We start from the raw sequence: 230686 nt of genomic DNA on the forward strand, positions 1-230686 counted from the left end.
GACCTGGTAAGGTTCTTCGCGTTGCTTCGAATTAAACCACATGCTCCACCGCTTGTGCGGGCCCCCGTCAATTCCTTTGAGTTTCAACCTTGCGGTCGTACTCCCCAGGCGGAGTGCTTAATGCGTTTGCTGCAGCACTGAAGGGCGGAAACCCTCCAACACTTAGCACTCATCGTTTACGGCGTGGACTACCAGGGTATCTAATCCTGTTTGCTCCCCACGCTTTCGAGCCTCAGCGTCAGTTACAGACCAGAGAGCCGCCTTCGCCACTGGTGTTCCTCCATATATCTACGCATTTCACCGCTACACATGGAATTCCACTCTCCTCTTCTGCACTCAAGTCTCCCAGTTTCCAATGACCCTCCCCGGTTGAGCCGGGGGCTTTCACATCAGACTTAAGAAACCGCCTGCGCTCGCTTTACGCCCAATAAATCCGGACAACGCTTGCCACCTACGTATTACCGCGGCTGCTGGCACGTAGTTAGCCGTGGCTTTCTGGTTAGATACCGTCAGGGGACGTTCAGTTACTAACGTCCTTGTTCTTCTCTAACAACAGAGTTTTACGATCCGAAAACCTTCTTCACTCACGCGGCGTTGCTCGGTCAGACTTTCGTCCATTGCCGAAGATTCCCTACTGCTGCCTCCCGTAGGAGTCTGGGCCGTGTCTCAGTCCCAGTGTGGCCGATCACCCTCTCAGGTCGGCTATGCATCGTGGCCTTGGTGAGCCGTTACCTCACCAACTAGCTAATGCACCGCGGGTCCATCCATCAGCGACACCCGAAAGCGCCTTTCACTCTTATGCCATGCGGCATAAACTGTTATGCGGTATTAGCACCTGTTTCCAAGTGTTATCCCCCTCTGATGGGTAGGTTACCCACGTGTTACTCACCCGTCCGCCACTCCTCTTTCCAATTGAGTGCAAGCACTTGGGAGGAAAGAAGCGTTCGACTTGCATGTATTAGGCACGCCGCCAGCGTTCGTCCTGAGCCAGGATCAAACTCTCATAATAAAAGTTAGAACAATCTTGCGATTGTTAAGCTCAATTTGTTTGCTAGCATATTGCTTGCTTGTTAAAAATGTTTGTTGTCTTGAATTGAATCAAGACGCCCTACACATTTGGTTCGTCTATTCTTTGTTCAGTTTTCAAAGGTCTACGTTACCTCGCAGCAACTTTTATATCATAACAAACTTTCGTTTGAATGTCAAGAACTTTTTTAAAAAAGTTTTTTAAGTTGTTTTGCTCGGTTGTTGTCTGTTGTGACAACTTCTATATCTTATCATCTCGTTTGTTATTTGTCAACAACTTTTTCGTTGCTTTTTCAAACTTTTTTCGAGAGATTTGAAATCAAGAATTGTTATTTAATTATTGATTTCTGAATCGCTCAGCTGTGTGACTCGCCTTGCGACATGTAATAATATATCAAGATTTTGATGTTTGGTCAACACTTTTTTTCAAAAAAATTAAAAGAAGTTTTCAATCTGTTTTCATTCTTTTCAATTATTTCGTTTTTAAACTTTTTAAATCCTAATTGTCTATCAAAACAGTTTAATTCCTTGCTAAAAATCGAACAATTTGAATCATATATTTGAAATAGTTCGATTAACTTTTTTACGTACAACATAAAAAAAGAAAGAATCTGTTCGATTATCGACAGATTCTTTCTTTTTTGTTTAAAACATTGGGACACCTTCAATATGATATTTTGACCAAATCGTTTTTAATTCTGCAGGTGCTACCCATGTATAGTCTTTATCCATTTCATTTTTAAGTGCTTGTTCATCCATCTCGAAGACAAACAGCGGAACATTTTCTTTATTGATATGCGCGTTAGTTAATTCTACTAAGCTAATTGAAGTAACGTCCAATTGAACCTCTTCTTTGAACCATTGTAGCATACTAGCTAAACCCGTCATCTCATCAGAAACTTTTGCCATCGCAAACTCAATCGCTTCACCTATTGGATGCATCAAAAATTTTTTACTACCATCGTTTAAGTTCAGTATGATTGTTCCAGCGACTTTTTTGTTAGACACGACATCCACCTCAATTAATTTTTAGATTCACTAACAAAAGAAATTGTAACACACTTTCTGAAAAAATACAGAATTATTTTTCAAGCAATTTATCCATGGCTTCATCAATCCATTCTGGAAGTTCTTTGTCTAAGGTTGCAAAGCCAATTTTTTTATTCTTATCCGTAAAATATTTTTTGCGTCGATGGTTCACTGAATGAACTTTGTCTTCAAGGGTTCGTAAAGATAAGCTAATCTTTTGAGAATATTCATCAACATCAATAACTTGAACGGTTACTTTTTGTCCAACGGTTAAGAGTCCATGGATATTTTTGGTAAAACCAGCTTGTACTTCCGAAACATGAATCAGTCCTTGTGTTTCTTCGTCTAAAGAAACAAATGCGCCATATGGTTGAAGTCCGGTAATTGTGCCAGAAAGTACCATACCAATTTTGTACTTCATCAAATTTCCTCTTTTCATACGATAAATTTCTTTTTCCGTTTCTACTCATTTAAAATAATAGCATTTTTTCAACGTTTGTGCATTATTTCTTCCCTAGTTGTTAAAACTATTGTTTCATCTTTTAAGCAAAATCTACTATACTATAGGAAGTAAGACTTTATATAGAAGAAAAGGAGTTATCTTATGTTTAATTTTAATGAAACCATTGATCGTCGCCACACGAATTGTGTTAAATGGGACACCGTTGAAACGAGTTACCACGAAAAAGATTTACTACCTTTATGGGTTGCTGATATGGATTTCAAAGTGCATCAGCCTATTCTTGATGCCTTGTCACAAGTTATTGAACAGGGCATTCTAGGATATGCGGTTGCACCTAATGATCTGTATCAAGCAATTCAAGATTGGCAACGGCAACACCATCAATTGATTGTTGAAAAAGAAGAAATTTTGTTTAATAGTGGCGTGGTACCTAGCTTGGCCACAGCCGTTCAAGCGTATACAGCACCTGCGGATTCTGTCATGATTTGTGATCCAGTCTACCCCCCTTTTGCAGATGTGGTAAAACAAAATGAGCGTAGACTTGTGCGCCATTCTTTGCTAGAAGTTAACGGACATTATGAGGTTGATTTGGTTAAAATGGAACAACAGATAATCGAAGAAAAGGTGAAGCTGTTACTTTTTTGTAATCCCCATAATCCTGGTGGACGTGTTTGGACAAAAGAAGAATTGCTAGCAATTGGCCGTTTATGCCAAAAACACCAAGTAACTGTGGTTAGCGATGAAATTCATCAGGATTTGATTTTCAAACCGCATACCTTCACTTCCTTCACTGTCGCTGATGAAGCATTTAAGGAATTCACTGTTACCTTAACCGCGGCAACGAAAACCTTTAATTTAGCGGGGATTAAAAATTCAATGCTGTTCATTCCTAATGAAAAACTACGGCAATCTTTCGTATCTTTACAAGACAAAAATCATCAAGGCGGCATCAATACTTTTGGCTACGTTGGAACGGCAGCTGCCTATCAAACAGGGGAGGAATGGCTAACGGCATTACTTGATTATTTAAAAGAAAATATTGATTTTGCCCTTTCTTTTTTCCGTGAAGAGATGCCTAGCGTTCGTGTAATGGAGCCTGAAGGAACCTATCTTTTATGGTTAGACTTTAGTTCTTATTCGCTAACGGATCGGGAACTTCGCGATACCTTAATTCATAAGGGGAAAGTGGTTTTAAATCCAGGAATTAGTTTTGGTCCCCAAGGTTCTCAACACATGCGTTTAAACTTAGCTTGTTCAAAAGAAACTCTCGAAGAAGGCCTTTTACGTATCAAAAAAGCCTTTAATTAAAAACAGCTGTCCTAGTTTTTAGGACAGCTGTTTTTAATTCTTTCTTTTGCGTTTAGCTAAATAAACTCTGACGAACCAGATACCTGAAAATAGAAGTAAAATTTCTCCAATTATAATTGTATAAAATCCTGGTTCATGAACGATTCCTTGCTGATCTACATACGTAAAAAACGTTCCTACAAATGGGAGTATTACTGCAAACAAAGCCAAGGCCATTGGATATCTGTATTTTTCTAACAAATTCGCTTCCTCTCCTTCTATTCTTTAACTCAGTATCCTATAAAGACTTCATTAAAAGAAGCGATTTGGATGCTTTTAAAAAAAAGTTAGTCGTTTTAAGAAAAAAATAAAGAGTACCAACGAATTTGTCCCTCGTTGGTACTCTCTTTTTCAATTGGTTAAATTTATTCACCAATGATTTCAACTGTGTCCATCACGACGTCAAATGTTGGACGGTCTTGGGCATCCCGTTGGACTCCACCAATTTCATCTACTACATCCATACCATCCACAACATGACCAAAAACAGTATGACGGAAGTCTAACCAAGGTGTTCCGCCTTGTTTGTAAGCTTCAATAATTTCTTCTGGAAAACCAGCATCTTCTAACTGACTCATCATTTGAGCTGGAACATTTTGATTAGTAACAACAAAGAATTGGCTGCCATTTGTGTTAGGACCAGCATTTGCCATTGACAATGCGCCACGCAAATTGAAAACATCCCGAGAAAATTCATCCTCAAATGCTTCTCCATAAATACTTTCGCCGCCCATTCCTGTTCCGGTTGGGTCACCGCCTTGAATCATAAAATCAGGAATCACACGATGGAAAATAACGCCATCATAGTAGCCCTTTTTCGCTAATTCAACAAAATTTTTAACCGTTTTAGGCGCTTGTTCTGGGAATAATTGAACAGTGATGTCGCCTCGGTTTGTTTTAATGACCGCTTTTGGTCCTTTAGCATTTTCTAAATCTAATTGTGGAAATTGTGACATGAGAATGTCCTCCTAGATAATTATTTTATAGTTCCATCATATCGAAAAATGCTGAAAATTGCTATGATCTTTTTCCAATGATTAAAGAATGCTTTGATTCGTTAGCCAAACTTGCTTTTTTCGAAAAGCCGTGCTATTTTGTGAAGTGTTCGCAAAACGATCAATAGTTGTCTCAACCCTAAATGAATTAGGAGGAATTTTCAAATGTCTGATGAAAAAGATATTTATGATTTAACGATTATCGGCGGCGGTCCTGTTGGATTATTTGCCGCTTTTTATGCGGGAATTCGTAAAGCAAAAACGAAAATCATTGATAGCCTGCCGCAATTAGGTGGTCAGCTAACAATGCTGTATCCCGAAAAATATATTTATGATATTCCTGGATTCCCTGCTATTAAAGCCGGTGAGTTAATTGCCAATTTGGAAAAACAGATGCAGCCATTTCAGCACGATGTTTGTTTGGAAGAAGAGGTCACACACCTTGCACAGGAAGCAGATGGACTTCTGCGCTTAGACACAACTAAAGGCACACATTATTCTAAAACGGTTATCTTTGCGATTGGTAACGGCGCTTTCCAACCTCGACGTTTAGCTATCGAAAATGTTGAAGCCTTTGAAGGTGAGTCAATCCATTATTATGTGACTGACATGAAAAAATTCGCTGGCAAAAAAGTTGCGATTGCTGGTGGCGGCGATTCCGCAATTGATTGGGCTTTAATGCTAGAAAACGTTGCAGAAGAAGTATCTATTATCCATCGTCGCCCACAATTTCGCGGCCATGAACATAGCGTGGAACAACTGGAAAAATCTAGTGTTTCTATCAGAACTCCCTATATCATTAGTGATATTTTAAAGGAAAACGAAACGTTCACAGGCATCCAATTAACGGAGACAAAAGGTGACCAAACATTGGATCTCCCTCTGGATGATTTAATTATCAATTATGGCTTCACTTCTTCTTTAACACACCTCAAAAAATGGGGATTAGACGTTTCTAGAAATGCTATTAATGTTCATTCCGATATGTCAACTAACATTCCTGGTGTATACGCTGTAGGGGATATCTGTTCCTATGAGGGAAAAGTGAAATTAATCGCTACAGGCTTTGGTGAGGCACCTACTGCCGTAAATAATGCTTTACATTACTTACGGCCCGATGCTCGACGTCAACCAGTTCATAGTACAAGTTTATTTGAAAACGGCGTACCTAAATAAGGTTAGCACTGGACTTTAGCAGTTTTTAAGCCAAGGACAAAAATCTAAATCGGATTTTTGTCCTTGGCTTTCTGCTTTACTGAAAAGCCTTTCTTTTTCTCTTTTAAATTTATTTTTGATACAATAAAAAGTGCTAGGAGGAAGAAAGATGAACCAACCAATTATTTATTTAAATGAAGTATTCAACGAAGAACAACTGGAACAAGTGAAAGCTGTGGCACCCAATTATCTAGTTAAAACATCTACCGATTATTTATCCTCTGCTGAAGAAGAGGCCATCGAAATTATGTTAGGCTGGCATAAAGAAATTGGTCCGCGTTTATTAGCCTCTGATACTAGTCACCTAAAATGGATTCAGCTCATTTCTGCTGGTGCTGATTATATGGATTTTGATAAATTAAGAGAAAAAGGCATTCTGTTGTCTAATGGTAGCGGAATCCATAGTGTTTCTATCTCAGAACATGTTTTAGGCGTTTTATTAGCACATACCCGCGGACTGCAAGAAAGTATCCAACAACAAATGCAACACACATGGAATCAAACAGCCCCTTCCTATCAACAACTTTCTGGGCAAAAAATGTTAATCGTAGGCACTGGGCAAATCGGACAACAATTAGCTAAATTTGCTAAAGGTTTAAATCTTCAAGTTTATGGCGTGAATACCTCTGGACATGTGACGGAAGGCTTCATTGAATGCTATTCACAGAAGAATATGAGTAAAATTATCCATGAAATGTCCATTGTTGTGAACATTCTTCCTTTAACTGAAACAACAAAACATTTATACAATCAGGCACTTTTTGAAAAAATGGCTCCTGAAACAATTTTCGTAAACGTTGGTCGCGGCGCCTCAGTAGCAACGAACGATTTGATAACTGCCTTAAACAATAAAACCATTGCTTTTGCTGCCTTAGATGTCTTTGAAGAAGAACCTCTTCCCGAAGATAGCCCTTTATGGGAGATGCAGAATGTTTTATTAACACCTCATATTTCTGGCATGACACCGAAGTTCAAATCAAAATTACTGGCGATTTTTATTCCAAACTTAAATCAATTTGTGACGGATCAGACCCTCGTCAAAAACCAAGTTTCCTTAAAAAAAGGCTATTAACTCAAAAAAGGCCTTCAACCATCTTTCAAGTAATTGCATGGTTGAAGGCTTTTTTTGCTATTTTTTACCAGATAACCTTGAAGTTATCATTTGTCGACGCTTGAATGATTGGATGTTTTTTTAAATATTCTGCAATCAGTTCCGTCATATCAATTTGAATTTCTCGAATAATTTTTTCAGGTTGGAACATTTGATAGTTTCCGCCACCGACTGCTCGGTATTGATTTGTCACGATTTCCAAAACATCTTCTGCTTGCACTGCTTTGCCATGATAATTAAGTTTCGTCACTCTTTCACCAAACGGTTGTCTTAAATCAAGCGTATACTCAATGCCTTCATACATATCATAATTATAGTATTGTGGTTTTGGATCGACATATTTCGGGTTGAAAATTGGTTGGCCTTTTTCTAACACAAAATAAGTAGCGCTTTGTTCTAACGCTTCACGGAGGTCTTGTCCAGTGACACGCAATACAGCCAAGGTATTTGGATAAATATAGTTGGTAATGATATCGCGCATCGTAATTTGATTATTAAACCCTTTGCCTTCATTGTTAAAAAGTGCAGTCCCTGAAATATCCGTTCCGCTTGAAGCCATTTGGACGTTATTAATAAATTCTATATATGGATGTTCTTTGAGGCGTACGGCATTCGGATTTTGAATCGTCATATCCCCTTCCACATTTCCCACTGGTTGATCAAGCCACTCTTCTACCTCGTCATGTAACGCTGTTGTCAAAGCTAAAACTTCTGCATCTGGTTGTTCGTTTCCAACAGGATGAATAGCTGCGTCACTTTCAATAACGCGATAGCCTTTAGCCATAGGTTCAATTTCTAAAGTAATTTCTCCAACAAAAGCTCCTCGAAAACCTGGTTGAATCACAGGTATTCCATTCAGTTTTGTAGCAATTTCTCGATGTTGGTGACCCGTGACTAAGGCATCAATCCCAGGAACTTTTTCCAATAAATCGTAGCCTTCATTTTCTCCTGTTAGTAATTCCGTGGGTTCCCCTGTTTCTAAATCTTTTTCAAAACCGCCATGGTAAGCGACAACAACTAGGTCTGCTTCTTCCCGCAGTTTTGGCACGTATTCCGCCGCTGTTTCAACGACACTTTTAAACGTTAAATCTTTGACTGTTGCCGGCTGTTCCCAATGAGGAATATATTGGGTCGTCACGCCAAGAATGGCTACTTTAACCCCTTGTTTTTCTATGATGACATACGGCTGACCGAAATAAGGTTGTCCATCTTTACCAAGAATATTGGCAGCTAAAACTGGCTGTTGATAACTGGCAATTGTTTCCTTTAAATAATCTAATCCGTAATTAAATTCGTGGTTACCTAAAATGCTAACATCATAATTCATTTGATTAATGATTTTAGTGATGGCTTCCACTGAATGTGTTTCTGCTTTTCTTACGTAGTAACTAAGCGACGAACCTTGAATAAAATCCCCATTTTCAATTTGAAAAACTGGTCCTTCGGCAGACGCACGTAACTTTTTCAGCATGGTTGCTGCTTTTGCGGTTCCAAAAGGCAAATCCATCTTTTTTTCACTATAACTTGTCGGCATAATATACCCATGCATATCACTTGTTGCTAAAATTTTTATTTGCATTTTGTTTCTCTCCTTCTTCCGCCCAAAAGAACAGGAAGGTTAGAACACGAGCCATAACGACTCAGATCCCAACCTCCCACGTCTGTTTATTTATTGATTATTGGTTCCATGCTTGTTCAAATTGTGATGTTGCATCTTTCAATAATTTTTTCGTGTCTTTATTTGATGAAGCAAAAATACTTTCCATAATTGTCCGCATTTCATTATAGGCTGAATCAGCATTTTCTTCTACTGGGATAGCGAATAAATCTTTTACTGCGTTTTCAAGTTGTGCAGGTACTTTGGTTGTCTTAGAGTTTTTGTACTCATCACTGTGTAAAACAGATTCTAAAATTGGCATATAACCTGTTTGTTGTGCCCAGTACAATTGTGAATCAGGAGTAGCTAAGAATTTCATGAATTCAAATGCCGCTGTCCGTTGTTCTGGCGTAGCACTATCGAACATATAAATATCTGTTCCTTGTTGTAAGTTGATTTTTTCAGGACGTGGTGCAACACCGTATTCATAGCCACCAGCTTCAGCATCTTTTTGAACAAAACCAGCACCAGCAATACTACCGACAAACATTGCTACCTTTTTGTTTGCAAATGGGCCAGATAAATATTTATCTGAACCAGCTGTGCGGAAGTAACCTGCTTCGATACCATCACGGTAATAGTCCACGACTTCTTGTGAATCTTTGCTTGTTAAATCTAAATCTTTATTAAAATCAACGCCTTTGTTTTTCATTCCAATTGCGTAATAGTTATTTAACGAGTCAAAACCAGCACCAACGACTTCTTTGTTGGATTTTTCGTAAATTGTTTTAGAAGCTTCTTTTAATTCCTCTAATGTTTTCGGTACTTCAACACCATATTCTTTCAACAAATCAGCATTATAGAATAACATTTCTGTCGATTTATTAAATGGAATGCCGTATTGTTTGCCGTCGATTTTGGCGCCGTCTAACAATACTTCACGAATTGGTTCTGCATCTTTCCAGCCGATTGTGTCATCATCCATATATGGTTTTAAGTCCACTAACATTTCATCTTGTGCAGCATTCCATAACCAGCCTGGGTACGCTTGCGTAATTGTTGGTAAATCTTTTGGTGAAGTTAAAGTCGAATTGATTTTGGCTTGTAAATCAGGGTAAGCAGATTGATTTTGTAATTCCACTTTAATTTTTGGATTTTCTTTCATGAAGTCTTTCGTTAATTTTGTTAACGCTTCTTCTTGAACCCCATTCATTGCATGCCAGAAAGTGATTGTCGTATCTTCCTTCACTTCTTTCACAATATCGTTTGATTCTTTGGCCCCATTACCGTTACCACAAGCCCCCAATGCGAAAATAGCTGCGGTTGCTAACACTGTTGTTGCTAGAGTTTTGAACTTCATTTTTTTCTCTCCCTTAAAAAAATTTATAAAACAATTTGCTCGCCACGTTCTGGCAATATTCTTTCACCATACGGGTTTTCCAGTTTTTCTGGTTTTAACGTATGGATTGGAACCAATACTTGAGGTTCAATCAATGCAATAATTTTATCCAGATCTTCTGGAATTGCATGTCCTGAACAAGCTAAACGGACAAAAGTAATGTCTTTTTTAGCCAACAAATCTAAAAACACGCGATACTGTGGATCAAAGTCCCCTAACGGTTGCGCATCACTGTGAATGTATAAACTACCTTCTTGGAGGTTGTCAAACTGGTTCACAACTTGCCACAAATAGTCTGTTTTGTCCTTTAGTAACGTGTCATACGGGATTTCTAACGCTGGATTCAATTCTGGTATTTTACCAGATTCAGCATAATAATAACGAACTTCTATTCCAAATACTTCAAGTAACAACGCAGCCATATTTGCTTCTAAAACGACTGTACGTGGTGACTTTTCAATAATCTTAGCAAAACGTTCTACGTTTGCTGGATAACCATTAAAGGTAATTTGTCGATTCGGGTTTTCTAGTTCTAAACGAACCAAGTGCTGAACAAGATCTTCTTCACTGACAACCGCTATTTGGGCTGGATCTGGTTCACGTTCTGGGAAGCTAATGCTTACGCCTTCCATCATTAATAATTCAGTATGTTTGGCTTTTTCACAAAAAGCTAAAGTTTCTTCACGATTATGGCCATGTAAGCGCAAATCACCTGTGTATGTGATGAAATGGTCAGGCGTGCGAATCAGTAATGCCGAAGCACCGTACGCATCATGATCAACAGGCACGATTTCCACTGAAATTTCGCCAACTTTAATCACATCGTTTTTATTAAGACCAATCATTTCTCGGGTAAAATTCTTTTCTTCAAACGGTGATGGAATCAAAAAATCACCTTTGCGATTTAAACTATTTAGAATCATCTTCGTTTCTTTTAATGTGTACAACGGAACAGCTGGGTCTAAATAATTAATCATGCGCGAATGATCTAAATGGGCATGAGATAAGAAAACAGCGGTGTGTTGATACTCTTTGTCTTCTGCACCATGATATTCATAACCTAAACGTGGATCATATAAGTCTTTTAATTCTGGCACTAAACGATTATTAATTAAGGTTTCAATGTGATCATCGGGCAAATCTAATTCTGGTCGAAATTCTGTACCAAAATCAAAGAAGATGTGGGCATCTTTATACGCCACTTCAATCACGGTTCCTCCAATTGTTAAAATGCCACTGTGAAAAGTCACAGTTGTTTTAGCCTTTGATTCCATTTTTTGCAACTCCTCTGATAATTTCTTTTCTGAAAATCAAGTAAATAATTAAAATTGGAATAACGGTTAATGTTGCAGCAGCCATTTGCAAATGTACGTCACTACCGCTCTCTGTCGCAAAGGCCGATAGTCCATTATTCAATAGACGGTATTTTTTCTCGTTCGTCACCAACAATGGCCACAAGAAAGAATTCCAACTAGAAATGAATGTTAAAATCCCTACTGTTACCAACGCTGGTTTTGACATTGGTACTAAAATACGCCAAATATATTCTAAATCACTAGCGCCATCAATCTTGGCAGCCTTGTAAAAAGTATCAGGAATACCTTTTAAATAACCGTTTAAATAGTAAATATAAAAAATACTAGTTAAAAATGGAATAATTAAGGCGCTGTAAGTATTTAACAAACCTAATTGCGCAATCGTTTGATAATTGGTAAAGATAATAGATTCATATGGAACCATTAACAACGAAATCATCAAAGCAATGACCACATTTTTAAAACGGAACTTCAAACTCGTTAACGCGAATGAAGCTAAAACGGCGGTGACTACCGTAGCAATCGTTGTAACGCCTGAAACAAAGACTGTGTTCAAGAAATACCGAAGAAAGGGTGCTTTTTGAAAGACCTCTGTGTAGTTTTGCCATTGTGGTTGTTTTGGAAACATGGTTGGCGGCATGCTGGTCGCTTCAGAGTAACTCATTAAACCGGCTAAAATCATATAGACAAATGGAAATAACGTAATAACGGCTAAAATGCCTAAGAAAACAAATGCGATAATCGTTAAAACTTTTTTCATTGGCTTATTGCCCCACTTTCTTTAAGAGTTTATTTTGTAAGAAAGTGACCACTAAAATAATCACAAATAAAATCACTGTGGCGGCCATCGCAATTCCGGGACGTCCTGCAATGTGGAATTTGTCATAAATATAGTACACTGCGGTTGTGGCACTATTGGCAATCCCCGCACGACCACCGAATAAAGCATAAACTTGTGTATAAACTTTAAAGGCGCCAATTAAATTGACCGTTAATAAAAAGGCAATGGTCGGGACTAATTGCGGAAACGTAATACGTCGGAAAATTTCGCCGTCTGAGGCACCAAACATTTTCGCTATTTTAAAGTGTTCTTCATCAATATTTCTCAACCCAGCCAACAAAATAATAATATTAAATGCTAAACTCGTCCAAACCCCAAAAATAATCAATGTTGGCATACTCATTTGAACATTATCTAGCCAGTTGACAGAAGGAATGCCGAAAAAACCTAAGACGTAATTGACAATTCCATAATCGCCATTAAAGAAGTAACGGAAGACAATCCCAATGGCAATCGTACTCGTTACATAAGGCATAAAGAAAATCGTTTCAAAGAAACTCTTATGTTTAACTTTTTCAAAGATAATCCAAGCAATTGCTAGGGAAATTATCAAGGCAATCGGTACCACAGCAAATGCATAGAGCGCTGTATTTTTTAACGCTTTATAGAAGATTGGATCATTCAATACACGTTGATAATTTTCTAAACCAGCGTAGCGTTGGTTAATTAAGGAACCTTTTTGGAAACTCATCCACAAAGAACGAAACAGTGGATAAACGCTAAACAGTAAAATGATTCCTAATGATGGCAGAAGGAAGAGCCATGCTTTTGGTTGATTTTCTGGATTGTATTTTTTCATTAGTAAACCCGATCTCCCGCTTCGTTAAAGATAAATACTTTTTTATATGAAAAATCAAAAGATAAAGTGTCTCCTTCTTCAATCGCTTCTTCTACACTTACAATTGATTTCACTTGTTCGTTTCCTAATGTAAATCGTAAAATACGTTCTCGACCAATCAATTCCACTAAATCTGTCGTTGTGGTAAAGAGACCTGTTTCAGCTGGTACCACATCTTCTGGACGAGAAGCAAACGTATATTTCCCGTCAGTCATTGGCATTTTAAAGCGTGCTTGCTCAAAACGCTCAAGCGGAATTTCAAAACTTTCGTGGTACATTTTGCCGTCTTTCACTTCAACAGACAATAAATTAATAATTGGATTACCTATGAACTGAGCAACAAATAAGTTATTTGGTTCTAAGTAAAGGTTTTGAGGTTCATCATTTTGTTGAATAACCCCTTCGTTTAATAAAATAATTTTATCACTGATTGATAGCGCTTCCTCTTGGTCGTGCGTTACAAAGATTGTTGTAATGCCTACTTCTTTCACCAAGCGGCGGATTTCTTCACGAATTTTCAAACGCAAACGTGCATCCAAGTTACTTAAAGGCTCATCTAATAATAAAACATCTGGTTTTTGAACTAACGCCCGGGTAATCGCAACACGCTGTTGTTGACCACCAGAAAGTGTGCCTGGCTTTTTATGGCTTAACTCTTCAATATTCGTTAGTTTCATATATTCTTCGGCAATAGCTTGTGCCTCTGCCTTGGGAACTTTCTTACTTCCTACCGTCAAAGGAAACATTACGTTTTCTAGAACAGTCATATGTGGATATAAGGCATAGTTTTGAAAAACGAACCCGATGTTCCGATCTTTTGGTGCTGTTTTGACAACCGATTGCTGTCGAAACTGAATATCTCCATCACTTGGATGTAATAAACCTGCAATTAAGTTTAAAATTGTGGATTTCCCACACCCACTTGGTCCTAACAAACAAACCAAGTCCCCTTGCTCAATAGTAAAATTGACCGATTTTAACGCTTCAAACCCATTATCGAATACTTTTTTCAAGTCGATAACTTCTATCATGACCCAACCTCCAAAAAAACATTTAATAGCATACCTTTTGATTTTAACATTTATTTCTTGCAACCGCGAGGGGAGCGTCAATAATTTTGTGTAAATAAATTGTCCTCCTGCAAAATAATTAGTTACTCAGTAAACATTGAAACTAATGTATCGGTTACCTGTTGAAAACCTTTATGGCTTCTGTTTAGAAATTTTTGATTGTATGTATCAAAAATGCTGACTAGAAAGCGTTCTAGTGATTCTTCATTTTGAAACTGCTCTTTTCTACGGCTGTATCTTTTAATTTGCTTATTGAAAGACTCGATTAGATTGGTTGAGTAAATGGTTCTACGAATGCTAGGTGGAAAATCATAAAAAGTTAATAAGTCTTGGTTTTCTATGAGTGACTGCGTCACTTTAGGATAGTTTTTCTTCCATTTCTCAATCATGCCGGATAAGAAGGTATTCGCTTCTTCTTTTGAGTTAGCTTGATAAACAGCCTTAAAGTCATCACAGATTTCTTTTCGGTCTTTGACACGTACTTTATGAGCGATATTACGAGATACATGGATACAACAATGCTGATATTTTGCTTTAGGATAAATTTGATGGATAGTATCTTTCATGCCTTTTAAGCCGTCCGTAATAAAAAGCAAGACTTCTTGAACTCCTCTGGAGTTAATATCCTGTAGCAGCTCATTCCAAACGTATGTTGATTCAGTTGGAGCAATCGCATAACTCAGTACTTCTTTAGTGCCGTCTTCTCGTATACCAATGGCAATATAAATCGCTTCTTTGGATACGGTTTGACGTTTTAGTGGAATGTAAGTAGCGTCCATAAAAATAGCGACATACTTATCATTTAAGGCTCTGGATTTAAAGGCATTTACTTCTTCAGTCAGAACTTTAGTCATGTTGGACATGGTTTGTGGAGTATAGTGATGACCGTACATTTTTTCGATCAAATCAGCAATTTCAGACATCGTAACACCTTTTTCGAATAAATGGATAATAGTGGTTTCCAATGTATCGTTTGTTCTTTTGTAGGCTGGTAAAGTTTGTTGTTTAAACTCACCATTACGATCTCTAGGTATTTCCAATGTTAATTCACCATATTCGGTTTTGATTGATCGAAAGTAAGAACCGTTTCTCGAATTACCTGAATTAAAACCAGTGCGATCATATTTTTCGTAATCTAAAAAAGCCGTTAATTCAGTCCGTAGGAGTGTGTTTATCGCTTTTTCTAAGTGCGAACGGAATAATTCATTTAAATCGCCTTTAGTGACTAGAGTTTGCACAATTTCTGTAGTAAAATCATTCATAGGGAAGTCCTCTTTTCTGTGAATTGGTTGTCGTTAACTTTATTCTACAGAAGCGACTTCCTTTTTTGTATGGATTTTTTCATTTACACAAAATATTTTACACTCTCACCGCGAGAGCAAAGCTGTTTCATTAAGATAAAAATAGGTAAAGTTAATGTATTTTTTATGTAAAAAATGTTGTTTTTCTGAAAAGTCTATTCACACTTTTTTTAATGCACAACAAAAAAACAGAGAATTTTTCTCTGCTTTTTTGGTTATTTTTTAGAATCTTTTTCTGATTCCTTTACAATATAAATTGGTCGTTTTTTCGTTTCTAAGAAAATTTTGCCGATATATTTGCCAATAATTCCTAAACATAATAGTTGCAAACCACCTACAAAAAGTACAATACAAACCATTGAAGGCCAGCCGCTTGTTGGATCACCATTAACTAATGTTCGAAAGATAATCACTAACATTGCTAGTGCAGAACCAACACACGAAAAGGCGCCAACGTATGAAGCAATATTCAATGGTGTTTCTGAAAAATTGACAATCCCGTCAATTGAATAACTTAATAGACTCCAGAAAGACCAAGAGGTTTCTCCAGCAATTCGTTCTCGATTTTTAAATTCAATATATTCTGTTTTAAAGCCGACCCAACTAAAAATCCCTTTTGAAAAACGATTATACTCAGATAACTCTAAAATCGCATCGACCATTTGTCGGGTCATGACACGAAAGTCACGGGCACCATCCACCATTTCCGTCTCAGCAATTCGATTAATGAGTTTATAGAACATCCGTGCAAAAAAGCTACGAATGGGCGGTTCGCCGTCTCTTGTTATGCGTCGTGTGCCAACACAATCTAAATCTGTACTGGTTTCAATCATCTCAATCATTTGAGGTAATAACTCAGGCGGGTCTTGTAAATCAACGTCCATGACTGTCACTAAGTCACCTGTTGCTTCTTTTAAACCAGCGTATAAGCCCGCTTCTTTCCCAAAATTTCGTGAAAAAGAAAGATAACGGACCTTCTCTGGATGTTCGCGATAAAGCTGTCTTAAAACAGCTAACGTATTATCTTTTGAGCCATCATTCACAAATATATATTCTACTGAATGAGATAGTTGCTGGCTAATTTTTTCTACTTCTTCAAAAAACAGCGGAATCGCTGCTTCCTCATTATAACAAGGGACAACAATTGATAGCATTTTATTTCCTCCACACTTCAGTTAATTATCATTATACCATATGATAGCCTTATTAAATAACGATATCCAATTAAGAATAGCTTAATTAAATAGAAAGAACCTGAGAAAAAATCCAAAACGATTTTTTCTCAGGTTGACTAGCGGTTAAACGAAAGCAACAGAAATAGTCCTACGCACTACTTCAGCCTCTTTTGTTTAGCACTAAAATTATTTTGTTAAATCTTCTTGGTTTGCTTCAAATTGATAACGCGGTTCATCATTCTTTTCATCATAATCAACAAGCAAATCATACCCTTTAAAGAACCAATCATCTGTTTCTTCAATAAAATAGGTAATCCCATCTAGGTTCTCTTTAATCATTGGCTCATCTGGCGCTTCTACAGACATCGCAATGGAAAAACCATCATGAACAGGTGTTTTTCCATAAATTTTTCCGAAAAAACGAATGCCTGTCTCAGGCTGAACCCCGGTTTCTTCTTTAAACCATTGTTGGGCTTTCGGTGTCACTTCTAATTTCATTCTTTGTTCCTCCTTCACATCTCTGTCGCCATTTATTGTAGCACAGCGCAGTGCTTTTAGAGAATAAAGTGCTTAGCCATTCATTTTTTCATCTAATAAATCAACGTCTGCGGTATCACCGATAACTAATAAATTGTCGTTTTCTCGAACAATTTCAGAAGCATCTGGCGAAGCAATTACTTCTGTTTTCGAGCGGCGAATCGCTACCACAGTTAAACCAAATCGTTGACGGAAATTTAATTCTGCTAAGGTTTTATTGTAAAATTTAGGATTGGTGACCCGAACCTCAGCTAATGAAAATTCGCTAGATAATTCAATATAATCTAAAATATTGCGTGAAACAAGTTTGTGAGCAATTCGAATACCCATATCCCGCTCTGGGTGAACGACCATGTCTGCCCCAATTTTATCTAAGACACGGGCATGATATTCATTGACTGCTTTGGCTAAGACATTGGGAACCCCCATCTCTTTAACCATTAATGTTACTAAAATACTCGCTTGAATATCTTCACCAATTGCCACCACTACGTGATCAAAGTTCCGAATCCCTAAAGAACGCAACGTCATTTCATCTTGAGCGTTAGCCACCACTGCATGCGTTGCAATATTCATATATTCATTGACACGGTCTTCACTGCTGTCAATGGCCAAAACTTCTTGACCAGCTTCCACCAAAGTTTGGCATATGCTGCCGCCAAAACGTCCTAAACCAATAATTGCAAAATTTTGTTTCATTTCTTCTGACCGCTCCTGTCTGTTCGTTAAAATTAGTATAACAAATCCATAAATAAATTCCTAGAAGGATTTCCTAGAATTTATTTATGGATTTATCTGATATTTATTTGGCTAAACCATGTTGAAAAGCATAAATCGCCGCTTGGGTCCGATCATCCACATCTAGTTTTGCTAAAATGTTTGAAACATGTGTTTTAACTGTTTTCAAAGTGATAAAGAGTTCATCAGCTATTTCCTGATTACTTTTACCTTGTGCAATCAACATTAAAATTTCGTGTTCTCGATTTGTCAAATCTTCATGCAACACCGGCTCTTGTTTTTTTGTTAACCGTTCCATCATCTTATGCGTCACTTCAGGTTCCAACACACGCTCTCCGCGATAAGTCGCCCGAATTGCATCAGCAATCTCATGTGCTGTTGATGTTTTTAATAGGTAGCCCGCTGCACCAGCTTCAATCGCCGGATACACTTTTTCATCATCAATAAAACTCGTCACAATAATAATCTTGGCTTCTGGCCAATCTTTCAAGATCGCTTTTGTTGAATCAATGCCGTCCATTTCTTCCATTACCAAATCCATCAAAATAACATCTGGACGTAGTTCCAATGCTTTTTCATAGCCAATCTTACCATTTTCTGCTTCGCCTACGACTTCTATATCCTCTTGAATAGATAAATATGATGAAACGCCTAAACGGACCATTTCATGGTCATCCACTAACATTACTTTGATCACTTGCAGTTTCCTCCTTTATGACAGGAACTTTAATTTCAACGCTGGTTCCCTGCCCTTTAAAACTAATAATTTTAACTGTACCGCCCATGCCGACAACACGTTCTCGGATATTATTTAAGCCATAACTACCGGCTTTATTACTTTGTTCCTTCATATCAAAGCCGACACCGTCATCAACAATACGCAATAACACGTTTTTATCGACTTGGTGTAAGTATACCTCTAATTCCTTTGCTTTGGCATGTCTTAAGGTATTTGAAAGTAACTCCTGCACAATTCGGAAAAGATGATCCTCAATGCTGCTATTTAAATGAACATCTTCAACATCCCAAATCAATTCAATTTTAATTTTTGTTTGTAGTTCTTTCAGTAATTGTTCAATACCTTTACGCAAACTTTTTCCTTCTAGACTGATAGGACGCAAGTGCAATAGTAACGCGCGCATTTCCGATTGGGAGGCATTAATGATTTCTGCCACCATGGCTAGTTGTTTACGATATGGTTCCGGGGTTTCTGTTCGTTGTGCTTGTTCATTTAAGGCAGACAACATCATCATGGCTGCAAAAAGTTGTTGACTGACTGAATCATGCAACTCCCGCGCCAAACGATGCCGCTCGTTCTCTAAAATTTCTTCTTTTGTTTGCCCATCCATTAATTGCGGCCGACTGTTTAATAATTGCAATTCTTTAGACATCTCTAATAATTTATTTTTAATCGACCAAATATCTTGTTCGACTTCGGTTAGATAATGATCTTGATTTTCACTGGTCGTTGGTTTGTTTAAGACTGGACTTTCATAATTACCATTGGCCAATAACCGAAGTTTTTCTTCAATCCGTCCATATTGCCCTTTTTGAACCAATGAAATCAGTAAAAAGGTCAATAAGCCTATTAGTAAGGATATGAGAACAATGTGCACAATTAGTGGTAGATAAAAGACTTTTCTCTGAAGAAGCTCTAATAACCACCGGTTTTGTTTAATCGAATGAAAATATGAAAACAATGTAATTAAGATAACAATAAAGGTGCTAAGGGACGCATATAATGAAATCATGCGTCTTGAAATCCGATCGGTCATACACGGATCACCTCAACATCTCCTACTAAAGTGTTCGTCATAATTTTCAAACGACGAAGATTGGTATCGTAATCATTGCTGTAAATTTTTAATGATTCGTTTTTCAATTGATATTTTTCTTCTTCAAAACGTACCGTTCCGTAAAAAGTTGAATGTTCTAACAAAATAGCTACACCTAACGGCACTAGAATTCGCGTGCGGCCAAAACCTTTACGAATAATAATAATATTGTCTTCTTTCGGTAGTAGCGTATTACCTAAATCAATAATGGTGTCCCCAGAGATTAAATCAATATTGATATCGTCCCATTCATAGATATTGTTACCAATGCGTTCGTTGGCAAACCAGCGGCGTTTAAATCGTTTGCCATTTTTAGGTTCTTTTGCCGCCGTCTCCACCATAATCATTTGTTTTTTTCGCCAAGGTGCTCGCTCAGCTATATCCACGCCTGAAATCTCAAAGCCTTTTAAGCCGATAAAGAGTACACCAAAAATCAACATAAACCAAACAGCCGTGCTGTTCATTGCACCAATGACAATAAAAACAACGCCGAGGACGAATTGAAAGTTGTTAAAATGTGTTTTAGATGCTTTCCTGGAAACGTAGGCCACAAGTAAAACGCCAATTGTTAATAAAACAGCTAATCCAGGATTATGTACAATTTGCCATAACGCCAGAATAAAAAGTAATGCTTCTGCGACGATAAAAAAGCGCCAAGGGTTATTCATAGATTTGCCTCCTCCCTATGTCATTTATTTTACTCGTTTATTTTATTTAATCATAGTGGTTTGCGCCTCAGGTTACCATAGGACTTTAGCCCTAAATGTCTTAGATTGCGAAAGGACAGGCCTTGGAAGCTGCCTGCCCTACTCAATTATTTAGTTTGCTTCAACTTTTGTAATTTTAACTGTCATGTCGCCACCAGGTGTTGCAATAATCACTTGGTCGCCTAATTGTTTACCAATTAAGGCTTGTGCAATCGGTGAATCGTTAGAAATTTTACCAGAAAATGGATCGGCTTCGGCACTTCCTACGATTGTGTATTCCTCTTCTTCTCCATCAGGCAATTCTTGGAAAGTAACTGTTTTACCGATGGAAACTTCGTCTTGGTCCACGCCATCATTGTCGATGATTTCTGCAAAACGAATCATATTTTCTAACGTTGTAATACGTCCTTCAACGAAAGCTTGTTCATCTTTAGCTGATTCATACTCTGAGTTCTCTGAAAGATCCCCAAAGCTACGAGCGATTTTAATACGCTCTACGATTTCTTTACGTTTAATTGTTTTTAATTCTTCTAGCTCTTGTTCTAATTTTTCTTTTCCTTCAAGAGTCATTGGATATACTTTTTCTACCATGTTAATTCTCCTTTTTCGCTTAACGATACGTAGTTCTTGGTTGGTTATTGAAAAAAATTCCGCTTTCAATCCACAAAAGAGTACCACGCTTTTTCTAAATTGTAAATATAATTATTGAATTTTTGTGATTTTGCTAAATTTTATTTATATAAATTTCTAGTTGCTACTCTTTCCCTCTGTTAAACAGATTACTTTTTGAGTATCTAAAAGCTTGGTGAATCATACAAAATTGATTCACCAAGCTCTTTTATGTTTTCATTTTATTCACTACTTGAATTATTGACATACTGATCTACTAATACTTGATGTTCTTCATATGTTTTTGAGAAGTATACTTTTCCTGTAGAAACATCTGCTACAAAGTATAAATAGTCACTTGGTGTCGGATTCAAGACTGCTTTAATTGACTCCTCACTTGGGCTATCTAATGGTCCTGGTCCATAACCAGTATTTTTATACAAGTTATAAGACGAGTCCACTTCCAAGTCAGCATACGTTACAGTTTCTTTGTGTTCTCCTAGAGCATACAAAATAGAAATATCTGATTGGATCGGCATATCGGCAGCCAAGCGGTTAAAGAATACTTGCGCAATTTGTTTGCGGTCTGCTTCTTTGACTCCTTCTTTTTCAACCAATGAAGCTAACGTTAAGACTTGCTGATTGGTTAAATTCTTTGCATGAATTGTCGGCGTATATTGTTCCATTACTGTGTTCATTTTAGCAACCATCTGTTCGACAAATTCAGGAAGTGTTGCTTTTTTGTAGTAATCATAAGTCGCCGGGAATAAATAGCCTTCTAAGCGATAACGAACACCTTCTGCGGTTGCAGCACTTTCAAGTAAATCAGGATACTTAGCCTTCATTTGATTGAAGAAGTCTTCATTTTTCATTAATGCAATGAAATCTGCTTTCTTGAAATCCGTATTTTTTTCAATAGCTTCGCCAATTTTATCTATATCGTAGCCTTCAGGAATCGTTACTTTGCCATCTGCGATTTTAGTTGGTTCTGGCGTGCCCCCTTCTTTTAGCATTTCACCAATTTCATCGAGTGTCATGCTTGGAGACATTTGATAATAGCCCGCTTGAAAATCTGTTAAGTTTTTAAATTTTACGTAGTAGTTAAAAACCATTCCGCTTTTAATGACGTTGCTTTCTTCTAAAACCGCAGCAATTTGCTTATTAGAAGATCCTTCTGGGATATGCACTTGAACAAGCTTCTTATTGTTCTTGTCTAGTGGTTGTAGCCCAGCGTCTACATATTTATAAAAAGTAAACCCAAAGATTGCCATCATTAAAACCAATACAGAAACTACAATTAACACGATACGACCGACTAAACGATCTTCTTTTTTACGTGTTTGTTTTTTTGTATTTGTTGGCTTTTCGTCTGTTTCAATCGGGGTTGGCTCTTCGACTGTCTGTGTTGTCTTGTCTTTCCCACGTCTTCGAGCAGCTCTAGAACCTGCACGTGTTTGTGTTGTGCGGTTCGCTGTTTCTTGTGATTCATCAGATGAAGGTTGGGGAGACCTATCATTTTTTTCAGAGGAATCAGGTTGATCGCCATCATTTCTACCTTTTAAAGACCCAGTTACTTGATCTCTAAGCGAAGATTTGGGATCTTGGTTATTTTGGTTATCATTAGCCAAAACTAACCCTCCTTACTATTCTATCGTTTATGACTGAAACTATTATACATGAAACCTCTTTAAAATTAAATGTTTTTAATAAAAAGACCGTCATTCCCCGATAAAAAATTCATCATTGACAACGTTTAAAGCCTATGATGGCGCTTTTCTATTGAAACGATAATAAATCTTAAAATCCTCCTAAATTTATCGAAAATCCATTTTCTATTAAGAATTTTGTAGCAAAATAGCACCTAAGTCTTTAGGCGATTGTACTAGGAATGTTGCTCCCGCCTCTTGTAATTCTGTTTCTTCACCAAATCCATACAAGACACCTATACTATCTAAGCCATTTTGTTGGGCACCAAAAATGTCATGGTTGCGATCACCAACCATGATAATTGCTTCTTTGGTTGGGTCTAATTGAGCTTCCGTTAATGCATACTGAATCACATCTGCTTTTTTAGAACGATGACCGTCCATACTCGCTCCATAGATGCCTGTAAAATAACGATCTAAATCAAAATGAGTAATAATCTTTTTTGCAAATTCATCTGGCTTGGAAGTCGCAATGTATAACTTTGCTCCCGCTTCCTTTAACCTTGTTAGTACCTCTGGGATCCCTGGATACACATGATTTTCAAACATACCTTTTCTCTGATAATACGCTCGATAATGACTCACGGCTTGTTGCGCTGCTTCAGCTGAAGGCGCCATGTGCAAAAACGACTCATATAAAGGCGGCCCTATGAAAGAACGTAATGTCTCCTCGCTAGGAGCTGGCCAGCCTAATTGTTCTGTTGCGTACAAAATAGAACGCATAATGCCGCTACCAGAATCCGTAATTGTGCCATCTAAATCAAATAAAATCGTTTGATACATCTTCACTTCACTACTTTCTAGCATTTTTGTCTAATTGATTCTTCAAAATAAGATACGCAAAAGAAGCACCTTTTCAGCGCTTCTCTGCCTTTTTATTTATTTTGCTGTAAACGTATCTGGTTTTTTATCTGATTGCTGCATTTCATAGGCAATGGCTTCAACGATTCGACGGCTAGCTTGACCATCCCCATACGGATTTTGTGCATGCGCCATCGCGTGGTAAGCATCAGAATTAGTCAATAATGTTTTCGCCTCTTGATAGACTACTTGTTCGTCTGTACCAACCAATTTCAATGTTCCTGCCGCTACGCCTTCTGGACGTTCCGTTGTATCTCGTAAAACTAAAACTGGCACACCCAAGGAAGGAGCTTCTTCTTGCACACCGCCAGAATCAGTTAAAATTAAAGCACTTTTCGCTGCAAAATTTTGAAAATCTTTGACATCCAATGGTTCAATTAAATGCACACGAGCTAATTCACCTAAGTGTTCCGCTACTATTTCACGGACTTTGGGATTTTTGTGCATAGGGAAAATGACTTCAATTTCTGGATGTTCCATTACAAGTCGACGAACAGCTTTAAAAACATTTGCCATTGGCAGGCCTAAATTTTCACGACGATGCATTGTAATTAGCACGATGCGCTGGTCTGTAGGGATTTTTTCCAATAAATCATTTTGATAGTGGGCATCAACGGTGTACGCCATCGCGTCAATCGCTGTATTGCCAGTCACATAAATATGTTCTTCTGGATGATTTTCTTTGATTAAATTGTCCTTACTTTGAGTAGTTGGGGCAAAATAAATATCAGTTAACACGTCTACCAGTTGACGATTCATTTCTTCCGGAAACGGAGAATATTTTTGCCAGGTCCGTAATCCTGCTTCCACATGTCCCACCGGAATCTGTTGATAAAAAGCAGCCAATGCAGCCGCAAATGACGTGGTTGTATCGCCATGAACCAAGACAATATCCGGCTGTTCTGTCACAAGAACCTCAGTTAATAAATTCAAAACACGACTTGTAATATCTGTTAAGGTTTGCCCATCTTTCATGATATTTAAATCATGATTCGGTGTAATTTGAAAATCTTCTAACACTTGATCCAACATTTGGCGATGTTGCGCTGTTACGACTACTACAGAGTCAAATCCTTGACTTTGCTCTTCTAAAACTTTGATTAAGGGCGCCATTTTGATTGCTTCTGGCCGTGTTCCAAAAACCGTCATTACTTTAATTTTCTTCATCATTTTCCTCCTAATTCTATGTTAGTTTCGGGTATTTTTGTTGGCGAAATTCTTCTGCTCGTTGAATATAATGTAAGGCGTTCGTATGATTACTGGCTATTTCTGCTGCCGTTAACGGACGGATAACCTTCGCGGGTCGACCAAATGCTAAAACATTTGGCGGGATAATTTTGCCTTCTGTCACTAAAGAACCCGCACCAATCAGGCTGTTTTCTCCAATAATAGCATTATTTAGAATCGTTGAACCCATGCCAATCAAAGCACCATCACCGATTTTACAACCGTGTAACATGCATTGATGGCCCACCGTTACATACTTGCCTACAATTGTCGGGGCATCTTCATCAACATGAATAATCGTGCCATCTTGAATATTACTACCTTCACCAATGGTAATTGTGTTACTGTCACCTCTTAAGACCGACTGAAACCAAATATTACTATCCTTCGCTAGTTGTACGTTTCCATAGACATCTGCACTAGCAGCAATAAAATACTCTTTTTTCAAACTCTGTCACCTCTTTTCATTAAGTATAGACAAGAATCCCTCACTTTCATAGTAAAAAAGACAAGAAAAGAGCGTGGGACAAAAATCACTTTGGATTTTTGCTCCACGCTCAAAAACTGATAAACGGCGGGAACAAAAGCAACTCCTTCGGAAATAAGCCGGAATTCTCCAAAAATTACAGAACAATTTTCGGAGATTCCTTCTTATTTCTCGGAGTTAAACGCTTCTGTCCCGACCTCATTTTTATTCCTCTTAGTCGCCTTCTTCAGCAAATTGACTATTGTATAGTTTTTCATAGAAGCCACCTTGTTCCAGCAACTCATGATGCGTTCCTTTTTCAATGATTTCTCCTTGTTTCATAACAAGAATTAAATCAGCTTCACGAATAGTTGATAGGCGGTGGGCAATAACGAAACTCGTTCGTCCTTCCATAACACGATCCATTGCTTTTTGAATTAAGGCTTCCAAGCGTGTATCGACTGAACTAGTCGCCTCATCTAAAATCAAAATTTTTGGATCAGAAATTACCGCTCGGGCAATGGTCAACAATTGTTTTTGACCAAGGGAAACGTTATCTCCCTCAGAATTGATTTCCATTTCATACCCGTCTGGCATTGTCCGAATGAAGTGATCCACATTGGCCGTTTTCGCTGCATCCACAACTTCATAATCCGTGGCATCCAATTTCCCAAAACGAATGTTATCGGCAATGGTACCTTTATACAACCAAGCATCTTGCAATACCATTCCAAATACAGATCGGACATCACTACGGTTCATTTTTTTTGTGTCAATACCATCAATTTTAATGGCGCCTTCTGTTACATCATAAAAACGCATCAGTAAGTTGATTAAGGTTGTTTTCCCAGCGCCAGTTGGTCCCACAATCGCAACCATTTGGCCCGCATCAACTTTAAAGTTCAAATTACGAATTAACGGTTTTTCTGGGTCATAACTAAAGCTGACATTTTCAAATTCAACAGAGCCTAAAATAGGTTCTGGTAAAGGAACATCTTGTTCGTTAAGTTCTTCTTCTGGTTCATCTAGGATTTCAAAAATCCGCATGGTCGAAGCTGAAGCGCTTTGTAAAGCTGCAGACAACTGCGTAATATTCCCCATTGGTTGGCTAATTTGCCAAATATATTGAATAAACGCTTGTAACTGCCCCACTACGATCACACCAGCAACCACATAGTAACTACCAAGGACAGCTACCCCGATATAGGTCCCATAAGCGGTCATTTGAACCAATGGCAACATTAATCCTGAGATAAAGGATGCTTTGAAACCAAAACCATTTAAACGATGATTGACTTGTTTAAAGCCTTCAAGGGTTTCTTTTTCCCGACCATATAGTTTTAAAACACTGAACCCAGTCATATTTTCTTGGACATAACCATTTAAGTCTCCTAAAGAATTTTGCATTCCTTGGAAATATTTCTGGGAGATTTTAACAATTGTTCTGGAAATAATCAGAGACAACGGAATCATAATCACTGAAAAAATCGCCATCAGCGGATTGATTAAGAACATCATCACTACCGCCATCACAATCCCTAGGACTGCCGAAACAATATTAATAAAACTTTGTTGCATCGCATTGCTGACAGCATCCACATCGTTCGTCACCCGTGACAAAATATTTCCTTGTTGGTTCTTATCAAAATAAGAAACGGGCAAACGATTGATTTTTTCTTCAATATCGCGACGTAAATCGCGCATGGATTGTTGAACGACATTCGTCATTAAAAAACCTGACAAAAATTGTGCCACACAATAACCTGTTCCCACAACTAAAATCCAAATTAAACATTGGATTACATAATCAAAGTTAATGGATTCACCGGCCGCAATATTACGGCTAATTTCTGTCGTTGGTAATCCAGTCAAATAAGGCAGCGCTGCATTAAAGGCAACGGTTAATATGGTAAATAAAATAACTAAATAAAACGTCACTCGGTACGGTTTAATATAGCGACCGATTCGTTTCATAGAAGAAAAGGCGTGTTTCATGCTAATTCCTCCTCTGACAATTGAGAAGCCGCAATATCATAGTAAATTGGACAAGTCTCAAGTAATTCACGATGTGTGCCAATTCCGACCACGTCGCCTTCGTTTAAAACAACAATGCGGTCCGCATGCATAATTGTTCCAACACGTTGTGCCACAATTAAAACAGTGGATTCTGTTGTTTCTTTTTTCAGACGCGCTCGTAAATTTGCATCTGTTTGATAATCTAACGCAGAAAAACTATCATCAAATATATAAATTTCCGGATTGCGAATAATCGCCCGTGCGATAGCTAAACGTTGTTTTTGACCACCAGAAAAGTTCGTGCCACCTTCTGAAAGAGGTTCATCATAGCCTTGCGGTTTTTGTGAAACAAATTCTGTAGCTTGAGCAATGTCAATTGCTCGTTCCATTTCTTCTAACGTCGCATCTTCCTTACCGTAGCGAAGGTTATCAGCAATTGTACCAGTAAAAAGTAACGCTTTTTGTGGAATATAGCCAATCTTATTGCGTAATGCACTAAGTTTGTACTCTTTTACGTTCACTCCATCGATTAAAATTTCACCTTCTGATACATCATAAAACCGTGGAATCAATTGAATTAATGTTGATTTCCCACTACCTGTGCTCCCAATAAAGGCCACTGTTTCACCAGGTGACGCCTTAAAACTTACATTGCGGATGACTGGGCTTTCCGCATGTCCAGGATAGGCAAAGGTTACATTTTTAAACTCTAGATAGCCTTTAGTAGCTGTTTCTGTTACGCCTTCTTCTTCACGAATAGCTGGTTCCATGTCTAAGGCTTCTTGAATCCGTGAAGCCGAAACCGCAGCCCGAGGATACATCATAAAGACACTGGCAAATAACATAAACGAGAACAGCGCATGGAAAATATATTCAATAAAAGCAATTAAATTCCCAACTTCTAAATCCCCATTGCTGATTTGAACAGTCCCGCTCCAAATGATTAAGACCATCACAATATTAAATAAGAAAAAGAAGCCTGGTTGGGCTGCTGCCATTAAACGAAACAGACTTTTTGAACTTTTAGTGTAAGTTTCATTGACTTTATTAAAACGAGATTCTTCAAATTTTTCATTAACAAATGCGCGTATTACCCGCAATCCAGAAAGATTTTCTCTTAAAATCCCATTGATTCCATCTAAGTTCTTTTGTTGCTTTTTAGATAACGGTTCTGACAAACGAGCAATTCCGACAACTGCTAGCAGCAGAAAAGGCAAGGCACCTAAAACGTACATTCCTAACGACGGACTCGTTCGCATCACCATGTAAAGACTGGCAATAAACATCACTGGCGTCATAAAGCCAAGACGTAAAATATTTCCCATGAAGAGCATAATTTGGTATGCATCATTGGTAGTTCGCGTAATTAAGGAAGAAACCCCAATACTTTCATATTCACTGTGTGAGAAAGTTTGAATCTTTTCAAATAAATCATCACGAATATCACGAACAATGTTTGTTGTAATTCTGGCACCAAAGTACCCCAGCAAAATATTCATTGCGACACCAATAATCGTAATTACAACCATCCAAATCCCTTGCTGATAAATATAGTCCATATCTTTAGGAATAATTCCTTTGTCAATCATTCGTGCTAAAATGGTCGGCAAGCCTAATTCAATCAAAATAAAACCAAACACACAAATAAAATCAGCAAAAAGTAATTTCTTATAACGCATTGTGTAACGCCACATTAACTTCAATTAATCATCTCCTTCTTATCTTACTTTAAATTTTCTAGTACTCCCACTGTATCAAAAAGAAATCGGTAATACAAGCTGTCTGGCTAGAAAAAACAGCCTTTCTCTTTCTATCCTTTCTCTTTTAGATTTTCTAAAAAATAGATAATTTTAATGATTTACTTATACGATTAAAATTGCTACTTCCTTTTGATTGTGCCATAATTGGGAAAAACTGAAAGGACCCTTTGAATGAAAAAATTATTCTTCATTTTTCTCGGTTCCTGTACGTTTGCTTTAGGCACGTTAGGAATCTTTTTGCCGCTTTTACCCACCACTGGTTTTTATTTATTAACGGCCTTTTTTTGGATGCGTAGTTCAGATAAACTTTATAACAAATTTTTAGCTTCTTCTTATTATCAAAAATATATCCAAGAAGCCTTCTTTGAGAAAAAAATTACTCGTAAAGGCAAATGGAAACTATTTATTTCCATGTTTCTTTTATTTGCCATTCCGTGTTTAATTGTCCGAAATACGTTGATGACTACGACTTTAGCGATTGTTTATTTAGCTCACGTGATTGGCTTAAGTTGGTATTGGCGTCCTAAAAAAAAGGCACTCGAACTTGATCAAGAATAAGGCGAAACAAGAAGTTTGTTTTTTTTAAAAGTCCAGTGAGTGTTTCTATACTTCCTTATCATTCTATGATAAAATAAGCTTAATTGTTGTTATTCACAACACACGGGACGGTTGAAAAAGAACACATAAAATCAAATACCCAGAATGAAGCAAAGTCGAGGCTTCATTTCATCATTAACAGATGTTTTTGATGAGCATTCTTTTTTAGGTGATCAGCACCTCGTTTTGTTGTGTTTAATTTTCTGTCTTAAAATGAAAAAAACTATAAATTGCTACTATTAGTAGCTGAAGGAGAAATGAATCGATGATTTACAAAGTATACTATCAAGAAACAAAAATCAGAAACCCAAAAAGAGAAGACACAAAATCTCTTTACATGGAAGCCGATAGCGATGTAATCGTGCGTCAATTAGTTGAAGAAAATACCCCATACAATATTGAATACGTTCAATTATTAGACGAAAAACATCTTGCTTACGAGCAAGAACATGCGGACTTCACTCTAACGGAGTTTTAACATGAAAGTAAACATAAAAAATAACGAAACTGGCGTTTTTGCAATCGGTGGTTTAGGCGAAATTGGAAAAAACACATATGGGGTACAATTCCAAGATGAAATTATCATTATTGATGCTGGGATCAAATTCCCAGAAGATGATTTACTTGGGATTGACTACGTGATTCCAGATTATAGCTACATCGTTCAAAATTTGCATAAAGTCAAAGCACTCGTTATTACCCACGGTCATGAAGACCATATTGGTGGCGTTCCTTATCTTTTACGTCAAGCGAATATCCCAATCTATGCGGGACCACTAGCCTTGGCTTTAATTACCAACAAACTAGATGAACATGGTTTATTGCGAGAAGCGGAATTACACGAAATTAATGAAGATACGGTGATTCGTTTTAGAAAAACAGCGATTAGTTTTTTCCGGACGACTCACAGTATTCCTGATGCCTTGGGCGTTGTGGTTAAAACGCCTTCTGGTAACATTGTCGCAACAGGTGACTTTAAGTTTGACTTTACACCCGTTGGTGAGCCAGCCAACTTACACAGAATGGCGAAATTAGGTGAAGAAGGCGTCCTTTGTCTTCTTTCAGACAGTACCAATGCTGAAATACCCACCTTTACAAAATCCGAAAAAACAATTGGGACCTCTATTTTAAAAATCTTTGAAAAAATTGATGGTCGGATTATCTTTGCCAGTTTTGCTTCAAACATTTTCCGTTTACAACAAGCTGCTGATGCAGCCGTGAAAACCGGTCGCAAAATTGCTGTTTTTGGTCGTAGCATGGAAAATGCCATTGTCAATGGCGAACGCTTAGGCTACATCAAAGTGCCAAAAGGAACGTTTGTCGATGCGGCGGAACTGAATCAATTGCCAGCAAATGAAACAATGATTTTATGTACTGGCTCTCAAGGAGAACCTATGGCCGCGCTTAGTCGGATTGCTAACGGTACACACCGCCAAATTAGTATTCAACCAGGCGATACGGTTGTTTTCTCAAGTTCACCAATTCCTGGGAATACGACAAGCGTTAACCGTTTAATCAACTTATTATCTGAAGCCGGTGCAGAAGTTATCCACGGAAAAATCAATAATATCCATACTTCTGGTCACGGTGGACAAGAAGAGCAAAAATTAATGCTTCGCTTGATGAAGCCTAAATATTTCATGCCTGTTCATGGTGAATTTAGAATGTTAAAAATCCATGCTTCGCTCGCTCAAGATACAGGGGTTCCTGAAGAAAATTGCTTTATCATGGGCAACGGCGATGTCTTAGCTTTAACGGCTGATAGCGCACGTCCTGCTGGTCACTTCAACGCTAATGACGTGTACGTTGATGGAAATGGTGTCGGCGATATCGGGAATGTTGTTTTACGGGATCGTCGTATCTTATCTGAAGAAGGTTTAGTTTTAGCGGTAGCAACGGTTGATATTAAAAATAAAGAAATTATGGCTGGTCCAGACATTCTTTCCCGTGGTTTTGTCTACATGCGTGAGTCTGGTGATATGATTCATGAAGGCCAACGTCTTTTATTCAATGCTCTACGTGAAGCAATGAAAGATAAAAACTGTACCGAAGCAAAATTAGGCGAAGCCATGACGACCGCTTTACAGCCTTTCTTGTTTGAACAAACAGAACGTCATCCAATGATTCTGCCAATGATTATGACTGCCACGGTTAGTGATCAATAAAGCTCTCATTTAATAGAGAAGAAAAATGTTTGTCCATTTTTCTTCTCTATTTTTTCTAACAAAAAAACACCTAACATGCGTTAGGTGTTTTTGGATTATTTTTTATTAGTTTTTTTCTACGTTAACTGCTTGAGGGCCACGGTCTGAATCTTCAACATCAAAAGTCACTGCTTGACCTTCTTCTAAAGTTTTGAAACCATCACCTTGGATAGCTGAGAAGTGTACGAATACGTCGCTTCCGTCTTCGCGTGAGATAAACCCAAAACCTTTTTCTGCGTTAAACCATTTTACTGTTCCTTGTTCCATTCTTTTGTTCCTCCTCGTGCATTTGCACATAAATAGTCGTAACTTTGCTCGCTTCCAATAGAATATTTAAAAAAATTTAAAAAGTCTACATAATTCCAAACAAGATTACCCTTTCATTTTACACGTGATAAAATATTTTTGCAAGAATTGTCCTCATTCTGAAGCAAAAAAATTCTCTTCTCTCAAACTAATGTATCCGCTATCACCAACAATAATATGATCCAACAATTGAATCCCCATCATTTCGCCACATTCTTCCATTCGTTTGGTAAATTGAATATCTTGTGGAGACGGTGTCGGATTGCCAGATGGATGATTATGAGCTAATAGTATGCGAGCAGAAGAATATTTAACCGCTTCCCGAAAAATTTCGCGTGGATGAGCAATACTTTGATTCAGTGATCCTTTGAAAATCGTTTTCTGTTGAATAATGTCATTCTTAGTATTCAAGTAAATACAAATTAAATGTTCTTGTTGCAGCCCCTTCATCTCTTGGAGTAATCGTTGAGCGACTTGTTGACTGGACGTAACTTTGCCAAATTTGATTTGACTACTTTGATAAATTCGACACCCCAATTCAATGGCCGCACGTAATTCAATGGCTTTCACTTGGCCAATGCCTCTAATAGCCATTAACTCGTTCAATGTGGCTTGCTGCAAATAAGAAAGTTGCTTAAACTGTTTTAACAGCGTTGCGGCAACAGTCATCACGTCTGCTTCTTTTGAGCCAGTTCGTAACAGAATCGCCAACAACTCTTGATTTGATAATGCTTTTTCTCCTATCGCTAAGAGCCGTTCTCGTGGTAAACAATCACTCGGCATCTCGCGAATAAATAGATCCGATACTTGCATAAAAAAACCTCCTTTGCTAGTCATTAATAAACTACGCAAAGGAGTGTTGTTTTTATTATTTTAAATAATGTGGCGCTTGATGTAAACTCTCCAAGACATATAATGTTTTCTCTTGGATAACTTCAGTTGGTTGCAATAAATCAGGTACCATGATCACTGGAATGCCCGCACTATGAGCCGCACTTACCCCATGAAATGAGTCTTCGAAAATCAAGGTTTTCGGGGCTTCTGTTCCTAAAAGTTGACGAGCTTTTTGAAAAATTTCTGGGTCCGGTTTTGCTCGTTTAACATCCTCTGCTGAAACGATCCCTACAAAACGATCCTGAATCCCAGCATGGCTTAATAACATTTCAATTGCTGGACGGACGTTACTTGAGGCAACTAATCGAGGAATTTTTTGATCATCTAAAAAGTCGAGGAATTCCACCACCCCTGGTTTTAAAGGGACGTTACCAGATCGAAACTCTTGCAGGGTATCATCATAAGAACGGCGGATAAATTCTTCCACTGTGTCGTGACCATAGGATGCATAAATACGTCGGTAATTCTCTTGTACTTCTTCATCGGAAATCCCAACATAGTCTAAATAGACTTCTTTACTATAAGGTAACCCCATTGCATCTGCTACTTTTTGAGTAGATGTATAGTAAATCAACTCCGTATCAAAAAGCAACCCATCCATATCAAAAATTACGCCATCAAATTTCTTCATCATTTCCTCCTATAGTTAAAAGTAATTCTCTTACTTGAGAAACAAAATATAATGAACCTGTTACTAATAATAAATCATCTGTCGACATTTTTTCTAAAATTTCGCCTAAGCCAAATTGCCATAAAGACACAATTTCTGTTAAATCGTCTTCATATTTTTCCATTTCTGTAAGTGCAATAGCTTTAGGGTAATCAAAGCTAGTTAAGTAAAGATGCGCATTCGGTACTTGCTTTAAGTCCTGAATCATCTCATCCACATCTTTAGTTGCTAAAGCTGAAAATAAAATATGAATCGTGTGTTGTGGAAACTCTTTGCGCAAGTTTTCAACTAAGCGTTTTACTGCATGATCATTGTGGGCACCATCTAAAACAATCAACGGTTCATCACTAAGACGTTCCATTCGAGCTGGCCATTGCGCTTTAGCTAACCCTTGAGTAATGTCTCGTTCTTTAAACGGCAAATGTTGTAGTTGGCAATACTTGTCAAATAATTGAATAGCTACCGCCGCGTTTTCTACTTGGTGACGCCCCAACAAGGGAACTTTAATTTTTGTCAGTTTGCCCATTTCTCCATAGAAATTAAATATTTCCCCCCATTGTGCATCAGGATGTAGATATTCCACTTGATACTCTTTGCCAAAACGAAAAATTGGACTCTGTATTTCTTGTGCGACTTTTTCAATGACTGCTAGCGCATCAGCACAAATATTGCCTGTTACTACTGGGACTTTTTCTTTAATAATACCCGCTTTTTGATAGGCAATTTCAGCAATTGTTTCACCTAAAATTTCTGTGTGATCCTTCCCAATTGTCGTAATTCCCGTCAATAATGGCTTCACGACATTGGTGCTATCAAGTAATCCACCTAAGCCAACTTCAACAACGGCGATATCCACTTGTTCATTCACGAAATAGTCCAAGGCCATTCCTGTCAATGTTTCGAATTCTGTAATTCCAGCCACTTCAGTGATCTGGTCTAATTCTTTAATGATTGGTTGATACTTTTCCACATAGGTAATCAATTGTTCGTCTGAAATTGGTTGACCATTTATCGCAATTCTTTCATTAAATGATTCAATATAAGGAGAGGTAAAGGTTCCGACTTTCAAGCCCATTTCTTCTAATAGACAGCGTAAATATGTCACGGTTGAGCCTTTACCATTGGTTCCTGCGATATGAATCGTTGGCACTTTGTTTTCTGGATGATCAATTTTTTCTAATAACGCATTAATCCGATCCAAACCAGGTCTTGAACCAAAGGGTAACCGGCTATGAATCCATTCAATGGCTTCTTCTATTGTTAATTGCATCTTGTCCAACTCCTTGTCTTCTTCTACATTATAACTAAGTTAGGTGACTTTTTCACTAATAACCAATTGAAACTTTTTCTTGAAAACTTTTTGCATTTTTCATAATTTTGCGTTATTAGCGGATACATTAATGAACTTATGGTAAACTAACATTCTGGATGGTTCATTCCAGCCAGCCAATTAAAAACTATTTTTAGAGCGTTCAACACGCTTATTCATGATTTTTTTATAAAGGTGGACTTATTTTGATGAAAAACAAATCGAAGCTTTTATGGTTAGGAAGTTTTTTCTTGCCGTTTTTACTTCTGTTGCTTGTATGGATGACATTACAACTTGCGCCTTTTGGTGACAACAACTTATTAGTTAGTGATTTAGGCACACAATACATGCCTTTCTTGAGTTTTTTAAAACGCTCTTTTCACGAGGGAATAACTACATTCTACTCTTTTTCCAATGAGATTGGTGAGTCGATTGTTCCTTTGGCAGCCTATTACTTACTGAGCCCTTTTAATGTGTTGGCTTTCTTTTTTCCTTATGAACAATTACCTATAGCAATTTTATGGATTATTACCTTAAAACTTGCCTTGATGGGTACTACGATGTTTAGCTATTTAAAATACACCTATCAAAAAGTTGATGGCACCACGTTACTTTTTTCAACGTCCTATAGTTTCTGTGGCTTTGTCACCGTCTATAGCCAAAACTTTATGTGGTTGGATGCACTGATTCTATTCCCGCTTATCTTATTGGGACTCCAACGTTTATGGGATCAACGCAAATGGGGCTTATACAGTATCACCCTATTTTTAGCGATTGTGACGAATTACTACATGGGTTATATGATTTGTCTCTTTGCTGTTTTGTACAGTATCTATTGGTTCTTTAAAAAGAATACCCAAGCCCATGCTATTCGGCAATTTTTTAAACAAAGTCCGTTATTCTTCCTCGTTTCTTTTTTAACAGGAACTGCAACTAGCTTTTTATTATTACCTGCAGCAGAAGGGATGCTCTATACAAAAAAAGCAGATTTTGATGTCTCGACGTTCTTTTTAACGCCTAAGTTTAACACTTCGTTTTTCTCGCAATTAGGCTTAGGTTCTATTAATTATGAGTTGCGTTTAGACCATTTACCAACCGTTTTTGCTGGATTATTTGTGACACTCCTCTGTGTTGCCTATTTTCAAACGAAACAAATTGCGTTAAAAGAAAGAATAGCTTCAGCGATTCTTTTATTCATTCTCTTTTTAAGCTTTTGGTTAGAAGCCTTTAATACTGTCTGGCACATGTTTCAAAGCCCAGCTGGGTTCCCTTACCGAAATGTCTTTATCTTTAGCTTTTTATTGATTGTCTTTGCCTATGAAGCTTGGCTTACAAGAGTGACCATTCCTTGGTCCGCACCTATTATTTTTAGTCTGCTGTTAGTCATTGGCTACGGATCTTTGTATTATGGTCCACAAAAGAATCTCTTAATTTCGATCAATTATTTATGGCTAAGTTTACTTTTTATTTGGTTGATTTTCGTTTGCTTGCGTTTAGCACACAAAAAGGCCTTAAGAAACTATGTAGTCGTGGCTTTATTCTTACTGGTCAGCACAGAATTAACAACGAATTTCTGGATTTCTTTTAAACATATGCCCTTTGGTAGCCAAGCAACATTTGCCCAAGATTACCGAAAACACAGCCAATTAATCGATGAAAAAATGGCCTCAGCACCAGAACTTTATCGCATGAAACAAGTCATTCCTTCCAAAGAAACAGGGTTCCGTGAAATCAATAACGGCTACAATAATCCTTTACTTTATGGCTATGCTGGCGTTTCTAGCTATACTTCGACTTTAACTGCCACTACCCAAGACACATTAAGTGCGCTAGGTTTATATCGAAAAAATGATCGCCGGATTGCCTATGTGGATAATTCACAACTAACCAATTTACTTTTAAATGTGAAATATGACTTTTTACCAATTGAAAAACCTACGAGTGAAAAATTGCTAAAAACAGTTGGTTCCACGAAAATCATGGAAAATGATGAAGCGATCGGTATGGGCTTTTTGGCGCCAACCGCATTAACCAAGTTAAAATTAGCAAAAAATAATCCTTTAGATGCCCAAGAAGAACTCCTGCAAACGCTCGTGCCGACGGATAAACCTTACTTTAAAACAGCTTCGTTGATAAATGAACCTCATCATACCAACGAAACAATTGAAGCAACCTTTAAAGTGAATAGCACTGGTGACTTGCATCTTTATATTCCGAATTTAAAATGGAAAAAAGTTACACAATTGAAGGTAAACCAACAAGTTATCTCGACGCCGATTTATATTGCAACCAATCAACTGTTCAATTTAGGGCATTTTGAAAAAGGAACTACCGTGACCCTATCACTAACTGCTGAACAAGTGGTTGATTTAACCAATTGGCAACTTCAAACTTTAGACCAAACAGCCTTTAATCGTGCGGTTGACAAATTACGCCAACAAGCTCTTCACGTGAATGCAACTAAAAAAGGCCATTTAAATGGCGCACTGAATGTACCTGGAAATGATACTCAGTTACTGTATACGTCCATTCCTTATGACCAAGATTGGCAAGTCAAATCGTCGCTACAAAAAGAACCCTTAAAAACACAACGCATTCTAGGTGGCTTTTTAGCTGTTGAAGTCCCAGCTGGCAAACAGCAGTTAACCTTTGCCTATCATCCAAGAATGATTTATCTCGGCACTGCCGTCAGCGGAACGATTTTACTGGGAACGGCTGGTTATCTTGGCTTTAAAAAATACCGTCGAAAACGTCAGGAGGCCACTCATGACTAATCAGAAAAAATTTTTAAATGGACTCATTCGGTGGTTACCCCTAGTTGGACTGGTGCTTTTCTTTGGCTTAATTTTATGGGGATATTCCAGAGGAATTTTTCATTCTGTTGCTTCCTTGCAAGCTTTTATTAAACAGTTTGGTAACTATGCGGTTCTGTGTTTTATTCTTTTACAAATCGTCCAAGTGATTATTCCTATTCTACCTGGAGGAATCTCTTCTGTTGCAGGAATGTTGATGTTTGGCAATTTGCAAGGCCTTTTGTATAGCTATCTTGGATTGATTATTGGTGAGTTTATTGGCTTTTTACTGGTTCGTTACTATGGACGTAGCTTTGTAAAAATAATCCTTTCACCCAATAAATACAAAAAATTTGAAGAGATTTTAGACAAAAATGAACACAATGTCAAAAAGCTCTTAATCTTTACTATGTTAGTCCCCTTCGCTCCAGATGATATTGTTTGTTTAGTGGCGGGAATTACAGATATTTCTTTAAAAGAATTCATGAAAATTGTTCTTTTATTGAAATTCTGGTCTGTGGCTACTTACAGCTACTTAATGTTGTATTTGTTTCAATTATTTGGCAAATTATAACAAAAAGACAACAAAACCAACGTTTGGTTTTGTTGTCTTTTCTTTTTTAGATTGAACGTAATTGGGCAATCCGTTCTTTGACAGCCTCTTGTTTTTCAAGGTAGTCCTTTTCTTTTGCACGTTCTGCTTCCACGACCTCATCTGGTGCATTTGACACAAAACGTTCATTTGAAAGTTTGCCTTGCACACGTTTGACTTCTTTTGTCCATTTGTCTAATTCTTTTTCTAAGCGAGCAATTTCTTCCTCGATATTAATCAACCCAGCTAATGGTAGGAATAGTTCTGCGCCTGTTAATACAGCGGACATGGCTAATTCTGGCGCTTCTATTTCACGACTGATGACTAATTCCTCTGGGTTACAGAAGCGTTCTAAGTAGCTAGTATTAGCTGTTAAAAATTCTTCTACTTCTGTATCGTTTGTTTTAATTAACAAAGTAATTGGTTTAGAAAGTGGTGTATTCACTTCTGCTCGAATATTCCGAACCGAACGAATAACTTCTTTCAGAACTTCCATTCCTCGAGCTGCTGCTTCATCGTTAAATTCTTCATGAACAACTGGGTACTCCGCCACAACCAATGACTCACCTTGATGCGGAATTTTTTCCCAAATTTCTTCTGTTACAAACGGCATAATTGGATGCAATAAGCGTAAGATTTGATCCAATGTGTACACCAAGATGCTCCGTGTTGTTTGTTTAGCTGCTTCATTTTCTCCGTAAAGAATTTCTTTACTCATTTCAATATACCAATCACAGAAATCATCCCAGATGAAGTTGTATAATTGGCGACCTGCTTCACCGAATTCAAAGCGATCAAATAATTCTGTCACACGGGCGACTGTTTCGTTTAAGCGCGTTAAAATCCAACGATCAGCGACAGTCTTTTCACCACTAAAGTCAATATCTGCAGCAGTCATACCTTCTACATTCATAATAACGAAACGACTTGCATTCCAAATCTTATTGATAAAGTTCCAAGAAGCATCCATTTTTTCATAACTAAAACGAACATCTTGACCTGGAGCTGAACCATTTGATAAGAACCAACGTAACGCATCTGCGCCATATTTTTCGATGACATCCATTGGATCAATCCCATTCCCCAATGATTTACTCATTTTGCGTCCTTGCTCATCACGAATTAAGCCGTGAATTAAGACATTTTGGAAGGGACGTTCGCCTGTAAACTCTAAGCTTTGGAAAATCATACGACTTACCCAAAAGGCAATAATATCATAGCCAGTAACTAATGTGCTTGTTGGGAAGTAACGTTGATAATCTTCGCTTGCTTCATCTGGCCAACCCATCGTTGAAAATGGCCATAAAGCAGAACTAAACCATGTATCTAAGACGTCACTATCTTGAACCCAGTTTTCACTGTCGGCTGGCTCTTCCATCCCAACATACATCTCGCCCGTTTCTTTGTGATACCAAGCAGGAATTTGATGGCCCCACCATAATTGTCGCGAAATAACCCAATCATGTACATTTTCCATCCAACGTAAAAATGTTTGATTGAAGCGTGGTGGATAAAATTCAACAGCGTCTTCTGTTTCTTGATTTTTCATTGCTTTTTCAGCTAATGGGCCCATTTTTACAAACCATTGGGTCGATAAACGTGGTTCCACGACAACACCTGTTCGTTCTGAATGACCCACGCTGTGATTCATTGTTTCGATCTTAATTAAGCGACCTAGTTCTTTCAAGTCAGAGACAATCGCTTTACGTGCGGCAAAACGATCCATTCCTTCGTATTTTCCAGCCAGTTCATTCATCGTGCCGTCTTCGTTCATAACATTTACTCGAGGTAAGTCATGACGATTACCGACTTCAAAGTCATTTGGATCATGGGCAGGTGTGATTTTTACAACCCCTGTTCCAAATTCCATATCTACATAGTCATCTGCAATAATTGGAATTTCTTTATCGACTAATGGCAAGACAACTGTCTTACCAATAAGTTCCTGATACCGTTCATCTTCTGGATGGACCGCAATCGCCGTATCTCCCAACATTGTTTCAGGACGCGTTGTCGCAATTTCAACAACGCCAGAACCATCTGATAATGGGTAGCTCATATGGTAAAAAGCTCCTTCAATATCTTTATGGATTACTTCGATATCAGACAATGCTGTTTTCGCTTTCGGATCCCAGTTAATGATATATTCACCACGGTAAATCAAATCTTTCTCGTAAAGAGAGACAAACACTTTACGAACGGCCTCAGATAGCCCTTCATCTAAAGTAAAACGTTCACGGCTGTAATCTAAAGAAAGGCCCATTTTTGCCCACTGTTCACGAATGTGAGAAGCATATTCTTCTTTCCATTCCCACACTTGATCAACAAATTTTTCACGACCTAAGTCGTAACGTGAAATTCCTTGTTGTGCTAGTTTCTCTTCTACTTTTGCTTGCGTGGCAATTCCGGCATGGTCCATTCCTGGCAGCCATAACGTATCAAAGCCTTGCATTCTTTTTTGGCGGATAATCATATCTTGTAATGTTGTATCCCAAGCATGCCCTAAGTGTAGCTTCCCTGTTACATTAGGTGGTGGAATAACAATTGAATAGGGCTTCGCTTTTTTGTCGCCACTTGGTTTAAATAAATCTTGATCTAGCCATTTTTGATAACGGCCAGCTTCGATTTCTGTCGGTTGATATTTCGTTGGTAAGTTTTTTTCTTCTGACATTTTTTCCCCTTCTTTCTTAAAATACGCGATTTGGAGCGGTAATTATTTTACAAATGAGTTTTTTTTGGCTAAACACTAAAATACGCCCTAAAATACTTTCGTATTTTAGGGCGTAGATTCATCTTATTTACGCGGTACCACCTAAATTGCATTTGAATTGAATTCATTCAAATGCCACTCATTCGTGAGATAACGTTCACGAAACGAATCGTTCTACTAACGTACTGTGTTCAAACCATTGACTCACAAGCTACCTTCTCACTGGTTGTGTAAAAGTCTTGCACCTGAACGACTTTTTCTCTAAAACGACGCCAATGATACTCCTCTTGTTCGCTGTCTTTGCTTCATTCTACAATGAAGCGCAAGCAAAGTCAATTTGTAATCTAGAGGGATTACACTTTTTTTGCAGCTTCTAACGCTTGTTGATAATCGGGTTCCGACGAAACTTCTGAGACGATTTCTTCATAAACTAACGTTCCTTCTGGGTCAATCACAAAAATAGCACGTGCTAAACGGCCCATTTCTGGAATATACAAACCATAAGCTGCACCAAATGAGTCTTCAGTATCATGAAGCATTTCCATTTCGACACCCTCAGCGGCACACCAATTTGCTTGTTCTTCGACTGTATTATTAGAAATCGTGATAATCTGAACACCGTCTAATTTCGCCGCTTCTTGATTGAAACGTTTCGTTTGCAGTGAACAAACACGTGTGTCGATATCAGGAACCACACTAATTAAAACCGTTTTACCTTTATAATCTGCTAAGTTGATTTCTTGGTTGTTTAAATTTTTCAAAGAAAAGACGGGGGCTTTTGTGCCAACTTTAGGCTGCTCACCTGTCAATTCTAATACGTGCCCTTTTCTTGTAACATTCATTCTGAAATCCTCCTTTTCCACTTTCAATAATAAGTATAGTAGAGGATTTTTATGAAGACAATTTTATTGCTTTGGGCTATTTGCTAGTGAAAAAGTTTCATTAAAATAAATCAGTGTTTGCAGTTCCGTTGTTAAATCAATATACTGCACACTAACGTTGGCTGGCACACTGACACGGTCTGGCGCAAAATTTAAAATCGCAGTCACACCCGCTTGTACAATTTTGTCGATAGCTTTTTGGGCATGGTGACTTGGTACTGTAGAAATGGCTACCGTGACCCCTTCTTGTCGAACGAATGCTTCTAACTCAGACATATCATGAACTAATAATCCATTAATCGTGGTGCCAACTAAAGCTGAATCATTATCAAAAGCACAAACAATATTCAAATTCTCGTTGCGTCTAAAATTATTTTTTAATAATGCCTTGCCTAAATTGCCACAACCAATCAGAGCAATTCTTTTTTCTTCTTGCGTATTTAAAATATTACTAAATACCTCAATTAAATACGGCACATCGTAACCATAACCGCTTCGGCCCAGTTCACCAACGTGGGAAAAATCACGCCGAATCGTTGCAGAAGGAATCTGGATCATTTCACTAAATTCTCGTGATTTAATGCGTTTAACACCAGAATCCCCTAACATTTTTAAATAACGTAAATAAACCGGCAAACGTTTTGCCGTTGCTTTAGGCATTTTTTTCTCCATCCTCTGTCCTCCTTGTTACCTACTTCACATATTCAGTTTATCACGGTTCCCCTCTCCGAGCAACTTGTTTGTGAAATAAGTACAAAATAAATACAGTGACGTCTAAGCGACCGTCACTGTATTTATTTCTTATAGGAAATCTGCAAATTCGTCTTCTTGTTTATCTTTCGCTGTTTCTGCTGAAATCTCTGTAATTTTGAGTCCTTCTAAGGCCCGAGCCATTAAACCTTCCAAGTCTAAGCGCGCTTCATAATCTTGCGCTTTATCCAAGCGAGGTCGTGTTTTCGGTTGCGGTGGCGCAAAAATTGTACAACAATCTTCGAAGGGTTGGATGGCTAATTCAAACGTGTCAATTTTTTCGGCAATTTCGATAATTTCTGTCTTATCCATTGAAACAACAGGTCGAATTATCGGTGTTGAGGTAACCTCATTAATTGCTACCATACTTTGAAGTGTTTGCGAAGCCACTTGTCCTAACGATTCACCATTAATAATGACTAAACCTTTCCGCATTTCACGAATTGCATCTGTTAAGCGTAACATTAAACGTCGTGTAATGGTCATTAAGTAGCCTTGGGGAACAACTCGTTTTATTTCTTCTTGAATTTCTGTAAAGGGCACTTCAATAAATTGAATAGTTCCTACATAAGGGACTAATTTTTCAGCTAAATCTTTAGCCTTTTGTAACGCTTGTTCACTTGTATAAGGCGGACTAGCAAAATGGACAGCTTCCACTTCCACGCCACGTTTCATAGCTAAATAACCAGCAACTGGTGAATCAATGCCTCCTGACAACATCAACATACCACGACCACTGGTGCCCACTGGCAATCCACCCGCACCGCGAATCGTTTCATAAGATAAATACGCCGCGTCTTTACGAATTTCAATTCTTAAGTTAATATCAGGCTTTTTCATTTGTACTCGAATTTCCGGAATGGCTTCAATAACAGCCCCACCTAATTCTTGATTCAAGCCATTTGAATCAAGTTCAAATGAATGGTCCGAGCGTTTAGCAGTAATTTTGAACGTCTTACCTGGCGTATAAACTTCCCGAACAACCTCTTGAACCATTGCACGAATCGCTGGCATTTCTTTTTCAATACGAATACTTGGCGAAAAATTTTGAATCCCAAACACTTTACTTAGTTTCGGAATCACTTCTTCACTATCTTCCCCATTTAATAAAATATGCATTCTGTCTCGATCTGCATGGATTTTCAATGCTGGAAAATCAGCTAACGCACGTTTCACATTTTGTGCTAACTGCATGATAAACGTTTTACGATTTTTTCCTTTAGTTGATAATTCGCCATAGCGAACCATAATTTCTGTATACTTCACTCAATTAATTCCTCTCTGTTCCTGTATCTTCACAGGTCAATGTCTTTGCAAATTATACATCAAATAAGGGGCGTTTTTCTAGTGCTTAGTCGAAAAAAAATAGTTGATTCATAAGTTCATTGTCTTATGAATCAACTATTTGATAACTTTCTCTCTTGCTTATTGCGCATTCAGGATCCACATGAATCCGACAAAAACAAAGAACAAGCCATACATAATTGGCGAAACTTCTTTCCCGCGTTTTGCCGCAATCATTGTAATTGGATAGAAGATAAAGCCTAAGGCAATCCCATCTGAAATGCTGTATGTCAATGGCATTCCTAACAAGATTAAGAAGGAAGGAATCGCAATTTCCATCTCGTTCCATTTAATTTTGCTTAAGGATTGTGCCATCAAAACACCAACAATAATCAACGCTGGTGCTGTAACTTGCGAAGTGACAACTGCTAACAAAGGAGAAAATAGCAAGCTGAAAATAAATAAAATCCCGGTTGTAATAGCTGTGATTCCTGAACGACCACCCACAGCAATCCCCGCAGATGATTCAACATATGCACCAACTGGCGATGTCCCTAGTAGAGAACCAGCTAACATCGCTGTTGAATCAGCGGCTAAAGCTTTCCCCACACGCGGCATTTTATTGTCCTTCATAAAACCTGCTTGATTGGCTAAGCCCACCAACGTACCAGCGGTATCAAAGAATGTTACTAATAGGAACGTTAAAACCACGACCCACATTTGAATCGTATTGATATCTTTCACATGTCCTAACGCCACTAAAAATGTTGGTTCTAAACTTGGCGCGCTTGAAATAATCTTATCAGGCATTGGAATAACGCCTGTCGCTAAACCAACAATCGTTGAAATCGCCATTCCAATAAAAATACCACCTGGTACTCGACGAACTAACAAAATTGCAGTTACGACTAAGCCGACAATGGTGACCCACGTTGAACCAACATTCAAAGGTCCTAAGCCAACAAGTGTCGCATCATTAGCCACAATTAAGCCACCTTGGCTTAAACCAAGAAAAGCAATAAACAACCCGATTCCACCTGAAATAGCAAATTTCAAGTCTGCAGGAATTGCATCAATAATTAGCTCGCGTAATTTAAAAATTGTAATTAAAATAAATATCAATGAAGCCACAAAAACGCCTGCTAATGTCGTTTGCCAAGGAATCCCCATACCAACAGAGACTGAATAAGCAAAGAATGCATTAATTCCTAAAGCTGGTGCTGTCGCAATCGGATATTTCGCCAACACACCCATTAAAATACAACCTAAGGCACTCGCTAAAGCGGTGGCAGTAAAAACAGCGCCTTCGTCCATGCCAGAAGCACCAAGTACGGTTGGATTAACGAACAAAATATACGCCATTGAGATAAATGTGGTGAAACCAGCTAACATTTCTCGTTTCATATTCGTATTCAATTGTTCAAGTTCAAAATATGAACTTATTTTTTCTTTCATGTTCCGTCCTCCTAAAATCTAAACATTTTACAATGTTCGTAAAATATTCAATTTATTAATGAAACAACGTGTTTAATCATATAATAAACCAACAAATAAGTAAATATCAAATTCTAAATTCTGTAAAAAACGAACAATCACGATTAAAAAAAGTATTCCTTTCTAGGAATACTTTTTAAATTAAATCGTTTGTGTGGTCGGGCGAACAACCATTTCACTGATTGACATACGATCTGGCGTGTCTATGGCAAAGACCACTGCTTGCGCAATGTCTTCCGCCTTTAAGCCCCAACTTAACTGTTCTAGATGTAACGTTTCAGCTACTACTCGATTAGAAATTGTTTGATAAAGTTCTGTTTGTACAGCACCTGGTGAAATAATCGTTGATTTAATGTTATTCTCTCTTTGTTCTTGTCGCAATCCTTCCATAATTGCTCGAACAGCAAACTTTGTTCCACAGTAGACAGCCGAATCTGGATAAACGACATGTCCTGCCACAGAATCAGTAGTAATAATCTGCCCTGATTTTTGTTCAACCATAATTGGAAGAACTGCCGCAATGCCATTTAAAACACCCATAATATTAATATCTAGCATTTGACGCCATTCTCCTTTTGGTGCTTCAATAAGAGGCGCCGTTGGCATAACTCCTGCATTGTTAAAAAGAACATCAATTCGTCCATATTTTTCCATTGTAAGCTTGATTACACGCTGAACTTCCTCTTCTTTCGTTACATCTGCTTGTTGCACGAGAATCGTTGCTTCAGGAAGTTCTTTTTTTATAGCAATTAAACGTTCTTGTCGACGTGCTGCAATGACTAACTTCGCTCCTTTTCTGGCAAGTAAACGGGCTGTTGCCTCACCGATGCCACTGGAAGCGCCCATGATAACAATAACTTTTTCTGATAATGATTTCATTATATTTCCTCCTTATCTTCCTGAATCCAACGAATAATTTTAGCTGGTGTTCCTGCAACAATAGCGTTAGCTGGCACATCTTTAGTTACAGTCGCATTAGCTGCTACGATAGCATTTTCACCAATCGTAATACCTGGTAAAACAGTGACACCCGCACCTAACCACGCAAATTTTTTAATGGTAATTGGTGCTAGCAATACGCCTCGCCGTTTCATTGGCAGTTCCGGATGATTGACACTTAAGAGATTAACGCGCGGACCAATTAAAACATTGTCTTCAATTATAATGCCCCCTAAATCAACAAACATAGCTGCCCGATTAATAAAAATATTTTTACCAAAATGTATATTGCGTCCAAAATCTGTATAAAAAGGCAATAAAATCGTAACAGTTTCGTCAATTTTGTCTTGGATAATCGTGGCAAGAAGATTCCTTACTTCATTATGTGTATAGGCTTGTTGATTTAATTCTATTAAATAGCGACTATTTTCCTCTTGAATCTGATGAATAAGTTGAAATAGTGGTTCATCTTTATCAATGCTACCTGTTGCAATTAGTTCTTGGAGATTTTTTGTAAGCATTCCTAATCGCCTCCTTTTGCTAAATTTATCGTAATACGTGACAACTCCTCTGTCTAATACTTATAATAAATAGATAAGTATGCGTTTTAGTTATAGGAGGGAAAGTAATGGAATTACGAGTGATTCACTATTTCTTAGCAGTGGTCCAAGAAAAAACGATTAGTGGCGCAGCCAAACAATTGCATGTATCACAACCAACATTATCTAAGCAATTAAAAGAATTAGAGGAAGAATTAGGCGTGACATTATTTATACGAGGAAATCGACAAATACAATTAACACCTGAAGGAGAATATTTAGCTAAACAAGGGCAAGATATTTTAAGCTTAGCGAATAAAACAGTCACCAACTTGTCGCAAAATGAATTCATTAATGGCGAAATCACGATTGGTGGCGGCGAAACAAAAGCTATGTCTTTTTTAGCGAATGCACTACAACAAATAACAAGCCAGCACTCAGCTGATATTCACCTTCATTTATACAGTGGGAATGCAGATGATGTAATAGAACGGCTAGACAAAGGATTATTAGATTTTGGTTTAATTATTGAGCCTGCACCTAAACAAAAATATAGCTATTTAACATTACCAGTTGTAGATACATGGGGCTTAATTACTGTAAAGGACCATCCCTTAGCCACTAAAAATGTTATTACTGCAGCCGATTTAAAAGAAGAACCTTTATTTATTTCTCGACAAGCACAAGTTCCGAGCCAACTCTCTGATTGGCTCGAAGCAAGTCTAGATCAGTTCCGAATCGTTGGGACCTACAACTTACTTTACAACGCTTCACTGATGGTAGAAGCTGGGCTAGGTAGCGCCCTAAGCATTGATGGTATTCTAGAAACAAAGCAAACAAATTTACGTTTTATCCCGCTATATCCTGCTTTAACAGCCAAAATTAGTTTAATTTGGCGCAAAAATACGGTTCTTTCCACAGCTGCTGCATTATTTTTAGAACAAATAAAAAAAAGTATTCAACGCCCTGAATAATAGGTCGTTGAATACTTTTTTAAATCATCACTGTGATCGTAGCTGCTGCCAAAATCAAAACTAAGCCGATAATCGTTACGGTCATTTCCTTGGCTGTTTTCTTTTGACCTAAGAACCAAATACCTGTCAACGTTGCAAGCACAACTGATGTTTGGGATAGAATAAAGCCAGTTGCCAAGCCGTTCATATCTGGCTGCGCTGAAATTAAATAAGTTAACGCTGCAAAGGCGAAGAAAAAGCCTGAAAAAATTTGTTTGTAAGAAACAGTTTCTATAAATGGCGATGTTTCCCCACCCTTAATAGTGACAACTGCTGAATAAATAACTGCGACAATTACCATGCCTATTGCTTGTGGTAAAAAGGCATGCATGCCATCAATTGCCGTCGCTTGGGGTGCTGCAGAGTACGCCCAATAGCCGATTTCACCAACGGCTAATAGAAGAACTGCTTTTTTCATAATCCCAGCACTCTCAGCGGATTCCGTTTCCGACCAGACCGTCATTTTGGCACCAATCATGATTAACACTAAGGCAAATGCGCCTAACAATTTAGCTGTCGCACCTGGCCAGTTTCCTAAGAAAAAGACACCCCAGAGAGAAGCACCTAAAAGTTGGAACGCGGTCGTTACTGGCATAGCACGTGATGACCCAATCATCGTGAAGCATTTAAATGTAATGATTTGCGCACAGGCCCAACCGACACCAGATAAAATTGAAAAGAATAAATCCATGCCCGTTGGAAAAGCTAAACCATTAATCATTGAAAAAATAGCGGCAAAAATTAATGTTCCTAAACTGGTCCCGAGAATTTGATTCACTGGACGACCACCAATTTTGGAAGCGATTGTTGGGAAAAGCCCCCAACCTAGAAGCGGTCCTAAACCGATTAATAATGCAGTCGCATTCATCTCTATTTCCCCTCTCTCGTTTAAAAGACAACGTTACTTTCTAATAAAATATTTGCGTAAGGAGTCATTTCCCCTGTCCGAATAAATGCATGGCAGTTGTTTAATTCTTGTTTCATTTCTGTATGAGGAATAAAACTGATGGGAGTTTCTGGTAAACGAGTTTCAATTGCTGCCAACATATCAGGATTTTCTGTTTTAATTTCTTCTGCTAAATAAATTCGTTGAACTGCCAATTCCTCAAGAACATTGTTTAAAACTTCCATAAAACTAGGGACGCCATTGGTAACTGCTAAATCAATTTTTTCTGTAGTCCGAGGCACTGGCATGCCTGCATCACCAATACTTAATTTATCAAAATGACCCATTTGTGCGATGACGCGGGAAATATCTGAATTAATAACTTTTGTTTTTTTCATGTCGCTCGCTCCTTTTTATTTGTCTGCCAATTCGTGTTGATAAGGAATCGAAGGTTGGGCTCCAAAACGTTGAACAGTCAACGAGGACGCCTTGTTTCCATAACGAATAGCTTCTTCCAAATTGCTAAAGTCTTTCTCTAATATACTACTTAATGCGCCAATAAAAGTATCGCCAGCAGCCGTTGTATCAACCGCTTTCACTTTAAAAGCAGGCACAATACCACTTCGTCCATTGACGTCATAAAAGGCTCCTTTACTACCTACTGTAATAATTACTGCTTCAATCCCTAATTGATGAAGTGCTTCTGCGGCTTTACGCATACTCGCTTCATCTGTGATTTTAATACCTGTTAAAATTTCGGTTTCTGTTTCATTTGGTACAATCATATCTGTCACGTTTAGTAATTCTTCAGGAACTTGTTCTAACGCAGGTGCGGGATTTAAAATCGTTTTGACGCCTGCTTTTTTAGCAATTTTAAACGCTGCAATCGTACTATCAATCGCACTTTCAAATTGGGCAATCACAAAATCACTTTTTTCAATAATTTCTTGATGTTCCTGTACTTGTTTTGGCGTAAAGGCGTTATTGGCTCCTGCGTAAATCATAATGCTATTTTCACCAGCGTTATCTACCATAATAAAGGCTTGGCCAGTAGCTGTTTTCTCTAAAGTGGTGACCCCAGTTAAATTAATTTCATCTTGACTCATTAAATCAGTCATCATAGCTCCAGCGCCATCATTTCCCACAGCACCAATAAAATATGTTTCTGCGCCTGAACGTTTCGCTGCAACTGCTTGGTTTGCTCCTTTACCACCACCCGCTGTAAAATGTTCAATGGCGTGAATTGTTTCGCCTGGTTTTGGCATTTCTTTGACTCTTAATGTTGTGTCTAAATTGATACTTCCGATAATTGTAACCGCGTTCATTTTCATCCACCTCAATAAAATTTATTTTTTCATTCTAATTAAAACGTTTTAGTAAAACGTTTTAATTCCACAACAAAAATATAGCACACCTTGAAAGCTATTTCAAGGGTGCTGTCGAAAATCGTTCAATCAGTTGGACAGGCAAGGTTTGCTCCTCCCAATCTTTTGCAGGCTGATGGATTCTTTCCAATAATAGAGTCGCCGTAGTTTGCCCCAATTGAAAAACAGGTTGAGCAATTGTTGTTAGCGGCGGCGAAACATACTCGCACATATCAACATTGTCATAACCAATAATACTATAATCCTCAGGAATTTTTTTGCCCGCTTCTGCTAATCCTCGATATAAACCAAAAGCAATTTCATCATTGATAGCAAAAATTCCGGTGCTCTCTGTTTTTAAAATTTCGGGGACAGCTTGGTAGCCGCCAGTTTTTGATAATTCTGTTTCGATTAACTGGACCTTTTCCGTATAAACAGAACAAAAACCTTTTAACCGTTGCTGAATATTGACTGGCGCATGTGGTGGCATTACCACGACGACCTGTTTATGTCGTTGCTCTTGTAAATGCTTTGCTGCTAGTTGCCCACCTCTATAATCGTCTGTCAAAACAGCATCGCTAAAGCCTTCTGCTTTTTTTTGGTCAAGTACAATAAACGGAATCTTTTTCGCACGTAGCGTTTCATTAATCGTTTGATTGGAAATTTCAGAACTTGCAATCACAAAACCATCGACACTGCGACGAATCAACTCTGTTAAATATTCATGTTCTCTTGTAACATCTTGGTCCGCATTGCATAACATCAGTATAAAATTTTCTTTGTATAAAACACTTTCAATTCCTCGAATCAATTGCGCAAAAAATGGGTTGGTAATATCAGGTACGATTACGCCAATCGTCTTACTTTTTTTCATCACCATACGCTGCGCAAAATAGTCGGGCTGATAGTTTAATCGCTCTTTTGCAGCCAATACTTTTTCGACCGTTTTCCCACTAAACCGTGCCCCATTCCCGTTTAAAATTTGTGAAACGGTAGTAATAGAGACACCTGAGTCATTGGCAACATCTTTAATTGTAACCTTTTTATTTGTCATCCTACTTCTCTCCTTGCCGTGAACGCGCCCATTCACCGGACCTCTTAATCTCATTTAATTTACTACAATCATTTACTTTACGCAACCACAAATAAATACGTACATTCGTTTAAACCGTCCTTTCATCCCTTCAACAAATTTCGTTGTTCTACTTTTAAAATGTTATACTGTAGAAAAAATGATTTACTTTTTGCTGAATGGAGGGCCTTAATTGAAAAAGAAATCGATTGGTTTGTTGTTAGCTAGCGCATATTTGTTCCACGCACGTTCTCGTCAAAAATCCTTAAAAGCCTGTCTTTTTGAAGATTCTTTACGTCTTTCCCAAATTGCTCGCCTTGAACGAAATCCGAAAGTCACCAAGGCTTTTTATCATTGGCAACGATCATTAAATGAACAAGTAACTTTGCCAAAACATTTACGTCATCTTTTTCCTCTTCAAGAAATGACTCAATTTCCTACGATGTATAGCATGTCAAACTCCGTTATTGCGCCTACCAAGAAAGCTGTACTGTACCTGCATGGTGGGGGCTTTACATTGAATCTTGCCTATAGCCAATTAGACTTTAGTTATAAACTAATTGAAGATCTCCCTTTTGCAACAGATTATTTTATCCCTGTATATCCATTAGCACCAAATAAGTCTTTTGCTTATATTTATAATCATTGCTATGTTGCTTACCAAGAAATTTTACAGCATTATGATCCCGAAGATGTTATTTTATTAGGTGATTCTGCTGGTGGCACATTGGTTTTAAACGTATTGCAGAATTTAGCCACCGATTTCCCTGAACGCTTACCCAAAGCTGCTGTTTTAATTTCTCCTTGGTTAGATGGACATTTAGACATTCCTGTTGCCAAAAGTTATCAAAAAAAGGACAAAATGATTGGCATGAACTATTTACAATTAATTGCCCAAGAGATTGATGACACGGCTAATCACTCCACGCTTTCTTTAAATTGCTTGTCCTTTGATTATCAAAAATTTCCGCCACTTTTTTTCGTGGGCGGCACACATGAAGTTTTTTGCCCTTCCTATCACCAATTTTTAAAACAATTAGGGCCACGACCACAAGATACTTGCCGATTGGTGCCTGGCATGCAACACGTTTTCGCAATGAAACAATACTTGCCAGAAGGACGACAAGCGCGGAAACAAATTGCACAGTTTATCCAAGAACAATGGTAAAAGGCAAATGGGACAGAAGTCAAAACGACTTCTGTCCCATTTGCCTTTTTTTAGAACAAAACACTTAGTTTTCTTCGGCGACTTTTTTCTCCCGCATAGTCAAAACAGCGCTAGCCAAAAGAACAACCACTACAAAAGCAATGATTCCTCCTACTAAAAGACTCGGACCTGCCTCACCTAATTTGCCTAAAAATAGGCCTGGGATTAAATAATCTGTATCCGCAAACGTTGAGGATGCTAACTGTAAATCACCCAAGACTGGTAAAATAAATAACGGTAACCAACTAATTAATAAGCCATTAAACGCAGCCCCTAAAATCGCTCCCCGACGTCCCCCTGTGGAATTTCCAAAAACACCTGCCGCGGCACCACAGAAAAAGTGCCCAACAACGCCTGGTATAATCACAGTGGTATTCAGACCAACCATCGCTAACATTGAAATAGTTCCCACAATAAAGCTCACAAAGAACCCAATCAAGACAGCATTTGGCGCATAAGGAAAGATAATGGGAACATCAAGTGCTGGTTTAGAATTAGGCACTAATTTTTTAGCAATTCCTTGGAAAGCTGGCACAATTTCTCCTAAAACCATCCGCACACCCTGTAACACCACTACGAAACCAGCCGTAAAGGTCCCTGCTTGAATTAATGAAAAGATGATCGCATTTTCGCCATTGCTTAACTCATGCTCGACATAGCCTGTCCCAGCCAGCAAAGCCAAAATCACATAGACAATCGACATCAAAATCATAATTGAGATGGTTGAGTCTCTTAAAAAACCAAAACTTTTAGGAATTTTAATATCTTCCGTTGACTTTTCTTTATTCCCAAAGACTTTTCCAATAAAGCCACTTGCCGCATAACCAATATTCCCTGTATGCCCCATTGCTACTTTATCATTTCCAGTAATTTGTTTCATAAAGGGCTGACAAAGAGCAGGTGTCACTGTTAATAAAGTTCCTTCAAATAAACCACCTAAAAGAATCATTGGCAAACTAACGCTAAAACCGGCCCCCACTAAAATAACGGCTGTCAAACACGAAACGTACATCATCGCTTGACCTGTCAAAAAGATATATTTAAAACGTGTAAAACGCGCCAACAGAATATTAACAACCATGCCCACCAACATAATCAGAGCAGTTGGTGTCCCATATTGCTGCAAGGCAATCGCTACAACTGCTTCATTACTAGGTACCACGCCTTGTGTATTTAATGCGGTTTGGAACATCTCCGCAAAGGGCGTTAACGAGTTCGCTAATAGCCCTGCGCCACCAATTAAAACTAAGAAGCCGACGAATGTTTTCAACGTTCCTTGAACAACATCAGAAAATTTCTTTTTCTGTAAAACTAATCCCAACAAAGCAATTAATGAAACCAGAATCGCTGGCTGGCTAACAATTGAAACAAATAAATTCAATAAAGTTTCCATGTTTTTCCTCCTTCTTATTGATGTGCAATGCCATTGTCATCTAAAACTTTCAAGACTTTCTCCTTCGTTTCATCGTAATCAATAATCGCATTTAAAGGAATGATTTTTTCAGCAGGAATTGACCCTAAAGCATCTTGCAATGTTTTTTCGACAAAGAAGTAATCAGCCATATCGCCACTGGCACTCCCGACATCTGTGTGATCAATTTGAAAATTATCTGTATCAACACCGACTTCCTCTAAAATTTGTTGGATATTCATTTGCACCATAAAACTTGTTCCTAAACCACTTTGACAAACTGTAAAAATCTTCATCTTATTTCTCTCCTTCTTGGATAATTGATAGTATTTCTGGGACGGTTTCAGCCGCCACTAAGCGATGTAATGATTCTTTTTTTGATAGAATTTTTGTCAGACTAGATAAGGCCCGTAAATGTGTTTCGTTATCTGAAGCAGCTAAACAAATAAAAAGGTGAATTTCATGCTTAGGATCTTCTAATAAATCGACACTTTTTTGGATTTTTAGTAATGACATGCCTAACTGATTAACGCCATCTTCTGGTCGCGCATGAGGCAATGCTACGTCTGGACAGATATGGATAAATGGCCCAAACGATTCGACTTTTTGAATCATTGCATCAATGTACTTTTCCGTAATACTGCCATTTTTTAATAACGGCTTGGCAGCTTCTGTAATTCCCGCTCGCCAGTCTGCAACTTCAGGCAGGACTTGGACTGTTTCTGTTGTTAATAATTCCGATAACATTGGACGCAGATCCTCCTCTTTTTCTAAAATTTTGTTCATTTTACGATGCAAGACACGATATAACTGCGCTTCTGTGACTCCTTTTTTTAAGGAAATGTAAGGTTTTAACGCATCTAAAATATCTTTAACATCTGGCATGGAAATACCTGGCAATAGCCAATCTGATTGAACTTGGTGCATCAATTGATTTTTCTCCAAAGAGCTCATAATGGGCTTGGTAAGATAAACCTTTTTGGCTGTTTCAATAGGGACCGTTGAGAAAATGATGTCATAGCTTTTTTCAGACACATTCTCTATTTCCCTCACCGCATTTGTTTCTTTAAATTCAATCATTGGAAATAGCCGACGCAATTCCGATTGCAAAATCAACGAAGAACTGATACCACTGGGACAAACAATTAGCGCTTTTAGCTTTTCTTGCCGCTGTTCATTTTTTTGGCCGAAAATTTCTCCACCAAATAATATGGTAAAAAAACCAATTTCCTCTGACGGGATTGAACGTTTCGTTAATTTTTCTAAAGGAGCTAACGCTTGTTCACAAAGATGATAAAGCGACCGATACGATTGTCGAATATCCTTGATTAAAACATTCGGCAAGTAAAAGCCATAGTTAATCCGAAAATAAGCAGGAACCAGATGATAATACACATTCATGAGCAATTCACGAGGCTGTTCAAATTGAACAACGGCCAACAATTCCATTTTCCGAATAATTTCACCAGAAATATCTAATAAAAACTCTAACTTCGTATCTCGCAATTCTCCTTGCAAGGCTGTCATTAAACAAATCGTGAAAAAAAGACTCTCAGTTTCTGCATTCGCCACTGGCCCAACTAAATCACTTAAAATACGACGACTGACGGGATAAGCGCGTAAGGACTGAATTAACTGGTTCTCAGGCCAGACGACTGTTTCATATTTGCCTAATCTTTTTTGAGAAAAAGCAAGAAAGTAACTAATTTCATCCAATCTGCTGGGTACCAGTTGAAGCTGCGCTTCCTGGACGGCTAATTGAATGCCGTCACGCATTTTTGCGTATTGGCTCATTTGATGCTGACTGAGCCAGCAAAATAAAGCAAAGGTGCCCGACTTTTGTTGTAAGAGGCGGGCAAGCCAATTTTTCCCGAAACGACGAATCCGAAATTCATCTCCTTCTAGGTAAAACCCTCGTTTTCGTTCGTAGGATAAAGCAATATTTTCAGTTGCTAGTTGGTGTCGTACTTTTTTGATGTCCGCTAAAATAGTACCTTTCGAAACATCTAAAAAATTTTGGTAATGATACACCGATAGTTCTTCGATTTCTGAATAAGTGAGTAAAAAAATGAGTGCTTGTCTTTCTGTTTCGCTATAAATCACTTGACGTTGTTGAAAAAGTTGTTTTCCCCATTCATTTGCGGAAAGGTTTGGAATACTGACGGTATTCTGTTGAACTTCTCCGCCTATTGTCGAAAGTTGCGTCACTAATTCTCGTTGCGAAAGATCGGTTATTTGTTGAGCCAAAGAGAGCGCAATTTTTTGCCCTGCATACTCGTCAAGGAGATAACTTATTTTATAATTCACAGCTGTGTCCTCCTCCTGTAATTATCATATAATGATAGCGCTTTATTTTCTATCTAAGTTGGGTACAAATGTCTACTGTACTTTTTTGATAAATTGTACCGTTCTTTATTTTAAAGTTAACAAAAACCCGTTGCAAGTTTCTTAAAAACTTACAACGGGTTGTCATTATGTTAATTGTGTTTGTAATGCGATATTCAGTAAGATGGCTATCGCTACCCAGCCGCCACACATCACCAGAAGCAGCCAACTAAACATTGATTGTTTTACTAAAGACTGCTTAGGCTTTGCTTGGTGAACAAAATTCATGCTACTTACTAAGAATAGTAAAAATAAAGCAAAACAAAGGACGGCCAAGCCAGCACAAATCCAAATCCACATCGTAATCTCCATCTATATTCCTCCTTCTACAATTGACTCTGTTTATAAAAACAGCACATTATTTTTCCTTTTTCCTTTTTTTATTCAAATAATAGAAACTTATTAGTACTACGAGTAAACATGCAATACCAAGGCTGTAAAGCCACGTGCTATTTCGTTCACCTGTCCTTGGTAAGGATGTCTGTGCAGCTGTGGGATTCGTCTTAGCAGTGGTTTTTCTGCTCACTTTGTCTTGTTGTTGTGACGTTTTTTTACCTTTATTAGTGACTGGTTGTTCTGTTGACTTAGTGCCACCTTTCGTTTTTAGAGGTGCCTTCCCTCCATAAAACGTCACACCGATATTCGTTTGTCCCGCTTCTTCTGCAAAGCTCTCAGAAGAAGCGGTCAGAATCGCAATGCTGACGGTTAAAAGTATTCCCAATGTCACCAGAAGTGATCCTTTACTTTTCGCTGTCATCATCGCGCACTCCTTGTCTATTTTTCAAGGCTGCCTGTTTTTCTTGTTGTAAATAGGCTTGTTGTTTTAGTATCGCTTTCTGTTGTGTAAAACGCCAAATAGCTAGAATTAGACTCACAATTGTTGCAGCTAACAATCCATAAAAAGCTTGATTCCACCAAGTCGGTAGGACCAATTTCACTACTGCTTCTTTGTTTAATTTCTTGGCTTCTTGACTACTGATGGTAAATTCTTGCTTAAACGGCCACACTTGTTGTTCATCTTCTTTCAAGACCGCTTCTCCTTCAAAAATATAGGTTCCTGGACGTACATCTTCTTTTCCAAAATCTAAGTGGAAGTTCATCGTTGAATTCGGTGCAAAACGAACACTTGGTAAAATCCGTTTGGCATATTCTTTCGTTTCGCCTTTTTTCGTTACTTTTCCTTCTAAACGTACTTCAGGAAAAATAGCGGATGTCGGATTCTGAATAACCGCTTGGACCGATTTATTTCCTAAAGCAATGGTCGGAACTAATTTAACTAATTGAAGAGTCTCTGCTAGATACATCGGTGTATCTTCTGACATTCGTAAAGCAATTGCTACATTAAATCCATATCGACTGGTTAAACCCGTTGATTTTCCTTTTTCTTCCTTTTCATCTTCTGCAAGCGAAGCATAAACACCACCCAAAACTAATCCTTGGAAACCATTCGCTGGAATTTCGACAGTCATTTTGGCTGTTACGGTTTTCTTAGCGGGAACTTTTACATGTTCCTCAGGTAATTTAATTAATGTTGTCAAGGGTACTTTTAAACTTGAATCTGGTTTTTTCTCAAAATCATTGTACACAATTAAACCATTGTCATTCGTCACAGCATTCGCCAAATTTAAATCAATCGTTAATTCTTCATTTGTTTTATTAATTAATGACAGTTCTACTTCTTGTTTCTGTCCTGGTTTCACAATGAGATCGTAGTAGGATTGCGTATTTTTCGCTTGATTCTCTGGAATATTGGGTTTAACTGTAAATTTTGTATTCATGTTGTCATCCGCTTCTTCTGCTTGTACAGCAGAAGGGATGCTTAATGCCATCACACAAATAAAAACTGTGACGATTAGCCAGCGCATTGTCTTCATTATTTGTTCCTCCTATGTATCGAAAAGGAGCCGTGCACCAGTGCGCAGCTCCTTTTCTAGTAATGCAGTATTCTCGTTAGTAACTGTTTATGGCGCAGCCACTAATGTCCAAGTTACGTTACCTGTATACGCACCATTTGTAATTTTTGAACTAGGTGTTGTAATGTTTAATTTTACATTTGATAATTCAGAATCCCATGTACCTTGACCTTTACCAACTGCTGCTGTAGCAATTGATACAGCTGCTCCACCTACTGGAATAGTTGTTCCAGCAAATTCAGGGCTTCCTGGGTCTGCTGCAAAGGCAGCCACATCACGTGAGTATGTTTTTGCTGTTTCATCGTATTTAGCTACCGCACCTGTTTGCGCAAAGGTAATTGAACCTTCTAAAGTAGCAGTACCATTTTTCATTTCAGCAACGCCTGCAGTAACTGACCAACCAGCTTGTGTTCCACGAACATCCCCGACCGCATAACGTTTTGTTTGTGTACCATTTGCATCTAATGAAATCGCTGATAAATCAGAACTAACTTCTGTCGAAGCAAATTTGAACTCTGTTGGAACATATAACAAATCAAAATTTGTATTCGAGCCTGGTTCTGGTTCTTGTGTGCTTCCGTCATCTCCATCACCATTACCACCTGGCAATGAACCACTTGTCATCTCTACGTTTGCTGGTGTTGTACCAGTCGTTGTTGCATGTGCTGCTGCAGGAGCGATGCTTGCCCCTAAAATTGCCGTTCCTGCAAATAAAGTTACCAATGTTTTTTTCTTCATTTTACTCTCTCCTTTATTATCTTGGTTGATTAATGAATAAAAAAGTGAAAAACTTTTCTATCTCAGTAGAACGTAAACTAAGTATAGCGAAAAAAAGACTACTTGTGATTTCAAATTTTAAACACCTCATGCAAAAAAAATGAATTTACTATAACATCACGGTTCCAACGACTTTTCGTGTCTTTGAAAACGTAATTTTCAAAAGAGATATTGTTTTTCCCCATTTATAAAGTGGTAATTTTATAAAAAAACAGCGAGAAAACGTCAAAACATTAGTAATGAACACTAACATTTTGACGTTTTCTCGCATTTATTAAATCAAAATTTCCTCAATATTTTAAAAAAAAATAGTGAAAACTAAAATTATATCGTTTTCATAGACAAAACGTACATTTTTTCTTACGAAAATTGATAATCACTCGCTGACTATTCTCTAATCAACGCTTGCGTTGTACAACGGAAAGAACCACCTAACATTCTAGAAACATGGTAATCAATTGCCTCAACTTTGATACCTTTTGCTTCTATTTGAGGAATTAAGGTTGTAAACGATTGGTCCGTTATATACGTTTCTTCGTTAAGCGGTAGACCATTTGTCACTAAATACGCTGCTTCTTCCAAAGTAACGTGAATTTTTCCCCAGTTTGCTAATTGCGCAGGAAGTCCATCCAAAAAGGCCTCTTCACAAACAATCATCAAGCCATCTCTCAACAAGCTTAACGCACAATCTAAGTGGAGAATATGCGGATGTAACCGAACCGGCACCACTTCATAACCAAAATGACCAATCATATTGGCTAACCACTGAATTCCTGCTAGGTTACTTGCCAAGCCGGAGTATCCCACAAAAATTGTTTTTCCTAGAACTAAAACATCGCCGCCTTCAATAAAGGGACCTGCTTCACTTAAAATGCCTTCAGAAGTGTCAGGTTGTGGCGCAGCAAAATAATAGCCTTCTGCTTCTTGTGTCCACTGCTGAATAATCGGACGAATTGGTAAAATTTCTTGTCGACGGTGTTGAAATCTTAAGTTTCCTTCTATTAAGAGATTGCCAATTGTAAAAAAAGGGTCTCGTGAAAAGAAGTTACTATATCCTACACCCAATTCCTTGCCATGTTCTTTTTCATAGGTTGTCAATAAACGTGGACGAAATACTTCTACGCCATAAGATTCTAATACTCCTTGCATGACTTCTTTTTCTTTTTCCCAACGCACTTGTTGTTCTGGTGCAAAGTCTGCTAAATCACGCCCTTCATTATTCTGTGTTAAACGGGCATTTTCCTCTGTTAAAAAAGTCGTATCCGCTTCATCAAATTTATCTGGTAAACAAAATTGCGATTGTGCTAAAACAACTGAACGCAACGGTGCAAATTCACTTTCAACATGCATTTTTTTCATTATTTGACCTCACTTTTATCTGGTTACCTTCATTATAACAGAGATAAATTTTTTATGCCTTCAATGAAGAAAAAGCAGAACTTCTATACGTTCTGCTTTTTCTTCATTTTGTTATTTACCAATACCTTTATCTTTAATCTCAGCTTTTTGCCCGGTGCCATCTACTAAGCCAAAAATAATCTTCGCTTGGTCTGTATTATCAATTTGTCCTGAAAAAGCTTCTGCTTGTGGGCCATAAGCATAGACATTTACATCTTCTCCTGTGTGTCCGCCAGTAGTCCAACCAGTATTCGAACGTTCATCAAAAATCTTTCTTAATGCCTGAGCGATTTTTTCAACATCTTTTGACTCCGCCGCTGTTTTCACTGCTTTCAATTCAGCCTCACTTAATTGAAAATCAATATACTCAGTCACTGTTTTTTCCACATTACCATTTTTAATGATTTCTTCTGCCATGAAATCAGGCGTGCGTTTTGCCGCATGTAAAGGCTCCGTCAACCAGTTGTATTGATCTCCTTTGCCTAAAGACAAGCCCCCTGTTGAATGATCTGCAGTTGTAACCACCAATGTTTCACCATCTTTTTTGGCAAAATCGATGGCCTTTTCAAACGCCGCTTCGAAGTCTTGCATTTCGCTCATCGCGCCAACAATATCATTGCTATGCCCGGCCCAATCAATTTGGCTACCTTCAACCATTAAAAAGAAGCCTTTTTCATTTTTATCTAACCGTTGAAGAGCCGCTTCTGTCATATCAGCTAATGAAGGAACTTCTTCCGTTCGGTCAATCATTTTAGGTAGCCCGCCTGGTGCAAACAAGCCTAAAATTTTGTCGTCTTGGTTCTCATTTAACGACTTTTTATCTGTGACATGACCATAACCCGCTTGGGAAAATTCTTTGACTAAATCACGATCTTTCCGCGCAAATAATTCGGAGCCGCCGCCAAGTAACACATCGACTTTGTGTTGTCCGTCGATTTGATCATCAAAATAGTCATCGGCGATTTCTGCCATATTTTTGCGTGAAACATTATGTGCGCCATATGCAGCAGGGGTTGCATGTGTTATTTCAGATGTTGCTACAAGCCCCGTTGATTTCCCCACTTTTTTCGCACGTTCCAGCACTGTTTCTGTTTTGGACTTGTCATTATCGAGTGCTATAGCATTATTATAGGTTTTTACTCCGGCAGCCATCGCTGTCGCTGCGGATGCTGAATCGGTGACATTCTCTTCTTCATCTTCTGGATAAGTGGCTTGCTGTCCGACTAAATAGGTATCAAAAGCTGTTTGGGGAACACGCTTGTCTGAGTGATTGGCTTTGAAATAGCGATAGCCCGTTGTATACGGATTCCCCATGCCATCTCCAATCATAAAAATAACATTTTTTACTGGTGCTTTTTCGGATTCAGTTGCCTTCGCTTCAGCAACCTCTGTTTGTTTTTCGCCGCTTTTCTGTTCAGATAAATTTGTACAACCCGCTAATGTTGTGAATGTTAATAAGGTAACCCCTAGCAAAGCTCTTTTCTTCATTTCCTTGTTTCCTCCTTCATATCTACCCATACATTGACTATAACAAGTCTTAGTTGATTTCTGATAAATAACAAGTAAACAAAGTGTTAAGTTGTTGTGTTGCTTCTGTTAAGTTCCTTATTTGTCGCGTCTTGCTGCTCTTTTTTCGGCCTCTTTGCGTAATTGTTTCTGCGCTTTTTTTGAGCCGCGTTCAATATCTTTGAGTTTCTTTCGTTCATGGAAATCTGTAAATAAACTTTCTAAATCATAGTCTTGCGGATATAGATCTTGTGCTTTCGCTTGTAATTTCAACCGTCTTCGTGGTACATTTTCAATTTTATCATTCACAAATACTTGGATTTCTTGTTCACCCTCATCTGTAAAAACCAACCCAATTTGTTGTGTTTCTGTCAATAGGACACGATCACCTTTTTGATAACGGTGTGTTTCTTCTACAAACGTGGCAAAGGTCGTTTCTTTTGCTTTCAGGGGTTTAAATAAACTTCGATTAGTAGGGTATTCTTTCCGCTGAATATAATGAGCCGCCTTTTCAATGAGCTGTGGCTCCATCTTCATTTTACGTGCAATCCAAAGCGCCTGACTATCGCCAACTTCACCAATTTTCAATTGATATTTGGGCGTTAATGTTTCACGATCGAAGGCCATTGCAGCGGGCACAAAATCATCATGTTCTTGGGCAAAACGTTTAATTTCACCATAATGGGTCGTCGCAACTGCCAAGGCACCCTTTTGATACATCGTTTCCATGATCGCAATCGCTAAGCCAGCTCCTTCGTTTGGCTCGGTGCCACTGCCAATTTCATCTAATAAAACAAGTGTGTGTCGCTTAACGTTACGCAACATTTCCGCAATATTTTTCATGTGCCCAGAAAAAGTGCTTAACGCATTTTCCAGATTTTGTTGATCACCAATATCGACAAAAATTTCATCTAATACTGGAATCTCTGTGCCCGCTTGTGCTGGAATTTGCAACCCAAATTGTGTCATGACAGTCAATAAGCCAACTGTTTTCAAGACAACCGTTTTACCACCAGCATTGGCACCTGTAATGACAAGTCCTCGATACTCTGCTCCTAAAGAAAACGTCAATGGTACTGCGTGCTCTAATAAAAGAGGGTGTTTTCCTTGAACAATGCGCAAGCGTTCTTCTTTGTTTACTTTTGGCGTAATCCCACCAATTTCGCGACTATACTTTCCTCGTGCAAAAATAATATCTAAGGTGGTCATTGTATCGACGGCTTGATCGACAAGTCGTTCTTGCTCATTAATTAACCCAGTTAGTTCTGCCAAAATTTGATATTCTTCCGCTGTTTCTTCCGCTTTTAAGAGTGTCAGTTGTTCATTTAATTTACTAATTGCTACAGGTTCAATAAAGACCGTTTGTCCTTTATTGGATTGCTCAATGACTGTGCCTGAAACCTTATTTTTATAGCTAGCTTTGATTGGTACCGTGTAATGTTCCCCTTTTTTCACCATCATATTTTCTTGAATATACAGTTGATTATTTTTATTGCGTAAAAATTTGGTGACTTTTGTTTCAATTTCTTGTTGGCATTCATTGATTTGACGCCGGATTTTCCGAAGTTGTCGAGAAGCATCGGTGGCAACTTTTTGGTTATGGATTTTCGTATAAATTTGTTCTTCGATTGCTCTGAAATCAGCTAAGTGCTGACTGTAACTAAATAGGCGTGGTGTTTGGTATTGATTTTTTTCAAAAAACTTCTGGATTCGCTGACTACTTCTTAAAAAGTCAGCCACCTCAATCAATTCGTTTGGTGTAAGGATTAAGCCTTTTTTCACTTGTTGAAGCAAGCGGGTAATTTGGCTCAAGCCCATGAAAGGGACGTGTTGTCCGCTATCAATAATTAAGCGGGCCTCGGTTGTTTCCGTTAAGCGGGACTGCACTGTTTCTAAACGTGTTGCAGGGACCATTTTCGCCAACCGTTCTTTACTATACTCGCCAATCGCACGTGCTTGAACTTCTTTAAGAATTGTTGTAAATTGTAATTTTTGAATGGTTTCATGATTCATTTGTTTTTTCTTCCTTTCTATCACGAAAAGAATACCTGGCGCCTTTAAATAAAAACCAGTTTCTATAGAAAAAAGAGGACAGCGTTCTACCGCTGTCCTCTTTATCATTGGATAAAGGTTACTAAAGAAACCTCTTCTAAAGGAGGTATTTAGTAAATGAGATGACTGACAGGTATCACTTTCTAAGCACACCAAATAAACCTTGCTTGGTTCACTGGTTATTCAACTTATCAATTAGATACCTACGACACTCACCAAAATACCCCACATTCATTTGTTGGTTTTTATTTATTCTCCACTTGAGAGTAGCAAATCTGGTGGAGAAAGTCAACTAAAGATTGGCCCTTTACTTATTCAATGTGTTTTTCATCATGGTTAGTAACGTTTTCACGTCTTCTGTTCTAGTGTCCCCTGTTTCTTGATCGATAATTGAGCTGTAAACATGAGGAATGATTTTTTTAACGCCCGCATCCACCGCAATTTGAACAATTTCTTCAAAGTTTTCTAAATCAATGCCCCCTGTTGGTTCTAAATAAAAGTCATACTTGGCACAAGCTGCTGCTACTGCTTGGTATTCTTCTTTGTGAGCCAAGCCTTTCATCGGGAAATATTTAATGGAACTGCCCCCCATGTCTTTCAACAATTTGATGGCGGTTTCGATAGGTACTTCCGCCGCTGGCGCACCAGAGCTTAACGGACCTGTCGCAATGTTGACATAGCCAACTTTGCCTGTGGGTGAAACCAAGCCATTAATCACTGTTTCGTCTTGACGAAGTAAGGCCCGCGAAGCGCCGACACCTGTGAAGACTTGATTCACGTGTTGCGGTTGTAGAACTTCTGATAAGCGAGCCACCATTTGACTTTGATTAGGATCGCCAGCCCCTAAGCCGACAGATAAAGCGTTGTTGGTTGCTGCTTGGTATTTTTTCATATCGTCAATGGCTGCTTCATCGGTTTCATAGTTTTTTGAAAGGACGCCTAACACAACATGCCCTTCTGCTGCTTCATAACAGGCTTGGGCATTTTCTACTGAATTGGCTAAGACGTTTAAACAAATGCGTTCTTCTAAATAATTAGGTTTTAATGACATGGCTTATTTCTCCTTTGTGTCCATAATTTCTTGTAATCGTTGCACGATTTTGTTCATTTCTTCTTGATTGACAGAACGAATGTCAAATTCAATGATGCCATTGTTGGCTTGATATTCTCGCGTATAAATAGCTGGACTTTCTGCTTTTAATGCTTGGATGACTTCCTTGGCGGTTTTTCTGCCGTTCACTTTGACACTGGCGCGATAAATGTCTCGGCCAGCGCCATCTTGGACGATTTTGGCGGTTAAATCTGGCAAGTTATTGATGGCTTCAACAAACGGTTTTAAGCGCTCTTGCATCGAAGCCCCTGATTCACTGCCATGTGCCAAGTATTCTTCCACTGCTTGCGTAAAGCCTAGGATATTGTCTTTGCCAATTTTCATTGCTCGACCAATGCCTTTGCCTTGTAGGCGCACCCAGTCAATGTATTCTTTTTTCCCGACCACTAAACCGGCACTTGGCCCTTCGATGGCTTTGGCGCCGCTGTAAATCACCAAATCAGCGCCTGCTTCAGTGTATTTGAAAATATCTTCTTCTGCTGCCGCGTCAACAATTAGCGGCACCTTGTGGCGTTGCGCCACTTTGGCCGCTTCGGCCACCGTCAGCATACTTTTTTGCACGGTATGATGGCTTTTGATGTATAGAATGGCCGCTGTTTTTTCGGAAATCATCATTTCCACGTGTTCTGGACTGCACATGTTGGCGTAGCCAGCTTCCACCACTTGGCCGCCGCCTTGCGCTACCATGACTTCTACAGGCGTGCCGTAGTCCACGTTGTGCCCTTTAGGTAAAACAATCTCTCGCTGTTCGATTTTTTCTGTATAGGGATGATATGCGTGGTACAAGCTGCCTTTTCCAATCAAGGCAGCCACCGATTGGGCAATCCCCGCCGAAGCCGAGGAAACGATTTGGGCATCTTCTACCTTCAACAAGTCGGCTAAAAAGGCCCCTGTTTGCACACTAAGTTCACTCATTTCAAAGAAATGTTCACCGCCGAATCGTTGAGCTGCTAGGACTGCCTCCGAAACTTTGGAGACACCTAGAATGGTCATTTTCCCAGAAGCATTAATGACTTCTTTTAAGTGGAATTTTTCGTAACTATTCATTATTTTCTCCTTTATAACAAACCAAAGAATGAAGTGACCAAACTAACTAAGACAATCGTGCCGATAATGATACCGTAACGTGGGCCTTTTTTTACCATGAAGAAATAAATAGCCATGACTGCTGCTAAAGGAAGCAACCCTTTCATAATTTGATCTAGGATATCTTGTAAAACAATCGTGGCACCGCCAGTAACTTTAAACGTCATCGGGCTAGCAATTTTAACATAACTCGCACTTAAAGCGCCCATCATCATCATTCCTAAAACATTTGCTGAATAAATGACTTGCTTAATTTTGCCGTCTTTTAACAAACTTAAGATTGAATTACGCCCTAATGTATAGGACTTATTCACTAACGTCCAACTGATGTATAACGTAATGGCTGTGTACAGAACCAACGGACCGATACTTCCAATCACGTTACCTCCTTTAGCCATTGGAATAAAAATGGAAATGATTAACGGCATTAATGCTGCCCAAATAATTGAATCGCCAATCCCAGCCAGCGGACCCATCAGCCCAGTTTTAATCGATGTGATCGCCGTATCAGAGATCGCTGCGCCATTGGATTTTTCTTCCTCCATAGCAATTGCAATCCCTTGAATTGAAGCCCCTACTGTTCCTTCAGTATTAAAAAAATTCAAATGACGTTTCAGAGCTTCTCTTTGTTGTTCTTCATCGTCTGCGTAAAGTTTTTTAATTGCAGGAATCATCGATGCACAAAAAACTAAACTTTGAAGACGTTCATAAGAATTTGATAATTCACAGCCTAGTTGATAAATCCAAAAGGCTTTGGATAATTCTTTTTTAGTAATTTTTTTCTGTTCCAATTGTTGTTCATTTGCTTGTGTCATTTGTTCCATTATGCTGCCTCCTCACTCAATGCCTTGTTTCTAACTAAAAAGGCAATACAGATTCCTAAAATAGCGACGGCCATAACTTCTGCGCCAAAATATACTACTGCAACAAAACCGATTAAAAAATAAGGAATCAAATTTTTCTTGCCAATTACCATAATTGTTAAGGCGAATCCTAACGCTGGTAAAATACCACCCATTACTTCAAAGCCGTGCATCAACCATGCTGGGATAACTTCTAAGACTTTATTCACCACAGATTGACCAAAAAAGTTCGCCGCAAAAACCAAAGGAAAGCGAATTAAAAATCCCGCTAAAGCTGGATAAACAAACGCAGCTCGGTAAATCCCCCCATAATTTAACTCTTCTGCATATTTATCAGCCATATGCACCCAAGTCGCATTGATGGTCCGCCGTAATTGATCCATAAAGACGCCTAACACACCAAAAGGAACAGCTAGTGCAACAGCCGCCTCGGCATTCATTCCCACACCTAAAGCAATCGGAATCGCGATTGCTGAAGCTAAAGCCGGATCACTAGGCACATTGCCACCCGGTGTGGAGGTGACTCCGAGATAAACAAGTTGAATCCCCGCCCCCACAACCATTGCTTCACTAAGTTTTCCTGTTGCTAAACCAGCCACCAACGCTGCGCCTAATGGCTGAGACAGCATGCCTGAAAATGTGTACCCAAAACGCAAACGTGCAAACCAATAATAAAGTCCCATAATAATTGAAACACCTAAAACGCCCATATGATTCTCTCCTTTTTCTCTGATTATAGTGATTGATATTTTTCAATTAATTTTTGAATTGGTAGGGGATTTTCTTCGGGAATCGCTTGGAAGAAAACATGGATGCCCTTCGTTAAAAGTTCAGTCAAAATTGCAACATCTTCTTCAGATAAATTGATATTTTTTAAAACATTTTTCCGATTTGGTCCGCCACCTAAGCCACCAACTTGAATCTCCTCTTTAATAATTTCTTGGTCCACCATCGCTTTTAAGGTCGTTAAATCTGGCACTAAAAATAACACCTTTTTCTCTTCCTTTTCTTGCGATTCCCAATATTCTTTGGCACTTTCAATCCCTTTAATTACTACAGAAACCCCTGGAGGCGCCGCCATTAAATAAATACTTTGTAAAAATTCATCTTGCTCTAGTTCATCACTCACTACCAAAATTTCATTTGCACCTGATTGTTGTAACCATTTAGTCACTACTTGTCCATGGATTAAACGACTATCGACTCTTGTTAATACGATTTTTGACATTCTGTTCACCTGTACTTTCTTATTTTGGAATTTCTAAAATTTGACAACTGTCTACTGCTGCTTGTTGAATCATTTCTGCGTCTTGTAAACGAAACCCAGGACCACTTTGTTTCATGACGGATTCTAATAATAACGATGTGCATAATCCGGACACAATCAGGAGGTCATAATCTTTTGATAAACGTAATGCAACGTTACTAGGTGTGCCGCCTTTAACATCTGTTAAAATTAGCAACTGGTTGTGCCACGTTAATTGGTCAATTTTTTCTGTGACTCGTTCTAAATAATCCCCCAGTGAATCCTCTGCTTGTAATGCAACTTCATGTACATTTGTGACTTCTCCAACAATCATCTGGACGCTTTTGACTAATTCCAAGCCCCAACCATTGTGTGTTAAAAGTAAAATTGGTTCATTTTCCATAAACAAACTCCTTTGCTAATTAATCATTTTATTAAAAGCAATAAGTGTGCCAACTTTCATTTTCGTTTGAATTAAGCCTTTTCAAAGAGCAATTCATAAATATAACGCACTTCCAAAGGTGGAATCAACAAATTATAGGACACTTCAATCGGTCGAAACGCCATTTTTATGACAGATACTGCTTCTGGCAACTCTCGGTATGACACTTCATAAGCTGTCGGGTCATATTCTGGATTCAATAATTGCCGCTCTAACATACAGGCACAATGAATGATAAAACGAAGTAAAATCTTTTCGTCACTTTTTATTTTGGTTTGCAAGCAAATGTCTGAATAAATCTTAGCTAATTCGATTGAAATGGTTGTAGGATTCAAAACCGTTAGTAAGTCTGTAATAGCTTCGATTGATAATCCTTGAATATATTTAGCTGAAACTTTTTTTAGTAACTCTTGGTTTTGTTTTTCTTCTAAATGATGGCCTAATAATTCGAAAACTAGCTGAATGCCCCGCTTCGATAGTAAATCTTGTAAAGAAATAAACGGAATATCTGGCACTTCTGTCTTTACGGTGCCAATGATACCAACGATTTTCTCTTCTTTCCGAACAAAAGAATGCAAACGATCAATGTCTTCCACTTCTCTTTTCTCTAAAGTAATGATGCGTACATTCGTTAGTAATTCATTAGGAAAAGTTTTTAGTAACAACTGTTCAATTTTAATAGCAGTCCCCATGCCAGTTAGACAGGAAATAATGAGAACTTTTGCCTCGTTGAAGCGACCTTTACTGCAAATCAAGGCGCGATGATTTTTTTCTTTTAAGACTGGTAATAGATACTCAAACGCCGTCGATTCATAAATGACTTCTCGGGCCACTTCTAGCAATGTTAAGAGATTGATATTGCTAATTAGCAGCACTTCCATTTGAAACGTTTGACTGATAGCATTACCAAAGTAAACCAAGGAACCGATGTCCACCATTAAAATAATTTTTTTATACTGATTTTGCTTTACAATTGTACGGACTTTTTCTAATGTTTCTTCCACGGATTGATTAATCGGCATATCAACTGCACGCATGACCGTTGTTGAAAACAGAAGGTTGGTGTACTCAACCATACTGCTGGCCGTCGCGGTACCATGAGCAACGACGATAACGCCACAGTTTTCTTCAACTGAGTGCGCTCTTTTTTTAGCTGTGACTTTACGAATAAATAGATCAAAAAAGAGGATTTCCGTATCAGCAAAAGAAATCCCAAACAATGTTTGTAGAAAGTCCACCATGGTCTTAGCAGCTTGATACTGGGTTACTTTGCCAGAATAGATATTTTTGGTATCTGAATAAAATGTTTCATTCATTTGTGCAGAATAAAAAACAGCAGAATAAAGGTGGACAATTAAAATATTCTGGAAATCCTCTGTCAATTTTTCTTGGATTAATTGTTCAAAAAAGACAATGGCTTCTTGAATTTTTGGCTGCAATGTTTCGTCAATGGCCTCTAAGGCTAGCGGTTCTTGAGCAAAAATGTCCATATCATAAAGTTGCTCGACTTTGTTTTGCATGATTGCTAGCGCATCCTCTGTCGAAAGAGTTAATTTTTTCAAATCCGCATATTCTTTCAATAGAAAATTATAAAAACGATCATTTTTCAGACTTTCCGATTTGAGTAACTCTTGACTGCTTAAATAAAAATGGTTGTATTGAATCGTGAGGCCATCGTTAGGTATCCACTCATTAAAAGCCAGCAGACTTTCTACATCAGGTTGCTCTTTGACTGTCCCCTCGTTTGCTTCAATGCAAATAGTTTCCGTTAATTGATCGAACACTTCTAAATAGGCTTGTGCGCTCATAAATTGAATCGCCGCTTTCAATTCGCCAACGTTGGCTTCAAAATGAGTAAACGTTAATTGTTTCAACGCCTCATAACGAATATGGATATTCTTTTGAATCCGTTGACTTTCTTCTAAGAAAAAGGACAAAATCAATTGAATTTTTTCTTTCATAGAGCGCTCGGCTAAAGCTGGAATGGCTAATGTCACAGGGATCCTTCTTAAAAACGTTTTCAAAAAATGTTGATTGACGGCTTCGGTTGTTGCAAAAATAAATTTTATCGATACATTTCTTTGTTTTTCGGCTTCGCCCATCCGTGTAAAATACCCTTTATCCAAAACTGTAAACAATTTTTCTTGGCCTTCGCTCGTTAATCGATGGACTTCATCTAAAAATAAAAAACCGCCATCTGCCAACTCCACTAAGCCTTTTTGGTCATTGACGGCACCAGTAAAACTGCCTTTTTTATAGCCAAACAGATGCGAAGTTAATAATTCTGGATTGTTGAAATATTCTGCACAATTAAAATAAATAAACGGGACTTCTTGGTTCATTTTAACTTGATAAAATTGGTGTAATTGTTCTGCAATTAAGGTTTTCCCCACCCCAGATTCTCCAGTAAGTAAAATATTCAAGCCATTAGGCGGATATAAAATAGCGGCTTTCAACTTCTTGATGGCGTCTGCTAAGCTCCCATCAAAACCAATTACGTTCGCAAATGGATTCATTTTCAGTAGCTGCTTTTTCTTATGTATCTGTTCTGCCTGTTGATAAATGTCCTCTTGCAGCGAAGCGAGGGAATCGTAGCACGTGCTACTTTTAAAAAAAGGAAACTGTTCCTCTAAGTAGTCTTTATCAAAAAATAACACTGGTCTAGATTTAACTTTAACGACTTGGTCTTTTCTCACTAATTCTGAAAGCTCTTCACTAACAGCGGTTCGGGTATAGCCAGAGGTCTGACTTAATTGCGAAGCCGTTGCGGGCAACAAGGTTGCTTTGCTACTTGGATTTTGTACGTGAAACTGTTTTAACGCTTGATGAATATTATCAATTCTCATAGTCTTTTCCCCATTTCTTTTTTGATCCAAAAGTTAATTTATTATACATTAAAACGGAAGCGGTTTCTTATTTACCATAAAAAAAATCAAGTCTTTAACCAAAAGATTAAAGACTTGATTTTTATTCTCCGTATTGTACAAGTTGTGTATTTTCACAATGAAAGTCCAAGAAATCTTGGATTTTTTTACCATTGAAGTAGTTATCAATGACTCGCATGACCGCATTGTGGCAAACAAATAGGTAAGTTTCCTCTGAAGCCAAGGCTTCCTCAATCAGGGGATAAATTCGACCCGCGACATCTAGGACTGATTCCCCTTCTGGAAACGGCAAGGAAATCTCAGAACGATTTTCTTGGAAAGCCGTTGTTTCAATCGGTTCACCATCATAAATGCCAAAATTCATCTCAATTAAACGAGGTTCTGTTTCAATCGTCAATTGATTTCGTTCCGCAATTTTACGGGCTGTTTCTTGCGCCCGTTTTAAAGGGGACGCCAGTAAACGGTCGATTTGAATTCCTTGTTTGGCAATTTTTTCAGCTACCAATTCCGCTTGTTGATAGCCTTTTTCGGTCAATTGCGCTTCCGCATGACCACAAATTCTACGGGCCACATTATAATCTGTTTCACCATGTCTCACTACGTACAGCATTTTTCCACCTCAGTTTTTTGTCTTGTGTCTATTTTATCTGAAATTTGGTCACAATAACACCCTATTTAGCGGTAACTTTTTGGTAATTTAAATTTGCCTTCTTGCTCAAACTGTTCACCTACTTGGAACAAGAGATCTTCACGTCCACGAGCAGCCAACAATTGAATACCTAAGGGTAACCCCGTTGCTGTCACATGTGTGGGCAAGCTGATGGCTGGTTGTCCTGTCAAGTTAGCTAGTTGAGTATACGGTGTTAGCTGTAAACTTTTATCAAAATAATCATAGATTAATTCAGCTAGCTCTGCTTCTGTTAATTCTGCTGCTTGCGCCATTCGTTGACGAATGTGCTCACTTTGCAAATCTTCGTTAATTTTTGGTGCTGAAAAAGCCGTTGTTGGGGATAAAAACAGATCAAATTTTTGAAAAAGTTCTTCCATCGTTACTGCTGCTTGATCCCACAACTGTAATGAATGAACATAGGTGGCTGCTGGAATCTTTTGGCCAAATTGATGCATGGTCCATGAAAAAGGTTCGATTTCTTCTTTACGAATTGGGCGCCCGAGCCCCTGTTGAATGCTATTCATCATCGCTGTAGTTTCTGCGCCGTTCATTTGATAATAGGAGCGAATCAGCGCTGCACCATCGACTGGATAAGGAATCTCAATGATTTCATGACCAGCTGCTGCCAGAAAATCAGCCGCTTGTTTCGCCGCTTGTGTTGCTTCTGGCGAAATCAGTGAGCCGATAGGCGAAGCGGTACACAGAGCAATTTTTAGCCGTTGTTTTTTAGGGTGTGTTTGCCATTCTGCCAAGGGCGCTTGGTAGGGGGCGCCACTGTGGCTACCACGTAGGCCATAAAATAATGCTTTGGTGTCTCTCATAGAAATAGTCAACGCAAAGTCAATCGAGGCACCTTGCCAGCCCCGCCAGCCTTCTGGGCCGACAGGCATGGAGCCACGGCTAGGTTTTAAGCCAATTAAGCCACTAAAAGAGGCGGGAATTCGGATGGAGCCACCGCCATCACTAGCGCCGACGATAGGTACAATCCCGCTAGCGACAACTGCGGCAGCGCCGCCACTGGAACCGCCTGGCGAATGTTCCAGGTTCCAAGGATTGCGGGCTGGCCCGTAAAGCGCAGGATCCGTAATATTTTTAAAGCCAAACTCTGGGGCGTTGGTTTGTCCTAAGGGCATCAAACCAATCGTTTCTGCTTGTTTGACAAAGTTAGAGGTCGTTGTTGCAGTACTATTTTTAAAAAGTTGCGAGCCGGCCGTTGCCGACCACCCCGCTTTTTCTTGGCCTAACATTTTCAAAGGAAATGGCAAACCAGCAAATAGTGTGTCCTGCTGTTTATTTTTTTGATAAGTTGCTTCTGCTTCTTGGCTGTCAAAGGTTACAAAGCCATTGATCTTTGGATTTAACTTTTGGACTTTTTTCTCAATATCCTTTAAGAGTTCTGTGTGACTTACTTTCTGTTCTTTTAATTGTTGTACCCAATATAGTCCGTCTTTCATACAGACCCACCTCCTATACTATTCCTTATTAGTATAGCATGGTTTTTAGGGGTCATCCTGTGATGGTGATTTTCATTCGTCAAGAGTTTCTTTATTTTAAGTAAATAATTCGCCAATGTAAGGAAGCAACTGCGGATGCAGTTTGTAGCCTTTATACCGTGTATTTTGGATACCTTGTTTTTTAAAGCCCCCTACTTGAATTTTTTTATTTAATTTTGTCAGCTGTTTGGTCATTTTTTTTCGATTATTGGCTGTTTCTTCTGTGTCATATATTAATTTACAAAGGCGTTCCATTGGTAAGTGTTCTTTTGGCGTACTATACAAGACAGCCAGTAGTGCACGTTCTGTGGCTGTTAGCTTTATTCCCTCTACATCTAACTTTTCATCTTCTCGTTGGATGGGTTTATTTAATTCTGCCAAAAGGAGATTTTCTCTTAATGTATCCAAAGTCGCATCCAATCGTAACCAATTGAGAATGCCATATTGATAGCTAATGCTCAATTCTTCCGAGGTAGGAATGTCTTCCGAGCGAAGAAACAACGGCGTTTTAACTCTGGCTAATTCCTTTAGATATAAATATTGTTCTTTGCGAGGAATCGTTTCGCTGAGAATGATGGCATCAAATTTTCGATAAAACAAATGACTTTCCTTAATTTCACCAATCAAACACGTCGTACAAAAAACTTGGTGATCTAAATGCTGTAAGCGGTTTTGAAAAGCAGTTTCTGATAAAATATTTTTTGTGATGACCATTATTTTCATTCTTGATTCCTCCTTAATTCTTTTTTAGTTCAAAATTTTCTCAATTTTCGTGTTTTGTTTTGATATATTTAGTATACTGGAAATTTTTCGAATTAAAATTTAGAAATTTACAAGCAAATCAGTCATTAACAGTCATTCCTATAATCCCTGATTTATAAAGGCTTTCTAATAGTCTTATTTAAAAAATATTTGTTATTTAATCCTCAACATGCTATTTTTTTAATTTTTTTCTTTTTTATTTAGCTAACAAACGTCAAAAGGTTAACATTAGCTACCAACCTTTTGACGTTTGTTAGCTATTTTCTCTTGAAATCTTTGGATTTTTTTCTACTTTCACTAAAAAAAACAGCCAAAAGTGGCTGTTTTTTTACTGTTTATATTTATTTCATAATATCGATTAAGTCTTTTTTTGAAGCTGCCGAGGCAGGGAAATAGCTAAATACAACCCCGATAAAGACAGAAATCCCAATGGCTAATGAAACGGTCATTAAATCTGGACGAACAGAAAACGGTAGTGCCATTGATGCTAAGTAGGCAATAATCATTCCTAAAAGATAACCAGTAATTCCGCCGATTAAGGTCAAGGCAATTCCTTCTGTTAAGAATTGCTTTTTAATATCACTGGCTGTCCCGCCCAATGCACGTCGGATACCAATTTCCTTAATCCGTTCTGAAACCGAAATGTACATCATATTCATAACGCCGACCCCAGCAATTACCAGTGAAATGGCCGCAATTGCGGAAATAAACAAGGTTAAATTATTTAATAAAGAGCCCATTTCTTTGATGGTATCTTTAACATTATATTCTTGATACGTCCCGCTGTTTTTCATGGTTCCTTGTTGAGAGAGAGTTTTTATTGTTTCTTTCAATACTTGATCTGGTTGATAGCCAGGTGCTACTGTTAGCTTCAACGTAGATGTATCTTTTAGCTTGCCGAAATAATGTTCATAGGTCTTTTTGGGAAAATAAAGCAATGAGTCATCATTACCTGGACCAATGGCACCGCTGGTATTGGTTGTCACGCCAACAATGGTAAAAAGTTGATCTTTATACGGAAAAGTTCTATTAACTGCTGCAGTTGGGTCTTGGTAGAGTTCTTTGGCAACCAGTTCATCCACCACCACTGTTTTATCCAGTTTTGCATTGTCTCCATCATTCAGTTGGCGTCCCGCCAACAATTCTTTGGTGGTTTTGTCGGCAAGTTCATAGGTTACAGAAAGATTTTTCGGTCCTGCTTGAAAATTCAGTGTACCTTTTTGGGCGCCATCAACTTCTCTTTGATCAAAATCAATTTTTTCTACGCCAGGAACCATGCGCACGACCCCTAAATCATTGTCGGTAAACATCGCTTGGTCACTAAACATATCCGAAGTGTTGTAGGCCGAAAAAGAAATCTTTTTCACATTTTCTTTTTGTTTTTCAGCAGATAATTTATCGACCATGTCTTCTTTAAAGCCGTTACCGATAGCCACGATGGTAATCACCGAAGCGATCCCGATGACAATCCCTAGCATCGTTAACAAGCTGCGTCGCTTATTTTTCAAAATGGAACGGAAGGCGGTTTTCCAAATAATTGAACGTTTCATGTCAGCACCTCCTCTAAAATCTTTCCATCACGAACTTTAATCAAACGATTGCAGTATTCAATTGTTTCTTCATCATGTGTCACTAAAATAATGGTGACACCTTCATTGTTTAATTGCTGAAAGAGCGTTAAAATTTCTTCCGATGTTTTACTATCTAAAGCCCCAGTTGGTTCATCTGCAATAATAAAACTTGGCCGATTGACAATCGCACGCGCAATAGCCACACGTTGTTGTTGTCCGCCCGAAAGCTGTTTTGGATGCTTCTTGCCTTTATCTGGCAAGCCGACTTTTGTCAGAACTTCGTGGACACGATCTTTGGCTTCTTTTGGGGTTAACCCACTATATAAAAGAGGTAATTCAATGTTTTCTTCAACTGTTAGTGTTTCAATTAAACTAAAATTCTGAAAGACAAAGCCGACTGCTTCATTTCTAATTCGGGATAGTTCCTTATCAGAAAAGTCGCCAATTTCACGGTCTTCAAATAAATACGTTCCTTCAAACTTTTTATCAATAAAGCCTAGCAAATTAATCAAAGTCGATTTCCCAGAACCAGAAGGACCCATAATCGCTAAAAATTCTCCAGCGTCTACTTGGAGGTTAATATCATCTAACACATGCAGTGTTTCTTCTTCGGAATAATAATATTTATGAATATGGGCTAGCTTAATCATTGGCAGCTACCTGAACATCTTGATTATCTTTTAATTCTTTATTGGGATTGGCAATCACTTGGTCTTTCCAATTCAAGCCACTTTTGACAACTTTACGACCTAAATTTGTTTCTGTTTCAATCGGTGTTTTTTTCGCTTTGCCCGCTTTGTAAACATAGACAAATTCTTTTTCGCCTTCTTTTTGGATTGCTGCTGTCGGTATAATCATTTGCTTTTGTGGCACAGCGATACTAGTAGACAAGCCTTCTGCCCAAGGAAAATCACCTTCTACTGTAAATTGATAACTCACTACTGGATTGCCTTCATTTTTAGCTATTGGGGTTTGCGCAATGGAAACAATTTTGCCTGGCGCTGATTTGCCTGAACCAACGGTCGTCACTGTTACTTCTTCCCCTGTCTGTAATTTATCGTAATCATATTCGGTTACTTTTCCTTGAATATTTTTCTTTTGTGTTGCAATTTTAATGACTGGTTTGTCGGTACTACTCATGGCACTAGCATCGACAGTGACTTGGCCATCAATTGGTGCTGTAACGACTGTGTTAACTTTGCCACGTGTTTGTTCAAGCGTGTTTGCTGCTCCGACGGCATCACTGTTGGCTAATTGAAGGGCTTGGTTAGCTTGGGCGACTTCACTATTCGCAGCACTAACGGCTTCATTCAATTGCTGAATTTCCGCATTTAGTGTTTCTTTCTCTTCAGCCTCTTTTGCGGTGTTTAATTTTTGCTTGGCTGCAGCAACTTTGTTTAACGCTTCATTGTATTTTTGAGTGGCTAAGTTAACGTTCTCTTGTGCTTGTTGAACTTGAAGATTGTTCCGATTAACGGCATTCGCTTGTTCTGTTTCTGTGGCTTGGATGTCTGAGTTATTGTACGTTAACAATGGACTATCTTTCTTGACTTCTTTACCATTTTCAACATTTATTTCGGCAATTTTTCCTAAAGAAGGATCAAAGAAAATATCCCGAGTATCTAGAAAACTCACTTGACCATCTAATTTTAATGAGGCCATTTCTGTAATGGTATACGTTGTGTATTCAGGTTCAACTTCTTTTGAAGAAAAAACTGTTTTTGCTCCGATAAATCCGACGACGACCACTGCGGCACCAATACCGAACCACACTTTTTTATTTCGCTTCTTCTGGCCTGACTTTTTCATTTATTTGTTCCTCCTTGATTTCTGTTGACGAGTTTGTCATTTTATTTAGTATATAATGAATAAAAAAACTGGTCCCTTCATCTTCCTATCATTCCTCTTACAGTTTTGACACATCTTTATCTAACAAAAAAACGTTTATCCTGTGTAAAAGGATAAACGTTTTTTGTTATTTTATTGTTCTAATTGACCCAACCAGCCAGATGTACCACCTAGAACATTGGTTACTTGATACCCTTGTTGACTGAGAAACGCACACGCTTGTGCGGAGCGCGATCCCATTTGACAAATCAGATAATAGGGTTGGTTTTTATCTAATTGCTGATAATTTTCGGTTAAAGTACTTAAAGGTAAGTTGATGGCCTGGGGGACATGCCCCAGTTGGTATTCCATTTCTTCTCGTACATCAATAATCGGTAATTTTTTTCGTTTTGCTTCCTGATAAAATTCAGGCATGCCAATCGTGTTATACATTTTCTAGTTCCTCCGGTTTTACCATTCGATATAGCGCAAAAGCACCATCTAAATTTTTGGCTGAGATGCCTGCTTGTTTTAGCATCCGTTCTGCAATATAACTACGCAAACCGCTGTGACAACTAACAATGTACTCCGTTGACTTGTCTAATTCCTCCAAACGTTCTCTTAACTCATTTAAAGGAATAGAGACAGCATTTTTAAATTGACCATTGGCTCGTTCGGCGGGATTACGGACATCTAATAAAACAGCCCCCTTAGCTAATTCATTGGATAACTCATGCCATTGAACGTTTTCACTCAATCCTTCTACAAGGTTCATCGCTGCATAACCTAACATGTTCACGGGATCTTTCGCTGAACCAAACGGCGGCGCATAGGTAAACTCTAATTCAGGCAAATCAAAAATAGTTAACTGTCCTTTAATAGCGGTCGCAAGAATATCAATCCGCTTATCTACGCCCTTTGCCCCAATTCCTTGTGCGCCATAAATTTCCCCTGTCGTAGGATGGAAAACTAATTTTAACTGAAGATCTGTTGCACCAGGATAATACCCCGCATGGTCTTTTCCACTGATATGCACAACAGCTGTTGTTAGTCCAGCAGCTTTAGCAGCTCGTTCGCTTAAACCAGTTGAAGCGGCGGTTAAATCAAAGACTCGCACAATGGCAGTCCCAATGCTCCCTTGATTTTTTCTCTCTAACCCAGCAATCACATCCGCTACTTGACGTCCTTGGCGATTGGCAGGAGAAGCTAAAGAAATCAGCGCATCTTCTTGAGTGATTTGTTGTTTCACTACAATAGCATCCCCAACCGCATAAATATCGGGTTGATTCGTTTGATAGTGTTCATCAACAACAATACCGCCACGTAAACCAGTTGCTACACCTGCTTCAACTGCTAAGGTATTTTCTGGTTGGACACCCACCGACAAAATGGTTAAATCAGAAGCTAATGTTTGACCGTCTTCTAAGCGAATCACTTGCCCTTCTTCTTCAAAAGCAACCGCGGATTGTCCCGTAATTACTTGAACATTGTTTTTGCTTAATTCAGTTTTGACAAAAGCGGCCATTTCTTCGTCTAATGGCGGTAAAACATGGGGTGCCTTTTCCACGAGAGTGACTTCTAATCCGCGTTTTTGCAAGTTTTCTGCCATTTCCAAGCCAATGAAGCCTGCGCCAATCACGACGGCTCGTTTTGTTTCTGGTGTCAAGGCTGTCATAATTTGATCTAAATCAGGAACATTTCTTAATGAAAAAACATTTTTGGCTTCTGCCAATCCTGTAATTGGTGGCACAAAAGGTTTCGCCCCTGGTGATAAAATTAATTTGTCATAGTGTTCTGTTAAAATTTCTGTTTCATGTTTCACTGTGATCACTTTTTCTATTGGATCAATCGCCACCACTTCATGGTGAGGACGAACATCTAAATTAAACCGTGCCTTTAACGCTTCGGGTGTTTGAACAAGCAGTTGCTCTCTTTCTGCGATTTCGCCAGAAACGTAGTAAGGCAAACCACAGTTTGCAAATGAAACAAAAGGGCCTTTTTCCATGACAACAATTTCAGCATCTTCCATTAAGCGACGTAAACGTGTCGCTGCTGACATACCACCAGCCACGCCTCCGATAATTACAATTTTCATTTATTTTCCTCCTTTAATTTGACCAGACCATTGGGACATCCCGCCACGAACGTTAATCACGTGATAGTTTTTTCTCGCTAAAATTTTGGCCGCATTTTTACTGCGCATGCCGGACTGGCAAATCACATAGACCTCGTTAGCGGGTTTGTTGTAGGCGGGAATTTTGTTAAGTGGGACATTAATCGCTTGTGGAATATGCCCTGCTCGGTATTCGCTAGGTGTTCGGACATCTAATAACGTTATCTCTTTAGATAAACGTGACTGCAATTCCTTTGTTGAAATACTTGGCGTTTTTTTAAACAATTGAAATAACATCTTTTTCTCCTTCTCTTATATACCTTATGGGGTATATTTAACATGAAAAAGTTAGACTTGTCAACTGAAGAGATTTCTGCCATTTTTAGATTCAAAGAAAAGATAGTTGACAAAAATACCTCGTGTAGGTATATTTTAAACCAATCACTACTCTTAAGGAGGGGCAAAATGACTGAAGAAAAAAAGAAAGTGCTGAATCGTTTACGCCGCACAGAAGGTCAAATTCGCGGGATTCAAAAAATGATTGATGAAGAAAAAGAATGTATCGATGTTATCACTCAGTTGAGTGCGGTCCGTTCTAGTATTGATCGCGTGATGGGGATGATTGTTGCGGAGAATTTAAAGCATTGCTTTGAAAATCCTGAAAAAGACCCTAAAGAACAAGAAGAGCGATTAGCACAAGCAATCAATATGATTGTCAAAAAGTAAAACAACGCAAACTTATTCAGCGAAAGATAAGTTTGCGTTGTTTTATTTTTATTTATTAGACGAATCTGCCCCGCGTTTTTTTAAATTGACAAGCATAAAAAGAATCGTGCCAATTAGTAAAATCACGACGGCGATATAAAAGCCCATGACTTTCGAACCAGTTGTGTCAGAAATTTTCCCAGTCAAAGCTGGGGCGATCACAGATGACATCATGCCGAAAAAGTTAAACACGCCCAAAGTAGTGCCAATTCCAATTTTTGGTGCATTTTCACCTAGCCAAGAAATAATAATCGGTTCTACAGCTAATTTTCCTAAGAACCCATACATAATTAAAGCAATTAATAACAACGTCGCATTACTTACTTGTACAGTTAACAAAAGCATGGCTGTTGCTAAAAATTCTAAAACAACGATGAATTGAACTTTTTTATGCATGTACTTATCCGCCAACCGACTAAAAAATAACGCTCCTGGAATAGAGGCAAATGCGACCAGCGAAGAGGATAATCCTATCGCCGCTCCTTGGAAACCACGTTCGGTACTTAAAAAATTAGGTAACCAAGTCACAATCATATAATATGCATAACAAGTGCCAAAATATAAAATATACGCAAATAGCATATGTGGCGCAAACAGTTTTTTAAAGGGCACTTTTTCTTTTACCGCTCCGTTATCTTTTTCATCAACAACGGTTGGCTGAATCAAGGCCATGTCTTCTTTATGATTGCGAATAATCACTTGAAAAGCCACTAACATACAAATAATCATAAAGGCGGAAATGTACATCATCACTTGCCAAGGCAATCCTTTTTGGGCAACTAAATAACTAGATAAAATCATCCCTAAACCTGAACCAACGGCTGAACCACTGTTGACAATAGCTGTTGCAAAACTTTTTTTGGCTTGAGGAATGTTTTGCGACGTCAACGAGTAAGCCGAGCCATAGAAAGAACCACATCCTAAGCCTGCCAATAAGCTACCTAAGTAAATTGTTCCAATCGTTTGGGCTTGGGCAATCAGTAATGCTGCCAGCGCAAACAAGATAAAGCCTGGAATTAATACACGTTTTTTCCCAATCTTGTCTACCAAGAAGCCTGCAGGAATCTGCATGACTACGTAACCGAGAAAATAAAAGCTAGAAATGGACCCTAGGGCCGTATCGGAAGCGTTACCATTTAGAGACGCACGAATTTGTGGATAAACGGGAGAAAGCGCGGAACGATAAATCCAGATTGTTACCCAGCCCATACATAGTAAAATAACGATTTTTTTCCAATAAGCCAACGAACTTTTTGTCTTGTCTGTCATTTTCTTTTCCTCCACCAATCATTTTTTTGGTTAACGTTTCACAAGGAACAAAAGCACTACGCTTTTTTACGTAGTGACCTTTGTCCTACCTTCTTTTTTAGTTTAAATACTCAGCCAATGCATGAGTACTACCGCTACCGCCTTCAAATTGATAGCCTTGGTGTTTCAATACAGTCTCAAAGGCACTTAAAAAATGCAACACATTGTCTTCGCGACTGCTGTAACCCATATTACCGACCCGCCAAATTTTTCCTTTTAAATCACCGAAGGAAGAGGCAATTTCAACTTTAAAATGATCCAGTAATAAGCTCCGCACTTTTTCACCATCAATTCCTTCTGGAATGACCACAGGAATGACTGTTGGTGTTTTTGTGTCTAACTTCCCGAAAATTTCTAAGCCCATTTTTTGCAGACTTTCAACTAAAATACGATCGTTTTTCCGATGACGTGCGTAGACATTTTCCATGCCTTCTTGAAGTAACAAGCGCAACCCTTCATGTAGACCATAAATCATTGTAGTCGCTTCTGTATGGTGATTTAAGCGCTCTGGCCCCCAATATTTTTCTAATTGCGATAAATCCAAGTAGTTACTTTGAATGAACCGTTCATTCCGCGCATCCGCGCCAAGCCCTAACTCTTTTTGGTAACGGCCCGCCAGATAGTCGGCCACACGTTGGTTGTAAGTAATCAAAGAAAGACCTGAAGGTACGCTGACACATTTTTGAGTGCCTGCTACCGCAATATCAATCTTCCAATCATCGACCTTTGTTTCGACACCGCCGTAAGTCGCCACCATATCTACTACGAAGAAAATTTCATTTTCCCGACAAAAGGCGCCAATTTGATCCAGCGGTTGCATTTGTGCATTCGCCGTTTCGCCGTGGACCATCGCAACAATTTTTGGTTGATGTTCTTTAATCGCTTCAATCACCATTGTTTGTTCAAACGGTGCGAGCCAGTCCTTTTCTAAATAAATGACTTCGGCCCGGGCGCGTTCGCAAATTTCACCTAATAAATAAGCAAACCGGCCATACGCAGGCACAAGCACTTTGTCACCTGGCTCAATCAATGCAAATAACCCCGCTTCCAAGCCTGAACGTGACGTGCCATCAATGGCAAAGGCTTGTTGATTCTTTGTGGCAAAAGGTACTTTAATCATTTCCCGAACTTCATCCATAATTTGTAGAAATTCTGGATCGAATTGCCCTAAAATTGGTTGACCCATTTGACGAAGTACCGATGGATGGGCTTCGACTGGTCCCGGCGTCATGATTGTTCGCCGTACAAAATTTGGTTGTTGATACATAGTAATCCCTCACTTCATTTTTAATTCTTCTCTTTTATTATCTTTGGAAAAACCCAGAAATTCATTGTTCAATTTGCACTATTTTGACTTTGTTTTTTAGACATATTCAATAACTATCTTTTGTACTCCTTTTTATTCTTCGCTATACTATAAAAAAAGGAGGTTGTTGTGATGAAAATATTAGCTGAGGTCTTGGCTTTACCAAGATTTTCTGACTTACAATTATTATCGTCTCACTCAAACTTAACACAGCCCTTGGAAAGTGTAGAAATCACGGAAACACCTGATGTGGCTGATTTTATCCCTAAAAATGTCATGATTTTAACAACGGCAATGATTTATAAAGATGATCAAGAAAAATTGAAACCTTTTATTGACTCGTTAAAACAAGCAGAATGTACGGCTTTAGGAATCAAAGTTGGGCGGTTCCTTGACGAAATTTCACCCGAAATTGTTGCCTATGCCAGTGCCGTTGATTTGCCCCTGATTAAAATTCCTAGCACACAGCCACTAGGCGGGTTGTTGCATGAAATTGTAGGCTATCTTCGTGATAGCAAAACCGAACAGATGTCTGTAGCATTTGACATACAAAAGCGTTTTTCAACATTATTAATGCAAGATGTTGATGCTACGCGCTTCATCGCTGAATTTGCGAAAATTTTAAATGCGCCAATTATTTTATTAAGTCCTTGGCAACAGGTGATTGCCCACTCGAATTATTTTTATGGCAATCAAAAATCGGCGGAGTTTTTCATCGAACAATTATCAAAAGACCACTTTCAACAATTGGCACAAGAAAAGAAAATCTTTCGTTTACAGGATGAGCGACAAGAAAACATTCAAGTAGCTGGCTTTCCAATTCGTGTGAACGATTATTTTCCCTATTATTTATTGGTCTTATCTCCTGAACAGATTCCTTATCCTATTTCTGAATTTGCCATTGATCAGGCCATTTTAGTTTTGACTTTTATGTTATTTAAAAACCAGAAAATTGCTGAATCTTTTGAACATCTCAAAACAGACTTTTTGGACCGCTTGCTTGATACACATCAAAAAGCGCTGAGTAAACATCAAAATTGGTTGGAACTTTGGAAAAATTATCGTTTAATCAACAGTGATTATTATCAATTAGCGATTGTCTACGGCGTGACTAAACCAGAAAATGAAACCCATATTCGTTATCAGCAAGCGGAAGGGCAACTAATTTTCCAATGGCTCAAAGAACAATTGCCGGAAATCCTGCCAGATGTCGCCTTGTTTAAATTAAAAAATCAAAATAAAAGTATCTTGATTTTTCAATCTAAGAAAAATGACCATTTGATGATTTTGCAAAACCTCGCTGAACGTTTGCAACAGGCTTTGCCTATTACCATTCGCTTTGCTTTAGGCAATGCTTATGAAAACCTAGAAGATTTGCCTAATTCTTATATTGAAGCTTCCTCGACATTAGAGGCTTCTTTACACGCTCAAAAACCAGCGACTGTGCAATTGTTCCATCCCAAAGGCCTAGCTGGACTTTTTGAAAAGATTGGCACTGAAGATGTTGAATACTTTTGCCAGCAACAATTGAAAGAGTTGGCCTATCCGACGGAACCGACGTTACAAGAATTACGAAAAACCTTGAAAGTTTTTTTAGATTTCAATTGCGAAATTACTAAAACGGCCAACGCTCTTTACCTTCACAGAAACACCATTAAATATCGCATGAATCAATGTGAAAAATTATTAGACACCTCTATTCAAGAGCCTGAGACGAGTTTACTCTTACGGGTAGCGCTAGAGCTTTCAGAAAAATAATTAACAGGAAAATAGCCGAATAAAAGTAACGTCTACCAAGAAAAAGGACTCTACCGTTCACCACTGCGTGTTCAAATCCTATTGTTCCGAGGTCATTACTTTACATTCGGCTTTTCGTTATAATTCTGGTTCACGATTGGCATCTTTGGAATAAACGTACATTAGCGGTTCTTTACGGCCAACCGCATAGGCTGCTTGTGGCACATAGGCACTCATGAAAATATAGTCCCCTTTTTCCACTGGATACCATTCATTGTCCAAATTGTACATCCCTTGGCCACTAATTAAATACGCACCATGCTCTTGGACATGCGTTTCAATATAGGCATGACTAGCGCCTGGTTCAAAAGATAAGATATGCATATTCATATCAAAGTCAAACTCTTTCGGCAATAAACTCCAAAGTAAAACGTCTGTCATTCCTTCATATTCTTCGGGTTGTTGGTCATGAATTGACCCAACCACTTTATAAGGTTGATGGCCCGCCAACGGCTGATAGCGTTTTTTATATAAGAAAACTTCTGTGTCCGCTTCCTGTGCGTTCGCTAAATACATTTTCATTTCAGGCGTAAAGTAGGCGTAGCCCCCGGCTTCAAGCTCATGGGTTTCTTGACCATCTGAAACGCGCAAACGACCGTCAATGACATAAACCAACGTTTGAATCCCGTCGCCACCAAAACCAGTTGTTTGTTGACCATTTTTATGAAACGTAGCAATGTAATCCACAAATGTCGCACCTAATTTAGGCGATCCCAAAATGGAAATATCGACATTTTCAAAACCAGGTACTGCATTTTGCACCAAACCATCATGGGGAATAATGGCGTAATTGTCTTTTTTTATCACAGCTCTTGATGTTAACAATTCTTTTTGGTAACCAACTCGATTATTTTTATAACCCATCACAATTCTTCCTTTTCTATCTTATTTATACGCTAATTCATATAAGGTATCTGCTAAAAGCTTGACGCCTTCAACCAAATCTGGAAATGCCGTTGCTTCTGCTGGATTATGACTAATCCCACCAATACTTGGCACAAATATCATCGCTGTCGGGTAATGGGGCGCAATAATTTGCGAATCATGCCCAGCACCACTATGCATCATACGATACTGATACTTGCCTTCTTTGGCTTTTTGTTCAATAACTTCTACAATTGCTTGATTCATCGGTACAGGGGCTTCATCCATCCAGCGGTCAATCGCAATCGTTAAGCCTAATTCTTGAGCAATTGTCTTCATCCGTTCTTCTAATTCACCTGTAAAATGTCGTAAAAAAGCAGCGTCGGTATGACGGCAGTCAATTGTAAATTCCACTTCTCCAGGCACCACGTTGACTGTATTGGGTTTCGGAATGACTTTGCCGAATGTTAAAACTAACGGATCACCAATTTCATTCGCACGATCAATGGCTTCTGCACAAATTTTAGCAAAACCGTACACCGCATCATGACGGTAACTCATTGGCGTAGTGCCTGCATGATTGGCTTGCCCTTTTAAGTTAACCGTGTAGCGACGTTGCCCCACAATACTATGAACAACACCGACTTGGAGCTTTTCGTTCTCTAAAATATTGCCTTGTTCAATATGAATTTCGACAAATGCTTCAATGTCCTCACGTCTAGTTTGCTCCTGCCGAAAATCAAAGCCTTGGCGATGCATCTCATCAACAAACTTTTTACCTTCGTTGTCAGAGATGTCGACTACTTCTTCACGTTTGGCTTCACCAACGACATTTTTACTTCCCCAGAAAACCGTTGGAAAACGACTCCCTTCTTCTTCAGCCATGGAAAGCACTTCTAAAGAACGCCGTGGTTTCCCATATTTGTCTAATAAATATTGAACAGCCGTCATGGAAGCAATGACACCATATTGACCATCTAAGGTCCCACCATTAACTACTGTGTCGATATGTGACCCAGTTAAAATCGTTTCCTGAGGAAATTCCGTTCCTGCCACTCGACAAAACAGATTCCCGACTTCGTCAAATTGCGTTTCCAGTCCAAACGCCTCAGTTTGGCTTTGCACATACTTTTGTGCTGCCAACCACGAATCTGTATAAAGTAAGCGTGTCATCCCTCCTGCAGGATCACTCCCAATTGCTGACAACTCTTCGATTCTTTGTTTTAAAACTTTTTCCAAGTCCATCACAAAACCTCCTGACTGATTACACTCTGATTGTAAACGTTTCCCTAGTTATCTTCATTGTACTTATCAAACAAAATTAAGACTTTTTTTGTGCGAAACAACCAATGAACACCCTCTAACTCGTGGACAGAGGCGCTAATTCAATCACGCTTCTGTCCCTTTACATTTCTAAAATAAGTGTTTAATTTTTGATAAATACGCCGTTAAATGCCTCAGTTACTCCAGTTTCTTGTGCGTAAATTGTTTCGCCTCTTAAAATTGTTTGAATCACTTGGGCCCCAATTTCACGACCAATGTAAGGACTAATTTTATTTCGGTATTCTAAATCTTCTGCTTTTAAGATATACGGCGCATTAGGTTTAATTAGTACAAAATCGGCATCCTTACCAATGCTGATGCGGCCTTTTTGCGCTAAGTGATAACGGTCAGCTGGGTTTGCTGCAATCATATCCGCGAATTGTTTCAAGGATAAACCACGTTTTTGGACGGCTTCATCGAATAACACATCGACGTTATTTTGAACACCAGAAATGCCGCCCCAAGCTTCAAAAGCATTGGTTGTATCTTTTAAGTCTGGCGTACAAGGAGAATGGTCAGAGGTTACAAACGCGATGCCGCCTGTTTGCACGTGGTTCCATAATGCGGCTTGTTGATCCGCGTCACGAATCGGCGGCGAACATTTGACAACTGGACCAATGGCATCAAGTTCATCCGTGGTAAAATATAAATAATGCGTACATGTTTCACAAGTCACATCTACCCCTTCTGCTTGGGCTTTTAAAACTTCTTCCACACCTTCTTGACAAGCCACATGACAAATATGAATCCGACAACCTGTTTCTTTGGCAAATAAAATGGCTTTTTGAATCGCTTCAACTTCGGTAAACACAGGACGTGTAGCTACATATGCCGCTAAAGTCGTTTCGCCATTTTGATAAGCTAACGCGCCTAATTTATCCGTAATTGGTGCATTTTCTGCATGGATTGCTAGCACTTTGCCAGTCTTGGCAACTTGTTTCATTCCTTCATATAGTGAATAATCGTCGACATTTTGAAAATCTCCTTCAATTGAACGATCGCCGCACGTTCCTAAAAAGCATTTATAGCCGGAAACGCCTCCTTCATCAAGTTCCTGAATCCCACCAGCCAAATTGGTCGGGACCACGCCGCCAAATGACCCTACATCTACTTTTAGTTTATTTTCTCCTGCCTTGTATTTGATCTCAAGAGAGGTCTTATCCACAGTTGCTGGAATCTGATTTAAAGGCATTTCCATAAAAGTCGTCACGCCCCCTTTGGCACAAGCGGCCGTTCCTGTGACATACCCTTCCCATTCATCGCGGTAACCACCACCAGGATCGGTAATATGAACATGAGCATCCACCATCCCAGGACTAACGACTAAACCCGTCGCATCAATCACACGTTCTCCTGACAAGTCTTGCCCAATCGCTACGATTTTTCCTTCTTGAACGGCGACATCCGTAATGACTTCTCCAGTTTCTAAAATAACTAACCCGTTTTTAATCACTAACTCTGCTTGCATTTATTTTCCCTCCTGATAAGCTGTTTCTTTCACTTTTTTTGAATCCCAAGTCCATTTTTTTAACACTAAGTACAGCACAAAACCTGTGGCAAAGCCCACAAACCACGAAATATCAGCAATGATTTTAACCTGTGGAATAAATTGACCACTTAAGGAAAGAACCAACGCCAGAATAGTAGCGACATACGCTGGCTTGTTTAATCCGTAAAAGGGATTGGCTTCCTCTTTTTTGTGTTTATCTACGTATAAAGCATTTAAATCAATTTGTTGCTTTTGAACAAAATAATAATTCGCAATCATCACACCAGCGACTGGTCCTAAAACAGCCCCAATTGCGTTCAGAAAAATAAAAATACTATCGGCGTTTTCCATCAGTTTCCAAGGCATAATAAGAAAGCTAATAACACTGGCAATCATGACGCCTTTTTTATACGTCATTTTTTTAGGAAACAGCGCCGCCAATTGATAACCTGCCGGAATGATGTTCCCTGTTGCATTCGTTGAAATAGTCGTTAATAAGAAAACCGACATGGCTAAGACCACCACCGCCACATTATCTAAACGATCAATAATGTTTAAAATATTCCATTCTTGAATCCCAAAATACAGCGAACCACCTAACAGAATAACCACACTGGAAAAAGCGAAAATCCCATAACCAACAACTAAACCTGCTGTTTGCCCCACAACCTGAGCACGTGTCGAGCGCGCATTCTTAGTAAAATCCGCCACACTCGCACCAGGCGCTGACCAAACGGCCACAACCGAGTTAAAAATAATCAGATACGCCACCAGTGGATTGACTGAACGAATCGCACCAGAAACTTGATAGGACAAAATTGGTGTTAAACCGCCCCCAGCTCGAATGGCCCAAATCGTTAATCCAATAATAACGACATAAATCAACGGACTTAAAATGGCGGTAAACCGGTTCAAAATTTTGCTACCACCGAAACCTATTGCCACATTTAAGAGCCAGAAAAGAGTAAACGCCATTAATTCAGGTAGCCTGAGACCAAAAAACTGGAATGATCCACCAATTTCTAAAAAGTTCGGCCAAAATTTCCCGAGAATAATTAATAAAGCCAGCGATCCTGTAAATGTTTGCAGACCAAACCAAGCAATCGCGGCCACACAACCTCTTAAGAACCCTGGCAGTTTTGCCCCGAGACTGCCGTAAGTAGACTGTAAGTGCATCGCAAAAGGAATGCCATATTTAGAGCCAGCCACGCCATTCAAATTCATGAAAGTTGCTACAATGAATGAGCTTAACACAACTGCCAGCATAACTTGCAGCGGCGATAAACCTAAGAAAATAAAGCCGCCCACTGCTGCATAATTCGGGATATTATGAATCGAACCCATCCATAATGTAAAAAAATTGCGCGCGCCCATTGTCCGTTGTTTCGGGCTACTTGGCAACAAATCCTCATTGTAGCCACGTGCTTTCAGCGCTGTTTCTTCTTGAGCTGTTACTTGAGACACATTTTTCTCCACGACAAACTCTCCTTTTTATTAAATTTTTTTTCTATTAAAACACCCTGCCTTCTCTTTTTTGTCACTTTTGCACAAACATGCGTACTACTCTCATCACACGAATTGTAAGCGCTTTTTATAACAACAATCATTAGTTACCCCAACTAAATAACAAATGATTCTTTGTTCACTTTGAACGAAAAAATAGCAACCTTTTTTATATCGTCTTCTCACTCTAGAAAGTAAGAAACAAATCTTTTTATTCACATATTATGTACAACTTCTCTTTTCAAATGCTAAAATACGCTTATTATTAAAAATGACATAAATAAATTATACAGTTAAATGAAATCCAACACAACGTTTTTTAATCAAAAACACACAAAACAGATAAACTGAAGTGGATTTTCAGGAAGAGACCCATCCTGAAAAAAGACACTGACAAAAGAGTTTTCTCACAAGATCGACAACTTTTCACAGATTCAAAATCTTCTTTTTCAATTTTTACGTTTTAAAAAATAACATTTTGAAAATAAAAAATCGCTTAATTTTAATCAAAAAAATAAACAAAGATTTCTGATTTTATCAGAAATCTTTGTTTCTAATGCATTTCCTCTAAGCTAGTGGCGAACAGGTTTTTGGTTTGTCGGTCAAACTCATTGAGCTTTTGTATTTGCTTGTGGAGCTTGTCAATGTCTTTTTGCATACTATCAGCCATCTTAATAAAGGTCCGTTGGGCATTTTGTAAGAGTTCATAAATTCCTGGAATTGGCTGACTATGGGCTAATGTGGCGACTGCCCTAGCAGAATCGTGCAATAATTGTTGGTTGGCTTTCATGATTTTAGATTTTATATTTACTTTAAATAGAGTGATTACAGTTAATTCAAACCACAACCACTCTAGTTATTTTTAATGAATATACAGTTAGCTTTTGGTAGTTATTTGAAACTTGATTAGTGAGTTATTGCTTAATAGTAAAGCGCCTTTTTTAATTATAATTGTTGAAATACTCAATAATTATATTTTGCATAGAATCATTATTAATTGTATCATCGCTAATAAAATTTAAAAATAAATCATAAACTTCTTGGTTCTGATACTTATATAAAAGTTTACAAATAGGCAACAACATTTCTGGTTCTATATTGTGATTATTTTGAAAATATTTAGCTAATACTTTGGCTGATGTATCATTTATTTTATTTTCCATCGCTTCAATAAATATAATTTTTTCATCACTTGAATAAGCTTCTGATGTAATTAGTTCAACAAGCTCATCTTCATTTAAATCCTCTTCAAAGATGTTTAATCGACTCTTATTTACATTATCTCTAGCTTTTTTGTCATCATTATAATAATTTTCTAAAAAAGTGGGATAATCGACTAGCTCATAAACTAATAAATTCATATCTTTAATATACGAACCAACATTTTCTTTGTAAACTTGAAAGTCTGTAAGTCCATATATTGATAACCCTCCAAAATCATCCACTATTCTAATTTCATTTTCTTTTTTTATAAGAACTGGATAGAGTTTATTAAGAGTAATATCCCTATTTTCTTTGTTAGAAATTACTTTTACAATCATATTATCTAACCCCCTTCGGTATAAAATTATTATCCAAGTCTATGATCCAAAAATCATCAATAAGTCCATTCCTAATTTTAAGGTCTTTAGGAATTGGTACTTTCATTTTCACATCATAAAAACTAGTTTCACTAGTTTTTAAATTCTGATAATAGTGAACCTTTCCTTTCCCCATTGACGTTTCATAACTATATGTTGATTCCATTTTTGCCCAGTCTGACATGGAACTCCCGTTCTTAGTAAGTTCAGAAATTACCTTAGTGTCTTTTAAATCAGAACTAGATATAATAGGTTTTGAGTTTTCGATTATATCACCTTTCATTAATTCATTTTTATATTGTTGATATTGGGTACTATTTCTTGAGTTCTTTGGAACACTAGCCACACTGACTTTCTTAGAAAAAGTCTGCGCATTTCTTGCCGAAGCAACGCCCATTCCTAACATCCACAAGGAATCCCACACACCTGATTCTTGGATTTCATCCATAACTCCTTGGCCTTTTGACAGGAGACCTAATCCAAAAACTCTGTCATCTTTTTCAAAGTAATTATAGCCTTTTTTCTGCTGATTATTGACTCGGGTAGTCAGTTCCTTTGACGTCAGTTCTACTACATCTAAGTCATATTTTTTTACTAGAGAAGCTAAGTTTCCTGATAGTTTTTTCTCGTCTATTCGGTAGGAATAGCCGTCTTTTTCTAACATGCAATACTCAAAGTCGCGTGATTTATCATGAACACGAATAATCGTACAGCCTTCTAATAATTGTTTGTCAGTCACTTCATTTTTAGTATCTTTTTTAATTTCCGTAGAGTAAGTTTTATCAATTTCTTATGATAAATACATGTATTTTTAAGACATTGTGGTTCTAACTGTTTATTGATAAAGTCAGAACCACTTTTAGAATCCCTTTTTATAAATTTTATATTTTCTAACTAAAGTGCTTATGCTGAAATTACAACTAACTTGTCTACGCTAGGTTATGTTTTTCTATTAATCCCCAATCTTACGATAAAGTACCAATTTATTATCATTCAATAGATATCTATTCTTGAAATATTAGCTTCTACATAGTCACTTTGTTTAATGTCTTTAGGGATATTACCATCAGATAAATCTATTAAGAACTCCCCAATTTGTAAAATCTCACTTTTCCTATCTACAACCTTACCTTGAATATAGTAGTTATCTTTTTTTTCATCTATTGCATATCCTTCGTTGAAACTTTTCACAATATTTTTAACATCAAATCCATAAAGAATACCTGAAAATGTATCACCTTCTGAAAAATTACAGTCACTACAAAAACAATTTACAGAATAAGTACCATCTGAAAGTAAAATGTCTGCTTCTCCATAATTTTCATCTATCCAATTCACTTTTTTTACAATAATCATCTTATATACTCTCCTATGGTTTTACGCCTAAACTAGGCGCCTTTTTAGCAAGTTCTTTTACAGACTTCAAATGTAAAGTTGTTATATTACCTGTTGCTCTATCTATCCCTACAAATGCATACTTAGCGCTACCTTCACCACCAACAAGTTTTATATATCCATTCATTTCTGGAACAAATTGACCTTTTTTAATAACGTGATTTGCATCTCTTAGATAATCAGCTACTGAATAGTCTTTTTTGTTTAAAGCTTGCCTCATTTCTGAACCATGTTTTGAAAAATGAATTTCTAATTTTTTTACGTTACCAAATTCAAAACCACTGGCTTTCTTATACGTCACATTCCCAACATTTTTATTTTTATCTAACGTATAATTCTTTCCAACTTTGTTTCCTTTTAAGATATTCTTAGTATAACTGCTTCCTTTCTTTATACTACCAACATCATCCAGTCCATCCAATCTTGAAGCAGCTTTTTCCCAGCACGTGCACCTAGCACCACATTACCAACTTCTGTTAGTGTGCCTGCCCACGCCGCATACTTGAATTTATTTGCTTCTTTTTGACTAATTTTCTTTCCTGTATAAGGATTAATGCCTATATTTGCACAAGCAATGGTTTTTCTGCTGATTTCTTCTAGACTGTCGGTTTTCTTGATTAGCTCTATTTTTGGTTTGGCTGTTTCAAGAACCGTAGAAGCTTCTTTTTTAATTTCCGTAAAGTAACTTTTATCCACACCACTTGGCAAGGTGTAGAGACCGTTGCTTTTGACAGCTGTTTCATTCAGGACTAAGATGCCTTGCATCGCCAACTGCATTTCCTCTAAGCTAGTGGCGAACAGGTTTTTAGTTTGTCGATCAAACTCATTGAGCTTTTGTATTTGCTTGTGGAGCTTATCAATGTCCTGTTGCATGCTTTCTGCCATCTTAATAAAGGTCCGTTGGGCATTTTGTAAGAGTTCATAAATTCCTGGAATCGGCTGACTATGGGCTAGCGTGGCGACTGCCCTAGCAGAATCGTGCAACAATTGTTGGTTGGCTTTCATGATTTTTATTTTTAATTTGAGTTTGTCTTCATCTAAAAAACCTTCACTGGCAATAAACGCATCCGCAGCGCTGTATTTGGCCAAATCACTTTGGACATTATCAACGGCGGCAGTCATTCGATGAATCGTCGGAATCACTAATTCTGAAAATAGCCCTTTTCCCGCATTATAGGCAGCACCAGACAATGTATGACCGTCAATAGCTGCGATTAGTTGCTGACAACCTGCTGTTAGCTCACTGGTGGTTGTTCGGGCAACTGATAGGTTGCTGGACAGCGCACGCATCATTGCTGAAGAATCGCTACTGGAGTAGATTAATCCCATGACAACCGACTCCTTTCTCTTTGGAGCTGTAGTCGTTCTTCATTCGATTGTGCGGTTGCTTTTGTGTATCTTTGACTTAATTCATGTGTCTGTTGTTGTAAAAAGCCCTTTAAATAGCGTTGTTTTCCAGAGAGCTCCTCTTGCTCCCAACGCGTCGACTTACCGCCTTTATGAATCACTTCTGCGTTGAGTTGCTCAAGTTCGCGAAAATTTCTAGTTAGTTCATACTCTAGTGTACCAAAAATGGTTTGGATTTGCTTCTTTTCCTTCGACAATTGATCCATCGCTCGTTCTTTTTCGACAATCTGTTCCGCATAGTTCCTTCTTAATTTTTCATTCGTATCCTTTTCCATCGTTTCTCCTTATTTAAACGTTGTTTGGCTATCTCTAGCCGCCATCGTTGCCGCTAATTTAGGGAATTTATTAGCTTGTGCGTTGACACCATTGACTACTTTTGCTAATTGATTGAGCAGTTGATTACTGACTTTAACCCCTTTTTTCATACTTGAAATATTGCTTTCTCCTAAATGACATGTTTGATTTTTACTCACAGATACATTCTTGATCCCGGCAATTGCCTTTTGGGCAGTGCCTTGATTGGATGCAATTTTTACCATATTTCCTCATCACTCCTTTTCATTTTTTACCCACATCAAACTAAATCAATTATAAATAAAATGATAACTAAAATCAAAATATTTTTCACTAACAATGAATTTAATAAGGTTTAAAATTATATTTTAAAAAAAATTTTATATAAACAAAAAAACTTAACTAAAGAGCCTTTTAAAGATAAACGAAACCTAAAAAACAAAAAAATAATATAATTTTTTTATATAAAAATAAAAAAAGTAAAAATAATCACCTTTTGATTATTTTCACTTTTCTCTACTATAATTCCTTTAACAAAATAAAATCCGTCTGTTCATCGTCTCCCATAAAAAACGAATGTTGACTATAATAACCGTAGCCAATCGTTTTATAAAATGCCCGCGCCGCATCATTGTGTTCCCAGACACCTAGCCACAGTGCTTTTTTACCAAATTCACGAGCTTTCTCTTCCGCCAGTTCTAACAATTGTGTTCCCAGCTTCTTTCCTTTAAACGCAGGTAAAATATACAATCGCTCAACCTCGAGCTTTTCTGGCCCCATCGGTTCCGTTTGTGCCCTCTCACGATTTAATTTCATGTAGCCAGCTAATTGATTATCGACCAAGATAAAATAAAAGTCAGAGTGGGGATTAGCCAATTCCTTTTGTAATTTTTCTAAATTGTAGGCTTCTACTAAATAGGCTTGCATATTTTCTGGCGTATTGTACGGTCCAAAAGTATCTGTATAAGTTTCAATGCTGATTTCTTGTAACGCTGGTGCATCTTCTATTGTTAATTGTTTTATTTCTCCCATCAATCAGTCGTCCTTTCCTTAATAATTTCGAGTGTTCCCTTTTTTGACAAATTCCCAATCTTCGCTGACATTTTTACGCATCCGGACTAAGTACTCTGCCAATTGTGAAATTTCCACTTCTGACAAGCCTTGCAAAGCAACTTGATTCGAGTGTTGATTTTCGCGCACAATGATTGGATAAACGTTTTTCCCTTTTTCTGTGGCATAAATCCGCTTAATTTTTTTGTTGCTTGCATCTTCTTGACGATAAATGAAGCCTTGTTCTTCCAAACGCTTAATCGCCCGCGCCGCTGTGGTTCGATCAACTTTAATCAGTTCGGCGATCTTTTCTTGGATAATTCCAGGATTTTCACAGACCCTGACCAAATAAAGATATTGTCCTCGTGTTAAAGATAATTCCTTAAATTCAATATTACTGATTGAATCTAAGGCCCGCGCAATCATGCCAATTTCTCTTAAAATATCTGTCACTAGGACACTTCCTTTCGCTAATATTTTATGATTGTCATTACTTTAACTTATTTTTGTTGCAAATGCAACAAAAATAAGTATAAAAACTACAGATTTAAACAATTTGAGCATTCGTGAAAATAAAATAATTATTTCTTTTGTTATATTAACAAGTAAGATAAAATTAGTTATAGCGTCTATAGGAGGAATAGTATGAAAAAATTATTTTGTGTTATTTTAGTTATTTTTTTAACAGGTTGTAGTTCTCAAAAAGCGAATGACCCTAAAAAACAAGAAAATTCTACCAATCATACAACATCAATGAAAAGCAGTGCTAATCATTACAGTTCTAGCACAGAAACAAGCTCTAGTAATAAACTAAAAGAAGCTTCAGAAAGTGCCAGTACCACTCAGGCTTCGTCAAAGTCTAAAAATGAAGTATCCACAAATGTCGAAGAAACAAATTCTTTAGAAGCAACACCTTATGCTGTCGATCTTAGTAGCTTAAACAATCCACTCGTATTTAATTTTAAAGGAATGAATGTGCCAACTTCAATTACGTTAGAGAACTTAAATTCAACACCAACTACTACCTTCCGAACTAAATTGTTTGGGGCTGAAAATGATCAAGTGAAAGAAGCCATTAATAAATATGAGCTATCTATAAATACAATTCCTACAAAAGAGATTAGAATATTTTCAGCGGCCGATAACAGTATTCGCACCGTTAAAGTAAATACAGAATTAATTTTAGGAACTAATATTTCTCCAAACGATGAACAAAATAGATCGGGCACTTTATACTTATTCAACAATAAAAATGGTTCGATATCTTTAATCACTCCTAACTACGCAGGCAATGTTACGGATGATCAAAAAGACGTTATGCTAGAAGTAATTCAATAAATAACCAAAAAAATAATAAAGAGAAAACTTCATACTTAGAAGTTTTCTCTTTATTATTTTTTAGGAACTCCTCTAGAAACTCGTTTTAGTCCCCACTTATTTTTCTTATTTCTTCACCCATTAAGCACGCAATAGAAAATAGAACATTTCATTTGAAAATGAATTATTGTTCTGCAACATGCACCGTTTGTAAAAATTCTGCGACTGAGAAATGGTATTCTTTCTCTTGATTTCCTTGAATGGTTCGAATCATTTTCTCAACTTCTGGTTGCAGAGCGGCAAACTGAACTTGTTGTCCGCGACCTTCTGCTGCAAGACAAAATTCTTCTAAAATATCTAGCGCCGTACTATCAATGCTAGGAACTCCTCGCATTGAAAATACTACACCACTTTTTGTTTCCAATTGCAGTAACGTTTGTTTCAATCGTTCAGAAGACATGAAAAATAACGGGCCACTCAAATAAACTACCACCCAATTTTCCGTACAATCGGTCGGTACTAGCCCCATTCTTGACCAATCAACTTCCTCAACATTAATCGTAATCACGGCACTTTTCGCAATGAAAAACAGGCAACCCGCTAAGACCCCTAAAACAATCGCTAAACTCAAGTCAAAAATAACGGTCGCTACCATCGTTAAGAAGAACAAACATAAAGCTGTGTGGAAACGTTTCTGGAAGAATTCTTTAATCACCGACCATTCATTCATTCGCCACGCTGTCACCACTAAAACACCAGCTAACGCAGGCATGGGAATTTTAGACATGACTGGCGATAAAAGCAACATCGATAACAATAAAAAGACTGCATGAAAAATACCCGCTAAACGTGTTTGCGCACCAGATTTAATCACTACGCTCGTGCGGGCAATCGCTGCTGTCGCAGGAACGCCACCGAAAAATGGCAAAATTAAGTTACCAATTCCTTGTGCCACTAGTTCCTGATTACTGTCTAATGGTTTCCCTGTCATGCGACCAGCCGAAGCGCCACAAAGCAAACTTTCAATCATACCTAACATAGCAATGCTAATTGAAGGCACCAAAATATCCTGAAACGCACTTAATTGAAGCGAACCAAGTTCTAAACGTGTATCACTAAAAATACTTGTCGGAATTTTCCCTACAGTGGCCACTGGCAGTTGAAAAACCACTGTTGCTAAAGTAGCTAAAATAATCATCACCAATGAAGCTGGTATCATCGCATTCCACTTTTTCGGAAAGAATACTAATCCAAGCACCACTAAAATCGACATAACCGTCGTTGGTATACTTAAATCAAAGCCCAATGAACGATAACTGCTGATTTTCTCAATTAAATTGTGTCCTTCTGAACGAACCCCAAAGAAATTATCAAGCTGCCCCAACGCAATAATAATAGCAATTCCTGAAGTAAACCCGGTAATGACCGGTGACGGAATAAAAGAAGTCAAGCTCCCTAAACGCAAAATCCCTGCCAAAAGCAAGAAAATTCCCGCCAAAAAGGTGGCCAACAAAATCCCTTGCATGCCATGCACTGCCGCAATTGACATTAAAATAGCTGCCATCGCACCTGTTGGTCCTGAAATTTGATAAAACCCACCCGAAAGGCTCCCAATCACAATTCCAGCGATAATCGCCGTGATCATGCCAGCTGCTGCAGTGGCGCCGCTAGAGACCCCAAACGCTAATGCTAACGGCAACGCGACGGCTGCGACAGTCAAACCTGCCAAGAAATCTTTTTTCAATTTTTTTTGATTATACCCTTTAAATTCATCCCTTATCATTTGTGTGTACTTTTTAAACATTCGCATCCTCTTTTCATGAAATTTCCATTCTAAAGATATCATATTTTCGGAAAGATAATAAGGTGTTTTGTGAAGGAAATCGCTAAAAAATTTTTTTCACCTCATTTAGACAAAATTGTCTAATATTTTAGGAATTTAGCCACCGCTGTTTCCTAGAGTATGATATGCTTAACTAGTAAACAGGCTTCACAAACTTACATTAATTGGGGGAAACTATTATGTGTACAGGCATCAAGATTATTTCCAAAACAAATGATATTTTTTATGGACGTACGATGGATTTTACGTTTGACTTTTTTGGCAACGAAGATCCAATTGCACCAAAAATCCCTACTCTAATTGCTCAATTTCCAAAAGGTACAGTTCTAAATAGCCAACTAAATCCTTGGACGGCAAAATATGCCTTTATGGGACTAGCAATGTCAGGCACAGATCAACCAGCGAACGATGGTAAAACCGTCAGCCTTGCTATCACAGATGGTATCAACGAAGCCGGCTTATCTGGTGATATTCAATATTTAATGGAATCTTCAACAGCACCTGCTGAAAGTTTAGCAGAGCGTGGTTTAACACCTCATATTGCAGAAGAAGTTCTCGCTTATATTTTGAGTAATTTTGAAAGCGTTGACGAAGTAAAAGTAGCTTTTGAAAAAATCGGCCTGTTAGATCAAAAATTCCAACTTGATTCATTGGGGGAAGTTCATTTCACCTTACACTGGACCATTAATGATAAAAATAATAATAGTATCGTTTTGCAACCAACAGATAACGGAGCGTTCGTCATTTATGATTCGATTGGCGTAGTCACAAACAGCCCAGAATACAATTATCATTTAACCAATGCACGAAACTATATCGGGATGCGCAACTATGCTATTAAGGAACCTTACACTTTAAAATCAGGCGCAACACTTGACCCAATTGAAGGTGGGACTTCTTACGGACTATTAGGAATCCCAGGAGACTTCACTTCGCCGTCACGCTTCATTCGTGCGTTATACTATTCTGACAATCTCCAAGAATTTGATAGCTCTGAAGGGATTATGCAACTCTATCGCGCCTTCCAAACAGTGATGATTCCTCGGGGAATTGGCCATTTAGGTCAAAGTAATTCTCTGTCTGATTTCACACATTATTGGTCAGGATATGATGTGACTAATCTAACCATGTATGTCCAACCAGAAAGTACTACCTCATTTACAAAATACACTTTGGATCCAGCTTTAACAGAAGTTACTACTTTTGCTGTTTCTAACGAGCTACTACTAACAGATTTAAATCAATAAAAACACAAACAACGTCTCTGACCAGGTAATTGGTCAGAGACGTTGTTTCGTTCATTTTTCAGATAATGCGTTATACAATGGCGCTAATTCTTGAAGCGCCTGACAACTTTTTTCTTCAATCGTTTCAAGCTTTTCCGTCGCGAACCACAACTTACCGATCTGAAATGAGCGATTGCCTATCCGCTCTTCTAGAATTTTCCGTTGTTTTTCATCTGCTAAATAATCTTTTAAAGGCAAATGGTCCACTAGTTCATGCTCCTCCTGCGGCCAAATATAATAGCCTTCACAGTCGATGGTTTGGCTCCAAGCTTCTAAACGATTAAGCAATTGATTGTAAGCGACTACTGAGCCTGCCCGCTCCTCACTTTTGTAATGTTGAAACATCAAATATACTTGAAATTGCTTTTTATTTAATAACAACGCCAGACAAGCATTTTCCGCTTGGCGTTGCTCACTGCGATATGCAGCCCAGAAATGACTGCGTAAATTCCAGCCGTTGGTCCAGCTTTCAATTTTCGGCTTAGTGATGCCGAGTTCAGCTGGTAAACCTTGGGCGATTGCGAGGTTTAAGGCTTTCCACTTTTCCCAATGTTGCTTGTAGGTTTGCTTTAAGGCATCGATTTCTGCTGATGTTTGTTGCTCTTTGAGTTGTTTAAATGTGAAGATTTCTCGGTTGAACAGATTGAAGTCTTGATGGGTTAGGTTCATTTTATTCCCTCTTTTTAGTATCTTCTAGTTACTCTTAATAATTTTATTTTTCAATAGCCATTGTAAAAATAACACAAGGACTACAACTGGCCAAAGCGTGATTGGGAAAAAGAGCCCCACAAAAATGCCTGGTACAAGAATCGTTCCTAAGATTTGGGTTGTTAAACTCGTAGCAAAAATTGCGACAACAAAAAGCGAGTCAATTGTTGGGAAAAATTGTGCGACCGCAAACCCGATTAAAATAGCTGAAAAAACGACGGGAAAAATATCGCCACCTATCCAACCTGTCTGTAAACAAACTTGTAAAAATACTAGTTTCATTATCGCAGCGACCACCAAGATATACCAGGCTTGTTGACTACCAAAACTAGGAACTAAATGCATAAAAGATTGTCCTGAAAATAGTAATCTTGGCATTAAAATAACAAAAAGAAAAATACAGGCTGCACCAAAGCTTACCAGTATGCTTTGCTTTTCTTCAAAAGGTTGGCATAGTTTAGCCAGAGCAGCTTTCAACCATTGATAGGCGTTACCAATCACAAAAGCAGTTAATAAAGCGGGTAAAATCAGCCATAACGAAGCCATTTCAATTTTTCCAGTTCCTAACTTCGTAATAAACGATGGGTGTCCCACCAATTTCATTAAAAAGGTAAACACCACCAACCCGTTCACAATAAATAACCCGTTCATCACTTGTTTCAGTTTCTTTTTATCCGCAGGAGCGAGCCTCGTGTCGTAGCGCTGAACAAACTGTTGCGGATGTAGCAAGCGCTGGATTTTTGTCCAAAATGCTTGCTGTTCTTGCTCGTCATAATGAAAATAAAGGTACCGTAACTTATCAGATTGCCAGACTGACAACGAAATAATTGCTCCCAACAATGCGGCTTCAGGACCGACACCAGCCCCGAAAATTAAAATTACCAAGGCGGCCAATAAATTTCTAAACACTCCTGAATAATCGACCGATTGTTTCGCCTTCAATTCTGTCAGAGCCTCATGCGCCGTTTGTGGTACTTGTCCGAAGCGTTTCTTCAGATAACTCAATACCAACGCTCCTAGCACACACAAGACAAAATAATAGAGGATTGGCCATTTCATTTGCGCTGGCAACACCTCCCAGAGCAGAGTCGTTAGCTCTCCTTCAATGATTAAAAACGCTCCTGAAATTCCCGCGATGATACTACTTAAAAATAACCCACTGACGATAATTGTCCACATTTTTCTGTTACGCATACTTCCTCCAAATGATAGTTGTTTCTTTTATAGTAGCAGATAGTTAGTGGTTTGTGTTTGAAGATTTTGGGAAGGATTTATTTTTTTGAAAAATTGAGGTTATGAAAAGTTATCGTTTTACATTATTATTATTTGAATTTGTTGATTGTATTTACGCTGATAGGTGTTTGGGAACTGTGTAAGTTGGGGAGGGTGGTTGAAAGAGTTACTCGTAAAAATAAAGAATTAAAATCAACGCTACCTTTAACAATATCTGCTCAAGAAGGATTGATAGATCAGAATGTATTTTTCAATAAATCCGTTGCTAGTCGAGATGTTAGTGGTTACTATCTAATTTATAATGGAGAATTTGCATATAATAAGTCTTATTCAAATGGCTATCCGTGGGGAGCTATAAAACGTTTAAATCGTTATGATATGGGAGTTTTATCAACGTTGTATATTATTTTTAAACCTAAAAATATAGATTCTAATTTTTTAGAAAAATATTATGATACTAGTTGTTGGTATCATGAAGTCTCGAAACATGCTGCTGAAGGTGCAAGAAATCATGGGCTTTTGAATATTGCAGCATCTGATTTTTTAAGAACTGAACTCACAGTACCTAAAAGTGTTGAGGAGCAAAGAAAGATTGGAAACTTTTTAAAACAATTAGATGATACTATAACACTTCATCAGCGTAAGTTAGAGCAGTTGAAAGAGTTGAAGAAAGCGTATTTGCAAGTAATGTTCCCTGCAAAAGATGAACGAGTACCTAAGGTTCGTTTTGCTGCTTTTGAGGGGGAGTGGGCGCATCGTAAGTTAGGAGAAATTACAGAATCCTTCTCTGGTGGCACACCTACCGCAGGAAAATCTGAATATTATGGTGGGGATATTCCATTTATCCGTTCAGGTGAAATTTCGTCTGATTCAACCGAATTGTTTATTACAGAAAATGGATTAAATAGTTCATCAGCTAAGATGGTTAAAGTTGGGGATATCCTCTATGCACTGTATGGTGCAACAAGCGGAGAAGTTGGGATATCTAAAATCACAGGTGCAATTAACCAAGCTATTTTAGCAATACGTCCAAGCAAAAATGACAATTCGTACTTAATTATTCAATGGCTAAGAAAACAAAAAAATACAATTATTTCTACCTATCTTCAAGGAGGACAAGGAAATTTATCCAGTTCAATAGTAAAAAATTTGATTATTATGCTTCCACAGAATAAAGAAGAACAAGAGAAAGTGGGAATATTCTTTAAGCGATTAGACGATATCATTACTCTTCATCAAAATAAATTAGAGCAATTAAAGGACTTGAAAACATCTTACCTCCAAAATATGTTCATATAAAACTGAATATTTACACACTTTCCTACCTCCGAGATAATAAAAAAGATGATTCTTTCATCAACAATTATCGAGGAGGTTTTATTTTGGTTAAGAGAAAGAGAACAGAGCAGTTATTTCATGAGTATTTTAGTGAATGGGTGGAGCTATATAAGGTAGGGGCGATTCGGGATATTTCGTTGCAAAAATATTATATTGCGGAACAACGGCTTGCTGAGTTGGCACCTGGTTTAAAAGTAAAACATTTGGATCGGCAACGGTATCAGCAGTTGTTAAATGACTATGCGTTAACCCACGAACGGCAGACAACCATGGATTTTCATCATCAATTAAAAGGAGCAATTTTAGATGCAGTCGATGAAGGACTTATTTCAAAAAATCCAACACGAAAAATTGTCATTAAAGGAAAAACACCACGTCCTAAAAAATCAAAATTTTTAAACCAATTTGAAGTTCAAGCTCTTTTGAAAGAATTAGAGTTAGGCGAGCAGCTAAACTGGGATTGGTTTATTTTATTGGTAGTTAAAACGGGCCTACGCTTTTCCGAAGCATTGGCGCTAACGCCAAAAGATTTTGATTTTTCTAAACAAAAAATAACTATTGAAAAAACATGGAATTATAAGAACCCCACTGGTTTTTTCCAATCAACAAAAAATGAATCTTCTAAACGCAAAGTACAAATTGACTGGCAAACGGCAATGCAATTTTCTCAATTGATAAGAAATATGCCACCAATGGAACCAATTTTTGTGAAAGGACGTGTCTTTAATTCTACGATTAATAGTCGCTTAAAAGTCTTATGTAAACGTGCGCAGATTCCAGTGATTACTGTCCATAGTTTGCGTCATACACATGCCTCGCTGTTATTATTTGCTGGTGTTTCAATTGCCAGCGTGGCGACTCGGTTAGGCCATTCTAGTATGACAACTACGCAAGAAACTTATCTGCATATTATTCAGGAATTAGAGAATCAGGATAATGATAAAATTATGCGCCATTTGGCGATGTTGATGTAAGAAAAATAACTCCTCGCGGATTGCGGGGAGTTATTTTTTAGATGAACATGTTTTGTAGATAGGATTTTTTTAAGGATTTTAGTTGATTGAGTTTATTTTGATTAAGAATGATAGCATCGTCTAAATTTGTGAATAAATCACCTATTTTATCCTGTTCTTCAAAAATGGTTATTTTCATTTCTACTTGATTAATTTCTCCTAAATTTATTTTTTTTGGAAACGCTATGTGTAATGTACGCTTCCAAATATTTCTTTGAATTTCAGGACTAGAGATAATAAAAGATAAAAAATATGGATTAGTTTCTTTTGCTTTCAGCAATGCTAAAGTTACATAATACGCTAGTGGTTCATCAGTCTCTATAACTTTCATTGTTCCTATATCACCAATTCTAGTCATTAAAATATCACCTTTTTTAGCTCTTTTTTTTGAGTACTCTTTTTCATATGCTTCATGGGTAATGTATTTTTTAGTTTCTAAAGTAGCGATATTTTCAACGCTGACAAATTTAACACCAGAATCAGTGTACCTAGGTGTTTGATGAGTACCATCAAAAATTTCTACGACATCCCCTAACTTACACAGTTGCCAATCATCCTCAAAATCAGCAAATCTCACCCGAGGAACAGTCTCATCTTTCTTTGGAAACATCAGTTGTAGATACGCTTTCTTCAGCTCTTTCAACTGCTCTAACTTACGCTGATGAAGAGTGATAGATTTAATAAGGTAATCCAAAAATGAAAATATCTTCAATTGTTCTAGCTCTGATGGATATTTTATTTCCATATCTGCAATCATATTTAATCTAACAGAATCTACAGATGTTTTCGCTGTTAGAGAACGAACTCTACGGTGAAAATTTAAAGAAAAATAGTAATAAAAATATTTTGCCGAAATTTGTTTATTAAAATCATACATTCTGTATACACGTTGATGCAAATTGTATTTCCCAGACACATAATGAAAAACTCTTCCTGTACCAACTCCATCTCCGACTGTAAGTACAGCTTCTTGGTCATAAAGAAAATAATTACTTCGTTCTATATTTTCAGAACGTACATAAAAAGGATATTTTCCATTTTCTACTTTATCTTGTGTATTCCCCTTACCTGTAGAAATTTTACATAACTCTTCAACCTTACACTGTTCCCAATCTTCACTAAACCCACGAAACCGGAGCCGAGGGACCTTTTTCATCTCGTCCCTCATCCTCCAAACACCTCTTTCGTGGCATCTATCAGTGCTTGGGTTTCTTCCGTTACCACCAGGTCATCAAGCATAGCTAATAACTCAGCTTCTACTTTTTTTATTTCCTCGTTAGTATTTTTAATGTCATTGTTTAGCGCCACTAAATCAACAGGTGGCTCTTCTTCGTATGTGTCAACATATCTAGGGATATTCAAATTATAGTCATTTTCTTTGATTTCATCTAACGTTGCGAGATGTGAATATTTCTCTATTTCTTTACGCTGAACCACAGTATCGACAATTTTATCGACATCTTCTGGGCGCAAATGATTTTGTTTTTTTAATTTTTCAAATTCTCGACTTGCATCAACAAATAAAATATCAGAAGCCGTACGATTTTTTCTTAAAATCAAGACACAAACTGGAATAGATGTATTCAAGAATAATTTATCTGGGAATCCAATCACTGTTTCAATTTGGTGTTTGTCAATCAACGCTTTTCGAATACGACCTTCTGCGGCTCCTCTAAATAATACGCCGTGAGGTAAAATAATCGCCATTCGGCCATTGTCTTCTAAATGGTATAAACAATGGAGTAAAAACGCATAATCCGCTTTGGTTTTCGGCGCAATACCATATTCACGCCAACGAGGATCATCTTCACGATCTTTATTGTTCCAATGAGCTGAGTAGGGCGGATTTGCCATAACCGCATCAAACATTCTTGGATTATCTTTCCCATCTACTACGCCATCTGGCCAGTCACTTTCAAGTGTATCCGCATGATTAATACTAATATCATTGTACTCTACACCATGCATCATTAAGTTCATTCGCGATAAGCGATACGGTGTGGCATCTTTTTCTTGCCCAAAATATTTAATCATACCTCGCTTATGTGAATTTTTCATATAGCTAGCTGTTGTTAACAACAACGAGCCCGAACCAACCGTTGGATCATAAATAGAAAAACTTTCCTCTTCTTCACGACCAGATGTTAAAATTCGTGCCATTACGTTAGAGATTTCTTTCGGTGTATAGTATTGGCCCATATCAGAAGCCAAGACTGTTGCAAATTGAGCAACTAAATATTCATAGATATCTGATACTGTATCATCACTACCTGACAAATCAAATTCTGGTGAAGAAAGCAGCTCAATCATTGAAATCATGACACTAGCACGAGCTTGTGCATTCGCGCCTAAATCGGCACTATCAAAGCGCATACCATCAAAAATCCCTTCAAAATCACCTTTTGCTTCAAAGGCAATTTGCTGATTGAAATGACCAAATGTATCAGTCATCATCCCAATATTAAAACGATCTTCATCGATTGCTTTTTTCCAATCATCAAAAAAATCATTTGGTTGAATCGCATAACCTAAGTTTTTTTGCATATATTCTAATGCTTTTGAGGGATTCTGTGCATAAATGTTTTCCCAAGTTTCTCCACGTGTGACATCATCTAGCCAACGTGTGGCTTTTTCTGATAGGTATTTATAAAATAAAATACCAAAAATATAATCTTTATATGCTGTCAAACCAATTTGTCCACGTGTTTGATTCAACATCGTCCACATCTTCGTTTGTTGTTCTTGTGATAAAGCCATCGTATTCTGTCCTTCTTTCTAATTATAATGAATTGAAAAATTTCATTAGGGCTTCTTCAAACTCGGCGGCACCAAAAAAGTCAATATTTTCTTCTTTTTCGATTTCACGAACTAAATCTGCCAAATTAGGATTATCAATGAGTGTGTGACCAGGTAAAAATAAATCAAATGCCTCAACTACTCGATTTCCATTTACATCTTGGTCAGCCGCCCATCGCCGAATTTTCAATTCTCGAAGATTTGTCCGTCTTTTCTTACGCTCTTGTTGAAGCGTTTCAGTAGTGAAGTGTTCCGTAATTTCACCAGATTCAATATCATCGACAATTTCATTAATTTCTTGACGACTTTCATCATCCATTGGAGTAATATGTTTATCAATCGCTTCTCGATTATGCTCTGTTTTTTCATCCATAAAGTTATTTAACAATTCAACTAACATATCATAGTCAATAATTTCATGGTCAAAAAATTCAATTCCTATTTTAATTTCAGTTAAATCGGGTCGTTCTGATTCAGGTAGTTTTTCTTTAGTATCATATAATCTCGCTTGTAACGCGCCAAATTCGTCAGTATTGGCAATATCTAAGCGAATCATTTCACCAGTTGGTTCATTGTTATCATCTAAAACATCAATCTCGGTTCCTAACTCATATCCTTGCTGAATCAATTGTTGAATCTTACTCTGCGCTGGAAAAGCCAAGTTGACAAATTCTCTGATATCATTAGTTCCACGAGGCACTTGGCTAAAATCATCCCCTGCTAGTTCTTTTAAACGAGCAATTGTTCCTTCTAATTCTTGGATTTGATGACTTTGTGGTTTAGCTAAAATATCATCATTTTCTAAATCTTTAAGTTCTTGATTTCCAGCTTCTTCTTCCGCTTCTTGTAATGTATCGTTTCCGCCTCGTGTATAGATACGCAATGCATTTTCTACATATTCTTTCATTGCATCGCCTTGGCGATAGAAGCGAACTTTTCCATGTGGTTTACTGTCACGGTTCAGCGTCCGATTGGTGCGCGACATCGCTTGAATCAGCATACCTTCTTTAAGCATTTTATCCATATAAATCATGTTAATAAATTTTGAATCAAAACCTGTGAGCAGTTGATCTGAAACAATCACTAAATCTAAACGATCTTCTTCTTTTCCTTGATTGTATGGTTTCTTACGAGCTAGTCGTTTAGTAATATCAATCATATACGCACGTGCTGGGTCTTTCGCAGAAAGAATACTTGGTACATTGAATTTTTCTGTGTAAGCCTTAATTGCTTTTTTTAAAGCTTCATTTTGCTCTTTTGTACCATTTTTATTTGATTCATCCGTTGAAAAAGTCATGGTTACATTTAAGTGCGGTGCTTTTTCTTTAAAAATATTGTAGTAATGTACTACTGCTTGTTTACCAGAGACTGCTAACATTGCTTGAAAAGTATTTTCTTTTCGGACCCCACCTATTAACGGTCCGCTAGAGGTTTTTTTCCAATTGTCCAAAATGTCTTGAACGACTTGACGACGGTAAACATCACTTTGATAGACTTCTTTTTCATATTCTTGTTCAGAAAAATCACTTTCTGCATTTTCAACGACCCAATGAGGCTTGAAATAAGTGACGTCAAAGCCTAGAACATTGCCATCACCAATTGCATCTTTAATGGTATAAGTATGCAATCGTTTCCCAAAAATATCATGTGTTGAAATGTCTCTTGTTGTTGTCACATCGTTAATTTCATCACTATAAAAATTGGGCGTTCCAGTAAAGCCAAACCATGTTGTTTTCTTAAATGCTTTTTTTATTAACTGAACAGATTCACCGCTGGCACTTCGATGCGCTTCATCCATGATAATGACATTCCACTCATCATTTGTTAGACCATTTTTCACCGCTTTTGTTAAACCTTGAACAGAAATTAGTAAAATTTGTGAAGCACCTTTATGTTTTAGTTCTCGTTTAAGTTCACGGCCATTAACTTTTTTGATTCGTTTTTTAAAGTGCATATACGCAAAGTCTTTAAAGTTTTCTAATGTCTGGTCAATTAAATCGACACGATCAACAATAAACAAAACGTTGCGAACTCTTGGCGCAGAAGCTAATAATTGAGCAACTTTAAAAGAGGTCACCGTTTTACCTGAACCCGTCGTATGCCAAATATAACCGCCTTCTTTTTCAATTAGGCCACTGGATTCCATTTCTTTCATACGTTGTAAAATGCCTCGTGTTGCTTGAATTTGATAGCTACGCATAACCATCAAATTATCATTTGATGCATCTGGAATCATATTGACAGTGACTAACCGATGTAATGCAGGAATCCCCATGACTTGGTGAGCAAATTCAAAAGCATCTGTAATATCTTTATTTCTTTCATCACGCCAGCCAAAAACAAATGTTTTATTATAATGTTCAAAGGCATTAGGTCGTGCAAAATAATGCGCTGAGTGTTGACTTAAAATAAATTGGACTTGTACAAAAGCAAATAAGCCCTCATATAATCCATCGCCATGATAGCCTTTCAATTGTTCAAATGCATGCCATTGATTTTGTAAATGTTCATCTTTTTCTTCGATATGCGCAACAGGAATTCCATTAATCAATAACGCTAAATCAATAATTCTCTTGGATGTTAAACCTTTAGGTAAATTATTAAACATTACTTGGCTAACAACCTCATAACGTGAACGACCACCAGCCACATCATCTGAATAAAAAATTTCAATTTCTAAACTTGATCCATCATCCCGAACAAGCGGAATTGAGCCAACACCACCTGCTCCAACCAATAATAATTGAGCATCGTAAGGTGTTCGAATACGTTGTAATTCTTGGAGAATCATTTTGAATTCATTATCAGATAACGGTGTACCATTTAATTTATGTGCATTTGTTTCATTTAATACATCGTGCCAATGCTGCTCTAACTTTTTAATACTTACATTCGATAAGTCTTTACGATAAGTCCAACCCTCAGACTCAAGCTTTTTTATTAACGCTTCTTCAAATTTTGCTTCTGCCAATTAAATACTTCCTCTCGCTTTTAATGAGAAAAAATTCCGTAAATAAAGCCTTTTCTCTCGCTCTAACAACAAGAACTTACGCTGTCATACAGTGTAAGTGTAATGAATTACCCCAACTTTTTCAATAAAAAATGGAATCTTTATTGAAAAGATTCCATTTTTTATTGATTAAATTATCCTTCTTGTATAATCGTTTCTTTTAGCTTTATATATTCGGCTTCTGTCAAAATCTTTTTCTCAAATAAGGCATGTGCTCGCTCTAGTTTACTAAAAATATCGTCCGCATATTTAGTTGTTTCTGTTTCAGGTTGTTCTGAAATAACTTCAAAATCGGCTTCTAAAATTTCTAAATCTTTTTCTGCATCTTCTTGAGTATAGCCTATGTTTTTACTTAATTCATCCTTTAACCTCATAGCCATTGGTTTCATAGAGGCATAATTAATGCCGCCGGAAACAACGCCGCCTAAAACGGGAATTGCTTTAGAAACACCTTTCGCAAAAGTTGCTTTTGTTAATTTCGTCCCAAAAACAGCTAATATTTTTTTCAATATTGGGAAGAGAAACGTTTTTGTCAAAGCTTTTTGTGGTAGACGTTTTAGCGCTTGAATAGACAACCTATTAGACAAAATCCGAACGACCGAACCAGCTGACGTTACCCCTAACATGATTCCCAAGTATAAAATCAGTGTATTTTTGGCTTCTTCTGTCAATTCATCTTGATTGTTCCATAAATCATGGTAGCCATAAATATAAGAAATTTCTTGCGCTAATTTCAAAGAATAGCCATAGAATTGCGCAATATCTGCGGGAATGGTAGCTGCCATAGCCAGACCACCTGGAATTCCTGTCGCAAATGAAATTGCGCTCGACTGCATAACTGCTTGGTTAATACATTTTTGAGCAGCTCGGTCTAGTTCTTTTTTTGATAAGACTTTTTCTGGTCCATCATCAAATAATTCTTGTACATTGTCCACTTTATCTTGAAACATTTTTGTCAAAAAAGCATTTCGATTCACTTTGACACCAGGTAATTTTAACGACTCATTCACTACTTTCAACGCTAATACTTCTTCTTCCAACTGTAGGCCTCCTATTTTTACGCATAAATTCTCTTACAGTGTACTCCTTTTATCTTTCAAAAACAACGCCACTTCCTTATCGAAAAAAGATTACGAGGAATGACGATTCGCTTCTTTTTTTAATTGACCAATCCCCTTTTTATCCGTATTCTTAAGCAAAAGGAGGTTTTGCCATGTACTCCATGTTAAAACGTGTGATAACGGAAAAAGATTTGCTTCGGCAAATTCGTTTGTTGGAACAGTTGTTAAATGTTCCTCAGCTGACAGCCAAGCGTTTAGCCACGCAAATCCAGACGACAGAGCGAACCGTTTTTTCGGATTTACAGTATATTCGCAGTCAATTACCCGCCGACTGGTCCATTGAAACCGATAGCAGTGGTATTCGGTTACGTAATCAGGGGAATGCGCAAACCAATGAGCTTTGGTCATTATTTTTACCTCAATCCATTAGTATTCAACTATTAAAAGAGCTACTATTTACGAAAGAGTTAGTGACAACTTCTTTTTTGAGCACTAGTGGTGTTTCTTATGAAACTTTGAAGCGACATATCAAGAAAATGAATCAGGCCTTACGGGATTTTCATTTAATGATTCAGCTAACTACAACCACCATTCAGCTGATCGGGGAAGAAAGCAATATTCGGATTTTTTATCATCGCTTGTTGGTGCCTTTTACTCATAATAATTATTTTTTTGACGATTATTCTATTCATGAGGAGCATTATTTTCAATTTTTGAAACAAGTTTACAGTAGTGAGTTGACGGTGGAAACGGAAGAAATTTTTGGCGCTTGTTGGTTTTTTATTAACACGATTCGCAACAAAGCCAATTGCCGAGTGAGTCAATTTTCTTTTGATTCAAAAGATGTCTTGTTTCAACTTTATCAACCGTCCTTGGCAAAGCTTTATGCTTCTGAAGGCATCTATTTGCAAGGAGAAGAAAGTTTTTTCGCCTTCTTTTGTTTCTTAGAAAGTTGGAATTACGATAATGTCTATGGCGAAACGTTGGCTTCTGCGCTCCACACTCATTACAGTCAGCTGCGAAAGTCGTTACAACAGTTTGTCACTAATTTGTCCACTGAAGAAGCCCGGCCTGATTTAATCCAAACAAATTTATTGGATAATCTGTTATTGTTATTCATTAAATATACCGAGTCCCCAACACTTTCTGAGCAATTTCAATTGGAATATCAAGAATTAATGACCGAACAAGCCGCAGAGGACCTTGCGTTATCAAAGAGCAACCAAGAACTTTTGGAGATTTTATCTCGCTACACCACGATTGAAGAACCGACTTATTTTCTTAGTTTGGCTTCTTTGTTAGAAAAACAAGCCAGTTATTCCATTCAGGCGCAAACGATGACTGCCTATTTCCTCTTTCAAGGGGAACCTGCTTGGAAAGCTTTTTTACAACAAGAATTAGCTGCTTATTTAGGTACTCGTGTGAAATTACAAGCTATTGAATATGTGGAACTAAGCCAGTTGACGTTAAATGAAGCCGACATAATTATTTCCAATTTCCCCTTGGATCATCTTGATCTTCCTGTCTTTTATCTCTCTTTAATTCCAACAAAAAATGAACTCCGCCGACTAGCAGAGCTCACTCTTCATTCTTATTTTTAAAGGAACTAGCGAGGACATTCGCTAGTTTTTTGGCTTTCTTTCGTCATGAATCGTTTGGTTATATATTTTTCCCCTTCAACAAGGAAAAACAGACTCACAACATGGACGAAAATCATTGCTAATTGAAGGCCATTTAAAGAAGTTGTGCCAATTAATTGCTGCGCTACTGGCCAGTAAACTACTAGTGCTTGTAGTAAAAAGAGGATTCCTAATGAAGCAAACAACACTTTATTTTGGAAAAATCCTGTGCTTAACGACGGATCAACCAACTTACGACAGTTGATCATATACGCTGCTTGCGCTAAGACGATACTTTGTAAGAGGAACGTTTGCTGTAAGGCTTGGCCCTCAAATTGTAACGCCATGAGGTAACCTGGTACCATAATGAGTACCGACACATAGACGATTCTAAAAATACTGTACTTTGTTAAAATGCCTTCGTTGACATCTCTTGGTGGTCGTTTCATGGTATCAGCACTCGCTTTTTCAAAACCTAATGCATAAGACAAAGTAATCGTAGTTACCATGTTTACCCATAATATCTGGACAGGTGTCAACGGTAGAGGATGATTCATTAAAAGCGCCCAGACAACAATTAAGCCTTGTGCCAAAGAAGTTGGCAAGAAGAAAGTAATCGTCTTTTTCAAGTTATCAAAAATGCGGCGTCCTTCTTTCACAGCTTTAGCAATCGTATGGAAATTATCATCTGCCAAAACCATATCTGCGGCTTGTTTGGTTACTTCACTTCCTTTAATTCCCATGGCAATTCCGACATCAGCTTTCTTTAGTGCTGGCGCATCGTTCACACCATCGCCGGTCATTCCGACAATTTCGCCATTGTTTTGTAAAGCCGTGACAATTCGTAATTTATGTTCTGGTGTCGTTCGTGCAAATACATCGACTTTTTGAACGTGCTGAGCTAATTCTTCATCTGACATAGCATCAATTTCTAATCCTTCAAGGACTTTTTTCGTATGCTTTAAACCAACTTGCTCGCCAATGGCTTGCGCTGTATCTTTATGGTCTCCGGTAATCATTTTGACGGAAATACCTGCTTCTTGAGATTCTTTGACGGCTTGAATGGCACTTTCTTTTGGCGGATCGATGATGCCTGCCAGTCCAGCAAACGTCAATCCTGACAATGTTTCATGTGTCAGTTCCTGTTGTGACGTAACTGTCTTATAAGCGAAACCTAATACCCGTTGTCCTTTTTGCGCTAATTGCGCAGCTTGTGCTTGCCAAGCACCTTTTTGATTATCAGATAACATAGAAAGTTGTAACAATACTTCTGGCGCACCTTTGACATAAATAATTGAACCTTCTGCTTGCGGATGGCGAGTGGCCATGTATTTATAACTTGAACTAAACGGAATTTTCTTTTCTACAGGGCGTAAAGACAGTTGATCCTGATCAACATATTGTAGTAAAGCTAACTCGGTAGGATTCCCCTGCAAGTCGGCGATTTTTTGTTGGTCTTGTAATTTCAATTCTTGACAGTTGGCCATAATCTCTTTGACAATGGTCATTTCTTCAGTCACTACATCCATTACCGTCATTTCATTTTTAGTTAGCGTTCCTGTTTTATCTGAACAGATAACTGTCATTGAGCCTAATGTTTCAACGGAAGGCATGCCTTTAATAATCGCATTTTCTCTAGCCATCTCATGAACACCCATCGATAAAATCATCGTTAACACAGCAGGTAAGCCTTCTGGAATCATTGCTACAATTAATGCAATCATCGCAGAAAATAAGAGGCTCCATTCCATGCCATGACGAAAAGTGGTAAAGAAAATCAGAAACACGATCAAGACCATAATCCCTTGGAAAATTTGCTTGTTTAATTGGTGCATTTTCCGCACGAGCGGCGTTGTTTTTTGATCTACTGACTGCAACGCGTGATTAATTTTTCCAACTTCAGTGGAATCTCCTGTTTCTACTACAACGCCCAAGGCTGAGCCCGCTTGGACAAGAGTTCCTGAAAAAGCCAAATTCTTTTGATCGCCTGTTGGCAATTCTTCATTCAAGGAACCGGTAATTTTCTCTACGGCTTCTGATTCGCCTGTCAAAATTGATTCTTCAATCATCAGATTATGAACATCAAATAAGCGCAAATCTGCTGGGACTACATCGCCAGCTTGTAACGTGACTACATCCCCCAGAACCAATGTTTCAGAAGAAACGGTTGTTTTTTGTCCATCAATTAGAACGACTGCCTCTTGGCCCATCATCTGTTTCAGGCCGTCTAATGATTCTTCTGCTTTACGCTCTTGCCAATAACCGACAAAGCCATTGACAAGTACCACTAGAAAAATGATACTTCCTTCGACCACTTCGCCTGTGGCAAATTTTAGAATTGCGGCAGCGAGTAAGACCACCATTAGTAAATCTGTAAAATGTTTGGCTAGCTTTTGCCACGTTTTCAGTTGTTGTTTTTCTTCAATTTTATTTGGACCATTCGTTTGTAAACGTTGCTGACGTTCTTCGCTAGAAAGACCCGTTTGCTTCGTCTTAGTCTGCTCGATTACTTTTGTTGAGGAAAGTTGATACCATTTCATTTCGTGTACCTCCTATTTACTTGATACCTTTATTATAGAGAGGATTTTCTTCACAAAATGGTCGATAATTTCAGTGGCCCCTGAAAAAAATGGGGCCGAGATTATTAAAGAAAGGAACAACCCGCATTTTAGCGGGTTGTTCCTTTCTTTTAAATATTTTCTTGTTCGACCACCAATTGACTTTTGCCAATTAACGCTTTGACATCAATACTTTCACCATTTTTACGTCGGTCTGCTAACTCAACTGAGGTGGTAAACAACAAGTCACTAGAAGAGTTCAACGCTGTTTCAATGGAATCTTGGACTACGCCGACGATAAAGCCAACGCCGACGACTTGCATGGCAATGTCATTGGAAATGCCAAACAAACTACATGCAAGCGGAATTAACAACAAGGAACCACCAGCAATTCCTGAAGCCCCACAAGCAGAAACAGCGGCGATGATACTCAACAATAAGGCTAAATAGATTGGCACGGACATGCCTAATGTGTGGACTGCCGCCAATGTCATAATGGTAATCGTAATGGCTGCGCCGCCCATATTAATCGTTGCGCCCAGCGGAATAGAGACCGCATAAGATTCTTCATTTAAATCCATTGCTTTCGCCAATTCCATATTAATGGGAATATTGGCCGCAGAACTGCGTGTAAAGAATGCGGGAATCGCACTTTCCTTTAATACAAAAAAGACTAACGGATACGGATTTTGCCGAATATTCCAAAAAACAATCGCTGGATAAACGACTAAAGCAACCACGGCCATCGTACCAATTAACAATAATAATAACTGGCCATACTTGGCTAACCCTGCAATGCCTGTGGTTGCCACCGAATGAAACACCAATCCCAGAATCCCAATTGGCGCAATGCCGATAATCATTTGAACGACCGTGGTAATCCCTGTCGAAAGATTGGCAATCACATCCTTGGTAGCGACCGAACTTTGACGTAACCCAATGCCGATTAATGAGGACCAAAATAAAACAGATAAATAATTGCCTTCAATCATCGCTTGAATCGGATTTTGGACAACACTTGTTAACACATTGCTTAAAACATCACTAAGTTGCGTTGGGGCTGCTTGCGCTTCCTGCGCCGCCTCCAAGACAATCTTAACGGGAAACAGATAGCTTGCCGTCACGGCAACAACAGCTGCCAAAAATGTCGCTAACAGATAAACAACTAAAATTGATCCAACATATGTTTTCGCCCCAGCCTTTTGTTGGGCTAGCGACGCAATAATTAAGACAAAAACTAAAATCGGCGCAATTGCTTTTAAGGCGCCCACAAACAATTCACCAAGAACGCTGATGAAGGTCCATTCTGGCACCAAGAAACCCAAGGTGGTTCCAATCACAATCCCTATCATGATTTTTTGAATTAACGATAATTTCCGAATCGCTTTGACCATTCACTTCACGCTCCTTTAAAATAAAATACAGTTTGGGACATACTACCATAATTATTAAGATAAAAAAAGAGTGTTTCTCAAAAAACTTTCATTTTTCGAGAAACACTTGGTCAACTCATCAATTTCGTCTATTTTTCTGAAGACTTTTCCGCTGAATGCTCTTTGTTTTTATGGTGATGGTGGTGATGACTTTGTTTAGAATACAAGTAGGATTTTGCTACGACCGAAATAAACATAGCCATAATCCCCAAGCCTACTGTAGCATAAACCATAGTGAAGATTTTTCCCAAGTCAGTAACTGGATGCACATCTCCATAACCAATCGTGGTTAACGTCATAAAACTTAAATATAACGAATCTAATGGCGACAATTTTTCCACTGTTGAATAAAAAATAGTCCCACTCAACAACGTGGTTGCCAGTAAAAAGAACAAGGCACGAGTGTCTTCTTTTTTTAAGATACCTAAAAAAGATGAAAATAGTTTTTTGACAGAAATAAGTAAAGATAGCAAAAAAATGACCTCTTTCTATTGTTAATCTCTTCTTAACGTTAGCACTTTTTAGATGAAGTTCAACTTTTTAATTGGTGTGGTTAAAGAAAATTTATTTTTTTGTTATTTATAATACACTTCATCTAAAAACAATCCTTGTGCAGGAGCCGTTTCACCTGCGCCTTCTCGGACTTTTGTTGCGAATAATTCGTCAATTATCGCTAATTCTTTGGTGCCTGCACCAATTTCTAAAAGTGTCCCAACGAGGATGCGGACCATTTTATGCAAGAAACCATTGCCCACAAAAGTGAACTGTAACATTTCGCCGTTTCTTTCAATCGTAATCTTTTCAATCGTTCGAGTAGTCGGTTTTTTGGTTTTTTTCAATGCTGAAAAACCAATAAAATCATGGGTCCCTATTAATTTTTGGCAAGCTTGTTCCATTTTTTCTTGATCCAACGCTTTGGGAAAGTGAAAACTATGATACCGTTCAAAGGCATTAGGAATTGGGCTATTCCAAACATAGTAGCTGTATTGTTTGCCTGTGGCGTTATACCGTGCATGAAAACGTTCAGGCATTTCTGTAACTTCTTTAACAACAATATCGCCAGGTAAATATCGATTTAAAAAGGATAACATTTCGGTTGTTGTTAGTGAACTAGTCGTTTTAAAATTCGCTACTTGACCACGTGCATGTGTGCCGGCATCCGTTCTGCCTGAGCCAATAATTTCAATCGGTTCACCTGTCATTTGTGTTAAAATACTTTCAATTTTCCCTTGAATCGTTTTCTCTGAATTACCTAGTCGTTGCCAACCTGAGTATCTTTTACCATCGTATTCAATGGTTAATTTTATGTTGCGCATGGGCGAAGCTCCTTCGTATTCTTTTTCTCTCTTATCATAGCAGAAATAAGTGGATTTTTCTTCTTTTCCAAGAGAGCCTGGGACAAAAATCACTTTGGATTTTTGTTCCAGGCTTAAAAATTGATAAACGGCGGGAACAAAAGCAACTCCTTCGGAAATAAGCCGAAATTCTCCAAAAATTAAAGAACAATTTTCGGAAATTCCTTCTTATTTCTCGGAGTTAAACACTTCTGTCCCGACCTCTTAGTTTAATCCTGCAATTTTCAATTCTTCAACATTCGCTGCTTTAGCATTTTCAGTCACTACGGCTTTAAATGTCACTTGGTCGCCCTCTTTTAAGAATAGCGCCAGCGGACTGTTATTAGTCGTTACGCTAAAAATAGTTTTTTCATCTTCTAGTAAAAATGAAACTACCGTTTGCGCTTCCCCAGCTACTACTGAGACACGAGCTACTTTCCCTTGCATCGTTTTCAAGTTGGCTTTGTCTGTATTTTCATTGTTACTTCCTTTGGTTACTAACTCAATTCGATAAGCGTCTAATGCGCCTTGTGCCGTGTCTGCATCAATCACAATATCATTATCTACGGCGTTTATATAGACATATTTTTTGAAAATCCCTTTACTGTCCATTAACGAAACAATCCACGTTGGCACGCCATCAATGTTATAAAGGACTGGCATACTAGCTTTCCATTTCTTTTCTGGATAAATTTTTGAGGCGATAGAAATGGCGCCATCACTATCCATAATGCCGACTTTAGTATCACGATAATACGTAACTTGGCCTGTTCGGGCATTGATTAAGGAGTAACCTAAAGCGGAATCTTGGTCTTTTTCACTACTTGTAAAGTCCGTAAAATAAAGCAACTGGTTCCCTTCCTTGTTCATCATCGGCGTAATTTGTCCTGATGCATAAATACCATTTTCAGTTGGAATTTTAACATCTTTTTTGGCACCAAACATTGTCTGGTTCCACCAGCCTTGACTGTAACGACCAAAGAATTCATTTAAGCTATTCGCCGCTGAGCTAGTAATCGGCGCATCAACGAAACTTGGGGCTTTTTGACTGTCATAAACGTTAACTTCTCCTGTTGTAGCATTTAATACCGCCGTTTTAAATTCATTATAGTGCATGCGACCAGAAACCCCATACTCTTTGTAAAGCGTTTGAATATAGTAAGGATTCCCTTGGTCGTCCAGCTCTAAATTGATTGTGCCAGTTGCTGCATAACCTGGATAAGCGGAATAAATTTTTCGTGCGGCATCTTTGCCAAAGTAAGCTGAAGGAGTGTAAACGATTGGTTTTTCTACAAATTCTGGCTGTGCGTTGATATCTGTCGCACTAATGATGAAATAGCCAGGTACTTCCCCCAGTTTTAGCCATTTAAAGAAGCCATTAAATTCGACTGTTGCTACATAAACATACTCGCCATTGACAACTTGTGCTGTTATACCATCCAAAGTAAACATATTGGAATTGGGAATGACGGAAAATTTCTGTAACATTTTTCGTTTCGCCGTTTGTGGTGCAATCGCAATGGGTGTTTCTTTCGCCGAAGTTAAAACTTCAGCTTTTTCTTCCGTTTTTAAAGGAATCGTTTGATAAATTTCATCAATAGAAGAAATTCTGGTAATACTACTGACAATGGTCAACAAAATCATTGCCAAAACGGCAACACCCAAAATTTTGCCAGACCAGTCTTTGTTAGCCGTTTTGTTGGTATTCTTGCCTACTTCTTTGCGGCCCTTTTGGATACCAGGAACTTCGACTTTACTAGCTAAGCGTGTACTTAATAACATCCCACTAGCAATCACTGCGCCAATCAAATTAATCCACAACACGGTTGAAAGATTTTTACTTGGCAAAGTCACAAATAAAAAGATACCTAACAAGAGCAATTCCATCGCCATTAACAGAATGGTCCCCTTACTCTTTTTCCCTTTATTCGCTACAATTTTGGCGCCATTCGCAACTAAGATCCCGATACCAAAAAATAACGTTAACCCAATAAAATTAAAAAACATTCACTTGCCCTCCTCATAGATAAGTAAAAAAAGTGCTCCCACGCATTGTAGAAGCACTTCCTGTGATCCATTCTATTATAACGTTTTCTATTTTTACTGACAATATCGTTGAAGCAAAATCAGTCGGAAGGCTTAGAGTTTTGAAGAACGTTTATTTCTCTGGCTGAATATAAGGAACGATAGGTGCGGTCACGCCAATTGAAGCGCCACGAACAAAAGGTTCATTTTGTAAGGCTTTGAAATTTTTAGTTTGTCCGGTGAGCATGACTCCCCAAATAGGTAATTTTTCGACTTTTTTATTTTTATTTTGTTGGATAAACTTTTGGCCTTCTTGGTTGTCAGCAAACATGGGGGATTTTTCTAAGGTTTCAAAAAAGTGTTGCTTGTCGTTTTCAGGATCAAATATTTCATTTTGATCGTCCATGCTTAATTGAAAACCATAAGGCAGAGTACCAGAAGGCCCCTCTTTTTCATTAACCGTTTCGGAGTAAACATAGAGCCAAACTAAGTTGACATTGCTCGGTAACATTTTGCGGACTTCTTCATATGGATAAGGTTTATCAAAAGAAATCGCCACTTCCGCTACTTGGTTTTCCATTTTATCTAATTCAGTTAATTCGTTTTTGATACCACCATAGTAATTGGTAATCGCTGGGTTATAAAAAGATGCTACTTTCTGCTTGGTTTGTCGGTTGTATTCATAAAAATTCTTAGAAGAATAATAGCTACCAGGATAGACTTCATTCCAGTCAATCGAATTTCTGAAAAAGCTATATCTGCTACGTAAATTACTCCACTCCACCGTGTAACCATCAATATTTTTTGAACGATTGGTCACAACTTCGCCCCCAAAAGGCGAACTATTAGCAATTACTTGGGAATCTAATTGAGTGTTTGGTGAAGCAATCATTTCTTGATCATTAATTACTTCTAGTAGGGTATGATAGTTTTTCGTCGAAAGTTTATCCATTCCCACAAAAAAACCGACAAACAATACGGCAAAACTAACAACGGTTATGGCACCAATCACGATAAATTGTTTTCTTTTCGCTTTACGAATACTTTTTTTTAAATCCACTTCTATTCCTCCAGTTCTTTTTTTAATTTTTGACGTGTGCGATACAATTTTTTGCGAACATTTTCAACAGATAATTCTAAAATCAACGCAATCTCGGCATACGATAATTGATAATAATATTTCAAAAGTAATAGTTCTTGTTCCTCATCTTTTAAGGAATCGATCAATAATAATAACTCTTGCCCTTCCATTTTTTCTATTGATTTCACAGGATGGCTGTTTGCCACAAAAGTGCGTTCTCGTTTCTTTTTTCGATACATCGTAATGTAGTAATTAAATGTTACTCGGAAAAACCACGGGCGTAGATTTTCTGATGTAATTTCAGGTAATATTGAAAAAATCGTTGTATACGTTTGCGACACTGCATCTTGTGCATCTTCAAGACTTGCTCCTCGGCGAATCAAGACTTGGATGACTTCTTGCCCCAAAGAAAATAGTACTTCGTCAAAATTTGCCTCCTTTTTCATCTGATTTCTCCTTTCACTTATACAACGTTTCAACTAGGGAAAAAGTGGACAGTTCTTCGTTCATTATTTTTATGTATTTTTCTCTCAATAAAAAATGCTCCTGCTTAAGCAGAAGCATTTTTGTTTTTGCTTATTTATCATTTTCCAATGACTAATCTTCGTGTATAAACGGCTTGCCCAGAATGCATCACTGCATCATCAATCGCTGAAACTAAACGGACTTGTCTAGTCACCGGCGGGGTCCAATTTTTATCAATCACGTCTGACAATTGTTCTTCTTTGATTTGGTCTAAATAACTTTTGGTAAGTGCCACACTGGCAGCCAAATAGTCACTAAGCAATTGCTTTTCTGCCACCACGACTTTCGCCGCTTCTTCTGGTGTGTGATGCCAGTCTTCTGTCTCATCTGGCAAATCCAAGGCAAATTTTTCTGTCCAGTGTTGGCTAAGCCATAACGGTTCACTATGATTAAGTGCGGAAATTTGTAGGTCTAATTCTCTGGCTGTGTGCCACATCAGCCAAGTAACAGACTTGATTAATGGTGCGGGCATCGTGTTTGCTTCGGCAACGGTCATTTGCGCAAGTGTTTCTTCAAAACGTTCGTGCGCTCGGTCAAGGGTTTCACTAGAAAGTTGAGTGACTTTCATAAAAATACCTCCTTTGTGTTGGTGCCTGTTCTTTCGTTTCTATTTTCTATTATACTGCAAAAGAATCCGTTGTAGTTCTTTTTTGGCTGCGGTATCTGCGGAAAGGGTAAATGTTTGAATAGGCCTTCCATTTTCTTGCCGATTGCCTTTATCATCCATCTCATAAAAACCATCTGTAAAAGAACCACTACTGTGATATTCATAAATTTCACCATCATCACCAAGTAAATATTTTATAATTGGTTTTCCTAAATCAGCAACTTCATTATAGCCTGCTGCTAAAGCCGAAGTCATTACTTTATTAGACCGGCCCAAGGTGCCATCTTTCGAAGTATAAAATGTTACCCCACCCAAGGCTTGAATAGAGTAGCTATTTTGTCTAGATGAATCTTGCCGCTGAACTAAAATAGCTTGCCAATCTGGTGTTAATGCATACCAATCACCTTTACCACTAGCTCCATGATCAAAAAATCTAGTGGTAACAGCCATTCCACCAATTTCTGCTCGTTTACTAGCCCAGAGCAGAAATTCATTAGTTATTGCTCGCTTCTCTGACTCCGTATAATTCATTTCGTTTAATCTTGTTGAACTATTTTGCTGTGAACTCATTGTTTGAGGTATGGTTTTCAAACTCTCTTTACTAATTTTTGTTGTTTGGGTTGTTTTGCTGGAACTTTTTGTTTGTTTTTCAGAATTTGTCCCACCAGTAACAATAAGAAAAATAAGTAAGCCAATAATGACTAGTAGCAGTATAATCACAACAAAGAAGTATTTATTTTTTTGGTGACGATGATTAAACATACGCTTTAACTCCTTTTCTAAATCAGTGCTCTATTACTTTATAACAATCTGATCCGCCACTCGATTCATACTACTTAAATCACCCACATCAAAAAAATTTTTCCAAATTTTATTCATATTAGCTTGTCCCAAGTTTATCGCTGTTGGTTGAGCGGATGAATTATCCAGTTTCGTTTTAACAACATAATAGTAAATCATTTCCCCATCACGTCCGAACGCATAGATTTGCGAAGGAACACCGCCAACACCTTGTATATTTTTTCCAGTTGCAAAAAACATTTGATCATTTTCACTAGTGTTATCACTTAACTTACTACTTACTTTGGTTAACGTTATGGTATTCATATTGGACAAAGCAATCTCTTGAACTGATTGATTCGAATTTTCTTGAGCTGGATAGCCATTAAACCGCCATCCTGAAGGCGCACCCAAAATAACTAGCGCCGCACGTTGGCTAGTGGAAAGTTTTTTTACTGCTTCTGCAGCCACATTTTCTTCATCTGAAATAGTAGTAACTTCTGAACTACTTTCACTTTCTTGCACCACTGAGGTACTTGAATAACTGCTAACGGTCTTTGTAGAGGAAGATGGTGTTGCATCTACTTCTTCTACCGTCTTTCTTTTTAAATTTGTTTGCCCATTCACTAAGATGAATACTAATAATCCAATAATAACAATTAATAATCCAATCACTATTCCTAAATACTTGTTATTATGATGTCGATCACTTCTCATTAAAAATACTCTCCTATCATATAGAAAGGTAATATTTCCTTTCACTTATTCTACTAATGATTATTTTAACACAATCATTAAACAAAAAATGAAAAACGTCTGTTTCTTTCCTTTCTTTCTTCAAAAATAACACCCCCCCTAAGTAAAAAAGAATTGACAATTCTCTTAGTTTCCCTTAGTATGTGGAAAAGTACCTTTAAGATAGTCCGAGAGGCTAACAAGGCAAAGTTCTGTAAAATTCTGTATTTTTGTATAGTGAATGATACGAGATGTCTTGCCCTTTTTTTGTGTGCAAGGCTTTTTTTGCGCGGTGCTTAATCAATTTATTTGGGAGGCAACAAAGTGGAAAAGAAAAAACGTGAAGTGAAAGGTATCTCATTTACCAAAAAAATGGTGATTTCATTGGTGGGAGGATTAATCGTTGGGCTCGGCTTTTTATTTTTAAGAGAGCACCTTATTCGCAGCAATCAAGGCGCTGTGTGGCAGACAATCAATCAGATTCTTTTCCAAGATATTTCAGATCCTGAAAAAGGACAATCTGCGATTGGGCTTTTCTATATTATTGGTCAACTATTTATCAACGGCCTACAATTAGTGATTGTGCCGATGGTCTTTACTTCAATTACTTTAGCCATTTGTCATATTACCGATACGCAAAAATTAGGACGAATTTCCTATAAAACGATTTTTGGCTTTTTATCGATGTCACTGATTGCTCTATTAACGGCTGGAATTGTGGGCTATAGCGTATATTTAACTGGCGCTTTTAATGTGTCGTTATCTGAAACGCTAGCTCCTGTCGAAGTAAGTACGAGCGGCAACCCATTAATGGTGATTGTCAATGCTGTCACGAAAAATATCGGTTCTGCATTTAGCGACAATGGTGCAATTTTAGCCGTTGTTGTGTTGGCAGTGATTACTGGTTTATGTATTAATGCATTAGGGGATAAAATTCGTGTTTTCAAAAAATTAATTGAAGAAGTCAATGCGATGGTCACGTTATTTTTAACCTTTGTAATTACTAAATTTGCTCCTATCGCCGTCTTTATGTTGTTAGTTCGGACGTTTGCTTCTTACGGGATTGATTATTTAAAACCAGCGTTAGTCTACGTCGTAACAACGACAGCGACGCTCTTAGCCTTTTTGATGATTGGTTACCCATTATTTATCTTATTTGCGACAAAATTAAATCCTGTTCCTTTTATTAAAAAGATTATGAAAGTTGTGGTTTTTGGATTTTCTACTTCTTCTTCAGCAGCCACTTTACCGTTAAATACAAAAACAACGGTTGAAGAGTTAGGTGTCGACAGCGATGTTGCCGCCTTTGTCTTGCCGTTAGGAATGACTATTAATATGAACGGCACAGCGATTATGCAAGTAATTGCGGCTATTTTTGTAGCGGGCGTAGCTGGTTATGAAGTGACACCAGCTAATATTGCCTTGATTGCCATTTTAGCTTTAATGTCATCCATTGGTACACCGGCGGCACCTGGCGCTGGCGGAATTATCCTTTTCACTATTTTAACTGGTTTAAACTATAACAATGAGATTGCGATTGCGACGTATTCATTAATTTTAGCCATTAATCGTCCAATCGAAATGCTCGTTACTAGCCTAAACGTGGTGGGTGATAGCGCCACTGCGATTTATGTTGCACATTCGGAAGATTTGTTGGATGAAGCCACTTATCTGACTGATGTCGCTGACTTGCAAAATGCGGAAGCGGAGTAATTAATGAAAAAGCAGACTTCTTGTATGGAAGTCTGCTTTTTCATTATGTTTTTAGTGAATCCGTAATTTTTTACTTCTTCGATTTACTTTTACGAAAAACTAAAAGACACCCACTGGCGATAACTAGAAGACCAATAATCACAAGCGCGATCGATTTCTTTTCTCCTGTGCTCGGTAAAAATTGGCTAGCTTTTCTGAAACCACCTTGGCTTGATGGCTTAACTTGTTTCGTACCAGTTTGATCAACTCCCGCACTAGTATTTAAGTGTCCATTATTCCCCCCATTTTTTTGTTCCGTTTTATTTTCCCCACTATTTTTCAATGTTAATTGCTTCACTGCCGAACGTAGTTTTGCTTCTGCTTGATCTACTTCTGCTTGCGTTGCTGTTGTTTGATCTGCCACAGTTTGTGCTTGTTTCAACGCTTCACTGTAGACTTTCCAACTGCTTGCGGTGTAGTCTTTTTCTTGGTGTTTCTCGTTTTCTTTGATGATTTTCAACAAGTTGGTTTTATCTACTTCTTTGGTTGGTACTTTTGCCAATTGCTTCACTGCCGAACGTAGCTCTGCTTCTGCTTGGTCTACTTCTGCTTGCGTTGCTGTTGTTTGATCTGCCACAGTTTGTGCTTGTTTCAACGCTTCACTGTAGACTTTCCAACTGCTTGCGGTGTAGTCTTTTTCTTGGTGTTTCTCGTTTTCTTTGATGATTTTCAACAAGTTGGTTTTATCTACTTCTTTAGTTGGCACTTTTGCCAATTGCTTCACCGCCGAACGTAGCTCTGCTTCTGCTTGGTCTACTTCTGCTTGTGTTGCTGTTGCTTGATCTGCCACAGTTTGCGCTTGTTTCAATGCTTCGCTGTAGACTTTCCAGCTGCTTGCGGTGTAGTCTTTTTCTTGGTGTTTCTCGTTTTCTTTGATGATTTTCAACAAGTTGGTTTTATCTACTTCTTTAGTTGGCACTTTTACCAATTGCTTCACTGCCGAACGTAGTTTTGCTTCTGCTTGGTCTACTTCTGCTTGCGTTGCTGTTGTTTGATCTGCCACAGTTTGTGCTTGTTTCAATGCTTCGCTGTAGACTTTCCAGCTGCTTGCGGTGTAGTCTTTTTCTTGGTGTTCTTTTTGTTCCTGAATTAATTTTTCTAACGCTTCTTTCGTTACTTCAGGAGTTGTTTTAACTGTGATTGAACGCGAGCTGCCATTTAACCCCGCACTATTTAAAGTGATAATATTTTGGTCAACAGAAATTTCTGGATCCGCTGCGACTACTTCAAGAATGCCCTTATCAAATTCAATAGAAACGGATGCATTATTTTGTAAAGGATTCGCAAGAGTCAAGCGATAAACACCGTTATCAATTTTTTCTGAAATAACCGACATTGGATCATACGCATACAGTCCTGCAATTTCTTGGTCATTATTCCATGCATTCATCATGATATAATTACCTGCTTCAATGGCTTGTAAGTTTGCTGTATTTTCTAGAACAGTATAGCCTTTATTTTTAGAAAGAGCTGCGATTTCTTCATTCGTTTTCCCAACCACTGTTAAATATTCGTAAGTACCATTTTCAACAGTCTTGCCATAATTTTTACTAATTTTAGCAAATGTATTTGTATAGGTTTTATCATTAACAAAGTATTCGTTAATATCTCCGTAGCGACCAGAGCGTTCTTCTATTTGAACATCAAGCGTATTCATTGAATTAGGAAAAACATAGCCAATGTTATTCAATGGATTCGCTGCGCTTAAACTAATCCAAGAATTATCTTTGTCTGAACCTTGGTTAAGCTTCACTTCCTGTGGATGAATCATCCGATTATCGAGGATTGTTTCAATCGAAGCATCTGTCGTACCAGTAATGCCACTTCCCAAATTAATGATTTGACCATCTAATAAGAACCAAGATTTTTTAGCAACTAAGTTCATTCCTTCATTATTTTTATCTAAAAACATTCCTATAGAGGCAACCTGTCCATTATTTGAGCCACCTACCCATGACTGGGGACTGCGTTTCCCTGTATAAGCACCATTTGCCAATTCTCTTGTGTCAACTGTCGTTCCTGGTAATCGATATGGATCGATCGTTGCCCAGTATCCTTCATCAAACTGAGCAAAGTCTTGATTGTATAAATAAAGCATGCCGTCTGCTGTGCCAGCCTTTTTTATTTTCCGTATTCCCAAATTCATAGTTTCCGACACGTTGTGAATACATACTGATCCCCACCGCATATTCGTTATTTTTCTGTAGGACTCGATCCATCGAACCATATACATTTAAAGATTGCATTGGTGTCGCTTGGGCAGGTGACGCACTATTCACCACATTTTTCAAGTCAATTAACGCTTCAAAATCTCTTGGTTTTTTAAAGAAATGATAGTATGACCCACTTTGTTGAAGCCACGTTTGGACAGATGTATAAATGTCATTTCTTAAATTTTCTGGTGCAAATTTTGCAATTAAGGTTAAATTAGCTATTGTTTCTTTACCCGATTCAAACTCTGTAGTAAAAGGATTCGTTTCTGGCGCTCTGGAAATACTTCTACCAGAAACCATCGATGGCATTTTTCCATTTACCATCAATTGTAAGTAACCTTTATCAACAACATTAAATAAATTACTAATGTTAGGGTCATTCATCTCCCAGTCGGAACCTTGTAAAATAGTCTGAATTCGTCCAAACCCTTTTAGCAACTCATTCCCGTAACTGCCGTTGTACGGAAAATAACCATGTTGAATCAAGGAACCATCAGGATATAAGCCATCACCAGAGGAAACACTTTTTAAAACGGACGGAACAGCTTCTTGTACTTGTACTAGGCATTGATTATCTTCTAACAAAAGTCCAGTACCTAAAACGGTGATTGAAATATCTGTTAAGTTAGCCCCTGTTGCACGATAAATTGGCCATTGTATGTTTGGATCTTTTGCATATAGCATCAGCGGAGCAGTAAATTTATTTAATTTTTCTGCATCTGTATTCAATAGGTCATCATGTAATAAAATCAATGTATCTGTTAGCGGCTGCGCGGAACCAATTTGCCAATCCCACCAGTTACCTGTGTAATACGTTCCATTGTATTTTTTTGTATCAATCATAAATTCAATGCCTTTAACAATCGCATCATAAACTTCCGGTTTTTCAAAAAGCTCACTTGATGGTTCATAGTAGCCTAACGCTAGTTTTTTAATATTGGTAAATTGAGTCGTGTAATCAGCAGACACTGTATCCGATGGTTTTCGTTCCCACAGATACCCACGATCTGCTGCTTGATTAAGCGTTTGCCATAATGCTAAACTCTCCGTAGCAATCTGGGCACGATACTGTTGCACATCTGCATCGTTATCATACTGCGTTGTACCTAACAATCGCATTTTCCATTTTGCTCGCATTTCCGCATATTGTTTATTTTCTGCTACAACAGTCACAGGAATTGTATCACTAATTTCTGTTCCTTTAATTTTGACTGTTACCTTCGCTTCACCACTCTTAACTGCTGTTAAATTACCCGTTTGGTCAACCGTCACAATGGTAGGATCACTACTCGACCACTCAATCTGATCCTCTGTGATATCTACTCCAGCTGGTGACACTTCAAAGGCTAGCTGTTGCTTTCTTTTTTCACTAATAGTCAGGTTCTCTGTTAAAAGTTTAATCGCTTCTGGCAGTCGTTTTTTTTCATATGCTTCAAACGAAATAATACTTGAACTGTAAAATTGCTTATTTGTGTGTTGCCACATTTTCATCTGCTGATATTTTACAAAACGTGCTTGTACATTATTGCCATCAATATATTTTTTAGTAGGTTGGCCACCTTCCCCATTCTCTTCTTTAAAGATAGATTGATAGCTTTCACCATCTGTTGAAACTAAGATTTCATACACAGGACTTTCTGCATGCAACTGTAAAACGAGTTCGCCAATGTTTTTTACTTCACCCAAATCAACAATTAACCATTGTTCATCTTGCTTATCAGCGGACCAGCGTGTTGTTTCATCGCCATCAACAGCTTTTTCGCCAACAAATTGAGGGTATTTCCAATTCTCTCCAATTTTTCCTCCTTCTACACCAGAATATGTCACTTCTTTTTGTAAAAATAAATCAGTTATTTCTTCTGCAGATGCACTCATCGCAGTTAGCGAGAAGCCTGTAAGCATGAAAGCAACAACGACTATTATTTTTTTAATCATATTTTTCCCCATATCTTTCTATTTTTAAGCAACCAATCCGACTTTTCCAAACACTTTTTTCTGATAATTTAATCAACTTCCTCCTCTACTAAGTATTCTATATAAAAATTAGGCATGAAAAGACAACCTAAAGTAATTACTTCAGACAGACTTTTCATGCCTAGTTTTCCCTAGTCACATGAAATATTATACATGTTTACGCTTTCACTTTAAGGTAATTTTTAATTACTGTCAATAGCGTTTTCTTCATTGAAGAGCTTATTCAACTTTTCTCGTTAAAAATATTGATTTTTATGATAATCCCTTAATTTTTTCTCATTTTAAAATAATAATTATGGGTGCTGAACCTGTTTCTGAGGCACAACAATTGGACAATTTTTTTGAAAAAACGAGAGGAATGAGCATTGTTTTTTGCCATTCCTCTCATTTTTATTTATTGTTTGAACGGTAACGTTGCTCTCAAACCAGTTTGATTGAATTTTTTTATTTTCTATCAGACAAACAGACTAAAGATATTTTACTTCATATATTTTTCAAGCAATGACTTGATTCATAGAAATTACTGAGCAACCAGCCTACTTCTTATTTATGATACGGTTCCCCTTTCATAATCCGAAAACCGCGATAAATTTGTTCCACTAATACCAAACGCATTAACTGATGTGGATAAGTTAAGCGGCCAAAAGAAATTTGTTGGTTACTTCGCTGAAGGACTGAATCACTGAGACCTAAGGAGCCACCAATGACAAAGGTTAGATTACTTTTGCCACTAATCCCTAATTGTTCAATTTCTTTTGAAAATTCTTCACTAGATAATTGTTTGCCATTAATGGCTAAAACAAAGACGTATTCGTTGTCATTAATTTTCCCCAAAATACGTTGGCCTTCTTTTTCTTTGACCTGAAGCATTTCAGCGTCACTGAGTTTTTCTGGGGCTTTTTCATCTGGTACTTCAATGATTTCCATCTTGGCATAGCTATTTAAACGTTTCAGATATTCATTAATGCCTTGAATCAGGTATTTTTCTTTCAGTTTTCCGACTGTTACTAGTTTAATTTTCACCTATTCCACTACTTTCTCGTTTTCTCTTCGTTCTTATTTTAGCACGAAGTTTGGCTACTTTCCACAACGTTTCCACATACTTATACACATATACACAGAGTTATCCACAGAACAAACTAAAAAATTACTTTATTTAACAGCTTTTTCAATACAAACACATATTCGCTACTGATTTGTCCACATTATCCACATTCTGTGGATAACTTTTCTGAAAACTGTACACAGAGTTATTCCCGATTTGTTCACATTTTTCTGTGTATAACTTTTTCATTCGTATTTTTTCTGTAATTTTTCCCTAAGTTGTTCATAAAAAATTCAAAGCTATTCGATAGACTAAAGGAGTAGGAAACAGATATACTTAATATAGAAAATTCAGATGCACTTATTGGGAGGTTATTTTATGCAACGAAAAGATGTTACACCTAATTCAGATAAAAAAAGTTTATTGCAAAAATTTGGGATTGGTTTAGCTGGCGGCTTACTTGGTGGCGCCCTTATTCTAGGAGGCGCTTATTCTGGGATTATTCCCACACCCAACGGCGGAAATAATGCAGCGACGACGACGTCCACTAATCACGGTGACACAAAAGTCAGCAATGTGAGTTACAATGTGTCTAGCGATGTCACAAAAGCCGTGAAAAAAGTTCAAAATTCTGTGGTTTCTGTCATTAATATGCAAAGTGCTAGCAACAATTCTTCGGCAGATGATCCTTTTGGGGGATTGTTCGGTGGGAATGAAGGTACACAAGACTCTTCCGGCAACAACGGTAACGATTTAGAAGCAGCTAGTGAAGGTAGTGGGGTTATTTATAAGAAAGATGGTAAAACGGCTTATGTCGTGACAAATAACCACGTCGTAGATAAAGCACAAGGATTGGAAGTTGTTTTATCTGATGGTACCAAAGTGAAAGGCGAATTAGTCGGAACCGATGCTTATACGGATTTAGCCGTGATTAAAATTTCTTCCGACAAAGTTGATCAAGTCGCTGAGTTTGGGAATTCTAGTAAAATCACAGTCGGTGAGCCTGCTATTGCAATTGGTTCCCCTCTAGGCTCTGATTATGCTAACTCTGTCACACAAGGAATCATCTCTTCTGTGAATAGAAACATTACCAATAAAAACGAGTCTGGTGAAACCATCAATATTAATGCCATTCAAACCGATGCTGCCATCAATCCAGGAAACTCCGGTGGTCCACTAATCAATATTGAAGGACAAGTCATTGGCATTAACTCAGTAAAAATTGTGCAATCAACTAGTCAAGTGAGCGTTGAAGGGATGGGCTTTGCCATTCCAAGTAATGACGTAGTCAACATTATCAACCAATTAGAAAAAGATGGTAAAGTGACGCGGCCAGCTCTCGGGATTACGATGTCTGATTTAACAGGTATCTCTTCACAACAACAAGAACAAATTTTAAAAATTCCAGCTTCTGTAAAAACTGGCGTAGTGGTTCGTGGTGTTGAAGCAGCGACCCCTGCTGAAAAGGCTGGATTGGAAAAATACGATGTTATCACGAAAGTTGACGGCCAAGACGTAAGCTCTACTACAGATTTACAAAGCGCGCTTTACAAGAAAAAAGTTGGCGACAAAATGGAAGTGACTTATTATCGTGGTTCTAAAGAAATGAAAGCAACCATCGATTTAACCATTGATAAATCAGCTTTAACACAACAAAATAATCGCAGCAATCAATAAAAGAAAGAAACGACCTGTTGTTCAAACAACAGGTCGTTTCTTTCTTTTATTCTCCTACCGCAAATGCAGAACCAACTTCTGCATCAAAAGGCAATTCTAAGATTCCTTTTTTAGCTGGTGCATTTGGTAAACGTAATTCTTTTGCTGAACAAATCATTCCAAAACTTTCTTCCCCACGTAAAACCCCTGGCCAAATCATTAAACCATCAGGCATCATTGCGCCTGGCTTGGCAACAACTACTTTTTGTCCTGCTTTGATGTTCGGTGCGCCACAAACAATTTGTAAGATTTCGCCGTTGTCTACTTCTGTTTGTGTGATAGATAGATGATCTGAATCTGGGTGTTTTTTACATGATTTGACAAAGCCGACCACAATTTTAGGGGTGTCGTCTTTTTCAAGGGTTTCTGAAAATCCCGCATCTTTAATCGCTGTATTGACTTTTTCAATTTGTTCGTCTGTTAAAGTCACTTGGCCGGTGCCATTAATGTCACCTAGAAGCGCTGAAGCATTGAAAATATTCCAAGCTACCACTGTTTCTGGCGCCTCAACTAAACTTACACGTGCCACATCGCCGACACGTTTTACTTGGTTTTCCGCACCTTGATCGTCCGCAACGATGACAAGTAAGACATCGCCAACGTGTTCTTTGTTATATGCAAAAATCATTTTTGTTCCTCCTCTGTCATTTTCCTGTCTTATCTTATCAAAAATTGACCCATTGTGCATACTTTTTTGTCGAAAAACTAAAAGACTTGGAAAATATGTCGCTACGACTTATTCTCCAAGTCCTCAATTTTGAGTGACAAGCCGCTGATCCTTTGAAAAAACAAAAGAAACGTTAGGTCAACTCTCTATTCAATCAATAACTCTTTTTGCTTATTTTTCTTCAGAGTGAACAATTAAGACATCGCAAGGGGCTTGACGAATAATGTAGCTACTGACGCTTCCCATGACCACACGTTCGACTGCGTTTAATCCTGATTGTCCCACCATAATTAAATCAACATTGTATTTTTCAGGTAATTCATGACTCATGACTTCTTTGGGTGAACCGAACATGGTAACTGTTTCAACATTATGAAAATCAACACTTTCAGCATACTTTTTACAATCGGCCATTAATTCTTCCGCAGCGGCTGTTTCTTGATCAATTAATTGATCATTTAACGTCGAATACCCCATCATTGTATACACTTGATTTTCTAAAATATTTGCAACAATGACTCGGCTTCCGTTTCGACGAGCAACCTCAATTGCACGTTCATAAGCTAAATTGGCTTGATCACTACCGTCTACGCCGACAAGAATATTTTTATACATTTGTTCTTCCATTTTCGTCACCTTCCCGATGGAGGCTGATCTAAAAGGCTTCTTTGACTAAGAAACTAGAGTCAAAAATGAATTTAGGACCCTTGCGCAGAACGCCCTTTTGTCCAGCTGATTCTCTCTTAATTTAATGGTTCCTCTGGTTCATGAAAATTAGCCTAAGCTAGTTAAAAATGCACTGATTTCTTCTTTTGTTTTTCGATCTTTATTTACTAAGCGTCCTAACTCTTGACCGTTTTCAATTACGACAAAACTCGGAATACCAAAAATATTCCACTCGGCAGCCACGTCAATAAACTGATCACGGTCGACTTCGATAAATTGAAACGCTGGAAATGCTTCTTCAATTTCAGGCATGACTGGTTTAATGAAACGACAGTCTCCGCACCAATCAGCAGTAAAGAAGAAAACATTTTTACCTTTTTCAACATAAGTGGCTAGTTCTTCTAATGAATTGGGATAAATCATTTAAACATCCTCTACTTTCCGTAAACAATTGTATTAACTGTTGATTTATCCAAGCCACGTAATGCTTGTAACAACATTTCCCGCGCTGCTTCATAATCCGCAATACTAAACATTGTTTGATGCGTATGGATGTAACGACCACAAACGCCGATGACTGTACTTGGTACACCGTTATTAGTTGTGTGCGCTGCCCCAGCATCCGTTCCGCCTTTAGAAACAAAATATTGATACGGAATATTGTGTGTCGCAGCTGTATCTAATAAATATTCACGTAAGCGAGGCAATGTGATCAAACCTGGGTCGAAAATCCGTAATAACGTTCCTTCACCTAAATGACCATATGTCCCTTTTTTCGTGTGAATATCATCTGCCGCTGAACAATCCACCGCAAAGAAGATATCTGGATTAAATTTATGAACAGATGGTTTAGAACCACGTAAACCAACTTCTTCTTGTACGTTTGCTCCAGCAATTAATGTGTGGCCTAATTCTTCATTTTGTAACGTTTCCAATGCATCTAATACCAACGTACAACCATAGCGGTTATCCCATGATTTACTGATAATATTTTTGCCATTGGCTGTTTTAATCGTTTCTGTTTGTGGAACAATGGAATCCCCTGGACGAACACCAAAGCTTTCAGCTTCTTCTTTTGAAGAGAATCCTGCATCAAATAACACATCAGAGACTTCTAATTGTTTTTGACCACTCGTACCACGCAACAAGTGTGGCGGAATAGATGAAGAAATACATGGATAGTTCCCTTTACTTGTTTTTAACGTAAAACGTTGTGCTGAAACAACATAGGGATTCCAGCCACCTAAAGGAACCACTTGGAATAAACCATTATCGTTAATTTGAGTTAACATGAAGCCAACTTCGTCCATGTGAGCTGCTACCATTACGCGTGGCGCTGCTTCCACTTTTGAACGTTTAATCCCAAAAATACCACCTAAACCATCATATTGAACATCGTCCACTAACGGGGTGATATGTTCTTTCATGTACGCGCGAATGTCGTCTTCAAATCCGCTGGTTCCTTGTAATTCAGTTAATTCCTTGATTCGTTGAAATGTTTTTTCTTCCATAGATGTATGTCCTATTGCTTTTGATTTGTTGGAAATTACGCCAACCAAGCGTCACTTTTTCTCTAAAAAGTCACTTTATCCTGTCGATAAAAATAGGTACTCCTTTCATATGATTTCACTCTTATTATAACGCAAATACTAGAAAATGCACATCGCTTTCTCTTTTTAAACGTGACAATGAGAATGCCCTAAAAGAATGATTGAAAAACTTTTTTTATTTCTCAGCGGCCCCTTCTCTATGGTAAAATAAGAGTGATACTGACAAAAGTAATAGTAAGCAGAAACCGACCAAGGGAGGTCATACAAATGAACGAAGAAAATGAGTTGACATACTTTAAAGGCGGCTTAGCGCTAGGCGTTGGTCTTGGTTTAGTAGGCGGCATTGCCTCAACCTTGTTCTACCATAAGAAAAAAACAATCTCCGCTGATCTCGTCTTAGAAAATGTAAAAGCTGCTTTTTTAAAAGAAGGACCGATTGAAGGTTCGTGGATTGAGTTTGAGAAAAAGCCCTTGCGGAAATTCGCCATCCACTCCAAAACGTATACTGGAGGAATTTGCCGCATTGAAGACGACGGCATTGTTCAATACGAATTTACTGCAGATGCCTACACAGGAACTGTCATTGACATCCAACGATTAAAAGATTAAAAAGATTGTTACAAAAGCACTTATTTGCTTTTGTAACAATCTTTTTTTCTTCTCATTTGTTTTTTGTAAAAGGGATGTTTATTTTATGTCAAAAAAATCAAATCAATGATGAATAAATACTCAAAAATCGAATGTTTTCTGTATGGAAATCACCTCAAATCTTTACTTATCAACGTTTGTCCACTTTTTTCATAAAAAAGATTAGACATTTTTTAAAAATTGATAAAAGAATAATCATTTCTAACGATTTTTTAATTTCTCCTTTTCATTTTTACATTATACTGAGAGTATTGCTAAAAATGAAAAGGAGCGTGTCAAATGAAGAAATCTGTTTTATTTACTTCATTACTTGTATTATCAAGCTTAGCTTTAGCGGCCTGCGGCGGTGGCAGTGACGATAAAGGAGCAAGCAACGGCGGCAGCGACAACCAAGTATACACAATGGTTGAATCCCAAGAAATGCCTAGTGCCGATCCGTCCCTTGCGACAGATGAAGTGAGTTTTACCACTTTAAATAATGTCTACGAAGGAATCTATCGTTTAGATAAAGACAACAAACCCGCGCCTGCTGGTGCAGCCGAAAAAGCGACTGTTTCAGAAGACGGTTTAGTTTACAAAGTTAAATTACGTGAAGAATCAAAATGGTCTGATGGCAAACCAGTTACTGCTGCAGATTACGTTTACGGTTGGCAACGAACAGTGGACCCTGCCACTGCTTCAGAATATGCCTACATGTTTGAACCAGTAAAAAATGCTGAAAAAATTTCTAAAGGGGAACTACCTAAAGAAGAATTGGGCATTAAAGCAATCAATGATCATGAATTGGAAATCACTTTAGAAACAGCAACACCATATTTTGACGATTTATTGGCTTTCCCTTCTTTCTTGCCGCAACGTCAAGATATCGTTGAACGTTTTGGTAAAGATTATACAAAGAGTAGCGATAAAGCAGTCTACAATGGTCCGTTTACGCTAACTGAGTTTGATGGTCCCGGAACAGATACTAAATGGTCTCTAACTAAAAATGAAGAATATTGGGACAAAGAGACTGTCAAGTTAGATAAAGTCGCTATCAACGTGGTGAAAGAAGCCCCAACTGCCTTAAATCTTTATGAAACTGGTGAAGTGGATGATACGTATTTATCTGGCGAACTGGCCCAACAAATGCAAAACTCGCCTGACTTGGTCCAATTAAAAGCCGCTTCTTCTTTCTATTTAGAAATGAATCAAGCAGATGAAAAATCACCATTGACCAACGCAAACTTACGTCGTGCTATGTCTTATGCCATCGATCGCGATTCATTAGCTAAAAACATTTTAGCCAATGGCTCTCTTCCTTCACAAGGCTTCGTCCCTGTGGATGTCGCGAAATCACCAAAAACGGGTGAAGACTTTGTTAAAGAAGCTGGTAGCGACAAATTAGTCAAATACGACAAGAAAAAAGCTGTGGAATACTGGAACAAAGCGAAACAAGAACTTGGTGTTTCCAACTTAACGGTTGATTTAATGGTAGACGACTCTGAAGGCGCTAAAAAAATGGGCGAATATCTTCAAGGATCACTGTCTGATACTTTGGAAGGCTTAAAAGTAACTGTGACGCCTGTCCCTATGGCTGTTCGCTTAGATCGTACCTTAAAAGGGGATTTCCAAATCGCTGTTCGTGGTTGGAGTGCCGACTATTCAGACCCAATTAACTTCTTAGATTTATTAGAAAGCTCAACTTCTAATAACCGTGGACGTTACAGCAATCCTGAATACGATAAATTCATTGCTGCGTCCAAAACCACAGATGTTAACGACCCTGAAAAACGCTGGGAAGATCTAATCAACGCTGAAAAAACAGTAATTGCTGATATGGGTGTTGTGCCAATTTACCAAAAAGCAGAATCACACTTACGTGCACCAAACGTGAAAGAAATTATTTATCATCCAACAGGTGCTAAATACGACTTCAAGTGGGCGTATAAAGAATAATCACTCGATTAAATTTAGAAAAAGATTTGGAACAATAGCGATTTTGGCTATTGTTCCAAATCTTTTTTATATAATCCCGATTAAAGAACCTAACAACCCAAAAATCACAGTAAAAATAATTAAAGCAATCGGCGTGCGTCCTTTTTTCAACATAATAAAACAAAACAGCGTAAACACTAACGGTAATAAATTGGGCATGATTGTATCAAACAATTGTGTTTGAAGGTCTAACTTAGTATCTTTCAAGCGAAAAACAAAAGTTGTCGTTAATTGTACACTCTTCGGAATCAACGCACCCACCACGGAAATTCCTACAATTGTTGCTGAACGAGATAATTTTTTGGTACTTTCGCTTAAAACTGAAATTGCTTTGACACCCATTTTATAACCTAGATTAATTAACCCAATTTTGGCAGCCATATACGGAATATTAAATAACAACAAGAAAACAATTGGTCCTAAGATATTGCCTTCTAATGATAGTTGTGAACCAATCGCTGCTGCAATCGGCAAAACGGTTAAATAAAATAGCGCATCCCCAATTCCGCCTAACGGGCCCATCAACGCTGTTTTAATCGCTTGAATGGATTTTGGTGATTCTTTTGACTCTTCCATTGCAATAATCACACCATGCATGAACGTCACCAATTGTGGATTCGTGTTCATAAATTGTAAATGATTTTCCAAAGAAAGAGCTAAATCTTCTTTATCACGATGGATCTTTTTCAATCCTGGAATTAATGAGTAGGTCCAGCCGCCTGCTTGCATTCTTTCATAATTAAATGAAGATTGTAGCAGATACGAACGGAACATTATTTTTTTTAACTCTTTTTTTGTTATTACTTTTTCGGATATCGTATCATTATATGTTTCTTCAGATGCCATCTTCTTCAAACCCTCCATTATTATTTGATGCAGTGACTGTATTATTTCTTTGTGCGTAAAATTCATATAAAGCAATTGCGACAGCTAAACCTGCAACCGCTAATGTATCTAATCCTAAATAGGCAGCCATAACAAAACCAAAAATAAAGAACGGTACGTAGGATGTTTCCCACATCGTTTTTAATAACATGGCAAAACCTACTGCTGGCATCATACCACCTGCAACGCTCAAGCCATGAATACTCCATTCGGGTAGAATAGAAATGAAACTAGATGCTTTATCAGCACCAAAGAAAATACATAAAAACACTACAAAAAAATAACAAATGAATAAAACGATTGGGACAAAACTAGACAATCTTTCGATCCCTCTTGTATCTGCTTTTTTTGCATAAGCATCAAATTTATGCATAATTGGTGACATCGCTGTATATAACAAGGTAATTAACGCTTGCGCTGCAACTGCGAAAGGAACAGCCAACCCTACGGTTACTTGCGGGTCAGATTTTGTGATAATTGCTAACGCTGTTCCAATAACTCCCCCAATTACTACGTTGGGTGGTTGCGCACCGCCGATTGCTACTGCACCAATCCAAACTAACTCTAGCGTTGCCCCAGTGATTAACCCTGTGTTGACATCTCCCAATACTAAACCAACAATCAGCCCTGTAACAATCGGACGATGAATATGTGTCTGTAAGACAAGCTTATCAACCCCTGCTATCCCAGCCCAAATTCCTACCAAAATTGCCTGTACTAACATTTTTTTCCTCCTATTAGACTTCGTCTACTTTTTATAAACTGTTTCACCATTTACTAAGGTTTCTAGCACTTCGTATTTCTCATCAATAATTGTAAAATTACCTAAAAGCCCTAGTTTGATTTCTCCCATAGATTCGTTCACATTCAACAAACGAGCTGGATTTTTCGTGACTGAATTAATTGCAATCACTTCTGGAAGTAATGCTTTTTCAACAAGGTTGCGAACCATATTATTTAAATGGTTCGTACTTCCAGCTAACTTGCCATTGGCTAAACGAACCACATTTTGTTCATCAATAACCATTTCGATCCCTTTTTCTGGTTTTGGATAAACGCCTGGTTGACATCCTTTGGCCCAGATAGAATCTGTCACAGCAATTAAATAGTCCTTGCCTTTTAGTTTGGCTAACACACGTACTAATGAATAATCAACATGTACCCCATCAGCAATAATTTCAGCAAACGTTTCTTCACTATCCAAAGCAGCAACTACTGCGGTTGGTTTCCGGTGACTGATATCTTCCATTCCATTAAACGTATGGGTAAAACTTTTTGCACCTGCTTCGACAGCTGCCATTGCTTGTTCATAGGTTGCAGCCGTATGGCCAATTGAAATGACTACATCATGTTCATGACAATATGTAGTCAAGGCATTCTCTACATCATTTTCTGGTGCCAACGTCATTAATTTTATGTGCCCTTTTGCTAACTCTTGCCATTTTTTAAATGTCTCAACGGATGGTTTTACTAATAACTCTGGATTATGAGAGCCACGAAATTCTTCAGAAATCATTGGGCCTTCCGCATGAATCCCTAAGATTTGTGCCCCGTTGGTTCCTTGGTCTTCCTCAATAAATGAACCAATCACTTCAAATGAATGTTCCAAGTCTTTTGGAAATGTGGTTGACGTTGTTGGTAAAAAAGCTGTAATCCCTTCTTCTGGAAGGTAAGCTTGCCACTCTTTGATAAATTCATGATTGGCATGATTGGCATCCCCACCATGCCAACCATGATCATGAATATCAATAAATCCTGGAAGAATGCGCTTTTCTCCATATTCTTTGTCGACAGCTTTTTCATTGTACGGTAGAATTGCAACAATTCGTTGTTCTGACACTTCCACTTGAGCTGGTTGAAATTGTTCGTTAATCCATACGTTTTTACTTTGAATAATCATTCTTCCCACTTCTTCTCTTCAAAATTATTGTCCAACATTACTTTTTTATGAAAATAATGCATCTAAACTTTCTTCTGGCGTTGACGGTACACGTTGAATCGAAAGTTTAACACCTAATTCTTGTAGCTTTTTAAAGGCGTCTACATCTGTTTTATTAACGGCAACAGCGGTAGCTACTTGTTTTTTGCCTTCTTCCATATGCATATTACCAATGTTTAATTTTTCGATTGGCACACCACCTTCTACCAAGCGCAATGCATCAACAGGATTATCAACTAACAGAAAAATCTTTTGTCTTTCTGAGGCTTTATGAATGACCTCAATCGTTTTCTTAATGGAGAAAAAACGGGTTTGTACTTCTGCAGGGGCCGCCATGTTTAACAATTGTTGGCGCATTGTATCCTCAGAAATTGCATCATTTGCGACTAAAATTAAGTTGGCGCCTAAAGAACCGTTCCATTGTGTTGCGACTTGACCATGAATCAAGCGATTATCAATTCTTGTTAATAAAATATTCGGCATAGTGCTTCCTCCTCTTTTCTAATTGGTTAGATTCCGTCTGCTTCTTCTTGAGTAGTTGCTTGTGGTTGTTCTAGTTTTTTATGAACAATCCCGTCTCTGGCTGAATCTGTGACCATTGAAACAAAATCTTCTACGTTCGTGCTGATTGTGCGTAATGCAAGCCCTTCAAGAACCATCGGTAAATTTGTTCCTGCTAACACTTCAACATTTTGATAATTACTTGCGACAGTCATTGAAATTCTAAACGGTGTACCCCCTAAAAGATCAGTTAAAATGACCACTGCTGGACACGTCTCCAGCATAGAGTCAACGGCTTTACGAATGTTTGACTCTAATACATCAAGCCCTGTATCATTGAAAAAAGGGACCGCCTGAACATTTGCTTGCTCTCCTGCAATCATACTAACTGATTGATGCATTCCAGTTGAAAATACCCCATGTCCCGTTAAAATAAGACCTATCATTTATTCTTTCTCCCCTAACTATTTACTGAGCTTACTATTTAATTGGATAAGCAGAACTTATTCCTCAAAGAGTGTAACAATTCTTGTGACAATTGAGTATGCTTTCCCATGATTTTGGACGATGATTTCTATTTAAGAACATGTCCCTATATAGATACAAGGCGTCCCAACTTAAAGATGCTTTTGAAAAAATACTCGATTACAACCGTGAGTCCAAACGAGCCAACAAATGTACCCATATACAACACAAGAATAACCAAGCTGACTGGTTGATTGGTTAAAAACGGATGGACCAGTTTCAAGACCACTTGAAAAATAAAAACATTCGCTAAATAACTGCGATACGCATAAGTGGCTATCCATTTAACCATTGGTAAAAGACGAATCTTTTTGGCTATTCCTTGCGTTCCCAAATAAAAAACCAACCCGATAATCAGTAAACTATAGGCACTTTGAAGAAGATCCAAATAAGGTAGATCGTTCGGTGTCATCTGTGTTCCATCAAATAAATTCCCTTGGACTGCCTGCCAAAAAATAAAAAGAAACAACAGAAATAGGGCCGCTCTCGTCTTTTTCAAGAAAGTAAAAATTCCCCCCTGATACTTCGCTGCGATGACCCCGAAAATACCATAAATGAGATAACTAATCCCTGAACGATCTATTAAGTACCAAAGAGAAGTTTCTGCATATGGAAAAATCATTTTCTGGTACCAGAAGCACCAAAGGATATGCGCACCGATTGTAAAAAAGACAATTGGTAAAATCACTTTTTTGTTTTTTGTAATTCTTGTTGCCAACCAAATAAAATACGGCATAAATAATTGGAATTGCAACATCATTACGGCATACCATAGATGTGCCGCGCCATCACCACTGAGAACTTTTCCTAGAAATCCTAGGGGCGTTTCATAGGGCATTCGTTGTTGTAAACTAGGAAAAGCATATAGATAGAGACTGGACCAGACCACATAAGGAAGCACCAATTCATAAAATTTTTCCTTTAAAAATTCAAGATACGATTCAGCTTGACTCTTTAACACCATGTTGTAAATAATTGCAAAAATAAACATGGGTGCCGAATATTTAGACATTCGGTAAAAACTACCGATTGAATTCATTGCTTCCGTTTGCGGAGAATGTATCAACACGTATGATAAAACCGTTTGTAAAATAACTGATGCTACAGCGAAAACTTTAAAAAAATCGCTGATATTCAGATTTATTGGTTGTTCTTTACTCATGTACGTCCTCTTTCTTTCAATAATTTAGCGTGTAAGTAAGCGCTCAGATTAAGAACTTACTCACACGCTATTCACGCTTCTTTGATTTACATTGCTAGCGATTCATAATTGGCTAACAAGATGCCGCGTTCTTCAATCGCTTCTTTGACTTCTTGAGACGTTAATATTTCCACTTCACGAATTCGAGGCATACAATACCCTGATTGCTTTTGTAAAATAGTATCGATAAACGCAGGATGACAATTGATTTCAAAGACCTCTCCTTCACTACAAACAACCATATCAAGCAATTGCAAGATGGTTTCAGTTGAAATCGCCTTGTCATAAAATTGGTACAACATTTCATCTGGCGTGCGAACATCCTGATATAACTCTAAATAGTCTTTTGTTTCAATACTTCTTGAAGCGTTACGTAAAGGTAATTGATATTTGCGAGCAAGTGCCAAAGCTACGCCTAATAACTTTTTATTTTTTCCGTGAACGTTATGATGAGAATCAATATGATCAGGGCGTCTGCCACTTTTCATAAATGAAATAATTTGAGCATCCCATTCGTTATAAACCTCTTCTAAATTGACTTTTTCTTCAAAAATCGATTGATGCCAAAAATAACCAGCTTCATCTACTAAGGAAGGAACCATTTCTCGAGGTAAAATAGGTTTTGCTTGGTTCAATGTCAATGTTAAATGGACACCGATAGCTAAAGTCGGCGCACTGATTCGAGCACTCTCCATGGCCTCTAAAAAATAAGGAGAAGTTGGTAATGCGGTTGTTGAAGTAACCACACCACGTTTGTGTGCTTCAATGATTCCTTGCGTTACCGCTGGCGTGTAACCAAAATCATCAGCGTTGATAATTAATTTTTTATTGCTCATTTTTCCCCACTCTCTCTTCTGTTTCATGAATTTTTAGTTGTTTCTCTATTGATTGTAGCTAAGTGACGCCTTTTTTTATAGCTAGTTTTCTGATTGAGTGCTATAATCTACAAATAAGACCATGTCCCTAAAAAAGGACATTATGTTCACAAATGACAGGAGGGATCAGCATGCTGTTTTTAACCTACGATCCACAATTAAATCCAACAGAATTAGAGATTTACAAGTATATTAGCCACAATATTGAAAAAGTTCCTTATATGACAATTCGAGAATTAGCAGATGAAATTCATTTCAGTAAAACGGCAATCTGGCGTTTTTGTCAAAAATTCGAGTGTGAAGGCTATACAGATTTTAAATTTAAATTGAAGAATTATCTAAGCGAACGAAAAAAAACAGCCCAACCAAAATCTTTAGATGAAACAATGCTGATTCATTTTTTGCAACGCTCATCAGAAGAATTATTAGAAGGACGGATTGTTCAAGCTGCGGAATTGCTGGCAAAAAAAGAATTTGTTCTTTTTATTGGCGAAGGAACGTCCAAAGTCCTAGCTGAATTTGGTGAAATTTATTTTTCCAGTATCTATAATTTATCTGCTTCTGTATCCCACCTTTTTTCCCATCCCGTTAGCAAATTATCCGAAGAAACGGCTAAAAAAGTGGGTGTTATCGCCTTATCAGTTTCGGGTGAAACACAAAAAGTTCGGCAAAATATTGATTATTTTATCGAAATGGGGATTGATGTAATTGCTATTACAAATAGTGAAAAAAGCACGATTGCTCAACTTTCAACAGTCACGATCCCCTACTATATAACAACCGAGAAAAGTTCCATTGCAGACGTAACGTCCCAACTACCTGCACTATTCTTAATAGAAAAGTTGGCGAAAACTGTTTCAACGATGTTAAATGAGTGTCCATAATCACTGCAAAAAAAGGAAGGAACTAGCCATTCGTTTTGCTAGTTCCTTCCTTTTTAATTCTTCTATACTTATTTATACTGACACGTTTCTAAATGATCATTCACCAATCCCGCCGCCTGTAAAAAGGAATAGACTGTCGTGGCACCTAAAAATTTAAATCCTCGTTTTTTTAACGCTCGACTAATCTGTTGCGATAATTCCGTGGAGGCTGGAACCTCTTCTGGGTGCTGCCAGTGATTAACGATTGGTTGCTGATCGACAAAGTTCCAGAGGTAGCGATCAAAGGAGCCAAATTCTGCCTGAACTTCTTGAAAAACTTGCGCATTCGTGATGGTCGCTTGAATTTTTAAACGATGACGAATCACACCAGGATTTGCTAGTAAAGCTAAAATTTTTTCCTCATCATATCGCGCAATTTTCCGATAATCAAACGCATCATAAGCTGCTCTAAGCGTTTCTCGTTTATTCAAAATAATCGCCCAGCTTAAGCCCGCTTGCATACTTTCTAAGGTCAATAACTCAAATAACTGTTGCTCTTCATGAACTGGACGTCCCCATTCATCATCATGATAGGCTTGCATCTCTTCAGTTGTATTCGTTGCCCAAGTACATCGCTCCATTGTCCTGCCTCCTTTTATTTGCTAAAAAAGATGCGAACAAAGGGTACTGCCTGTTGTTCCACACCTTTTCTTATTCCTAATAAAATGCCCAGAAGTTTAACGCTTCATTCATCACTTCTTCGGCTGTAAATGTCCGTTTTGAATGGCCCTTTTCTTCTGAATCGTTTGGATCATTAATCCAGAAATCGCCTTTTTCATCCACACCACTCATCACCATAATGTGACCAGTTGTAGTGAAATAGCCCGGTTTTACAGAAATAATGACTGGATGACCTTCCTTCAAGAAAGCTGCCACTGTTTCAATATCCCCAATTTCTTGACAGTTATAGCCTTTCATTTCAGCATATGCACTAAAAATAGACCACGCCGTCCCTTGTCCTTCCATAAAGAAGTCATTTTTTGCCCAAGCTAACACATCCAGAGGGGTAACTTCTTGGTGATCCATGTATGAACCAACCATTGCAAGCGACACAATCGCACAGCCATTAATTTCGATTGTATTCGGCTTATCTACATTGCCAAATCCGTACGCGGTGTCTTTCCATTTAGCATCTGTCTGCAATTCTAACGGCAAATCCAGATGTCCATCATATTGCTTCTTTTCAATTTCTTGATTGACCTGTTGTCCATAGCTTAAAGGTTTGACTTTTTTCTCAATTTTAACTGGTGCTGGTTCTTTTGTTTTACTTGATTCAGCACTAGCTTTAACATATGAATCATCAAACCAACTTGAAAACCCACCTGATTTCATCGGCGAAAACTGCGCTAACAATCCGCCAAAGCCAAACGATACCAACAACACCGTGAGAACTTTTTTTTGGTAACCTGATGGTTTTTTTGACATACTATTCATCCTTTTCTATCTATTGACTACATCCGATAATCTTATGTATTTCTTATATGCTCACACATTATACTACTTTCTTTTTCGAAAAACAGAAACGTTGGTAAATTCTCATAATTATTGAAGGCGAACATATTTTCTTGAATTTTATCACAAAATTAGGTAAAATACAGGTAATTAGTCATTTGAGTTTTATTCTATTTTATTCGTAAAGGAGGCAGAAGAATGGATCAACATAAAGCTACCATCAAGAGCATTTCTAAACTGATTACGCTCTCTTCCCAACATTTCTTTTCGGCATTTTTAGAAGATTCTCAAGATCAAAAGAATAAAGAAAAGGAACGCAGTGCGCTTTTACAAGAGCTCCAAGTCGCTGCCGCCCAAAAATCCTTAGTGGTCTTACAATTGAAAGAAGTCCCTACAGCGCATAAATTCGAAACGGTGATCGGCTGGATTGTCTCAAAAAATATTTCGGACAATATCGTTGTTCGTTTACAAACGGATGAACAACAGTTGCGCATGATTCCTGTTGCTTCTGTCATGAAAGTCAGCACGTTAGCCAATCGTCACCAACGTCAAATTCACTAGAATATTGAAGTCTTTATAAAATAAATGGAAACCACCAACCCTGGCGATTGCAGGTTGGTGGTTTCTTTTATTTATGACTTTAGTCAAAATCCCATGAAACTTCTGACTTAGGACTCAACTTATTTCTTAGGAACAAATAATTGCGGTGCTACTTTTGCCAATAAGCCTAGAACTAGACTTACATACAAACAATTGACGACAGTACTTGTACCGTTTAGAACAAAGGAATAGAGATATGGGCTCATCCCTTCTGGTGCATACATGCCCCAAACCAATACACCCGCCCAAAAATGCCAAAACCAGCGGGCGAAGACTGCGACAACACTTCCTAAAATAATCGTACGAATGGCTGATTTTAAAGGATTCGCTTGAAAATACAGTTGAATTTTTCTAGCGAATACGCCACCCATTCCTCCAAACGCAAAAGCAAAGGGATATTCAAAAATAATCTGCGGAACGGACAAGAAATTTTTCATGGCTGTACCGAGAATAATATTTAACATGCCCCAAACAAAGCCTGCTGCAACTCCAGGAAGCAACCCACGACGAAACGAATAAAGAACTAATGGGACCATTCCCAACGATAGGTCCAAGCCACTATTGGCAAATTCAATCGGTAAAAAAGAGAGGGCCATTGCCATTGCTGCGACGACTGTTCCTTCTACCCAAATACGTAAATCCATTTTTCTAGCCAAACAAATTTCCTCCTATGTTCTGACGCTCTCAACCACTAATACATCGTTATTTTACCATAGGGACTTTAGAAAAACACGTTTGTCGAACAAGCAAAAAATAGCTGGACCAACGTTTAAGGGAATCAGCTCCTACTCAAACGCATGCCAGCTACTGTTTATCCATTAATCGTCCCGCTCAGTTGTCAAAATTTTACCAGAATGAGCATCGATTTTTACCTCTATTTTTTGTTGCCCTTCTTTCACTTTCACTTCCCAATAGGTGATTCCTAATTCTTTCTCTAACTTCCAATCTGTTGCCTGGCCGACTTTCGCTTCTTTTTCAGCCAAGGTTGTGGCTTGTTCTCTGGAAATGATCTTTGTTAAATCAAGTGCCTCTTCTTGCATTTTAACGCCATTTTGTTCATCGGCATCCAAGGTTTCGACTTTTTCTTTTGTGAATTCGCCTGTCTCTGCGTTCACTTCAACTTGATATTCTTTTTGCTGATCCACGCCTTCTATTTCATAAAAATAACGGCCAAAATCTGTATCTAACTGCAGACTTGTTATTTTAGCTTCTGGATATTTTTTCTCAAATGCTGTCGTTACTTTTTCTAAAGAGACAGCTACCGCGCTTGTCTTCTCTGATGTCGTCGTTGCTTCTTGTTGTACGGATGAACTTATTTCACTAGTTGATATTGCTGTTTCTTTTTGTTCATTTGTTGATGAAACAGCAGTAGGCGTTTTGGGTGTACAGCCAGCTACCAAAAAGAGGGCAAAACCAGTCAGAGCGCCATAGAGTATTTTTTTCATTAAACAACCTTCTTTCCTTTTTATCATTTTATTATACTTGATTTCTCATTCAAATCATAGCTACAAAAAGAGCCCTACTTTAGTTGATAAAGTTAGAGCTCTCTCAGCCTTCATGGGCTAACATAAAAATTTCACCGAAATCATTCTCTTGTTCAATGTGCCAAATGCGTTTTTCACTATTATAGACAAGCGTTGCCAAAATTTCTTCTTTTTGGTATGACGTATTTTTCATCTTGCTAAGTGAATCTTCCACCAAGTAAATAGGAATCCGATATTCTTCTTTATCCACTTCTGTTTGTTGGAAGCAAAAAATAACACCTTCTTGCAAGATACCTTTCATATTTTTAAGTAATTCAGGACTTAATTTTTCGACAGGCGTATTTCGTTTAAAGAAGGCCTTTTTCTGGTTGACTTTCTCTAAAACAACACGTGTAATTTTATCAGCAAAGATTCGATAAAATTCATCAATATAACGATAATAGACACGCGTCATCTGATCTGCAAATTCAAAAAAGACAAAATCATTTTGTAGCTTATAAAAGAAAGGCGAATGCAAACTATTCTTCATGTGTCCAAAATAAAGAAGTTCCGAAATTTCTAATGGCGTTAGCTCTTTTAGCATCGTCACATCGGAAAAGTCAATCCATTTAATTTCTTCAGTCATCCAACGACGTTGTAGCGATTGAAAATAGCGATTGACGCTTTCTTCTCCACGAATAATTTTCAAACCTGAATGCATATCGTATTCGCCAGCTTCGGCAGAAGGATCTAATAATAGTAAGTTCTGTGGATGATGCACAATTGAACGAACAAAATCGGAATGGGTAATTCCTTTAGATAAAACCGCATTGCTGGTTACATCTATATGTACATAAATTAAATCAAGCAAATTCCCATCTCCCCTCTACTAGCCTCCTTACCATTTTACAATATTTTCAAAAGAAAAGCTTGTTTCTTTTACTTTAAAATTCCATTACAAAATGAGGATTTTTTTGAAAAATCAATCGATTCAGTTGTTTTTTATTAAATCAAGGTCCGGTCTGCTTACCTATTCCCCGAAGAAAATAAATAGGTTTTTCAAATAAATTGTGGTAAACTTGATACATTAAAAGGAGGGAGAATATGCGCCCAAAAGAGAAAAAAAGAGGAAAAAATTGGTTAATCAACAGTTTATTAGTTTTACTATTTATCATTGGCTTAGCCTTAATTTTTAACAATCAGATACGTAGTTGGGTGGTTCAACAAAATAGCCGCTCGTACGCCGTTAGCAAGTTGAAACCAGCCGATGTGAAGAAAAATATGGCTCGTGAAACAACGTTTGACTTTGATTCAGTTGAGTCCTTGAGCACAGAAGCGGTGATGAAAGCCCAATTTGAAAACAAAAACTTACCTGTGATTGGTGCCATTGCGATACCAAGTGTCGAAATTAATTTGCCCATTTTTAAAGGATTGTCCAATGTCGCTTTATTAACTGGTGCCGGGACCATGAAAGAAGATCAAGTCATGGGGAAAAACAATTATGCCTTGGCTAGTCATCGAACGGAAGATGGCGTTTCCTTATTTTCACCTTTAGAAAGAACCAAAAAAGACGAACTCATTTATATCACTGATTTATCTACTGTTTATACATACAAAATAACTTCTGTAGAAAAAATCGAACCAACCCGTGTTGAGTTAATTGATGACGTTCCTGGTCAAAATATGATTACCTTAATTACCTGTGGCGATTTACAAGCAACGACGCGAATTGCTGTTCAAGGAACATTAGCAGCAACGACGCCTATTAAAGACGCCAACGACGATATGTTGAAGGCTTTCCAATTGGAGCAAAAAACTTTAGCCGATTGGGTGGCTTAATAAAAAAATCCTTGAAAAGTTTTGACACTTTTCAAGGATTTTTTGCTTTATTTCATCACTTGGCGTTCTTGCTGTTTCAAACGAGCAAAACCATAACGGATACCTGCAAATAATAAAACTAACGGAGATAAGAAAACAGAGATCATTAACCATTCACTTGTATACATACTACTAAAAGATAAATGATACGTGACAGCATACACTAGCGGCAGACTCATTATCAACAATAAATAATACAAACTCAATTCAAAAACATAGGATAAATAACTACTGTTCATCTTACTTCCCTCCTGTCTCTTTTTCCCTGAACAATTTGTTAACACTATTGTACCAAGGGGAAACAGAAAGTACTATCGGACTATAGTCCTAATCTTTCAGCTGTGCTTTTATTTTTTTCAACCATTCTGAGGTACCTGCTTCCACTAAGCGGTAAGTTTCCTCAAAATCACCAGTATAATAAGGATCAGGTACGTCCATGGTTTCTTTACCAGCCACAACTTCCATAAATAAATGAATCCGCCGTTGCTCTTCTTGAGGAGCTAATGCTTTTAAATCTGCCACATTATTCGCATCCATCCCAATGATATAGTCATATTTTTTAAAATCACTTGGCTGGATTTGTGTTGCCCGCATTCCTTGATAGGAAATTCCTTGTTGTTCCAAAATTTTTCTGGTTCCCTTATGTGGCTGACTGCCAACTTCCCAGTGGCTAGTAGCTGCTGAAAACACTTGAATAGTCGATTCTAAACCAGCTTGTTGGACTTTCTGACGAAAAATCGCTTCTGCCATTGGCGAGCGACAAATATTGCCTAAACAAACAAATAACACAGTTACCACAACGTTTCACTCCTTCATAAAACTTTTTATCCTTCACACATTACTCATTGGCTTCTTGTTCATACAAATGATAAGCCATAAATTCTGTATCTTTCGCTAAACGGAATAATTGCGTCGCCATTTCCAAAGGAGTCTGAGGATATTCCTCAAGAATCCATTTCGTTAAGACGCCACTACATCCATAGGAAAAGAAATTCGCATAAAATTGTTTGTCTTTATCTGTTAAATGATTCTCAACATCGACTTGTTCAAATAATGATATAAATAAGCGATTGGTCGAAGCGGAAAAAACATTAAGAAGAACTTCTGAATCTGAGGTCACCGTTGTATAGTAGAAATGGCTCTTCTCTTTAATCGCTTTTAATAACTTCAGGGCTTGTTCCTCCCAGTTTTCCAAACAAATATCTGTTTCTAAGTAAATCAATGCATCGTGACGATAAATCCAACGTAATAAATCATATTTATCTGTAAAGTGATAATAAAATGTTTGGCGATTCAAGCCCACTTTTTTGGTAATATCTTGGACACTTATTTTACGAAAATCCTTTTGTTCACATAATTCTATTAAAGCTGAAGCGATTGCTTGTTTTGTATCGTGCGTTCCGCTCATGCTGATTCCTCCGCTCCTAATATGTATATACCTCTATAATTGCAAAAAAACGGCCAGATTACAATATTTTCAGATACATTTTATGCATATATTTAAAATTAAATGAATAAAAAAAGCGGCAACTAACGATTTTTGTTAGTTACCACTCCTTGTTATCAATTATTAATAGATGACTATTTAGCCTGGAAAACGCCATACAACAGCGCGGAATCCTGCTGGTGGTGCTGGTGACCAGTTAGAGTTAGAAGAAACATAACCAGAACCTCCTGGGTTGTTCGCTTCAACGATTTGAACACTTCCGCCACTTACACCTGTAACCAAGACAGTATGCACGCCACCAATCCAGCTATCTGGACTATAGGCACTTTCATATTGAACAACATCGCCTGGTTGCACGTTACTCCAGCTAACTTGTGTTGCGCCAGAAGCAACATAGCCACTGTTTGGACCACCATAACCGAAGTTAATACCGCCTGCCGCTAACCAGCGACGAACAGATACTAAACATTCGCCTGGTTGATTCCAACCTGTTGCATAAGAATTACCAACATCTGCTAAAGCTGCATTAATTGCGGCTTGTTTTCCTGAAGTCACGCCACCATTCCCTGGTTTTGCTTCATTGCCTTTTTCAGGAGTCGTTGGGTTAGTTACAGGAACTTCTTTTTCTTTTTCAGGTGCTGCTGCAGGTGTTGTTACAACACTTTCTGTTTCAGTACTTGAAGTTGTTGTTTCTTGCGTTGTGGTACTTTCAGTAGTTGTTGATGATTCTACTACTGGTGTTGCGGCTTTTTCTTCAGCGGCTGATGCTGCTGCCTCATTGGCTGCTTTTGTTGCTTTCGCTTGCTCTGCTGCCGCTTTTTGTGCTGCGGCTTGTGCTTGCGCTGCCGCTTGTTCTTCTGCTTTTTTAGCAGCTGCACGTTGGCGTGCTTGCTCTTCTGCTAAACGTTTTTCCGCTTCTTTTTTCTGTTTAATGAAGCTGTCTTTTTTCCCTTGTTCTTCAGAACGTTGTGCTTCTAAATCATTTTTAGCCACTTCTTGTTGAATCTTCAATGTTTTTAATGATTCTGTTTTGTCATTTAATTCTTTTGTTGCTGCTTCTAATTCAGCAATTTGTTTTTCAACATTCTTTGTTTTCTTTTCAACAGTCGCTTTGTCTTCTTTTTGTTGTTCTAGTAATTCATTGTTGGCGCTCATCATTGTTGAGACCGCTTGAACACGACCAATTGCATCTGCTACTGAATCTGCATCTAAGACAGCATCAATAATTGAATCACTTTGACCATTCACTTGGACATCGCGTGCTTGTTTTGTCATTTGTACTTCACGTTTTTGAATACGGACATTCAAATCAGAAATTTCACTATATAATTTAGATACTTCTGATGATAGCTTGTTCTTTTTAGCTGTTAATGTATCGATTTGTTTGGCCGTTTCAACCATATCATTTTCAATCGCGGCAACTTTTGCTTCTGCATCTGACATTTGGCTAGTTAACGCATTAATTTTTTGATCTTGTTGTTGAATCTTTGTATCGTATTCATCTGCAAATGCTGCGGATGGCAACGCTACGCTTGTTAAGGTAATGGAACATACCATTAGAGCCGATAATACACTTTTCTTCAATCTGTTGTCCTCCGAAAATCCTTTTTTGTTAAGCTTTTTTATTATTTATTAAAATTTGAATAAATTTCTCTTTTTCAACGATAGAGCAATTGTAGCATAGCTGTATGTCACTGAGATAATATGGATGTTACAGTAATATTTCAATTTTCTTCTTGTAAATGACAAAAAAAAGCTTCACTTTTTTCACAACTTTCTTCAAGGCTCCAGGGTAAGCTTCTCATCGTTTTGTTATTTAAAGAAAATAAAAAAAGCGAAAAACGCTAACAAATGAGCATTTTTCGCAAACGAACAAAATTTTCAATTTTTATTTTACGGAAAACAGTTTTTTCAGCGGATAAGATAAAATAACATACCACACCATGTTCAATAGCAATGTAGGGCCCAACACACGTGTAATAAATAAAATTGGGCTGACATCCGCTAAATGAAAGGCCACTTGAATCAGTACCGCAATCAGTTCATACAACGTGGTAAAAATGACGATCCCAAAAAAACCAGTTAGTAAATTTGTTTGAATTACTTCTTTAAATGTATACATCAACATAACCGAAAGCGTCAGTGCAACTGTATAAATCCCGATAATGCCAATGTAGTAGCTATCGCAAATAAAGCCTAAAATTAACGAAGTAATTAATAAATAACGTTTAGAAAAATTAGGAACGGCAAACATAAACGCAAGTAATAACAGATGAGAACTGGCGAAGTAAACATTACTTGTCCACGTTTCAAAAGACTTTGTTAAATGAGCATCAATTAACATTAAGAAAAACAAGAGAATAGGTGTGACGTATTTTAAATACTCTTTCCGAATCATTCGCTTTCCCCTGCCGATCTTTTCACGACCGTCACAACGGAGATACCATAAACATCCGCATAAGGTTTCACATACACTTCACGATCTAAACCAAAACTATCTGGTTTCACTTTAATAACTGTCCCTACCGCTAAATCGGCTGGGGAATTACCACCTAAGCCAGAAGTCTGAACGACATCGCCTTCTTTCAGAGTAGCATCGCCAGTTAATTGTGACACAATTAATGCATTTGTCTTATTGTCGTAATTTTTAAGTAAACCAAACGATTCGCCATTTGCGGAAGTTACTCGCACAGGGAAATGGTTTGAGTTAACATTTTTAGACGTTAGTAGTTCCACTTTTGCAGTCGTTGCATTGACTTCAATAACACGCCCCACTAACCCTTTTTGCGCCATGACCGCCATGCCCGCTTCAATGCCGTCATTGGTTCCTTTATCGATAATTAATAAGTCTTGCCAAGTATCCGGCGAACGCGTAATGACATTCGCAGTTACTTTTTCATAGTTGGCCAACGTTTCGTTCAGATTCAATTCTTGTTTTAAACTATCAATTTCACGTTTATAGTTATTGTTTTGGACAGCTAATTCATTATAGCTATCAATTTTTTCTTTTAGACGTTCGTTTTCTTTAAACGTGTTAATTAAATTGCCCATTGAAGACAAGCCATTTTCCACCACACGAGCTGGAAAAGAAATCACACGATCCACCATACTAACGCTATTATTGACGCCACCTTGAACGACATTGGTTTTGCCTTTTTCAGAACGTTGCGCAGCAGTTAAACTAATAATGGTTACTAAAATAATGACTAAAATTAAGGTAATGATTATATTTTTATTTGGATTAAATTTTTTCACAAAGACACCCCAGATATTCTTCAGACTGATAGTATTAATTTTACCACTAATTGACTATAAACAAAAGAGTTGGCGATCGTCTTTAGCTTTTTTTATCATTTCTTTTTTAGGGCTTGTTTTCAGCGAAAAAACCAACGAAAAGAAAGGAAGCTTCCTTGGTTTTCGTTGGTTTAAAAAGAAATTATTTTTCTTTGTTTTCTTCGTTTAATAATGCTTTTCTTGAAACGTTGACACGGCCTTGTTTGTCAATTTCAGTTACTTTGACAAGGACTTCGTCGCCTAATTTCACGACATCTTCAACGTTGTTCACACGTTCGTTTGCTAATTGAGAAATATGGATCAAGCCATCTTTGCCTTTAATTAGGTTAACAAACGCACCAAATTTTTCAATGCGGACAACTTTTGCTAAGTAAACTTGACCGACTTCAACTTCTTTGGTTAATTCTTCAATAATCTTGATGGCTTTTTTAATCATTTCAGCATCTGATGAAGCAATACTTACGTTACCGTCTTGATCGATATCAATCTTAACGCCAGTTTCATCAATAATGCTGTTGATTGTTTCGCCACCTTTACCAATGACATCTTTAATTTTCGCTGGTTTAATTTGAATCATTTCAATTTTCGGTGCATATTGACTTAATTCTTCACGAGGAGCAGCAATCGTTGTTGTTAATTCTTCTAGAATTTCCATCCGTGCTTTCTTCGCTTGGTCTAATGCTTCCGTTAAAATTTGTTCTGTAATTCCTTGGATTTTGATGTCCATTTGTAAAGCAGTGATTCCGTCTTTCGTTCCTGCTACTTTAAAGTCCATATCGCCAAGGTGGTCTTCTAAACCTTGAATATCTGTTAAGATTGTATAGTTTTCGCCATCACTAACAAGACCCATTGCAATACCTGCAACTGGCGCTTTAATTGGCACACCCGCATCCATTAATGCTAATGTTCCCGCGCAAATACTTGCTTGTGAAGAAGAACCATTTGATTCTAACACTTCTGCTACTAAGCGGATTGTGTAAGGGAAGTCTTCTTCTGATGGAATAATTTGTGCTAAGGCACGTTCACCTAACGCACCGTGACCGATTTCACGACGACCTGGTGAGCCCGCGCGTCCTGTTGAACCAACAGAGAATTGCGGGAAGTTATAATGATGGATGAAACGTTTGCTATCTTGGACACCCAACCCATCGATAATTTGATGTTCCCCTAAAGGCGCTAATGTACAAACGGATAAAGCTTGTGTTTGACCCCGAGTAAATAAGCCAGAACCATGCACACGTGGTAAAATACTTACTTCTGATGATAAATGACGAATTTCGTCTAATTTACGGCCATCCGGGCGAATCTTATCGATCGTAATTAACTCACGTACGACATCTTTTTCAAGATCTTCCGCAATTTGTTTCACTTCTTTTAGTAATTGCGCTTCTTCTTCGTGTTCCGCAAATTTTTCAGCGTAAACTTCTTTGACTGTATCTTTTACTTTGTCAATTTCAACTTCACGTGCTAATTTTTCTTCCGTCATTACGGCTGTTTTCATTGTATTGTAGTACGCATCAAAAATTTCTTTTTTAAGATCAGCGTCCACTTGTAATAAGTCCACGTCCATCTTTGGTTTACCTACAGCGGCAACGATTTCTTCTTGGAACGCCACTAGTTCTTTGATGGCATCAAAACCGAAAAGTAAGGCACCTAACATATCTTCTTCTGATACTTCTTTGGCACCACTTTCAACCATGTTGATGGCTTCTTTTGTTCCAGCAACAGTTAATTCAATATCTGTTTGTTCTGCTTGTTCTACCGTTGGGTTTAAGACATATTCGCCATTAATACGACCAACGTCAACGCCAGCAATTGGTCCGTCAAATGGAATATCTGAAATTGCTAACGCTAAGGAAGACCCAAACATTGCAGCCATTTCTGGTGTACAATCTTGATCAACACTCATAACGATGTTCGTAATTTGGACTTCGTTACGGAAGCCTTCTGAGAACATTGGACGAATAGGACGGTCGATTAAACGAGCGGTTAATGTCGCACGTTCACTTGGACGACCTTCACGTTTAATGAAGCCGCCAGGAATTTTTCCTACCGCATACATTTTTTCTTCATAGTTTACAGTTAATGGGAAAAAGTCTACATCTTTTGCTTCTTTAGAGGCAACAGCAGCACTTAAAACGACCGTATCGCCGTAACGTACTAAGACAGCTCCATTGGCTTGTTTGGCTAATTGGCCGATTTCTACTTCTAGTGGGCGGCCGCCCCAAGTTGTTTTAAAGACTTGTTTTTCTGTCATAATTCTTCTCCTTTACTCTTGCTCTTTGGAAAAGTCAGACGGCTACTAAACAAATGAAAAAGTAACAAGTCGTTGCTGCTCTTTCATTTGGTTAGTAGTTCCTAAAAACTTTCCAAAGAGGACCTTCAATAGTGACAATAAGATAAAAAGCGAGATTCTGATTGAACCTCGCTTTATACGTAATGATTAACGACGTAATCCTAAACGTTGGATCAATTCGCGGTAACGTTGGATGTCAGTTTTACGTAAGTAAGCTAACAAGTTACGACGGTGACCGATTTTTTTCATTAAACCACGGTAAGAATGGTGATCTTTTTTGTGTGTACGCGCATGTTCGTTCAATTGGTTAATGTCTTCAGTTAAGACAGCAATTTGTACTTCTGGAGAACCAGTATCTCCTTCATGACGTGCGTATTCTTTAATGATTTCGTTTTTTCTTTCTTGTGAAATTGCCATTTGTTCCACCTCTTTCTCTATTATTCGTCTGATCACTGAGTGAAGCGTTGGTGACTCGCTAAACCAAGTGATAGATGGTGTGTTTCCACACAAGCTTACTTTACAGGAAACACCGCTAAAATGCAAGCTTAATCTCTATTATTCGATAGTTTTTTTAAACAATCTAGCCCCTTTTTTGGTGATTTTGTGATACACTAAATGGTGGTAAACAACTGATTATTTCAGCGCATGAATAAATAAAAGAAGAATTTTTTTATGTTTCAAAGGAGGAACCATTGAATGATTACAATGAAAGATATTATTCGTGAAGGGAATCCCACACTTCGTGCTGTGGCAGAAGAAGTGCCTGTCCCTATCACTGAGGAAGACCGACAATTAGGCGAAGACATGTTGACTTTCTTAAAAAATAGTCAAGATCCAGTCAAAGCCGAAGAATTACAATTACGTGGTGGCGTTGGTTTAGCTGCACCACAATTAGATATTTCTAAACGAATTATTGCTGTCCATGTTCCTAGTAACGACCCAGAAAACGAAACGCCTTCATTAAGTACGGTGATGTACAACCCTAAAATTTTGAGCCATTCTGTGCAAGATGTATGTTTAGGTGAAGGGGAAGGCTGTTTATCTGTCGATCGGGATGTGCCTGGATATGTCGTTCGCCATAACAAAATTACCGTCAGTTATTTTGACATGGCTGGCGAAAAACACAAAGTTCGTTTAAAAAACTACGAAGCGATTGTGGTTCAACATGAAATTGATCATATTAATGGCATCATGTTCTACGATCATATTAACAAAGAAAATCCATTTGCTTTAAAAGAGGGCGTTTTAGTCATCGAATAAAGGAGCGTGGGACAAAAATCACTTTGGATTTTTGCTCCACGCTCAAAAACTAATAAACGGCGGGAACAGAAGCAACTCCTTCGGAAATAAGCCGAAATTCTCCAAAAATTAAAGAACAATTTTCGGAAATTCCTTCTTATTTCTCGGAGTTAAACACTTCTGTCCCGACCTCAAATGGCCTTCATTTCTTTTAAGGCTTTCCAAATCCCATCATTATCATTGGTATCTGTGACCATCGTGGCCACTTTTTGAATGGAAGGACTCGCGTTGCCCATTGCGACGCCAATCCCTGCATGGCTTAACATTTCTCGGTCATTTTCGCCGTCCCCAAAGGCAATGATATTTTTTGCATCAATGCCCACACGTTTAGCTAAATACGTTAACGTAGCTGATTTTGAGCCATCTTTAGGCACAACATCTACGCTATGTTGATGCCAGCGAATAAAGCGAAATTCTGGGTATTCTTCTTCAAACGTACACTGATCTTCTGCGTCATAAAAAGCTAGCGCTTGGTAAATATCATTTTGACGATAAAAGTGTTCATCATAAGCAGGTGAATGAAAATGAAAAGAGTTCATCGCAATTTCCATTTTTTCAGCACGGTGCTGGTTGCTCTTCTTAATATCATCTAAGCCCACACAAGCAAATCCTAAGCCGCGTTGATCACTGTCTTGTGCCAAACGTTCCAACGCTTCAGCATGCAATAAATTTTGATAATATTGCTCATGATCCACAAAAGCCGCGGCGCCATTACATAATACGTAATTGGTAAAATCTAAATCCCAAATCACCTCTTGCGCCATATAACGACTTCTGCCAGTTGCCAGCGTAACTAAGTGTCCTTGCTCCCGCAATTTTGCTAGCGCTTCTCTCGTGCTATCCAATGCTTTCTTCTCCGAATTTAACAACGTCCCATCAATATCAAATGCAAAAAGTTTTCTTTCCATCATTTCTCCTTATTCGCTCGCTTTCGCTAAATATTTACTGCCTTCTCGTTGTGCTAAAGGACTCAACACTAATTCTTTCATCAATTCCTCGACCCATTGCGGATTCGTTTTACTATATTGGCGTAATGACCAGCCAATCGCTTTTTGAATGAAGAACTCCTCTGTAGTTCTATCATAAATAATCGCCTTTTTCAACAGGTCCTGATTGGTCTTTTCTTTCAACATCAACTGTAAATTCAGCGCAACACGCCGATTCCAGAAATTTTCAGCGCCATAAAAAAGGGCAAAAATCGTTGGCAATTCAGTCAGATGCAACGCCACCCACGACCCAAAAAATTTTCGCCAAGCATCCACACTATCCCACCACGCTTTTTGTGGAACATAGGCTTTAAACGCTACGACCTCTTCTAATGAAAATCTCCGAACATTTTGAAGGGCTAAATCAATAGCGACATACTGATATTCTCGTTCTGTTTTTTGATAGTAAGCCTCAATCTCTTGGCATAATTTTTCCTTTGGCCACGTATGACTTTCTTTTAAAAGTTGTTTACTTAACGCTTGACGTTCTGGGGCGGGGATGCCTGCAAAAACAAATTGGTGTTTCATATAAGCAGACATTTTTGCTGCTGTTTCTGGGTTCTTCTGAAATTGAAGTGTGTCCATTCCTTCGCTCCTCATAATAAAAAAACTATACTAAAACAGTGTACCATGTTTTAGTATAGTTGGTTGGTCAATTAATCAAAATACGTTAAGTTTTTGTTGTCTTTATCTAACCAAGCATAGCCGAGACCCATAATTAAGCCACCACCGATAAAGTTACCGATAAAGGCCCAGAAAAGATTATGAATAACATTACCAGCTGTGAAAGCTTCAATTGCGCCGTTTGAAGCAAAGTAAGCTAAACTGAAGGCTGGGAAGTTGGCAATCACGTGTTCAAAACCAAGGAAAGCAAAGATAAAGATAATGAAAATAATGGCCGCGACTTTGCCGGCGTCATCTTTCATTCGCATACTCACTAATACGGCTGTATTAACCACAATATTGGCGAACATAGCTTCAACTAAAATTTGCAGGGTGGTTTTTTCTAATTTTCCAGCAATCGACGTAAAGAAGAAACTATCTTTTGGTAAATCTTGGAACGGCACCGTAAGTGATACCAAGAAACCAAATAAGACACCACCAATTAAATTGAATAAGATACAGGTAAATAAAATTTTTGCAGCTAAGGAAAAGTTGACTTTTTTACGATAGACGCCAACAGTCATGTACAACATATTCGAGGTACCAAGTTCGGCATTCATATATAAAATCATCACAAGTGACCAACTGAACATGAAGGCGTAAAGCATTTTCCCTAAACCATGAGAAATTCCTTCTCCTTTAATTGCGATTGCAAAAGCAACGGCTGTTCCCAACGTTAAAAATAGACAAGCAAGCATTGCACGAACAGCGTAGCGGGAAAAGCTGTTTGAGAATAAATTCACTTTCTTGTCGATGGATTTATCAATTTGTTCAAACAATGGTGAACCAGACTTCATTGTAAACTCCCTTTCATTCCGTTTTCAACTTATATTTTCAAAACATCTCTCCTTATTCTAATGAGGAAAAGTGTTTTTGTCTACCTTTTTTTCATATTTCACTTTAAAACCTTGACGTTTCCTATCCTATTAAGTATACTAGATTTTGTGTAAAATAATTGCAGCAGAAGAATAATAACTCGTCAACAGTTCATTGCCAAACTTGGTTCAACTGCGTAACCGCGGCTGCAAAGGCGAAGGTTGAAGAATGAACTGAACGAATATGAATTTTTCATCTAATTATTTTACTCCAAAAAAACATTTATTTATTGGAGGAATTTTTAATGTCTCGTTATACTGGACCATCATGGAAAGTATCTCGTCGTCTAGGTATCTCTTTATCAGGTACTGGTAAAGAACTAGCTCGTCGCCCTTACAAACCAGGACAACACGGACCTAACAGCCGTGGTAAAGTTTCTGAATACGGAATGCAATTAACTGAAAAACAAAAATTACGTCATATGTATGGCATGAACGAACGTCAATTCCGTACGTTGTTCATTAAAGCAAGCAAAATCAAAGAAGGTAAACACGGTGTTAACTTCATGGTTTTACTAGAACAACGCTTAGATAACGTTGTTTACCGTTTAGGTCTTGCAACTACTCGTCGTCAAGCACGTCAATTAGTTAACCATGGCCACATCACTGTAGACGGCAAACGTGTTGATATTCCATCATACCACGTTGAAGTTGGTCAAGTGATCGGTGTTCGTGAAAAATCTCAAAACATCTCAACAATTAAAGAAGCGGTTGAAGCAACTGTTGGACGTCCAGCATTCGTAAGCTTTGACACTGAAAAATTAGAAGGTAGCTTCACTCGTTTACCAGAACGTGATGAACTTTACCCAGAAATCGACGAAGCACTTGTCGTTGAATACTACAACCAAAAACTTTAAGATTTCAAAAGGTCGAACTACGGTTCTTACCTTCTTTCAAAACCTTGCCTTTCTTGGCAAGGTTTTTTTCTTTGCCCTCTTTACAAAATGGTTTACTTCCGCTAAACTATTGTTAACCAAATAAAAATAATTGGTTAACAATAGAAAGTGAGGCTTCTTATGAATAAAGCATCGTTACGCTCTTTAATTTTAGCAGCAGAATTCGCTGTGATTATTGCTGTACTTTCACAATTTACAATTCCATTGGGGATTGTCCCCTTAACTGGACAAACATTTGCCATCGGCTTAACCGCTACCGTTTTGGGCAAGCGAACGGGGACCTACGCTATTTTAATTTACTTCTTATTAGGATTAATTGGTTTACCCGTTTACGCTGGGATGTCTAGCGGGTTCGGTGTACTCTTTGGACCAACTGGCGGCTATTTAATCGGCTTTATCTTTAACGGCTTATTAACTGGTTATATTTTAGAAAAAACAACCTTTAACTATACTTGGGCCATTATCGCAAATATTGCCGGTGCCTTAGTTACCTTAGTTTTCGGCATGATTTGGTTGAAATATTCCGCAAATCTGCCGTGGCCAAACGCTTTCGCTGGCGGGTTTGCTCCGTTTATTATTCCTGGTATCATCAAGGCTGTCGCAGCTGCTTATGTTGGTATTTTAATTCGCCAACGCTTTATGAAACGTTTTTTAGCACACCTTTCTTAAGGGGAAAACTTTTTTCTTTTCCTTGTCTGTAGTACACTAAAAGGACAAAGGAGTGAAGTCCATGTCCTCATTATTAAAACGATTGGTTCAGTTGGTTTTGTTAGTCGTCGCTGTCTTGCTAATTCGACACTATGTTTTCTCCCCTGCTGCGGTGAACGGCTCTTCAATGGAACCAACACTTCATAACAACGACCGTTTATGGGTGACCTCGATTAAAAAACCACAGCGCTTTGATATTATCGCTTTCCCTAGTCCTCGCAACGGCCAACGAGTAGCCAAACGTTTAATTGGTTTACCTGGCGAAACAGTCGAGTATCGCGATGATACCCTTTATATTAATGGTGTATCGCTCAGTGAAGATTACTTAGCAAGTGCTAAACGAAATGTCTCTAAAAATGAAAATTATACCCAAGATTTTACGCTAGAGACCTTAGAAGCCACCCAATCCCTGACCGTTCCAGAAGGCATGTATTTTGTCTTGGGGGATAATCGCCCGCGCTCAGACGACAGTCGTTATTTTGGCTTTGTTAAACAAGCGAGTGTGGAAGGTGTTTTGACTTTTCGTTATTATCCATTAGATAAAATTGGCTTTCCATAAAATAGTAAACCGCCCCCAAAAAGTTAGACTTTTTGAGGGCGGTTTACTATTTTTTTAAGGTCCAGTGACTAAGTTCCACGTCACCGTTCCTTGATATTTCTCATTTATTTTCCCTTGATTGGCAGGGACTTCTAATTTCACATTGGCAAAATCAAAATCTAATTGATAGACATCATTACCTGTAAATTGGTTATTAAGAATTACTGGTGTAGATGTGCCGTCACTCGTCAAAGCTAACGGCTCCGTAATTCCAACTTTATTCGTTAATTCTGTGACTTGATTATAGTTTTCGATTGTTGCAACGTCTGCATTGCCTAATAATAAGCGCGTACTAGTTGGCAAACTATCGGCAGACGCTTTTAGCTGTGATAATTGTGCTGTCAACTGCCAATTGGGTTGGCTTTTCTTTATCCGCAAATACGGATTACGTGTGCCATTCCCATAATAATCAGCTGCTTTTTTCAGGCCGTACTGCTTAGTACTACCGCTAATCATAATTTTTCCAAAGTCAAACGTCGGCATACTAATGAAGCCTTCTTCTGCTGGCGTTGGCTCAATCGTTTGATCTTCGCCTTGAATACGCACAAAGTTACTAGCTGTTACTGCAGAAAAGTTCCCACTAGCTGTCATTTCTGCGGTTAAAAGTTGTCTTGGTTCTCCCGTGATTTTCGCTGTGTTCACTGTCACTAAAGCTTCACCATTCACCGGAATTTCCACACCCAAGTTAACTCCTGTGCGCCATTGTTCTGCCGTCACTGGAATAATTTTATTTGGCGTATTACCAAGGCGAACAGCTAATTGGGTCGGCGCCGAAATACCTGCCGCCCATTTGGCCGTTGGTGCTAGTTTAACGTTGGTCAATGGAACTTCACTAGTGTTTTTTAGCCTAACTGTCCAAATCATAGAAGCTTCATTGGAGACAACTTCTAGTAACCGACTAACGGTCATTTCTGCCGTTGCTTGGACTTCCTCATAGACTGCCGTCATGTCATCTTTATCATCGTAAGTTACGGCATAACTTGGCGTTTTCGTAGTTTTCAACGCAGTTTTATCAGTACCTTTGTACCAACCTTTGAACTTGTAGTTTTTGTCCCCTACTGTGTAGGTGGCTGGCAAGGCTTTGGCACTGGTGTAGGTGAAGCTGTTGCTTGTCATTGGTGTTTGTTTCCCTTGCGTGAAACCTGTCGGTGGCGTAATTTTAGCACCCGCGGCATCAACGAAGTTTTCGGTGACTTGTTTTCGTGTGACTTTATAGTTTATCGTTTGCTTGTAGTCGCTAGTTCCATCGAAACCAAATAATCTTGGTTGGGAATTTGCACTAGTTAGAAATAATAGACTAGGAAGGACATCTCTTGTTAGTCCTGATTGGCCCCACCTTGCCTTAACAGAAAAAGTATTGTTCGTCTCTCTGTTAAACACTGTTTCAAAACTAGTAAAACTAGTCGTTGCTGAATCCGATAGAAGGTTGGTGCCAATGTCACTAATGGTCTCGTAGTCGTACAACGTAATGGTTTTCGTTGTTGCTTCCACTTTGTCAACATACTTCAATTCATTCGTAATATCAAAGTTGTTCAACGCAAAACCTTTATTTAAAACACCTGTTGGTAGATCAGAAAAAAGTTCATAATCATTAGGAATCAAGACGTTTTGCTTGGTTTCTACTTTATAGCGATTAGCAACGGTCGCCTCTTTACTTCCCACCATTGGGTAAAGCGAACCTGTTGCTTCAAAGGGACTAGTGGCGGTTTTTCTGAAAAATTCTGTATAGTTTCCAGAAAGCGTAAGTGGATTCGTGAACGCTTTTCCTTGTTCATCGACAAACTCTGCGTAGAATCCTGGGTGAACAGTGATTTCTTGGACTTCTTCATAGACTGCCGTCATGTCATCCTTGTCATCGTAAGTGACGGCATAACTTGGTGTTTTCGTCGTTTCCATTTTGGTTTGATCAGTGCCTTTGTACCAACCTTTGAACTTGTAGTTTTTGTCCCCTACTGTGTAGGCATCTGGTAAGGCTTTGGCACTGGTGTAGGTGAAGTTCTCACTATCAATCACTACTTTGTTGCCTTGGGTAAAGCCTGTTGGTGGTGTAATTTTGGCACCGCTGGCATCGATGAAGTTTTCGGTGACCTTGCGATTGGTTAGATAGTAGTAAATTGGTCCTTGAATCGTATAATACGTTGCTTGCCTCGAATTATTACCTGATATATCTCTTAAATAGGCTGGGACCTGAACATTTTCGGGAGCAGCCGCTGTTGTTCTGTTGAGAACAAACTCCTGACCTCCATTATTCTTTAATTCAAAATATTGGGAGGTCCTAGTTACCTCCGTACCTGATGGGTGGTTTAGTATAGTTGGATAAGGATATGCGGCATCAAAACCACCTTGTTGATTTTGCACACTGATGGATTTGTAAAATCTTGGAAGGTGGTATCTTAAGTTTGCTGCACTAAATTGAAATGCATCTTTACCATTCGTTTCAAGATAGTGAACTGGATAGGTGATTTCTTTAAAATTATTGTTTGTATTTGCCTTAATCCCTGTTTCTATTTTAGTAGTTGCCCAGGCTGATGGGATATTATTGGGTGGTTCCGTGCCAATACCGTACCAATTATCATAGGTCAAATCAATCGTGGAGGCATCTACTCGCTTACCTGATTCATCAACAAAACCAAATTGATATATACGACTAGGAAATTCCAAAACATCAATCTCCTCATACACTACATTCAAATCATCATTATCATCATAAGTCACCACATAGCTTGGTGCTTTGGTGGTGGTCAAGGTGTTTGGCTTGGTTTTGCCTTTGTACCAACCTTTGAACTTATAGGTTTTGCCATTGCTTGCTTTGTAAGTCTCTGGCAAGGTGCCAGCTTGCTTGAAGGTATAGTTATTGCTGGTAATACTGGTCTGTTTGCCTTGGGTGAATCCTGTTGGAGCAGAAATGGTTGCGCCTGCTGTATCTTTGAAGGATTCGGTGACTTTTTTATGGGTGACACTTAAGTCTACATCTTTATTAGGAATAGTAGCATTTACATAAACACCTAAGGACGGCTGTGCCACATTTCCCCATCTAACTTGGATATAACCTAGATGATTCGCTCTAGTGATTCCACTATCAGCGAAAGTAGGTGTGAACTCACCAATATCATAGGTTGTACTGTCTAACTTGTTTACAAGTAATTCTTCTGTATTTGTAGATATTCTATCACTCATTATCCCTTGCCAACTCCCAGATATATCTACACTTTCAATATATTTTGGAACTTTAAAATGGACGTTCTCTAAAAAGTATCTTGTCCATTTATTATTAAAGTTGAGTGACTTACTTGGGAGTGTAACATCAAACCCCGTTAAACTTGTTTTTACGGGAGAGATACTTTTATTAACCGTTATCGCGTCGTAATAAGATCTTACATTATCAATCACTTCAGCACTCATAGTAAAGTCTGATAGGTTAATAGTTTCTCCGTTATCAGACTTTATATTAAAACCTATAGTTATATTAGGTGTCGTCATTGTACTGGTAGTAGTGAACTTTTTATTTTGAATCAAAGTTACCATTTGTGGAAATGTGCTATCTAAATTCCCAGTTCGAACCCCAACCCCACTCACTGGCGTAGGTGTCAACACTGGATTCGGCTGAACTACTTCCGAAGTTGCTGTTTCCTCTTCTTGTTTCTTCGCTTCTGTTTGCGTTTCTTCTTTCACTACTTCTGGTTTCTCTATTTCCTGTGTTACTTCTTCCCGACTCGTTTCAGTCGTTTCTTGACTGCTTTCCGTACTTGCTGGCGTTGCGCTACTTGCTGATGTTGCTTCCTTAGCGCTACTTGCTACTGTCGGACTACTTTCAATCGTAACGGTTTCCGCAACTGCCGTCACGCCCGAAAAGGCATTCACTAGCAAAGAACCACATAAACCAATAGCTGCAAGACGTTGCCACTTAGTTTGCTTCATGTCGTCCCTTCTTTCTATGTACCATTCCGACAAGGCCAATTAAGACCAAGCCGAGAATGCTAAGATTTGCCTGACTCTTGCTCCCTGTACGCGGTAGTTGTTTGTCACCAGTGGTAGGGATGCCTTGACCGCCTGCCACACCTGCTTGATTAGTTCTCGTCTGTCCCGATACTTGCCCCTTAGGACTTGGCGCGTCTGTTTTCGGTGAGGGCTCTTCTTTCGGGGGTGCCTTTTTGTAAAATTCAATCCCCACCGAACTAGAACCACGTTCAGACGCTTCAACATTTATAAAAAAACTAGGGGAAAATAGTAGGAACACAATCATTAAATAACGCTTTTTTTTCATTTAAAAACCTCCTTTTAATTCAACAACAGATTTGAGTTTCTCTACAATTACTGCTCAAACCACCTTTTTTCATATCTCTATAATAACAAAGAAAAAGCTTTCCAAAACACCATTATTTTCCATTTGACAACCCTATTTCCCACAAAACCCTTATATAACAAGTATTTCGTGCTTTGTTATTTAAAATTATCCTTTGAAAATGATTGTCGAAACACGTTTATCCTTTAGAAATCGCCTTTAATTTCTTAAATTTTTGCTAACCAAACCTCAGAAAAGCTCACAATGTTAGTTTTCGATACTAACATTGTGAGCTTTTCTCATTTTTGACGATTAGATAATTCGATAAAATAACACTAAAACACAAAATGCTGTCTGTTTCTCTTATTGGGCAATAGCCAATTGGTACAATGGCAGGAGTTGTTGATAGGTTGCCAACATATACGCTCGTGCTTTTTCAGGGTTTTGCCACAAAGCACTATCTTTGGGAATGATGCGCCCAATTTCAAACTCACCTTTTTTTACATCTCTAAAACGAGTTAAGGCTTTTTCTAAATCCGTTTCCGGCAGCGGAGTAATTTGAGGAACCGTGTGATCCAAGGAAACATACGTATCTTCTGGTAATGCTTGGAATAATTGCTGATTCTCTAAAAAGGCTTGCGCAATCTGCTTTTCATTTTTAGGATTATCAATAAATGACAACCACATAAACACATAGTCGCCCCAAATGCCTAATTGAAAATGCGGCTGCATTTTATAGCCGCGCTTATTCGGACTGAGTGCGGACCAAGTATTTTCTGGTGGATACACGGTGCGACGGCGATGTTGCGCAATATGGACAAACAACTCCGTTCCTAGTTCAGGCGCTAGTTGTTCGGCAAAATACGTGTCTAATTCTTGAAAAATAGGTTGAATTTGCGCACGGATAACCGCCATTCGTTCATCTAATCCAGCAACTTCAAAGGCTGCGAATTCTTTTTCTGTAAACATCAACATTTCTCTAATTCCTCTCTCAACTTGTCTTACGCTTCTATTTTTGTCGATTTTGCCATGTTTCCAGTGTCATCCCACGATAAACATCTGTGACAATTTTCCCTTTACTAATTCGAGCATTGGGTAGTGTTCCTTCGTAGGTAAAACCAATTTTCTCCATGACACGACCAGAAGCTGGATTGTCTTGATCATGTAAAGCAAAGATTCTCATGAGTTTCATTTTTGCAAAACCCAGTTCAACTAACGCCGTCGCGGCTTCAGGCATGTAGCCATTGCCCCAAAAGGCACGGTTCAAGACATAGCCTAATTCTCCAATATTATTGGTTTCATTGACCCGCAAATCAATCGTGCCAATCATTTTGCCCGTTTCTTTCACTTCAATCCCATATTTTCCTAAAGGTTCCCCCATAAAATATTTCGCAATACTGGCTCTTGTTTCTTCTTTGGTTTCATTTTTAGGAAACACAAAACGCGTCGTTTCTTCATCTGAAGCATATTCAAATAAATCATCTGTATCTGCTAATGTCACTGGTCGTAAATGCAATCGTTCCGTTTCCAATTGTTGGTTTTCTGCAAAAATCAATGGATAATTCATGAGCAAAACTCCCTACTTTTCTACATACTTTACCGAAAAACAGCGAAACACGCAAGGAAAATCGGCATTTCCCTTGCGTGTTTCTTTAATTAGCGTTTAAGCGAATGATGGCAATGATCGTTTGAACAGCTTTGGCCATTGATTCAACGGTAATGAATTCATATTGCCCATGAAAATTCTCGCCTCCTGTAAATAGATTAGGCGTGGGAATGCCCATGAAAGAAATCTTAGAACCATCTGTCCCGCCACGAAATGGTGTGATGATTGGTTCAATGTCACAACTTTCCATTGCTTGGACGGCCAATTCTACAGGGGTCCAATCTTTTTCGATAATTTCCTTCATATTATAGTATTGGTCTTGGAAAGTAATTGTTAGTCTGGGTTTATCCGCCAGCGCATTTAAACGTTGGACTTGTTTTTCCAAAAATTGCTTTCTCGCTTGAAAGTTTTCTTGATCATGATCCCGAATGATATAGACAAGTTCTGCTTTTTCAATACTTCCTGTAAATTTATTGAGTAAATAAAATCCTTCATTTCCACGTGTTTGTTCTGGTACTTCCTTTTGCGGCAGTGATTGATCAAGTTGTTCGCCTAATTTAATGGCATTTACTAACGAACCATAGGCCGTTCCCGGATGGACACTGGTTCCCTCAATTGTTATCACAGCTTGGGCAGCGTTAAACGTTTCATACTCGAAATGCCCCACGCGGCCACTGTCAATCGTATACGCAAAAGCGACTGGGAAGTTCGGCGCATCAAATTGATCGGCCCCGCGTCCAATCTCTTCATCTGGACCGAAGGCGAGCCAAACATCCCCCCGCGCTACTTCTGGATGTGTCAAAAAATACTCAACAGCAGCTAAAATCTCGACAATTCCCGCTTTGTCATCTGCTCCTAAAAGTGTGGTTCCGTCTGTAGTAATCAACGTTTCCCCTTGATACTCTTTTAAATTGGGAAATTCAGCAACCGATAAAACGATGCCTTGTTCTTGATTCAAGAGGACATCTTGGCCATCATAATTAGTGATGACTTTGGGACGGATATTTTCTGCTGAAAAATCCGCCGTATCCAGATGTGCAATCAACCCGATGCTCTTCGCTGCAGGTTGGTTACCAGGCAACCGTGCCGTTAAAAAACCGTTTTGTTCGTTATAATGCACATCGGCCAAGCCTAATTCATGAAGTTCTGTTTCAATCATTTTGGCTAAAACCACTTGACCGACCGTCGTCGGTGTGGTTTGACTGTTGGCATCTGAACGGGTGTTAACTTTCACGTAAGTTAAAAATCGTTCGACTAATTTTTCCATTTTTTACTCCTTCTTCCTGAATCATTCTGTTAAATAGGCATTGCGCAAGTGGAAATAATCCCCATACAAGTGATAACTAATGCCTTTCAATTTAGGATTGATTAGATAATTTGAGGCACTTTGATACAGCGGTACTTGGGCAGCATCTTGGTTCAACAAGATGTCTTCCGCTTCTTTGTATTCTGCAAACTGTTTCTCTGGATTATTGGCATTAATCGTTCGTGCATCTTCTACCAGTTGGTCGTATTTGGCATTATGATAATTGCCATAATTGTAACTTGATTCTCCTGCATATAAGTTAAAGTAAGAGTCTAATTCACTACTGCCGGCAATCCATCCTGAAAGAGACAACTCATAATTTTTTTCACGTCGCGATTGATTCACATTATTACTTGGTTGCGATGAAATGGTAATTTCTAAACCTGGCAGATTTTCTTGCAACTGACTTTGAACATATTCCGCAATTCGTTTTCCTTGATCTGTATCTGCCGCCAGCAATGAAAGTTTCACTTTTTTACCGACATCCGCTTGGGCTTTCGTCCATTCAGCTTGGGCTTTTTTGACGTCATTTTTCAAATATTCGCCACTGTAAGCTCGGAAATCTTCATCTGTTTCTGGATTCGCATAAAGTTTACTTGGAATCAATCCGTTGAGGGGTTTTGACCCATCGTTTAAGACACTTTGTGTTAAGGCTTCTTTATCAATTGCTTGGCCAATCGCTTTTCGTAAATGAACATTCGCTAATGGCGTGCCTTCTTTTTTGTTGAAATCTAAGAAGTAGTTGGCCACATCTGGATGACTGACATAGCCTGGATCATCTTGATATTGTTGAACATATTGTCCGTTAATGCGAACTAAGTCTAGTTCATTCGCTTGATATAAGTTAATCCCAGTATTATCTTCTTTGATTGTGCTAACCGCAACTTCTTCCAGTTTCACTTGATCCGCATCATAGTATTCTGGATTTTTTTTCAATGTCCAAGTATCTGAAGTCGCATCCCAATTGGCTAGCGTAAATGGCCCGCTATAAAGTAAATGTTCACTATCCAAGGCGTAATCTTTACCTTGCGCTTCGACAAATTTTTGATTTTGTGGCGCTAACCAAGCAATCGAAACGACTGCTAAGAAGGAAGGTTGGGCCTGTTTTAATTCAACAATGAATTCTTTGTCATTAGGGGCTGAAATCCCTAATTCATCGACTGACTTTTCACCGTTGCGTATTTCAAAACTATTTTTAACACTATCTAGTAAATAGGCATTCGGTCCAATCGTCGCTGGTGTCACCAGTTTTTTCCAAGAATAAACAAAATCTTGGGCCGTGATTGGCTCGCCGTTGCTCCACTTAATCCCCTCCCGCAAGGTAAAGTGGTACTTGCGCCCATCGTCACTAATCTTGACATCTTTAGCTAGAGCTGGCACCGTGGCACTATCATCATCAAACCGATAAAGGCCTTCAAATAAATGTTGTGCCATTGTAAAGGTATTTTTATCTGTTGTTTGTGTTGTATCCAATGTTGAGATTGGTGCAGGTGAACTAATACTGATTTTTTGTTCAGCTGCTAAATTTCCCGAATCTACTTTCTCTGCCGCTTCTTTGGTTCCGCCACATGCGGCTAAAAGAAACCCTGTTGCAATCAAACCTACTACTTTTTTCCCCAATTTCATGTTGTTGCCCCCTCATATTTTTTAAACAAATAAAAAAAGCATTCGTCCTAAAAAGGACGAATGCTTATGCAATCGCGGTACCACCTTTGTTGATCTCTTCGCTAAAAAAGATCCGCTCGTTTCCAGTACAATCATACTGTAGCGCTATAACAGGCGCACCTGAATTGGTTTAAGCAAACTGCTTCAACCAACCTGTTCAAAGGCCATTTTCCCCTTTAACGTCACTACCTCTTCTCACCAAACGAGGCTCTCTGCAAGCTATTTTAAAAAGTACTTTCCTTCTCATCACATTTTGTTCTTTTATTTGTTTCATCAATCATACTGATTTACGGATAGTTTAGCAAACATTTTCGAGGCCGTCAACCACATTTTTAATTTAAAACTTTTTTGTTTTTCATAAAAAAAAGAAAAGAGGTTTCAATCCCTCTTTTCTAAAACAATTTTACTCTAATCCTTTTTTAACATCTTCTATCATCAAATGCATTGATTCTAATCCACCACCGCTTAGATACCAAACATCTGGTTGAAGCATAATGACTTTATCATTTTTACCAGCATCGGTTTTTTGAATCAATTCGTTTGCAGCGACGTTATCTTTTGAATCGTCGCCACCAATTGCTTTGGTGCGATCTACCACAAAGAGAATCCCAGGATTTTTTTCTAAAACATATTCGTAAGAAACACTTTGCCCATGAGTGGAAGCTTCAATCTTATCGTCTGCTGCTTTGAAGCCAAATGTATCATGAATTAAACCGAAACGAGAGCCTTTTCCGTAAGCAGAAAGTTGTCCTTCGTTAACTAACACAACAAGCGCATTATTCGCACTAGCTTCTGCTTGTTTTTTCACGTCAGCAATTTCTTTTTCTAAGCCGGTTATTTTTTCTTTAGCTACCTCTTCTTTATCAAAAATAGTGCCTAACGTTTCGATATTTTGTTTCGTTGATGCCCAAGGATTTTTGGCATCTACAGCTAAGTAAATGGTTGGCGCAATGGCTTTTAATTGTTCTTGATAATCTTGTTGACGACCAGAAATAATAATCAAGTCTGGTTTTAGTTGATTGATTTTTTCTAAATCTGGTTCTTTAATGCCGCCTGCTGATTCAACTTTTTGGTATTTTTTCAAATACGCAGGGATATTTTTGGTTGGCGCACCTACCACGCGGTCACCGACACCTAGTGCGTCCATTGTATCCAAGGAACCATTATCAAAAACAACGACTTTCTGAGGATTTTTGGGAACGGTTAATTGACCATTGGTGTCTTTGACTGTAACTTCCGTTTTGGCTGTTGTTTCCGTTGTTGCAGAATCTGCTGTTTTTTTATTTGTTTGACAAGCACTTAACATTAACAGTCCCATCATTGAAACTGCCATCATTGCTAAAAATTTCTTTTTCATTTTTTTCCTCCAAAAACGTTATTTTTAAATTGCCCGATTTAGTGATAAAGACAAAAGCGTTTTCCTTCAATTTCACAAATCCGGATATTCATTTCATAAAGATCATTTAAAATACTTGTTTGAATAACTTCTTCTGTTGCGCCATGCGCATAGAGCTTTCCGCCTTTCATGGCGACAATTTCATCTGCATAGCTTGCGGCAAAATTAATATCATGTAGAACAATCAGAATCGTTTTTCCTAGTTCATCCACTAAGCGTTTAAGAATCTGCATCATTTGAACCGCATAATTCATGTCGAGGTTATTTAAGGGCTCATCTAATAAAATATAATCGGTATCTTGGGCTAAAATCATGGCAATATACGCCCTTTGTAATTGGCCCCCAGAAAGGGTATCAATGTATTCTTCCGCCATTTCAGTTAAGCCCAATTGTTCCAACGCTTCTGCTACTTTTTCATGGTCAGCGCTTTTTAAGCGACCTTTGGAATAAGGAAAACGACCAAAATTGACCAGTTCTCGCACAGTTAATTTAAGTTGTACACCGTTGGCTTGTTTTAAAAGGGCAATTTTTTGTGAAAAAGCCGATTGCTTCCAGGTTTTTACTTCTTGCTTGTCCAGATAAATTTCCCCGGTATCTTTGGGAATTAAGCGACTCATCATGGCTAGCAGCGTGCTTTTCCCAGCGCCATTTGGCCCAATAAAGGCCGTTAATTTGCCTTCAGAAATAGGTAAATCAATGTCTGAAACGACAAATTTATCGCCATATTTTTTTGATACATCACTCATCTGGATCATGTGCGTTGCTTCCTTTCTGCAATAATTTTCCATATAAAATAAACGCCCCCAACAAATTGAATCACGACACTGAGCGGGGTATTCAAATGAAAGACCTGTTCAACCATCAATTGACCGAACACCAATAAAAAGACTGCTATTAAACTCCCTGCCACAAACAGTTCTCGGTGGCGATAGGTTTTCATGAATTGATAACTCATATTGGCCACGATAAAACCTAAAAATGTAATCGGTCCCACTAATGCTGTTGATAAGCCGACCAGACTACTGATCAAACACAACAACACTAATTGAAACTGATTCACAGCAATCCCCAAATTCTGTGCTTGATGGTTCCCTAAATGTAAAACGTCTAAACGGTAACTTTCCCGCCAAAGTATCCCACAAATCATGAGTACCGCCACACCAACGAAAATGAGATACTGACTATTGACGTTACCGAAACTGGCAAACAACTTTCCTTGGAGTAAGTCGTATTCGTTAGGATCCATAATCACTTGTAAAAACGTACTAATACTACTGAAAAAAGTACCTAAAATCATGCCAATCATCAATAATAAAAATAAATCGGATTGATTTTTGCGTAATAGAAAATACGATAAACTAGTACTTAAAAACACCATTAAAAAGACGTTCATCAAAAACGAGCCAAGACTTACTTGACCTAACGCTTGTGCGCCTCCTAAAAGAAAAAATAACACCGTCTGCACAAAGACGTACAAGGAATCCATCCCTAAAATGTTTGGCGTTAGGAAATGATTTTGCGTGACTGTTTGAAAACTAATAGTTGAAAAAGCCGCAGCGATTCCGACAAAAATAAAAGCCAATAACTTTTTGCCTCGTAACGCCAAAGCAAAGGACCAATTGCCATACGTGTTATAAGTTAAATAACAAAGGCTCACAATTACTACGGCAGCTAAAAGCAAAAGTAATGAAAGCCATTTTTTTAAAGGCCGTTTCATCGTGTGCGCCCCCTTAGTAATAATAAAATGAACAAAATGCTCCCTAATGTTCCGACAACCACGCTGACAGGAATTTCATAAGGGGCAATCAATACTCGTGCTAAAATATCACAGATTAACAAGAACAAACTCCCGCAAATCCCAGTTAACCACAAGGTATTTTTCATATGATCGCCATAACGTAAAGACACGAGATTAGGAATCACAACCCCTAAAAACGGAATATTCCCCACCATCAATAAAACAATGGCACTTGCTAAAGCAACCAGCGTCAAACCTAAAAACTGAATTCGCTGGTAATGGACGCCAAGACTATTTGCAAATGCTTCACCCATACCAACGACAGTGAAATGATAAGCAAATAAATAAATAACAAACCACAAAGGAATCATTAAGAATAACCATTCATAATTCCCTTTCATAACTGTGGAAAAATTTCCTTGTAACCAAGCAGACATATTTTGAACCAATTGGTATTGATAGGCAAAAAATGTGGCAATTGAGCCTAGAATGTTACCAAACATCACGCCCACCAAAGGGACCATCACTTGATTCTTACTTGGTAATAATCGAATGAGCGCTAAGAATAATAAGGTCCCGCTTAGCGCAAAAATAAAAGCAATTGCCGTTCGATAGAGAAACGGAGCTGTTGGGAAAAATAACATTGCGACTAAAATACCCAACCTTGCACTATCGGTTGTTCCAGCGACACTTGGAGCGACAAATTTATTTTGTGTGAGTTGCTGCATAATCAAGCCAGAAATACTCATCGTACTACCAGCAATGATTAAACTCAACGTGCGGGGAACACGGGTGGCAAATAAAACAAATTGTTGCTGCGCATCTAATTGAAACAACTGAGAAAGTGCAATGTCCTTCACCCCTATCACTAATGACAATAAGCTGAAAAGTAATAGTAGAACAAACAAACCAATCTTTTTCATGAGAAAACTCCATTTTTATTTAATTGAGAATGATTCTCATTCTTAATTACAGTGTATGAGAAAACCATCACAAATGCAACCACTTTTTTTCCTTTCTTAAAAACTTCTTCTCAAGCCGACTGACCAACGACTTATCTAAGATATGCTATAATGGAGGGAAACGTTATGAAAGGAGTGTTACTGAATGGCGAATGATGACTTACAACAACGTCTGGATAAAGGAATGTACGGTACGCCCCTCGTCAATCCTGAAGAACAACACAAATATATGGGTACATTTCGTGAACGCTGCCGTCTCTCCATGACCGTCGCTGAAATGAAAGATACACAGAATCAACAACATTTATTAGAAGAATTAGCGAAGCATCCTGAAGTTACAGTACTTTTAAATGGCGAAATCTCTTCTGACCTGCAAAGTACCTATATTAAATTATTAAATCAGCATGGCGCAACCTTTAAGATTGTTAACAATTTTGTGGAGAACAACCCTGACTCTCTCGGCTTACTGTTAGCTGAAAAACATGCAGTCGATGAACCTGTGATTGACGTTACAGAAAAATATCCTCAAGCAACCGAAACGCCAAAAGAAGAGCCAACAGCTAAAAAAGGCTTCTGGCAAAAACTATTTCACTCATAAAAAGCTCAAGAAAAGTTATGAGTCATTGGATTGTTTAAACATAAGTTATGAGCGCTTCCATTTATAATAGAATTGTGCTATTATAAAGATGAAAAAGAGAGGTATGCGGGTACATACCTCTCCTTTATACCAGCGCCAGTTATAAGAACTGGTGGCTTACTGAGTTAAATTTTTGTTACTATTTAACCGTTCGGCCTGTCAAGCTTATGAACGGTTATTTTTTATTGTTTTTCGTTGCTTCAAGGATACCGAAAATCAGTAACGCAACAAGGGTTGCAAAACTAATCATCAATTCCAATGTCGCTTCGATTGACAAAAAAAATGCTCCTTTCGTTAAAGTGCATCGGATACACATAGGCATCACCTGCCTCTCTAACTCAGAGCCACCGTCATACAACTTTCATTGGTAATAGCTTTAGTATAACCTATTGGGTTCACTAAGAAAACGTTTTTATAGGAATTTTCTATAAAATGATATAAGTTATGAGCGCTTCCATTTTAAATAGAATTATGCTATTATGAAAATGAAAAGAGAGATATGCTACTACATACCTCTCCTTTTATACCAACACCAGTTATAAGAACTGGTGGCTTACTGAGTTAAGTTTTGAATCTTAACCGTTCGGCCTACGAAGCTTGTGAACGGTTATTTTTTATTGTTTTTCGTTGCTTCAAGGATACCGAAAATCAGTAACGCAACAAGGGTTGCAAAACTAATCATCAATTCCAATGTCGCTTCGATTGACAAAAAATGCTCCTTTCGTTAAAGTGCATCGGATACACATAGGCATCACCTGCCTCTCTAACTCAGAGCCACCGTCATACAACTTTCATTGGTAATAGTTTTAGTATAACCTATTGGGTTCACCAAGAAAACGTTTTTATAAAGAATACCGCCAAAAAATCTATTATGAATTTTTTGGCGATATTCTTTTTTTATTGAACCACTTCTGGGTATAAAAGTTTTAAAACGTCCATTGTCAAGCGTCTACCCTGTCCAGCGTATGGATACACATGCATGTGCATGGCTGGATTAAAGTTCGCTTCGATAATCCCGTACGTTAAGCTATCACGTGTGCCTTTTACGTCTTTATCAGGAATGATTAAATCAATGCCACAAATTTTGGCTCCTAAAGCAGCTACGGCCTCAATGGCGATTTGTTTATAACTATCATCAATGACATCGGTCATATCAATCGAATCCCCGCCCGTGCTAACATTAGAATTTTCTCGCAAGTACACGATTTGCTCTTTTTCTGGCACAGAATAGATAGTTAAACCTTGTTCTTTCAACATTAGTTTTTCTAAATCATTTAACTGGATTAACTCTAGTGGTGCACGGTGATTGGTCCCCCGCAATGGATCACTATTTTTAGCGGCCACCAATTCTTCTACAGTGTGTTTGCCATCTCCGGTAACATTGGCTGGCACGCGCAACATGATGGCTTTTACATCATTATCTAACACAAAGAACCGATATTCTGTTCCAGGTAAAAACTCTTCAATTAAAACCGCTGTGTCCTCTTTAAAAGCAATCCGTAACGCTTCCGTAAAGTCTTCCAACGAAGCGCCTTCTTTAAAAATGGTAATTCCTAAACCGTAATTCGTTGATTTTGGTTTCACGACAAACGCTTTATTGGCGTAGCGTAAATGTGCTTCTTGTGCCTCAATAAAAGATGAAAATTCTTCACCGCCAGGCACATGGAACCCTGCTGCAGACAAAATTTTCTTTGTCACGGTTTTGTTTTCCATAATCAATGGTACCACGTAGTTATCTTTGCTAGTCATGTTGGCATTTTTGACGTATTCAATGTGCTCACCATGTTGCAGTTTCAAAAATTGCTCTTGTTCATCTAAAATTTCGATTTCCAAACCTTTTTGAATCGCATCAAACAAGAAAATTTGTGTGGATAATTCCATCTCACGGAAACCAGCTAATTGATAAGGGCGTTCAAAGGCCATACTTTGATATTGGTTTCCAAAAATATTTCCCAGTTCACTGTTGGAGTTTTCTTGAATAATCGTCCACATTTTTCCAGAAACGGTGTCTTGTGGATTCCGCAGTTGTTGATAATACTTACCGACAACTTCTTTGCCTTTGCGAATGCCTAGAGCATCTAACATATCAATCATTTCTGAAAAAATCCGATCGCCTTCTGCAATTAACTTAATCGTTTCATGAGGATGACCAAGAGCCACTTGTTCATTTAAAATATCGCCAGTTTTTACCCATTCATCCGCTTCTTCTTTTTCATCTGTCCACAATAAATACAACATGAAATAATGTAAGAAATCCACAGTATCTTCCACAATGCCTAAACGTGAAAAAGGATTTAAGTCTAAATTACGCAACTCGATATAGCGAATACCTGTTTTAGGCAGATCAGACATTTGTTTCCCACCACGTAAGCGCACAGGCGCATAAAATTCTTTTTCTTCAGAAAGTAAACCATTTTCCACCATGCGATGAATATCTTCTAAATAGCGTTCCAATGAGGCATAAGATACTTTCACATTGTCATGATTTCTGTAGCCATACGTACTATTCCGAATACTGCGAATAGGTTCTTGTGGTTGGTCGTCATAGACTCTAAAGTAGCCGTCTTCACTAACTGGTGAAGCCCCAAAAAGATACGTAATTAACCAGCGATAACGTAAAAAGTTACGGGCAACTTTCATGTATACTTTCGTTTTAAATTGTTTGCAATCTGTCACTTCGGATTGTTCATCATATAATTGCTGAATCAGGGCTTGGTCATATTCAAAATTAAAATGAATTCCGCTGACCATTTGTTTTCGTTTGCCATACTCTTTTGCCAAATAACGACGATATAACACCGCATCATATTGATCTAATTTAGCGATTTTAATCTCTTCATCTTTTGTTGGTAATCGTGGCGGCATACTTAATGGCCACAGCATTTCATCTTCTGGAATCGAACGACGAGCCACATCGTGAATGGCATCTAAAAAACGAAGCATTTCTGTGCCGCTATTTGCTACAGGCGTGATTAGTTCTAATTGTGTTTCACTAAAATCTGTTTGAATATATGGATGATAAGAACGGTTACCAAAAACCGTGGGATGATCAGTTGTCGCTAAAAGCCCTTCTCGTGTACTACGTTGGTTTTCTTTTTCTAAACCAAAACGAGCCATCAATACGTAAGGACGAACATTTTTCTTTTGCATTAATTCTCTATAATTCATCTTGTCGCCTTTCTTTCTACAAACTATCTGTTTCTCTTACTATTATATAGGAAAACGAGTAAATATGCTATTTTTTTGAACGTTCACTTGGGAATTTTCGAGACACTTTTAGAGAGCGCCTTTTTCCGTTATACTGAAAACAACTAGTTTATAGAAAGTGGGGATTGCCCATGAAAAATCGTGCATTACTTTTAATTGACTTTCAAAAAGGCATCGAAAGTCCGACGCAGCAATTGTACCGTCTACCAGCAGTGTTGGATAAAGTCAATCAGCGTATTGCTGTCTACCGCCAACACCATGCGCCCATTATTTTTGTTCAACATGAAGAAATCGAATTACCTTTTGGCTCAGACTCTTGGCAACTTTTTGAAAAGCTGGATGCACAGCCCACAGATTTTTTCATCCGCAAAACACATGCGAATGCCTTTTACCAAACAAATTTAAATGATTTATTGACGGAACACGACATTCAAACGTTAGAAATCGCTGGTGTCCAAACCGAGTTTTGTGTGGACACTACAATTCGGATGGCTCATGGTTTAGGCTATACGTGTTTGATGACACCGAAAACCACTTCCACCTTGGATAATGGACATTTAACCGCGGCACAAATTATCCAACATCATGAAGCTATTTGGGCTGGCCGCTTTTTGACTTTTTTGCCTTCAATAAATTGAGGGCTTTTCCAAAAAATTGTTTGTTCACTATGTTTTCTTGTCGTATTTCATGTTAGTATAAGGAAAAAGTGTTCAGTTGATTAGTTGAAGATTTAGAGTGTGGGACATAAGTCGATTAGGCTTGTCTCTCATGTTCTGTCTTTTTTTATGTCATCATTCACTAAACTAATAAATAATTGGAGGTATTTCATGAATAAATTTTTTACAGCCCAACGTTTAAAAGACACCGCCTATGTAACAGTCGGTGCATTCATTTTGGCCATTTCAATCAATGCGGTCTTATTGCCAAATAAACTTGTCGCAGGCGGAGCCAATGGCATTAGTATTGTTATTAATTATGTTTTCGGGATTAGTCCCGCCATTGTTCTTTACGCCATCAATATTCCTCTTTTAGTGCTTTGTTTCTTACTTCTTGGGAAAGAGGTCGGTGTCAAAACCATTTATGGTAGTCTTATTTATCCATTTTTTGTAGGAATTACTTCGGGGATGCCTGTTTTAACACATAATATTTTTCTAGCAGCATTATTTGGCGGTATTATTACAGGTGCTGGCCTAGGCTTGGTTTTCCGTGGCAATGCTTCAACTGGTGGGACAGCAATCATTTCACAAATTGTCAATAAATACTTCAAAGTTTCCTTAGGTATTGCTATTTTATTCGTTGATGGTTTAGTCATTTTATCAGCAATGTATGCTTTTAATGCAGATATTGTGTTATTCTCTTTAATTTGTTTATTTACAATTGGTCGTGTCGTTGACATGATTCAAGTTGGTCTGGTTCGCTCGAAGAATGTGATGATTATTTCACCAAAATATGTCGCTATTCAAGAACGCTTATTACGTGAACTAGATAAAGGTGTGACCTTGGTGCCAATCGAAGGCGGTTATCGAAACGCGAAAGGCATGCTCTTAATGACCGTCATTCGTGAAAAAGATTTTCCCCGCTTAAAAGAAGCCATTCTTGAGATTGATGAAGAAGCCTTTTTGATTTCAATGAGTGCGAGTGAAGTCTACGGAAAAGGATTTAGCTTGAAAAAAGTAGCTGATTCTTATGGCGTTGAAGCAACTAATGCCAATAATTTACAATAGTTTTTTGTAGGAAAAGAGCCGCAAAATCTGTAGAGATTTTGCGGCTCTTTTTACATCTTCATCCAGACAGGTTCTAAGCTATTGCCATCCAAATCTTGCACTTCTAAGCCATACATTTGCTCTTCTGGTATTCCCATATCAACTCGGTAGCAGTTGCCTCCGTTAGCTTTGGCGGTTTCACCAAACTGTTTTACGGCTTCGGCACTCTCTAAACTAAAGGAAATTAATGCTCCACTGGTTGTTTGCGCATCAATAATTTGCTTTTCTTGGATAAATTTTCCATAAAAGTCATGGTTCAACAACATAATCCAAAATTGATCATCCCACATCATCGAACTAGCTTCCTCTGTTGAAAATTCCTCGTTCTTTTTGAATCCAAGTTTTTCATAAAATGCTGTAGAACGTTGGACATCCGCTACTGGGAAGTTAACAAAAACCATTGTGCCCATGTGATTCATCCCTTTCTTTTAATCATCTACGACAGCTAAGTGTGCGTTGCGACAAAATCAACAAGCTTGTTTGATTTATACTAGCATATTCATAAAAGAAATGTTACTAAAACGTTTTCTTAAGGTAATTCTCGATAAGCCAAGTGCTGAATGATTTCACTATGTTGTGGATAATCGTTTAACAATTCCGCTTGAGTAAATAACTCGAAGTCTTCAAACTCAAAGCCTGGTGTAACCACACAACTGACTAACGCAAATCCTGTCGCTACTGTAGAGCCAAAGATTGTGCCGGCAGGAACTGAGAACGAAAGCTGTTGTCCTTGAACTAAGTCTTTCCCTAACTGAACAGCTTGATACGTTCCATCAGGGAAAATACAGTGAACGGTTAACGGCTGACCATCGTGAAAAAACCATAATTCATCCGCTTTTAAACGATGAAAATGTGACGGACTTTCTGTATTTAATAGAAACAAAATCGCTGTATGCAACGCCCGTTCGCCTCGTTTGGTCGGAATCAATTGCTCACTTTTATTGGTTTGTTTAAAATAACCGCCCTCAGGATGCGCTTCTAATCCTAACTTCTCAATCCACATTTGTTCTGTCATCTTCTCCCTCACTCCTTCATTTTTTCAGAAACGATTTAGGAAGAACTTAGAACATCCGTCCTAATCCTAAAATAAACGGCGGGACAGGAGTAGCTTCTTCATTCTTGAAGCTAAATACTCCTGTCCCACGTTCTTCCCAAACATGTTATTTTCTACAACTAAACATCTTTTAATAAGCCTTTAAATAAGCCCATTGCGAAATCGTTGGCATTAAATGGTTCTAAATCGTTAATTCCTTCACCTAGACCAACTAATTTCACTGGCAAGTGTAATTCATTCCGAATAGCAATGACAATACCACCTTTGGCTGTTCCGTCTAGTTTGGTTAAAACTAAGCCAGTGACATCGGTTGTTTCTTTGAACTGTTTGGCTTGTGTCATCGCATTTTGCCCAGTAGTTGCGTCCACGACTAAGAGAACTTCGTGAGGCGCATCTGGAATTTCTCGTTGAATGACTCGTTTAATTTTTTCTAATTCCTTCATTAAGTTGACTTTATTTTGTAAACGACCTGCTGTATCCACTAGCAAAACATCGGCCTGTTCTGCTTTGGCACGTTCCACTGCATCGAAAACGACCGCTGCTGGGTCGCCGCCAGCATTTCCACGTACAACTTCAACGCCAGCCCGTTCGCCCCAAACAACTAATTGGTCGATGGCGCCCGCTCGGAACGTATCGGCAGCGGCCATTAAAACTTTCTTTCCTTCCAACTTGTATTGATGGGCTAATTTACCAATGCTGGTTGTTTTACCAACTCCATTAACACCGACAAATAAAATCACGGTTAAGCCATTTGGCTGTAAGTTAATCGCATTATTTTCATTAATTCCTGCTTCTTCATACAAATCAACCATTTTTTCAATGATGGTATTTTGCACTTGAGCTGGTTTTTTCACGTTTCGCAGTTTCACTTCTTGTCGTAAGGCTTCTGTAATTTTTAAGGATGTATCAAAGCCTACATCTGCACCAATTAACGTTTCTTCTAATTCTTCAAAGAAATCTTCATCGACGCTTCGGAAATTAGCAAACAATTCGTTCAACCGTTGACCAAATGTTTTACGTGTTTTTTCCAAGCCTTTTTCATATTTTTCTTGGACTTGCTCTTCTTTTGACTCTTCAATTTCTTCTGAAACCTGCGTGTCTGTTGGTTCTGCCAACGGAGTTACGACACTACTTTCTTCCTCAGGCGCTTCCACAACAACTTCTTGTGTTTTCTCTGTCAAGATTTCTTCTGGCTCTTCTTCTAATGCTTCTTCTACGCCAGCTAATTTTTCCATTTCAGCGTTATCTGTTAAATCGGCTGTTTCTGTGACTTCTTCCGCTGTCGTTTCTGGCGTTGTTTGCGCCTCTTCTGTTGCGGTTTCTTTTGATTCAGCAGGCGCTGATTCATCACTAGGTGTTTCGTCTGCTGTTTCTTCAATTATCTCTTGTTTTTCTTCTTCCTTTTTTTCAGCGGAAAAAGCTTTTTTAATTTTATCAAAAAATCCCATTCTTATTGGCCTCCTTCCAACGGCGTTAAAATATATTTTTCGACCGCTTTGGCAACGCCATCTTGGTCATTCGTGTCTGTAACGACATCTGCGGCTTCTTTAACTAATGGAATCGCATTTGCCATGGCGACACCTAAGCCAGCGTATTCAATCATCGGTAAATCATTTTCTTCGTCCCCTAGGGTCATGATTTCTTCCGCACGGATTCCTAAATCTTTGGCTAACAAGGAAATACCATAGGCTTTCGTAATCCCTTTTGGCATAAATTCTAATAAGTTATTTCGCGTTTTAATAATTTCAAAGCGCTCATAAAAGGAGGCCGGAATTTCCTTGATGCGTTCATTTAAATACGCTTCATCAATCGCAACAACAACTTTGTTATAAATTCGATTTGGGGTTAACTCTTCTAATTTGTAGGACTCAAAGGTTAATAATTTGTTTAGAGAACTATAAATTGAAGGATAATTAGGTGCAGAAGGCAGTTGCATCACGACCTCATCGGATAAGACATCAAACGGCATGTTGAGTGTGGTTGCTAATTGGTACAGCTCATGAATCGCTTCCAAGGGCATCAATGTTTTCTCAATAATGGCCCCTGTATCATTTTTTTGAACCAACCCGCCGTTAAAAGTAATGCTATAATCGCCTTCCTCTTGTAAACCTAATTCTTCTAAGTAAGGACCAATAGCTGCCAAAGGTCGACCTGTGCAGATAACAACTTTCACGCCTGCTTGTTTCGCAGCCATCAGTGCTTGTTTATTCCGTAAAGAAATCTCTTTTTGGCTATTTAATAATGTTCCATCTAAATCAATAGCAACTAATTTTATCAAACGTTCGCTCCTCCTTGCTTCTGGCTAATTGCTTTTTTCAATTGCGCCACCTTCTTTGACCTCTTCCAAGCGAACTGAAACGATTTTTGAAACCCCAGATTCTTGCATAGTCACGCCATATAAAACATCTGCGGCTTCCATTGTCCCTTTACGATGCGTCACCACAATAAACTGTGTGCCATCTTCAAATTCGCTTAAATAATGACCAAAACGAGCAACGTTGGCTTCATCTAAAGCTGCTTCTACTTCATCTAAAATACAGAACGGAACGGGTCGAACACGAATAATTGAAAAGAGTAACGCAATCGCCGTTAATGCCCGTTCGCCTCCAGACAACAAGCTTAAATGTTGTAATTTTTTCCCTGGTGGTTGCGCCTCAATCTCAATCCCTGTATTCAAGAGATCCTCTGGATTGGTTAGCACCAGTTCTGCCCGTCCGCCACCAAACATATTAGGAAATACCACTTTGAACTGGGCACGAATTGCTTCAAAGACTTCTTTAAACCGTTCTTTCACTTCTTGGTCCATTTCATCCATAGTTTCAAATAATTGTTCTTTCGCATTTAATAAATCATCACGTTGACTGACTAAAAATTGATGGCGTTCATCGACTTGTTCAAATTGCTCGATGGCACTTAAGTTAACAGGTCCTAACCGCTCAATTTCTTGTTTTAGGCGTTTCACTGTTTGCTGCGCCTGCGCTAAATCATCGATTGGGAAATACGCTTCATAGGCAGCTTCAAAGGTTAAGCTGTATTCTTCCTGTAAGTAACTTAACGAGCTATCTAATTGCATTTCTGCACGATTTTTTAGGACTTCAATTTGTGTTTTATCTGCTAAATACTGTTGTTGGCGTTTGTTTTCTTCCGCTAATTTTGTATCTAACTCGTCTACTTCTTCTTGCAACGCTTGTCGTTGACTACGTGCCGTTTGTAAAGACGTTTGCAATGCTGTTTGTTTCTCCGCTAATTGCGCGACTTGTGCCGCTAAGCCTTCTTCGGTTAACTGGTGATCGCTAGAATGGCTACTTAGTTGTTGTAGCTGTTGACGGATGGCCGTTTCTCGAATCAACAATTCGTCCAATTGTTCTTGTTTGTCTTGCTTTTGACGAGCAAAATGGGCACATTGTTCCGCCGCTACTGCTTGTTCTGCTTGAACTGTCGTCAAGCGTTCTTGCGCTTGGGCTTTAAAGGTTTCCATTTGGCTAGCTTCTTGTTCCACTTGTTTCATTTCAGCATCTAAACGTTCTTTCGTTGCCGTTAAGTTTGCTTGTTGCTCTGTCAATGTGGCTTTTTTCGTTTGATATTCGGTTAAGAATTGATGCAATTCCCGTGATTCATATTCAAACAGACGTTTTTCTTTTGTTAAACGAGTAATCGTTTCTGTTTGATTGGCTAATTTATTGTCAATTTCTTGTTGTTTTAAGCGATTTTGTTCACCAGCAGAGCGCAACATTTCTGCACGTTCCGTGGCTGTTTTCACTTCTTGCGAGAGCGCTTGGACTTCTTGTTCCACACTTCTTAGTTGTGTCTCTAATTGAGTCATTTGTTCAGTAATTGTTTGAAGTTCTTGCGCTTGTGAAAATAGGCTTCCTTGGTTGCCACGTTTATTGGCTCCCCCAGTCATCGAACCGCCAGGATTCATCACATCGCCTTCCAATGAGACAACACGATATTGGTAATTGACTAATTTTGCTAACTGGTTGGCACTCGTTAAATCTGCCGCTAAAATCGTGACGCCTAAGAGATTTTGAATAACGGTTTGTACTTGTTCTGGATAACGAACTAATTCACTGGCAATCCCCACGAAGCCCGGTGCACCAGCCAAACGATTCTGAACCATCGCCGATACAGAGCGCGGCTTAATGGTAGTCAATGGTAAAAAGGTTGCCCGGCCACTGTGTTGTTGTTTTAAGAAGGTAATGCCTGCTCGACCATCTTTCTCATTTTCCACAACAATATGTTGCGCCGCACCACCTAGGGCCGTTTCAATCGCCAACGTATATTCTTTAGGCACTTCAATTAACTCAGCCACTGCGCCAACAATCCCAGTTAATTGGTTTTTGTGACGCAATACAGCTTTCACGCCTTGATAGAAGCCAGCGTAATTTTCTTGAATTTCTTGCAAACTTTTTTGGCGTGCCTTCGCTTGTTGCACTTGATTCATCGCTTGGTACATATCATTTTGACGCTGTGCTAATCGTTCACGTTTGGCTTCAAGCGTTGCTTTCAACGCGGTGTATTCTTCCAGCTGTTCTTGTAAGCCTTGTTTTGCAACTTTTTGCTCTTTTTCTAGCGTCTCTTTCATTGCGAGAGCTTCAACCATCTGTTCTTCTAGCGCTTCGTGTTTTGCTAGCGATTGTTGATTTTTAGCTGTTTCTTGTTGATATTGTCGTTCTAAATATTTTAAGTCATTGGCTGTATTGGCTTGTTCTTGCATGACTTCCACATACTGACTGCGCAATTCTTCCATTAATTCTTTAGAAGACTTACTATATTTTTCCACATCTTTCGTTGCCAAAGCCAATGCTTCTTTTAACGTCTGACGTTGTGCCGTTTTTTCTGCGATTGCTGTTTCCAGCGTCTGCAATTCTTCTCGATAACGAACAATTTTTTCGGCCGTTTCTGCCAATGTCTCTTCGTATTCGCTTGCCGTTTGGGAGGTGTGTTTGGAACGTTCAATTAAAACATTTTTTTGTCCTTCTGCTTGTTTCAACGCTTCTGTCACTTGTAATAATTGTTGTTGTTCCGTTTCAATTTGTTCATCTAAACGATTGCGCTTGCTGCGTAAACGTACCAATTTGCCTTCTAAGTCATGGACTTGCTTACTTGCGCTAGCTAACTTTTCTTCAATGGCTGTTAATTCTTGCGTTTTCGTTTCCCAAATAGCTTTTGCTTCTTGAATTTCGGTCACAGTTAAATTGACATCAATTTCGGTAAGTTCTTCTTTCAAAGCTAAATACTTTTTAGCCGCATCTGCTTGGGCGGCTAGAGGAACTAATTGGTCTTCCAACTCGTAAATGATATCTTGGACACGGCTTAAGTTGTCCTCGGTTTCGAAAAGCTTTTGTTCAGCCTTTTTCTTCCGTTGTTTGTATTTTAAAACGCCCGCTGCTTCTTCAAAAATCCCTCGACGGTCTTCAGGTTTACTATTAAAAATCGCTTCAACTTTCCCTTGTGAAATAATTGAAAAAGATTCTTTGCCTAACCCTGAATCCATAAATAAATCTTGAATATCTTTTAAACGGCACGCTTGTTTATTAATAAAAAAGTCACTTTCGCCCGTTCGTTTTAAACGACGGGTGACACTAATCTCACTATAATCCAATGCTAAATAATGGTCGCTGTTGTCTAACGTCACGGTAACTTCCGCAATATTTAGCGGCTTACGACCTTCCGAACCGGCAAAGATAATGTCGTTCATTTTGCCCCCGCGAAGGTTTTTCGCAGATTGTTCACCTAATACCCAGCGAACGGCTTCCGTGATATTACTTTTCCCACTTCCATTCGGACCAACCACTGCTGTCACATCATCTTCAAATTCAATAATGGTTTTATCTGCAAATGATTTAAATCCTGTAATTTCAATTCGTTTTAAATACACGAATATTGCTCCTTCCAGCCTTACTGAGGAATACTTTTCAGTGCCCGCTCAGCGGCATCCTGTTCAGCTAACTTCTTCGATTTTCCTTGGCCTAACCCAATGAGTTCACCATTCATGTAAACTTCAGTGAAAAAGGTGCGGTCATGAGCAGGGCCTTCTTCTTTAATTAAACGATATTCAATTGAAACATCGCCTTTGCGTTGTAAAACTTCTTGTAATTGTGTTTTGTGATCCATCTCATGTGAAAAAGCACCGGCATCAATTTTCGGAAAAATAACGTCTTCAATAAATTTCTTGGCTGCGCCAACTTTTTGGTCTAAGTAGAGGGCACCTAAAAAGGCTTCAAATAAGTCACATAATAATGATGCACGTGTTCGTCCGCCCGATGCTTCTTCTCCTTTACCTAATAAAATGTAGTTGTCGAAGTGACATTCTTTCGCAAATTTGGCTAAACTATCTTCCCGAACGATGGCTGCGCGCATCTTCGTTAATTTTCCTTCTGGAAGTTCTGGGAATTTTAAATACAAATATTGTGAAACAATTAATTCTAAAACTGCATCTCCTAAAAATTCAAGACGTTCATTATCGGATAATTTTAAATAGCGATGCTCATTCACATAGGATGAATGAGTAAAAGCTTGCTCTAATAGATTGACATCATGGAAAACAATGCCGTAACGTTCTTTTAACTCTGTTGTTAACTGATTGTCCATTCTCCACATTCCTTTACATTTATTTACACCTTGTTTCATTATACTTTTTTTTTCACTTTTTTTAAATGGTTCTATTCAGAAAAAGCCTGTTATTCACTGTGTTCTCATTATTTTTTAGAAAAAAATAAATAAATAGAGCTATGACTGAGATAAAAGCGTTTGTTTACGTAAGAGATAGAAAGAGCGTGGGACAAAAATCACTTTGGATTTTTGCGCCACGCTCAAAAACTGATAAACGGCGGGAACAGAAGCAACTCCTTCTTATTTCTCGGAGTTAAACACTTCTGTCCCGACCTCGTTCTATCTCTATTAAATCAGCGGAACGTTGTTTAACGTTTTTCCGCTGTGACACCCACCGTTGCCCATGGATTATCTTTCGTATCAACTGCCCAAGTAAAGTCAACTACACGGTCGTTGACTGGCAAGACTTCATTTCTGTAAAGCGTTGGGATTACAAACGCTTCATCAATGGCATACTCTTGCCAATCGTAGAAGGCTTTTTTACGTTTTTCTTCATCAAATGATGCTTTTGAATCGATCGCATCAAGTAATTTAGTATTTTCTTCTGACTCAAAACGTGTGTAGTTAAAGGCTGAGTTTGGACCATATAAGCCGGTTGGTGAAGGATCTGAACCTGTGCCCCACGCACCTTGATAGATATCTACTTCTGGGTCATCATTTTTCAATTTATCATAGAAGGCTTGGAAATCAATTAAGCGTCCTGTTGTATACGTTACGTTTAAGCCAATTTCTTTCCATTGTTGGACATAGTAATCAGCAAGTGGTTGTGCAGTTTCGCCGCCTGACATTGAAGCAAACTTGATTTCTAGTGGTTTGCCTTCTTTGTCTTCGCGAATGCCATCGCCGTCTACGTCTTTATAACCAGCATCGTCTAATAATTTTTTGGCTTTGTCTAAATCAAGCGTATAGCCTTTCGCTTCGCTATCATGCAAGCTCTTGAAGACTGGTGGAATTAACGTTGTTGCCCCTGTTCGTAAGCCGTTGTAGAATTTTTGGCCGACTGCATCATTGTCAATTGCATAGCCCATGGCTTGACGTAAGCTTTTATCTGCCATTTTAGCTTTTGGATTGTATTTCACTGTATTGGTTTCTTTGTCAAACGTACCCATTTTAAAGCCAATATACGTGTAGGCTTGTTCGGGACGTCCTAAGATTTGATACCCTTCAGTATCTTTGTATGTTGGATACGTATCTGTTGGCATTGATAATGCAATATCGTATTGTTTCGCTTTCATCGCTTCTACAATGCTCGCAGAAGGAACAGATTTGAACACTAATTTATCTAATTTAGGTTTGCCACCGTAGTAATACTCATTTGGTAGGTATTCAACAGATTCACCTGTCACAATATTACTCATGTAGTATGGTCCAATAGTCACAGGGTTTTTACGAACTGCATCGCTTGATTCCATGTCTTTAACAGCAATTCCTTCAAAGGCATGTTTTGGTAAAACTGAACCCCAAACACCGCCACCTAATTGTTGCATTCCTGGGTGAACTTCTTTGTAAGTGATTTTAACTTCTTTATCATTGACTTTTTCTATGCCAGAAATGGTTGGCGATTTACCATCATGGTAGTCTTCCATACCAACAATATTCGTAAAGTTATCATCATAACGAATCCCTGTATAGTCTTTATGACCAATGACTTCATAAGAGAAAATCACGTCATCTGCCGTCACATCTTTACCGTCAGACCATTTTAAATTGTCACGTAATTTAATGGTTGCTGTATTGGCATCTTCATCTAATTTCAGATCCGCAGGACCCCCATCGACAATCTTAAAGTCTGCATCATTGTTAAATAATGGCTGTACCGTTGGAAGCATGTATTGTGCATCATAGTTGTCTTGATAAAATTCTTGCTGGAAAAGTCCTTGGAATTGTGTATCCATAACTACAGCGACATCTAATGTCCCGCCATCAATTGCTTTTTTATCATTTTTAACAGCGATTGGCATTTTTGAAATGTCTTCTGTTTCCGTTGCTTTATTGCCCCCGCCTTTATTGCCGCCACCACATGCAGCTAACCCGAATACTAACACAGAAGCTAACGTGATTGCACCTAAAATCCGTTTCTTGTTCATCTCTTTTCCTCCCTCATTTTTTGGCTAATTAGCCTAATCGTTGTCGTGCATCTGCTGAGCGCTTAAATGCTTGTCCAACATAGTTTATACTTAACATCAAGACTAGAATTAGAATTGATGCAGGTAACCAAACCCATTGTTTATTGACTAATACATCCCCACTGCTGGCGTAGCCAATTAAGGTTCCTAAACTTGGGACACTTTGTGGTAACCCGAAGCCTAAGAAAGTTAACGTTGTTTCGATCCCGATATTGGCCGCGAAATTAATCGTTAAGTTCGTAATAATTAATGAACTTAAATTCGGCATAATTTCTCGAAACATAATTTTAAAATCGCTTGTTCCCATTGTCTTAGAGGCACTAACGTAATCTCGGCGCCCTTCAGATAACGTTTTACTGCGGAACAACCGCGCTTTTCCAACCCAATAAAACGCACACATAATCCAAATAAAGGACCAGATACTATATTTAGGAATCACGGAAACGAACACAATAATAATTAACATAATTGGCAAAATCATAATAAAATCCACGATACGCATCAAAATATTATCAATCATGCCTCCATAATAACCGGAAATAATCCCTAAACCGACCCCGATAATAGACGTAATAATCGTAATGGCAAAACCGATTAAAATCGAGTTCCTAGCCCCGATAATCAATTGTCCTAAAACATCACGACCACCTTCATCGGCACCTAAAATGAACTTGGTGCCATTCATTGTAACGGTACCTGGTTCCGCATATTTATCTAAAATACTTACATGCATAACGGCACTTTGGTCTAACACTAACGAACCGATAAAAACGGCTAATAAGATAATGACCAAAAGGATTAAAGAAAACATCGCCATTTTTTCTTTGACGAATTCTCGCGCAATCATCCGAAAGCCCATTGGTGGAATACTTTCTTGTAAGACTTCTTCTCTTTTTTCTTCTGTCAATTCCATTTTTATCACCCTTTCTTCGTGTTTTTTCTACTGAATTCGAATTCTTGGATCAACAATACTCATTACAATATCAGAAATTAAGGTTCCGATAAGGGTTGCCAATCCCAAAATCAACACGAGAGCGGTAATAACGGAATAGTCACGTTGAATGATACTATCAATAAATAATTTTCCAATTCCTGGGAAAGCAAAAATCTTTTCAATAACGACTGATCCGGCAATCAAAGCAGTAATTTCATAACCTAATTGAGAGGCAATTGGTAATGCTGCATTTCTAAAAATGTGTCGATTAAAAATTTTATTCGTTGGCACTCCTTTTGAACGAGCAGTACGAACAAAGTCCATGTTTTTAACATCAATCACTTCACTGCGCAAATATTGAATAGTGACCGCTGTCCCTAGCAACGCTTGAGTGACCCCTGGTAAAATTAAATGCTTCAGTTTATCTAAATAATACGGCCACGTTCCCTCAGCCAAACCAACAGTCACGGTTCCACTCGTTGGGAACCAGTCTAAGCGATACCCAAAAATAAAGAGCATAATCAAGGCAAAGATGAATAATGGTACGGCAAAACTGAAGAAGTTGTAGATAACCACCATTTTGTCAAACCATGAATTTTGGTAACGGCCAGCAATTAAACCGAAAGGAATGGCGATTAAATACGTGATTATAACTGACACAGCGGCCAATGCAATCGTATTCCCCACCCGACCAGCAATGAGCGTGGACACAGGTAATTTAAAGATAAAACTATGACCAAAATCTCCATGTAAGGCATTGCCAATCCAACGGAAATATTGTTCGTACCAAGGATCATTTAACCCGGCAGCTTCGCGCATGGCTTCAATCACTTTCGGGTCTTGGTTCGGATTAATCAATCCTGTAAACGGATCACCTGGCATCATTTTAGCCAACAGGAAAATCAAGACACTTAAAATAATCACTTGCGGAATCATCAATAACAAACGGCGTAAAATTGTTTTCCACATTATTCAGCACCTCCATTTTTTAACGCTACTTGGTGGGTTGGACTAATCGCATGTAAGTTATAAACCCGCCCATTTTCATCATAATAGTCTTTATGATTTTCCCGATACTCTTGCTCAACTCTTCTTCGTTCTTCTTTGTGAGCTTCTCGGTTCGCTACGTCAATTTTAGGAATTGCTGAAAGTAAGCGTTTGGTATAAATGTGTTGTGGATTAGTGTAAATATCTTGGCGTGTACCGATTTCTACAAAACGGCCTTTGTACATAATGGCAATGTTGTCACACATATGTTTAACTACGCCCAAATCATGGGAAATAAATAAGTAACTTAACCCATATTCCTGTTGAATGTTTTTCATAAAATTCAATACCTGTGCTTGCACAGATAAGTCCAGTGCTGAAACAGGTTCATCTGCAATAATTAATTTGGGGCTGGTAGCCACCGCTCGGGCGACGCCTAAACGTTGGCGTTGTCCACCAGAAAATTCATGAGGATATTTGTACAACGCATCTTCTGGCATCCCCACAATGTCCAACAAACTTTTGACTTTTTTCTTTTCTTCTTGGTCACTTAACCGTTCAAAATTTCGAATTGGTTCGGCGATAATATCTAGTACTCGTTTTTTAGGGTTTAAACTTGACATCGAATCTTGGAAAATCATTTGGACATCTTTGTTGTATCCAATCGCTTTTCGACTTCGCGGCTTGGTTACATCTTGTCCTTGATAAATAATTTCACCATTTGTAATTTTTTCTAAACCAATAATTGCTTTTCCTGTCGTTGATTTTCCAGAACCCGATTCACCAACTAACCCATACGTTTTACCTTGTTCAATCATGAAATCCACACCATCAACCGCCAAAACATGATCAGTGATTCGATTGAAGAAGCCGCTGCGAATTGGATAATGAACTTTTAAATCTTTAATTTGAATAATTTCTGTCATTACGCTTCCCCTTCCCCGTCTCTAAAATGAAAATGTTTATAACATGTACAACGAACATAATGATTCGGTGCAACTTCATGTAATGTTGGATTTTCTTCATGTTGCGATGCATCAATCCAAGGAATTCGTGGGGCAAACCGACAACCTTTTCTAGGTAATTTGGTTAACGAAGGAACAATCCCTTCAATCACATGAAGTTCTTCTTCATCGGAATTCTCTTGGGGAATGGACTGAAGTAAGGAACGTGTATATGGATGTTTCGGATGACTAAACAATTCTTCAGCAGTGGCTACTTCTACAAACTGACCCGCATACATAACCGCTACACGATCAGCCATTTCCGCAACTACACCTAAGTCATGGGTAATTAAAATAATGCCGCTCCCTGTTTCTTCTTGCAAATCTTTTAACAAATCGAGAATTTGTGCCTGAATGGTAACGTCTAAGGCCGTTGTTGGTTCATCTGCAATTAAAATCGGTGGTTTACACGCGATTGCAATGGCAATAATCACCCGTTGGCGCATGCCGCCAGACAATTCATGAGGATACTGTTTCCCGACACGCTCTGGGTTGGGAATCCCCACTTGATCTAACAGTTCAATGGCCCGTGCTTGTTTTTGTTGTGCAGTCATTTTGGTATGATACGTGAGACTTTCTTTAATTTGGTCTTCAATTCGCATGAGCGGATTCAGTGCAGACAACGGATCTTGGAAAATCATCCCAATATCGTTTCCTCTGACTTTGTTGTACAATGTTTCATTAAACGTAGTTAAGTTTAAATTGTTGTATAAAATTTCCCCAGTAATTTTGGTATGATTGGGATCATGTAAGCCCATAATCGTTGTTGCTAAGGTACTTTTTCCACAACCAGATTCTCCGACGATTGCCAGAATCTCATTTTTCTTCAATTCAAATGAAACATCATCGACGGCATTATAATAATCATCTTTGATTCTAAATGCTGTTTCTAATCCTGAAACCTCTAGTAATTGTTCATTTCCTTGCATCCATACGCACCCCTTACGTCCTTTCAAAAACATTATATAAATTAACTAATATTTAATGATAGCACTTTCTAATTTTTATCAATGTTAATTTACAGCTCATTGTTTTTTCATAATTTTATAGAATTATTCCATAAAAAGCAAGATAAAATAACTTTTTTCGCAGTTATTTTTTTACATGTATGATTTTTTTTACAAAAATATGTGTAAAAATAGCCTTATTGCTTAATAAAATAACCATTATGTACGCAAAAAAAGTCGATTAACAGGAATGTTAATCGACTTTGTCTTATTATTTTTTATGAATTACTCACAATATAATCTACAGCGGCACCAACTGTTTCAATTTTTTCTGCATCTTCATCTGAAATCTCTGTTCCAAATTCATCTTCAAGTTCTAAAACAAACTCCATTACGCTAATTGAGTCAGCGTTCAAATCATCTTTAATGTTTAATTGATCTGTTACTTGATCCGCTTCAATATCAAAGTGGTTTGAGATAATCTTCGCTACTTTTTGAAGTACTTCTTCACGAGTCAACTGTATTCACCTCCACTGCTTTTGAAAAAAGGTTCTTTCTTTTACTAAAACGCTAAGATACATTGTACTCACAATTTGGGTATTTGTCCATCTTTTTTTCATTTGAGTAACAAACTGATGTCAAGACAATTGCAAATTACTCTGCTTTGCCTTCATAATATTCCACTAATTGTGGGACAACTTGGGTTTCTAACATTGTATGAATTTGACGAATGGTGTAGCGGACGGCATCAGGACCCGTGGCCCCATGCGTTTTAATGACTGGCGCTTTTAAGCCAAATAAAACCGCTCCCCCATGTTTTGAGTAGTCCATTTCGTCTTTCATGCCACGCAACGCATTCTTTAATAATAAGGCGCCCATTTTTCCTTTGACACCTTCAGAAAGAATCGCTGTTTTCAGCAAGCTCATCATGTTCATAGCTGTGCCTTCGATGGATTTTAAAACGGCATTTCCTGTGAAGCCATCTGTCACCACCACGTCAGCTACGCCATTTAATAATTCTCGTGCTTCAACGTTTCCGACAAAATTAATCGTTTCATCTGCTGCTAACAATTCGAAGGCTTTTTTCGTTAATTCACTGCCCTTTGTTTCCTCAGTTCCATTATTTAATAGACCGACACGAGGATTCTGAACGTTCCGAACTTTTTCAGCATAGAATGAACCTAAAACGGCATACTGAACCAAATGTTCTGGTTTATTGTCTGCATTGGCTCCTAAATCTAACATGTCAAACCCTTTGTCTGGTTCTCCCATGACAGGTAAAGTTGACATCAAACCGGGACGTTCCACATTTTTGATGCGGCCGACAATGAACAGACCCGCTGCTAATAGCGCTCCGGTGTTGCCTGCAGAAAAAATCGCATCGGCTTCCCCATTTTTAACTGCTTGCGCTGCTAAAACCATGGAAGCAGTTTTCTTACGACGGATTGCTTTAACTGGCTCATCGTCACTAGCAATTTTTTCATCGGTATGAATAATCGTAATGTTTTTTTCATCGGTGATGTATTTTTTTATTTCGGCTTCTTTTCCATATAATTGAAATTCAATGTCTGGGAAGTCTTGTTTGGCTAGCATAACCCCTTCAACAATTGCTTGTGGGGCGTTATCTCCACCCATTGCATCTACAGCAATTTTCATGAGTGATTCCCTCCTACTTTTTTGTTTCCTAACAAGTATAACATATTTTTTTCAAAGAAATACGCATTGGCTTTTACTTTCTGGCTTCAAAAATTACCTCTTCTAATCGAAAAATTGGGCTGCCTCATCTTGGGGTTTCACTCGATTGGCTAAGCCTTGATAAGCAGGATATTGCCACCACTCTTTCACTTTCCATAGGGCACTTGCTTCTTGGCGCGCAACTTCTAAAATGTTAAAGTCCGTCACGATATCTCCTACCGCAAATTGAGGCACCCCTGATTGCCGTGCACCGAACACTTCCCCAGGTCCGCGAAGTTCCAAATCACGCTCACTCAAGACAAAACCATTGGTGGTTTCTGTCATGATTTTCATACGCTCAACGCCCATTTCATTTTTCGGATTGGCCACTAAAATACAATAAGATGCACTGGAGCCACGCCCCACACGTCCCCGTAACTGATGTAATTGTGCTAACCCAAACCGGTCCGCATCCATAATTAACATCACTGTGGCATTTGGTACATTCACGCCAACTTCAATAACGGTGGTAGAAACCAATAATTGCAGCTGATTGTCTTTGAACTCCTGCATAATGTCATCTTTTTCTTGGTTTTTCATTTTACCATGTAGTAATCCCACTTGATATCTTGGGGAATAAAAGCTTTGCATATGTTCAAAAATTTCTGTTGCGTTTTTCACATCTAAGGCTTCTGATTCTTCAATCAAGGGACAAATAATATAGGCTTGATGTCCTCGAGCCAGCTCTTTTTCCATCCATTCTAAAACAGTATCTAACTGCGGCGGCCGAATCCAACGTGTTTCGATTGGAATCCGTCCAGCTGGCATTTCATCAATGATTGATACATCCATTTCGCCATAGGCTGTAATGGCCAGCGTTCGAGGAATCGGAGTGGCCGTCATAAATAGAACATCTGGTTTTAAGCCTTTTTCTCTTAATATTTTTCTCTGATTCACACCAAAACGATGTTGCTCATCGGTGATTACCAAACCTAATTGATGGAAACTGACATCTTGTTGTATCAAAGCATGGGTCCCTACCACAATGTCAATCTCGCCATTGGCCAGTTCTTCGAGAATTAGACGACGTTCTTTCGTTTTGGTGGAACCTGTTAATAAGGCCGTCCGAACTTCTAATGGATCAAACAACTGCTGTAAGCTTTCCATGTGCTGTTGCGCTAAAATTTCAGTCGGAACCATCAACGCTCCTTGAAAGCCAGCGGTCATGGTGGCGTATAGCGCAATCGCAGCCACTACCGTTTTCCCACTCCCCACGTCACCTTGAAGCAATCGTTGCATATGCTTCGGACTTCGCAAGTCTCGACAAATTTCATTGGTCACTTTTTTTTGGGCGCCTGTCAATTCAAAAGGCAGTCCTTGGGTGAACGTTTTTAAGCGATCCACGTCATATTGAATAGCTAAACCATTTTTTTCCGCTTTTTCTTGTTTCTTCAATCCTTGCATTTTAAGTTGGAAAAGGAAAAACTCTTCAAAGACTACTCGCCGTTTAGCTTGATGGCTTTCTTCTGGATTACTGGGAAAATGCATCGCCCACATTGCTTCTTTTCTAGGCATCAAGCGGTACTTTTCTAATAAATCATTCGGTAAAATCTCTTCAACCAGTGAACCATACTCTTCAAAAGCAGTGCGGATTAACTGAACCAACGTGCTTTGGCGGACTTTTTTATTCACATGATAAATGGGGGCGAAATCTTCATTGTCTCCTTTAGAAGCTAAGATTTTCATGCCATTTAATGATTTTCTCTTGGCATCCCACTTGCCATAAACAGCAATTTCTTCGGAAAGAACTACTTTGTCTTTTAAAAAAGGTTGATTGAAGAAGGAAACATTAATGACCGCATGTTCTTGCATCATTCGAAACGTTAACCGGCTCTTCTTATAACCGTACCGACTAACGACTGCTTCCGAAACCACTAGCCCTTTTAGCGTAACTTTTTCCTGATCCTGAATCTCACTTAAATCCTTTTCTTGGATATCATCGTAGCGGAAGGGATAATACGTCAATAAGTCTTCAATTGTAGCAATCCCCAGTTCTTGTAAATTTTCAGCACGTTTTGGGCCAACACCGGGCAATACGCTGACTAAATCTGTGATGTCCATAAAATCCCCTCCTCATTAATATACGCAAAAAAATGGATCATTCATTAAATAGGCTGGTTCATTAGCCCTAACTAATGAACCAGCCTATTCGTTTTTATTTTTTCATCACGAAAACCTATTCTGCTGAGAATAAGTATGGATATACAGGTTGTCCACCTTCATGAAGTTCTGTTTCTAGTTCATCGTTTTCAGAAACTAAAATAGCGATTAGCTTTTCAGCTTCTTCAACCGAGCCATCTTCGCCGACAATAATTGTCACGATTTCAGTGTCTTCATCAATCATGCGGTTCAACGTGTCTAATGATGCATTAAAACGATCTGCTTCAGAAACGACGATTTTACCATCAATCATTCCTAAGAAGTCATCTTTTTTAATTTCAACGTCATCAATGGTTGTGTCACGAACAGCTGTGGTTACTTGACCACTCACAACGCTGTCTAACATTTCCGTCATACTTGCTTTGTTTTCTTCTAATGATTGTTGATCATTGAAAGCTAACATTGCTGTCATTCCTTGAGAAATGGTTTTAGATGGAACAACCGCTACTGGTACATCGGCAACTTCTGCTGCTTGATCAGCTGCCATAAAGATGTTTTTGTTATTTGGTAAGATAATGACTTGCTCTGCATTCACTTCTTTGACTGCTTTTAAAATATCTTCCGTACTTGGGTTCATTGTTTGGCCACCACTAATAATGTAGCTTGCACCTAAACTTCGGAATAATTCTTGAACGCCTTCACCGGCTGCAATAGCAATCACAGCAAACGGTACGCGAACTTTTTCAGTCAACGCTTCTTGCTGAGCATCGCGTTCAACTAACGTTTCATGTTGTAAACGCATATTGTCTACTTTTATTTTTACTAACGAACCAAATTTTTGGCCGTAGTTCATCACTTCACCTGGATGCTCGGTGTGTACGTGAACTTTGATAATTTCGTCATCGTTAACGACTAATAGAGAATCGCCTAGTTCATTTAAGTAGTTTCTGAATGTTTCATAATCAAAAGCGCTGTCCACGGTTGGACCTTCGCCGATACGAACCATAATTTCTGTACAATAGCCAAATTTAATGTCTTCTGTCGCAACGTGGCCACTAACACCACGGTGATGTTCAGCATTAACCATTTCGTCCATTTCGGCAGGACTTGGTTCATACGTTTCAGTTGGTAAAAATTCACCACTAAGCGCTTCTAAAAATCCTTCATAGATAAATAGTAGTCCTTGACCCCCACTATCTACAACGCCGACTTCTTTTAGGACAGGTAATAAATCAGGTGTTTTCGCTAAGGCACGTTTAGCACCTGCTACAACAGCTGTCATAACTTCGATACAGTCATCTGTTTCTTTCGCTTTACGTTCACCAGAACGCGCCGCTTCACGAGAAACAGTTAAGATTGTTCCTTCAACAGGTTTCATCACTGCTTTATACGCTGTTTCTACACCATGTGTAAATGCAGCGGCCAAGTCTTTGGCATTTAATGTTGTAACCTCAGGAATTTGTTTTGAGAAGCCGCGGAATAATTGAGATAAAATAACCCCAGAATTTCCACGAGCACCCATTAATAACCCTTTGGATAACGCGCCTGCTAATTCTCCTACTTTTTCAGAGCGAGAATCGGCCACAGCCTTTGCACCACTGGTCATTGATAAGTTCATATTTGTTCCTGTATCACCATCGGGTACAGGGAAAACGTTTAATGAGTTGACATATTCTGCATTTGTGTGCAGACGAGTCGCACCTGCCTGGACCATTTCCTGGAACTGACCTGCGCTGATTTCTGTTACATTCACCTAAAAAATCCTCCTTCAGATTTACCGCTAACGGCAACACACGACTTCCTTGTGCAATTGCATCGTTGACAGTACACTACCTCTAATCCGGTAATACACGAACTCCTTGAACAAAAACGTTAACTGAATTCGCAGTGACACCTAATAATGTTTCAAGATTATATTTTACTTTTTCTTGGACGTTACGAGAAACTTCAGAAATTTTTGTACCATAACTAACAATCGTGTAGACATCCACTGCGATTCCGTTGTCTTCTTGACGAACAACGACACCACGTGAGTAATTCTCACGACGTAAAATATCGTTTAAGTTATCTTTAATTTGATTTTTGCTTGCCATTCCGACAATTCCGTAAATATCTGTCGCAGCTCCGCCAACTACTGTAGCGATCACATCATTGGTAATCTCAATGGTACCTGCGGGTGTTTGAATTTTTACAGCCATTGATGAAAGCCTCCTTATAAGAGCACATTCGCCCTATTTTCTTCCATAACATTTTATCATATCCAGCCTTTAATTAAAAGGAAGTTCGTCAGATATTATAGACCCTTCCTCATAATTACCAACATTTGTACAATTTACAACGTTTGTCGTGCATTGTCAATGCAGAAAAAGACAAGATTCGACTTGGTTCATTGAATCTTGTCTGCTGATTTTAGAGGTTTTTCATGGCTCTCACTGAGACTAAACATCTTTCTCCGTTACTCATTTCGACAATCCGTTCGCTTTTTATAACTTTACTTATATGCTTGCGGTTGATTAAATATGATTTGTGACAACGATAAAAGTCATTAGACTGTTCTTCAATCTCCTTTAAGGAACCATAAAATTCAATTTCTCCGTTTTCAAGATGTAAAACGATTTTATGCGATACGGAAGAAGATTCAAAAAAAATGATTGTTGCCATATCTACAGACCGAATGGTATCGCCGTCCTTAAATTTAAATAATTTTTTTGTATCTCCACGTTCACTAGTTATACGTTCATGAGCCAATTGAATATTTTCACAGATTTTCTGCTGTAGATGTTCTTTGTTGTCTTTAATGATATAGTCCAGCGCTTCCACTTTATACGTAAACGTCAGATAGGACAGTTCCCCATGTGTTGTGACAAAAACGATTTTACCTAAATTATCGTAGTCTCTGATTTTAGCTGCTAAGGTTAATCCTGACATTTCATGTTGTAAATCAACATCTAGAAAATATAACCCAATTATTCTAGGCTGACTTTTGACAAATTCAAGTACTTCTAACGGATTTCCTGTTGAAAAAACCAGTTCCATATCAAGACTTTCCATCATTATGTAATTTTTAACATAGGTTTCTAACATTTGTCGTTGTCGCCAATCATCTTCGCAAATAATAATAGAAATCACCTTATTCGCACCTCCTATTGTTTTCAATCGTCAATTTTTGAGTAAACCATCCATCACTGATGGAGGTAGCTAGTTGAACATTATTTAGGGATTGAAGCAATTCTTGAACATTACTCAATCCCATTCCTCTATCAGTGCCTTTTAATGAAAAACCGCGTTGCTTAAGTAGATGGAATTTTGGTAAATTTTTCCTACATGAATTTTGGATAATAATATGTACAGCAGAGGCATCTTTATATACAGCGATTACAAGCTTACCCTCACCTAAAAATTCGATTTCTTCTATAGAGTTATCTAAAAAAATACCTAGTATTCTAACCAAAGAAATTGAATCAATGGCTAATTCTTCAATTGGTTCAGTCACTTCTAACTGTACATCCATTCCTTTTTCTTGCGTTGAAATCAACTTAGACACAAGGAGACTTTTAACTTCTCTTACTCGAATGTTTCCAATCGCTTCTAACTTGAACCCATTTTGGTCAATGCATTTTGATGCTTTCTTTATTTTATTGAAATAATAGTCATTAAGACTCTCGTAATCTCCACTTACAATAAAATCTTCTAATGAATTTAGGATATTTTTATAATCATGCCGAAACTTCCGAATCTCCTTGAATTGTTTCTCCATTGCCTCCATATATCTCTGATTTTCTAAATATTCTGTTTCCTTCTGTTGAATATCATATTTATTTTTGAGCGAACTAAGATACACAATAAAAGAAATTAATGAAACGACTAAATAGAGCGTGAGAAAGATTGAATTTACTACAATTATTTCCTTGTTATTCCCCAAATATTTTCCTAAAATCAGGCTGGCATAGTAGATAATCATTGTGCCGATTCCTATCAAATTAAAAAGCAGAAGACATTCATTGATAATAGAAAACTTTTTTTCTAGTTTTTTTATCCCCTTTATCATTAATATCGTCAGAATTACTGATAGCGCTAGCCGAAATGTACTATGTAAAAACATAGTTAAATTACTTGAAAAAATTAGTTCTGTGCCAAATATTTTTTCCTTTACAAAGGATACAAACTGACCACTTATAGCTGAAATAATGACGATATAAGAATTTATACCCAAAACTTTAATAAGGCTTTTAGAGATAAAAAAATAACCTAAAATTATTATACTCAAATAAATCCAAGCAAATCCGTACATTCCTATAGCAGAAATTATTTTGCCATTCAAAATTGCAATAACCATCAAGCCAAAAATACTATGTAAAGTAATTTTTTTATTAAGCTTTACTACTTTTGACTTTAGATAATTAAAGAACACTTGAAACACTGCCGTGATATTACTTAGAATAAAAACAAACCTCACCAAATTAAAACCTCCTTATATTTCAGTTAATAAAAAAAGTATATACTCTAATAAAAGACAATTCAAGCTTTCTTTATAAGTGAAACTGAGAAAAAGTAGATTTCGGTGCCCGACTATTACGCTATAAACAAAAATTGTACACTCGCTATACTGAGTGTACAATTTCAATTACTTTTTTATTTATCAAAATAAATGTTTTATACATGAGAGTTGCGACAAGATTTTTTATACTCATCTAACATAATATTTCCCAGATTTAAACGCTTTTTTGAAAACATTTATAAGTTTATCTCCACTATAAATAAACACGCCCCCTTGATAAACACTCTTCCCTAGAAACGCTAAAATCGCAGTAAAAACCAGATTAATTCCCATCGCTACTGCAAAAGCATTTAACGATGCATCCCCCAGCATATAACGTGCGTACATGACTATCGGTGATAGATACGGTATATAAGATGAAATGATAGTCGCTTGGTTACTTCCTAATCCAGCTGCAAGAATCATTACCATAAACATCGCAATAAATAAAGGAATAATCAAAATATACATCAACTGTTGAACTTCCTGAACAGAGGAAACAACAGAACCTAAAATAGCAGCCGTAACAGAATATAGCAAATAACCTAAAACGAAACATATGACAGCTAAGATGATTGCTTGACTATTTTTGCCTTCACTCAAAAAGTCAAATACTCCTGTACTATCTCCAAAAATTCCATAAGATGCATACGCAGCCCCAAAAATTGCTGCTGCTTGCGTTACCCCAACTAGCCCAATGCCAACAATTTTACCAATTAAATGCTGAACTGGTGTAATTGTTGTGAGTAAAATTTCCATAACTCTTGAACTCTTTTCCACCGCAATGTCTTGGGCAACCATTGTAGAAAAGAGCATAACTGCAATGTAGAGAATAAAACCAACAATATAAACTAGTATTAATGTTTGAACCGAATTATCTTGATTTCCAGCTAAAGATTCTAAGGATAAACGTGTGCTTTCATTCAAAAACTGTTGTTGCGCCGCATCAATATTTAATTGATTTAATTTAATCGATTGATTTACAGTGGTTACAAGACTTTGTAATTGTTCAGACACATTATATTGGAGAGCTCCTTCGTAATAAATTTTTCCTTCGTATAGACCAGCGCTACTCTTTCCAATTTTCAAAATGGTTTTACTCGCTCTATCTTTCAGCTCTTTCTCAGCATCTGATAACTTTTGACCGCCGTCAACAAAGTTCAGATTGGTACCTTTACCAACTTCTTTCAGCATAGTAACAGTTTCTTGATTATTTGAAACAACAAGGATGGTTTCTTTACTTGGTTCCTCTTTTTTTAGAATCCCTTCATAATTCATTCCCAAAAATGTCCCTACCATCAAAACCAACAGTATAATAACAAACACTTTTGACACGACTTTTTGTTTGTATGTTTCTAAAGCAATCGTCACTATATTTTTCACTTTACTCACCCACTCTTTCTAGAAAAATATCATTTAACGAAATTGGCTCAATTCTGAATTGCTGAATATTTTCTGATTGAAAAATAAATTTTTGAATTTTCTTCGCAGTACATTCATCTTTTACATAAAAAGAAATAACATCATTTTCTTCTTTATACGATTCTATTTCAAAATCTTGTTTTAATATTTCTCTGTCAAAATCAGCCTGAACAATCACTTTTCTTTTATCCGTTTCATCTTTGATTTCTTTTAAATTTCCTTCTAAAAGAACCTCACCCTTTTTTATCATACAAATGTTTTCACAGATTTCTTCTACGTTTGCCATTTGATGAGAGCTGAAAATTATCGTAGCACTATTTTCCTTCAAAAAAAGAATTGCTTCTTTTAGTTGATTCGCATTAATCGGGTCTAGCCCAGAGAATGGTTCATCCAAAATGACAAGCTTGGGTCCATGAATGATCGACGCAATAAATTGAATCTTTTGTTGATTCCCTTTTGACAATTCACTAATTTTTCGATCTACGTTCTTTTGTATCTTAAAAAAATCCAGCCAAAAGAGGATACTTTTTTCAATTTCTTTCTTTTTCATTTTACGGAGCTTCCCAAAGAAAGTTAATTGTTGTCTCACCGTTCTTTTCGGGTATAGGCCACGCTCTTCTGGAAGATAACCGACCTCTTTAGCATCAAAGCGATCAACTTTACGTCCCTGCCAGGTTATTTCCCCTTCATCAGGAGAGTAGATGCCTAAAATATGGCGGAAAATAGTAGTTTTACCTGCACCGTTTGCGCCTAAGAAGCCGTAAATTTCGCCTTCTGGAATAGTCAAATTGATTCCTTTAATAATTTCCTGCTCATTCATTTTCTTTTTCAACTTTTTAATTTCTAAGCTCATATTTTCCTCCTTTTTCATTTATCTAAGTACTTTAATTATATTAATCAAACACGGACCACTACATTTTTTTCTTGAACTCTTAAATTTTCATCTTTATCGTCTTACGTTTGTGCATGGATTTCTTAAGTATTTAAAATCAGACAATGAAAAACTATCACCTGACAAGCTACTTTTGTTGTTAGTCACTAAAAATCTTCTTGCAAATCAGTGCCTAATATGATAAATTAAGTTAGTATGAGCTGAATATTATCGCTCCAAGATCAAGGCAAAGGAGGAAACTTAAAATGGCAAAAGTATGTTACTTCACTGGTCGTAAGACTTCAAGTGGTAATAACCGTTCACATGCGATGAACTCAACAAAACGCACTGTGAAACCTAACTTACAAAAAGTTCGCGTATTAATCGATGGTAAACCTAAAAAAGTTTGGGTGTCAACTCGTGCTTTGAAATCTGGTAAAATCGAACGTGTTTAATAAACTTAAATAAGCAAAGCTGGACGTTCGTTGTTCGGCTTTTTTTATTGCATAAAAAAAGAGGTTGGACCTTCATCACTTTGATGAAGGTCCAACTTCTTTTTACTTGTCTTTACTTTGAATAACTGCAATCATCCCTGCATCGAAGGAAAAAGCAGCGGCTTCTTCGATAAATTCATTACTTGCATACGATGTTGGGTAAGGAACATCTTGATTGGTTAATAAATATTTACTGCGTCGTAGCGTCAAGTTTTCTACAGGCGTCAAACAGCAGTAGGCCAGATATTCTTTATCTGGCTCTTTTGGTACGATATACGAACCAGGGGCGTAATACTGGATGCTATTTTGACGATCGCATAGACGGATTTGGCGAAGTACGCCTTGAAATCGTGGTTCAAAGGGTAACCAAAGATTGGCTAACAGGTGGTCAATTCTGCCCCCTGTCGCACCGATAATCGTCATCTCTGCTTGTGGAAATCGTTGTAAAGCTTCTTGAAGCGCTAATTGTGTATCTGTATCATCTTTTTCAGCAGGTGCTTGGATGAGTGTTTCGGCAGTTTCTTGGACAAAATGGTATTCTTCTCGTGATAATGAATCAAAATCGCCCACTGCTAATTGTAACGGTAAATCGGCCTCTAATAAATGGAGACAGCCGCGATCAATACCTACGAAATAATCATACGTAGCTGGTTCAATGGTTGGCCAATCACTTGGATTGCCGCCAGCTACCAGTAAGACACGACTCATTTGTCTAGCACTGCTCTCAGTGCATCGATTCGTTCTTGAGGATTTTCAGCATTATAAATGTAGGAGCCTGCAACAAACACTTCTGCACCGGCTTCTTTGCAGCGTGCGGCAGTTTCAGGAACAATCCCGCCATCGACTTCAATTTCATAGGTGTATCCTTTTGTTTCTTTCCATTCTTTTAATTGAGCAATTTTTTCTAGTGAGTTTTCAATAAATGATTGTCCGCCAAAGCCTGGATTGACAGTCATTACCAAGACTTGGTCTGCTAAGTCTAATACATTTTCAATCATCGAAAGTGGTGTCCCAGGATTGATGGTTACGCCAGCTTTCACACCCGCATTTTTAATCATTTGTAAGGCACGATGAATATGGGGTGTTGCTTCTTGATGGACAGTAATAATATCCGCACCGGCTTCCGCAAAGGCATTGATATAATTTTCAGGTTGTACAATCATCAAATGAACATCCAATGGTAGTTTTGTCACTGGACGAATCGCTGAAACGATATTCGGTCCTAAGGTAATGTTGGGCACAAATTGACCGTCCATGACATCAACATGAATATAATCTGCTCCTAATTCTTCTACTAAACGGATATCTCTTTCTAAATTGGCAAAATCGGCACTTAAAATGGATGGTGCTAGTTTCATTTGGCTCGCTCCCTTTATATTTGCTATGATTTTTTCTTATAAACAGGTCGTCGATTCTCGATTTCCATTAAAAACTGTAAATAATTTTCGTAACGACTCGTCGCAATGGTTCCCGCTTCCACTTGGCGTTTCACTTCACAACCAGGTTCTTTGTGGTGCATACATTCACGAAACTTACAGTGAGAGGCCGCGGCAACAAATTCAGGAAATTGCTTTGGTAATTCCACTGCTTCCATCTCCAAGAAATCGATGGCACTAAATCCTGGTGTATCAGCAACCAAACCGTCGTATAACGGAATCAACTCCACGTGACGGGTCGTATGTTTGCCCCGTCCTAAAGATTGGGAAATTTCCGCAGTTGCTAGTTGTAATTCTGGTGAAATTTGATTCAACAATGTTGATTTTCCAGCGCCTGATTGTCCCATAAAAACAGTCAACCGTTCTGGGAAAAAGCGTTCTAATTCTTTGGTGGCTTCTACGTCTTCCGAAGCGATTACCGCATAACCTAACGCTTCATAAATCTGTTTAATTTCAGTGACTTCTTGACGTTGCGGCTCATCTAATAGATCAACTTTCGTTAAATAAATAACTGGTTCTATATCCTTATACTCTAAGCTGACTAAGAAACGATCCAACAAATTAAACGAAAAATTTGGCGAAACCATACTCATGACAACCACACCTAGATCCACATTTGCAACAGGCGGGCGCACTAATTCATTTCGTCTTGGTAAAATTTCCAACACATAACCATCTGTTAAATTATCGCTTTCAAAAAGTACTTCATCTCCCACGAGTGGCGTAATTTTTCGATTACGAAAATTCCCTCGCGCTCTTGTTTGATATGTTTCTCCATCTGCGTATACATAATAAAAACCGCTTAACGCTTTTCTGATTTGACCTTTCAGATAAACCACTCCTAACTACTTTCGAATATACAGGATAGTGGCAGAGAAATCAAGGGAGCCTCTCGATTCTATTAATTAAAAAGAGCCTAGGACATAAGTCGAAATGACTTACCTTCCTAGACTTAAATCTTAAGATAAACGGCGGGACAGGAGCAGCTTCTTCAGAAATAAGCCGAAATTCCTCGAAAGACGAAAAGCATCTTTCGGAAATTTCTTCTTATTTCTTGAAGCTAAACACTCCTGTCCCAACCTCTTGTCTTAATTACTCGTACTACTTTCACTAGTGGTGCTTTTTGAATCATTTGCTTTTGAATAATAAACCGTAACAGCGTCGCCTTTTTTGACTTTGCTGCCAGCGGATGGGCTAGTTCGTTCAACGACTTGGCCATCGCCAGAGCCAGATAATCCTTGTTCATTGATTTTAAGGCCAGCGTTATTGATGCTGTCTTCTGCAGCTTTTGGCGAATAACCTGAAATATCGGGAACAGTTACTGAGTCGCTGCCTTTGCTGACATGTAAAGTAATCGTGTCATTTTTCGGATCAACAGCGGTACCAGAAGCTGGTTCTTGACTAATCACGGTATCTTTTTCAACTTTGTCGCTTTCTTCGTCCACTCGTTTTATTTGAGATTCTGGGATACCTAAAGCAATTAAGCGACTTACCGCATTATCATAAGAAATTCCGCTATAATCAGAAAGTGTCACTTTGTCGCTACCTTTACTTACATATAATGTCACTTGACCATTTTTAGGTACTACGGTGCCCCCTGGTGCGGGGTCTTGCGTAATGACTAAACCTGGTTCTACCGTATCGCTTGCTTGGTCGACACGCGTAATTTGAGATTCAGAAATACCTAATTGTGCCAGTGCATTTACTGCATTTGTGTAAGAATAACCGGCGTAACTAGGCAAAGTAACCGCTTCTGGTCCTTCACTGACCGTTAAAGTGACGTTGTCTTTTTTCGGATCAACTTTTTTACCTGCAGCTGGTTTTTGTTTAATAATGTTATCTGTAGACACAGAATCACTGTATTCTTTTTTCGTTGTAATTTGGTCTTCTGAAAACCCTAGTTTTTTCAAGGCTTCGACAGCAGATTCATACGATTCCTTTGTATAATCGGCCATCTCAATTTTTTCTGTTCCAGAGCTGATATATAAAGTAACAGATCGGCCTTTTTTCACAGATGATTTTGCTTCGGGGTCTGTTTTGACCACCTTGCCTTCTTCAATCTTATCGTCGGGAATTTTTTTGGTTTCACTATCGACTTTCAGCCCGGCACTTTGTAGCGCTTGTGAAGCGGCCGCTTTCGTTTCATTTGTAACATCAGGAACTTCAACGTCTTTACCGCCCGACATTGCAAAGGCTAAGCCACCTATTGCTAAAGCAATTAATGCCGCAATTGCTAAGCCAATCCACAATTTTTTGCGGTTTTTCTTCGGTGGTTGTTCAGCTAAAATGTCATCTGCGATATCTTCTGGAACTTCGACAGGCGTTGTCTCTTCCGGTTCAGCGATGTCTTCGGGAATCGGAGTTAATACTTTCGTTTCTCCTAATAAAGCCGTTGGTTCCCACGCAGGTTCGTTTAAACGACTGGCTGACAAGGACGTGTATAAGTCTTCTGCCATCTCATTCGCTGTTTTGTAGCGATCGCTTGGGTCTTTTGCGGTTGCGTGACGAACCACATTTTCCAATGATTGAGGAATCCCTGGATCAAACATTTTGACAGAAGGAATTTCTTCTTGAAAATGTTTTAAGGCAATCGTTACGGCTGATTCACCATCAAACGGTACATTCCCCGTTAACATTTCATAGAGAATAATTCCCACAGCGTAAATATCTGATTGGTTAGTCGCCATGCTTCCGCGCGCTTGTTCTGGCGATAAGTAATGCACCGAACCTAACATTGTGTTCGTTTGCGTAATTGACGTTTCTGACAAAGCAATCGCAATCCCAAAGTCAGTAATTTTGACTGTGCCGTGTTCGTCAATCAGAATGTTTTGCGGTTTTAAATCCCGGTGAATAATTCTATGTTCATGTGCCATTGCGACAGCAGATAAAATTTGTTGCGTAATGTCCACAACTGTGGAATAAGGAATTGGGAAATGCGTTTGGATGTAACGTTTTAAGTCCATTCCTTTCACATATTCCATGACTAAATATTGTAGTCCATCTTCTTCGCCTACATCGTACACACTGACGATATTCGGGTGAACCAGCTCAGTTGCGGCTAGTGCTTCACGCTGAAAACGTCGGATGGCGGCTTGATCGTTTTGGAAGTCAAAGCGCAAGACTTTTACTGCAACGTCTCGGTCTAAAATTAAATCGTGTGCTAAATAGACGTTGGCCATGCCGCCGCTTCCGATGCTGCCAATAATGTGATATCGACCATTCAGCTTCTTGCCGATTTCTATCATTGGTTTTCCTCCTTCTGTTCGTCAAAGTGTATCACTAACACGGTAATGTTATCTAAACCACCCGCTTCATTTGCTTGGGCAACGAGTTGGCTTAATTTGGATTCTAAGGGATCTGACGTCTCTAAAATTTCTAAAATTTTTGTCTCAGGAACCATATTGGTTAAGCCGTCCGAACATAACAGTAAATAGTCATTAGGCAGCCATTCATGATTGGTTACATCGACTTCGACAGTGCCAGGCATTCCCAAAGAACGTGTTAGGACATTTTTTCGTGGATGATTTGCAGCCATCTCACGAGTAATCTCCCCTGATTTTACTAGTTCATTCACTAAAGAATGATCTTCTGTTAATTGTAACATGTGTTGGTCACGAACTAAATAAGCACGACTATCCCCCACATTTGCTAAGACAAATGAATCCGGTAAAAGAATGGCACCAACCACGGTTGTCCCCATTCCTAAATACTCTGGTTTCGATTGTCCGCGTTCATAAATTTTTTCATTTTCCTTTTGAATTGCTTGAATTAACCACTGTGCAGATTTTTCAGCTGAGTCGACAGACGCATTGGACCAACTCTCACCTAAATTATTGACTGCCATTTGGCTAGCGACATCACCTGCTTGGTGACCACCCATGCCATCTGCTAAAACAGCAAAGGTTATGTGTTGTTGGTTCTCAAAAACGTTGGCATAATCTTGGTTCGTATTTCTTTTGCGACCGACATCTGATTGAACGTTGATTTCCAAATTATTTCACCTCATTTGAACTAACTTTCCGCATACAGCAAATAAAGAAGCCATCTGTCATGTATTGATGGGGATACAGAACCAGTTCTTGCTCTTTTACTACTGCTTGGACATTTTCATTTGCAACAATTTCAATTTTTTCAAATTCAGGGTGTTTGGCTAAAAAGGCTGCCACTACTTCCTGATTTTCTTCTGGCGTAATAGTACAAGTGCTATAGACCATTATACCCCATTGTTTTAGTGTTGGGGCAACACTTTCTAAGATTTCTAACTGAATTTTAGGTAAATTTTGAAAATCATTGGCCGTTTTATGGTATTTAATGTCTGGTTTACGGCGCATTAGCCCTAAGCCTGAACATGGTGCATCAACTAAAATCCGATCAAAGGTTTCTGCGGGAAATTCTTCGGCCACTTGTCGCGCATCAAGCTTTTCTGCTTGGACGACATCCGCCACATGGAGGCGTTGCGCATTTTCATTAATTAGCTTAATTTTGTGCGCATGAATATCTAAAGAGGTCACACGACCACCTGCTTCAGCCTCTAAAAAAGTTGCGATATGAGTCGTTTTGCCACCAGGAGCCGCACAAGCATCCAAGACACGATGATGCGGTTCAATTTGCATCGCTGGAGCCACGAGCATAGAGCTTTCATCTTGAATGGTTAAACAACCGTTAATAAACAGTTCACTGCCAGCTAAGTAGCCTTTTTCAGCGACAACACCATAAGGGGAAAGTTGACTTTCCTTCGCGGCAATCCCTGTTTCTTGTAATTCTTCCAGCGCTTCTTCTCGTGAAATAAATCGTGTGTTTACTCGGCCACTCGCATGACTTTTTTCAAATAATGACAAACCTAACTGCCGTGTTTCTTCTTCGCCTAATTGGGCAAGTAATTTTTCTGTTAACCAACGTGGCATGCTAATTTCCGTTGCTAAACGATCAACTGGATCGCTAATTGCGGCCAAACTAGGTGCTCCATTTCGTTGGAACGCCCGCAGCACGCCATTCACGAATTTACCAATCCCAGGATTGCCACGACGTTTGCCAATTTCAACCGCTTCATTAATGACTGCATGATCAGGCACTTTATCTAAATAAAGTAATTGATATAACGATAAAATCAATAAATTTTTCACCCAATTATCGACTTTTTGCGGTTTCTTAACAAATGGTGTTAAGTAGTATTCCAACAATAATTTGCGACTAATTGTGCCGTAGACAAGTTCTGTAAACAAGCGGCCATCTTTCTCGCTTAGTTCTGATTTTGTCATCATTTCATTAAGTAAAAGATTGGAGTACGCCCCACCTTTATCCACACGTTCGATGGTTTCTAAAGCAACGTATCGAACAGAACGTTTTAATTTCTTGGGGATTTTTTCAGCCATTTTTGTTAGTCCACCTTATCTTTTTCTGCGACATTTTGACCAACGCCATTTAAAAATTCTTGAATCGTTAATTGACCTTTACCTGCTGGTTGCAGGCGATCAATTTGAAGAACTGTCCCTTCGCCACAAGCAATCCATAGCGCTTTTTTACTACGTTGGATAATCGTTCCTGGGGCGCTGGTTGTTGTTTCAGTCAGTGGTGTCACTGCCCAAATTTTCCAGTTGGTCCCTTGATAGGTTGTGAACGCTGTTGGCCAAGGACGCATACCACGCACTTGGTTATCAATTGCCTCAGCAGTTTTTTGCCAGTCAATTCGTTCTTGTTCCCGGGTAATATTTGGTGAAAAAGTAGCCTCTTCTTCCACTTGTGGAATAGGCGTGATTTCGCCAGCAATTAGCTTAGGTAACGTCTCTAATAAAAGTTCTTTTCCTAGAATGCTTAATTTTTCAAACATGGTGCCTACATCGTCTTGTTTCGTAATCGGAATTGCACGTTGCGCTAAAATCGCCCCAGCATCCATTTTTTTCACCATTTCCATAATCGTGACGCCTGTTTCTTTTTCTCCTTCAATAATCGAGTAATGTACAGGTGCGCCGCCACGAAATTTTGGTAAAAGTGAGGCATGGACATTAATCGCACCTAGTTTAGGCGCTTTTAAAATTTTCTCTGGTAAAAATTGTCCAAAGGCTGCTGTCACAATTAAATCTGGTGCTAAGTCAATCACTTTTTCCATTTCAGGAGAACCTGAAATTTTCTCTGGTTGTAAGACTAATAAGTTATGTTTTAAAGCTGCTTCTTTGACAGGCGTTGGGGTAATCACTTTTTTTCGGCCAACTGGTCGATCTGGTTGCGTGACAACCGCTTGAACGTCATAGCCTGCCTCGATTAAACTTTCTAAAATCGGAACAGAAAAGGCTGGTGTGCCCATAAATACAATTTTAGTCATCAAAATGTTCCTCCATATACGCTTCTAAATCTTCTGGTGCAATTTTCTCAATCATTTTGTCGATAAATAACTCGCCGTTCAAATGATCAATTTCGTGTTGAAAAGCTCGAGCTAAATAGCCGTAAGCCGTAACTTCCATTTCTTCACCTTCACGGTCAAAATAACGGACAGTCACTTCATCTGCTCGTTCAACGGTTCCATATGTTTCTGGAATACTTAAACAGCCTTCCACATCAATACTGGTTCCCTTTTTTTCAATAATCACTGGATTAATTAGTTCAAAACGACCAGATTCTTCATCGATTTCAATCACTGCCATTTGCAAATTTTTACCAATTTGCGGGGCTGCTAAGCCAATCCCATCATGGGCCAGCATTGTTTCATACATATCCTCTAGTAACTGCACAATTTCATCGGTAATAATCGTCACAGGTTGAGCCTTCATTTTTAAGTGTTCGTTCGGGTGAATCACAACTGGATAGCGCATAAGTGCTCCTTTCAAAGCTGTATTTTTTAAATAAAATTCATGGGTTCTGCATCAATGGAAAGCTTTAAGCCACGAGCCGTTGCTCGTTGTGTATCGGTTAAAATTTCTTTCAATAATGGTTGAAGCATTGGTTCTTGTTTATACTTGATAATCACTTGATAAAAGTATCGATTATTGACACGCATAATTGCGTTAGGCGTTGGTCCCAACAAAATAGCTTGCGGCGATAAGCCTTGTTTTAATTTCGTCGCGATTTGAAACATTTGTTTCGCTGCTTCATTTTCTTCAGGATGGCTAGCCGTAATTTGGACCGTAAAATAGTACGGTGGATAATCCCCACGATGACGGATATACATTTCTTTTGTATAAAAATCTTCATAATCTTGGGCTTTTGCCAATTGTATCGCATAATGCTCTGGGTTAAAAGATTGAATGATGACTTCCCCCGGTTTTTCAGCTCGACCAGCTCGACCGCTGACCTGTGTCAATAACTGGAAGGTCCGTTCACTGGAACGAAAATCGGGTAAATTCAAGGCGGTATCAGCATTTAAGACACCGACTAACGTCACATTTGGAAAGTCCAGTCCTTTGGCAATCATTTGTGTGCCTAATAAGATATCCGCTTGTCCTTCACCAAATGTTCGCAAAATCTTTTCATGCGCACCTTTGCGTCGGGTCGTATCAACATCCATTCGGAGAATACGACTGTCTGGTAACAACGTTTGTAATTCTTCTTCTACTTTTTGTGTGCCTGTTCCGTAGTAGCGAATTTTATCTTGGCCACAGTTAGGACAGCGATAAGGAATCCGTTCTTCATGTCCACAATAATGACATTTCATTGTTTTACTATCCATATGCAAAGTCAAGGAAATATCACAATTCGGACACGGCAACACATAGCCACAATCGCGACACATCACAAATGACGAATAGCCACGGCGATTAAGTAGGAGAACACTTTGTTCGTTTTTCTCTAAGCGTTCTTGGAGTTTTTCTTGCAACGACATGGAAAAAGAAGAGACATTGCCATTTTCTACTTCTTGCCTCATATCCACTACATCAATCGTAGGCAAGGTTGCCGCTTGATTGGCACGCTGTGTTAATCGTAACCGCTGATAAACATTTTTTTGTGCGCGAGCGCGTGATTCCAAGGACGGCGTGGCACTACCTAAAACAACAGGGCAATGATGGTACTCCGAACGCCAAATCGCTAAATCTCTCGCGTGGTAGCGGGGGGTTTCTTCTTGTTTATAACTTGCCTCGTGTTCTTCATCAATAATGATCACACCAATGTTTTCGATTGGCGCAAAAATGGCAGAACGCGCGCCAACCACCACTTCCGCTTCTCCTCGTTCAATCTTCCGCCACTCATCGTATTTTTCACCTTGCGATAAGCCACTGTGCATTACAGCAACATGTTCGCCAAAGCGACTTTTAAAGCGTTGCACCATTTGCGGAGTTAAAGAAATTTCAGGGACAAGCATAATGGCTGTTTTGCCTTGGTTAAGAACTTCTGCAATGACCTGTAGATAAACTTCTGTTTTCCCACTTCCTGTAATACCTTCCAATAAGTAGGTTTGGCTTTGCTGTTCTTGGACCGATTGTAAGATTGTTTCCACAGCCACCTGTTGTTCTGCATTCAAAGATAACGCAGTCGTTTTTTCAAACGTCTGATTAGCAAACGGATCACGATACGCTTCTTTTTCAATGAACGTTAACCAGCCGTTTTTGGCCGCTTCATTTAAAAGCGCGGTACTGAAACCTAATTCTTTCATTTCCTTCACAGCGGTGACTTTTTCAGTGCCTAAGCGTTGTAAATAGTAAAGAAGTTGCTCTTTCTTCTTAGCTCCCTTGCGTAAACCCAAACGAATTTCCTCTAATTGTTCAAATTCCTTAGCGGCTTGAATGAAGCGGACCATTTTGACTTTATTTCTCGTCGTAACTTCGTAGCGAATATCGACTTTTTGCTGTTTACGCAACGCCATTAGTTGAGGCAAAAGCCCACGTTCTTGCGCTTGGTCCCACGAAATTTCCTCTAAACCATAAAATAACTGATCTTGTAATTCTTCAGAAAGCTCATCCGTTAAATAAATATATTTTTGGTAATCGGCACGCATTACGCTAGGCAACATGGTTTGCAAACAAGTGATTTTAAAAGCAAACGTTTTTTCCTTCATATAATCAGCTAAAGCCAACATTTCTGTATTTAAAACAGGTTTTAAATCCAACACCGCCACTAGTTCTTTCAACTGAACATTGGTTTCGTCAAGAACCGTTGCAGCCACTGGTTCAACGGCTAGAACAAACCCTTGAACATGCCGATTACCGTTACCAAAAGGCACTTCTACACGCATGCCGACAGCCAATTGCTCATTTAAATTTTCAGGAACTAAATAAGTGAATGGTTGATCGGTTTGCATCGTTGGTACATCCACAATAACTTTGGCTACTTTTTGCATGGTGCGTCCTCCTTTTTATGTAAATTCTCTTTGCCTATTGTACTAAAGATTGACTGATTTGTCTTGTGTGTCTCGTTGGCACCTTTCAGAATAAACGAAGAGAAAGCCTCTGAAATAGACAGACGGCTTTCTCCATTCGTTGACAATCATTCAATTAATTTTTTTCGTCACGTAAACGGTTTTCTAATTCTTTTTGTTCTTGTTCACGTTGGCGTTTGCGTTCTTCACGTTCAATGCGTAGACGTTCGCGTTTTTCTTCAGGATTTGGATCACTGATCACTGTTCCTGCTTCGATTTCTTCTAACGCACGACCCACACTTTTTACAGAATCAAAGGATTCAACGGTTGGTTGAACACCTTCATCTAATTCATGCGCACGTTTGCTTGCTAAAATAACCAAAGAATATTTTGAAGGGACTTCTTTTAACAATGAGTCAATTGACGGTTTTAACATCATAAGGCTACATCTCCTCTAACATTTTAATATATTTTCCAATTACACGGTCAACACGGAAGTGCTCACTCGCGATAATGTCTTTAATTCGTTGCACGGCTAAAGGAACTTCATCATTCACTACCGCATAATCATACAGCGCCATCATTTCGATTTCTTCTCTGGCCACAGCCATTCGTTCTTCAATCACAGACATTTCGTCTGTTCCGCGGCCAATAATTCTTGATTTTAATTCCGCTAAATCGGGAGGTGTCAAAAAGATAAATACGCCATCAGGCACTTTGGCTTTGACTTGTTTAGCCCCTTGGACTTCGATTTCTAAAAAGACGTCTTTGCCTTCATCTAGCGTCTGGTTAACATACGTTAATGGTGTCCCATAATAGTTACCAACATATTCCGCATATTCCAACATTTCTCCAGCTTCAATCATCGCTTCAAATTCTTCTCTTGAACGGAAATAGTAATCTACTCCATCCACTTCGCCTTCTCGCTGTTTCCGAGTGGTCATTGAGATTGAATATTGAAAATCATTTTCTTCACTGTCGAAAATAGCCTTTCTTACAGTCCCTTTCCCCACTCCTGAAGGACCTGACAATACGATTAATAACCCGCGCTCTGACATAACGACTTCCTTTCAAAACATAATTTCACAGTATTAGTTCTATTTTGCACTTTTTTTCTGCAATTTTCAAGACTTTCTTGGAGATTCACTGAAAAAATAACATTTCTTCTTTAATTTGGCTTTCATAACTTGTTCTTTTTTTAAACAAATTACCTAGAATTCCTATACAGGCAGCCATTTTTTAAGTAAAATGAAGTGATGACTCCTTTAGGATGAAAAAACGTGAATAAGAAAGGACTGAGAAACATCGCACGAATTAAACCATTTACATTGTTTCTGCTAGGCTTAGTTGTCAGTTGTGGGGCCTTTTTTGCCCAACCTACTGTGACTCACGCAGAAGAAGATATTACCGCAATTGCTAAAAAAATGGGAACGACCCTGAAAGCGGATGGCATTCCCAAAGCAGCCATCGTTGTTGATGCTGATTCTGGAGAAATTCTCTGGTCGCAGCAACCAGATTTAGCGTGGAATCCTGCCAGTATTGCCAAAGTGATGACCATGTACTTGGCCTTTGAAGCAATGGAGCAAGGAAAATTTACAATGGATACGACTGTGACTGCTACGCAAAAAGATGTCGATATTTCTAAAATATATGCCATTAGTAATAACAAAATTACGTTAGGTGTTGCTTATCCAGTCCGTGAACTGTTAAAAATGATTGCTGTCCCCTCTTCTAATGTGGCGACTCTCATGTTGGCAAACTTAATTTCAGGGAACCAGCCTACTGACTTTGTTCATTTAATGAATCAAAAAGCGGCTGAATTAGGGATGACAAATACTACCTATTACAACTGCAGTGGAGCGCAAGCAAGTGCCTTTAACGGCCTGTATCAAATGCAAGGAATTGACCCAAATGGCGATAACGTCTCTACAGCTAGAGATTTAGCTTCACTAACCTATCATTTTCTGAAAAATTATCCAGAAATTTTAGAAATCACCAATAAACCAGTGGTGAAAACAATGGTCGGCACGCCTTACGAGGAAACGTTTGAAGCGTACAATTATTCTTTACCAGGCGCTAAGTATGGTTATCAAGGCGTGGATGGTTTAAAAACAGGCTCTAGTCCAACAGGCGGCTTTAACTATATTGCGACTGTCAAACAAGGAGATTTCCGTTTAATTGAAGTCATTTTAGGCGTTGGTAATTGGCAAAACCAAGATGGTGAATACGAACGGCATGTGGCTGGTAATGCTTTGCTGGACTATGCCTATACGACATACGAACGCAAAAAACTTTTAGACAAAGGACCACAAACCATTGATCACAAAAAAGTCACTTTGGCTAACGATTTATACGGTGTCGTTCCCAAAGGCAGTCAGCCTACTTTTAAATTAGTAGCAGGGCAAGTGCAAGTCGACACGCCCTTGACATTGTTAAATAGTACTGTTCAAGCGCCAAAAGTGGCTTACCAAGAAGTTAAGCCAAAACAAACAACAGCGGAAGCTGCGGAAGAATCAAACGAACATTCTGGGGATACCACCGTTGCAGAACCGAATCATTTTATTCCTAAATCGATTGCCACAAGCGTTTTAGTCCTTTTCGGGCTGATTTTCTCAGTAATTACCCGTCAGCTTCAAAAACGTTTAGAACGTCAGAAAAAACACGGCAAAGAAAGCAGTAAAACTGCAGCCATGCGGACAATCTTTTTAAGTGCCGCAGTTCTTTCTTTCCTATGCGCCGTTGGCTTGTTTCTTTTATTCTAATTAAAAAAATACCACCAAGCGTGAAATGCTTGGTGGTATTTTTTATAAGCCCATATTAGAAAGCGTATTGACCACGTTCATCAATTCATCGCGACGACGAACTTGTTTGTCGACAGGGCCGTCAACTTCTTTCACGTCAATGCGAACAACAAAGTGACGATTCAAAGTAACAAACGTGTCTTCGTTAATTTGGATATTTAACTCTGTTTCAGAATAGCTTGCACAAGCATCTTGCCAGACGTCAAATGGTTCTCTGTCTGAAGCGACTTCTGTTTTTACCACAGAACGACCACTTAATTCTTGAAAGGTTACATCATAAAATTTAGTCATTGCTTTCACCTCTGTCATTTATTCGTTACTTCTATATTATAGCGTTTTCTGGAAAAACACGAAACCATTTTCTCTATTCGACATTTTGAATTTGTTCACGAATCTTTTCTAAGGTTGTTTTCATTTGAACGACACTATTTTTTATTTCAATTGGACTTGATTTCGAACCAATCGTATTGACTTCGCGGTTCATTTCTTGAATTAAGAAATCTAGTTCTCGGCCCACTGGTTCTGTTTCGTCAAGCAACTGATGCAACTTATCAATATGGATATTCAAACGATCCAATTCTTCATGAATATCGCCTTTTTCCAATAAAATGGCCATTTCTGTTAATAAGCGTGTTTCATCCACTTGGCTACCTAACCATTCGTTTAATTTCGCTTCAAAACGTTGACGGTATTCTTGTTCAAAAACGCCCACAAACGCTTGCAGCTCTTGAATTGATTGGGTCAACACTGCTACATAGTCAAGCAGGACTTGTTTAATTTGCGTTCCTTCTTGCACACGGCTTTGGTCAAGACTAGCGATGGCTGCTTCAAATGCTTGAACAAGAAATGGTTCAAATGTCTGATCAACAATTTCTGCTTCCACTATTTCGACAAAATCATTTTGCTTTAATAAATGGTTGACCGTGTCCCCTGCATCAAACGTTGCTTCCGGATAGTTTTCCTTTAAATGTTGATCTACCGAAGTTAATAATTGATCAATTAAGTCCCACTGCACGCGCACTTCTTTTTGATTGTTGCCGATTTTTTGGAGATTTACATAGACTTCCACACGCCCACGTTTTAACGTGCGTTTGATTACTTGCCGAATCACCAGTTCATAGGCATTCAGTTCCTTTGGCATACGCAACTGAATATCTAAAAACCGCTGGTTGACACTTTTGACTTCGATATCCAATTGATAATTTTCATTTTGAATGGTCTTTTTTCCAAATCCAGTCATACTTTTCATTGACAGGGTGCTCCTTTTACATGGATTTAATTGTTTTGCTTAATTCAGCAAATTCTTCGTTGGTTAAGGTGATGCCTTTACCCATTTTTTCGTGATCAGGGGCCCACTCACGCAAATCAAATTTTGGTGGACGACCATTCCAACTAATTAAATTCAATTCTTTACGCCAGCCACGAGCATTCTCAGATAACACAGCGACTTCTTCTAAAATTTCATATGAAAATTCTTCTTTCATAACATTCACTCCTTGTTAGTATTCCTTAGGTTATTGTACCATCTTTTCCTCGACACTTAAAATACACATCTCTTTTCTATCACCCTGTCTATATAAACATACGCAACTTTTTCAAAAAATCAGTAAAAAAAGCGGCGACTGCTCGTTTCAATCGTGTCAGTCACCGCTTCTCTGTCTATTCTTTTTCTGTATAAAGATCCACTACTTCAAAACTTTGGCAAACTAACAGCATATCGGGATAAAATTGTAGCTGATAGGGGGCCAGTTCTTCTTTAAAGAACCGCGCATGCTCTTCATACCAATAATCCAACGTCAAATCTCCTTCACCTTCCGCTTGCGCAAAAGATTCTGAGACCTTATTCATGGGCATAATTTCAACTTTGGTTGTTCGAATAATAGCCAGCGGTTGAGACTGACCATCTAAAATTATGTCGTATTGACCAGCTTTAGGGAGTTGTTCTTCTTCCATCTTATAAATATCTAAAGAAGAACATGTCGCTGTCTTACGACCAGAAACAACCAATTGACCCAAACGATTACCCATCTCAGAAGAGCCATCACCAAACATCCACACATCGGGCATCAACATATCTAATTCATGTTTATCTAAAAAGTTTTGCCAGAACACTTCTACATTTTTTAACATCCTTTGCTCTCCTTTTTATTTTTACTTCACGCAACCTTCTTTCACTAATTATACATAACTGATTGCTTTTCTCCTATACTATTTTTACAAAATGAAAACTAAAATAATGTCAGTAACATTGGGACAGAAAAAAAAGAGGACTAAGTAACAAAACTTAGCCCATCTTTTTATTTTGCTTGTCGTTCTTTGATTTTCGTGAGTAAAGATTGAACATGCTGGCGTGCCGAAGCTTCATCTTCTTGAAGCATCTTTTCCGATAAAATAAAGGAGCCGCCCACTGCTAATACTTCTTCTGCTTCCACATACTCTATAAAGTTTGTTTCATCAATCCCACCAGTTGGTAAAAATTGAACATCATAAAACGGGCCACTTAAACTTTTGATGGCTTTTAACCCGCCGTAAATATCGGCTGGGAAAAATTTAACCACTCGTAAGCCATACGCCAGCGCTCGCTGAATCTCCCCAGGCGTAGCTGTTCCTGGAAAAATAGGCACCTCATTTGCCAGACAAAAATCAATGACTTCTGGAACAATCGCTGGGGAAACAATGAACTGTGCACCGTTCGCTACTGCCTCTTGGGCTTCTTTCAAGGTTCTAACAGTTCCTGCGCCCACAATTAAATTCCCTGAAGCAGCAAGTTGTTTGATGGCAGGCAAGGCCAGCTGACTCCGAAAAGTGACTTCAATAAACGGTAATTCGTTTTCTACTAAGACTGATTCTACTTGTGGCAAATAGCGTAAATCTGTTGCAGTGTATAGTGGTAAAAGTTTACATGTCGCTAATTGTTGATACAGTTGATTTTTTTCAACTTTTGTTTCCATTCTGTCACTTCCTATTTTGTTTGGCTTTGGTTGCTTCGTACAGTCCTTGAATATAGGTCAACCCCATTGCTCGATCATATAAACCATAACCAGGCATCGCTTTTTCATCCCAAATTGCCCGCCCATGGTCAGGACGAATAACGCCTTCATACCCTACGTCTACCAGTGCTTGCATTAATTCCGCCATATCTAACGAACCAGCGACACTCGGATGCGCCGTTTCTTCAAAACGATGCTCGCCTAAATACTTCACATTGCGGAAATGAACAAAATTAATTCTGTGACCTATTTCACGAATCATAGTAGGCAAATCATTCGTCGGGTCCGCACCGAGGGAACCTGTACAAAATGTAATCCCATTTGCTGGTGAGTCCACCAAGGAAAGGATCCGTTTTAAATCCGCTAAATTTTTAGTGATTCTTGGCAAACCAAAAATTTCCCAAGGTGGATCATCGGGGTGAATCCCCATTTTGATATTTTCTTCTTCACAGACAGGAATCACACGTTCTAAAAAGTAGCGCAAATTTTCGACCAAATCTTCTTCCGTTACGCCGGCATACATGGCTTTCAATTCTTGAAATTGTTGCAAACGCTCCTCTTCCCAACCTGGTAACCGGAATCCTTTTGACTGACTGTGAATTAATTGATACATGTCTTCTGGCTGCATGTTCTCTACCACAGCTTGATCAAATAACAACGATAAGCTGCCATCTTCATTCTCATACGCCAAGTCCGTTTTAGCCCAACCAAAAATAGGCTTGAAACTATAGCACACTAAGGAAATTCCGCATTTCCCCAAGTTACGCAACGTCTGGCGATAATTATCAATATAGTGGTCTCGTTGATCCGTTCCCGCTTTAATGGCATCATGAATAGCGACACTTTCAATTCCTAAAAGTGCTAATCCTTCTTGTTCCACCGATTGTTTAAGTGCCTGAATTTCGGCTACTGTCCAAACATCACCTGGTAGTTTATTTAACAAGGTACCGACAACACCAGTAATTCCTGGAATCTGTCGAATATGTTTTAACGGAATGGCATCGCCTGCCGCTCCGTACCATCTAAATCCCCATTTCATTGCTTTCACCCTTTACTACATTCTTAAAAATCATCGTCCTCATCCTCTTCATCCTCAAAGGAAGTCATAGAAATATCCCATGCTTGCACACTTTCTTTGCCTTGCGCAACAATCGCTTGCGCCGCTTCAGCAATCGGTGTGCCCAATAATTGATGATTTATCGCTTCTAAGACCATTGGTAGGTTGGTACCACTCACCACAAAGATTTTCTTTTGTAGTGCTGGTTCGAGTTCGTTAATCACCAAAACTGCCTGATTGTAAGGACTCGCACTTAATAAGTCAACCATGACCAACACGCCATCCCCTTGTTGGACGTTCTCAATCGCTGTTTTAATTTGTCCGCCTAGTGCTTGGACATCGTCTCCACTATTTAGATTAACAGTTTCGATATTTTCGGTTGCGCCCATAATCACGGTAGCTGCGTCTTTCGCACCGTCACTTAGTGCACCGTGTGTAGCAATCACAATCCCTAACATAAAAGTTCCTCCTTCAATTCAGTGGCTTGAGTCATTACTTCAAACAGTCATGCAATGACTCAAGCGACTGGCCTTTTTATAAATTAAATTTGCCTAAAACCTCTTTTAAACTAGTTTTTGGTGCAGAAGGCGTTGCTTGGAAATAAATATCTTCTACGCCATACACCTCATGTAGTTCTTTTAATTTTTCAGCATCTTCTTTGTTTAAATAAACTGATTTGGTTACTAATAAATCTTTTTCTGGATTTTTCTGTGCAATACCGCCGATGTTTAACTCCTTCATAGGGACTCCGTGTTTTACTAAGTCATAAATTACAGAGACGGTTTTAGCGATTAAAATACAGTTGTACTCTTTGAATTGGTATTCATCCCAATAAAATTTAGCTTTTTCCGGCGTAATGACAATGGTTTTTTGTCCTGTCCGACTGCCTGCACTTTTGTATAAATCACGCATAAATTTATCCTTTGCCACCACTTCATCAACAACGAAAATGGAATTAACGCCACTTTTTTGGGACAAGGTCACCATCACTTGTCCATGAATTAATCGTTCATCTACTCTTGCTAAATTTACTACGCCCATTTGATTCACGTCCTTTTCTTTTTATAAAATACCGACTGTTGCTAAGACAATTAAGATACCTGTTAACCACAATAATGCTTGCGTAACTTTCAAGCCTTTTTTCGTATAGAACCAATACACGCCCATTACGACAGCTAGCGGCAAGAGTCCTGGGACAATCTGATCAAGGATATCTTGGACCACAAACTCACGGCCAGAAAGTTTAAATTGAAGGGTTGAAGAAACTTTGACATAATTACCAGCTAAAATTCCCATCATGAACAACCCTAAAACAGATAACATTTCAATGGCTTTTTGAATCCCCGCACTTTGCATTAAGCCTGTGGCATTCCGCCCCATTTTGAAGGATTGTCTCGCAAAGAACACACCTAACAGTACTTGATAAAGGGCAAACGCCACAAATGGGAAAATCGCACCTAATGCGCTACCTTGTTGCGCCCACGGCACCGCAATCGCAATAAAAATATATTGAACCGTGCCTGAGTCAATCGCATCACCAATCCCCGCTAACGCGCCCATCAATCCAGCTTTGGTGTTATACATTAAATCATCTTGCATCATGATTTCGCGGCCTTCATGTTCTTCTTTGGCCCGCTCTTGTTCCATGGAAGCCATCAGCCCAGTAATGACCCCGCCGCCCCAACTTAATTGCGTATTGAAAAACAGCAGTTGACGCATATAAGCGGCTTTTAATTGTTCATCGTCTTTATATAATTTCTTTAAAAGTGGCATCATTGCGTACAATAACGAAGGCGCCAAGTAACGTTCAAAGGAATGGGGAATTTCATTGGCAAAATGCCAACGGAGATAGGCTTTTGTAACATCTTTATTGGTAATTTCTTCTGGTGCTAAATTCGTTGTTTTCGGCACGACTTTTTCTGTTGTTTCCGTCATTTCAGTTCCTCCTTTTTCTTTTAAAACCCGTCATCGTAATCGTCATCATCATCAAAATCAGTGGTGGCACTGGCGGAACCAGCACTTTCTGCTACAGGTTTGCCTTTTTGGACTTGCACAAAAATTAACGCAATAATTACGCCAAAGATGGCATACGTTACCATGGTAATTTCCAATGACTTAAAGACGATACTCATGAAGTATGCAAGGAAAAAGAAAACCAAGAAATCTTTTCGACCAATGACATAGACCGTTGTCGCAATCCCAATTGCGGCTAAACCACCACCGACTACTTCTAACACGTGAATCACAACGGTTCCTTCTAATGCTTTAATAATATCGGCAATGACTGGTGCCCCTAAATAAAGAGCAAAAAAGACTAATGGAACGAATAAAATAAATGAGGCAATCGTTGGATACCAGATAATTGAGCGGGCAATTTTTTTTGAATTTAGTTCAGCCACCGCACGATCGGTATACTTCCCTAAAAACGTGTTAATAAAGAAACGGAATTGATATAAATAACTTCCTAAAAGACCGACAGGAACCGCTACGGCGATAGCGGCTTCCGGCTTCAAATTCCCTAGCAACGCAACTGGCACAGCAATCGCTGCCGCAATTGATGGTTCTGCTGGCATAGAGCCACCTGGTGAAAAAACACCCATGTAAATCATTTGTAATGCTGCGGTGACAATCATCGCTTTCGGGACATCGCCCATCACTAAACCTGCTACTAACCCTGTCATTAAGGGCGAGAAACGCAACGTTAACGTTGCTCCTCCTCCAAGCCATCTGGACATAATTGCTGCCACCCAAAGCGCCATTATCAAACTTTGTAAAACACTTAACGTTTCCATAGTTCCTCCTTCTTATCCTTGGTTTTGTATATACTTTTCTAGCTCTTCAATCCCTTGACGTAAACGTTCTTCCGAAATCTCAATAGGAATTAAATGAACCTTTTCTTTTGAATCAATAAATTGAACCATTGCATCGAGTACTGCTTCTTCTGGGTAAAGGCCCATTTGTCGTAACGACATGGGCAAGTTTAGCTCTTGATAAAAAGGGATTAATGCGTCTATGATGGCCCACCTTTTTTCCAATGCTAATTGATAGAAGATGCCGTAAGCTACTTTTTCGCCATGTAAATAGTCATGACTTTTTGGTAAAAATTTACTCATAGCATCATGCATGGCGTGTGCTGCTGCATTGCGGGCGTATTTGTCACCGAAGCCGCCGACTAATCCGGAAACGGCGAAAACAATTTCTGAAAGATGGACAAATTCAGGCGTGAGTTTGCCCTCGTCCATCGCTGCTAAGGCTGCTTTTGAGTCCCGCATAATCGCTTCTTGCGAAAGCTTGGCGGTCGCTCCCGCTAATTGTAAAAAGGGTTCCCCTTGCAAATGGGCTTGGCGTAAAATGGTCTCTGATTCATACCATTTCGCTAACGTATCAGCTAAACCAGCGACAAAATAATCACGGGGTGCATCAAGAAGCAACTTAGGATCGGTGATTAAAAACGCAGCTTGGCGAAAGAAATGTTCCGTTTTGCCTTCGGCCGCGCCATTTTCTTGATACATCACAGCTAACGGTGTCCACGGCGCACAGTTACTAGCCAAAGTGGGGACCAAGCCAAAATTCAGATTGTTTAAATGGGCGCTGTAGCCCACTAAATCGGCTAACTTACCGCCGCCGACTCCCAGAAGAAAGTCAATCTGGTGTTCCTTTATTTGCTGTGAAATTTGTTCGGCGCCAAAATAACTACATTCTCCTGTGTAAGTGTGATAGAAGAATTGATACTCTGAATCTGCCAAGAAGGGCAAAAATGGCTGAGCTTTTTCAAAGGATACGGTGCCATGCACCACCAAAATTCGTTGGGCGTGATATTCCTTGAAAAGTGACGGCACCGAAGCTAAGGCGCCTTCGTGGTAACGATAAAATTGCGGTCCAACTTTCACTTTTAAATCAGTTAACATGCTCCTCCTCCTTCTTAACTAACGTAACGACTGACTTCTTGCACTGCCCGTTGAGGTAAAATACCTTGCACCACGTCTTCCACATCTTGTACACATTTTTCTCCCATCGCTTGCAGGCATTCCCTGGTATAAGCGGAGGTGTGCGGCGTCATTACTACATTTTCAAACGCAAGATAAGGATGATTTTTCCGACCTGGTTCCTCTTCTAAAACATCTGTCCCAAGCCCAGCAATTTTGCCCGATTCTAAGCCGGCAATCATGGCTTCTTCATCAATCAAGGCGCCTCGTGCGCTATTGGAAAGATAGACGCCGTCTTTCATCTTGGCAATTTCCGCCGAGCCAATCATGTGATAACTTTCTTCAGTTAAATTGGCACATAAACAAATGATGTCTGCTGAAGCTAGCAACGTATCTAAGTCTACTTTTTTTGCTCCATAACTTTGCAGATAAGTGGCGGATTTATAGGGATCATACGCTAACACGTCACAGCGAAATCCGTTTCGTAACGTCTCAACGACACAACTTCCTGTGTTCCCAACACCAATGACACCCACAGTTTTGTTAAATAACGTCCGACCGACAAAATTCGCTCGTTTTTCCCATTGATCTGCTTTAACGCTGGCATCTGCAGCCACGGTTTGCCGTAAAACAGCTAGTAAATTTGTGACATTGTTTTCCGCCACGGCATCTCGTTCTACTAAAGCTGGTATGATGGAAACAATTGTGTCATGCTGTTTTGCAGCGTCTAAATCGATGTTGTTATACCCAATACCATGGCGAGAAATCAGCAATAATTCATCTTTATGTTCAAAAAATTCTTTCGTGAAAAATGGCGTCACGCTAGCAATAATAATCGTATATCCTTGTAAACATTCCGCTAACTCTTTGCCACCAATTTCACTGTCGACTGTAAAATGCTTCACGGTGCCTATTTTTTCTAAGCGCGTCAAGTGTTCAGGAAAAATTTGACCAAAACTACTGGAATTCACTATGGCAATTTTTTGTTTTTTTAACATGACTAAACTCCTTTACTGACTTTTTACGACTTCATGCCCGCCAAATCCTTGTCGCAAAGAAGCGACCACTTTGTTTGAAAAATGATTTGCTAGCATACTTTCATTTCGAGTAAATAAGGACAACGCTGTCGTTGGGACGGGCATCTCCAAACGTAATGCTTCTTCAATCATCCATTTGGCTTCGCCATTTGCTGCAACTTTCCCTTCTAGATTGGCTAACGTAGGATTTTCCGCAAAAACCTCTTTCGCTAAGCCCATCAAGCGAGCTTCAATAATCGAGCCGTGATTCCACACATCGGCTACTTTCTCCAACGCAAAATCATATTCGGCAGCTTCTAATAAATTGAATCCTTCGCCCATGGCTTGCATCATGACGTACTCAATCCCGTTATGCACCATTTTCAAATAGTGACCAGCTCCTGATTTCCCAGCATAAAGATACCCTTGTTCACAAGCTAAATCTTCAAAAAATGGGGTTAACACCTTGACAGCTTCAGGCGCACCGCCAACCATTAAACACGCTCCTTCCCGCGCTCCTTTGATGCCACCAGAAGTACCACAATCAATAAAATAAATTCCTTTTTCCTTAGCAAGCTGAGCATTCGCGACACTATCATGAAAATTTGAATTGCCACTATCCACAATGATATCCTCTGGTGCTAATTGCTCTACCAATTCTGCCACTAATTGATTGGTAATCTGACCAGCGGGGGTACT

216 protein-coding genes, 1 rRNA gene, 2 pseudogenes and 2 other annotated features (2 of these 221 cut by a window edge) are annotated in these 230686 nt (G+C 38.4%); of the genes and pseudogenes, 33 read left to right on the forward strand and 186 right to left on the reverse strand.

The genetic code is table 11. The features are described 5' to 3' along the window. From IGK96_RS11555 to IGK96_RS11570, 4 genes are all read right to left on the reverse strand, one after another. Window positions 1–1009: ribosomal RNA gene (locus IGK96_RS11555) — 16S ribosomal RNA — on the reverse strand; it reaches 552 nt to the left of the window's first position. Between the two features lie 430 nt (window positions 1010–1439). Further along, entirely contained in the window at window positions 1440–1688 is a 249-nt protein-coding gene (locus IGK96_RS11560) for a hypothetical protein (RefSeq protein WP_002392518.1), read from the reverse strand. Continuing rightward, complete coding sequence (locus IGK96_RS11565) at window positions 1672–2043, reverse strand: hypothetical protein (protein WP_002385270.1); 372 nt, start codon at window positions 2041–2043, stop codon at window positions 1672–1674. Before IGK96_RS11565 ends, IGK96_RS11560 begins: the two co-directional genes overlap by 17 nt. A gap of 64 nt (window positions 2044–2107) precedes the next feature. Beyond that, a complete protein-coding gene (locus IGK96_RS11570; protein ID WP_002365178.1) occupies window positions 2108–2476 on the reverse strand; it encodes a CvfD/Ygs/GSP13 family RNA-binding post-transcriptional regulator in 369 nt (122 codons plus the stop codon). A 183-nt stretch (window positions 2477–2659) separates the two neighbouring features. Between IGK96_RS11570 and IGK96_RS11575 the strand changes: the two genes are divergently transcribed. Beyond that, a complete protein-coding gene (locus tag IGK96_RS11575; protein ID WP_071646795.1) occupies window positions 2660–3826 on the forward strand; it encodes a MalY/PatB family protein in 1167 nt (388 codons plus the stop codon). 33 nt (window positions 3827–3859) lie between these two features. Here the strand turns inward: IGK96_RS11575 and IGK96_RS11580 are convergent, their stop codons facing one another. Further along, window positions 3860–4066 (reverse strand): DUF3955 domain-containing protein, encoded by a 207-nt coding sequence (locus IGK96_RS11580; RefSeq protein WP_085443185.1) that lies wholly within the window; start codon window positions 4064–4066, stop codon window positions 3860–3862. A gap of 164 nt (window positions 4067–4230) precedes the next feature. Further along, window positions 4231–4821 (reverse strand): peptidylprolyl isomerase, encoded by a 591-nt coding sequence (locus tag IGK96_RS11585; RefSeq protein WP_002355150.1) that lies wholly within the window; start codon window positions 4819–4821, stop codon window positions 4231–4233. A gap of 204 nt (window positions 4822–5025) precedes the next feature. Between IGK96_RS11585 and IGK96_RS11590 the strand changes: the two genes are divergently transcribed. Both IGK96_RS11590 and IGK96_RS11595 read left to right on the forward strand, forming a co-directional pair. Further along, window positions 5026–6036: an NAD(P)/FAD-dependent oxidoreductase gene (locus tag IGK96_RS11590; protein ID WP_010824157.1), complete on the forward strand. Its 1011-nt coding sequence runs from the start codon at window positions 5026–5028 to the stop codon at window positions 6034–6036. A gap of 148 nt (window positions 6037–6184) precedes the next feature. Further along, complete coding sequence (locus IGK96_RS11595; RefSeq protein WP_010715421.1) at window positions 6185–7147, forward strand: phosphoglycerate dehydrogenase; 963 nt, start codon at window positions 6185–6187, stop codon at window positions 7145–7147. A gap of 64 nt (window positions 7148–7211) precedes the next feature. Here IGK96_RS11595 and IGK96_RS11600 read toward each other — a convergent pair whose 3' ends face one another. From IGK96_RS11600 to efrA, 20 genes are all read right to left on the reverse strand, one after another. Beyond that, a complete protein-coding gene (locus IGK96_RS11600) occupies window positions 7212–8765 on the reverse strand; it encodes a bifunctional metallophosphatase/5'-nucleotidase (protein ID WP_085443184.1) in 1554 nt (517 codons plus the stop codon). Between the two features lie 97 nt (window positions 8766–8862). Next, window positions 8863–10143, reverse strand: coding sequence for an extracellular solute-binding protein (locus IGK96_RS11605; protein WP_002359172.1), 1281 nt, complete (start codon window positions 10141–10143; stop codon window positions 8863–8865). 23 nt (window positions 10144–10166) lie between these two features. Continuing rightward, window positions 10167–11456 (reverse strand): MBL fold metallo-hydrolase, encoded by a 1290-nt coding sequence (locus IGK96_RS11610; protein WP_002359171.1) that lies wholly within the window; start codon window positions 11454–11456, stop codon window positions 10167–10169. Further along, window positions 11440–12258 carry a carbohydrate ABC transporter permease gene (locus IGK96_RS11615; protein WP_002355144.1) on the reverse strand — a complete coding sequence of 273 codons (819 nt, stop codon included), beginning with the start codon at window positions 12256–12258 and terminating at the stop codon, window positions 11440–11442. The genes IGK96_RS11610 and IGK96_RS11615 overlap by 17 nt, the downstream gene beginning before the upstream one ends. A gap of 4 nt (window positions 12259–12262) precedes the next feature. After that, window positions 12263–13138: a carbohydrate ABC transporter permease gene (locus IGK96_RS11620; RefSeq protein WP_002355143.1), complete on the reverse strand. Its 876-nt coding sequence runs from the start codon at window positions 13136–13138 to the stop codon at window positions 12263–12265. Beyond that, window positions 13138–14271 carry an ABC transporter ATP-binding protein gene (locus IGK96_RS11625; RefSeq protein WP_002396511.1) on the reverse strand — a complete coding sequence of 378 codons (1134 nt, stop codon included), beginning with the start codon at window positions 14269–14271 and terminating at the stop codon, window positions 13138–13140. Before IGK96_RS11625 ends, IGK96_RS11620 begins: the two co-directional genes overlap by 1 nt. Before the next feature lie 59 nt (window positions 14272–14330). Continuing rightward, complete coding sequence (locus IGK96_RS11630; RefSeq protein ID WP_000997695.1) at window positions 14331–15509, reverse strand: IS256-like element ISEf1 family transposase; 1179 nt, start codon at window positions 15507–15509, stop codon at window positions 14331–14333. A gap of 254 nt (window positions 15510–15763) precedes the next feature. Next, the gene (locus IGK96_RS11635) at window positions 15764–16702 is read right to left on the reverse strand and encodes a glycosyltransferase family 2 protein (RefSeq protein WP_010707118.1); all 939 of its coding nucleotides are present in this window, start codon (window positions 16700–16702) and stop codon (window positions 15764–15766) included. A gap of 207 nt (window positions 16703–16909) precedes the next feature. Then, the gene (locus IGK96_RS11640; protein WP_016616794.1) at window positions 16910–17239 is read right to left on the reverse strand and encodes a HesB/YadR/YfhF family protein; all 330 of its coding nucleotides are present in this window, start codon (window positions 17237–17239) and stop codon (window positions 16910–16912) included. Window positions 17240–17293: 54 nt separating this feature from the next. After that, the gene (locus tag IGK96_RS11645; protein ID WP_002355139.1) at window positions 17294–17959 is read right to left on the reverse strand and encodes a potassium channel family protein; all 666 of its coding nucleotides are present in this window, start codon (window positions 17957–17959) and stop codon (window positions 17294–17296) included. A 103-nt stretch (window positions 17960–18062) separates the two neighbouring features. Further along, entirely contained in the window at window positions 18063–18695 is a 633-nt protein-coding gene (locus IGK96_RS11650) for a response regulator (protein WP_002355137.1), read from the reverse strand. Beyond that, entirely contained in the window at window positions 18670–19773 is a 1104-nt protein-coding gene (locus IGK96_RS11655) for a sensor histidine kinase (RefSeq protein ID WP_002365182.1), read from the reverse strand. The genes IGK96_RS11650 and IGK96_RS11655 overlap by 26 nt, the downstream gene beginning before the upstream one ends. Further along, a complete protein-coding gene (liaF, locus tag IGK96_RS11660) occupies window positions 19770–20501 on the reverse strand; it encodes a cell wall-active antibiotics response protein LiaF (RefSeq protein WP_002381168.1) in 732 nt (243 codons plus the stop codon). Before liaF ends, IGK96_RS11655 begins: the two co-directional genes overlap by 4 nt. 150 nt (window positions 20502–20651) lie before the next feature. Next, window positions 20652–21131 carry a transcription elongation factor GreA gene (gene greA / locus IGK96_RS11665; protein WP_002355133.1) on the reverse strand — a complete coding sequence of 160 codons (480 nt, stop codon included), beginning with the start codon at window positions 21129–21131 and terminating at the stop codon, window positions 20652–20654. A gap of 260 nt (window positions 21132–21391) precedes the next feature. Beyond that, the gene (gene mltG, locus IGK96_RS11670; protein WP_010707116.1) at window positions 21392–22777 is read right to left on the reverse strand and encodes an endolytic transglycosylase MltG; all 1386 of its coding nucleotides are present in this window, start codon (window positions 22775–22777) and stop codon (window positions 21392–21394) included. Between the two features lie 207 nt (window positions 22778–22984). Next, window positions 22985–23662: an HAD family hydrolase gene (locus IGK96_RS11675; RefSeq protein ID WP_438756174.1), complete on the reverse strand. Its 678-nt coding sequence runs from the start codon at window positions 23660–23662 to the stop codon at window positions 22985–22987. Between the two features lie 72 nt (window positions 23663–23734). Continuing rightward, entirely contained in the window at window positions 23735–24886 is a 1152-nt protein-coding gene (gene wecB / locus IGK96_RS11680) for a non-hydrolyzing UDP-N-acetylglucosamine 2-epimerase (protein ID WP_025188780.1), read from the reverse strand. A gap of 13 nt (window positions 24887–24899) precedes the next feature. Further along, on the reverse strand, window positions 24900–25391 hold the full coding sequence (locus IGK96_RS11685) for a gamma carbonic anhydrase family protein (protein WP_002355129.1): 492 nt from the start codon (window positions 25389–25391) through the stop codon (window positions 24900–24902). Between the two features lie 252 nt (window positions 25392–25643). After that, complete coding sequence (gene efrB / locus IGK96_RS11690; RefSeq protein WP_042959406.1) at window positions 25644–27404, reverse strand: multidrug efflux ABC transporter subunit EfrB; 1761 nt, start codon at window positions 27402–27404, stop codon at window positions 25644–25646. Continuing rightward, on the reverse strand, window positions 27401–29128 hold the full coding sequence (gene efrA / locus IGK96_RS11695) for a multidrug efflux ABC transporter subunit EfrA (RefSeq protein WP_010823950.1): 1728 nt from the start codon (window positions 29126–29128) through the stop codon (window positions 27401–27403). Before efrA ends, efrB begins: the two co-directional genes overlap by 4 nt. Before the next feature lie 228 nt (window positions 29129–29356). Between efrA and IGK96_RS11700 the strand changes: the two genes are divergently transcribed. From IGK96_RS11700 to rnjA, 3 genes are all read left to right on the forward strand, one after another. Continuing rightward, window positions 29357–29743 carry a YbaN family protein gene (locus IGK96_RS11700; RefSeq protein WP_002355126.1) on the forward strand — a complete coding sequence of 129 codons (387 nt, stop codon included), beginning with the start codon at window positions 29357–29359 and terminating at the stop codon, window positions 29741–29743. A 304-nt stretch (window positions 29744–30047) separates the two neighbouring features. Then, a complete protein-coding gene (locus IGK96_RS11705) occupies window positions 30048–30260 on the forward strand; it encodes a DNA-directed RNA polymerase subunit epsilon (RefSeq protein WP_002355123.1) in 213 nt (70 codons plus the stop codon). Between the two features lies 1 nt (window position 30261). Then, the gene (gene rnjA / locus IGK96_RS11710; protein WP_002355122.1) at window positions 30262–31947 is read left to right on the forward strand and encodes a ribonuclease J1; all 1686 of its coding nucleotides are present in this window, start codon (window positions 30262–30264) and stop codon (window positions 31945–31947) included. A gap of 105 nt (window positions 31948–32052) precedes the next feature. Here the strand turns inward: rnjA and IGK96_RS11715 are convergent, their stop codons facing one another. The 4 genes from IGK96_RS11715 to IGK96_RS11730 form a co-directional block, all read right to left on the reverse strand. Then, window positions 32053–32253, reverse strand: a complete 201-nt coding sequence (locus IGK96_RS11715) for a cold-shock protein (protein WP_002355121.1) — start codon at window positions 32251–32253, stop codon at window positions 32053–32055. 153 nt (window positions 32254–32406) lie between these two features. Continuing rightward, complete coding sequence (gene radC, locus IGK96_RS11720; RefSeq protein WP_002368326.1) at window positions 32407–33105, reverse strand: RadC family protein; 699 nt, start codon at window positions 33103–33105, stop codon at window positions 32407–32409. 55 nt (window positions 33106–33160) lie between these two features. After that, window positions 33161–33820 carry an HAD family hydrolase gene (locus IGK96_RS11725; protein WP_002390719.1) on the reverse strand — a complete coding sequence of 220 codons (660 nt, stop codon included), beginning with the start codon at window positions 33818–33820 and terminating at the stop codon, window positions 33161–33163. After that, window positions 33804–35126 carry a bifunctional folylpolyglutamate synthase/dihydrofolate synthase gene (locus tag IGK96_RS11730; RefSeq protein WP_113851323.1) on the reverse strand — a complete coding sequence of 441 codons (1323 nt, stop codon included), beginning with the start codon at window positions 35124–35126 and terminating at the stop codon, window positions 33804–33806. Before IGK96_RS11730 ends, IGK96_RS11725 begins: the two co-directional genes overlap by 17 nt. A 248-nt stretch (window positions 35127–35374) precedes the next feature. Here IGK96_RS11730 and IGK96_RS11735 point away from each other — a divergent pair, with 248 nt between their 5' ends. Next, window positions 35375–37939 carry a YfhO family protein gene (locus IGK96_RS11735; RefSeq protein WP_085443181.1) on the forward strand — a complete coding sequence of 855 codons (2565 nt, stop codon included), beginning with the start codon at window positions 35375–35377 and terminating at the stop codon, window positions 37937–37939. After that, the gene (locus IGK96_RS11740; protein ID WP_002355114.1) at window positions 37932–38531 is read left to right on the forward strand and encodes a TVP38/TMEM64 family protein; all 600 of its coding nucleotides are present in this window, start codon (window positions 37932–37934) and stop codon (window positions 38529–38531) included. Before IGK96_RS11735 ends, IGK96_RS11740 begins: the two co-directional genes overlap by 8 nt. A gap of 46 nt (window positions 38532–38577) precedes the next feature. Here the strand turns inward: IGK96_RS11740 and IGK96_RS11745 are convergent, their stop codons facing one another. The 7 genes from IGK96_RS11745 to IGK96_RS11775 all read right to left on the reverse strand — a co-directional run bounded on the left by IGK96_RS11745 (window position 38578) and on the right by IGK96_RS11775 (window position 47128). After that, entirely contained in the window at window positions 38578–41220 is a 2643-nt protein-coding gene (locus IGK96_RS11745) for a valine--tRNA ligase (protein WP_085443180.1), read from the reverse strand. Between the two features lie 103 nt (window positions 41221–41323). Next, window positions 41324–41563, reverse strand: a binding site (T-box leader). A gap of 49 nt (window positions 41564–41612) precedes the next feature. Further along, window positions 41613–42101 (reverse strand): thiol peroxidase, encoded by a 489-nt coding sequence (gene tpx, locus IGK96_RS11750; protein ID WP_002355111.1) that lies wholly within the window; start codon window positions 42099–42101, stop codon window positions 41613–41615. 63 nt (window positions 42102–42164) lie between these two features. After that, window positions 42165–42812 (reverse strand): redox-sensing transcriptional repressor Rex, encoded by a 648-nt coding sequence (locus tag IGK96_RS11755; protein WP_002365189.1) that lies wholly within the window; start codon window positions 42810–42812, stop codon window positions 42165–42167. 129 nt (window positions 42813–42941) lie between these two features. After that, on the reverse strand, window positions 42942–44156 hold the full coding sequence (gene thiI, locus IGK96_RS11760; protein ID WP_010707108.1) for a tRNA uracil 4-sulfurtransferase ThiI: 1215 nt from the start codon (window positions 44154–44156) through the stop codon (window positions 42942–42944). Between the two features lie 159 nt (window positions 44157–44315). Further along, on the reverse strand, window positions 44316–45629 hold the full coding sequence (locus tag IGK96_RS11765) for an NCS2 family permease (protein ID WP_002355107.1): 1314 nt from the start codon (window positions 45627–45629) through the stop codon (window positions 44316–44318). A gap of 180 nt (window positions 45630–45809) precedes the next feature. Then, window positions 45810–46547: an SDR family oxidoreductase gene (locus tag IGK96_RS11770; RefSeq protein WP_002355106.1), complete on the reverse strand. Its 738-nt coding sequence runs from the start codon at window positions 46545–46547 to the stop codon at window positions 45810–45812. Then, entirely contained in the window at window positions 46547–47128 is a 582-nt protein-coding gene (locus tag IGK96_RS11775) for a DapH/DapD/GlmU-related protein (RefSeq protein ID WP_002355105.1), read from the reverse strand. Before IGK96_RS11775 ends, IGK96_RS11770 begins: the two co-directional genes overlap by 1 nt. A 107-nt stretch (window positions 47129–47235) precedes the next feature. On the opposite strand from IGK96_RS11775, the gene IGK96_RS11780 reads away from it, so the two are divergent. Beyond that, window positions 47236–48120 carry a LysR family transcriptional regulator gene (locus IGK96_RS11780; protein ID WP_002370030.1) on the forward strand — a complete coding sequence of 295 codons (885 nt, stop codon included), beginning with the start codon at window positions 47236–47238 and terminating at the stop codon, window positions 48118–48120. 19 nt (window positions 48121–48139) lie between these two features. Here the strand turns inward: IGK96_RS11780 and rbsU are convergent, their stop codons facing one another. From rbsU to rbsR, 4 genes are all read right to left on the reverse strand, one after another. Beyond that, on the reverse strand, window positions 48140–49027 hold the full coding sequence (gene rbsU / locus IGK96_RS11785) for a ribose/proton symporter RbsU (RefSeq protein WP_016614484.1): 888 nt from the start codon (window positions 49025–49027) through the stop codon (window positions 48140–48142). 20 nt (window positions 49028–49047) lie between these two features. Further along, window positions 49048–49443 carry a D-ribose pyranase gene (gene rbsD, locus IGK96_RS11790; protein WP_002359153.1) on the reverse strand — a complete coding sequence of 132 codons (396 nt, stop codon included), beginning with the start codon at window positions 49441–49443 and terminating at the stop codon, window positions 49048–49050. 15 nt (window positions 49444–49458) lie between these two features. Next, a complete protein-coding gene (gene rbsK, locus IGK96_RS11795; protein WP_002381157.1) occupies window positions 49459–50376 on the reverse strand; it encodes a ribokinase in 918 nt (305 codons plus the stop codon). A 91-nt stretch (window positions 50377–50467) separates the two neighbouring features. Beyond that, on the reverse strand, window positions 50468–51463 hold the full coding sequence (gene rbsR, locus IGK96_RS11800) for a ribose utilization transcriptional repressor RbsR (protein ID WP_002370032.1): 996 nt from the start codon (window positions 51461–51463) through the stop codon (window positions 50468–50470). 211 nt (window positions 51464–51674) lie between these two features. Here rbsR and IGK96_RS11805 point away from each other — a divergent pair, with 211 nt between their 5' ends. Next, window positions 51675–52649: an alpha/beta hydrolase gene (locus IGK96_RS11805; protein WP_085443382.1), complete on the forward strand. Its 975-nt coding sequence runs from the start codon at window positions 51675–51677 to the stop codon at window positions 52647–52649. A gap of 64 nt (window positions 52650–52713) precedes the next feature. Here the strand turns inward: IGK96_RS11805 and IGK96_RS11810 are convergent, their stop codons facing one another. The 26 genes from IGK96_RS11810 to IGK96_RS11935 all read right to left on the reverse strand — a co-directional run bounded on the left by IGK96_RS11810 (window position 52714) and on the right by IGK96_RS11935 (window position 80496). Further along, a complete protein-coding gene (locus IGK96_RS11810; protein ID WP_002355097.1) occupies window positions 52714–54081 on the reverse strand; it encodes a PTS ascorbate transporter subunit IIC in 1368 nt (455 codons plus the stop codon). A 14-nt stretch (window positions 54082–54095) separates the two neighbouring features. Next, window positions 54096–54395: a PTS sugar transporter subunit IIB gene (locus tag IGK96_RS11815; RefSeq protein ID WP_002367331.1), complete on the reverse strand. Its 300-nt coding sequence runs from the start codon at window positions 54393–54395 to the stop codon at window positions 54096–54098. A 1-nt stretch (window position 54396) separates the two neighbouring features. After that, window positions 54397–56406 (reverse strand): BglG family transcription antiterminator, encoded by a 2010-nt coding sequence (locus IGK96_RS11820; protein WP_010713778.1) that lies wholly within the window; start codon window positions 56404–56406, stop codon window positions 54397–54399. 165 nt (window positions 56407–56571) lie between these two features. Then, the gene (locus IGK96_RS11825; RefSeq protein WP_002415869.1) at window positions 56572–56796 is read right to left on the reverse strand and encodes a hypothetical protein; all 225 of its coding nucleotides are present in this window, start codon (window positions 56794–56796) and stop codon (window positions 56572–56574) included. Between the two features lie 46 nt (window positions 56797–56842). After that, the gene (locus IGK96_RS11830) at window positions 56843–57244 is read right to left on the reverse strand and encodes an LPXTG cell wall anchor domain-containing protein (protein ID WP_016616802.1); all 402 of its coding nucleotides are present in this window, start codon (window positions 57242–57244) and stop codon (window positions 56843–56845) included. Next, window positions 57225–58358: a DUF916 and DUF3324 domain-containing protein gene (locus IGK96_RS11835; protein ID WP_010707083.1), complete on the reverse strand. Its 1134-nt coding sequence runs from the start codon at window positions 58356–58358 to the stop codon at window positions 57225–57227. Before IGK96_RS11835 ends, IGK96_RS11830 begins: the two co-directional genes overlap by 20 nt. Window positions 58359–58445: 87 nt before the next feature. Beyond that, window positions 58446–59135 carry a WxL domain-containing protein gene (locus IGK96_RS11840; RefSeq protein ID WP_010713776.1) on the reverse strand — a complete coding sequence of 230 codons (690 nt, stop codon included), beginning with the start codon at window positions 59133–59135 and terminating at the stop codon, window positions 58446–58448. A gap of 426 nt (window positions 59136–59561) precedes the next feature. Next, on the reverse strand, window positions 59562–60533 hold the full coding sequence (locus IGK96_RS11845; protein ID WP_010707081.1) for a dimethylarginine dimethylaminohydrolase family protein: 972 nt from the start codon (window positions 60531–60533) through the stop codon (window positions 59562–59564). Window positions 60534–60644: 111 nt separating this feature from the next. Then, complete coding sequence (locus IGK96_RS11850) at window positions 60645–62090, reverse strand: alkaline phosphatase (RefSeq protein WP_002381148.1); 1446 nt, start codon at window positions 62088–62090, stop codon at window positions 60645–60647. 87 nt (window positions 62091–62177) lie between these two features. Then, complete coding sequence (locus IGK96_RS11855; RefSeq protein ID WP_407080526.1) at window positions 62178–64091, reverse strand: endonuclease MutS2; 1914 nt, start codon at window positions 64089–64091, stop codon at window positions 62178–62180. A 346-nt stretch (window positions 64092–64437) separates the two neighbouring features. Next, entirely contained in the window at window positions 64438–65181 is a 744-nt protein-coding gene (dagF, locus tag IGK96_RS11860; RefSeq protein WP_002361094.1) for a 2-dehydro-3-deoxy-phosphogluconate aldolase, read from the reverse strand. 3 nt (window positions 65182–65184) lie between these two features. After that, the gene (locus tag IGK96_RS11865; protein WP_162783221.1) at window positions 65185–66291 is read right to left on the reverse strand and encodes a DgaE family pyridoxal phosphate-dependent ammonia lyase; all 1107 of its coding nucleotides are present in this window, start codon (window positions 66289–66291) and stop codon (window positions 65185–65187) included. Window positions 66292–66299: 8 nt separating this feature from the next. Further along, the gene (locus tag IGK96_RS11870; RefSeq protein ID WP_002359140.1) at window positions 66300–67151 is read right to left on the reverse strand and encodes a PTS system mannose/fructose/sorbose family transporter subunit IID; all 852 of its coding nucleotides are present in this window, start codon (window positions 67149–67151) and stop codon (window positions 66300–66302) included. Next, entirely contained in the window at window positions 67151–67900 is a 750-nt protein-coding gene (locus IGK96_RS11875; protein WP_002355079.1) for a PTS mannose/fructose/sorbose/N-acetylgalactosamine transporter subunit IIC, read from the reverse strand. The genes IGK96_RS11870 and IGK96_RS11875 overlap by 1 nt, the downstream gene beginning before the upstream one ends. A 23-nt stretch (window positions 67901–67923) precedes the next feature. Further along, window positions 67924–68418, reverse strand: coding sequence for a PTS system mannose/fructose/N-acetylgalactosamine-transporter subunit IIB (locus tag IGK96_RS11880; RefSeq protein WP_002355078.1), 495 nt, complete (start codon window positions 68416–68418; stop codon window positions 67924–67926). A gap of 19 nt (window positions 68419–68437) precedes the next feature. Continuing rightward, window positions 68438–68839: a PTS sugar transporter subunit IIA gene (locus tag IGK96_RS11885; RefSeq protein ID WP_002365282.1), complete on the reverse strand. Its 402-nt coding sequence runs from the start codon at window positions 68837–68839 to the stop codon at window positions 68438–68440. Between the two features lie 71 nt (window positions 68840–68910). After that, window positions 68911–71724: a sigma 54-interacting transcriptional regulator gene (locus IGK96_RS11890; RefSeq protein WP_071646808.1), complete on the reverse strand. Its 2814-nt coding sequence runs from the start codon at window positions 71722–71724 to the stop codon at window positions 68911–68913. Between the two features lie 121 nt (window positions 71725–71845). Further along, window positions 71846–72373 (reverse strand): histidine phosphatase family protein, encoded by a 528-nt coding sequence (locus IGK96_RS11895; RefSeq protein ID WP_002359138.1) that lies wholly within the window; start codon window positions 72371–72373, stop codon window positions 71846–71848. 65 nt (window positions 72374–72438) lie between these two features. Beyond that, window positions 72439–73887, reverse strand: a complete 1449-nt coding sequence (locus tag IGK96_RS11900; protein WP_085443308.1) for an amidase — start codon at window positions 73885–73887, stop codon at window positions 72439–72441. Between the two features lie 96 nt (window positions 73888–73983). Further along, the gene (locus IGK96_RS11905) at window positions 73984–74649 is read right to left on the reverse strand and encodes a helix-turn-helix domain-containing protein (RefSeq protein ID WP_010713768.1); all 666 of its coding nucleotides are present in this window, start codon (window positions 74647–74649) and stop codon (window positions 73984–73986) included. 380 nt (window positions 74650–75029) lie between these two features. Then, window positions 75030–76238, reverse strand: a complete 1209-nt coding sequence (locus tag IGK96_RS11910) for an ABC transporter permease (protein WP_010820273.1) — start codon at window positions 76236–76238, stop codon at window positions 75030–75032. Continuing rightward, window positions 76235–76909, reverse strand: a complete 675-nt coding sequence (locus IGK96_RS11915) for an ABC transporter ATP-binding protein (protein ID WP_002365285.1) — start codon at window positions 76907–76909, stop codon at window positions 76235–76237. Before IGK96_RS11915 ends, IGK96_RS11910 begins: the two co-directional genes overlap by 4 nt. Next, window positions 76902–78068: an efflux RND transporter periplasmic adaptor subunit gene (locus IGK96_RS11920; protein ID WP_002361088.1), complete on the reverse strand. Its 1167-nt coding sequence runs from the start codon at window positions 78066–78068 to the stop codon at window positions 76902–76904. Before IGK96_RS11920 ends, IGK96_RS11915 begins: the two co-directional genes overlap by 8 nt. Before the next feature lie 171 nt (window positions 78069–78239). Further along, window positions 78240–78539 (reverse strand): rhodanese-like domain-containing protein, encoded by a 300-nt coding sequence (locus IGK96_RS11925; RefSeq protein WP_002355066.1) that lies wholly within the window; start codon window positions 78537–78539, stop codon window positions 78240–78242. After that, window positions 78532–80181, reverse strand: a complete 1650-nt coding sequence (locus IGK96_RS11930; protein ID WP_016616573.1) for an FAD-dependent oxidoreductase — start codon at window positions 80179–80181, stop codon at window positions 78532–78534. Before IGK96_RS11930 ends, IGK96_RS11925 begins: the two co-directional genes overlap by 8 nt. Beyond that, the gene (locus IGK96_RS11935) at window positions 80182–80496 is read right to left on the reverse strand and encodes a rhodanese-like domain-containing protein (RefSeq protein WP_010776140.1); all 315 of its coding nucleotides are present in this window, start codon (window positions 80494–80496) and stop codon (window positions 80182–80184) included. A 168-nt stretch (window positions 80497–80664) separates the two neighbouring features. Here IGK96_RS11935 and IGK96_RS11940 point away from each other — a divergent pair, with 168 nt between their 5' ends. Beyond that, a complete protein-coding gene (locus IGK96_RS11940) occupies window positions 80665–80925 on the forward strand; it encodes a metal-sensitive transcriptional regulator (protein ID WP_002355063.1) in 261 nt (86 codons plus the stop codon). 48 nt (window positions 80926–80973) lie between these two features. Here the strand turns inward: IGK96_RS11940 and IGK96_RS11945 are convergent, their stop codons facing one another. Further along, window positions 80974–82233: an MFS transporter gene (locus IGK96_RS11945; RefSeq protein ID WP_002368361.1), complete on the reverse strand. Its 1260-nt coding sequence runs from the start codon at window positions 82231–82233 to the stop codon at window positions 80974–80976. A gap of 97 nt (window positions 82234–82330) precedes the next feature. Beyond that, the gene (locus tag IGK96_RS11950; protein ID WP_071646810.1) at window positions 82331–83539 is read right to left on the reverse strand and encodes a pyridoxal-phosphate-dependent aminotransferase family protein; all 1209 of its coding nucleotides are present in this window, start codon (window positions 83537–83539) and stop codon (window positions 82331–82333) included. Window positions 83540–83710: 171 nt separating this feature from the next. Here IGK96_RS11950 and IGK96_RS11955 point away from each other — a divergent pair, with 171 nt between their 5' ends. Continuing rightward, a complete protein-coding gene (locus IGK96_RS11955; protein WP_071646811.1) occupies window positions 83711–85336 on the forward strand; it encodes a PucR family transcriptional regulator in 1626 nt (541 codons plus the stop codon). A gap of 117 nt (window positions 85337–85453) precedes the next feature. On the opposite strand, the gene allE is transcribed toward IGK96_RS11955, so the two are convergent. The 14 genes and pseudogenes from allE to sylA all read right to left on the reverse strand — a co-directional run bounded on the left by allE (window position 85454) and on the right by sylA (window position 96733). Next, window positions 85454–86239 (reverse strand): (S)-ureidoglycine aminohydrolase, encoded by a 786-nt coding sequence (gene allE, locus IGK96_RS11960; protein WP_010713760.1) that lies wholly within the window; start codon window positions 86237–86239, stop codon window positions 85454–85456. Between the two features lie 21 nt (window positions 86240–86260). Beyond that, window positions 86261–87484 (reverse strand): allantoate deiminase, encoded by a 1224-nt coding sequence (allC, locus tag IGK96_RS11965; RefSeq protein WP_002383320.1) that lies wholly within the window; start codon window positions 87482–87484, stop codon window positions 86261–86263. Between the two features lie 181 nt (window positions 87485–87665). After that, on the reverse strand, window positions 87666–89030 hold the full coding sequence (gene allB / locus IGK96_RS11970) for an allantoinase AllB (protein WP_010776143.1): 1365 nt from the start codon (window positions 89028–89030) through the stop codon (window positions 87666–87668). Beyond that, entirely contained in the window at window positions 89031–90527 is a 1497-nt protein-coding gene (allW, locus tag IGK96_RS11975) for an allantoin permease (protein WP_002365291.1), read from the reverse strand. 580 nt (window positions 90528–91107) lie between these two features. Further along, window positions 91108–91401: a hypothetical protein gene (locus IGK96_RS11980; RefSeq protein ID WP_224785157.1), complete on the reverse strand. Its 294-nt coding sequence runs from the start codon at window positions 91399–91401 to the stop codon at window positions 91108–91110. A 94-nt stretch (window positions 91402–91495) separates the two neighbouring features. Then, the gene (locus tag IGK96_RS11985) at window positions 91496–92095 is read right to left on the reverse strand and encodes a hypothetical protein (RefSeq protein WP_010829090.1); all 600 of its coding nucleotides are present in this window, start codon (window positions 92093–92095) and stop codon (window positions 91496–91498) included. A 1-nt stretch (window position 92096) separates the two neighbouring features. After that, window positions 92097–92798, reverse strand: coding sequence for a hypothetical protein (locus IGK96_RS11990; RefSeq protein WP_025191392.1), 702 nt, complete (start codon window positions 92796–92798; stop codon window positions 92097–92099). Window positions 92799–93127: 329 nt separating this feature from the next. Then, window positions 93128–93490: a hypothetical protein gene (locus IGK96_RS11995; protein ID WP_010707062.1), complete on the reverse strand. Its 363-nt coding sequence runs from the start codon at window positions 93488–93490 to the stop codon at window positions 93128–93130. Between the two features lie 13 nt (window positions 93491–93503). Continuing rightward, entirely contained in the window at window positions 93504–93950 is a 447-nt protein-coding gene (locus tag IGK96_RS12000; RefSeq protein ID WP_113821074.1) for a hypothetical protein, read from the reverse strand. 11 nt (window positions 93951–93961) lie between these two features. Continuing rightward, window positions 93962–94858, reverse strand: a pseudogene (locus IGK96_RS12005) (T7SS effector LXG polymorphic toxin); the annotation flags it as partial. After that, complete coding sequence (locus IGK96_RS12010; protein ID WP_016626322.1) at window positions 94849–95211, reverse strand: hypothetical protein; 363 nt, start codon at window positions 95209–95211, stop codon at window positions 94849–94851. The pseudogene IGK96_RS12005 and the gene IGK96_RS12010, both read right to left, overlap by 10 nt. Before the next feature lie 9 nt (window positions 95212–95220). After that, window positions 95221–95475 carry a hypothetical protein gene (locus IGK96_RS12015; protein WP_096398048.1) on the reverse strand — a complete coding sequence of 85 codons (255 nt, stop codon included), beginning with the start codon at window positions 95473–95475 and terminating at the stop codon, window positions 95221–95223. A 274-nt stretch (window positions 95476–95749) separates the two neighbouring features. Next, the gene (locus IGK96_RS12020) at window positions 95750–96262 is read right to left on the reverse strand and encodes a GNAT family N-acetyltransferase (protein WP_161975144.1); all 513 of its coding nucleotides are present in this window, start codon (window positions 96260–96262) and stop codon (window positions 95750–95752) included. An 18-nt stretch (window positions 96263–96280) separates the two neighbouring features. Then, a complete protein-coding gene (gene sylA, locus IGK96_RS12025) occupies window positions 96281–96733 on the reverse strand; it encodes a transcriptional regulator SylA (RefSeq protein WP_002383314.1) in 453 nt (150 codons plus the stop codon). Window positions 96734–96925: 192 nt separating this feature from the next. Between sylA and IGK96_RS12030 the strand changes: the two genes are divergently transcribed. Then, window positions 96926–97618, forward strand: a complete 693-nt coding sequence (locus IGK96_RS12030; RefSeq protein ID WP_085443390.1) for a hypothetical protein — start codon at window positions 96926–96928, stop codon at window positions 97616–97618. A 163-nt stretch (window positions 97619–97781) separates the two neighbouring features. On the opposite strand, the gene IGK96_RS12035 is transcribed toward IGK96_RS12030, so the two are convergent. Next, complete coding sequence (locus IGK96_RS12035; RefSeq protein WP_002396652.1) at window positions 97782–99443, reverse strand: SulP family inorganic anion transporter; 1662 nt, start codon at window positions 99441–99443, stop codon at window positions 97782–97784. Window positions 99444–99619: 176 nt separating this feature from the next. Between IGK96_RS12035 and IGK96_RS12040 the strand changes: the two genes are divergently transcribed. Beyond that, window positions 99620–100687, forward strand: a complete 1068-nt coding sequence (locus IGK96_RS12040; protein WP_002370058.1) for a choloylglycine hydrolase family protein — start codon at window positions 99620–99622, stop codon at window positions 100685–100687. A 51-nt stretch (window positions 100688–100738) separates the two neighbouring features. Here IGK96_RS12040 and IGK96_RS12045 read toward each other — a convergent pair whose 3' ends face one another. Further along, window positions 100739–101395, reverse strand: a complete 657-nt coding sequence (locus IGK96_RS12045; RefSeq protein ID WP_010707056.1) for a glucose-6-phosphate 1-dehydrogenase family protein — start codon at window positions 101393–101395, stop codon at window positions 100739–100741. Window positions 101396–101419: 24 nt separating this feature from the next. Further along, window positions 101420–102628 carry a chloride ion channel protein gene (locus tag IGK96_RS12050; RefSeq protein ID WP_161975145.1) on the reverse strand — a complete coding sequence of 403 codons (1209 nt, stop codon included), beginning with the start codon at window positions 102626–102628 and terminating at the stop codon, window positions 101420–101422. A 141-nt stretch (window positions 102629–102769) separates the two neighbouring features. Here IGK96_RS12050 and IGK96_RS12055 point away from each other — a divergent pair, with 141 nt between their 5' ends. Together IGK96_RS12055 and IGK96_RS12060 are read left to right on the forward strand one after the other, a co-directional pair. Beyond that, window positions 102770–103966: a restriction endonuclease subunit S gene (locus IGK96_RS12055; RefSeq protein ID WP_002399071.1), complete on the forward strand. Its 1197-nt coding sequence runs from the start codon at window positions 102770–102772 to the stop codon at window positions 103964–103966. An 83-nt stretch (window positions 103967–104049) separates the two neighbouring features. Beyond that, window positions 104050–104979: a site-specific integrase gene (locus IGK96_RS12060; RefSeq protein WP_085443396.1), complete on the forward strand. Its 930-nt coding sequence runs from the start codon at window positions 104050–104052 to the stop codon at window positions 104977–104979. 37 nt (window positions 104980–105016) lie between these two features. Here the strand turns inward: IGK96_RS12060 and IGK96_RS12065 are convergent, their stop codons facing one another. From IGK96_RS12065 to IGK96_RS12080, 4 genes are all read right to left on the reverse strand, one after another. Then, entirely contained in the window at window positions 105017–106186 is a 1170-nt protein-coding gene (locus IGK96_RS12065) for a restriction endonuclease subunit S (RefSeq protein ID WP_129217717.1), read from the reverse strand. Further along, entirely contained in the window at window positions 106183–107775 is a 1593-nt protein-coding gene (locus IGK96_RS12070) for a type I restriction-modification system subunit M (RefSeq protein WP_085443118.1), read from the reverse strand. Before IGK96_RS12070 ends, IGK96_RS12065 begins: the two co-directional genes overlap by 4 nt. Window positions 107776–107797: 22 nt before the next feature. Beyond that, on the reverse strand, window positions 107798–110785 hold the full coding sequence (locus tag IGK96_RS12075; RefSeq protein ID WP_002375638.1) for a DEAD/DEAH box helicase family protein: 2988 nt from the start codon (window positions 110783–110785) through the stop codon (window positions 107798–107800). A gap of 173 nt (window positions 110786–110958) precedes the next feature. Beyond that, on the reverse strand, window positions 110959–111864 hold the full coding sequence (locus tag IGK96_RS12080) for an EcsC family protein (protein ID WP_085443117.1): 906 nt from the start codon (window positions 111862–111864) through the stop codon (window positions 110959–110961). 182 nt (window positions 111865–112046) lie between these two features. On the opposite strand from IGK96_RS12080, the gene IGK96_RS12085 reads away from it, so the two are divergent. Next, on the forward strand, window positions 112047–113486 hold the full coding sequence (locus IGK96_RS12085; RefSeq protein ID WP_002390992.1) for a helix-turn-helix domain-containing protein: 1440 nt from the start codon (window positions 112047–112049) through the stop codon (window positions 113484–113486). A 5-nt stretch (window positions 113487–113491) separates the two neighbouring features. On the opposite strand, the gene IGK96_RS12090 is transcribed toward IGK96_RS12085, so the two are convergent. From IGK96_RS12090 to IGK96_RS12135, 10 genes are all read right to left on the reverse strand, one after another. Beyond that, window positions 113492–116044, reverse strand: a complete 2553-nt coding sequence (locus tag IGK96_RS12090; RefSeq protein ID WP_002391385.1) for a cation-transporting P-type ATPase — start codon at window positions 116042–116044, stop codon at window positions 113492–113494. Window positions 116045–116193: 149 nt separating this feature from the next. After that, on the reverse strand, window positions 116194–117456 hold the full coding sequence (sstT, locus tag IGK96_RS12095) for a serine/threonine transporter SstT (RefSeq protein ID WP_002359106.1): 1263 nt from the start codon (window positions 117454–117456) through the stop codon (window positions 116194–116196). Window positions 117457–117584: 128 nt separating this feature from the next. Then, on the reverse strand, window positions 117585–117968 hold the full coding sequence (locus tag IGK96_RS12100; protein ID WP_002355036.1) for a potassium channel family protein: 384 nt from the start codon (window positions 117966–117968) through the stop codon (window positions 117585–117587). A gap of 102 nt (window positions 117969–118070) precedes the next feature. Further along, window positions 118071–118811: a tRNA pseudouridine(38-40) synthase TruA gene (gene truA / locus IGK96_RS12105; RefSeq protein WP_049095631.1), complete on the reverse strand. Its 741-nt coding sequence runs from the start codon at window positions 118809–118811 to the stop codon at window positions 118071–118073. A gap of 243 nt (window positions 118812–119054) precedes the next feature. After that, window positions 119055–120836 carry a DNA-binding protein gene (locus IGK96_RS12110; protein WP_085443116.1) on the reverse strand — a complete coding sequence of 594 codons (1782 nt, stop codon included), beginning with the start codon at window positions 120834–120836 and terminating at the stop codon, window positions 119055–119057. A gap of 151 nt (window positions 120837–120987) precedes the next feature. Beyond that, window positions 120988–121914 carry an anti-sigma factor gene (locus IGK96_RS12115; RefSeq protein ID WP_002368394.1) on the reverse strand — a complete coding sequence of 309 codons (927 nt, stop codon included), beginning with the start codon at window positions 121912–121914 and terminating at the stop codon, window positions 120988–120990. 2 nt (window positions 121915–121916) lie between these two features. Further along, window positions 121917–122381 (reverse strand): RNA polymerase sigma factor, encoded by a 465-nt coding sequence (locus IGK96_RS12120; protein WP_002390448.1) that lies wholly within the window; start codon window positions 122379–122381, stop codon window positions 121917–121919. Between the two features lie 137 nt (window positions 122382–122518). Continuing rightward, complete coding sequence (gene gst, locus IGK96_RS12125; protein ID WP_002361063.1) at window positions 122519–123028, reverse strand: DinB family glutathione transferase; 510 nt, start codon at window positions 123026–123028, stop codon at window positions 122519–122521. Window positions 123029–123067: 39 nt separating this feature from the next. After that, window positions 123068–123829 carry a hypothetical protein gene (locus IGK96_RS12130; RefSeq protein ID WP_085443114.1) on the reverse strand — a complete coding sequence of 254 codons (762 nt, stop codon included), beginning with the start codon at window positions 123827–123829 and terminating at the stop codon, window positions 123068–123070. A gap of 33 nt (window positions 123830–123862) precedes the next feature. Beyond that, window positions 123863–124564, reverse strand: coding sequence for a hypothetical protein (locus IGK96_RS12135; protein ID WP_010707036.1), 702 nt, complete (start codon window positions 124562–124564; stop codon window positions 123863–123865). 327 nt (window positions 124565–124891) lie between these two features. Between IGK96_RS12135 and IGK96_RS12140 the strand changes: the two genes are divergently transcribed. Beyond that, a complete protein-coding gene (locus IGK96_RS12140; protein WP_002387350.1) occupies window positions 124892–126295 on the forward strand; it encodes a dicarboxylate/amino acid:cation symporter in 1404 nt (467 codons plus the stop codon). Window positions 126296–126365: 70 nt separating this feature from the next. Here IGK96_RS12140 and IGK96_RS12145 read toward each other — a convergent pair. Then, window positions 126366–130482, reverse strand: a pseudogene (locus IGK96_RS12145) (EF3023 family LPXTG-anchored polysaccharide lyase). Between the two features lie 582 nt (window positions 130483–131064). Next, window positions 131065–131544: a 23S rRNA (pseudouridine(1915)-N(3))-methyltransferase RlmH gene (gene rlmH, locus IGK96_RS12150; RefSeq protein WP_002355021.1), complete on the reverse strand. Its 480-nt coding sequence runs from the start codon at window positions 131542–131544 to the stop codon at window positions 131065–131067. A gap of 400 nt (window positions 131545–131944) precedes the next feature. Here rlmH and IGK96_RS12155 point away from each other — a divergent pair, with 400 nt between their 5' ends. After that, window positions 131945–133243 (forward strand): S1C family serine protease, encoded by a 1299-nt coding sequence (locus tag IGK96_RS12155; RefSeq protein ID WP_002368406.1) that lies wholly within the window; start codon window positions 131945–131947, stop codon window positions 133241–133243. A gap of 46 nt (window positions 133244–133289) precedes the next feature. Here the strand turns inward: IGK96_RS12155 and ytpR are convergent, their stop codons facing one another. The 4 genes from ytpR to pepA all read right to left on the reverse strand — a co-directional run bounded on the left by ytpR (window position 133290) and on the right by pepA (window position 136126). Continuing rightward, window positions 133290–133910, reverse strand: coding sequence for a YtpR family tRNA-binding protein (gene ytpR / locus IGK96_RS12160; protein WP_002361057.1), 621 nt, complete (start codon window positions 133908–133910; stop codon window positions 133290–133292). Window positions 133911–134120: 210 nt separating this feature from the next. Then, window positions 134121–134576, reverse strand: coding sequence for a universal stress protein (locus tag IGK96_RS12165; protein ID WP_002385249.1), 456 nt, complete (start codon window positions 134574–134576; stop codon window positions 134121–134123). Window positions 134577–134723: 147 nt separating this feature from the next. Then, on the reverse strand, window positions 134724–135038 hold the full coding sequence (locus IGK96_RS12170; RefSeq protein ID WP_002355015.1) for a thioredoxin family protein: 315 nt from the start codon (window positions 135036–135038) through the stop codon (window positions 134724–134726). 11 nt (window positions 135039–135049) lie between these two features. Continuing rightward, complete coding sequence (pepA, locus tag IGK96_RS12175; protein ID WP_002355013.1) at window positions 135050–136126, reverse strand: glutamyl aminopeptidase; 1077 nt, start codon at window positions 136124–136126, stop codon at window positions 135050–135052. 306 nt (window positions 136127–136432) lie between these two features. Here pepA and IGK96_RS12180 point away from each other — a divergent pair, with 306 nt between their 5' ends. Both IGK96_RS12180 and IGK96_RS12185 read left to right on the forward strand, forming a co-directional pair. Continuing rightward, window positions 136433–136774: a PepSY domain-containing protein gene (locus IGK96_RS12180; RefSeq protein ID WP_002355012.1), complete on the forward strand. Its 342-nt coding sequence runs from the start codon at window positions 136433–136435 to the stop codon at window positions 136772–136774. Window positions 136775–137092: 318 nt separating this feature from the next. Further along, window positions 137093–138748, forward strand: a complete 1656-nt coding sequence (locus IGK96_RS12185; protein ID WP_002355011.1) for a peptide ABC transporter substrate-binding protein — start codon at window positions 137093–137095, stop codon at window positions 138746–138748. Window positions 138749–138814: 66 nt separating this feature from the next. Here the strand turns inward: IGK96_RS12185 and IGK96_RS12190 are convergent, their stop codons facing one another. The 7 genes from IGK96_RS12190 to IGK96_RS12220 form a co-directional block, all read right to left on the reverse strand. Next, a complete protein-coding gene (locus tag IGK96_RS12190) occupies window positions 138815–139651 on the reverse strand; it encodes a PTS system mannose/fructose/sorbose family transporter subunit IID (RefSeq protein WP_002396861.1) in 837 nt (278 codons plus the stop codon). Beyond that, a complete protein-coding gene (gene agaW / locus IGK96_RS12195) occupies window positions 139623–140396 on the reverse strand; it encodes a PTS N-acetylgalactosamine transporter subunit IIC (protein ID WP_085443302.1) in 774 nt (257 codons plus the stop codon). The genes IGK96_RS12190 and agaW overlap by 29 nt, the downstream gene beginning before the upstream one ends. 24 nt (window positions 140397–140420) lie before the next feature. Further along, window positions 140421–141572: an N-acetylglucosamine-6-phosphate deacetylase gene (gene nagA, locus IGK96_RS12200; RefSeq protein ID WP_002386286.1), complete on the reverse strand. Its 1152-nt coding sequence runs from the start codon at window positions 141570–141572 to the stop codon at window positions 140421–140423. A 45-nt stretch (window positions 141573–141617) separates the two neighbouring features. Continuing rightward, window positions 141618–142094, reverse strand: coding sequence for a PTS N-acetylgalactosamine transporter subunit IIB (agaV, locus tag IGK96_RS12205; RefSeq protein WP_002355007.1), 477 nt, complete (start codon window positions 142092–142094; stop codon window positions 141618–141620). Between the two features lie 26 nt (window positions 142095–142120). After that, window positions 142121–142558, reverse strand: coding sequence for a PTS sugar transporter subunit IIA (locus IGK96_RS12210; RefSeq protein WP_002372860.1), 438 nt, complete (start codon window positions 142556–142558; stop codon window positions 142121–142123). A gap of 146 nt (window positions 142559–142704) precedes the next feature. Continuing rightward, on the reverse strand, window positions 142705–143799 hold the full coding sequence (locus tag IGK96_RS12215; RefSeq protein ID WP_085443303.1) for an acyltransferase family protein: 1095 nt from the start codon (window positions 143797–143799) through the stop codon (window positions 142705–142707). Window positions 143800–143885: 86 nt separating this feature from the next. Continuing rightward, window positions 143886–144701, reverse strand: a complete 816-nt coding sequence (locus IGK96_RS12220; RefSeq protein ID WP_016617012.1) for a carbohydrate deacetylase — start codon at window positions 144699–144701, stop codon at window positions 143886–143888. Window positions 144702–144844: 143 nt separating this feature from the next. Here IGK96_RS12220 and IGK96_RS12225 point away from each other — a divergent pair, with 143 nt between their 5' ends. After that, on the forward strand, window positions 144845–145597 hold the full coding sequence (locus IGK96_RS12225; protein WP_002365331.1) for a MurR/RpiR family transcriptional regulator: 753 nt from the start codon (window positions 144845–144847) through the stop codon (window positions 145595–145597). A gap of 68 nt (window positions 145598–145665) precedes the next feature. On the opposite strand, the gene IGK96_RS12230 is transcribed toward IGK96_RS12225, so the two are convergent. Together IGK96_RS12230 and IGK96_RS12235 are read right to left on the reverse strand one after the other, a co-directional pair. Then, window positions 145666–146217 (reverse strand): DNA-3-methyladenine glycosylase I, encoded by a 552-nt coding sequence (locus IGK96_RS12230; protein WP_002378947.1) that lies wholly within the window; start codon window positions 146215–146217, stop codon window positions 145666–145668. A gap of 76 nt (window positions 146218–146293) precedes the next feature. Further along, complete coding sequence (locus IGK96_RS12235) at window positions 146294–147070, reverse strand: peptidase C39 family protein (RefSeq protein WP_002372856.1); 777 nt, start codon at window positions 147068–147070, stop codon at window positions 146294–146296. A gap of 216 nt (window positions 147071–147286) precedes the next feature. Between IGK96_RS12235 and IGK96_RS12240 the strand changes: the two genes are divergently transcribed. Then, a complete protein-coding gene (locus IGK96_RS12240; protein WP_002354999.1) occupies window positions 147287–147649 on the forward strand; it encodes a hypothetical protein in 363 nt (120 codons plus the stop codon). 119 nt (window positions 147650–147768) lie between these two features. Here the strand turns inward: IGK96_RS12240 and thiT are convergent, their stop codons facing one another. The 3 genes from thiT to IGK96_RS12255 form a co-directional block, all read right to left on the reverse strand. Further along, window positions 147769–148344: an energy-coupled thiamine transporter ThiT gene (gene thiT / locus IGK96_RS12245; RefSeq protein WP_085443304.1), complete on the reverse strand. Its 576-nt coding sequence runs from the start codon at window positions 148342–148344 to the stop codon at window positions 147769–147771. A gap of 162 nt (window positions 148345–148506) precedes the next feature. Beyond that, a complete protein-coding gene (locus IGK96_RS12250; protein ID WP_161975146.1) occupies window positions 148507–149160 on the reverse strand; it encodes a PepSY domain-containing protein in 654 nt (217 codons plus the stop codon). Window positions 149161–149236: 76 nt separating this feature from the next. After that, a complete protein-coding gene (locus IGK96_RS12255; RefSeq protein ID WP_002354996.1) occupies window positions 149237–150022 on the reverse strand; it encodes a hypothetical protein in 786 nt (261 codons plus the stop codon). A gap of 233 nt (window positions 150023–150255) precedes the next feature. On the opposite strand from IGK96_RS12255, the gene IGK96_RS12260 reads away from it, so the two are divergent. Next, window positions 150256–150990 (forward strand): class A sortase, encoded by a 735-nt coding sequence (locus IGK96_RS12260; protein ID WP_002354994.1) that lies wholly within the window; start codon window positions 150256–150258, stop codon window positions 150988–150990. A 47-nt stretch (window positions 150991–151037) separates the two neighbouring features. Here IGK96_RS12260 and IGK96_RS12265 read toward each other — a convergent pair whose 3' ends face one another. From IGK96_RS12265 to rpsO, 8 genes are all read right to left on the reverse strand, one after another. Further along, window positions 151038–151268 (reverse strand): hypothetical protein, encoded by a 231-nt coding sequence (locus tag IGK96_RS12265; protein WP_002385239.1) that lies wholly within the window; start codon window positions 151266–151268, stop codon window positions 151038–151040. Between the two features lie 88 nt (window positions 151269–151356). After that, entirely contained in the window at window positions 151357–151827 is a 471-nt protein-coding gene (locus IGK96_RS12270) for a low molecular weight protein-tyrosine-phosphatase (protein WP_002378799.1), read from the reverse strand. Between the two features lie 40 nt (window positions 151828–151867). Next, the gene (locus tag IGK96_RS12275) at window positions 151868–152437 is read right to left on the reverse strand and encodes a TetR/AcrR family transcriptional regulator (protein WP_002354991.1); all 570 of its coding nucleotides are present in this window, start codon (window positions 152435–152437) and stop codon (window positions 151868–151870) included. 177 nt (window positions 152438–152614) lie between these two features. Then, window positions 152615–154033 (reverse strand): CHAP domain-containing protein, encoded by a 1419-nt coding sequence (locus tag IGK96_RS12280; RefSeq protein ID WP_025188766.1) that lies wholly within the window; start codon window positions 154031–154033, stop codon window positions 152615–152617. A gap of 331 nt (window positions 154034–154364) precedes the next feature. Next, complete coding sequence (gene mreD, locus IGK96_RS12285; protein ID WP_002354987.1) at window positions 154365–154874, reverse strand: rod shape-determining protein MreD; 510 nt, start codon at window positions 154872–154874, stop codon at window positions 154365–154367. Then, window positions 154871–155731: a rod shape-determining protein MreC gene (mreC, locus tag IGK96_RS12290; protein WP_002383273.1), complete on the reverse strand. Its 861-nt coding sequence runs from the start codon at window positions 155729–155731 to the stop codon at window positions 154871–154873. The genes mreD and mreC overlap by 4 nt, the downstream gene beginning before the upstream one ends. A gap of 181 nt (window positions 155732–155912) precedes the next feature. Then, window positions 155913–158027, reverse strand: a complete 2115-nt coding sequence (gene pnp / locus IGK96_RS12295) for a polyribonucleotide nucleotidyltransferase (protein ID WP_002367402.1) — start codon at window positions 158025–158027, stop codon at window positions 155913–155915. A 186-nt stretch (window positions 158028–158213) separates the two neighbouring features. After that, window positions 158214–158483, reverse strand: a complete 270-nt coding sequence (gene rpsO / locus IGK96_RS12300) for a 30S ribosomal protein S15 (RefSeq protein ID WP_002354983.1) — start codon at window positions 158481–158483, stop codon at window positions 158214–158216. Window positions 158484–158762: 279 nt separating this feature from the next. Here rpsO and def (IGK96_RS12305) point away from each other — a divergent pair, with 279 nt between their 5' ends. Then, a complete protein-coding gene (gene def / locus IGK96_RS12305) occupies window positions 158763–159326 on the forward strand; it encodes a peptide deformylase (RefSeq protein ID WP_002354981.1) in 564 nt (187 codons plus the stop codon). Between the two features lie 170 nt (window positions 159327–159496). Here the strand turns inward: def (IGK96_RS12305) and IGK96_RS12310 are convergent, their stop codons facing one another. The 3 genes from IGK96_RS12310 to IGK96_RS12320 form a co-directional block, all read right to left on the reverse strand. After that, entirely contained in the window at window positions 159497–160273 is a 777-nt protein-coding gene (locus IGK96_RS12310; RefSeq protein WP_002361040.1) for an HAD family hydrolase, read from the reverse strand. 9 nt (window positions 160274–160282) lie between these two features. Beyond that, window positions 160283–160936 (reverse strand): DNA alkylation repair protein, encoded by a 654-nt coding sequence (locus IGK96_RS12315; protein ID WP_002354978.1) that lies wholly within the window; start codon window positions 160934–160936, stop codon window positions 160283–160285. A gap of 71 nt (window positions 160937–161007) precedes the next feature. Then, window positions 161008–161811, reverse strand: coding sequence for a formate/nitrite transporter family protein (locus IGK96_RS12320; RefSeq protein ID WP_002375588.1), 804 nt, complete (start codon window positions 161809–161811; stop codon window positions 161008–161010). A gap of 323 nt (window positions 161812–162134) precedes the next feature. On the opposite strand from IGK96_RS12320, the gene rpsD reads away from it, so the two are divergent. The 3 genes from rpsD (at window position 162135) to lepB (ending at window position 164052) form a co-directional block, all read left to right on the forward strand. Continuing rightward, window positions 162135–162746, forward strand: a complete 612-nt coding sequence (gene rpsD, locus IGK96_RS12325; protein WP_002365342.1) for a 30S ribosomal protein S4 — start codon at window positions 162135–162137, stop codon at window positions 162744–162746. A 159-nt stretch (window positions 162747–162905) separates the two neighbouring features. Further along, window positions 162906–163454: a biotin transporter BioY gene (locus tag IGK96_RS12330; protein ID WP_002354975.1), complete on the forward strand. Its 549-nt coding sequence runs from the start codon at window positions 162906–162908 to the stop codon at window positions 163452–163454. A 61-nt stretch (window positions 163455–163515) separates the two neighbouring features. After that, a complete protein-coding gene (gene lepB, locus IGK96_RS12335) occupies window positions 163516–164052 on the forward strand; it encodes a signal peptidase I (protein ID WP_002385230.1) in 537 nt (178 codons plus the stop codon). 54 nt (window positions 164053–164106) lie between these two features. Here the strand turns inward: lepB and IGK96_RS12340 are convergent, their stop codons facing one another. From IGK96_RS12340 to IGK96_RS12385, 10 genes are all read right to left on the reverse strand, one after another. After that, a complete protein-coding gene (locus tag IGK96_RS12340; protein ID WP_113821076.1) occupies window positions 164107–168009 on the reverse strand; it encodes a WxL domain-containing protein in 3903 nt (1300 codons plus the stop codon). Continuing rightward, on the reverse strand, window positions 167996–168355 hold the full coding sequence (locus tag IGK96_RS12345; RefSeq protein ID WP_104846685.1) for an LPXTG cell wall anchor domain-containing protein: 360 nt from the start codon (window positions 168353–168355) through the stop codon (window positions 167996–167998). Before IGK96_RS12345 ends, IGK96_RS12340 begins: the two co-directional genes overlap by 14 nt. A gap of 381 nt (window positions 168356–168736) precedes the next feature. Beyond that, window positions 168737–169348, reverse strand: a complete 612-nt coding sequence (locus IGK96_RS12350; protein ID WP_010713729.1) for a YktB family protein — start codon at window positions 169346–169348, stop codon at window positions 168737–168739. A 34-nt stretch (window positions 169349–169382) separates the two neighbouring features. Beyond that, entirely contained in the window at window positions 169383–169940 is a 558-nt protein-coding gene (locus tag IGK96_RS12355; protein WP_085443085.1) for a GNAT family N-acetyltransferase, read from the reverse strand. An 85-nt stretch (window positions 169941–170025) separates the two neighbouring features. Next, window positions 170026–171246: a peptidase T gene (gene pepT / locus IGK96_RS12360; protein ID WP_085406739.1), complete on the reverse strand. Its 1221-nt coding sequence runs from the start codon at window positions 171244–171246 to the stop codon at window positions 170026–170028. Between the two features lie 21 nt (window positions 171247–171267). Beyond that, entirely contained in the window at window positions 171268–172911 is a 1644-nt protein-coding gene (locus tag IGK96_RS12365; protein ID WP_002359061.1) for a peptide ABC transporter substrate-binding protein, read from the reverse strand. A 49-nt stretch (window positions 172912–172960) separates the two neighbouring features. After that, window positions 172961–173206 (reverse strand) — a binding site (T-box leader). 147 nt (window positions 173207–173353) lie between these two features. Further along, window positions 173354–174307: a siderophore ABC transporter substrate-binding protein gene (locus IGK96_RS12370; RefSeq protein WP_002359060.1), complete on the reverse strand. Its 954-nt coding sequence runs from the start codon at window positions 174305–174307 to the stop codon at window positions 173354–173356. A gap of 38 nt (window positions 174308–174345) precedes the next feature. Next, window positions 174346–175101 carry an iron ABC transporter ATP-binding protein gene (locus IGK96_RS12375; RefSeq protein ID WP_010776168.1) on the reverse strand — a complete coding sequence of 252 codons (756 nt, stop codon included), beginning with the start codon at window positions 175099–175101 and terminating at the stop codon, window positions 174346–174348. Beyond that, window positions 175098–176063 carry an iron chelate uptake ABC transporter family permease subunit gene (locus IGK96_RS12380; RefSeq protein WP_085443086.1) on the reverse strand — a complete coding sequence of 322 codons (966 nt, stop codon included), beginning with the start codon at window positions 176061–176063 and terminating at the stop codon, window positions 175098–175100. Before IGK96_RS12380 ends, IGK96_RS12375 begins: the two co-directional genes overlap by 4 nt. Next, window positions 176060–177007 carry an ABC transporter permease gene (locus IGK96_RS12385; RefSeq protein WP_085443087.1) on the reverse strand — a complete coding sequence of 316 codons (948 nt, stop codon included), beginning with the start codon at window positions 177005–177007 and terminating at the stop codon, window positions 176060–176062. Before IGK96_RS12385 ends, IGK96_RS12380 begins: the two co-directional genes overlap by 4 nt. Window positions 177008–177191: 184 nt before the next feature. On the opposite strand from IGK96_RS12385, the gene IGK96_RS12390 reads away from it, so the two are divergent. Next, entirely contained in the window at window positions 177192–177644 is a 453-nt protein-coding gene (locus IGK96_RS12390; protein ID WP_010707017.1) for a YueI family protein, read from the forward strand. A 214-nt stretch (window positions 177645–177858) separates the two neighbouring features. Here IGK96_RS12390 and IGK96_RS12395 read toward each other — a convergent pair whose 3' ends face one another. The 3 genes from IGK96_RS12395 to gshAB all read right to left on the reverse strand — a co-directional run bounded on the left by IGK96_RS12395 (window position 177859) and on the right by gshAB (window position 180851). Then, window positions 177859–177960 (reverse strand): putative holin-like toxin, encoded by a 102-nt coding sequence (locus tag IGK96_RS12395; protein WP_162780856.1) that lies wholly within the window; start codon window positions 177958–177960, stop codon window positions 177859–177861. 330 nt (window positions 177961–178290) lie between these two features. After that, window positions 178291–178392 carry a putative holin-like toxin gene (locus IGK96_RS12400; protein WP_162780856.1) on the reverse strand — a complete coding sequence of 34 codons (102 nt, stop codon included), beginning with the start codon at window positions 178390–178392 and terminating at the stop codon, window positions 178291–178293. Between the two features lie 188 nt (window positions 178393–178580). Beyond that, window positions 178581–180851 carry a bifunctional glutamate--cysteine ligase/glutathione synthetase gene (gene gshAB / locus IGK96_RS12405; RefSeq protein WP_085443088.1) on the reverse strand — a complete coding sequence of 757 codons (2271 nt, stop codon included), beginning with the start codon at window positions 180849–180851 and terminating at the stop codon, window positions 178581–178583. A gap of 170 nt (window positions 180852–181021) precedes the next feature. Between gshAB and IGK96_RS12410 the strand changes: the two genes are divergently transcribed. Both IGK96_RS12410 and IGK96_RS12415 read left to right on the forward strand, forming a co-directional pair. Then, window positions 181022–181528: a cysteine hydrolase family protein gene (locus tag IGK96_RS12410; RefSeq protein ID WP_010824004.1), complete on the forward strand. Its 507-nt coding sequence runs from the start codon at window positions 181022–181024 to the stop codon at window positions 181526–181528. Between the two features lie 189 nt (window positions 181529–181717). Next, window positions 181718–182614: a YitT family protein gene (locus IGK96_RS12415; protein WP_002354953.1), complete on the forward strand. Its 897-nt coding sequence runs from the start codon at window positions 181718–181720 to the stop codon at window positions 182612–182614. A gap of 50 nt (window positions 182615–182664) precedes the next feature. Here the strand turns inward: IGK96_RS12415 and IGK96_RS12420 are convergent, their stop codons facing one another. The 20 genes from IGK96_RS12420 to IGK96_RS12515 all read right to left on the reverse strand — a co-directional run bounded on the left by IGK96_RS12420 (window position 182665) and on the right by IGK96_RS12515 (window position 206966). Next, window positions 182665–183063: a VOC family protein gene (locus IGK96_RS12420; RefSeq protein WP_002354951.1), complete on the reverse strand. Its 399-nt coding sequence runs from the start codon at window positions 183061–183063 to the stop codon at window positions 182665–182667. A gap of 119 nt (window positions 183064–183182) precedes the next feature. Next, on the reverse strand, window positions 183183–183668 hold the full coding sequence (locus IGK96_RS12425; RefSeq protein WP_002381091.1) for a cupin domain-containing protein: 486 nt from the start codon (window positions 183666–183668) through the stop codon (window positions 183183–183185). A 158-nt stretch (window positions 183669–183826) separates the two neighbouring features. After that, window positions 183827–185155: a signal recognition particle-docking protein FtsY gene (ftsY, locus tag IGK96_RS12430; RefSeq protein ID WP_075578744.1), complete on the reverse strand. Its 1329-nt coding sequence runs from the start codon at window positions 185153–185155 to the stop codon at window positions 183827–183829. Between the two features lie 2 nt (window positions 185156–185157). After that, on the reverse strand, window positions 185158–185985 hold the full coding sequence (locus tag IGK96_RS12435) for a Cof-type HAD-IIB family hydrolase (RefSeq protein WP_002354948.1): 828 nt from the start codon (window positions 185983–185985) through the stop codon (window positions 185158–185160). Window positions 185986–186009: 24 nt separating this feature from the next. Continuing rightward, window positions 186010–189588 carry a chromosome segregation protein SMC gene (smc, locus tag IGK96_RS12440; RefSeq protein ID WP_085443089.1) on the reverse strand — a complete coding sequence of 1193 codons (3579 nt, stop codon included), beginning with the start codon at window positions 189586–189588 and terminating at the stop codon, window positions 186010–186012. A 20-nt stretch (window positions 189589–189608) separates the two neighbouring features. Continuing rightward, on the reverse strand, window positions 189609–190301 hold the full coding sequence (rnc, locus tag IGK96_RS12445; protein WP_002354946.1) for a ribonuclease III: 693 nt from the start codon (window positions 190299–190301) through the stop codon (window positions 189609–189611). A 329-nt stretch (window positions 190302–190630) separates the two neighbouring features. Further along, complete coding sequence (gene opp2A / locus IGK96_RS12450) at window positions 190631–192409, reverse strand: oligopeptide ABC transporter substrate-binding protein Opp2A (protein ID WP_002408275.1); 1779 nt, start codon at window positions 192407–192409, stop codon at window positions 190631–190633. Window positions 192410–192437: 28 nt separating this feature from the next. Next, window positions 192438–193361, reverse strand: a complete 924-nt coding sequence (gene opp2C / locus IGK96_RS12455; RefSeq protein ID WP_002365358.1) for an oligopeptide ABC transporter permease Opp2C — start codon at window positions 193359–193361, stop codon at window positions 192438–192440. 27 nt (window positions 193362–193388) lie between these two features. Further along, the gene (gene opp2B, locus IGK96_RS12460; protein WP_002354943.1) at window positions 193389–194351 is read right to left on the reverse strand and encodes an oligopeptide ABC transporter permease Opp2B; all 963 of its coding nucleotides are present in this window, start codon (window positions 194349–194351) and stop codon (window positions 193389–193391) included. Continuing rightward, the gene (gene opp2F, locus IGK96_RS12465) at window positions 194351–195295 is read right to left on the reverse strand and encodes an oligopeptide ABC transporter ATP-binding protein Opp2F (RefSeq protein WP_002354942.1); all 945 of its coding nucleotides are present in this window, start codon (window positions 195293–195295) and stop codon (window positions 194351–194353) included. The genes opp2B and opp2F overlap by 1 nt, the downstream gene beginning before the upstream one ends. Further along, a complete protein-coding gene (opp2D, locus tag IGK96_RS12470) occupies window positions 195295–196335 on the reverse strand; it encodes an oligopeptide ABC transporter ATP-binding protein Opp2D (protein ID WP_174115579.1) in 1041 nt (346 codons plus the stop codon). The genes opp2F and opp2D overlap by 1 nt, the downstream gene beginning before the upstream one ends. A 263-nt stretch (window positions 196336–196598) precedes the next feature. Beyond that, complete coding sequence (acpP, locus tag IGK96_RS12475) at window positions 196599–196838, reverse strand: acyl carrier protein (protein WP_002354939.1); 240 nt, start codon at window positions 196836–196838, stop codon at window positions 196599–196601. Between the two features lie 136 nt (window positions 196839–196974). Continuing rightward, entirely contained in the window at window positions 196975–197976 is a 1002-nt protein-coding gene (gene plsX, locus IGK96_RS12480) for a phosphate acyltransferase PlsX (RefSeq protein WP_002354938.1), read from the reverse strand. 102 nt (window positions 197977–198078) lie between these two features. Then, on the reverse strand, window positions 198079–200115 hold the full coding sequence (gene recG, locus IGK96_RS12485) for an ATP-dependent DNA helicase RecG (RefSeq protein WP_002370092.1): 2037 nt from the start codon (window positions 200113–200115) through the stop codon (window positions 198079–198081). 115 nt (window positions 200116–200230) lie between these two features. Then, window positions 200231–201907, reverse strand: coding sequence for a DAK2 domain-containing protein (locus IGK96_RS12490; RefSeq protein WP_002354936.1), 1677 nt, complete (start codon window positions 201905–201907; stop codon window positions 200231–200233). An 82-nt stretch (window positions 201908–201989) separates the two neighbouring features. After that, on the reverse strand, window positions 201990–202352 hold the full coding sequence (locus tag IGK96_RS12495) for an Asp23/Gls24 family envelope stress response protein (protein ID WP_002354933.1): 363 nt from the start codon (window positions 202350–202352) through the stop codon (window positions 201990–201992). A gap of 211 nt (window positions 202353–202563) precedes the next feature. Further along, entirely contained in the window at window positions 202564–203283 is a 720-nt protein-coding gene (locus tag IGK96_RS12500; RefSeq protein ID WP_010816828.1) for a LytR/AlgR family response regulator transcription factor, read from the reverse strand. A 1-nt stretch (window position 203284) separates the two neighbouring features. Beyond that, window positions 203285–204613, reverse strand: a complete 1329-nt coding sequence (locus IGK96_RS12505) for a sensor histidine kinase (protein WP_071646823.1) — start codon at window positions 204611–204613, stop codon at window positions 203285–203287. 228 nt (window positions 204614–204841) lie between these two features. Further along, window positions 204842–206083, reverse strand: a complete 1242-nt coding sequence (locus IGK96_RS12510) for an ABC transporter permease (protein WP_016618589.1) — start codon at window positions 206081–206083, stop codon at window positions 204842–204844. After that, window positions 206076–206966: an ABC transporter ATP-binding protein gene (locus tag IGK96_RS12515; protein ID WP_033624294.1), complete on the reverse strand. Its 891-nt coding sequence runs from the start codon at window positions 206964–206966 to the stop codon at window positions 206076–206078. The genes IGK96_RS12510 and IGK96_RS12515 overlap by 8 nt, the downstream gene beginning before the upstream one ends. Window positions 206967–207250: 284 nt before the next feature. On the opposite strand from IGK96_RS12515, the gene rpmB reads away from it, so the two are divergent. Continuing rightward, window positions 207251–207439 (forward strand): 50S ribosomal protein L28, encoded by a 189-nt coding sequence (rpmB, locus tag IGK96_RS12520; RefSeq protein ID WP_002354928.1) that lies wholly within the window; start codon window positions 207251–207253, stop codon window positions 207437–207439. A gap of 102 nt (window positions 207440–207541) precedes the next feature. Here the strand turns inward: rpmB and IGK96_RS12525 are convergent, their stop codons facing one another. The 11 genes from IGK96_RS12525 to gmk form a co-directional block, all read right to left on the reverse strand. Further along, window positions 207542–208186, reverse strand: coding sequence for a thiamine diphosphokinase (locus tag IGK96_RS12525; RefSeq protein ID WP_002361010.1), 645 nt, complete (start codon window positions 208184–208186; stop codon window positions 207542–207544). Continuing rightward, window positions 208183–208836 (reverse strand): ribulose-phosphate 3-epimerase, encoded by a 654-nt coding sequence (rpe, locus tag IGK96_RS12530; RefSeq protein WP_002354925.1) that lies wholly within the window; start codon window positions 208834–208836, stop codon window positions 208183–208185. The genes IGK96_RS12525 and rpe overlap by 4 nt, the downstream gene beginning before the upstream one ends. A 23-nt stretch (window positions 208837–208859) precedes the next feature. Then, window positions 208860–209753, reverse strand: a complete 894-nt coding sequence (rsgA, locus tag IGK96_RS12535; protein ID WP_002359046.1) for a ribosome small subunit-dependent GTPase A — start codon at window positions 209751–209753, stop codon at window positions 208860–208862. 249 nt (window positions 209754–210002) lie between these two features. Continuing rightward, a complete protein-coding gene (gene ireK, locus IGK96_RS12540; RefSeq protein WP_010824012.1) occupies window positions 210003–212159 on the reverse strand; it encodes a serine/threonine protein kinase IreK in 2157 nt (718 codons plus the stop codon). Then, on the reverse strand, window positions 212156–212905 hold the full coding sequence (locus IGK96_RS12545) for a Stp1/IreP family PP2C-type Ser/Thr phosphatase (RefSeq protein WP_002354922.1): 750 nt from the start codon (window positions 212903–212905) through the stop codon (window positions 212156–212158). Before IGK96_RS12545 ends, ireK begins: the two co-directional genes overlap by 4 nt. 1 nt (window position 212906) lies before the next feature. After that, window positions 212907–214286 (reverse strand): 16S rRNA (cytosine(967)-C(5))-methyltransferase RsmB, encoded by a 1380-nt coding sequence (rsmB, locus tag IGK96_RS12550; RefSeq protein WP_002354921.1) that lies wholly within the window; start codon window positions 214284–214286, stop codon window positions 212907–212909. Window positions 214287–214291: 5 nt separating this feature from the next. Next, complete coding sequence (fmt, locus tag IGK96_RS12555; protein WP_010776177.1) at window positions 214292–215233, reverse strand: methionyl-tRNA formyltransferase; 942 nt, start codon at window positions 215231–215233, stop codon at window positions 214292–214294. Then, window positions 215226–215720: a peptide deformylase gene (gene def / locus IGK96_RS12560; RefSeq protein ID WP_002371656.1), complete on the reverse strand. Its 495-nt coding sequence runs from the start codon at window positions 215718–215720 to the stop codon at window positions 215226–215228. The genes fmt and def (IGK96_RS12560) overlap by 8 nt, the downstream gene beginning before the upstream one ends. 26 nt (window positions 215721–215746) lie before the next feature. Continuing rightward, window positions 215747–218179: a primosomal protein N' gene (priA, locus tag IGK96_RS12565; RefSeq protein WP_010713714.1), complete on the reverse strand. Its 2433-nt coding sequence runs from the start codon at window positions 218177–218179 to the stop codon at window positions 215747–215749. A gap of 154 nt (window positions 218180–218333) precedes the next feature. Further along, window positions 218334–218636: a DNA-directed RNA polymerase subunit omega gene (gene rpoZ, locus IGK96_RS12570; protein ID WP_002354916.1), complete on the reverse strand. Its 303-nt coding sequence runs from the start codon at window positions 218634–218636 to the stop codon at window positions 218334–218336. A gap of 4 nt (window positions 218637–218640) precedes the next feature. Next, window positions 218641–219255 carry a guanylate kinase gene (gmk, locus tag IGK96_RS12575; protein ID WP_113821077.1) on the reverse strand — a complete coding sequence of 205 codons (615 nt, stop codon included), beginning with the start codon at window positions 219253–219255 and terminating at the stop codon, window positions 218641–218643. 222 nt (window positions 219256–219477) lie between these two features. Here gmk and IGK96_RS12580 point away from each other — a divergent pair, with 222 nt between their 5' ends. Then, window positions 219478–220959 (forward strand): DUF1958 domain-containing protein, encoded by a 1482-nt coding sequence (locus IGK96_RS12580; protein ID WP_002389422.1) that lies wholly within the window; start codon window positions 219478–219480, stop codon window positions 220957–220959. A 42-nt stretch (window positions 220960–221001) separates the two neighbouring features. Here the strand turns inward: IGK96_RS12580 and IGK96_RS12585 are convergent, their stop codons facing one another. The 13 genes from IGK96_RS12585 to gnd all read right to left on the reverse strand — a co-directional run. Further along, window positions 221002–221307, reverse strand: a complete 306-nt coding sequence (locus tag IGK96_RS12585) for a hypothetical protein (protein WP_002383233.1) — start codon at window positions 221305–221307, stop codon at window positions 221002–221004. Window positions 221308–221362: 55 nt separating this feature from the next. Beyond that, window positions 221363–222247: a YicC/YloC family endoribonuclease gene (locus IGK96_RS12590; RefSeq protein ID WP_010821916.1), complete on the reverse strand. Its 885-nt coding sequence runs from the start codon at window positions 222245–222247 to the stop codon at window positions 221363–221365. A 16-nt stretch (window positions 222248–222263) separates the two neighbouring features. Next, window positions 222264–222482 (reverse strand): YdbC family protein, encoded by a 219-nt coding sequence (locus IGK96_RS12595; RefSeq protein ID WP_002381076.1) that lies wholly within the window; start codon window positions 222480–222482, stop codon window positions 222264–222266. Between the two features lie 175 nt (window positions 222483–222657). Then, the gene (locus IGK96_RS12600) at window positions 222658–223128 is read right to left on the reverse strand and encodes an ASCH domain-containing protein (RefSeq protein ID WP_002354908.1); all 471 of its coding nucleotides are present in this window, start codon (window positions 223126–223128) and stop codon (window positions 222658–222660) included. Window positions 223129–223295: 167 nt separating this feature from the next. Then, window positions 223296–223949: a bifunctional 4-hydroxy-2-oxoglutarate aldolase/2-dehydro-3-deoxy-phosphogluconate aldolase gene (locus tag IGK96_RS12605; RefSeq protein WP_002359031.1), complete on the reverse strand. Its 654-nt coding sequence runs from the start codon at window positions 223947–223949 to the stop codon at window positions 223296–223298. A 4-nt stretch (window positions 223950–223953) separates the two neighbouring features. Next, window positions 223954–225027, reverse strand: coding sequence for a mannonate dehydratase (gene uxuA / locus IGK96_RS12610; RefSeq protein ID WP_002388613.1), 1074 nt, complete (start codon window positions 225025–225027; stop codon window positions 223954–223956). Window positions 225028–225050: 23 nt separating this feature from the next. Beyond that, the gene (locus tag IGK96_RS12615) at window positions 225051–225503 is read right to left on the reverse strand and encodes a PTS sugar transporter subunit IIA (RefSeq protein WP_002354905.1); all 453 of its coding nucleotides are present in this window, start codon (window positions 225501–225503) and stop codon (window positions 225051–225053) included. 76 nt (window positions 225504–225579) lie between these two features. Then, window positions 225580–226086 carry a PTS system mannose/fructose/N-acetylgalactosamine-transporter subunit IIB gene (locus IGK96_RS12620; RefSeq protein ID WP_002354904.1) on the reverse strand — a complete coding sequence of 169 codons (507 nt, stop codon included), beginning with the start codon at window positions 226084–226086 and terminating at the stop codon, window positions 225580–225582. A 21-nt stretch (window positions 226087–226107) separates the two neighbouring features. Further along, entirely contained in the window at window positions 226108–226980 is an 873-nt protein-coding gene (locus IGK96_RS12625; RefSeq protein ID WP_002354903.1) for a PTS system mannose/fructose/sorbose family transporter subunit IID, read from the reverse strand. A 20-nt stretch (window positions 226981–227000) separates the two neighbouring features. Beyond that, a complete protein-coding gene (locus tag IGK96_RS12630; protein ID WP_002354902.1) occupies window positions 227001–227837 on the reverse strand; it encodes a PTS mannose/fructose/sorbose/N-acetylgalactosamine transporter subunit IIC in 837 nt (278 codons plus the stop codon). A gap of 12 nt (window positions 227838–227849) precedes the next feature. Next, window positions 227850–228953, reverse strand: coding sequence for an iron-containing alcohol dehydrogenase family protein (locus tag IGK96_RS12635; RefSeq protein ID WP_002401114.1), 1104 nt, complete (start codon window positions 228951–228953; stop codon window positions 227850–227852). A 14-nt stretch (window positions 228954–228967) separates the two neighbouring features. Beyond that, window positions 228968–229969, reverse strand: coding sequence for a D-isomer specific 2-hydroxyacid dehydrogenase family protein (locus IGK96_RS12640; protein ID WP_033600541.1), 1002 nt, complete (start codon window positions 229967–229969; stop codon window positions 228968–228970). A 12-nt stretch (window positions 229970–229981) separates the two neighbouring features. After that, window positions 229982–230686, reverse strand: the 3' portion of a protein-coding gene (gnd, locus tag IGK96_RS12645) for a phosphogluconate dehydrogenase (NAD(+)-dependent, decarboxylating) (protein WP_002378821.1). Its footprint extends 231 nt past the window's final position; 705 of the gene's 936 nt are visible here — the last part of the coding sequence; its start codon lies beyond the right edge, outside the window; it ends in the stop codon at window positions 229982–229984.

It is taken from the genome of Enterococcus sp. DIV0682 (assembly GCF_051712685.1).
Classification (GTDB): domain Bacteria; phylum Bacillota; class Bacilli; order Lactobacillales; family Enterococcaceae; genus Enterococcus; species Enterococcus faecalis.

Coding starts and splice junctions, on each gene's coding strand:
- IGK96_RS11570 (WP_002365178.1), bottom strand. CDS start 2,476: ATGAAGTACAAAATTGGTATGGTACTTTCTGGCACAATTACCGGACTT.
- IGK96_RS11575 (WP_071646795.1), top strand. CDS start 2,660: ATGTTTAATTTTAATGAAACCATTGATCGTCGCCACACGAATTGTGTT.
- IGK96_RS11585 (WP_002355150.1), bottom strand. CDS start 4,821: ATGTCACAATTTCCACAATTAGATTTAGAAAATGCTAAAGGACCAAAA.
- IGK96_RS11590 (WP_010824157.1), top strand. CDS start 5,026: ATGTCTGATGAAAAAGATATTTATGATTTAACGATTATCGGCGGCGGT.
- IGK96_RS11595 (WP_010715421.1), top strand. CDS start 6,185: ATGAACCAACCAATTATTTATTTAAATGAAGTATTCAACGAAGAACAA.
- IGK96_RS11600 (WP_085443184.1), bottom strand. CDS start 8,765: ATGCAAATAAAAATTTTAGCAACAAGTGATATGCATGGGTATATTATG.
- IGK96_RS11605 (WP_002359172.1), bottom strand. CDS start 10,143: ATGAAGTTCAAAACTCTAGCAACAACAGTGTTAGCAACCGCAGCTATT.
- IGK96_RS11610 (WP_002359171.1), bottom strand. CDS start 11,456: ATGGAATCAAAGGCTAAAACAACTGTGACTTTTCACAGTGGCATTTTA.
- IGK96_RS11615 (WP_002355144.1), bottom strand. CDS start 12,258: ATGAAAAAAGTTTTAACGATTATCGCATTTGTTTTCTTAGGCATTTTA.
- IGK96_RS11620 (WP_002355143.1), bottom strand. CDS start 13,138: ATGAAAAAATACAATCCAGAAAATCAACCAAAAGCATGGCTCTTCCTT.
- IGK96_RS11630 (WP_000997695.1), bottom strand. CDS start 15,509: ATGAATGATTTTACTACAGAAATTGTGCAAACTCTAGTCACTAAAGGC.
- IGK96_RS11635 (WP_010707118.1), bottom strand. CDS start 16,702: ATGCTATCAATTGTTGTCCCTTGTTATAATGAGGAAGCAGCGATTCCG.
- IGK96_RS11645 (WP_002355139.1), bottom strand. CDS start 17,959: ATGAAACAAAATTTTGCAATTATTGGTTTAGGACGTTTTGGCGGCAGC.
- IGK96_RS11655 (WP_002365182.1), bottom strand. CDS start 19,773: ATGACCGATCGGATTTCAAGACGCATGATTTCATTATATGCGTCCCTT.
- liaF (WP_002381168.1), bottom strand. CDS start 20,501: ATGAATAACCCTTGGCGCTTTTTTATCGTCGCAGAAGCATTACTTTTT.
- greA (WP_002355133.1), bottom strand. CDS start 21,131: ATGGTAGAAAAAGTATATCCAATGACTCTTGAAGGAAAAGAAAAATTA.
- IGK96_RS11675 (WP_438756174.1), bottom strand. CDS start 23,662: ATGCTAGAAAGTAGTGAAGTGAAGATGTATCAAACGATTTTATTTGAT.
- wecB (WP_025188780.1), bottom strand. CDS start 24,886: ATGATGAAGAAAATTAAAGTAATGACGGTTTTTGGAACACGGCCAGAA.
- efrB (WP_042959406.1), bottom strand. CDS start 27,404: ATGAAACACGCCTTTTCTTCTATGAAACGAATCGGTCGCTATATTAAA.
- IGK96_RS11700 (WP_002355126.1), top strand. CDS start 29,357: ATGAAAAAATTATTCTTCATTTTTCTCGGTTCCTGTACGTTTGCTTTA.
- IGK96_RS11705 (WP_002355123.1), top strand. CDS start 30,048: ATGATTTACAAAGTATACTATCAAGAAACAAAAATCAGAAACCCAAAA.
- rnjA (WP_002355122.1), top strand. CDS start 30,262: ATGAAAGTAAACATAAAAAATAACGAAACTGGCGTTTTTGCAATCGGT.
- IGK96_RS11715 (WP_002355121.1), bottom strand. CDS start 32,253: ATGGAACAAGGAACAGTAAAATGGTTTAACGCAGAAAAAGGTTTTGGG.
- radC (WP_002368326.1), bottom strand. CDS start 33,105: ATGCAAGTATCGGATCTATTTATTCGCGAGATGCCGAGTGATTGTTTA.
- IGK96_RS11725 (WP_002390719.1), bottom strand. CDS start 33,820: ATGATGAAGAAATTTGATGGCGTAATTTTTGATATGGATGGGTTGCTT.
- IGK96_RS11730 (WP_113851323.1), bottom strand. CDS start 35,126: ATGCAATTAACAATAGAAGAAGCCATTGAATGGATTCATAGCCGGTTA.
- IGK96_RS11735 (WP_085443181.1), top strand. CDS start 35,375: ATGAAAAACAAATCGAAGCTTTTATGGTTAGGAAGTTTTTTCTTGCCG.
- IGK96_RS11740 (WP_002355114.1), top strand. CDS start 37,932: ATGACTAATCAGAAAAAATTTTTAAATGGACTCATTCGGTGGTTACCC.
- IGK96_RS11745 (WP_085443180.1), bottom strand. CDS start 41,220: ATGTCAGAAGAAAAAAACTTACCAACGAAATATCAACCGACAGAAATC.
- tpx (WP_002355111.1), bottom strand. CDS start 42,101: ATGAATGTTACAAGAAAAGGGCACGTATTAGAATTGACAGGTGAGCAG.
- IGK96_RS11755 (WP_002365189.1), bottom strand. CDS start 42,812: ATGGAGAAAAAAATGCCTAAAGCAACGGCAAAACGTTTGCCGGTTTAT.
- IGK96_RS11765 (WP_002355107.1), bottom strand. CDS start 45,629: ATGAAAGAAAAAATAAGTTCATATTTTGAACTTGAACAATTGAATACG.
- IGK96_RS11770 (WP_002355106.1), bottom strand. CDS start 46,547: ATGAAATCATTATCAGAAAAAGTTATTGTTATCATGGGCGCTTCCAGT.
- IGK96_RS11775 (WP_002355105.1), bottom strand. CDS start 47,128: ATGCTTACAAAAAATCTCCAAGAACTAATTGCAACAGGTAGCATTGAT.
- IGK96_RS11780 (WP_002370030.1), top strand. CDS start 47,236: ATGGAATTACGAGTGATTCACTATTTCTTAGCAGTGGTCCAAGAAAAA.
- rbsU (WP_016614484.1), bottom strand. CDS start 49,027: ATGAATGCGACTGCATTATTAATCGGTTTAGGACCGCTTCTAGGTTGG.
- rbsD (WP_002359153.1), bottom strand. CDS start 49,443: ATGAAAAAAACAAAAGTTATTAATTCAGATATTTCCCGCGTCATCGCA.
- rbsK (WP_002381157.1), bottom strand. CDS start 50,376: ATGAAAATGAACGCGGTTACAATTATCGGAAGTATCAATTTAGACACA.
- rbsR (WP_002370032.1), bottom strand. CDS start 51,463: ATGACAAATAAAAAGGTTACAATTAAAGATGTTGCCAATGACTCAGGT.
- IGK96_RS11810 (WP_002355097.1), bottom strand. CDS start 54,081: ATGGAAACTTTATTGAATTTATTTGTTTCAATTGTTAGCCAGCCAGCG.
- IGK96_RS11815 (WP_002367331.1), bottom strand. CDS start 54,395: ATGAAGATTTTTACAGTTTGTCAAAGTGGTTTAGGAACAAGTTTTATG.
- IGK96_RS11825 (WP_002415869.1), bottom strand. CDS start 56,796: ATGGAGATTACGATGTGGATTTGGATTTGTGCTGGCTTGGCCGTCCTT.
- IGK96_RS11830 (WP_016616802.1), bottom strand. CDS start 57,244: ATGATGACAGCGAAAAGTAAAGGATCACTTCTGGTGACATTGGGAATA.
- IGK96_RS11835 (WP_010707083.1), bottom strand. CDS start 58,358: ATGAAGACAATGCGCTGGCTAATCGTCACAGTTTTTATTTGTGTGATG.
- IGK96_RS11840 (WP_010713776.1), bottom strand. CDS start 59,135: ATGAAGAAAAAAACATTGGTAACTTTATTTGCAGGAACGGCAATTTTA.
- IGK96_RS11845 (WP_010707081.1), bottom strand. CDS start 60,533: ATGAAAAAAATGCATGTTGAAAGTGAATTTGCACCGTTGCGTTCAGTT.
- IGK96_RS11850 (WP_002381148.1), bottom strand. CDS start 62,090: ATGGGTAGATATGAAGGAGGAAACAAGGAAATGAAGAAAAGAGCTTTG.
- IGK96_RS11855 (WP_407080526.1), bottom strand. CDS start 64,091: ATGAATCATGAAACCATTCAAAAATTACAATTTACAACAATTCTTAAA.
- dagF (WP_002361094.1), bottom strand. CDS start 65,181: ATGTCATTAAAACCTAATTATTTAGAAGAACGCATTTGTTTAAACGTC.
- IGK96_RS11870 (WP_002359140.1), bottom strand. CDS start 67,151: ATGGAACAAATGACACAAGCAAATGAACAACAATTGGAACAGAAAAAA.
- IGK96_RS11875 (WP_002355079.1), bottom strand. CDS start 67,900: ATGGGCGTTTTAGGTGTTTCAATTATTATGGGACTTTATTATTGGTTT.
- IGK96_RS11880 (WP_002355078.1), bottom strand. CDS start 68,418: ATGTCAAAAATCGTATTAACAAGAGTCGATAGTCGTTTAATCCATGGA.
- IGK96_RS11885 (WP_002365282.1), bottom strand. CDS start 68,839: ATGGAAAATGAACCAATTTTACTTTTAACACACAATGGTTGGGGCTTG.
- IGK96_RS11890 (WP_071646808.1), bottom strand. CDS start 71,724: ATGAGAATTGATAATATTCATCAAGCGTTAAAACAGTTTCACGTACAA.
- IGK96_RS11895 (WP_002359138.1), bottom strand. CDS start 72,373: ATGCTGTACGTAGTGAGACATGGTGAAACAGATTATAATGTGGCCCGT.
- IGK96_RS11900 (WP_085443308.1), bottom strand. CDS start 73,887: ATGAAAGACGGACTATATTGGGTACAACAATTAAAAGAACAGAAAGTA.
- IGK96_RS11905 (WP_010713768.1), bottom strand. CDS start 74,649: ATGAAAATAATGGTCATCACAAAAAATATTTTATCAGAAACTGCTTTT.
- IGK96_RS11910 (WP_010820273.1), bottom strand. CDS start 76,238: ATGAAACGTTCAATTATTTGGAAAACCGCCTTCCGTTCCATTTTGAAA.
- IGK96_RS11915 (WP_002365285.1), bottom strand. CDS start 76,909: ATGATTAAGCTAGCCCATATTCATAAATATTATTATTCCGAAGAAGAA.
- IGK96_RS11920 (WP_002361088.1), bottom strand. CDS start 78,068: ATGAAAAAGTCAGGCCAGAAGAAGCGAAATAAAAAAGTGTGGTTCGGT.
- IGK96_RS11925 (WP_002355066.1), bottom strand. CDS start 78,539: ATGTATAACACGATTGGCATGCCTGAATTTTATCAGGAAGCAAAACGA.
- IGK96_RS11930 (WP_016616573.1), bottom strand. CDS start 80,181: ATGAAAATTGTAATTATCGGAGGCGTGGCTGGTGGTATGTCAGCAGCG.
- IGK96_RS11935 (WP_010776140.1), bottom strand. CDS start 80,496: ATGTTATTTCAATTGTTTAAAAAAACGCCAAGTATTTCAACAAAGGAA.
- IGK96_RS11940 (WP_002355063.1), top strand. CDS start 80,665: ATGACTGAAGAAAAAAAGAAAGTGCTGAATCGTTTACGCCGCACAGAA.
- IGK96_RS11945 (WP_002368361.1), bottom strand. CDS start 82,233: ATGACAGACAAGACAAAAAGTTCGTTGGCTTATTGGAAAAAAATCGTT.
- IGK96_RS11950 (WP_071646810.1), bottom strand. CDS start 83,539: ATGTATCAACAACCAAATTTTGTACGGCGAACAATCATGACGCCGGGA.
- IGK96_RS11955 (WP_071646811.1), top strand. CDS start 83,711: ATGAAAATATTAGCTGAGGTCTTGGCTTTACCAAGATTTTCTGACTTA.
- allE (WP_010713760.1), bottom strand. CDS start 86,239: ATGGGTTATAAAAATAATCGAGTTGGTTACCAAAAAGAATTGTTAACA.
- allC (WP_002383320.1), bottom strand. CDS start 87,484: ATGGACTTGGAAAAAGTTTTAAAACAAAGAATCGAAGAGTTGTCAGCA.
- allB (WP_010776143.1), bottom strand. CDS start 89,030: ATGCAAGCAGAGTTAGTGATTAAAAACGGGTTAGTTATTTTAGAAACT.
- IGK96_RS11985 (WP_010829090.1), bottom strand. CDS start 92,095: ATGATTGTAAAAGTAATTTCTAACAAAGAAAATAGGGATATTACTCTT.
- IGK96_RS11990 (WP_025191392.1), bottom strand. CDS start 92,798: ATGTTAGAAAAAGACGGCTATTCCTACCGAATAGACGAGAAAAAACTA.
- IGK96_RS11995 (WP_010707062.1), bottom strand. CDS start 93,490: ATGATTATTGTAAAAAAAGTGAATTGGATAGATGAAAATTATGGAGAA.
- IGK96_RS12010 (WP_016626322.1), bottom strand. CDS start 95,211: ATGGAAAAGGATACGAATGAAAAATTAAGAAGGAACTATGCGGAACAG.
- IGK96_RS12015 (WP_096398048.1), bottom strand. CDS start 95,475: ATGGTAAAAATTGCATCCAATCAAGGCACTGCCCAAAAGGCAATTGCC.
- IGK96_RS12020 (WP_161975144.1), bottom strand. CDS start 96,262: ATGGGAGAAATAAAACAATTAACAATAGAAGATGCACCAGCGTTACAA.
- IGK96_RS12030 (WP_085443390.1), top strand. CDS start 96,926: ATGAAAAAATTATTTTGTGTTATTTTAGTTATTTTTTTAACAGGTTGT.
- IGK96_RS12035 (WP_002396652.1), bottom strand. CDS start 99,443: ATGATATCTTTAGAATGGAAATTTCATGAAAAGAGGATGCGAATGTTT.
- IGK96_RS12040 (WP_002370058.1), top strand. CDS start 99,620: ATGTGTACAGGCATCAAGATTATTTCCAAAACAAATGATATTTTTTAT.
- IGK96_RS12045 (WP_010707056.1), bottom strand. CDS start 101,395: ATGAACCTAACCCATCAAGACTTCAATCTGTTCAACCGAGAAATCTTC.
- IGK96_RS12050 (WP_161975145.1), bottom strand. CDS start 102,628: ATGCGTAACAGAAAAATGTGGACAATTATCGTCAGTGGGTTATTTTTA.
- IGK96_RS12065 (WP_129217717.1), bottom strand. CDS start 106,186: ATGAGGGACGAGATGAAAAAGGTCCCTCGGCTCCGGTTTCGTGGGTTT.
- IGK96_RS12070 (WP_085443118.1), bottom strand. CDS start 107,775: ATGGCTTTATCACAAGAACAACAAACGAAGATGTGGACGATGTTGAAT.
- IGK96_RS12085 (WP_002390992.1), top strand. CDS start 112,047: ATGTTAAAACGTGTGATAACGGAAAAAGATTTGCTTCGGCAAATTCGT.
- IGK96_RS12090 (WP_002391385.1), bottom strand. CDS start 116,044: ATGAAATGGTATCAACTTTCCTCAACAAAAGTAATCGAGCAGACTAAG.
- sstT (WP_002359106.1), bottom strand. CDS start 117,456: ATGGTCAAAGCGATTCGGAAATTATCGTTAATTCAAAAAATCATGATA.
- truA (WP_049095631.1), bottom strand. CDS start 118,811: ATGCGCAACATAAAATTAACCATTGAATACGATGGTAAAAGATACTCA.
- IGK96_RS12110 (WP_085443116.1), bottom strand. CDS start 120,836: ATGTTTTTTAATTTTATTGGGTTAACGTTATTTTTTGGTATCGGGATC.
- IGK96_RS12120 (WP_002390448.1), bottom strand. CDS start 122,381: ATGAAAAAGGAGGCAAATTTTGACGAAGTACTATTTTCTTTGGGGCAA.
- gst (WP_002361063.1), bottom strand. CDS start 123,028: ATGAAAGTCACTCAACTTTCTAGTGAAACCCTTGACCGAGCGCACGAA.
- IGK96_RS12130 (WP_085443114.1), bottom strand. CDS start 123,829: ATGTTTAATCATCGTCACCAAAAAAATAAATACTTCTTTGTTGTGATT.
- IGK96_RS12135 (WP_010707036.1), bottom strand. CDS start 124,564: ATGAGAAGTGATCGACATCATAATAACAAGTATTTAGGAATAGTGATT.
- IGK96_RS12155 (WP_002368406.1), top strand. CDS start 131,945: ATGCAACGAAAAGATGTTACACCTAATTCAGATAAAAAAAGTTTATTG.
- ytpR (WP_002361057.1), bottom strand. CDS start 133,910: ATGATTTTTGCATATAACAAAGAACACGTTGGCGATGTCTTACTTGTC.
- IGK96_RS12165 (WP_002385249.1), bottom strand. CDS start 134,576: ATGGAAGAACAAATGTATAAAAATATTCTTGTCGGCGTAGACGGTAGT.
- IGK96_RS12170 (WP_002355015.1), bottom strand. CDS start 135,038: ATGATTTATCCCAATTCATTAGAAGAACTAGCCACTTATGTTGAAAAA.
- pepA (WP_002355013.1), bottom strand. CDS start 136,126: ATGGAAGAAAAAACATTTCAACGAATCAAGGAATTAACTGAATTACAA.
- IGK96_RS12180 (WP_002355012.1), top strand. CDS start 136,433: ATGAACGAAGAAAATGAGTTGACATACTTTAAAGGCGGCTTAGCGCTA.
- IGK96_RS12185 (WP_002355011.1), top strand. CDS start 137,093: ATGAAGAAATCTGTTTTATTTACTTCATTACTTGTATTATCAAGCTTA.
- IGK96_RS12190 (WP_002396861.1), bottom strand. CDS start 139,651: ATGGAGGGTTTGAAGAAGATGGCATCTGAAGAAACATATAATGATACG.
- agaW (WP_085443302.1), bottom strand. CDS start 140,396: ATGTTAGTACAGGCAATTTTGGTAGGAATTTGGGCTGGGATAGCAGGG.
- nagA (WP_002386286.1), bottom strand. CDS start 141,572: ATGATTATTCAAAGTAAAAACGTATGGATTAACGAACAATTTCAACCA.
- agaV (WP_002355007.1), bottom strand. CDS start 142,094: ATGCCGAATATTTTATTAACAAGAATTGATAATCGCTTGATTCATGGT.
- IGK96_RS12210 (WP_002372860.1), bottom strand. CDS start 142,558: ATGATAGGTCTTATTTTAACGGGACATGGGGTATTTTCAACTGGAATG.
- IGK96_RS12215 (WP_085443303.1), bottom strand. CDS start 143,799: ATGAGTAAAGAACAACCAATAAATCTGAATATCAGCGATTTTTTTAAA.
- IGK96_RS12220 (WP_016617012.1), bottom strand. CDS start 144,701: ATGAAACAGAAGAGAGAGTGGGGAAAAATGAGCAATAAAAAATTAATT.
- IGK96_RS12225 (WP_002365331.1), top strand. CDS start 144,845: ATGCTGTTTTTAACCTACGATCCACAATTAAATCCAACAGAATTAGAG.
- IGK96_RS12230 (WP_002378947.1), bottom strand. CDS start 146,217: ATGGAGCGATGTACTTGGGCAACGAATACAACTGAAGAGATGCAAGCC.
- IGK96_RS12235 (WP_002372856.1), bottom strand. CDS start 147,070: ATGAATAGTATGTCAAAAAAACCATCAGGTTACCAAAAAAAAGTTCTC.
- IGK96_RS12240 (WP_002354999.1), top strand. CDS start 147,287: ATGGATCAACATAAAGCTACCATCAAGAGCATTTCTAAACTGATTACG.
- IGK96_RS12250 (WP_161975146.1), bottom strand. CDS start 149,160: ATGATAAAAAGGAAAGAAGGTTGTTTAATGAAAAAAATACTCTATGGC.
- IGK96_RS12260 (WP_002354994.1), top strand. CDS start 150,256: ATGCGCCCAAAAGAGAAAAAAAGAGGAAAAAATTGGTTAATCAACAGT.
- IGK96_RS12265 (WP_002385239.1), bottom strand. CDS start 151,268: ATGAACAGTAGTTATTTATCCTATGTTTTTGAATTGAGTTTGTATTAT.
- IGK96_RS12275 (WP_002354991.1), bottom strand. CDS start 152,437: ATGAGCGGAACGCACGATACAAAACAAGCAATCGCTTCAGCTTTAATA.
- IGK96_RS12280 (WP_025188766.1), bottom strand. CDS start 154,033: ATGGTATGTTCCATTACCTTAACAAGCGTAGCGTTGCCATCCGCAGCA.
- mreD (WP_002354987.1), bottom strand. CDS start 154,874: ATGATTCGGAAAGAGTATTTAAAATACGTCACACCTATTCTCTTGTTT.
- pnp (WP_002367402.1), bottom strand. CDS start 158,027: ATGACAGAAAAACAAGTCTTTAAAACAACTTGGGGCGGCCGCCCACTA.
- rpsO (WP_002354983.1), bottom strand. CDS start 158,483: ATGGCAATTTCACAAGAAAGAAAAAACGAAATCATTAAAGAATACGCA.
- def (WP_002354981.1), top strand. CDS start 158,763: ATGATTACAATGAAAGATATTATTCGTGAAGGGAATCCCACACTTCGT.
- IGK96_RS12310 (WP_002361040.1), bottom strand. CDS start 160,273: ATGGAAAGAAAACTTTTTGCATTTGATATTGATGGGACGTTGTTAAAT.
- IGK96_RS12315 (WP_002354978.1), bottom strand. CDS start 160,936: ATGGACACACTTCAATTTCAGAAGAACCCAGAAACAGCAGCAAAAATG.
- IGK96_RS12320 (WP_002375588.1), bottom strand. CDS start 161,811: ATGAAGTCTGGTTCACCATTGTTTGAACAAATTGATAAATCCATCGAC.
- rpsD (WP_002365342.1), top strand. CDS start 162,135: ATGTCTCGTTATACTGGACCATCATGGAAAGTATCTCGTCGTCTAGGT.
- IGK96_RS12330 (WP_002354975.1), top strand. CDS start 162,906: ATGAATAAAGCATCGTTACGCTCTTTAATTTTAGCAGCAGAATTCGCT.
- lepB (WP_002385230.1), top strand. CDS start 163,516: ATGTCCTCATTATTAAAACGATTGGTTCAGTTGGTTTTGTTAGTCGTC.
- IGK96_RS12340 (WP_113821076.1), bottom strand. CDS start 168,009: ATGAAGCAAACTAAGTGGCAACGTCTTGCAGCTATTGGTTTATGTGGT.
- IGK96_RS12345 (WP_104846685.1), bottom strand. CDS start 168,355: ATGAAAAAAAAGCGTTATTTAATGATTGTGTTCCTACTATTTTCCCCT.
- IGK96_RS12350 (WP_010713729.1), bottom strand. CDS start 169,348: ATGTTGATGTTTACAGAAAAAGAATTCGCAGCCTTTGAAGTTGCTGGA.
- IGK96_RS12355 (WP_085443085.1), bottom strand. CDS start 169,940: ATGAATTATCCATTGATTTTTGCAGAAAACCAACAATTGGAAACGGAA.
- pepT (WP_085406739.1), bottom strand. CDS start 171,246: ATGGAAAAATTAGTCGAACGATTTTTAACTTACGTGAAAGTTAACACC.
- IGK96_RS12365 (WP_002359061.1), bottom strand. CDS start 172,911: ATGAAATTGGGGAAAAAAGTAGTAGGTTTGATTGCAACAGGGTTTCTT.
- IGK96_RS12370 (WP_002359060.1), bottom strand. CDS start 174,307: ATGAAAAAGAAATTTTTAGCAATGATGGCAGTTTCAATGATGGGACTG.
- IGK96_RS12375 (WP_010776168.1), bottom strand. CDS start 175,101: ATGATCCAGATGAGTGATGTATCAAAAAAATATGGCGATAAATTTGTC.
- IGK96_RS12380 (WP_085443086.1), bottom strand. CDS start 176,063: ATGAAACGGCCTTTAAAAAAATGGCTTTCATTACTTTTGCTTTTAGCT.
- IGK96_RS12385 (WP_085443087.1), bottom strand. CDS start 177,007: ATGAAAAAGATTGGTTTGTTTGTTCTACTATTACTTTTCAGCTTATTG.
- IGK96_RS12390 (WP_010707017.1), top strand. CDS start 177,192: ATGGCGAATGATGACTTACAACAACGTCTGGATAAAGGAATGTACGGT.
- gshAB (WP_085443088.1), bottom strand. CDS start 180,851: ATGAATTATAGAGAATTAATGCAAAAGAAAAATGTTCGTCCTTACGTA.
- IGK96_RS12410 (WP_010824004.1), top strand. CDS start 181,022: ATGAAAAATCGTGCATTACTTTTAATTGACTTTCAAAAAGGCATCGAA.
- IGK96_RS12415 (WP_002354953.1), top strand. CDS start 181,718: ATGAATAAATTTTTTACAGCCCAACGTTTAAAAGACACCGCCTATGTA.
- IGK96_RS12420 (WP_002354951.1), bottom strand. CDS start 183,063: ATGGGCACAATGGTTTTTGTTAACTTCCCAGTAGCGGATGTCCAACGT.
- IGK96_RS12425 (WP_002381091.1), bottom strand. CDS start 183,668: ATGACAGAACAAATGTGGATTGAGAAGTTAGGATTAGAAGCGCATCCT.
- ftsY (WP_075578744.1), bottom strand. CDS start 185,155: ATGGGATTTTTTGATAAAATTAAAAAAGCTTTTTCCGCTGAAAAAAAG.
- rnc (WP_002354946.1), bottom strand. CDS start 190,301: ATGGACAATCAGTTAACAACAGAGTTAAAAGAACGTTACGGCATTGTT.
- opp2A (WP_002408275.1), bottom strand. CDS start 192,409: ATGAACAAGAAACGGATTTTAGGTGCAATCACGTTAGCTTCTGTGTTA.
- opp2C (WP_002365358.1), bottom strand. CDS start 193,361: ATGGAATTGACAGAAGAAAAAAGAGAAGAAGTCTTACAAGAAAGTATT.
- opp2B (WP_002354943.1), bottom strand. CDS start 194,351: ATGTGGAAAACAATTTTACGCCGTTTGTTATTGATGATTCCGCAAGTG.
- opp2F (WP_002354942.1), bottom strand. CDS start 195,295: ATGACAGAAATTATTCAAATTAAAGATTTAAAAGTTCATTATCCAATT.
- opp2D (WP_174115579.1), bottom strand. CDS start 196,335: ATGTTTTTGAAAGGACGTAAGGGGTGCGTATGGATGCAAGGAAATGAA.
- plsX (WP_002354938.1), bottom strand. CDS start 197,976: ATGAAAATTGCTGTAGATGCAATGGGTGGAGATAACGCCCCACAAGCA.
- recG (WP_002370092.1), bottom strand. CDS start 200,115: ATGGACATCACAGATTTAGTCAGCGTATTGCCCGGTGTTGGCCCAAAA.
- IGK96_RS12495 (WP_002354933.1), bottom strand. CDS start 202,352: ATGGCTGTAAAAATTCAAACACCCGCAGGTACCATTGAGATTACCAAT.
- IGK96_RS12515 (WP_033624294.1), bottom strand. CDS start 206,966: ATGAGCTTAGAAATTAAAAAGTTGAAAAAGAAAATGAATGAGCAGGAA.
- rpmB (WP_002354928.1), top strand. CDS start 207,251: ATGGCAAAAGTATGTTACTTCACTGGTCGTAAGACTTCAAGTGGTAAT.
- IGK96_RS12525 (WP_002361010.1), bottom strand. CDS start 208,186: ATGAGTCGTGTCTTACTGGTAGCTGGCGGCAATCCAAGTGATTGGCCA.
- rpe (WP_002354925.1), bottom strand. CDS start 208,836: ATGAAACTAGCACCATCCATTTTAAGTGCCGATTTTGCCAATTTAGAA.
- ireK (WP_010824012.1), bottom strand. CDS start 212,159: ATGATAGAAATCGGCAAGAAGCTGAATGGTCGATATCACATTATTGGC.
- rsmB (WP_002354921.1), bottom strand. CDS start 214,286: ATGGCTGAAAAAATCCCCAAGAAATTAAAACGTTCTGTTCGATACGTT.
- fmt (WP_010776177.1), bottom strand. CDS start 215,233: ATGACTAAAATTGTATTTATGGGCACACCAGCCTTTTCTGTTCCGATT.
- def (WP_002371656.1), bottom strand. CDS start 215,720: ATGCGCTATCCAGTTGTGATTCACCCGAACGAACACTTAAAAATGAAG.
- priA (WP_010713714.1), bottom strand. CDS start 218,179: ATGCAAAAAGTAGCCAAAGTTATTGTGGATGTACCAACGATGCAAACC.
- rpoZ (WP_002354916.1), bottom strand. CDS start 218,636: ATGATGTTAAAACCGTCAATTGACTCATTGTTAAAAGAAGTCCCTTCA.
- gmk (WP_113821077.1), bottom strand. CDS start 219,255: ATGTCAGAGCGCGGGTTATTAATCGTATTGTCAGGTCCTTCAGGAGTG.
- IGK96_RS12585 (WP_002383233.1), bottom strand. CDS start 221,307: ATGACAGAGGTGAAAGCAATGACTAAATTTTATGATGTAACCTTTCAA.
- IGK96_RS12590 (WP_010821916.1), bottom strand. CDS start 222,247: ATGAAAAGTATGACTGGATTTGGAAAAAAGACCATTCAAAATGAAAAT.
- IGK96_RS12595 (WP_002381076.1), bottom strand. CDS start 222,482: ATGAAAGAAGAATTTTCATATGAAATTTTAGAAGAAGTCGCTGTGTTA.
- IGK96_RS12600 (WP_002354908.1), bottom strand. CDS start 223,128: ATGTTAAAAAATGTAGAAGTGTTCTGGCAAAACTTTTTAGATAAACAT.
- IGK96_RS12605 (WP_002359031.1), bottom strand. CDS start 223,949: ATGGAAACAAAAGTTGAAAAAAATCAACTGTATCAACAATTAGCGACA.
- uxuA (WP_002388613.1), bottom strand. CDS start 225,027: ATGAAATGGGGATTTAGATGGTACGGAGCGGCAGGCGATGCCATTCCG.
- IGK96_RS12615 (WP_002354905.1), bottom strand. CDS start 225,503: ATGTTAGGGATTGTGATTGCTACACACGGTGCACTAAGTGACGGTGCG.
- IGK96_RS12620 (WP_002354904.1), bottom strand. CDS start 226,086: ATGGGCGTAGTAAATTTAGCAAGAGTAGATGAACGATTAATTCATGGA.
- IGK96_RS12625 (WP_002354903.1), bottom strand. CDS start 226,980: ATGACGGAAACAACAGAAAAAGTCGTGCCGAAAACAACGAATTTAGCA.
- IGK96_RS12630 (WP_002354902.1), bottom strand. CDS start 227,837: ATGGAAACGTTAAGTGTTTTACAAAGTTTGATAATGGCGCTTTGGGTG.
- IGK96_RS12635 (WP_002401114.1), bottom strand. CDS start 228,953: ATGTTAACTGATTTAAAAGTGAAAGTTGGACCGCAATTTTATCGTTAC.
- IGK96_RS12640 (WP_033600541.1), bottom strand. CDS start 229,969: ATGTTAAAAAAACAAAAAATTGCCATAGTGAATTCCAGTAGTTTTGGT.